This window comes from Gordonia jacobaea, from assembly GCF_001186365.1.
Classification (GTDB): domain Bacteria; phylum Actinomycetota; class Actinomycetes; order Mycobacteriales; family Mycobacteriaceae; genus Gordonia; species Gordonia jacobaea.
The window spans coordinates 115344-346029 of sequence record NZ_LDTZ01000018.1; the positions used below are offsets into that span (position 1 = coordinate 115344).

General features: G+C 65.7%; 205 protein-coding genes, 1 tRNA gene, 2 pseudogenes and 2 riboswitches (2 of these 210 only partly in view). Of the genes and pseudogenes, 82 read left to right on the forward strand and 126 right to left on the reverse strand.

Translation table 11 applies throughout. From position 1 onward, the window contains the following. Positions 1–925 carry the 5' portion of an NAD(P)/FAD-dependent oxidoreductase gene (locus ABW18_RS13890; protein ID WP_049699580.1) on the reverse strand. Its footprint begins 497 nt before the window's first position, so only the first 925 of its 1422 coding nucleotides appear in the window; it begins with the start codon at positions 923–925; the stop codon falls past the left edge of the window. Further along, positions 925–2424: a gamma-aminobutyraldehyde dehydrogenase gene (locus ABW18_RS13895; RefSeq protein WP_049699581.1), complete on the reverse strand. Its 1500-nt coding sequence runs from the start codon at positions 2422–2424 to the stop codon at positions 925–927. The genes ABW18_RS13890 and ABW18_RS13895 overlap by 1 nt, the downstream gene beginning before the upstream one ends. Before the next feature lie 122 nt (positions 2425–2546). On the opposite strand from ABW18_RS13895, the gene ABW18_RS13900 reads away from it, so the two are divergent. The 3 genes from ABW18_RS13900 (at position 2547) to ABW18_RS13910 (ending at position 5851) form a co-directional block, all read left to right on the forward strand. Continuing rightward, positions 2547–2999, forward strand: a complete 453-nt coding sequence (locus ABW18_RS13900; RefSeq protein ID WP_005174049.1) for an Lrp/AsnC family transcriptional regulator — start codon at positions 2547–2549, stop codon at positions 2997–2999. After that, positions 2996–4369, forward strand: a complete 1374-nt coding sequence (locus ABW18_RS13905; RefSeq protein ID WP_049699582.1) for an aspartate aminotransferase family protein — start codon at positions 2996–2998, stop codon at positions 4367–4369. The genes ABW18_RS13900 and ABW18_RS13905 overlap by 4 nt, the downstream gene beginning before the upstream one ends. Positions 4370–4495: 126 nt before the next feature. Continuing rightward, the gene (locus ABW18_RS13910) at positions 4496–5851 is read left to right on the forward strand and encodes a D-alanyl-D-alanine carboxypeptidase family protein (protein ID WP_053117472.1); all 1356 of its coding nucleotides are present in this window, start codon (positions 4496–4498) and stop codon (positions 5849–5851) included. Positions 5852–5993: 142 nt separating this feature from the next. Here ABW18_RS13910 and ABW18_RS13915 read toward each other — a convergent pair whose 3' ends face one another. The 3 genes from ABW18_RS13915 to ABW18_RS13925 all read right to left on the reverse strand — a co-directional run bounded on the left by ABW18_RS13915 (position 5994) and on the right by ABW18_RS13925 (position 9089). Next, positions 5994–7052: a YhjD/YihY/BrkB family envelope integrity protein gene (locus tag ABW18_RS13915; RefSeq protein ID WP_049699583.1), complete on the reverse strand. Its 1059-nt coding sequence runs from the start codon at positions 7050–7052 to the stop codon at positions 5994–5996. A 69-nt stretch (positions 7053–7121) separates the two neighbouring features. Next, complete coding sequence (gene trpS / locus ABW18_RS13920; RefSeq protein WP_049699584.1) at positions 7122–8174, reverse strand: tryptophan--tRNA ligase; 1053 nt, start codon at positions 8172–8174, stop codon at positions 7122–7124. 69 nt (positions 8175–8243) lie between these two features. Next, a complete protein-coding gene (locus ABW18_RS13925) occupies positions 8244–9089 on the reverse strand; it encodes an exodeoxyribonuclease III (RefSeq protein ID WP_049699798.1) in 846 nt (281 codons plus the stop codon). A 144-nt stretch (positions 9090–9233) separates the two neighbouring features. On the opposite strand from ABW18_RS13925, the gene ABW18_RS22470 reads away from it, so the two are divergent. Together ABW18_RS22470 and bfr are read left to right on the forward strand one after the other, a co-directional pair. Next, on the forward strand, positions 9234–9425 hold the full coding sequence (locus tag ABW18_RS22470) for a (2Fe-2S)-binding protein (RefSeq protein WP_005207883.1): 192 nt from the start codon (positions 9234–9236) through the stop codon (positions 9423–9425). Positions 9426–9520: 95 nt separating this feature from the next. Further along, entirely contained in the window at positions 9521–10006 is a 486-nt protein-coding gene (gene bfr / locus ABW18_RS13930; RefSeq protein ID WP_049699585.1) for a bacterioferritin, read from the forward strand. Between the two features lie 9 nt (positions 10007–10015). Here the strand turns inward: bfr and ABW18_RS13935 are convergent, their stop codons facing one another. Both ABW18_RS13935 and ABW18_RS13940 read right to left on the reverse strand, forming a co-directional pair. Continuing rightward, positions 10016–11326, reverse strand: a complete 1311-nt coding sequence (locus ABW18_RS13935) for an MFS transporter (protein ID WP_049699799.1) — start codon at positions 11324–11326, stop codon at positions 10016–10018. An 84-nt stretch (positions 11327–11410) separates the two neighbouring features. After that, on the reverse strand, positions 11411–13201 hold the full coding sequence (locus ABW18_RS13940; protein WP_049699586.1) for a cutinase family protein: 1791 nt from the start codon (positions 13199–13201) through the stop codon (positions 11411–11413). Positions 13202–13512: 311 nt separating this feature from the next. Further along, positions 13513–13660, forward strand: a riboswitch (SAM riboswitch). 62 nt (positions 13661–13722) lie between these two features. On the opposite strand from ABW18_RS13940, the gene ABW18_RS13945 reads away from it, so the two are divergent. Continuing rightward, positions 13723–15045: a bifunctional o-acetylhomoserine/o-acetylserine sulfhydrylase gene (locus tag ABW18_RS13945; protein ID WP_049699587.1), complete on the forward strand. Its 1323-nt coding sequence runs from the start codon at positions 13723–13725 to the stop codon at positions 15043–15045. A 29-nt stretch (positions 15046–15074) separates the two neighbouring features. After that, positions 15075–16223, forward strand: a complete 1149-nt coding sequence (gene metX / locus ABW18_RS13950; protein WP_049699588.1) for a homoserine O-acetyltransferase MetX — start codon at positions 15075–15077, stop codon at positions 16221–16223. 49 nt (positions 16224–16272) lie between these two features. On the opposite strand, the gene ABW18_RS13955 is transcribed toward metX, so the two are convergent. The 3 genes from ABW18_RS13955 to ABW18_RS13965 all read right to left on the reverse strand — a co-directional run bounded on the left by ABW18_RS13955 (position 16273) and on the right by ABW18_RS13965 (position 19248). Continuing rightward, a complete protein-coding gene (locus ABW18_RS13955) occupies positions 16273–17796 on the reverse strand; it encodes a hypothetical protein (protein ID WP_049699589.1) in 1524 nt (507 codons plus the stop codon). A 247-nt stretch (positions 17797–18043) separates the two neighbouring features. Next, entirely contained in the window at positions 18044–18367 is a 324-nt protein-coding gene (locus tag ABW18_RS13960) for a DUF3017 domain-containing protein (RefSeq protein WP_049699590.1), read from the reverse strand. Next, positions 18364–19248, reverse strand: coding sequence for a bifunctional methylenetetrahydrofolate dehydrogenase/methenyltetrahydrofolate cyclohydrolase (locus ABW18_RS13965; protein ID WP_049699591.1), 885 nt, complete (start codon positions 19246–19248; stop codon positions 18364–18366). The genes ABW18_RS13960 and ABW18_RS13965 overlap by 4 nt, the downstream gene beginning before the upstream one ends. A gap of 107 nt (positions 19249–19355) precedes the next feature. Between ABW18_RS13965 and ABW18_RS13970 the strand changes: the two genes are divergently transcribed. Next, on the forward strand, positions 19356–20312 hold the full coding sequence (locus ABW18_RS13970) for a serine/threonine dehydratase (protein WP_049699592.1): 957 nt from the start codon (positions 19356–19358) through the stop codon (positions 20310–20312). 166 nt (positions 20313–20478) lie between these two features. Then, the gene (locus ABW18_RS13975; protein ID WP_049699800.1) at positions 20479–20943 is read left to right on the forward strand and encodes a tRNA (cytidine(34)-2'-O)-methyltransferase; all 465 of its coding nucleotides are present in this window, start codon (positions 20479–20481) and stop codon (positions 20941–20943) included. A gap of 142 nt (positions 20944–21085) precedes the next feature. Here the strand turns inward: ABW18_RS13975 and ABW18_RS13980 are convergent, their stop codons facing one another. The 6 genes from ABW18_RS13980 to ABW18_RS14000 all read right to left on the reverse strand — a co-directional run bounded on the left by ABW18_RS13980 (position 21086) and on the right by ABW18_RS14000 (position 27283). Then, positions 21086–21313: a DUF167 domain-containing protein gene (locus tag ABW18_RS13980; protein WP_005207899.1), complete on the reverse strand. Its 228-nt coding sequence runs from the start codon at positions 21311–21313 to the stop codon at positions 21086–21088. Between the two features lie 116 nt (positions 21314–21429). Further along, entirely contained in the window at positions 21430–24696 is a 3267-nt protein-coding gene (locus tag ABW18_RS13985; RefSeq protein WP_049699593.1) for an error-prone DNA polymerase, read from the reverse strand. Positions 24697–24856: 160 nt separating this feature from the next. Beyond that, the gene (locus tag ABW18_RS13990) at positions 24857–26035 is read right to left on the reverse strand and encodes an MFS transporter (protein WP_235434385.1); all 1179 of its coding nucleotides are present in this window, start codon (positions 26033–26035) and stop codon (positions 24857–24859) included. Then, complete coding sequence (locus ABW18_RS23185; protein ID WP_235434386.1) at positions 25969–26247, reverse strand: hypothetical protein; 279 nt, start codon at positions 26245–26247, stop codon at positions 25969–25971. The genes ABW18_RS13990 and ABW18_RS23185 overlap by 67 nt, the downstream gene beginning before the upstream one ends. A gap of 5 nt (positions 26248–26252) precedes the next feature. Further along, positions 26253–26828, reverse strand: a complete 576-nt coding sequence (locus tag ABW18_RS13995; protein WP_049699594.1) for a cysteine hydrolase family protein — start codon at positions 26826–26828, stop codon at positions 26253–26255. Positions 26829–26854: 26 nt separating this feature from the next. Continuing rightward, positions 26855–27283, reverse strand: coding sequence for a MarR family winged helix-turn-helix transcriptional regulator (locus tag ABW18_RS14000; protein WP_049699595.1), 429 nt, complete (start codon positions 27281–27283; stop codon positions 26855–26857). Between the two features lie 178 nt (positions 27284–27461). Between ABW18_RS14000 and ABW18_RS14005 the strand changes: the two genes are divergently transcribed. Further along, entirely contained in the window at positions 27462–28520 is a 1059-nt protein-coding gene (locus ABW18_RS14005) for an alanine racemase (RefSeq protein WP_049699596.1), read from the forward strand. A 204-nt stretch (positions 28521–28724) separates the two neighbouring features. On the opposite strand, the gene ABW18_RS14010 is transcribed toward ABW18_RS14005, so the two are convergent. The 3 genes from ABW18_RS14010 to ABW18_RS14020 all read right to left on the reverse strand — a co-directional run bounded on the left by ABW18_RS14010 (position 28725) and on the right by ABW18_RS14020 (position 32528). Next, positions 28725–30308, reverse strand: coding sequence for a DNA polymerase Y family protein (locus ABW18_RS14010; RefSeq protein WP_049699597.1), 1584 nt, complete (start codon positions 30306–30308; stop codon positions 28725–28727). Next, a complete protein-coding gene (locus ABW18_RS14015; RefSeq protein ID WP_049699801.1) occupies positions 30308–31234 on the reverse strand; it encodes a hypothetical protein in 927 nt (308 codons plus the stop codon). The genes ABW18_RS14010 and ABW18_RS14015 overlap by 1 nt, the downstream gene beginning before the upstream one ends. Positions 31235–31496: 262 nt before the next feature. Then, a complete protein-coding gene (locus ABW18_RS14020; protein WP_049699598.1) occupies positions 31497–32528 on the reverse strand; it encodes an Rv2578c family radical SAM protein in 1032 nt (343 codons plus the stop codon). Between the two features lie 131 nt (positions 32529–32659). Here ABW18_RS14020 and ABW18_RS14025 point away from each other — a divergent pair, with 131 nt between their 5' ends. Further along, the gene (locus ABW18_RS14025; protein ID WP_049699599.1) at positions 32660–33967 is read left to right on the forward strand and encodes a serine/threonine-protein kinase; all 1308 of its coding nucleotides are present in this window, start codon (positions 32660–32662) and stop codon (positions 33965–33967) included. Positions 33968–34013: 46 nt separating this feature from the next. Here the strand turns inward: ABW18_RS14025 and ABW18_RS14030 are convergent, their stop codons facing one another. Beyond that, positions 34014–34709 (reverse strand): response regulator, encoded by a 696-nt coding sequence (locus ABW18_RS14030; RefSeq protein ID WP_049699600.1) that lies wholly within the window; start codon positions 34707–34709, stop codon positions 34014–34016. After that, positions 34706–36046, reverse strand: coding sequence for an ATP-binding protein (locus ABW18_RS14035; protein WP_083444407.1), 1341 nt, complete (start codon positions 36044–36046; stop codon positions 34706–34708). The genes ABW18_RS14030 and ABW18_RS14035 overlap by 4 nt, the downstream gene beginning before the upstream one ends. A gap of 82 nt (positions 36047–36128) precedes the next feature. On the opposite strand from ABW18_RS14035, the gene ABW18_RS14040 reads away from it, so the two are divergent. Beyond that, entirely contained in the window at positions 36129–37484 is a 1356-nt protein-coding gene (locus ABW18_RS14040) for a PspC domain-containing protein (RefSeq protein ID WP_049699602.1), read from the forward strand. Next, positions 37481–37738: a hypothetical protein gene (locus ABW18_RS14045; protein ID WP_235434387.1), complete on the forward strand. Its 258-nt coding sequence runs from the start codon at positions 37481–37483 to the stop codon at positions 37736–37738. Before ABW18_RS14040 ends, ABW18_RS14045 begins: the two co-directional genes overlap by 4 nt. Positions 37739–37765: 27 nt before the next feature. On the opposite strand, the gene guaA is transcribed toward ABW18_RS14045, so the two are convergent. Then, entirely contained in the window at positions 37766–39391 is a 1626-nt protein-coding gene (gene guaA, locus ABW18_RS14050; RefSeq protein WP_049699803.1) for a glutamine-hydrolyzing GMP synthase, read from the reverse strand. Between the two features lie 114 nt (positions 39392–39505). On the opposite strand from guaA, the gene ABW18_RS14055 reads away from it, so the two are divergent. Genes ABW18_RS14055 through ABW18_RS14065 form a run of 3 tightly spaced genes read left to right on the forward strand, consistent with a single transcriptional unit; the run spans position 39506 to position 41455 of the window. After that, complete coding sequence (locus ABW18_RS14055; protein ID WP_049699804.1) at positions 39506–40159, forward strand: biotin transporter BioY; 654 nt, start codon at positions 39506–39508, stop codon at positions 40157–40159. A gap of 22 nt (positions 40160–40181) precedes the next feature. Then, on the forward strand, positions 40182–40856 hold the full coding sequence (locus ABW18_RS14060; RefSeq protein ID WP_049699603.1) for an energy-coupling factor ABC transporter ATP-binding protein: 675 nt from the start codon (positions 40182–40184) through the stop codon (positions 40854–40856). After that, entirely contained in the window at positions 40853–41455 is a 603-nt protein-coding gene (locus ABW18_RS14065; protein ID WP_049699604.1) for an energy-coupling factor transporter transmembrane component T family protein, read from the forward strand. Before ABW18_RS14060 ends, ABW18_RS14065 begins: the two co-directional genes overlap by 4 nt. A 133-nt stretch (positions 41456–41588) precedes the next feature. On the opposite strand, the gene ABW18_RS14070 is transcribed toward ABW18_RS14065, so the two are convergent. The 3 genes from ABW18_RS14070 to guaB all read right to left on the reverse strand — a co-directional run bounded on the left by ABW18_RS14070 (position 41589) and on the right by guaB (position 46233). Then, positions 41589–43433: an FAD-dependent oxidoreductase gene (locus tag ABW18_RS14070; protein ID WP_235434388.1), complete on the reverse strand. Its 1845-nt coding sequence runs from the start codon at positions 43431–43433 to the stop codon at positions 41589–41591. 69 nt (positions 43434–43502) lie between these two features. Then, complete coding sequence (locus tag ABW18_RS14075) at positions 43503–44645, reverse strand: GuaB3 family IMP dehydrogenase-related protein (protein WP_049699605.1); 1143 nt, start codon at positions 44643–44645, stop codon at positions 43503–43505. A 76-nt stretch (positions 44646–44721) separates the two neighbouring features. Further along, on the reverse strand, positions 44722–46233 hold the full coding sequence (gene guaB, locus ABW18_RS14080) for an IMP dehydrogenase (RefSeq protein ID WP_049699606.1): 1512 nt from the start codon (positions 46231–46233) through the stop codon (positions 44722–44724). Between the two features lie 132 nt (positions 46234–46365). Between guaB and ABW18_RS14085 the strand changes: the two genes are divergently transcribed. Then, entirely contained in the window at positions 46366–46755 is a 390-nt protein-coding gene (locus tag ABW18_RS14085) for a DUF5319 domain-containing protein (RefSeq protein ID WP_049699806.1), read from the forward strand. 152 nt (positions 46756–46907) lie between these two features. Here ABW18_RS14085 and ABW18_RS14090 read toward each other — a convergent pair whose 3' ends face one another. The 3 genes from ABW18_RS14090 to ABW18_RS14100 form a co-directional block, all read right to left on the reverse strand. After that, complete coding sequence (locus ABW18_RS14090) at positions 46908–47843, reverse strand: anti-sigma-D factor RsdA (protein WP_083444408.1); 936 nt, start codon at positions 47841–47843, stop codon at positions 46908–46910. Then, a complete protein-coding gene (locus tag ABW18_RS14095) occupies positions 47827–48414 on the reverse strand; it encodes a sigma-70 family RNA polymerase sigma factor (RefSeq protein ID WP_005207924.1) in 588 nt (195 codons plus the stop codon). The genes ABW18_RS14090 and ABW18_RS14095 overlap by 17 nt, the downstream gene beginning before the upstream one ends. 61 nt (positions 48415–48475) lie before the next feature. Beyond that, positions 48476–49279: a hypothetical protein gene (locus ABW18_RS14100; protein ID WP_049699607.1), complete on the reverse strand. Its 804-nt coding sequence runs from the start codon at positions 49277–49279 to the stop codon at positions 48476–48478. A 452-nt stretch (positions 49280–49731) separates the two neighbouring features. Between ABW18_RS14100 and ABW18_RS14105 the strand changes: the two genes are divergently transcribed. Continuing rightward, on the forward strand, positions 49732–50028 hold the full coding sequence (locus tag ABW18_RS14105) for a WhiB family transcriptional regulator (protein WP_005174148.1): 297 nt from the start codon (positions 49732–49734) through the stop codon (positions 50026–50028). Between the two features lie 133 nt (positions 50029–50161). On the opposite strand, the gene groL is transcribed toward ABW18_RS14105, so the two are convergent. The 3 genes from groL to ABW18_RS14120 all read right to left on the reverse strand — a co-directional run bounded on the left by groL (position 50162) and on the right by ABW18_RS14120 (position 53897). After that, positions 50162–51775 carry a chaperonin GroEL gene (groL, locus tag ABW18_RS14110; RefSeq protein ID WP_049699608.1) on the reverse strand — a complete coding sequence of 538 codons (1614 nt, stop codon included), beginning with the start codon at positions 51773–51775 and terminating at the stop codon, positions 50162–50164. A 115-nt stretch (positions 51776–51890) separates the two neighbouring features. Beyond that, the gene (gene groES / locus ABW18_RS14115; RefSeq protein WP_005174150.1) at positions 51891–52190 is read right to left on the reverse strand and encodes a co-chaperone GroES; all 300 of its coding nucleotides are present in this window, start codon (positions 52188–52190) and stop codon (positions 51891–51893) included. A gap of 171 nt (positions 52191–52361) precedes the next feature. Then, the gene (locus ABW18_RS14120) at positions 52362–53897 is read right to left on the reverse strand and encodes an MFS transporter (protein ID WP_235434390.1); all 1536 of its coding nucleotides are present in this window, start codon (positions 53895–53897) and stop codon (positions 52362–52364) included. A gap of 99 nt (positions 53898–53996) precedes the next feature. Between ABW18_RS14120 and ABW18_RS14125 the strand changes: the two genes are divergently transcribed. Then, complete coding sequence (locus ABW18_RS14125) at positions 53997–54407, forward strand: MarR family winged helix-turn-helix transcriptional regulator (RefSeq protein WP_049699808.1); 411 nt, start codon at positions 53997–53999, stop codon at positions 54405–54407. Here ABW18_RS14125 and tsaD read toward each other — a convergent pair whose 3' ends face one another. The 6 genes from tsaD to alr are packed head-to-tail and all read right to left on the reverse strand — an operon-like array spanning position 54408 to position 59417. Continuing rightward, a complete protein-coding gene (gene tsaD, locus ABW18_RS14130) occupies positions 54408–55457 on the reverse strand; it encodes a tRNA (adenosine(37)-N6)-threonylcarbamoyltransferase complex transferase subunit TsaD (RefSeq protein WP_049699610.1) in 1050 nt (349 codons plus the stop codon). Beyond that, on the reverse strand, positions 55454–55951 hold the full coding sequence (gene rimI / locus ABW18_RS14135; RefSeq protein ID WP_049699611.1) for a ribosomal protein S18-alanine N-acetyltransferase: 498 nt from the start codon (positions 55949–55951) through the stop codon (positions 55454–55456). Before rimI ends, tsaD begins: the two co-directional genes overlap by 4 nt. Then, the gene (gene tsaB, locus ABW18_RS14140; RefSeq protein ID WP_049699612.1) at positions 55948–56649 is read right to left on the reverse strand and encodes a tRNA (adenosine(37)-N6)-threonylcarbamoyltransferase complex dimerization subunit type 1 TsaB; all 702 of its coding nucleotides are present in this window, start codon (positions 56647–56649) and stop codon (positions 55948–55950) included. The genes rimI and tsaB overlap by 4 nt, the downstream gene beginning before the upstream one ends. Then, the gene (tsaE, locus tag ABW18_RS14145; RefSeq protein ID WP_049699613.1) at positions 56642–57094 is read right to left on the reverse strand and encodes a tRNA (adenosine(37)-N6)-threonylcarbamoyltransferase complex ATPase subunit type 1 TsaE; all 453 of its coding nucleotides are present in this window, start codon (positions 57092–57094) and stop codon (positions 56642–56644) included. Before tsaE ends, tsaB begins: the two co-directional genes overlap by 8 nt. Next, on the reverse strand, positions 57091–58218 hold the full coding sequence (locus ABW18_RS14150) for an alpha/beta fold hydrolase (RefSeq protein ID WP_049699614.1): 1128 nt from the start codon (positions 58216–58218) through the stop codon (positions 57091–57093). The genes tsaE and ABW18_RS14150 overlap by 4 nt, the downstream gene beginning before the upstream one ends. Further along, positions 58215–59417, reverse strand: coding sequence for an alanine racemase (gene alr / locus ABW18_RS14155; RefSeq protein WP_049699809.1), 1203 nt, complete (start codon positions 59415–59417; stop codon positions 58215–58217). Before alr ends, ABW18_RS14150 begins: the two co-directional genes overlap by 4 nt. Before the next feature lie 163 nt (positions 59418–59580). Between alr and ABW18_RS14160 the strand changes: the two genes are divergently transcribed. Further along, positions 59581–59898 (forward strand): hypothetical protein, encoded by a 318-nt coding sequence (locus tag ABW18_RS14160; protein ID WP_152930094.1) that lies wholly within the window; start codon positions 59581–59583, stop codon positions 59896–59898. Between the two features lie 124 nt (positions 59899–60022). Here ABW18_RS14160 and ABW18_RS14165 read toward each other — a convergent pair whose 3' ends face one another. From ABW18_RS14165 to eccCa, 12 genes are all read right to left on the reverse strand, one after another. Continuing rightward, positions 60023–61477: a bifunctional ADP-dependent NAD(P)H-hydrate dehydratase/NAD(P)H-hydrate epimerase gene (locus tag ABW18_RS14165; protein WP_049699616.1), complete on the reverse strand. Its 1455-nt coding sequence runs from the start codon at positions 61475–61477 to the stop codon at positions 60023–60025. A 6-nt stretch (positions 61478–61483) separates the two neighbouring features. Beyond that, on the reverse strand, positions 61484–63346 hold the full coding sequence (gene glmS / locus ABW18_RS14170; RefSeq protein WP_049699617.1) for a glutamine--fructose-6-phosphate transaminase (isomerizing): 1863 nt from the start codon (positions 63344–63346) through the stop codon (positions 61484–61486). Between the two features lie 6 nt (positions 63347–63352). Continuing rightward, positions 63353–64288, reverse strand: a complete 936-nt coding sequence (locus ABW18_RS14175) for a dienelactone hydrolase family protein (protein WP_049699618.1) — start codon at positions 64286–64288, stop codon at positions 63353–63355. A 10-nt stretch (positions 64289–64298) separates the two neighbouring features. Continuing rightward, positions 64299–64574: a hypothetical protein gene (locus ABW18_RS14180; protein WP_049699619.1), complete on the reverse strand. Its 276-nt coding sequence runs from the start codon at positions 64572–64574 to the stop codon at positions 64299–64301. Beyond that, positions 64571–65572 carry a hypothetical protein gene (locus ABW18_RS14185; RefSeq protein ID WP_053117476.1) on the reverse strand — a complete coding sequence of 334 codons (1002 nt, stop codon included), beginning with the start codon at positions 65570–65572 and terminating at the stop codon, positions 64571–64573. The genes ABW18_RS14180 and ABW18_RS14185 overlap by 4 nt, the downstream gene beginning before the upstream one ends. Then, a complete protein-coding gene (locus ABW18_RS14190; RefSeq protein ID WP_235434391.1) occupies positions 65569–65931 on the reverse strand; it encodes a hypothetical protein in 363 nt (120 codons plus the stop codon). The genes ABW18_RS14185 and ABW18_RS14190 overlap by 4 nt, the downstream gene beginning before the upstream one ends. 204 nt (positions 65932–66135) lie before the next feature. After that, positions 66136–66834, reverse strand: a complete 699-nt coding sequence (locus ABW18_RS14195) for an HAD family hydrolase (RefSeq protein WP_049699810.1) — start codon at positions 66832–66834, stop codon at positions 66136–66138. 4 nt (positions 66835–66838) lie between these two features. Continuing rightward, a complete protein-coding gene (glmM, locus tag ABW18_RS14200; RefSeq protein WP_049699622.1) occupies positions 66839–68242 on the reverse strand; it encodes a phosphoglucosamine mutase in 1404 nt (467 codons plus the stop codon). A 1-nt stretch (position 68243) separates the two neighbouring features. After that, the gene (rpsI, locus tag ABW18_RS14205; protein ID WP_053117479.1) at positions 68244–68846 is read right to left on the reverse strand and encodes a 30S ribosomal protein S9; all 603 of its coding nucleotides are present in this window, start codon (positions 68844–68846) and stop codon (positions 68244–68246) included. Next, positions 68843–69286 carry a 50S ribosomal protein L13 gene (gene rplM / locus ABW18_RS14210; RefSeq protein WP_049699623.1) on the reverse strand — a complete coding sequence of 148 codons (444 nt, stop codon included), beginning with the start codon at positions 69284–69286 and terminating at the stop codon, positions 68843–68845. The genes rpsI and rplM overlap by 4 nt, the downstream gene beginning before the upstream one ends. A 180-nt stretch (positions 69287–69466) precedes the next feature. After that, a complete protein-coding gene (locus tag ABW18_RS14215; protein WP_083444409.1) occupies positions 69467–70792 on the reverse strand; it encodes a type VII secretion-associated protein in 1326 nt (441 codons plus the stop codon). Further along, positions 70789–74976: a type VII secretion protein EccCa gene (gene eccCa, locus ABW18_RS14220; RefSeq protein ID WP_049699624.1), complete on the reverse strand. Its 4188-nt coding sequence runs from the start codon at positions 74974–74976 to the stop codon at positions 70789–70791. The genes ABW18_RS14215 and eccCa overlap by 4 nt, the downstream gene beginning before the upstream one ends. 126 nt (positions 74977–75102) lie before the next feature. Here eccCa and eccD point away from each other — a divergent pair, with 126 nt between their 5' ends. Together eccD and mycP are read left to right on the forward strand one after the other, a co-directional pair. Beyond that, entirely contained in the window at positions 75103–76674 is a 1572-nt protein-coding gene (gene eccD / locus ABW18_RS14225) for a type VII secretion integral membrane protein EccD (RefSeq protein WP_053117482.1), read from the forward strand. Between the two features lie 2 nt (positions 76675–76676). Then, a complete protein-coding gene (gene mycP, locus ABW18_RS14230; RefSeq protein WP_414652008.1) occupies positions 76677–78059 on the forward strand; it encodes a type VII secretion-associated serine protease mycosin in 1383 nt (460 codons plus the stop codon). A gap of 26 nt (positions 78060–78085) precedes the next feature. On the opposite strand, the gene ABW18_RS14235 is transcribed toward mycP, so the two are convergent. Continuing rightward, entirely contained in the window at positions 78086–79042 is a 957-nt protein-coding gene (locus ABW18_RS14235) for a 4-hydroxy-3-methylbut-2-enyl diphosphate reductase (protein ID WP_049699815.1), read from the reverse strand. A gap of 83 nt (positions 79043–79125) precedes the next feature. Here ABW18_RS14235 and ABW18_RS14240 point away from each other — a divergent pair, with 83 nt between their 5' ends. Genes ABW18_RS14240 through ABW18_RS14250 form a run of 3 tightly spaced genes read left to right on the forward strand, consistent with a single transcriptional unit; the run spans position 79126 to position 81604 of the window. After that, positions 79126–79986 carry a lipid droplet-associated protein gene (locus ABW18_RS14240; RefSeq protein ID WP_049699625.1) on the forward strand — a complete coding sequence of 287 codons (861 nt, stop codon included), beginning with the start codon at positions 79126–79128 and terminating at the stop codon, positions 79984–79986. Beyond that, complete coding sequence (gene xseA / locus ABW18_RS14245) at positions 79983–81329, forward strand: exodeoxyribonuclease VII large subunit (protein WP_049699626.1); 1347 nt, start codon at positions 79983–79985, stop codon at positions 81327–81329. The genes ABW18_RS14240 and xseA overlap by 4 nt, the downstream gene beginning before the upstream one ends. Next, the gene (locus tag ABW18_RS14250) at positions 81326–81604 is read left to right on the forward strand and encodes an exodeoxyribonuclease VII small subunit (RefSeq protein WP_049699627.1); all 279 of its coding nucleotides are present in this window, start codon (positions 81326–81328) and stop codon (positions 81602–81604) included. Before xseA ends, ABW18_RS14250 begins: the two co-directional genes overlap by 4 nt. Before the next feature lie 56 nt (positions 81605–81660). Here the strand turns inward: ABW18_RS14250 and ABW18_RS14255 are convergent, their stop codons facing one another. Then, entirely contained in the window at positions 81661–82227 is a 567-nt protein-coding gene (locus ABW18_RS14255) for a DUF4245 domain-containing protein (RefSeq protein ID WP_049699816.1), read from the reverse strand. 103 nt (positions 82228–82330) lie between these two features. Here ABW18_RS14255 and ABW18_RS22475 point away from each other — a divergent pair, with 103 nt between their 5' ends. From ABW18_RS22475 to glpX, 3 genes are all read left to right on the forward strand, one after another. Then, complete coding sequence (locus ABW18_RS22475; protein ID WP_083444420.1) at positions 82331–83866, forward strand: ABC transporter permease subunit; 1536 nt, start codon at positions 82331–82333, stop codon at positions 83864–83866. Further along, positions 83863–84657 carry an amino acid ABC transporter ATP-binding protein gene (locus ABW18_RS14270; RefSeq protein ID WP_049699628.1) on the forward strand — a complete coding sequence of 265 codons (795 nt, stop codon included), beginning with the start codon at positions 83863–83865 and terminating at the stop codon, positions 84655–84657. Before ABW18_RS22475 ends, ABW18_RS14270 begins: the two co-directional genes overlap by 4 nt. Positions 84658–84821: 164 nt before the next feature. Continuing rightward, on the forward strand, positions 84822–85817 hold the full coding sequence (gene glpX, locus ABW18_RS14275) for a class II fructose-bisphosphatase (RefSeq protein WP_049699629.1): 996 nt from the start codon (positions 84822–84824) through the stop codon (positions 85815–85817). Between the two features lie 8 nt (positions 85818–85825). On the opposite strand, the gene ABW18_RS14280 is transcribed toward glpX, so the two are convergent. The 3 genes from ABW18_RS14280 to ABW18_RS14290 are packed head-to-tail and all read right to left on the reverse strand — an operon-like array spanning position 85826 to position 91010. Continuing rightward, entirely contained in the window at positions 85826–87262 is a 1437-nt protein-coding gene (locus ABW18_RS14280) for a wax ester/triacylglycerol synthase domain-containing protein (RefSeq protein ID WP_049699630.1), read from the reverse strand. Beyond that, positions 87259–88773: an HAD-IB family hydrolase gene (locus tag ABW18_RS14285; protein ID WP_049699631.1), complete on the reverse strand. Its 1515-nt coding sequence runs from the start codon at positions 88771–88773 to the stop codon at positions 87259–87261. The genes ABW18_RS14280 and ABW18_RS14285 overlap by 4 nt, the downstream gene beginning before the upstream one ends. After that, positions 88770–91010, reverse strand: a complete 2241-nt coding sequence (locus tag ABW18_RS14290; RefSeq protein WP_049699632.1) for a glycerol-3-phosphate 1-O-acyltransferase — start codon at positions 91008–91010, stop codon at positions 88770–88772. Before ABW18_RS14290 ends, ABW18_RS14285 begins: the two co-directional genes overlap by 4 nt. Positions 91011–91198: 188 nt before the next feature. Between ABW18_RS14290 and ABW18_RS14295 the strand changes: the two genes are divergently transcribed. The 3 genes from ABW18_RS14295 to ABW18_RS14305 all read left to right on the forward strand — a co-directional run bounded on the left by ABW18_RS14295 (position 91199) and on the right by ABW18_RS14305 (position 95074). Continuing rightward, complete coding sequence (locus ABW18_RS14295; RefSeq protein WP_049699633.1) at positions 91199–92887, forward strand: fumarate hydratase; 1689 nt, start codon at positions 91199–91201, stop codon at positions 92885–92887. 87 nt (positions 92888–92974) lie between these two features. Then, positions 92975–94375 (forward strand): class II fumarate hydratase, encoded by a 1401-nt coding sequence (locus ABW18_RS14300; RefSeq protein ID WP_049699634.1) that lies wholly within the window; start codon positions 92975–92977, stop codon positions 94373–94375. Positions 94376–94378: 3 nt separating this feature from the next. Continuing rightward, positions 94379–95074 (forward strand): PIG-L deacetylase family protein, encoded by a 696-nt coding sequence (locus tag ABW18_RS14305; protein ID WP_049699635.1) that lies wholly within the window; start codon positions 94379–94381, stop codon positions 95072–95074. Here the strand turns inward: ABW18_RS14305 and ABW18_RS14310 are convergent. From ABW18_RS14310 to ABW18_RS14345, 8 genes are all read right to left on the reverse strand, one after another. After that, positions 95061–96677: an APC family permease gene (locus ABW18_RS14310; RefSeq protein ID WP_083444410.1), complete on the reverse strand. Its 1617-nt coding sequence runs from the start codon at positions 96675–96677 to the stop codon at positions 95061–95063. The two genes, ABW18_RS14305 and ABW18_RS14310, sit on opposite strands and share 14 nt — an antisense overlap. Positions 96678–96839: 162 nt before the next feature. Further along, positions 96840–98126 (reverse strand): NtaA/DmoA family FMN-dependent monooxygenase, encoded by a 1287-nt coding sequence (locus ABW18_RS14315; protein WP_049699636.1) that lies wholly within the window; start codon positions 98124–98126, stop codon positions 96840–96842. Positions 98127–98149: 23 nt separating this feature from the next. Further along, positions 98150–99034, reverse strand: a complete 885-nt coding sequence (locus ABW18_RS14320) for an LLM class oxidoreductase (protein ID WP_049699637.1) — start codon at positions 99032–99034, stop codon at positions 98150–98152. Positions 99035–99080: 46 nt separating this feature from the next. Next, positions 99081–100355 carry an acyl-CoA dehydrogenase family protein gene (locus ABW18_RS14325; RefSeq protein ID WP_049699638.1) on the reverse strand — a complete coding sequence of 425 codons (1275 nt, stop codon included), beginning with the start codon at positions 100353–100355 and terminating at the stop codon, positions 99081–99083. Positions 100356–100430: 75 nt separating this feature from the next. Beyond that, entirely contained in the window at positions 100431–101636 is a 1206-nt protein-coding gene (locus ABW18_RS14330; protein ID WP_049699639.1) for a GNAT family N-acetyltransferase, read from the reverse strand. Next, entirely contained in the window at positions 101633–102949 is a 1317-nt protein-coding gene (locus tag ABW18_RS14335) for a hypothetical protein (RefSeq protein WP_049699640.1), read from the reverse strand. Before ABW18_RS14335 ends, ABW18_RS14330 begins: the two co-directional genes overlap by 4 nt. Next, positions 102946–103746, reverse strand: coding sequence for an alpha/beta fold hydrolase (locus ABW18_RS14340; RefSeq protein WP_049699641.1), 801 nt, complete (start codon positions 103744–103746; stop codon positions 102946–102948). Before ABW18_RS14340 ends, ABW18_RS14335 begins: the two co-directional genes overlap by 4 nt. A gap of 199 nt (positions 103747–103945) precedes the next feature. Next, entirely contained in the window at positions 103946–104902 is a 957-nt protein-coding gene (locus ABW18_RS14345; RefSeq protein ID WP_049699642.1) for a L,D-transpeptidase family protein, read from the reverse strand. A 209-nt stretch (positions 104903–105111) separates the two neighbouring features. Here ABW18_RS14345 and ABW18_RS14350 point away from each other — a divergent pair, with 209 nt between their 5' ends. Continuing rightward, positions 105112–106071: a phosphotriesterase family protein gene (locus ABW18_RS14350; RefSeq protein ID WP_049699643.1), complete on the forward strand. Its 960-nt coding sequence runs from the start codon at positions 105112–105114 to the stop codon at positions 106069–106071. 73 nt (positions 106072–106144) lie between these two features. Next, entirely contained in the window at positions 106145–107677 is a 1533-nt protein-coding gene (locus tag ABW18_RS14355) for an AMP-binding protein (protein WP_049699644.1), read from the forward strand. A gap of 64 nt (positions 107678–107741) precedes the next feature. Here the strand turns inward: ABW18_RS14355 and ABW18_RS14360 are convergent, their stop codons facing one another. From ABW18_RS14360 to ABW18_RS14395, 9 genes are all read right to left on the reverse strand, one after another. Next, on the reverse strand, positions 107742–108449 hold the full coding sequence (locus tag ABW18_RS14360; protein ID WP_049699820.1) for a TetR/AcrR family transcriptional regulator: 708 nt from the start codon (positions 108447–108449) through the stop codon (positions 107742–107744). A 68-nt stretch (positions 108450–108517) separates the two neighbouring features. After that, positions 108518–109555, reverse strand: a complete 1038-nt coding sequence (locus ABW18_RS14365; RefSeq protein WP_053117487.1) for a phosphotransferase family protein — start codon at positions 109553–109555, stop codon at positions 108518–108520. Between the two features lie 8 nt (positions 109556–109563). Continuing rightward, on the reverse strand, positions 109564–110829 hold the full coding sequence (locus ABW18_RS14370) for an acyl-CoA dehydrogenase family protein (RefSeq protein WP_049699645.1): 1266 nt from the start codon (positions 110827–110829) through the stop codon (positions 109564–109566). Between the two features lie 43 nt (positions 110830–110872). After that, the gene (locus ABW18_RS14375) at positions 110873–111697 is read right to left on the reverse strand and encodes an SDR family oxidoreductase (protein WP_049699646.1); all 825 of its coding nucleotides are present in this window, start codon (positions 111695–111697) and stop codon (positions 110873–110875) included. Positions 111698–111770: 73 nt separating this feature from the next. Then, the gene (locus tag ABW18_RS14380) at positions 111771–113624 is read right to left on the reverse strand and encodes an ABC transporter permease subunit (protein WP_049699647.1); all 1854 of its coding nucleotides are present in this window, start codon (positions 113622–113624) and stop codon (positions 111771–111773) included. Beyond that, complete coding sequence (locus ABW18_RS14385; RefSeq protein WP_049699648.1) at positions 113621–114805, reverse strand: polyamine ABC transporter substrate-binding protein; 1185 nt, start codon at positions 114803–114805, stop codon at positions 113621–113623. Before ABW18_RS14385 ends, ABW18_RS14380 begins: the two co-directional genes overlap by 4 nt. Beyond that, positions 114802–115917 carry an ABC transporter ATP-binding protein gene (locus ABW18_RS14390; RefSeq protein ID WP_049699649.1) on the reverse strand — a complete coding sequence of 372 codons (1116 nt, stop codon included), beginning with the start codon at positions 115915–115917 and terminating at the stop codon, positions 114802–114804. The genes ABW18_RS14385 and ABW18_RS14390 overlap by 4 nt, the downstream gene beginning before the upstream one ends. Then, entirely contained in the window at positions 115914–116330 is a 417-nt protein-coding gene (locus tag ABW18_RS23190) for an amidohydrolase family protein (protein ID WP_235434392.1), read from the reverse strand. Before ABW18_RS23190 ends, ABW18_RS14390 begins: the two co-directional genes overlap by 4 nt. Continuing rightward, positions 116324–117565: an amidohydrolase gene (locus tag ABW18_RS14395; protein WP_235434393.1), complete on the reverse strand. Its 1242-nt coding sequence runs from the start codon at positions 117563–117565 to the stop codon at positions 116324–116326. Before ABW18_RS14395 ends, ABW18_RS23190 begins: the two co-directional genes overlap by 7 nt. A gap of 200 nt (positions 117566–117765) precedes the next feature. Here ABW18_RS14395 and ABW18_RS14400 point away from each other — a divergent pair, with 200 nt between their 5' ends. Next, complete coding sequence (locus ABW18_RS14400) at positions 117766–119157, forward strand: NAD(P)/FAD-dependent oxidoreductase (RefSeq protein ID WP_049699650.1); 1392 nt, start codon at positions 117766–117768, stop codon at positions 119155–119157. Between the two features lie 470 nt (positions 119158–119627). On the opposite strand, the gene ABW18_RS14405 is transcribed toward ABW18_RS14400, so the two are convergent. The 4 genes from ABW18_RS14405 to ABW18_RS14420 all read right to left on the reverse strand — a co-directional run bounded on the left by ABW18_RS14405 (position 119628) and on the right by ABW18_RS14420 (position 124781). After that, entirely contained in the window at positions 119628–120935 is a 1308-nt protein-coding gene (locus ABW18_RS14405; protein WP_049699651.1) for a PhoH family protein, read from the reverse strand. A 326-nt stretch (positions 120936–121261) separates the two neighbouring features. Then, the gene (locus tag ABW18_RS14410; protein ID WP_049699652.1) at positions 121262–122134 is read right to left on the reverse strand and encodes an acyl-ACP desaturase; all 873 of its coding nucleotides are present in this window, start codon (positions 122132–122134) and stop codon (positions 121262–121264) included. Between the two features lie 75 nt (positions 122135–122209). Next, complete coding sequence (gene glyA, locus ABW18_RS14415; RefSeq protein WP_049699822.1) at positions 122210–123487, reverse strand: serine hydroxymethyltransferase; 1278 nt, start codon at positions 123485–123487, stop codon at positions 122210–122212. Positions 123488–123542: 55 nt separating this feature from the next. After that, positions 123543–124781, reverse strand: coding sequence for a hypothetical protein (locus ABW18_RS14420; RefSeq protein WP_049699653.1), 1239 nt, complete (start codon positions 124779–124781; stop codon positions 123543–123545). 98 nt (positions 124782–124879) lie between these two features. Between ABW18_RS14420 and coaA the strand changes: the two genes are divergently transcribed. Next, positions 124880–125821: a type I pantothenate kinase gene (coaA, locus tag ABW18_RS14425; RefSeq protein ID WP_049699823.1), complete on the forward strand. Its 942-nt coding sequence runs from the start codon at positions 124880–124882 to the stop codon at positions 125819–125821. Between the two features lie 119 nt (positions 125822–125940). On the opposite strand, the gene ABW18_RS14430 is transcribed toward coaA, so the two are convergent. Beyond that, positions 125941–126420 (reverse strand): carboxymuconolactone decarboxylase family protein, encoded by a 480-nt coding sequence (locus ABW18_RS14430; RefSeq protein WP_049699654.1) that lies wholly within the window; start codon positions 126418–126420, stop codon positions 125941–125943. Next, a complete protein-coding gene (locus ABW18_RS14435) occupies positions 126417–127190 on the reverse strand; it encodes an SDR family oxidoreductase (RefSeq protein WP_049699824.1) in 774 nt (257 codons plus the stop codon). Before ABW18_RS14435 ends, ABW18_RS14430 begins: the two co-directional genes overlap by 4 nt. 292 nt (positions 127191–127482) lie before the next feature. Between ABW18_RS14435 and ABW18_RS23425 the strand changes: the two are divergent. Together ABW18_RS23425 and ABW18_RS14440 are read left to right on the forward strand one after the other, a co-directional pair. After that, positions 127483–127551: pseudogene (locus tag ABW18_RS23425) on the forward strand (hypothetical protein); the annotation flags it as partial. 23 nt (positions 127552–127574) lie between these two features. Continuing rightward, positions 127575–128819: an aminotransferase-like domain-containing protein gene (locus ABW18_RS14440; RefSeq protein ID WP_331436521.1), complete on the forward strand. Its 1245-nt coding sequence runs from the start codon at positions 127575–127577 to the stop codon at positions 128817–128819. Here the strand turns inward: ABW18_RS14440 and ABW18_RS14445 are convergent. Together ABW18_RS14445 and ABW18_RS14450 are read right to left on the reverse strand one after the other, a co-directional pair. Beyond that, entirely contained in the window at positions 128786–129568 is a 783-nt protein-coding gene (locus ABW18_RS14445; RefSeq protein WP_049699655.1) for an isoprenyl transferase, read from the reverse strand. The two genes, ABW18_RS14440 and ABW18_RS14445, sit on opposite strands and share 34 nt — an antisense overlap. 40 nt (positions 129569–129608) lie before the next feature. Beyond that, entirely contained in the window at positions 129609–130688 is a 1080-nt protein-coding gene (locus tag ABW18_RS14450) for an ABC-2 transporter permease (RefSeq protein ID WP_049699656.1), read from the reverse strand. 87 nt (positions 130689–130775) lie between these two features. Here ABW18_RS14450 and ABW18_RS14455 point away from each other — a divergent pair, with 87 nt between their 5' ends. From ABW18_RS14455 to trhA, 3 genes are read left to right on the forward strand one after another with little or no spacing between them, the layout of a single operon-like run. Then, entirely contained in the window at positions 130776–131216 is a 441-nt protein-coding gene (locus ABW18_RS14455) for a MarR family winged helix-turn-helix transcriptional regulator (protein ID WP_049699657.1), read from the forward strand. Then, complete coding sequence (locus ABW18_RS14460) at positions 131213–132223, forward strand: TIGR03617 family F420-dependent LLM class oxidoreductase (protein WP_049699658.1); 1011 nt, start codon at positions 131213–131215, stop codon at positions 132221–132223. The genes ABW18_RS14455 and ABW18_RS14460 overlap by 4 nt, the downstream gene beginning before the upstream one ends. A gap of 37 nt (positions 132224–132260) precedes the next feature. Then, positions 132261–132929, forward strand: coding sequence for a PAQR family membrane homeostasis protein TrhA (gene trhA / locus ABW18_RS14465; RefSeq protein ID WP_049699659.1), 669 nt, complete (start codon positions 132261–132263; stop codon positions 132927–132929). A 40-nt stretch (positions 132930–132969) separates the two neighbouring features. Here trhA and ABW18_RS14470 read toward each other — a convergent pair whose 3' ends face one another. Genes ABW18_RS14470 through ABW18_RS14480 form a run of 3 tightly spaced genes read right to left on the reverse strand, consistent with a single transcriptional unit; the run spans position 132970 to position 135862 of the window. Further along, entirely contained in the window at positions 132970–134007 is a 1038-nt protein-coding gene (locus ABW18_RS14470) for an ABC transporter substrate-binding protein (protein ID WP_414652009.1), read from the reverse strand. Continuing rightward, a complete protein-coding gene (locus tag ABW18_RS14475) occupies positions 134004–134804 on the reverse strand; it encodes an ABC transporter ATP-binding protein (protein WP_049699661.1) in 801 nt (266 codons plus the stop codon). The genes ABW18_RS14470 and ABW18_RS14475 overlap by 4 nt, the downstream gene beginning before the upstream one ends. Further along, the gene (locus ABW18_RS14480) at positions 134801–135862 is read right to left on the reverse strand and encodes a FecCD family ABC transporter permease (protein ID WP_049699662.1); all 1062 of its coding nucleotides are present in this window, start codon (positions 135860–135862) and stop codon (positions 134801–134803) included. The genes ABW18_RS14475 and ABW18_RS14480 overlap by 4 nt, the downstream gene beginning before the upstream one ends. A 116-nt stretch (positions 135863–135978) precedes the next feature. Further along, positions 135979–136187, reverse strand: a riboswitch (cobalamin riboswitch). Positions 136188–136302: 115 nt separating this feature from the next. Between ABW18_RS14480 and ABW18_RS14485 the strand changes: the two genes are divergently transcribed. The 3 genes from ABW18_RS14485 to ABW18_RS14495 all read left to right on the forward strand — a co-directional run bounded on the left by ABW18_RS14485 (position 136303) and on the right by ABW18_RS14495 (position 139257). After that, a complete protein-coding gene (locus ABW18_RS14485; protein WP_049699663.1) occupies positions 136303–137955 on the forward strand; it encodes an alkaline phosphatase D family protein in 1653 nt (550 codons plus the stop codon). Between the two features lie 85 nt (positions 137956–138040). Continuing rightward, entirely contained in the window at positions 138041–138658 is a 618-nt protein-coding gene (locus ABW18_RS14490; RefSeq protein ID WP_049699664.1) for a ClpP family protease, read from the forward strand. After that, a complete protein-coding gene (locus ABW18_RS14495) occupies positions 138655–139257 on the forward strand; it encodes a ClpP family protease (protein ID WP_049699665.1) in 603 nt (200 codons plus the stop codon). The genes ABW18_RS14490 and ABW18_RS14495 overlap by 4 nt, the downstream gene beginning before the upstream one ends. Before the next feature lie 175 nt (positions 139258–139432). Here the strand turns inward: ABW18_RS14495 and ABW18_RS14500 are convergent, their stop codons facing one another. The 3 genes from ABW18_RS14500 to ABW18_RS14510 form a co-directional block, all read right to left on the reverse strand. Further along, the gene (locus ABW18_RS14500; RefSeq protein WP_049699666.1) at positions 139433–139834 is read right to left on the reverse strand and encodes a helix-turn-helix domain-containing protein; all 402 of its coding nucleotides are present in this window, start codon (positions 139832–139834) and stop codon (positions 139433–139435) included. An 87-nt stretch (positions 139835–139921) separates the two neighbouring features. Then, positions 139922–141016: a 3-deoxy-7-phosphoheptulonate synthase gene (locus ABW18_RS14505; RefSeq protein WP_049699667.1), complete on the reverse strand. Its 1095-nt coding sequence runs from the start codon at positions 141014–141016 to the stop codon at positions 139922–139924. A 283-nt stretch (positions 141017–141299) separates the two neighbouring features. Then, positions 141300–141746 carry an Lrp/AsnC family transcriptional regulator gene (locus tag ABW18_RS14510; RefSeq protein WP_039993353.1) on the reverse strand — a complete coding sequence of 149 codons (447 nt, stop codon included), beginning with the start codon at positions 141744–141746 and terminating at the stop codon, positions 141300–141302. A gap of 97 nt (positions 141747–141843) precedes the next feature. Here ABW18_RS14510 and rocD point away from each other — a divergent pair, with 97 nt between their 5' ends. The 3 genes from rocD to ABW18_RS14525 all read left to right on the forward strand — a co-directional run bounded on the left by rocD (position 141844) and on the right by ABW18_RS14525 (position 145417). Next, entirely contained in the window at positions 141844–143892 is a 2049-nt protein-coding gene (gene rocD / locus ABW18_RS23405; protein ID WP_083444411.1) for an ornithine--oxo-acid transaminase, read from the forward strand. 83 nt (positions 143893–143975) lie between these two features. Continuing rightward, positions 143976–144605, forward strand: a complete 630-nt coding sequence (locus tag ABW18_RS14520; RefSeq protein WP_049699668.1) for a histidine phosphatase family protein — start codon at positions 143976–143978, stop codon at positions 144603–144605. Further along, positions 144602–145417 (forward strand): patatin-like phospholipase family protein, encoded by an 816-nt coding sequence (locus tag ABW18_RS14525; RefSeq protein WP_083444412.1) that lies wholly within the window; start codon positions 144602–144604, stop codon positions 145415–145417. Before ABW18_RS14520 ends, ABW18_RS14525 begins: the two co-directional genes overlap by 4 nt. Positions 145418–145458: 41 nt before the next feature. Here ABW18_RS14525 and ABW18_RS14530 read toward each other — a convergent pair whose 3' ends face one another. The 3 genes from ABW18_RS14530 to mca form a co-directional block, all read right to left on the reverse strand. Further along, positions 145459–147471 carry a thioredoxin domain-containing protein gene (locus ABW18_RS14530; RefSeq protein ID WP_049699669.1) on the reverse strand — a complete coding sequence of 671 codons (2013 nt, stop codon included), beginning with the start codon at positions 147469–147471 and terminating at the stop codon, positions 145459–145461. A gap of 71 nt (positions 147472–147542) precedes the next feature. Then, positions 147543–147905 carry a hypothetical protein gene (locus ABW18_RS14535; RefSeq protein WP_049699670.1) on the reverse strand — a complete coding sequence of 121 codons (363 nt, stop codon included), beginning with the start codon at positions 147903–147905 and terminating at the stop codon, positions 147543–147545. After that, on the reverse strand, positions 147902–148789 hold the full coding sequence (mca, locus tag ABW18_RS14540) for a mycothiol conjugate amidase Mca (protein ID WP_235434404.1): 888 nt from the start codon (positions 148787–148789) through the stop codon (positions 147902–147904). Before mca ends, ABW18_RS14535 begins: the two co-directional genes overlap by 4 nt. An 84-nt stretch (positions 148790–148873) precedes the next feature. Between mca and ABW18_RS14545 the strand changes: the two genes are divergently transcribed. From ABW18_RS14545 to greA, 3 genes and pseudogenes are all read left to right on the forward strand, one after another. After that, positions 148874–149347, forward strand: a complete 474-nt coding sequence (locus ABW18_RS14545) for a DUF4307 domain-containing protein (protein WP_049699672.1) — start codon at positions 148874–148876, stop codon at positions 149345–149347. Positions 149348–149460: 113 nt separating this feature from the next. Beyond that, positions 149461–149939 (forward strand): annotated as a pseudogene (locus tag ABW18_RS14550) (VUT family protein). Between the two features lie 233 nt (positions 149940–150172). After that, complete coding sequence (greA, locus tag ABW18_RS14555; RefSeq protein WP_049699673.1) at positions 150173–150664, forward strand: transcription elongation factor GreA; 492 nt, start codon at positions 150173–150175, stop codon at positions 150662–150664. Between the two features lie 93 nt (positions 150665–150757). Here the strand turns inward: greA and ABW18_RS14560 are convergent, their stop codons facing one another. Next, positions 150758–151546: a DUF4352 domain-containing protein gene (locus ABW18_RS14560; RefSeq protein WP_049699674.1), complete on the reverse strand. Its 789-nt coding sequence runs from the start codon at positions 151544–151546 to the stop codon at positions 150758–150760. A gap of 202 nt (positions 151547–151748) precedes the next feature. Here ABW18_RS14560 and ABW18_RS14565 point away from each other — a divergent pair, with 202 nt between their 5' ends. Next, positions 151749–152630: an SGNH/GDSL hydrolase family protein gene (locus ABW18_RS14565; protein ID WP_049699675.1), complete on the forward strand. Its 882-nt coding sequence runs from the start codon at positions 151749–151751 to the stop codon at positions 152628–152630. Between the two features lie 113 nt (positions 152631–152743). Here ABW18_RS14565 and ABW18_RS14570 read toward each other — a convergent pair whose 3' ends face one another. Further along, a complete protein-coding gene (locus tag ABW18_RS14570; protein WP_049699827.1) occupies positions 152744–153646 on the reverse strand; it encodes a hypothetical protein in 903 nt (300 codons plus the stop codon). Between the two features lie 166 nt (positions 153647–153812). Here ABW18_RS14570 and ABW18_RS14575 point away from each other — a divergent pair, with 166 nt between their 5' ends. The 3 genes from ABW18_RS14575 (at position 153813) to ABW18_RS14585 (ending at position 156132) form a co-directional block, all read left to right on the forward strand. Then, positions 153813–154142 (forward strand): hypothetical protein, encoded by a 330-nt coding sequence (locus ABW18_RS14575; RefSeq protein WP_200903269.1) that lies wholly within the window; start codon positions 153813–153815, stop codon positions 154140–154142. 113 nt (positions 154143–154255) lie between these two features. Further along, positions 154256–155296, forward strand: a complete 1041-nt coding sequence (locus ABW18_RS14580; RefSeq protein WP_049699829.1) for an ATP-binding cassette domain-containing protein — start codon at positions 154256–154258, stop codon at positions 155294–155296. After that, positions 155296–156132, forward strand: a complete 837-nt coding sequence (locus ABW18_RS14585; RefSeq protein WP_049699676.1) for an ABC transporter permease — start codon at positions 155296–155298, stop codon at positions 156130–156132. The genes ABW18_RS14580 and ABW18_RS14585 overlap by 1 nt, the downstream gene beginning before the upstream one ends. Positions 156133–156187: 55 nt before the next feature. Here the strand turns inward: ABW18_RS14585 and ABW18_RS14590 are convergent, their stop codons facing one another. Continuing rightward, entirely contained in the window at positions 156188–159469 is a 3282-nt protein-coding gene (locus tag ABW18_RS14590) for an AfsR/SARP family transcriptional regulator (RefSeq protein ID WP_049699677.1), read from the reverse strand. 90 nt (positions 159470–159559) lie between these two features. Here ABW18_RS14590 and ABW18_RS14595 point away from each other — a divergent pair, with 90 nt between their 5' ends. Continuing rightward, a complete protein-coding gene (locus ABW18_RS14595; protein ID WP_049699678.1) occupies positions 159560–160075 on the forward strand; it encodes an SRPBCC family protein in 516 nt (171 codons plus the stop codon). A 26-nt stretch (positions 160076–160101) separates the two neighbouring features. Here the strand turns inward: ABW18_RS14595 and ilvA are convergent, their stop codons facing one another. The 3 genes from ilvA to ABW18_RS14610 all read right to left on the reverse strand — a co-directional run bounded on the left by ilvA (position 160102) and on the right by ABW18_RS14610 (position 163963). Then, positions 160102–161298 (reverse strand): threonine ammonia-lyase, encoded by a 1197-nt coding sequence (ilvA, locus tag ABW18_RS14600; protein WP_049699679.1) that lies wholly within the window; start codon positions 161296–161298, stop codon positions 160102–160104. A gap of 76 nt (positions 161299–161374) precedes the next feature. Further along, entirely contained in the window at positions 161375–162529 is a 1155-nt protein-coding gene (locus tag ABW18_RS14605) for a cystathionine gamma-synthase (protein WP_049699680.1), read from the reverse strand. A 33-nt stretch (positions 162530–162562) separates the two neighbouring features. Continuing rightward, positions 162563–163963: a cystathionine beta-synthase gene (locus ABW18_RS14610; RefSeq protein WP_049699681.1), complete on the reverse strand. Its 1401-nt coding sequence runs from the start codon at positions 163961–163963 to the stop codon at positions 162563–162565. A 62-nt stretch (positions 163964–164025) separates the two neighbouring features. Between ABW18_RS14610 and ABW18_RS14615 the strand changes: the two genes are divergently transcribed. Together ABW18_RS14615 and ABW18_RS14620 are read left to right on the forward strand one after the other, a co-directional pair. Next, positions 164026–164946, forward strand: a complete 921-nt coding sequence (locus ABW18_RS14615) for an SGNH/GDSL hydrolase family protein (protein ID WP_049699682.1) — start codon at positions 164026–164028, stop codon at positions 164944–164946. Further along, positions 164943–165701, forward strand: coding sequence for a LamB/YcsF family protein (locus ABW18_RS14620; RefSeq protein WP_049699683.1), 759 nt, complete (start codon positions 164943–164945; stop codon positions 165699–165701). Before ABW18_RS14615 ends, ABW18_RS14620 begins: the two co-directional genes overlap by 4 nt. On the opposite strand, the gene ABW18_RS14625 is transcribed toward ABW18_RS14620, so the two are convergent. Further along, positions 165685–167085, reverse strand: a complete 1401-nt coding sequence (locus ABW18_RS14625; RefSeq protein WP_049699684.1) for an MDR family MFS transporter — start codon at positions 167083–167085, stop codon at positions 165685–165687. The two genes, ABW18_RS14620 and ABW18_RS14625, sit on opposite strands and share 17 nt — an antisense overlap. Before the next feature lie 67 nt (positions 167086–167152). On the opposite strand from ABW18_RS14625, the gene ABW18_RS14630 reads away from it, so the two are divergent. Both ABW18_RS14630 and ABW18_RS14635 read left to right on the forward strand, forming a co-directional pair. After that, entirely contained in the window at positions 167153–167782 is a 630-nt protein-coding gene (locus ABW18_RS14630) for a TetR/AcrR family transcriptional regulator (RefSeq protein WP_049699685.1), read from the forward strand. 47 nt (positions 167783–167829) lie between these two features. Continuing rightward, entirely contained in the window at positions 167830–169053 is a 1224-nt protein-coding gene (locus tag ABW18_RS14635) for an acetyl-CoA C-acetyltransferase (protein WP_049699686.1), read from the forward strand. A 74-nt stretch (positions 169054–169127) separates the two neighbouring features. Here ABW18_RS14635 and ABW18_RS14640 read toward each other — a convergent pair whose 3' ends face one another. From ABW18_RS14640 to ABW18_RS14650, 3 genes are read right to left on the reverse strand one after another with little or no spacing between them, the layout of a single operon-like run. After that, a complete protein-coding gene (locus ABW18_RS14640) occupies positions 169128–169991 on the reverse strand; it encodes a Bax inhibitor-1/YccA family protein (RefSeq protein WP_049699687.1) in 864 nt (287 codons plus the stop codon). A gap of 32 nt (positions 169992–170023) precedes the next feature. Next, a complete protein-coding gene (locus ABW18_RS14645) occupies positions 170024–170767 on the reverse strand; it encodes a TetR/AcrR family transcriptional regulator (RefSeq protein ID WP_049699688.1) in 744 nt (247 codons plus the stop codon). Next, positions 170721–173042, reverse strand: coding sequence for an MMPL family transporter (locus tag ABW18_RS14650; protein WP_049699689.1), 2322 nt, complete (start codon positions 173040–173042; stop codon positions 170721–170723). Before ABW18_RS14650 ends, ABW18_RS14645 begins: the two co-directional genes overlap by 47 nt. A 151-nt stretch (positions 173043–173193) precedes the next feature. On the opposite strand from ABW18_RS14650, the gene ABW18_RS14655 reads away from it, so the two are divergent. After that, positions 173194–173592: a hypothetical protein gene (locus ABW18_RS14655; RefSeq protein ID WP_049699690.1), complete on the forward strand. Its 399-nt coding sequence runs from the start codon at positions 173194–173196 to the stop codon at positions 173590–173592. 83 nt (positions 173593–173675) lie between these two features. Then, a tRNA-Leu gene (locus ABW18_RS14660) sits at positions 173676–173749 on the forward strand. Positions 173750–173829: 80 nt separating this feature from the next. Here the strand turns inward: ABW18_RS14660 and ABW18_RS14665 are convergent. Both ABW18_RS14665 and ABW18_RS14670 read right to left on the reverse strand, forming a co-directional pair. Continuing rightward, positions 173830–174660: a sulfurtransferase gene (locus ABW18_RS14665; protein ID WP_049699691.1), complete on the reverse strand. Its 831-nt coding sequence runs from the start codon at positions 174658–174660 to the stop codon at positions 173830–173832. A 38-nt stretch (positions 174661–174698) separates the two neighbouring features. After that, positions 174699–176156 (reverse strand): dihydrolipoyl dehydrogenase family protein, encoded by a 1458-nt coding sequence (locus ABW18_RS14670; RefSeq protein WP_049699692.1) that lies wholly within the window; start codon positions 176154–176156, stop codon positions 174699–174701. Positions 176157–176245: 89 nt separating this feature from the next. On the opposite strand from ABW18_RS14670, the gene ABW18_RS14675 reads away from it, so the two are divergent. The 4 genes from ABW18_RS14675 to ABW18_RS14690 all read left to right on the forward strand — a co-directional run bounded on the left by ABW18_RS14675 (position 176246) and on the right by ABW18_RS14690 (position 180607). Next, entirely contained in the window at positions 176246–177763 is a 1518-nt protein-coding gene (locus ABW18_RS14675; protein WP_049699693.1) for an alpha/beta hydrolase, read from the forward strand. Positions 177764–177839: 76 nt separating this feature from the next. Beyond that, positions 177840–178655: a PE-PPE domain-containing protein gene (locus tag ABW18_RS14680; protein WP_083444413.1), complete on the forward strand. Its 816-nt coding sequence runs from the start codon at positions 177840–177842 to the stop codon at positions 178653–178655. A 31-nt stretch (positions 178656–178686) separates the two neighbouring features. Then, on the forward strand, positions 178687–178911 hold the full coding sequence (locus ABW18_RS14685; RefSeq protein WP_049699695.1) for a hypothetical protein: 225 nt from the start codon (positions 178687–178689) through the stop codon (positions 178909–178911). Positions 178912–179065: 154 nt separating this feature from the next. Then, positions 179066–180607: a phospholipase C gene (locus ABW18_RS14690; protein ID WP_049699696.1), complete on the forward strand. Its 1542-nt coding sequence runs from the start codon at positions 179066–179068 to the stop codon at positions 180605–180607. A gap of 5 nt (positions 180608–180612) precedes the next feature. Here the strand turns inward: ABW18_RS14690 and ABW18_RS14695 are convergent, their stop codons facing one another. Beyond that, entirely contained in the window at positions 180613–181764 is a 1152-nt protein-coding gene (locus ABW18_RS14695; protein WP_049699830.1) for a TDT family transporter, read from the reverse strand. A gap of 223 nt (positions 181765–181987) precedes the next feature. After that, positions 181988–182308: a putative quinol monooxygenase gene (locus ABW18_RS14700; protein ID WP_049699697.1), complete on the reverse strand. Its 321-nt coding sequence runs from the start codon at positions 182306–182308 to the stop codon at positions 181988–181990. A gap of 154 nt (positions 182309–182462) precedes the next feature. Between ABW18_RS14700 and ABW18_RS14705 the strand changes: the two genes are divergently transcribed. Both ABW18_RS14705 and ABW18_RS14710 read left to right on the forward strand, forming a co-directional pair. Continuing rightward, positions 182463–183887 carry an aldehyde dehydrogenase family protein gene (locus ABW18_RS14705; RefSeq protein WP_049699698.1) on the forward strand — a complete coding sequence of 475 codons (1425 nt, stop codon included), beginning with the start codon at positions 182463–182465 and terminating at the stop codon, positions 183885–183887. A 102-nt stretch (positions 183888–183989) separates the two neighbouring features. Beyond that, complete coding sequence (locus ABW18_RS14710) at positions 183990–185222, forward strand: SAM-dependent methyltransferase (protein ID WP_049699699.1); 1233 nt, start codon at positions 183990–183992, stop codon at positions 185220–185222. Here ABW18_RS14710 and ABW18_RS14715 read toward each other — a convergent pair. Both ABW18_RS14715 and ABW18_RS14720 read right to left on the reverse strand, forming a co-directional pair. Beyond that, positions 185219–186088, reverse strand: coding sequence for an alpha/beta hydrolase (locus ABW18_RS14715; protein WP_049699700.1), 870 nt, complete (start codon positions 186086–186088; stop codon positions 185219–185221). The two genes, ABW18_RS14710 and ABW18_RS14715, sit on opposite strands and share 4 nt — an antisense overlap. An 81-nt stretch (positions 186089–186169) precedes the next feature. Continuing rightward, positions 186170–187003, reverse strand: coding sequence for an SDR family NAD(P)-dependent oxidoreductase (locus ABW18_RS14720; protein ID WP_049699701.1), 834 nt, complete (start codon positions 187001–187003; stop codon positions 186170–186172). Positions 187004–187205: 202 nt separating this feature from the next. Here ABW18_RS14720 and ABW18_RS14725 point away from each other — a divergent pair, with 202 nt between their 5' ends. The 4 genes from ABW18_RS14725 (at position 187206) to ABW18_RS14740 (ending at position 190799) form a co-directional block, all read left to right on the forward strand. After that, positions 187206–188384 carry an acyl-CoA dehydrogenase family protein gene (locus ABW18_RS14725; RefSeq protein WP_049699702.1) on the forward strand — a complete coding sequence of 393 codons (1179 nt, stop codon included), beginning with the start codon at positions 187206–187208 and terminating at the stop codon, positions 188382–188384. 126 nt (positions 188385–188510) lie between these two features. Continuing rightward, a complete protein-coding gene (locus tag ABW18_RS14730) occupies positions 188511–189485 on the forward strand; it encodes a pirin family protein (RefSeq protein ID WP_049699703.1) in 975 nt (324 codons plus the stop codon). Beyond that, a complete protein-coding gene (locus ABW18_RS14735) occupies positions 189482–189988 on the forward strand; it encodes a MarR family winged helix-turn-helix transcriptional regulator (protein WP_049699704.1) in 507 nt (168 codons plus the stop codon). The genes ABW18_RS14730 and ABW18_RS14735 overlap by 4 nt, the downstream gene beginning before the upstream one ends. 7 nt (positions 189989–189995) lie before the next feature. Beyond that, a complete protein-coding gene (locus ABW18_RS14740) occupies positions 189996–190799 on the forward strand; it encodes a pirin family protein (RefSeq protein ID WP_049699705.1) in 804 nt (267 codons plus the stop codon). A 28-nt stretch (positions 190800–190827) separates the two neighbouring features. Here ABW18_RS14740 and ABW18_RS14745 read toward each other — a convergent pair whose 3' ends face one another. From ABW18_RS14745 to ABW18_RS14760, 4 genes are all read right to left on the reverse strand, one after another. After that, on the reverse strand, positions 190828–191754 hold the full coding sequence (locus tag ABW18_RS14745; RefSeq protein WP_049699706.1) for an LLM class F420-dependent oxidoreductase: 927 nt from the start codon (positions 191752–191754) through the stop codon (positions 190828–190830). A gap of 63 nt (positions 191755–191817) precedes the next feature. Then, on the reverse strand, positions 191818–192819 hold the full coding sequence (locus tag ABW18_RS14750; protein ID WP_049699707.1) for a cation diffusion facilitator family transporter: 1002 nt from the start codon (positions 192817–192819) through the stop codon (positions 191818–191820). A gap of 131 nt (positions 192820–192950) precedes the next feature. Continuing rightward, a complete protein-coding gene (locus tag ABW18_RS14755) occupies positions 192951–193637 on the reverse strand; it encodes an MspA family porin (protein WP_049699708.1) in 687 nt (228 codons plus the stop codon). Between the two features lie 37 nt (positions 193638–193674). Beyond that, positions 193675–194364, reverse strand: a complete 690-nt coding sequence (locus ABW18_RS14760) for an MspA family porin (RefSeq protein ID WP_049699709.1) — start codon at positions 194362–194364, stop codon at positions 193675–193677. Between the two features lie 382 nt (positions 194365–194746). On the opposite strand from ABW18_RS14760, the gene ABW18_RS14765 reads away from it, so the two are divergent. The 6 genes from ABW18_RS14765 to ABW18_RS14790 all read left to right on the forward strand — a co-directional run bounded on the left by ABW18_RS14765 (position 194747) and on the right by ABW18_RS14790 (position 200877). After that, entirely contained in the window at positions 194747–196618 is a 1872-nt protein-coding gene (locus tag ABW18_RS14765) for an APC family permease (protein WP_083444421.1), read from the forward strand. Positions 196619–196720: 102 nt separating this feature from the next. Further along, the gene (locus ABW18_RS14770) at positions 196721–197665 is read left to right on the forward strand and encodes an ABC transporter ATP-binding protein (protein ID WP_049699711.1); all 945 of its coding nucleotides are present in this window, start codon (positions 196721–196723) and stop codon (positions 197663–197665) included. 36 nt (positions 197666–197701) lie between these two features. Next, positions 197702–198508 (forward strand): ABC transporter permease, encoded by an 807-nt coding sequence (locus tag ABW18_RS14775; protein ID WP_049699712.1) that lies wholly within the window; start codon positions 197702–197704, stop codon positions 198506–198508. 61 nt (positions 198509–198569) lie between these two features. Further along, positions 198570–199670, forward strand: coding sequence for a sensor histidine kinase (locus ABW18_RS14780; RefSeq protein WP_049699713.1), 1101 nt, complete (start codon positions 198570–198572; stop codon positions 199668–199670). Continuing rightward, positions 199667–200281 carry a response regulator transcription factor gene (locus tag ABW18_RS14785; RefSeq protein WP_049699714.1) on the forward strand — a complete coding sequence of 205 codons (615 nt, stop codon included), beginning with the start codon at positions 199667–199669 and terminating at the stop codon, positions 200279–200281. Before ABW18_RS14780 ends, ABW18_RS14785 begins: the two co-directional genes overlap by 4 nt. A 176-nt stretch (positions 200282–200457) precedes the next feature. Further along, positions 200458–200877 (forward strand): DUF6764 family protein, encoded by a 420-nt coding sequence (locus ABW18_RS14790; RefSeq protein ID WP_049699715.1) that lies wholly within the window; start codon positions 200458–200460, stop codon positions 200875–200877. 46 nt (positions 200878–200923) lie between these two features. Here ABW18_RS14790 and ABW18_RS14795 read toward each other — a convergent pair whose 3' ends face one another. Continuing rightward, on the reverse strand, positions 200924–201424 hold the full coding sequence (locus ABW18_RS14795; protein ID WP_049699716.1) for a mycothiol transferase: 501 nt from the start codon (positions 201422–201424) through the stop codon (positions 200924–200926). A gap of 156 nt (positions 201425–201580) precedes the next feature. On the opposite strand from ABW18_RS14795, the gene ABW18_RS14800 reads away from it, so the two are divergent. Beyond that, a complete protein-coding gene (locus tag ABW18_RS14800; RefSeq protein WP_235434405.1) occupies positions 201581–203044 on the forward strand; it encodes an LLM class flavin-dependent oxidoreductase in 1464 nt (487 codons plus the stop codon). Positions 203045–203065: 21 nt separating this feature from the next. Next, positions 203066–204628: a YibE/F family protein gene (locus tag ABW18_RS14805; protein ID WP_049699718.1), complete on the forward strand. Its 1563-nt coding sequence runs from the start codon at positions 203066–203068 to the stop codon at positions 204626–204628. 83 nt (positions 204629–204711) lie between these two features. Here ABW18_RS14805 and ABW18_RS14810 read toward each other — a convergent pair whose 3' ends face one another. Both ABW18_RS14810 and ABW18_RS14815 read right to left on the reverse strand, forming a co-directional pair. Next, the gene (locus ABW18_RS14810; RefSeq protein WP_200903270.1) at positions 204712–205614 is read right to left on the reverse strand and encodes a serine hydrolase; all 903 of its coding nucleotides are present in this window, start codon (positions 205612–205614) and stop codon (positions 204712–204714) included. 123 nt (positions 205615–205737) lie between these two features. Continuing rightward, a complete protein-coding gene (locus tag ABW18_RS14815; RefSeq protein WP_049699720.1) occupies positions 205738–207642 on the reverse strand; it encodes a fatty acyl-AMP ligase in 1905 nt (634 codons plus the stop codon). 387 nt (positions 207643–208029) lie between these two features. Here ABW18_RS14815 and gjpA point away from each other — a divergent pair, with 387 nt between their 5' ends. Continuing rightward, positions 208030–209706, forward strand: a complete 1677-nt coding sequence (gjpA, locus tag ABW18_RS14820; RefSeq protein WP_049699721.1) for an outer membrane porin GjpA — start codon at positions 208030–208032, stop codon at positions 209704–209706. 108 nt (positions 209707–209814) lie between these two features. Here the strand turns inward: gjpA and ABW18_RS14825 are convergent, their stop codons facing one another. The 11 genes from ABW18_RS14825 to ABW18_RS14875 all read right to left on the reverse strand — a co-directional run bounded on the left by ABW18_RS14825 (position 209815) and on the right by ABW18_RS14875 (position 221337). Further along, entirely contained in the window at positions 209815–210711 is an 897-nt protein-coding gene (locus tag ABW18_RS14825) for a serine hydrolase (protein ID WP_049699722.1), read from the reverse strand. Between the two features lie 69 nt (positions 210712–210780). Further along, positions 210781–211521: a flagellar basal body-associated FliL family protein gene (locus ABW18_RS14830; RefSeq protein ID WP_235434395.1), complete on the reverse strand. Its 741-nt coding sequence runs from the start codon at positions 211519–211521 to the stop codon at positions 210781–210783. A 143-nt stretch (positions 211522–211664) separates the two neighbouring features. Beyond that, positions 211665–212882, reverse strand: a complete 1218-nt coding sequence (locus ABW18_RS14835; protein WP_049699723.1) for an SfnB family sulfur acquisition oxidoreductase — start codon at positions 212880–212882, stop codon at positions 211665–211667. 83 nt (positions 212883–212965) lie between these two features. Next, positions 212966–214075 (reverse strand): dimethylsulfone monooxygenase SfnG, encoded by a 1110-nt coding sequence (sfnG, locus tag ABW18_RS14840; RefSeq protein ID WP_049699831.1) that lies wholly within the window; start codon positions 214073–214075, stop codon positions 212966–212968. Between the two features lie 146 nt (positions 214076–214221). Beyond that, positions 214222–214905, reverse strand: a complete 684-nt coding sequence (locus ABW18_RS14845; RefSeq protein ID WP_049699724.1) for a TetR family transcriptional regulator — start codon at positions 214903–214905, stop codon at positions 214222–214224. Positions 214906–214988: 83 nt separating this feature from the next. Further along, complete coding sequence (locus ABW18_RS14850; RefSeq protein WP_049699725.1) at positions 214989–216191, reverse strand: acetyl-CoA C-acyltransferase; 1203 nt, start codon at positions 216189–216191, stop codon at positions 214989–214991. A 53-nt stretch (positions 216192–216244) separates the two neighbouring features. Beyond that, positions 216245–217228 carry an NADPH:quinone oxidoreductase family protein gene (locus ABW18_RS14855; protein WP_049699726.1) on the reverse strand — a complete coding sequence of 328 codons (984 nt, stop codon included), beginning with the start codon at positions 217226–217228 and terminating at the stop codon, positions 216245–216247. A 79-nt stretch (positions 217229–217307) separates the two neighbouring features. Then, entirely contained in the window at positions 217308–218453 is a 1146-nt protein-coding gene (locus ABW18_RS14860; protein ID WP_049699832.1) for an acyl-CoA dehydrogenase family protein, read from the reverse strand. Between the two features lie 14 nt (positions 218454–218467). Then, entirely contained in the window at positions 218468–219676 is a 1209-nt protein-coding gene (locus ABW18_RS14865) for an acyl-CoA dehydrogenase family protein (RefSeq protein ID WP_049699727.1), read from the reverse strand. A 53-nt stretch (positions 219677–219729) separates the two neighbouring features. Then, complete coding sequence (locus ABW18_RS14870; protein WP_049699728.1) at positions 219730–220482, reverse strand: SDR family oxidoreductase; 753 nt, start codon at positions 220480–220482, stop codon at positions 219730–219732. Positions 220483–220575: 93 nt separating this feature from the next. Next, positions 220576–221337 carry an SDR family oxidoreductase gene (locus ABW18_RS14875; protein ID WP_049699729.1) on the reverse strand — a complete coding sequence of 254 codons (762 nt, stop codon included), beginning with the start codon at positions 221335–221337 and terminating at the stop codon, positions 220576–220578. Positions 221338–221538: 201 nt separating this feature from the next. Between ABW18_RS14875 and ABW18_RS14880 the strand changes: the two genes are divergently transcribed. From ABW18_RS14880 to ABW18_RS14890, 3 genes are read left to right on the forward strand one after another with little or no spacing between them, the layout of a single operon-like run. Then, positions 221539–222015 carry a MaoC family dehydratase gene (locus tag ABW18_RS14880; RefSeq protein ID WP_049699833.1) on the forward strand — a complete coding sequence of 159 codons (477 nt, stop codon included), beginning with the start codon at positions 221539–221541 and terminating at the stop codon, positions 222013–222015. A gap of 47 nt (positions 222016–222062) precedes the next feature. Beyond that, entirely contained in the window at positions 222063–223574 is a 1512-nt protein-coding gene (locus ABW18_RS14885) for an AMP-binding protein (protein WP_049699730.1), read from the forward strand. Next, entirely contained in the window at positions 223571–224578 is a 1008-nt protein-coding gene (locus ABW18_RS14890; RefSeq protein ID WP_049699731.1) for an NADP-dependent oxidoreductase, read from the forward strand. Before ABW18_RS14885 ends, ABW18_RS14890 begins: the two co-directional genes overlap by 4 nt. Positions 224579–224663: 85 nt before the next feature. On the opposite strand, the gene ABW18_RS14895 is transcribed toward ABW18_RS14890, so the two are convergent. From ABW18_RS14895 to ABW18_RS14910, 4 genes are all read right to left on the reverse strand, one after another. Next, positions 224664–227963 carry an acetyl-CoA carboxylase family protein gene (locus tag ABW18_RS14895; RefSeq protein WP_049699732.1) on the reverse strand — a complete coding sequence of 1100 codons (3300 nt, stop codon included), beginning with the start codon at positions 227961–227963 and terminating at the stop codon, positions 224664–224666. Next, positions 227960–229684: an AMP-binding protein gene (locus tag ABW18_RS14900; protein WP_049699733.1), complete on the reverse strand. Its 1725-nt coding sequence runs from the start codon at positions 229682–229684 to the stop codon at positions 227960–227962. The genes ABW18_RS14895 and ABW18_RS14900 overlap by 4 nt, the downstream gene beginning before the upstream one ends. Positions 229685–229784: 100 nt before the next feature. After that, a complete protein-coding gene (locus ABW18_RS14905) occupies positions 229785–230441 on the reverse strand; it encodes an HAD family hydrolase (RefSeq protein WP_049699734.1) in 657 nt (218 codons plus the stop codon). Between the two features lie 79 nt (positions 230442–230520). After that, a protein-coding gene (locus tag ABW18_RS14910) for an MFS transporter (RefSeq protein ID WP_049699735.1) crosses the window boundary here: on the reverse strand, positions 230521–230686 show its end. 1202 nt of this gene lie beyond the right edge of the window; 166 of the gene's 1368 nt are visible here — the last part of the coding sequence; the start codon falls outside the window, past its right edge; its stop codon occupies positions 230521–230523.

The window sequence follows — 230686 nt, forward strand, 5'->3', positions numbered from 1 at the left end:
TCAGACGAAAGTAGTGGAACCGTGGCCCCGCGTCGGCAAGTCCCTCCCTGCCCTTCCAGCCGATCGACGCGAGCTGCGCCTCCGACAGCGGTTCGGTCATGATCGCGTAATCCCACACCGGCACCGTGTACAGCCGCAGTCGACGCACCAGCGACGGGCTCGCCGACGTCGCGAGCACGGCGCGGTCGGCGACGATCTCGCCGAAGCCGGTACTGAGCCGCAGCCCGTCACCCTCGCTGCTGATACCCGTCACTTCCGACTGCTCGAAGATCCGCACGCCGAGGCGCTCCGCGGCGTCGGCAAGACCCCACGCCAATCGCGCGGGGTCGAGCATGATGACGTCGGGATCGAACACCGCTCCCGCCACCATCGGTGAGTCGACCCGTTCGCGCGCCTGCTCCTCCGACAGCAGCGGAAGGTCTTCGCCGAGTTCCTTCGCCGACTCCGCGTACTCGGCCAATTCGTCTGCCTGCCAATCGAAATTGGCAAAGTCGAGTTCGCCGGTGCGCTCGGCGTCGGCGGCGATGCCGTGGCGGCGGATCGCCTCATCGATGGCGTCGAGCGTCTCGTGACCGAGGCGCAGGAGTGTCGGCAGCTCGTCGGCGAAGCGGTCCATGCCGTTGCCGAGGCCATGGGTGAGGCTCGCCGAGCAGAAGCCGCCGTTGCGTCCGCTGGCGTGCTCGGCGATCCGATCGCGCTCGACGAGCACGATCCGACGTCCCGGATCGCGTTCTGCCGCTTGTACCGCGGTCCATAGTCCGGTGAATCCCCCACCGACGATGACGAGATCGGCGGTCACTTCACCGAGCACGCGCGGACGCGGCGCAGGCCGATCCGCGCGATCGAGCCAATACGACGACGCGTGCGCGGTGGAGACCAGTGCCGCCCCGCGTGCTGTGGGCTCTGTTGCCCATGCCTCGCTCATCAGCGGACCTCTCCCGGATTCGTGAACACCGTTCGATGCCAAGGCTTTCGGGCAACACCGGTGATGTCGCTCATCACGTGTTTGACGGTCAGGTACTCGTCGAGCGAGTAGGCCGACATGTCCTTGCCGAAGCCCGACGCGCCGACACCGCCGTGCGGCATCTCGCTGATGATCGGGATGTGATCGTTGATCCAGACGCAGCCGGCCTTGATCTCGCGGCTCGCCCGCTGCGCGCGGTAGACGTCGCGCGTCCACGCCGATGCGGCGAGTCCGTAGACGGTGTCGTTCGCGCGGCGCAGCGCGTCGTCGTCGTCGGTGAAGGTCGAGACCGTCAGCACCGGGCCGAATACCTCGTCGCGGTAGATTTCGGAGTCCTCCGCGACGTCGGCGATCAACGTGGGCGGGTAGAAGCTGCCGGGACCGTCGGGCAGCACCCCGCCGGTCACCACACGCGCGCCGGCGGCACGGGCACGTTCGACCATTGCCGCAACCTTGTCGCGGTGTGCGTGGGAGATGAGTGAGCCCATGTCGGTGTCGGGGTCGCGCGGATCGCCGACCCGCACCGACGACATGACATCGGCGACACCGGCCACGAAGTCGTCGTAGAGCGACGGCGCGACAATCGCTCGTGTCGCGGCAGTGCAGTCCTGTCCGGCGTTGATGAGCGCTCCGGCGACGGCACCCTGGATCGCGGCGTCGAGGTCGGCGTCGTCGAAGACGACGAACGGCGCCTTGCCACCGAGTTCGAGTTGTACGCGCGTGCCATTCGCCGCGGCCTGCGACATCACCATGCGCCCGACCGCCGTCGAACCCGTGAAGGTCACGATGTCGATGTCGGGATGTCCCGCGATGGCGGCGCCGACATCTGCGCCGGTGCCGACCAGGACGTTGAAGACGCCGTCTGGCAGACCCGCTTCCGTCGCAAGACGAGCGAGTGTCAGCGTCGTCAACGGAGTGATCTCCGCGGGTTTGAGTACCACGGAGCACCCGGCGGCCAACGCGGGCAACACTTTCCACACGGCCATCTGCAGGGGGTAGTTCCACGGAGTGATCGACCCGACGACCCCGACGGGTTCACGTCGGATCGACGACGTGTGCTCGCCCGAGTACTCCGCGCTCGCCTTGCCGTCGAGATTGCGTGCGACGCCGGCGAAGAAGTCGACGTTGTCGATGCTGCCCGGCACGTCGAATTCCGTTGCGAGACGGATCGCCTTGCCGGTGTGGGAGACCTCCTCGCTCGCCAACAGATCGGCGTTGGCGTCGAGCAGACGCGCGAAGGCATGCAGTACCGCCGACCGCTCAGCGGGGGTGGCTCCACCCCAATCGTGTTGTGCGCGCGCGGCATGTGCGACCGCGGAGGTAACGTCGGAGCCGGAGGCGAGTACGAGGTTCGCTACCGGGGCATCGGTGGCGGGATCGATCACAGTGTGGTCGAGGCCCGATCCGCTGCTGGGAGCACCGTCGACCCAACCACTGGGAACTGTCGTGATGGTTGACACGACAGATCACGATACCGGCAAAACAACGGATTCACGACTTGGAGCAACAATTCCCAACCGAAACCGTGGTTTCGGTTGCCAATATCTGCTGAATCCGCCACCATCGACGTGTGGGCGAACCAATGTCGACACACCTCGACGCCATCGCGAAGAAGATCATCGAAGAACTCCAGGCCGACGGCCGGAGTTCATACGCGGCGATCGGCAAATCCGTTGGCCTGTCCGAAGCTGCTGTGCGCAACCGCGTCCAGAAGCTCAGCGAGAGCGGCCTGCTGCAGATCGTCGCGGTGACCGATCCACTCAAGCTCGGCTTCTCTCGCCAGGCGATGGTCGGTATCCGCTGCACCGGCGACACGGAGCGATTGGCCCGGCAACTGGCCGAGCATCCCGAAATCGACTACGTGGTACTGACTGCGGGTACCTACGACATCATGATCGAGGTTGTCTGCGAGGACGACGATCATCTCCTCGACATCATCAATCGCAGGGTTCGAACACACCCCGAGGTGAACTCGACCGAGACCCTCGTTTATCTGAAACTAGTGAAACAGCAATACAATTGGGGTACACGATGACCGCATCCGTAACCGAATCCCTCGGGCAGCGAAGCGCTGCGCACTTGTGGGGACACTTCTCCCGTCACGGCGACGAGATCACGCCACCGGTGATCACGCGAGGCGAGGGGGCACGCATCTTCGATGATCGCGGACGCAGCTACCTCGACGGACTCGCGGGGCTCTTCGTCGTCCAGGTCGGGCACGGACGTGACGAGCTCGCCGAGGCAGCGGCAAAGCAGGCCAAGGAACTGGCGTTCTTTCCGCTGTGGTCCTACGCCACTCCGCCCGCCATCGAGCTCGCCGAGCGACTCGCGGCCAACGCGCCCGGCGACCTCAACCGCGTCTTCTTCACCAGCGGTGGCGGCGAGGCCGTCGAAAGCGCGTGGAAGCTGGCCAAGCAGTACTTCAAGCTGACCGGAAAACCGATGAAGCACAAGGTTATCTCGCGTTCGATCGCCTACCACGGCACCCCGCAGGGCGCGCTGGCCATCACCGGTATCCCCGACCTCAAGAAGATGTTCGAGCCGTTGACTCCCGGAGGGTTCCGCGCGCCGAACACCAACATCTACCGCGCTCCCGACGAGGAACTGGCTGCCGACCCCAAGAAGTTCGGCCGCTGGGCCGCCGATCGCATTGCCGAGGCCATCGAGTTCGAGGGTCCCGACACCGTCGCAGCCGTGTTCCTCGAACCGGTCCAGAACGCGGGCGGCTGTTTCCCGCCGCCGCCCGGATACTTCGAGCGGGTCCGCGAGATCTGCGACGAGTACGACGTCCTGCTGGTGTCCGATGAGGTGATCTGCGCCTTCGGCCGCATCGGTTCGATGTTCGCCTGCGAGGACTTCGGCTATCAGCCCGACATCATCACCTGTGCCAAGGGCATGACCTCGGGCTACTCCCCGATCGGCGCGATGATCGCCAGTGAGCGACTCTTCGAGCCGTTCAACGACAACACGACGACCTTCGCGCACGGCTACACCTTCGGCGGTCACCCTGTGTCGGCGGCGGTCGCGTTGGCCAACCTCGACATTTTTGAGCGCGAGGGGCTCAACGATCATGTGAAGACCACCGCGCCCGCGTTCCGATCGACACTCGAGAAGCTCCACGACGTCCCGATTGTCGGCGACGTGCGCGGCGAAGGATTCTTCTACGGCATCGAGCTGGTCAAGGACAAAGCCACCAAGGAGACGTTCACCGAGGCCGAATCCGAGCGCATACTGCGTGGATTCCTGTCGACCGCACTGTTCGACGCCGGTCTCTATTGTCGCGCCGACGATCGCGGCGATCCGGTCATCCAGCTCGCGCCGCCGCTCATCTGCGGCCAGGCGGAGTTCGACGAGATCGAGCAGATCCTGCGTGGCGTTCTGGCCGAGGCGTACACGCTCCTCTGAGGTTCACCAGAGCAACGACGGTTATCCGGGACTGACGGTTTTCCAGGTCGGCGACGCGTCGGCGGACGAGCAGTTCCGCCGGCGCGCTACCGATGTGACGTGAGGCGCTGTAGCCTCCTGTGCGATATGCGTCCTCCTCGTGCCGTTGCACCCGCCACAGACTTCGTCACCCGCTGCGTGGTCGTGCTGATCGTCGCTGTGGCCGGGATCGTCGCTGTTGTCGGGATCGGCCCGACCGCATTCCCGGCGTGGGCGGCCCCCACACAGGCACAGCCGCACGACGCATCACCTGACACCGACCACTGCCCGCATCGGGTCTCGCCGCCTCCCGCTGTCGACGAGTCGGAAGTCGTGGCTCCCGGCTCGACAACACCATCCCCACTGCCGGTGCATTCCCCACCGGTCGGTGGCGAAGCGTTGGGCGGGTGCGGCGTCGTCGCAGACTCGTCGGCGGGTCGTGTGCCGGAGCGGCTGACGTCGGCGGCCTGGCTGGTCGCCGATCTCGACAGCGGCGCCGTGATCGCGGCCAAAGACCCGCACGGTCGGTACCGCCCGGCGTCGACCATCAAGGTCCTGCTCGCTCTCACCGCGCTGCGTTCGGGAATCGCGCTCGACAAACCGGTCACGGCGACGGCCGACGATTGGAGTGCCGAGGGCGACTCCTGCGGGATGGGACCGGGCGGCAAATACACCATGCGCGACATGATGATCGGGCTCCTCATGGTGTCCGGGAACGATTGCGCCCACGTCATCGCGCGAGACCTCGGCGGCGTCGACGCCACGCTGACCAAGATGAACGAACTGGCCCGCTCACTGCAGGCGTATGACACCAGGGCGTCGACTCCGTCTGGTCTCGACGCCGCCGGAATGTCGACGTCCCCCTACGACCTCGCGGTGATCTTCCGCGCCGCCATGCAGAACTCGACGTTCCGCGACATCATCGCCATGCCGAACCACCCGTTCCCCGGGTACCCGAAACGACCCGACGTTCCCGGCGACGTCGACCATCCCGGCTACCTGATGCAGACGTCGAATCATCTTCTGCTCGAAGGCGATCCGGGCGTCCTCGGCGGTAAGACCGGATACACCGACGACGCGCAGAAGACATTCGTCGGGGCGGTCAAGCAGGACGGTCGTACCGTTCTGGTGGTTCAGATGTACGGCCTGTCGACCGCCGACGACAACTACTGGGACCAGGCCCGCTCGCTCGTCGCCTACGGCGCGCACGCCCCACGTGAGGCGAAAGTGGGCGAACTCGCATCGACCTCAGACGAACGCGCGACCACCTCAGACGGCGAACGCGCGAGTACCTCCGACGGCGCCCGCGCCGGGGTCGCAACGACCGAAGCGCGGACGAGCCAGGGAGTGGCCTACCAGGATTCGACGTCTGGCTGGTCGGTGCGCATCCTCGTCGGACTCGTGGGGCTGCTTGTGGCGCTGCTCCTACTGCTGCTTGCGCTTCGCTTGATCCGACGCCGCTGACCGGCTCGCGGGTCACGCGGGCGCACCTCCAAGGTCGAGAAGACGGAGTCCCGCTCACCCATTTCCTTCCGGCTTATTGAATTCAATAAGCCGGAAGGAAACGGGTGAGCGTGTAGCCACGCAATAGGGCCCACTCGTCGGGTCAGTCGCCGCGCTTGTGCCGCGTCACGAGAGCCACCGCGGCGCCGATCGCCGCCGCCGCGGCCAACGGCCCGGCCTTCGGCACGGGATCCGCCTCATAGACCGGGCGCACGACGACGGAGGGCGGTTCGGGCTGTTCGGTGGGGTCGACGACCTGGTAGGGCTCATTGGCACGATCCGTGGCACACCACGCCGTGGCGTACAGGACGATTCGCGAGGCCAGGTAGCCGAAGACCATGACGCCGAGCAGTGGTCCGAAGGCGGCGCCCGCCGGACTGCCGAGAACCGATTTCAAGTAGATACCCGCGACGGACTTGAGGATCTCGAAGATGGTCGCGGTGAGGAGCGCCGCCTTGAGCACGTTGCGAAACGGCAACGGATTCAAGGGAAGTCGGGCAAAGACGAAGACGAAGAGCAGCCAGGTCGCCACCAGCGACACCACGATGGCCAGAACCCGCACCACGACAGTCGAGCCACTGAAGCCGTCGACATGCGCCCACTCGAGGATCTTGTTGATCAACCCGCTGTTGCCCAGGGCGGTGAGGCCGAGCGTGAACAGGAAGGCGAGACCCAGCAACACGAAGATCACGAGGTCGCTGATCTTCGACTTGACCGCATTGCGGTTGACCCTGCCGCCGAACATCTCGGTCATTCCGACGCGCACACCGGAGATCCACCCGATACCGGTCAGTCCCGCACCGATCAGACCGATGATGCCGACGGTCGCGCGTGAGTCGATGGCCGAGTCGATTGCGCTCTCGAGCGTCGTGCCGAGCTCGCCGGGCATGGCTTTGACGATCTCGTCCTTGATGGTGTCGAGCCACTCCGGGTGGGCCGCGAGGACAAAACCGCCGATCGAGAAGGCGACCATGATGATCGGCACGATCGAGAGGATTCCGGTGAAGGTGATGCTCGCGGCGTAGAGGTTGCCGCGACGATCGTTGTACCGCTGCACCGTGCGCATGATGTGGTCGAGCCAGCCCCACCGCTCGCGGGCCGACTCGAACTCGTCCTTGCCGCGCACGACAAGCGCTTTGCCCGAATCGATCACCGAAGCCATAGACCCTCGTTTCCCCATCGGTCGGTGCTGTCTCTCCTCACCGTGTCTACCGGAAACGAGTGCTGCGGGTCAGGATTTGTTTGCTGACACGCTCGGCGCCAGGAAACCCACCTTGTCGTAGACATCGCGCAGCGTCGCAGACGCCACCGAGCGCGCCCGCGCTGCACCGTCGGCGAGGATGCCATCGAGGTAGGCCGGATCGGCGAGATATTCGTCGACGCGTCCACGCAGTGGGGTCACGAAGTCGCTGAGGACGTCGGCGGTCTCGACCTTCAGGTCGCCGTATCCCTTGCCCTCGTACTTGGCGACGAGATCTGCGACCTCCACGCCAGACAACGCCGACTGGATGGTGAGCAGATTCGAGACCCCCGGCTTGTTCTCGGGATCGAACGCCACCTCACTACCCGTATCAGTCACCGCCGACCGGATCTTCTTGGCAGACCGTTTCGGGTCGTCGAGAAGATTGATCAACCCCTTGTCGGTCTCGGCCGACTTGCTCATCTTGGCCGTCGGGTTCTGGAGGTCGTAGATCTTCGCGAACTCCTTGACGATGTACGCCTGCGGCACGGTGAACGCCTTGCCGAAACGCTTGTTGAATCGCTGCGCCAGATCTCGGGTGAGCTCGAGGTGCTGCCGTTGGTCTTCGCCGACGGGTACCTGGTCGACCTGGAACGCGAGGATGTCGGCGGCCATCAGGATCGGATAGGTGAACAACCCGACGCTCGACGACTCGACGCCCTGCTTGGCGGCCTTGTCTTTGAACTGCGTCATCCGGCTTGCCTCGCCGAATCCGGTGATGCAGTTGAGAACCCAGGTGAGCTGCGCGATCTCGGGAACGTGCGACTGGACGTACACGGTCGAGCGGGCGGGATCGACGCCGACGGCGAGCAACTGTGCCACCGACATGCGTGTGCGGTCGGCGAGCACCGACGGATCGAACTGCACTGTCAGCGCGTGCATGTCCGGGATGAAGTAGAAGGCGTCGAACTCGTCCTGCAGCTCGACCCACTGACGCACCGCACCCAGATAGTTTCCGAGGTGGAAGGAATCGCTGGTCGGTTGGATACCCGACAACACCCGCCGCCGCGTACCCGACGCAGGTGATTTCTCGACGTCGCTCATGGTTTCCAGTCTCTCAGACGGCAGCCCCTCATTATTCGGAGGTGCTACCCGCAGGGCGCTACTCGGCGGTCACTCGAAGACGACGGTGACCGGCGCGTGATCAGACCACCGGCGGTCGTAGGCGTCGGCGCGGTCGACGAAGGCTTTCACCGTGCGCTCCGCCATGGCCTTGTTGGCGAGGTGATAGTCGATCCGCCAGCCCGAGTCGTTGTCGAACGCCTTTCCGCGCCACGACCACCATGAGTACGGCCCGTCTGTGCCGGGGTGGAGTTCACGCATCACGTCAGACCAGCCGGACTCCAACAATCCGCCGACCCACTCCCGCTCGTGCGGGAGGAACCCCGGGCTGCGCAGGTTGCCCTTCCAGTTCTTGATGTCGTGCTCGGAGTGCGCGATGTTCCAATCACCGCCGACCACCACCGGACGTCGTTTACGTGCCAACGAGCCCAGGTGCGCGCCGAACGCGTCGAGGAATCGCTTCTTCTCGGCGAACTTCTCCACGTCCTTGTCCGACGAGGTGGCCGTCGGGGCCGCAGCGCCTTTGGGTAGGTAGAGGCTTGCGACGGTGACGGCTCCACCCTCGGTGTCGAGGTCTACCTCGAGATACCTTCCCGTGGAATCGAATTCGTCGCTGGAGAAACCGACGCGCACCGCCGTCGGCTCGGTTGTGCTGAGCACCCCGACGCCCGCATGTCCCTTGACGACCGACTCAGTCATCGACAGGTGCCATCCGTCGTCGAGAAGAGGTGTGAGAACCTCCCTGGCCTGATCTTCGCTGGCACGGATCTCCTGCAGGAGCACGACGTCGGTTCCGGATGAGCGCAGCCACGGAACGAATCCCGGGTTGTTCTCCGACCGCACCTTGGTGGCCGCTCGGACGCCGTTCACATTCACGGTGGTGATCGCAGTTGGCACGGTTCGCCACACTACGGCGAGCCACCGACATCGACGCCGCGCACCCCGTCGCAGCCCAATCCGGACCGAGTCCAAAAGGTAAGGCAAACCTTGCGATCATCCAGCTTTTATGTAAACCTTGCCTAACAGAATGCGAGGTGCGAGATGTTCGTGTGTATTTGCCGGGCCGTCACAGTGGACGAGGTCCACGAGCATTGCGACGCCGGAGCCAGAACTCCCGACGCCGTCAGCGAGCGCTGCGGCGCAGGCGAAGGCTGCGGAACCTGCATCGAACGACTCACCCAGATCGTCGCCTCTCGCACCGCAGGAAGGGTCGCCACAACTAGCGCAGCCTAGCCTGACCTGCAGAAACACCCCGTGTGGATATTCCCCACGGGGCCTTTTGGCGTGCTAGGTTCACTGACACAATCAGTCCGAACCGGAGGTATGCCATGCGTGGAGACGATGAGGTCATCGCTCTACTCAACGAGCAGTTGACCAGTGAACTCACCGCTATCAACCAGTACTTCCTGCACTCCAAGATGCAGGACAACTGGGGCTTGACCGAGCTCGCCTCGAAGACGAGGGCCGAATCGATCGAGGAGATGACCCACGCGGAGATCCTCACCGATCGCATCCTCTTCCTGGAAGGTCTGCCGAACTATCAGAAGCTGCTGCCGCTCCGCATCGGCCAGACTCTGCGCGAGCAGTTCGAGTCCGACCTCGCGATCGAGATCGAGGTGGTCAACCGCCTCAAGCCGGGCATCGTGCTGTGCCGCGAAAAGCAGGACATCACGACAGCCAAGATCTTCGAGGAGATCCTCAAGGACGAGGAGCACCACATCGACTATCTGGAGACGCAGCTCGAGCTGATCGAGAAGCTCGGTGAGCCGCTCTACCTGTCGAAGACGATCGCTACGCCCCCCGACGTGGGCTGAACCAGCCACTCACTCCGACTCGGCCCCGGCACCAGCAGGTGTCGGGGTCGCTGTTGTCGCTGTTGTTGATGTGGCTGTGTGCCGGGCAGCCGTGCGTCGGGCAACAGCCAACGCCAGACCCAGTACGACGATGCCGGCAACCGCGAGTCCTGCCCCGAGGACCGACGGCGCTCGGTACCCGAACCCCGCGGCGATCACCACGCCACCGAGCCACGCACCGAGTGCGTTCGCAATGTTGAGCGCTGAATGGTTGAGCGCCGCGGCCAGCGTCTGAGCGTTTTCGGCCACGTCCATGAGACGCGTTTGCAGTGCGGGCACCATCGCCGTCGCACTGACACCGACGAGGAAGGTCAGCGGAACGGCCGCCCACGGCGACGCGACGAATGCGGCGAACAATCCGAGCACCACCGCTGTCGCGACGAGTCCCACGAAAATCGCGCGTGGCACGCTCGAATCGGCGGCGGCACCGCCGACCAGGTTGCCGACCACCATGCCGACGCCGAAGACCATCAACACCACCGGAACCCATCCGACCGAGATACCCGTGAGGCTTGTCAGCGCCGTGTTGAGATACGTGTAGAACGCGAACATGCCGCCGAACCCGACGACGCCGATCGCCAGCGTCAACCACACCTGAGGCCTGGTGAGGGCGCCGAGTTCGGTCATCGGATTGGTGACGGCCATGTCGTCGAGTGCGGGCAACGTGACGAACAGCGCACCGATCGTCACGATGCCGATGATCACCACGACCACGAAAGCTGCTCTCCAGCCAAGGCTTTCGCCGAGCCAGGTCGCCAACGGCACACCGAGGACATTGGCAACAGACAACCCGAGGAGAACGAGACCGACCGCCTTGGCACGGTTGCGAGGTCCGGCCAGGTGCGCAGCGACGAGAGCCGCGACACCGAAGTACGCGCCATGCGGGAGTCCCGCCACGAATCTCGCGACCATGAGCGTTCCGAAGTTCGGCGCCAGCACGGTCGCGGCATTGCCGACCGTGAATGCCACCATCAGTGCGATCAACAGCGTGCGACGAGACATCCGCGCGGTCAGCGCTGCGATGAGCGGCGCCCCGACAACCACCCCGAGTGCGTAGGCCGAGACAACATAGCCCGCCGTCGGCTCGGAGACATGCACCGACGACGCGATGTTCGGCAACAGGCCCATCGCGACGAACTCCGTGGTGCCGATCCCGAAACCGCCCAGCGCCATCGCCAGCATGGCGAACCGACGAGTGGCATTGGAGTGGACGACATTCCTGTTCGTCCCGGGCCCAGTCGTCCCGGGCCAGTTCGTCTCAGTCGTGGTGGTTGAGGACATTCCCGCTGCAACGAGCACCCCGGTCGGCGTGATTCCGTCGTCGACGGTGAATTCGTTCACACCCGACCCCTCGCGGGGCCGGAGTCAGGCAGCTGGTGCGCCCTCCGCCGCTGGTTTCGGTGTCGCACTCTCCGGCGACGTTGCATGCGGCGTCGAGGCACCGGGTGTCGACTCGTCAGATGTCGACGTGTCGGCTGTTGGCTTGTCGGGTGTTGACGTGTCGGGTGTTGGCTGGGGCGCCGACGACTCTGGTGCAGGCGCCTGCGCGCCGCCGGGATTCTCGCTCGGCTGTGACGACTCCCCGCCCGGGTGCGGTTGGGGTTGCGGCGAGTCGCTGACAGTCGGAGGCGTCGACCCGGCTCCGGTGCCCGTCCCGTCAGCTGCGCCGTCGCCACCAACGCTGGCCGAATCGTCGACGACTTTTCCGCCAGAGGGACCCTCAGTGCCGGTGGCGCCCTCATCCCCGGTGCTGACCCCAGCTCCGGTGGTGCCGAGCCCTTCGTGGTCACCGACGTTCTTCTCCGTGACCACGGTCCCCGAGGCTTCGGCGATCTTCTCCGATGCCGACAGCGCCACCAGCGACTCGGTGTGGCTGGTCGTCGTCGACGGAGAGCGCAGCGACGCGAGCCACTCTTCGAACGCGACAAGCGAAGGTCGGTACGCGGGTCCGGGAATGCCCGTGACATCGCGGCCGGTCAGTGTGTAGGCCCAGAACTTTCCGAAGTTCAGCGGCATCGCCGCGATGCTCCTGACGCTGGTCCTCAACGCGTCGACGCCCTGCCCCCAGAGCACCGGATCCCATGTGAACAATCCTCGTGCCATGTCCTGGAACGTGTAGACGTCGGTGAGTACACCGCCGTAGCCGAGTTGGGGCAACTGCGGGAACCAACCCATGGCCCACCGGATCGGCGGCTGGAAGTCGGCCAGTGTGATGCCGAGGATGTCCGGGAACCTCCACCGTTTGCTCACGAGGTCGGGCACGGTCCAACCGAGACCGAGTTTGTCGACGAACTGCTGGGTGAGGACCCACGCCGACGACGGCACGACGAGCTGACACGTACTGACCTGGCCAGTGGTGTTGTCGCAGTGCAACGGCTTGACTCCCCATGCGTCCCACAGGGCCCCGTTGGTCGCTGCCAAATACATGTAGAGCGGGTACAGACCATGCTTGACCCAGTAACCCGCGAAGCCATCGAGGGCACCGAGCGGATCGTGGAGCGGATCGGGCAGGTCGCAGATCGGATCGCCCGTGAAGCACACGGAGGTCACCGGAATTCCGCCGAAGTCGTCGACGCCGCGTCCGCCCGCCATGGTCAGTCCGGGGATCACGCCGATCAGAACGCGTTCGATGCCCTGTCCGTAGAGAGTTCCTGCCTGCCGAGGATCGGAGTAGAGCAGTCCGGAAACTTTGCTCGGTGAGATCTCGTGGCCAGAAGTATTGCCGGTGCCGATGCCGGTGAGCACGTCGCCGGCGATTCCCGCGCCCTGCGAGTACCCGACGATCACGACCGGATAACCCTGACACTGCGCCTGATAGCTCGCCACTGTCGACATCGTTGCCGCGACGCCCTGCGACTGACTGTCGTCGAAGCCGAAGGCACCCAACGGCCAAATCGACGCCGGATACTCGACGCGCTCGACGGTGTAGCCGGCGTACTGCGGCTGACGCGTGACGCCGTCGAGCAAATGTGCCTGGGGATCCCACGTACCGCCGACGAAGACGAGTGCGCCGTTGCCGCAATCGGCGCTGGCCTCGGCTCGCGCGACACCCGCGCCGGAAGTCTGGCCTATCGCGAGGAGAACCGCTGCGACTGCGGCGAGTCCGAGTGTGCTCGCCGCCCTGATCGATCGCCTGAAACCGAAGTGACCACCCATGCGTTCTCCACCAATCCGGCCGGTTCTGCCGTGTCATCGCGACATGGTCGGCGTCCGGGTTTGCCGACCCCTCGCGAATGATCGGATCGTAGAAGTCTGTGACCCACGCCACGGCAGAAACCGACGATCGCGCGGCGAACCGTCGATAAAGAACGTCAAATTCGACTGTTCGGACTACACGAGAAGGCATTCTTCGGGGCCATTCGCCGCCGAGGAGCACCGCGGCCGCAACGACGCCTTGTCCAGCCCAAGAACCAGCCTGCGTCGGAGGGTTCTCACTTCATTTCGACCGTGTTATATCCTTGACGCCAGGTCATGAGTATCAGCGCAAAGCCCCGGCTCGCTGATCGGCAACCCTCCAACCGCGGTGGGGTGCTCCGGGTGATGACCGGGTTGTGGGACCCCGCTCCTCGATGATCTCCATCGAAGATGGTTTCGGGTCCCCGGCAAGCGCGGGTCCGAAGGTCGGACCCCAACAGGGTCGTCGTGCCCTGCCGACCGTAGAAAGTGACGCATATTCAATGTCTGACGTCGACGTCGACCAGAACCCAGCCGACAACTGGAGTTTCGAGACCAAGCAGATCCACGCGGGCCAGTCAGCCGACGCGGCAACCAACGCCCGCGCGCTACCGATTTACCAGACCACGTCGTACACCTTCAACGACACCACCCATGCCGCGAACCTGTTCGGCCTTGCCGAGCCGGGCAACATCTACACGCGGCTGATGAATCCGACGCAGGATGTCGTCGAACAGCGTCTTGCCGCTCTCGAGGGCGGCGTCGCCGCGCTGCTCGTCGCATCGGGTCAGGCCGCGGAGACGTACTCGATCCTCAACATCGTCGAGAACGGCGGGCACGTCGTGTCGAGTCCGCGACTCTACGGCGGAACGTACAACCTCTTCCACTACACGCTGCCCAAGCTCGGCATCGAGGTCACCTTCGTCGAGGATCCCGAGGATCTCGACTCCTGGCAGGCTGCCGTGCGCGACAACACCCGCGCGTTCTACGGCGAGTCGATCTCCAACCCGAACAACGAGATCCTCGACATCAAGGGCATCTCGGAGGTTGCACACCGCAACGGCGTGCCGCTCATCGTCGACAACACCGTCGCCACCCCGTACCTGCTCAATCCGCTCGCGCATGGCGCCGACATCGTCGTGCACTCGGCCACCAAGTACATCGGCGGGCACGGAACCGCGATCGGCGGCGTGATCATCGACGGCGGCACCTTCGACTGGCGTGTCCAGCGCGACGGGAAAGACCTCTTCCCCGGTTTCACCACGCCCGATCCGAGCTACCACGGTGCGGTCTTCGCCGATCTCGGCGCTCCCGCGTACGCGCTCAAGGCCCGCGTGCAGTTGCTCCGCGACACCGGTGCAGCCATCTCGCCGTTCAACGCATTCCTGCTCGCCCAGGGCCTCGAGACCCTGAGCCTGCGGGTCGAGCGCCACGTCGCCAACGCGCAGCGCGTCGCCGAGTACCTCAACGACAACCCGCAGGTCGAAGAGGTCTACTACGCCGGCCTTTCGTCGTCGCCCTGGTACAAGCGTGGCCAGGAGCTCGCGCCGAAGGGCCAAGGTGCGGTCATCGGCTTCGAGATCGCAGGCGGCGTCGACGCGGGCAAGCGGTTCGTCGAGGCGCTCACGCTGCACAGCCACGTCGCCAACATCGGTGACGTGCGCTCGCTGGTGATCCACCCCGCATCGACCACCCACAGCCAGCTGACCCCCGAGGAGCAACTCGCCGCGGGTGTCACCCCCGGCCTCGTCCGCCTCGCGGTGGGCATCGAGGGAATCGACGACATTCTCGCCGACCTCGACCGGGGTTTCGAAGCAGCCAAGTAAACAACGCAGAGCAAGGAGCGAGGACACCTGTGTCGGTGAGCATCGACCCGCAGACGGATACAGAGCAACGGCCAGACTGGGAGAACGCCCCGGACGGCCAGATGCTCAGCGCCCGTCTCGGGTCGATCTCACTCGACAACGGTGAGCAGATCGACGACGTGACCCTCGCTTTTCAGCGGTGGGGAAAATTGTCACCTACCCGCGACAACGTCATCCTCACGCTGCACGCCCTGACCGGCGACTCACACGTCACCGGACCCGCAGATGCCGCTCACCCCTCCCCGGGCTGGTGGGACGGTCTGATCGGTCCCGGCGCGGCAGTCGACACCGACGAATGGTGCGTCATCTCGGCAAACGTGCTCGGCGGATGCCGCGGGTCGACCGGGCCTGCATCGCTGGACTCCACGGGCCGACCGTGGGGTTCGAGCTTCCCGCAACTCACCGTGCTCGATCAGGTCCGCGCCGAAGTCGCGCTGATGGATCATCTGGGCATCGAGAGTATCGGTGCGGTCGTGGGCGGCTCGATGGGCGGCGCACGGGCACTCGAGTGGATCATCGAGTATCCCGAACGGGTTCGAAGCGCACTCGTGCTCGCCGTCGGCGCTCGTGCGACAGCCGACCAGATCGGCACGCAGACAACGCAAATCGCAGCCATCACGTCCGATCCGGCGTGGCACGGCGGCGACTATCACGGCACCGGCGAGTCGCCGACGACCGGAATGGGAATCGCTCGCCGGATCGCACACCTGACCTACCGCAGCGAACCGGAACTCGACGAGCGCTTCGCGAACGACGCTCAGGGACAAGAGAATCCGCTCACCGGCGGACGTTACGCCGTGCAGAGCTACCTCGAGCACCAGGCGGGCAAACTCGTCGAGCGATTCGATCCGGGCAGCTACGTCATTCTCAGCGAAGTACTCAACCACCACGACGTCGGGCGCGATCGCGGTGGCGTGACGGCAGCACTCAACGCCTGCGACGTTCCGGTGATCGTCGGCGGTATCGACTCGGATCGCCTGTACCCCTTGCGGTTACAGGTCGAGCTCGCCGAAGAACTCGGCAATTGCGTCGGAGGCCTACAGGTGGTGCAGTCCGACAACGGACACGACGGATTCCTCACCGAATTCGACGCCATCGGCGATCTACTCAAGCGCACAGTCGATCTCGCGCGTCGCTGAACGTTCGGGTACCTCAGGGCGTTCAGGTACCTCAGGGCGTTCAGGTACCTCAGGGCGGGGGCAGCAGTCCGCCGGGAACCGGTGTCGTCGTGGTCGTGGTGGCAGGCGCCTGCCTGCCCGTGCCGGTACCGCGCTGGTTATTCGACTGGGACGCATTGCCATTCGGACCAGCTTCCCCGGAGGGTTGCTGATTGTCTGGAGTGGGTGTCTGCTCGCCGGGAGCGGGCTCCCTCGACGGCGGGGCAAACTCCGGCGGCAGCAGATTCGGCGGAATCGTGATCCCCGGCGGCAGCGGCAAGGTGGGACGACTGGTCTCGGCGCTGGGTGGCCGCGTAGTCGTCGACGGCGTACTCGGACGCGCGGAGAGTGTGAGCGTCGACGGCGACGGCGTGGTCGGCGGCAGTTGCGTTGTCGCCCACCCGGGTCCGTCGTCCTCCCGGGCTGTGCGCGGAGCTTCGGCCGGCGTCGACGTGAGTTGCGTCGGTTCCTGTCTCGTCTCCGAGGGGACGACGTCGGCTTCGTCGGATGCGGTCGACATCGACGCCACTCGAGCACTCGAAGGCGATGGGATGTCGGTGGTATTCCCGGTGAGGGTCGACCCCACCGCGTACACCGTGAACATCGCTGCCGCGATGACCACGGCGGCGACAGCAATCGGCAGCGGCGAAAGCACTCCCCTGCGCCTCCCGCCTCCCATAAAGGTCAGGCGACTCGGTGCCGCCGCCTGCTCGGACGAGAGCATCGCGGCACCCACAGCGGCGGTCTGTTCCGGGTTCGTCGGGACGATGACCTCGATGAGGCCGCCATCGGCATCCTCTTCGGGCACCATGTCGGCGATGGTCGGCAGGTTCGCCAGGCCACCGACAAGGACAATGGCGCACGCCGAATGCGTTGCGAGGTAACGGCTCAGCTCTTCGCGAGCGTCGAGCAGGAACGGACGAACCGCTGCGGCGAGCGTTGCATCGCCGATCCGGAACCGGCCTGCGGCGTCGGCTGTGCCGTGCTCGCCCGACTCCTCCTTGGCAGTTCGGACGGCGCTACGCAACGCGTTGCGACTGAGTTTGCTCGAGAACGAACCACTCACGGCGCCCGCGTCGATCACTTCGCGGACGATCGCGTCGTCGAGGGCGCGACCCGACAGCGCGCGCGAGTGTGTGATGTCGCCGATCGCTCCGGTCGAGGGATCGACGGTGTAGAGGGTCATGCCGGTGTCGCCGCAGTCGACGACGACCACTGATCGATACCGCCCGATCTGACCCGTTTCGGTCAGGCAGGCCGTAACGGCCTCCTCGACGGAGACAAGGTGGATCTGTCGGCGCGGACCCGATCCTGTCGAACCGACGAGTTCACGCCCGAGGTCGCCGCCTGCCGCGACGCCGATCGGTCCGACACGCCGGTCGGCACCTCGCGCGGCGTCGAGCATGAGGTCGATGCCTGCGTTGACCCTGCCCGCGGTGTCGTGGCCATCGCTGGGATCGACGTCGATCACTCGCGACTCCACGAGTTCGCGTCCCGATCCGTCACGGGTCAGCAGGACAAAGTGGATCATGCCCTGACCCAACGAAACACCCATCGACGTCGTCTCGTCGTGGGTGGAGCGATCCTGTGGTCTATCCAGCGTCGAAGAGATTGGTTGCCTGCCCGTTTGTCGCCGTTCGTCGGTCGTTGCGACGTGCTCACGCACCTTCGCAGCGCGCCACTACTCGGTCAGTGCGCGCGTCCGGAACCTGAGGATCCGAAGGGTCGCAGAGACTGATCAGACAGGTGCCGGATCAGCTCACGTCACGGGACACTTTACCGAAGCGTGCGCCATATTGTAATCAATCCGTGCCCAAAGGATCTATTGACGCAGCTAGCCATAACATGAGGCTTCCGACACTGGCAAGGGATATAACGTCGAAGAATCTTCCTCTGACCTGCAGCAATCCAACTCGTGACGTTGGCAACACCGCACGCATGAGCGCGCCCAATAGCAAAGCCGTTCCGAAGACGAACGAACCGCGTCGCCACCGGTCGAACAACACCAGCGCCGCTCCGGCGATCACGCCCAGCATCACCAGGAGATAGGGAATCTGCGCGATGTAGGCGCGGACCCGACGGGCGTGGCGAAGCTGCCGCACCCGCGCATCCGTCGCGGAGTTCACCGGCCGGAACCCCCGGCGACGCTCACTCCGGCCGCGAGATCTGCCTCCGCGCGCTCAACCACGTTGACGAGCAGGAACGCGCGCGTCAGTGGTCCGACGCCGCCCGGATTCGGCGACACATATCCCGCGACGTCCCACACGTCAGGGGCGACGTCGCCGACCAGCCCGTCCTCGGTGCGGCTGACGCCGACATCGATGACAGCGGCGCCCGCCTTGACCATGTCTCCGGTGACCAGATGTGGCACACCTGCCGCTGCGATGACAATGTCGGCACGCTTGATCTCTGCGGCGAGGTCGCGGGTTCCGGTGTGACACAGCGTCACCGTCGCGTTCTCGCTGCGCCGAGTGAGCAGCAGGCCGATCGGGCGACCGATCGTCACGCCACGGCCGACAACGGTGACGCGCGCGCCGTTGATCGGGATGTCGTACCGACGCAGCAGGTGGATCACTCCGCGCGGCGTGCACGGGAGCGTCGACTCCTTGCCGAGGACGAGTCGTCCGAGGTTGATCGGGTGCAAACCGTCGGCGTCCTTGGCGGGATCGATCCGCTCGAGCGCGGCGTTCTCGTCGAGGTGTCGCGGCAGCGGGAGTTGCACGATGTAGCCGGTGCAGCCGGGGTCGGCGTTGAGTTCGTCGATGGCTGCGTTGAGGTCTTCTGTGGTGGCGTCCGCGGGGAGATCCTTGCGGATCGACGCGATACCGATCTTGGCGCAGTCGGAATGCTTGCCCTTGACGTAGGACTGCGAACCCGGGTCGTCGCCGACGAGGATCGTGCCGAGACCCGGCATCACGCCGGCCATCCGCAGCTTGTCGACGCGTTCACGGAGATCGGCGAAGATCTCGTCGCGGGTCAGCTTGCCGTCGAGTCGTATCGCGCTCACCCGTCCATTGTTCCATCCTGCGCGACGTGCGGTGTCAGGTGTCGGGTGTCAATAGTTTGGGAAGTCGGGGTCGAGGATGCGCTGCGACGCCCGAGTACCGTGCTGCCATGTCCACGAATGCTGCCCGCCCGGTCACCGTCGCCGACGTCAGAAGGGCGCGGGGCCGCATCGCCGCGCACGTTCGACGCACTCCGGTGCTGCGCGCCGAACTCGACACGGTCAACGGGCGCGTGCCGGTGGCTTTCAAGCTCGAGTACCTGCAACTCGGCGGTTCGTTCAAAGCCCGCGGGAGCGTGAATGCCGTAATGGCCGCACGCGAGGCGGGAAACCTCTCGGAGAGCGGCGTCGTCGTGGCGTCCGGCGGAAACGCCGCGATCGGCGCAGCGCACGCGGCACGCATCGTCGGCACACGGTGCACCGTCGTCGTACCCGAGAACGCCCCACCGGTGAAAGTGACGGCGCTACGGGATCTGGGAGCCGAGGTTCGGCTGCACGGCTCGAAATATCATGACGCCGCCGAGTTCGCGGATGCTCTCGCCACGGAGACCGGTGCGCTGCTGCTGCACGCATACGACCTCCCCGACGTCGTCGCGGGCGCCGGAACCATCGCCCTCGAGTTGGCCGCCGAGGTCCCCGGACCACAGACCGTCGTCGCGTGCGTGGGAGGCGGCGGACTGCTCGGGGGTCTCGCAGCGGCCCAGCGTCCCGGCGATCGTCTCGTCGGCGCGGAGCCCACCGGAGCGTCGAGTCTGCATCAGGCGATAGAGGCGGGCGGGCCGGTATCCGTCGAGCTCGACAGCATCGCCGCGGACTCCTTGGGCGCCACCAGGATCGGCGACATCTGCTGGTCGACCATCGCCGACAAGACAGTCGAGAGCGTCGTCGTCTCCGACGACGAGATCATCGCCGCGCGTCGAATGCTGTGGGAGCAGTTCCGGATTGTCGTCGAGCACGGCACCGCCACCGCAGTCGCGGCGGTCGTCGCGGGGCTGGTGACGCCGGCCCCCGACTCGACGCTGTGCGTGCTGCTGTGCGGAGCCAACACCCGACTCGACGACCTCTGAGCCGACTGGGCGCTCCCTCGCGTCGACTGGGCGTCCCCTCGCGCCGACTGGGCGCTCCCTCGCGTCGACTGGGCGTCCCCTCATGTCGACTGGGCGCTCCCTCGCGTCGACTGTGCGTCGACCGCCCCCGGCGGGGCGTCGGATCACGCTCTGCACAATGGACCCCATGTTCCGCATCATGTTCTATCAGCCGTGCATCCCGCCCAACACGGGTAACGCGATCCGGCTGGCTGCCAACACCGGCTGCGAACTCCATCTGATCGAGCCGCTCGGTTTCTCGATGTCCGACGCTCAGGTGAAACGAGCTGGCCTCGACTACCACGAGATGGCGAACGTGACCGTCCACCCGAACCTCGTCACAGCGTTCACCGAGCTGAAACCGCAACGCGTCTTCGCATTTACCGCGCATGCATCGCGCTATCACACCGACGTCGACTATCGCCCCGGCGACGTACTGCTGTTCGGTCCGGAACCCACCGGACTCCCCGACGACGTGCTCGCCGAACCCGAGATCACCGACCGGCTTCGTATCCCGATGCTCGCCGGGCGCCGCTCACACAACCTGGCGAATGCCGCGAGCATCGTCGTCTACGAGGCGTGGCGACAGAACGGATTCGACGGCGCGGTGTGACGAAATTTCCTGCGCACTAACGGGACTGGCGCACAGTCGGCGCCACGGAGCGCACAGTCGGCCTTACGTGACGCACAGTCGGCGCTATGCGGGACCCACTCGATGGAATCGCGTCCGCTCGGCAGACGGATGGACCGCCCGCCTAGCCGACGCGGAAACGCTTGGTGCGCGCTGTCGCTCCCCCGATGAGCGCCACCTTGGACTTCGGCACGCCAAGGTGCTTGGCGAGCAGTTCGGCGACCGCCTTGTTCGCCTTACCCTCTGTGGCGGGCTCGCGCACGTAGATGGTGATGGAACCGTCCGGCCCGGTCTCGACGAGCGGCCCCTTGCGACTACTCGGTTTTGCCGTGACGATCACCTGTTTCGCCATCTGTTCCTCTCCCCGCTGTCGTTGTGCGCGAATGCTTCCGCGCAGTTGTCAGTGCAAATCTCACATCAGTGCAAATCTCACATCAGTGCACATGTCAGATCAGTGCACATGTCACGTCAGTGCCAATCCCGTGAGCGGGTACCCACTCGAAGATCCATCCGCTGCAACCGATCTGCAACCACCGTCACCGCGCCCTCTGCATTCTGCACTCTGCCGCGTACCAGCAGCGCCGATGCCGAGTGTGCCAGCTCGCGATACCGCGACCACAGCCCGACCGAACACACCACGTTGACCATTCCGGTCTCGTCTTCGAGGTTGATGAACGTCACGCCGGATGCTGTCGCCGGACGCTGCCGGTGGGTGACAGCCCCTCCGACGATGACACGTGACCCATCCGGCACAGACAATAGCGCCTCTGCGGGCAGGACACCTATCGCAGTCAACCGTGGACGCAGGAACTGTGTCGGATAGTTCGACGGCGTGATCCCCGTCGCCCAGGCATCGGTGGCGGCCAGCTCGACATCCGACAATCCCGGCAGCGTCGGTACCTGCGCAGATGACTCCAACTCGAGATGTTCGACGCTCGCGGTGGCCGCGGCGCCCGCCTCCCACAACGCTTGTCGTCGACTCATGCCGAAACACTCGAACGCCCCCGCGCCCGCCAGCCCCTCCAGGTGCGCGAGGTTGAGATCGGCTCGCCGCGACAGGTCGGTGATGCTCGCATACGGACCGTCGACTCCCCTGGATTCGACGATGCGCGCCGCGACGTCGTCTCCGACCCCGCGTATCGACGCCAATCCGAGCCGCACGTCGAGTCCGTCATTCTCCAACGTCGCCTCGGCCAGCGACGCGTTGATATGCGGTCGGTGCACGTCGACGCCGTGTCGGCGGGCGTCGGCGACCAACGACTGCGGCGAGTAGAAGCCCATGGGTTGTGCACGCAGCAACGCGGCGCAGAAGGCGGCCGGATGGTGCAGCTTGAACCACGACGAGTAGAAGACCAACGATGCGAAACTCTGCGAATGACTTTCGGGGAAGCCGAAATTGGCGAAGGCTGCCATCTTCTCGTAGATCCGGTCGGCGATGTCGCCGGTGATGCCATGCGAGCGCTGCATGCCCTCGTAGAAGCGTCGACGGAGCTGGTGCATACGCTCCGGTGATCGCTTCGACCCCATGGCCCGACGGAGCTGATCCGCCTCGGCGGCGTCGAATCCGGCAACGTCGACGGCCAACTGCATGAGCTGCTCCTGGAACAGCGGTACACCGAGTGTGCGCTTGAGCGCGGGCCACATCGACGGATGCTCGACGGTCGGCTCCTCCTGGCCGTTGCGTCGCCGGATGAACGGGTGAACCGATCCGCCCTGGATCGGTCCCGGACGGATCAGTGCGACCTCGACGACCAGATCGTAGAAGCAGCGCGGCTTCAATCGCGGGAGGGTCGCCATCTGCGCTCGCGATTCCACCTGGAAAACCCCGACAGAGTCTGCGCGACAGAGCATCTCGTACACGGCCTGCTCGGTGAGGTCGAGTTTGGCGAGGTCGACATGGATGTTCTTGTGTTCGGCGACCAGATCGATCGCGTAGTGCAACGCCGAGAGCATCCCGAGGCCGAGTAGGTCGAACTTGACCAAACCGATTGCGGCACAGTCGTCTTTGTCCCACTGCAACACACTACGGTTCTCCATCCGCGCCCACTCCGTCGGACAGACATCGGCGATGGGACGATCACAGATCACCATTCCGCCGGAGTGGATGCCGAGATGCCTTGGCATGTTGGCGATTTCGCCAGCGAGGTCGAGTACGTCGTCGGGCGCGGTGTCGGGCATCTTGCTCCAGGCGTCTTGCTGACCGCTGGCATAGCCGAGTGCCCGCGCCATGTCGCGCACCGACGATCGACCCCGATAGGTGATCACGTTGGCGACCTGTGCGCTGTACTCGCGGCCATACCGTCGGTACACGTACTGGATCGCCTCCTCACGACGGTCCGATTCGATGTCGACGTCGATGTCCGGTGGCCCGTCACGCTCGGGCGAGAGGAACCTCTCGAACAGCAACTCGTTGGCCACCGGGTCGACGTTGGTGATACCCAACGCGTAACACACCGCGGAGTTGGCAGCACTCCCCCGACCTTGGCACAGGATGTCGTTGCGTTTACAGAAGTCGACGATGTCGGCGACGACGAGAAAATAGCCGGGAAAGGTGAGCGTCTCGACGATCGCCAGCTCGTGCTCGATCTGCCGGTACGCCGCCGGATGTTCGGCCGGTGTCCCATAGCGGCGTCGTGCGCGGGTCATGGTGAGATGCCGTAGCCAACTGGACTCCGTGTGCCCGGCAGGCACGTCGAACGGCGGCAACTGCGGCGCGATCAATCCGAGCGAGAAGGCGCAGTCGTCGGCGAGGTCTGCCGCGGTGGCGATGGCGTCGGGGTGCGCGGGCAGCAGGCGCATCATCTCGTCGCCACTGCGCAGATGCGCACCGCCGACCCCCGGCATCCAGCCTGCGATGGTCTCGATGTCGGTGCGAGCACGGACCGCCGCCATCGCCAGTGCGAGGCGTCGACGACGTGGCCCCGCGAAGTGCGCCCCCGACGTCGCGACGGTCGGCAGGCCGAATCGCCGCGCGAGGTCGGCGAGCACCGCATTGCGCTCGTCGTCGTCGGGCAGACCCTGCGCGGTGAGTTCAACGACGACGTCGTCGCGTCCGAACCGCTCGACCATTCCACCGAGAGCGGCCTCGGCAGCACCGATACCCGCACGATCCAACGCTCGCCGAACCGCGCCCTTGCGACAGCCCGTCAGGATCATCCAGTGCCCGGCGTCGCGGGTCAGCCGGTCGACGTCGTAGCGCAGCAACCCCTTCTCACCGCCGGACATGTGGGCGTCGGCAATAGCCCGTGACAACCTCCGATACCCCTCACTGTCACGCGCGAGGACCAGCAGATGCTCGCCGGCCGGATCGGTCACCCCGGTGCGGGTCACGTCCGGCTCCAGGGAGAGTTCGGCACCGAACACCGTCGGCATCGCGAATTCCTTTGCGGCCTCGGCAAATCGGACCACACCGTAGAAGCCGTCGTGGTCGGTGATCGACAGACCGGTCAGGTCGAGTCGGGCCGCCTCCTCCACCATCTCCTCGGGCATCGACGCCCCGTCGAGAAAACTGTAGGAACTGTGCGCGTGCAGTTCCGCGTAGCGCACAGACGATCGCTCACGAGACACCTCCGGCGCCGTGTAGGCGCCTCGCTTGCGCGACCACGCGGGGCTGTCGTTGCCGTCGCCCGCCAGCTCGGGACCGAAGAACTCCCCGGGACGACCGCCATCGGGCGAGCGCCCCGACAGCACCCGCTCCATCTCCCGCCACGTCGGCGGGCCCTGGTTCCAGCCCACTCAGCCAGTATAGAACACGTGTTCGACACCGGTCGACGCTAGATGTGGGTCGAACTGAAGGATGTGGGCGCTGCAGCACCCACATCCTTCGATTGGACCCACATCCTCGCGCGACTCGACGACGTACGGCACCCGCGATCGTTCCGGCGCCGCAGCACCGTCAGTCGACTGACACCGCCCGCGGGATTCGACGATCCGCCACGGTCATGGCGATCAACGCCGCTCCGATCACCACGACGGCCCAGCCCGCGATGTGGAGTCCACCATCGGTTGCGCGGGCCCCGAAGGCGATCCCGATGAGGCTCGACGAGAAGATCGCCCCGAAGTACATGAACGTCCGGTACAGCCCGGATGCCACACCGATCGACTCCGGCGGACTCTGCGTGTAGAGCGTCGCCTGATTCGCATAACCGCTCAGTCCGTTGGCAACGCCGAACAAGAACGTCATCGCGAGCAGGACCCACAGCCCGGACGAGTGATGGATCGCCACCGCGGTCACTCCGGCACCGACGAAGCAGAAACCCGTGAGAATCAACGGGATTCGCACCCACCCGTGCGTCGAGTTCACCCGTGCGCACACCACGCTCAGCGCGGAGTACGGGATGAGGATGAGCCCGACCTGCGCCGCGGAGTATCCCGCGGACTGCTCCATCCACTGGCTGATCCCGTACATCGCCGTGTACGAGCCGAGACCTGCCAGCATCTGACGCAGGTAGGTGCGCACCAACGGGGAGTTGGCCGCGAGCATCCGCACATCAATGAGAGGTTGTGCCGCGCGCAGTTCCCAGAACACCAGGAGGAACCCCGCTGCGACGATCACCGCCAGCAGCCACCACTTCGGTGCACCGAGCCCGGCGAGGAACTCGAGCGTCGCGATCACGGTAACCGCGAAGAGTGCCACCCCGACGACGTCGACCACGCGGACGAGGCCACCGAAGCCGCCCACATGCATCGGACCGTCACGAGGGATGCTGCGCAGCGCCCACACGAGGGTGATCAGCGCGATCGGAATATTGACGAAAAACACTGCCCGCCAGCCGAACACGCCGGTCAGCACACCACCGAGCGGCAGTCCGATCACCGCGATCACCTGGGCGGCGATCGAGAACCCACCGAGCACGCGACTCGGCACTCCCATCCCGAATGAGTCGGCACGAGACCGCACGAGCGCCATCGCCGTCGGATACGCCGCAGAGGTGCCGATGCCGATCAGGGCACGCGAGAGCATCAGGCACCAGAACGCCGGCGCGGCGGCACCGATGACACCGGCGATCAGCAGGACGACCAGCCCGGAGGCGAAGACGCGACGAGGACCGAAGACCGTCGCGAGTTTGCCCATTGTCGTTGTGCCACTGCGCTGCACAGGTAGAGCACTGAAATCAGGATCGTCGTCTGTGCCGGACCTCGATGGAAGTCGACGCCGATCCCGACGAGCGCGGTGGCGATCATGGAACTGTTGATCGGGTTGAGTGTCGACCCCATCAACAGTGGCCCGGTGAACCGCCAGCCGAACGGATTGCGCTGTGCCACACCGGCGTCGCCGGTGGCCACGGCGCTCACTGAGCTGTGGCGTCGAGGAGTTCGAGAAGCTCTGCGGTCGAACCTGTCTCGGCGATCTGGGGGAACACCTCGCGCACGCTGTGCGCGTGACGCTCCCCGTCGGAATCGGTCATCGCGTCGGTCGGCAACGTCACGTTGAACCCCGCTTCGTGTGCGTCGCGGGCCGTCGATTCGACGCCTGCGCCGCTGGCGATCCCGACGACGGCGACCTGGGTGACGCCCCTGGAACGCAACTCCTCGAGGAGTGCGGTACCCGCGAATGCGCTACGCGAATGTTTGGTCACCACCAGATCGTCAGGCTCGGGGGCGAATTCGTCGATGAGCTCGGTCCACTCCGTCGGCAGTTGCGGCCTCGCCGATCCAGAGTTGCGGTCCGTCCGTCCGGGAGGCACGGCGTCGACGTTGACCATCACCACGAGCTGCCCGTACTTGCGGAACCTGTCGACCAATTGTCCCGCGCGGTCGACGATTTCCGACGCCGGATACGGTGCGAGATTGTCGCGCAACGCGATTCCACGTTGCATGTCGATGACGATCAACGCGACCCGCGGGTCGAGCGCTGTCATGGCCATGGATTCCTCCTTGATCGAAGCGACTGTCAGGACTCCGCCACACGGCGGAGAAGCTCTGTTGCGGTGGCGATCTGCGCCCGTTCCTCGTCGGTGAGAACCTGCCCGAGCCGGTCGGCGAGCCAGTCCTCGCGAGCCAATCGTCCACGCGCGTAGGTCTCACGAGCCTTGTCCGAGAGATCGAGGAGTGTCTTTCGACGATCTTTCGGATGAGGCGTCCGGACAATGAGCCCCTGCTCGAGCAGCGCCGCAACTGTCGTCGACATCGACTGTGGGCGAACACCTTCGGCTCGGGCGAGGTCGTTTGCCGTCGCCGGTCCCCCACGTTCGAGCCTGCCGAGCACGTTGGTCTGCGACCGCGTGAGATCCCCGATCGGGCCCTGCGCCCGAAGTCGACGATTGAGCGCCGCAAGCACGGGGCGCAGGGTCGCGGCGATCTCGGCGGCACTTTCGGACATATTGTGAGTCTAGCAAATAATCAGCTAACTGATAAGTTGACTGATTGAAAAGACATTGCCGACAACTTCTCCCGACACTCCATTGGCGCCCCCACCCCCGCGCCCCCAGCATCCTGGTGCCCGAAAGCCCTCAGCGTCCCAACAACCTTCCGTCGACCTCCCTCGGTACCGTGGATCGGTGACCGACACCCCGTATCTCGCCGTAGACCTCGCCCGCCTCGATCGCAACCTGCAGGCGGTCGCCGAGCTCGCGCGGAACGCTCACGTCGATCTGCGGCCACACGCCAAGACGCACAAGACCGTAGAGCTCGCTCGACGCCAGATCGACAGCGGCGCTGTGGGACTCACGGTGGCGACGATCGGTGAAGCAGAGGCGTTCGCCGATGCGGGCGTCTCCGACCTGTTCCTCGCGTATCCGCTGTGGGTGAGCGCGCACAAGGGTTCTCGACTGCGCGCGCTCGCCGATCGGGTTGCACTCCGTCTGGCCGTCGACGCCGTCGAAGGGGCCACGCGCCTTGCCGCCGAACTACCCGGCGCCGAAGTTCTCGTCGAGGTCGACTCCGGACAACACCGGACAGGCGTGGCACCTGAGTCCGCCGGCGAGGTCGCAGTAGCCGCGCAGTCGGCTGGGCTCGACGTGGTCGGGGTCTTCACGTTTCCCGGCCACGGATACGGCCCAGGACATGCACGCAGTGACGCAGCTGCACAGGAGATAACTGCACTCGCAACGGCGGCAGAGCGGTTGCGCGACAAAGGAATCGAGCCACGTGTGCGGAGTGGCGGCTCGACGCCGACGATCGAGTTCGCGGATTCGGGCGTGCTGACCGAGATCCGACCGGGCGTCTACCCGTTCTACGACGCCCAGCAGGTGGAGCTCGGCGTCTGCGGATTCGACGATGTGTCACTGACCGCCGTCAGCACCGTCGTTCATCGCGACGGACGTCGTGTGGTTCTCGACGCGGGCAGCAAGATCATCGGGGCCGACCGGCCCGCGTGGGCCAGCGGGCACGGTCGGATACTCGACGAGCCAGACGCACGCATCGTCGCACTCTCCGAACACCACGCGGTTGTCGAGTACCCGGACGAGAACACCCCCGAGCTCGGCTCGACGGTGCGCGTCGTGCCCAACCACGTCTGCACCGCGGTGAACCTCGTCGACGAGCTGGTCGTCGGTGGTGGTGACGATGGTGGCGCGGTTCCGACGTGGCGCGTGATCGCCCGCGGCGCGAACAGCTGACCGCAGACTCCGCGCGCGTGCGCGGCCGGGCCGCCTCAACCGCCTGGTCGGCGCAGAACCACCCCGGCCCCGCGCAGGAACTAGGGGAAAGATTCTTTCCGTGGGTTTCGCACCCTTTCTCGAGAAACAACACGAGGAAACGTACAGAACCCGGGAAAGAACCCTTCCCCTACTTTCCGCACCGGCGCGCACACCGGAACGCCGCTACTCGTACACGCCCTCGACCATCCAGTCGCCCGCCCGGTAGTAGAGCAGCAGCGCGCGTGAATCCTCTAGGAGCACTTGGGCTCTGGCGACGATGCCGGTGTCGTCCATGCCCGCAGGCCACGGTCCGGCCCACCAGCTCAACGCCCAGGTGTCGCGGGCGGCGTCGCGGCCGGGACGTGCCATGCGTACGACGGCGGGCTCGTCGGAGAACGCTCCCCGACCGGTGACGGTCACCGGTTGCCCCGACGCGTCGGTCAACGACACCGGGGCGCGGGACATGACCGCGGGTGCGGGCTGGGGCACGCGACCCGGCCACGGCGCCTGCGGGTCGCGCTCGGGGATCTTCTCGTCGCCGAGTGGGATCATCGTGATCTGCTCCGACGGCCCGCGACCACCGCTGCGCACCGGCACCTGCACGGCGTCGCCGCCGAGTAGACCCTGCACACGCTCCAATGACCGGCGTGCGCGCTCGGAGACCTCCGACTCGCCCGGCAGTCCCGCACCGGTCAGTGCGTAGCGCAACTCGCCGGCGTCGACAGTCTCCACCGGCTCGAGTCGAAGCATCGCGATCGGCGAGTCGGGCCGGGTGTCGCCGCGACTCCTCCCCCTGCCCGCGCCGGTCAGCCAGCCCTCCAACTGCCACCGGATGCGGTCGGCTGTCGCGTCCGGTGTGAGCGGTTGTGCACACCGCCAGATCCGTGAATGTCGTTGTCCGCGTTCGGTAACAGCCTCGACCTTGAGCTTGGTACATGCCGCGGGTACGTCGGCGAGTCGACGATGCAGCATGTCGGCGAGGCGTCGGCCCGCGAACGCTGCGGCGTCGATCCGGTCGATCGATGGCTCGCAAACGTACTCGATCACCAACTCCGGTGCGACCGCACTGCCCGACGGTCGACGATCGGCCAGTGCGTTGGCCAACCGGTGGGCGACGGCGGCGTCGGCTGAGAACCTGGTTGCGACGTCGCGCGCAGACATCGCGGCGAAATCGCCGATGGTGACGAGCCCGAGTCGACGCAACAGATCGACCAGCTCTGCCCGTTCGGGCACAGACAAACTCTGCTCGACGTTCAGTTCCGCCACAGGGAGATCGGCCAGATAGGCACGGCTTGCTCCCGGTTCGACGTGATGTCCCCGACGTGCGGCGATCACCGCGGTGAACAACTCATCAGCAACCCCGACCTGCGATTCGACGCCGCACACCGAAATCTGGTCGACGAGTTGTTCGGCCAGCGACTCCTCTCCGCCGTGATGTCGAGCGGCGCCGTCGGCAGGCATCACCACCAGTCCCGGCCGCAGCACCTCGACCACGGCGACCACCTCGGCCACCGCCGCCACCACCGGCTCGAAGAAACGTGCGTCACGATCGACGTCGGCGGTGAACACCCGCATCTCCGGACACACCGCCTGCGCCTGTCTTTTTCTCATGCCCCGTCGGACCCCAGCCGCTCGGGCGGTCGCCGACGTCGCGGTCACCCGATTGGCCGACAACACCGCAATCGGTTGTGCCGGAGGCAGATCCTCGTCGGCTGCTGCCGCCATCGCGGGCCAGTCCGGGCACCACACGGCCATGACCCGACCCATCAGTTCGCCACCGCGGTGAGCATCTGGTCGTCTGCGCTGAGCTGATCATCCGATCTGCCCACTACCGGATCTTCGGGGCGTGTCAGCCCCACGAGCCCGGCTTGACCGTGCGCACTCAACGAGCTCAGATCGACGTCGGCGCTGCGTCGTCTACGGTCACGCCCGGTTGCGGTGACCTGCAGCCGCAGTCCCCCGATCCGACCGTGCCCACGTCGTGCTGCAGAGAGATCTGTTCCCGACGTTCCCGGGACGTGCCGGTAGGTGAGCACGCTCGCCTCCATACGCACCTGCGCGCCCGGCCAATGACCGTCGACGACCAACAGCGCCGACGACTGCTGCCGCACCCGGCCGCTGACCACCCGGCACCGCGCGGGCGCGACGTCGACTCCACGGAGGCCGAGCACCACCAGATCCATGCCGTCGAGCAGCACCGAGGCGATCTCGATCGGATCGACTCCCGGATCCGGCACGATGGCGATACGGGCGAGATCGGCACCCATCTCCGCGACCGACAACAAGCTCAGCCACGGCAAGCCGACGATTCCCACCTGACCACCACTGCGACTCACCGCGGCGATCATCGCGACCACCAACGACCGCGCCCCGGAACAGTCGATCACACTCCCTCGGGCGATCCCCCCGCGACGAGCATCATGGTGTTGAGAGTTGCTGTGTGGCAACAGATCTGCGAGAACGTCCGGCAGCGGTAGCCGGTCGCCGATCTCGTCAACACGGTCGACGGACAACCTGTCTGGCATGCCGGACAGCACCGCCATCCGCTTGCGGAGTTGCGCCAGCGTGTCGGCCCGCGCCCCATCCGGCACATCACCCACATCGGGCAGATCACCACCGTCCGGCAGGCCACCGTCGAGAGCATGCGCATCCGACTGCGATGCGTTCGGATGAGCCAACGGCAAAACACTCATGAAGACCTCCTGGCCAGCGTTGTGATGCATGGCGAGCCGGGAAGTTGCTGCGCCGTCGGTCGCTCGGATCACCGAGTTTGATCGAACGTTTTTTCGATATTCAGATCGTACGACGCCCCTCTGACACTCCGCAACAGCCCAGGTGACGAACGGCCGAGCCGCCGCCCACGAACGACGATCACGACGCGAAAATGCAGGCTGACCTGCTCTTTCCGGCCGCACAAAACCTTCGACAAGCCATCGACATCGCAGACGCGGCTGCTCAGAACAACGTCAACGCCTCGGCCATCTCCGGCGGCGCGACCAGGTCGCGCTCGTCCGAATCCGCCGATTCTGCCCTGCCGTGATCGCGGCCGGCCAATCCGTGCCGGGCCACCAACGGCTGCAATCGATCTCGCAGCCACGACGAATACTCCGCGGTGACATACGCACCCCGGCCGTACAACCCGTTGTACTTGCGCACCAGCGCGGGATGATTCGCGGCAAGCCAATTCATGAACCACGGTTTGGTGGAACTGCGTAGATGCATCGGGAACGCGGTGACCCCGGCCGCCCCTGCGTCGGCGAGCGCGCCGAGCAGGGCGTCGAGGTGCGCGGTGGAATCGCTCAGATACGGGATGACCGGCGCGACCATGACGTGTGGCACAAACCCTGCCTCGGCGATCGCGCGAATCAGCTCCAACCGCGCCCGCGGCGACGGCGTTCCCGGTTCGATCTGCTTCTGCAGGTCGTCGTCGAAGATGGCCAGCGACACTCCGATACTCACCGGAATCCGGGCCGACGCCTGACGCAACAGCGGTAGATCTCGACGTAGCAGTGTGCCCTTGGTGAGGATCGACAACGGCGTCCCCGATTCGGCGAGCGCGGTGATCACACCGGGCATCAACCGGTACCGACCCTCAGCACGCTGATACGGATCGGTGTTGGTGCCCAACGCAACGGTCTCCCGCTGCCACGAGCGTCGTCGGAGTTCTTTACGCAGCACCGCGGCGACGTTGAGCTTGACCACTACCTGCGAGTCGAAGTCGCGCCCGGCGTCGAGGTCGAGGTACTCGTGTGTCGGCCGCGCGAAACAGTAGCGGCACGCATGCGAACATCCACGAAATGTGTTGACCGTGAACCGGAACGGCAACCCCGACCCCTCCGGCATGGCGTTGAGTGCACTCTTGGCGAGCACCTCGTGAAAGGTGATGCCCTCGAACTCCGGAGTCTGCACCGACCGCACGAGTCCGGCACGCGCGAAGCCGGGCAGCGCGCCGTCGTCGACTTCGACCACCTGTTCGGACCACCTCATGGTGATGAGTCGAACATACGTACTAGGCACTGTCAACCCACCAGCCCACGAGCACCATCCACCGACCACAGAACCGCAACGAGCTCTCCACGGCCACGTCCCCGGGCGGCCCACGCGGCTATCATTTCCGTATGTCACTCGCCGAGAGCTACCGCACACCGGGTCCCCAGTACCTGGTCGCCGGCCGTTATCGGCTGAAATCCCGAATCGGTGGCGGCGGCATGGGCACCGTCTGGCTGGCCCGCGACCAACTTCTTGATCGTGATGTCGCGGTCAAACAGGTCCTCTCCACCGAGGGCCTCTCCGACGATTCCGCCGACAATGCCCGTAAGCGCGCGATGCGTGAGGGCAGAATTGCCGCGAAACTCGCCCACCGCAACGCGATTGCGATGCACGACGTTGCACTCGACCGCGGTGAACCGTGGCTGGTGATGGAGTACCTTCCGTCACGGAGCATCGCCCAGATCCTTTACTCGGCAGGCACACTCGACGTCACCGAATCGGCCAAGATCGGTGCGCAGGTCGCCGACGCCATGACCGAGGCCCACGCAGCGGGCATCGTGCATCGCGACATCAAGCCGGGCAACATCCTCATCTCCGAATCCGGACGCAACGTGGGACTGGTCAAACTCACCGACTTCGGCATCTCGCGAGCCAAGGACGACATCACGTTGACGCAGACCGGCGTGATCACCGGCACCCCAGCGTATTTCGCTCCCGAAGTCGCTCGCGGTGCTGAACCGTCCGAGGCATCCGATGTGTACTCACTCGGTGCGACGGTCTACACGATGGTCGAGGGCGAGCCACCATTCGGAGTCGACGATAACTCACTTGTCATGTTGCACAAGGTGGCTCGTGCGCAGATCAATCCGATGAAGCGGGCGGGCGCCCTCGAACCAGTGCTTCTGCACATGCTCGAACCCAGTCCGACGAAGCGGATCACGATGGCACAGGCCCGTGACGAACTCATCGCAGTCGCGTCCGGCGGCCGCGCCTCCGCCGATCAGATACTCACGAGCCTGATTCCCCGCGCATCAGGCGTGACGACCCTTCCCCCGCAGACGCCGCATGGCGCGGGACCCGGCCAGTCGTCGCAACCGGATTCGGCCCGCCCCGGCGGTTTTCCCTCGGCCCGCCCCGCGTCGGATCGACGAACCCCGGGCACGTCGGTTGCCGCCGGATGGCAGACCCCGGCGTCGCCGCATCGACACCACACTCTGGTCTCGTCGACACCACCGTTCCAGAGCGGGCAATACCCCAGTGGTCAATACCCGAGTGGTCAGTATCAGGGCGAGCATTATCCGATCGACCCCTATGCGAGTCTTCCACCCTCCCAACGGGCTTCGGGCACATCTCCGACGACGCTCGCGCTCGCCGTACTCGGCTTCTTCGTGGTGCTGGCCGTCGTGATCGTCCTCGCGATCGTCTTGATGCGCTGAGTCACACGGGAGCTGTACTGGGCCACAACGAGAACTGCGCCCGACCTCAACCGATGTGGCGGGTGGCGGCCCACCGGGTCAACGCATTTCGGTTGGACTGCTGGGTCTTCCGCAACACGTTCGACGCGTGGGTCTCGACGGTTTTGATCGAGATGAACAGTTCTTCGGCGATCTCGCGGTAGGTGTATCCGCGCGCCAACAGACGCAACACCTCGAGCTCTCGTCGTGTGAGAGAGTCGAGTTCGGGATCGAGGGCGGGCTCGGGCACCGACGATTTCCCCGTGAACGAATCGAGCACGAATCCAGCGAGGCGCGGACTGAATACCGCGTCACCGTCTGCCACGCGTCGAACCGCGTCGGCCAGTTCGCGACCGTCGATCGTCTTGGTCACGTATCCGCGGGCTCCCGCCCTGATCGTGGCGATCACATCCTCGGCGGCGTCGGACACGCTGAGTGCGAGGAAAACCGGCGCATCGTCGCCCAAAGTCTCTGTGACACCACGCAATACGGAAACGCCGCCACCGGCGGGCATGTGGACGTCGAGGAGCACGACGTCTGGCCGGAGTCGCGTGATGGCAGTGATCGAATCGGCGACGGTGCCCGCCTCGCCAACCACGTGCAGTCCCGGTTCGTTGGCGAGTTCGGCGCGTACCCCGGAGCGGAACACCGCGTGGTCGTCGACGAGAAACACACGGCACAACGCGCTCTGTGCATCCGGCCCGGCGGTCGCGTTCTCGTTCATCGTGCCTTCCCGTGGTCGATCGCCTCGTCGGTGTGTGTGGCTTCGTCCGTGACATCGTGCGGGTCGTCGTGGCCATCGGTATCCGCGTCGGAGTGCGTCGTGGGGCGCGGCATGATCAGTCGGATGTTCGTTCCGCGTCCCGGCGTCGAATCGATACGAGCCTGTCCCCCAGCACGTTCCACCCGAGACTTGATGGAGCGGGCAAGCCCCTGCCTGTCCGGGTCGACACCATCACGATCGAATCCGACGCCCCGGTCGCGCACGAACACCTCGACCTCCTCGTCGCCCACCTCCATGTAGACATCGACGCTACGCTCGCCGGAGTGCTTGGCCGCGTTGACGAGCGCCTCGCGCGTCGCTCCGATCAGGGCGGGCCACCGTCGTATCTCGCTCCCTGGTCCGTGGCGGGCTCCCTCGTCGGGACGCAGGTCGCCGACGGTGATCACCTCGACCTCGATCCCGTACGTGTCCTCCACCTCTGCGCCGACCTCACGGATCGACGCACTCAACGAGGTACCGCGCTGAGCGACGTCGCCGAAGAGCCAGCCGCGCAACTCGCGCTCCTGGCTGCGGGCCAACCGGGCGACCTCCTCGGGTTTACCCGCCTGCTTCTGGATGAGCGCAAGTGTCTGGAGCACCGAGTCGTGGAGGTGGGATGCGATCTCCTCGCGCTCGGCGTTTCGGATTCGGGCCGCTCGCTCCTCGTTCAGCGCGCGCCACAGTCGCATCCACAGCGGCACGGTCAGCAGCACGACACCGATCAAGGTGGCTGCGACGGCAAGCAACGTGGTGCTCAGGCCGCCGTAATTGCGCCGGCCCGCCACGACGATCACCGCAAGGCCACCGACGACGAGGACAGCGCCGCCCGCCAACCGCGTCCAGGTGAGCGCGGTGCTGTGGGGCGCGGTTTTCGACGTGTCGAACTCGCGCCACACCAGGCCCGCACCGACCATCACGAACACGAACGGCACGAGATAGGCGGCGGGCGTTCCCGACGCCGCGAACCCGACGACGGTCATCGCGACCAGCGCGAGCACCGCGAGACCCAACGCTTGTCGACGCTCCCCCGGCGCGGGCGATTCGGTGTCGTTGCCCTGCGGGCAGAAGAACCACAGCAGTCCGTAGGCCAGCACACCTGCACCGGCCAACGCTGCCAACACCACGAACACCACGCGGACGCGGAACGCGTCGACGCCGAGATGATCGGCGACGCCGCCCGCGACGCCACCGATGACCCGGCCGGCGTCACGTCGCACCAGCCGAGGGATCGGTGGCACATCGGGGGCAGCGGGGGTACTCACACTTCGATACTGCCCCACACACCCCGGTCGCCACATCAGGGTCGTTCCCCGATTTCCGGGGGAACGTCAGGGTATGTCCCCGATGCCCACGCCAAGCAGGGCCGCGAGGATAGGACTCATGGATGCCACACAAGTCCGCGCACAGCTCGAGCATCTCTGGCACACGCGTCCCGTTCGTCCGGCGAGTCCGCGCACGGTCGCAGGTGTCTGCAGCGGCATCGCGTTCCGCTACCGCGTCGATCCGACGCTGGTGAAGGTCGCTTTCGTCGTCTCGACGCTGTTCGGTGGCGGCGGCCTGCTCCTCTACGTCATCGGATGGATCGCCTTCCCCTCGAGCAGACTCTCGGCCGCCGACCCCGCCAACGATCGCAGTGGGCACGGCCACGGCCGCCACCACAACCCGAAGTTCGTGATCGTCGCGGCCGTCGCGGTCGTCCTGGTGATGTCGTTCGGTCCGCACGGCACGTGGAGTTCGAGTGCCGGTCTCGGCACCGTACTCATGTTGCTCGGCTGGTGGCTTCTGTTCCGTCGAACACCGACACCGCTGCCCGGAACGAGCGCCGACACGCTCACCGCGGCGCCCTCGGCCACTGCGGATCAGTTCCAGCGCTGGACTCCGCGCGCGCTGCGCACCGGGGCAGCGCCGAGCTTCGAGGGCGCGACGGGAGTGCCGGTCACCGTCCCGAGCCCCCCAGCTTTCGACGTTCCGACCACGCCTCGCGGCGACAGCTCCGACGCCGCGACGTCGGTGTTCACCCTCGCCGACCGCCAGCCACCGTCGTGGGACCCGCTCGGTGCCGCACGATTCGCCTGGGATCTACCTGAACCCGCGACCCCGACGCCGCCCGCGGTACCGGAGAACCGACACTCCTCCACCCGAGCATCGCTCATCGTCGTCGGAGCGGCCCTTCTCGTGGCGATGAGCGGGGTGGCCGCACACCAGGCGGGTGTCGAGTGGTTCACCCCGACGCGCATTCTCTCCATGGCCCTCGCGGTCGTCGGCGTTGGTCTGCTCACGCTCGCAGCGTTGAAGCGATCCGCTGGGCGACGGCAGGTCGGACTCGTCCCGCTGGCGGTCGCGTTGGGCGCGGCGGTCATCGTCACCGGCGCAACGACGACATGGGTCGGACAGTCCGACGAGAGCGTCGTACCGTCCGGAGGTGTGGGTCAGCGCATGTATAAGCCACTGTCCGAGAACGACATTCGCGACAGGTACTCGGTCACCATGGGCTCGCTCGAACTCGACGTCCGCGACCTCACGCTCACTTCCGACCGCACCGTCGACCTTCGTGCCGGCCTCGGCGAAGTGACCGTGCGGGTCCCGAAGGACATGAATGTGCGGGCGAACTGCACGTTGAATGTCGGTGATCCGCAGTGCCCTGAAGGGCTATCCGTCGGCACTGCCGGCGCCGACAAGCCAGTGTTGACGATCAATGCGCACGCCAACGTGGGCAGCGTGGAGGTGACCCGATGAACGACTGGCGTCCAGAAACGGCCAACGGAACCGCAGAGGGCAACGAGTCAGGCAGCAGCGAGCAGGTGGGCAATGCCGTGGGGCACCGCGCCCCAGGGCTCGCGCTCCTCGGTATCGCCGCGATCGCGGTGGCGATCTGGGGCCTGGCCGACACCCCCGATCTCCCGTCGGCGTCGGTCCTCGGCTGGGGCGTCGTCGGGATAGGGCTGATCGTCGGCCTGGTGCTTCTGGTCAGCGGCGCGCGACGCAGTTAGCGCTCGCCACCTACTCCCGCTCGGCTGCTACTCCCACTCGATGGTGCCCGGCGGCTTGCTCGTGACGTCGAGGACGACGCGGTTCACGTCGGGCACCTCGTTGGTGATGCGTGTGGAGATCGTCTCGAGTACCTCGTACGGCACGCGCGTCCAGTCGGCCGTCATAGCGTCCTCGCTCGACACCGGCCGCAGGACGATCGGATGCCCGTAGGTGCGGCCGTCGCCCTGCACGCCGACGCTGCGCACGTCGGCGAGCAACACCACCGGGCACTGCCAGATCTGGTGATCGAGACCCGCGGCCGTCAGCTCCTCTCGGGCGATGAGGTCGGCCTTGCGCAGCATCGAGAGACGGTCGGCGGTCACGTCGCCGACGATGCGGATGGCGAGACCGGGTCCGGGGAACGGCTGACGACCGACAATCTCCTCGGGCAGACCGAGTTCACGTCCGACCGCCCGCACCTCGTCCTTGAACAACAACCGCAGAGGCTCGACGAGGCTGAACTCGAGATCGTCTGGCAACCCGCCGACGTTGTGGTGGCTCTTGATGTTCGCGGTGCCGCTACCCCCGCCGGATTCGACCACGTCGGGGTACAGCGTGCCCTGGACCAGGAAGTCGACCTTGTCTCCGTCGGCCGCTCGGTCGCCCAGCACGTCGCTGACAGCGCCCTCGAACGACCGAATGAACTCGCGTCCGATGATCTTGCGCTTGGTCTCGGGGTCGCTGACACCGGACAGTTCGGCGAGGAACTTGTCGGCGGCGTCGACCGTCACCAGTCGCGCACCGGTGGCGGCGACGAAGTCGTGCTCGACCTGCTCACGCTCACCGGCACGTAGCAGTCCGTGGTCGACGAAGACACACGTCAGCCGATCGCCGATGGCCCGCTGAACCAGCGCTGCCGCAACCGCCGAATCGACGCCGCCCGACAGACCGCAGATCGCGAGGCCGTCGCCGATCTGGTCGGAGACCTGGTCGATCAGTGCGTCGGCGATGTTCGCGGGCGTCCAGTCGGCCTCGAGGCCCGCGATCTCGTAGAGGAACCGGGTGAGCACCTGCTGGCCGTGCGGCGTATGCAGCACCTCGGGGTGGTACTGCACGCCTGCCATCTTCGCCTCGACGGACTCGAACGCCGCGACGGGCGCACCGGGCGTCGACCCTGTGACGACGAAGCCCTCGGGCGCCACCTGCACGGCGTCGTTGTGGCTCATCCACACGGGCTGGTTGCGGTCGAGACCGCGATGTAGCACGCCGTCGTCGGTGGCGGTGAACGTCGTGCGTCCGAACTCGCGCCCACCTGTGTTGGCCACCTCGCCGCCGAGCGCGGCAGCCATTGTCTGGAAGCCGTAGCAGATCCCGAACACCGGGATGCCCAGCTCAAGAATGGCCGGATCGAGGCTCGGCGCGTCGTCGGCGTACACCGACGCCGGCCCGCCGGACAGGATGATCGCGGCAGGATCCTTGGCCTTGAACTCATCGATCGTGGCGTCGTGGGCGATGACCTCGGAGTAGATACGCGCCTCACGGACACGTCGAGCGATCAATTGCGCGTACTGCGCACCGAAGTCGACGACGAGGACCGGTCGCGGGCCCTCGACGAGCGCGCTCTCGGCGGAGGATCGGTCGGCAGACGAGGTGTCGGCGGAAGAGTCTGTCACCACCCCATTCTATGCGTGCGTACCGACGCGACCGCCGCGCAGGCGGCACCCGCCACCGCCGTGCAGGCGGCGACGATGGAGCTCAGGCAGCACCGTGGGATACTCCATGTCGATATGAGCACCTCAGACGAGCGAGAAAAGGCCAGGTCATCTGTCGAGAAGCCGGGTCGGCGATGGCTGTCCCTGTCGATCTCCGACATCACCCAGGCTGCTGTGTTCGCCGCACTGATCGCGGCACTCGGCTTGCCGGGACAGATCAGCGTCGGCAGCGCGGGCGTACCGATCACCTTCCAAACCCTCGGCGTGATGCTGACCGGCGCCATCCTCGGCCCCAAGAAGGGCACGTTGGCGGTGGTCATCTTCATGGCCCTCGCGATCGCGGGACTGCCGATCCTCTCGGGTGGTCGCAACGGTCTGACCGCACTGTCGTCGCCGACGGCCGGATTCTTCGTCGGCTTCCTGCCCGGCGTGTTCGTGATCGGGTTGCTGACCGCCTTCATGATGCCGCGGTACCGAATCCTGCTGGGCATCGTGGCGAATCTGATCGGCGGAGTGCTGGTGATCTACATCTGCGGCACCATCGGCCTGATGATCCGCGCCGACCTCACCCTGTGGGCGGCGATCGCGGCCAACGGCTGGTTCATCGCGGGCGACGCAGTCAAGGCGGTGATCGCGGCGCTGGTCGCGAGCCAGGTGCACCGAGGGTGGCCAGGCCTCATCACCCCACTGCGCATACGACGTGGACGCGTCGTCGCACTCACCGCATGACACCTCACCGCATGGACCCCGCGTGATCGAATTCCGCGATGTCTCACACTCATTCGACGGTCGTCGAGTGTTGAGTGATGTCTCGGTCGACCTTCCCGAACGACGCATCGGCATCGTGGGCGCCAACGGCAGCGGAAAGTCGACGCTGGCGCGGATGATCAACGCGCTCGTCGTCCCCGACACCGGGACCGTCGTCGTCGATGGTCTCGACGCCGCGAAGGAGAAGCGTCGTGTTCGACGCCGCGTCGGATTCATCTTCTCCGACCCCGACCGACAGATCATCATGCCGACGGTGCGTGAGGACATCGAACTGTCGCTGACCAGAACAGATCTGAACAAGGCCGAACGTCGGGACCGCGCGATGAGCGTGCTCGAGCGTTTCGGCCTCGCCGACCACGCCGACCAACCCGCGAGCAGACTGTCCGGCGGGCAGAAACAACTCCTCGCTCTCGCAGCGGTATTCGTCACCGAACCGGCGATCATCGTCGCCGACGAACCGACGACGCTCCTCGACCTGCGCAACAGCCGTATGCTGCGTCGCGTGTTCGCCGACCTCGACGTCCAACTCGTCGTGGTCACCCACGACCTCGACCTTGTCGACGACTTCGAGCGCGTACTCGTCATCGACGACGGGGTCATCACCGTCGACGATGTGCCCGGCGTCGCACTGCCCGCCTATCGCGAGGCGATGGCATGAATCCGCTCGGCACCTACCTGCCCGGACACTCGCTGCTGCACAGGGCCTCCCCCGGCGTGAAGTTGCTCGGCCTCGCTGCAGGCATTCTCGTCATCACCCTGTGTGTGAGAACCCTTCCGGCCCTCGGCATTGCCGCCGCCGCGGTCGTCGCGGTCTACGCACTTGCCGGCATCGGTCCGGCCACGGCGTGGCGCCAGTTCCGGCCGACGCTGTGGATTCTGTTGTTCGTCTTCGTGTTTCAGCTCGTCTTCACCGACTGGCGTCGAGCGGTTCTGTTGTGCGGCATCCTCGCGCTCTCGGTGCTTCTGGCCGCCGTCGTCAGCCTGACCACCCGCACCACCGACATGCTGGACTCCCTGACGCGCGCCATGTCGCCGCTGAGCAAGCTCGGCGTGCGCACCGACCTCATCGCGATCTCGCTCGCCCTGACCATCCGGACGATTCCGCTGATCGTCGAGATCGCTGGCCAGGTCGACGAGGCGCGCCGCGCACGCGGACTACGGCCAGGCGCACGAATCCTGGTTGCGCCCATCGTGATCGCCGCGCTGCGGACCGCCGACGGGTTCGCCGAGAGCCTCAGCGCCCGCGGGCTGGACTGATCACACAGCAGTGCTCGGGTCCCGAGCCGCGCAGAAAGCTACGCCTCGTGGGTCGCTCGCATGTACCGGTACAGGCGGAGGACCCGAGGGGTGTGGTTTTCTGCGCGCGCCACCCCTGCTGCCGGGCGTGCGGTCAGGGAACCACAGCCGTCGAGAACACCGGCGTGATCGGCAGCCGCAGCGCACCAGGAGCGTCGGCGGGCACCACAGGGTGTGCGGGTGCGATCGGCGCGAGCCGCCTGTAACTGCTGCCCTGCTCGGGGCGCTGGTCATCTTCACCCTTGTTGGGCCACAACGAGATCGCGCGCTCGGCCTGCGCCGAGATGGTCAACGACGGGTTGACGCCGAGATTCGCCGAGACCGCGGCACCATCGGTGACATGCAGCGTCGGATAACCCCACACACGGTGGTATGCGTCGACGACGCCGTTCGCAGGATCGTCGGAGATGGCACACCCGCCGAGGTAGTGGGCGGTGAGCGGCATGTTCATCACGTCGCCCCAGGTGCCGCCCGCGAGCCCTCCCGGCAGGATGTCGGCGATGCGTCGAGTTGCCTCGTTACCCTTGGGAATCCACGTCGGATTCGGCTCACCGTGCCCCTGCTTGCTCGTGACGTAACGGAACGGTCCGCGCTTACGCACGAACGTGGTCAGTGAGTTGTCACTGCTCTGCATGACCAGAGCGATCACGGTGCGCTGACTCCACTTGCGCACGAAGAGAAGTCGCACGAGCAGGAAGGGGTTCCGCGCGATCTCCTTCAAGAACTGACCGAACCGGTTGCGCCTACTGCCACCGTCGGTGAGCACCGTCTGCAGATACGCAATCGCGTTGCTGCCCTTGCCATATCGAACTGGCTCGATATGCGTGTTGGGCTCCGGATGGAACGACGACGTGATCGCCACCCCGTGCGAATAGTCGTGTTGCGGATCGTATTTCGCAGCCATCGCGCCGAGGATCGACTCGGAGTTGGTACGCGTCAACGCGCCCATCGCGTCGGAGATCTTCGGAAGCGACGTCCCCTTGGCACGGTGAAGCAGCTTCTGCGTGTTGAACGTCCCGGCCGCGACGATCACCTGATCTGCGGTGAAGGTGCGCTTACCCGCGCCGAACGGACCCCACGACGACGAGCCCCTGGTGTCGACCTCCCACGTCCCGTCGGCACGCTGCGCGAGTCCGTCGACGGTGGTGCGGTCGATGATCGTTGCTCCGTTGCGCTCGGCGAGACCGAGGTAGTTCTTCATCAGGGTGTTCTTCGCGCCCACCCGGCAGCCGGTCATGCACGCCCCGCACTCGGTGCAGGCGGTCCGCTCGGGTCCGGCTCCACCGAAATACGGGTCCGGCACGGTCTCGCCCGGCACTCCCGCCAGGCCGGTCTTGGCACCGAAGAACACTCCGACCGGCGTCGAGGTGAAGGTGTTGGCCGCGCCCATCTGTTCGGCGACGGTACGCATCACCCGATCCGATTCTGTGACAGTGGGATTGGTGACGACGCCCAGCATCCGTCGCGCCTGCTCGTAATGCGGTGTGAGCTCGGCCTCCCAGTCGGTGATGTGGTTCCACTGGGGATCGGTGAAGAACGGAGTCGGAGGCTTGTACAGGGTGTTGGCGTAGTTGAGCGAGCCACCGCCGACGCCCGCTCCCGCCATGATCATCACGTCCTTGAGGGCGTGGATCCGCTGAATCCCGTACAGCCCGAGCTTCGGCGCCCACAGCCACTTGTGCAGACGCCAGCTCGTCTTCGCGAACTCGTGGTCTTCGAACCGACGTCCGGCTTCGATCACCCCGACGCGGTACCCCTTCTCGACGAGGCGCAACGCACTGACGCTGCCGCCGAAACCGGAACCGACGATGAGCACGTCGAAGTCAGGCTCATTCTCGCGCTGGTTGAGCGCGTTGTTGCGCTGGTTGAGCGCGTTCTTGCGCTGGTTGAGCTTGTTCTTGCGCTGGTTGAGCTTGTCGAAACCATGGTGGGCTGCCATAGCCAACCATTCTAACGCCCGTTGTCACATGACGTGACGGCGGTCTCACCTGGTGGGCAGAAAACGCGGTTAGGCGCGAACAGACAACCCGACCTTCTGGAACTCCTTGAGATCGGAATAGCCGGCCTTCGCCATCGAACGACGCAGTGCGCCAACCAGATTCAGTTCTCCGAACGGGTCGTCGGACGGTCCGTTGAGTACCGTCTCGAGGCTCGGGCGTCCCACGTCGGTCGCGACGCGCAGCAGCGCGCCGCGCGGAGTGTCAGGATGCGCTGCGGCCGACGGCCAATACCATCCTTGACCTGGGGCTTCGGCTGCTGCGGCCAGCGGCGTACCGAGCACCGCGGCATCGGCACCACAGGCGATCGCCTTGGCGAGGTCGCCAGAGGTGTGGATGTCGCCGTCGGCGATGACGTGCACATAGCGGCCGCCGGTCTCGTCGAGGTACTCCCGACGCGCAGCTGCGGCGTCGGCGATGGCGGTGGCCATCGGAACGCCGATACCGAGCACCTCCGATGTCGTCGTCGCTCCTTCGGCCGAGCCGTATCCGACGATCACGCCGGCAGCGCCGGTCCGCATCAGGTGGAGGGCGGTCCGGTGGTCGTGTACGCCGCCCGCGATCACCGGGATGTCGAGTTCGGCGATGAACGTCTTGAGGTTGAGTGGTTCTTCTTCACCGCGGACAACATGCTCGGCGGAGATGATCGTGCCGTGCACGACCAGGATCTCGACGCCGGCGGCGAGGAGTGCGGGCGTCAGTTCCGGTGCGTGTTGCGGACTCACCCGAACGGCGGTCGTCACACCCGCGTCACGCACAAAGCTCACGGCTTCGCCGAGAAGATCGGTGTCGATCGGGGCGCGATGCAGTTCCTGCAGGAAGCGCACGGGCGCGGATGGGTCCGGATCGTTGAGCGCGATGTCGACGAGTTGCGCGATCTTGCCCTCGACGTCGCGGTGGCGCGCCCAGAGTCCCTCACCGTTGATTGCGCCGAGCGAACCGAGCCTTCCCAGCGCCACCGCCATCTGCGGCGAGACGAGGGCGTCGGTGGGATGGCTCAGTATCGGCGAGTTGAACCGGTAGGCGTCGATCTGCCAGGCCGTCGACACTTCCTTCGATGAGCGCGTCCGTCGTGACGGGACGATGCTGATGTCGTCGAGTTCATATGTTCGACGGGCGGTTCTGCCCATGCCGATGTCGGTCAGGTCACGCACCGTTGCGCCTCTCTAGGGGGTTGATGGACTGCTATTCGACTGTGCGGCGTCGTGATCGCAACGATCACGACGACGTTCAGCGGGAATAGTAGTTCGGCGCCTCGGCGGTCAGTGTGATGTCGTGCGGATGCGACTCCTTGAGGCCCGCCGCGGTGATCTGCACGAAGCGTGCACCCTGCAGGTGATCGATGGTCGACGACCCGGTGTAACCCATCGACGCACGAAGTCCGCCGACGAGCTGGTGCACCACCTGGCCGAGGGGCCCGCGGTAGGGCACCCGTCCTTCGATGCCCTCGGGCACCAGCTTCTCCTCGGCGAGCACGTCGTCTTGGAAGTAGCGGTCCTTGGAGTACGACTTGGCCTGTCCGCGGCCCTGCATGGCACCGAGCGATCCCATGCCTCGGTAGCTCTTGAACTGCTTGCCGTTGACCAGGATCAGGTCGCCGGGAGCCTCTGCGGTGCCCGCGAGGAGCGAACCGAGCATAACGGTCGACGCGCCTGCCGCGAGTGCCTTGGCGATGTCGCCGGAGTACTGCACGCCACCGTCGGCGATGACCGGAACGCCTGCCTTGTTGCACACGGCGACGGCTTCGAGGATCGCGGTGATCTGCGGGGCACCGACACCTGCGACGACGCGGGTCGTGCAGATCGAGCCGGGGCCGACACCGACCTTCACGGCGTCGGCGCCCGCGTCGACGAGCGCCTGCGCGGCCTCACGGGTTGCGACGTTGCCGCCGACGATCTGCACACGATCGCCGATTTCGGCCTTGAGCTTGGCGACCATCTCGAGCACCAGTCGGTTGTGCGCATGGGCGGTGTCGACGATGATCACGTCGGCGCCCGCGTCGGAGAGCGCCATCGCACGTTCCCACTGCGGATCGCCGGTTCCCACGGCCGCGCCGACGAGCAATCGGCCGTCGGAATCCTTGGTGGCAAGCGGGTGCTGCTCGGTCTTGACGAAGTCCTTGACCGTGATGAGGCCGGTGAGCTTGCCGTTGCCGTCGACGATCGGCAGCTTCTCGACCTTGTTGCGACGCAGGAGTCCGAGCGCGGCCTCAGCGGACACGCCTTCCTGTGCGGTGATGAGCGGCGCCTTGGTCATCACCTCGGAGACCGGGCGGTCCTGGTCGACCTCGAAGCGCATGTCGCGGTTGGTGATGATGCCGACGAGTTCGCCGCGATCGTCGACGACCGGCAGGCCGGAGATGCGGTACCGGGCACACATGGCGTCGACCTCGGCGAGCGTGTTGCTCGGCGAGCAGGTCACGGGATCGGTCACCATGCCCGCCTCGGAGCGCTTGACCGTCTCCACCTGGCCGGCCTGGGCCTCGATCGACAAGTTGCGGTGGAGGACACCCATGCCGCCGGCACGCGCCATGGCGATGGCCATGCGCGACTCGGTGACGGTGTCCATCGCCGAACTTACGAGAGGCACGCGAAGCGTGATCTCCTTGGTCACCCGCGTGGATGTGTCGACCTCACTGGGAATCACATCCGACGCCGACGGCAACAACAGGACGTCGTCAAACGTCAGTCCGAGCATTGCGACCTTGCCGGGGTCGTCTCCTCCGGTGCGAACCTGCGTCATTAGTCCATTCTATCTGGTAAAGGGTGGCTGCTGATTTCGCCCGCAGCGAAGGGCGCCCGGCGTCGGCGCAGACAGCAGACAAACTGTGGAGCGTTGCGGCAGCCGTGCGCTGCAATCGGTTACGGTGGAGTCGTGCGTGATCATCTCCCACCGGGCCTTCCACCAGACCCGTTCGCCGACGACCCCAGCGATCCGGCTTCCATGCTGGATTCGATGGAGCCTGGCATCCCCTTGGACGAGAGTGAGCGGCTCGCGGTCGAAGAGGATCTGGCCGACCTCGCCGTCTATGAGGCATTGCTGGCACATCGTGGGATTCGTGGGCTCGTCGTCGTCTGCGACGACTGCCAGGAAGACCATTACCACGACTGGGACATGCTGCGCGCCAACCTACTTCAACTATTGATCGACGGAACCGTGCGGCCGCATGAGCCCGCTGTCGATCCGCGTCCCGACGCCTACGTCACCTGGGACTACTGCCGCGGCTATGCCGACGCGCACCATCACATCGACGACGACCGCTGAGATACCGAGCACAGCGTCTCGGGCGTCGCACACAGCTGACATCACGAAACAAGCCACGAGCGCCGCAATCGCGGAGCTCGTGGCTTGTTCGATTGTCTCGCCCGATTGACCTGTCCTACACCGAAGGTCTTAATCCGTCTGACTGACGCAGATCAGCTCGACGGTGGCCAGCTGCTCGACGGACCGTCGTTTGCCGCCGTAGTGGTGGTCGTGGTCGTCGTCGGCGGCTTGGTTGTGGTCGTCGGGGTCTGGCTGGTCTCAGGCGGAGTCGTCTGAGGCGACGTCGTCTCGGGCTTTGTCTGACTCGTGAGCGGGTCGGTCGGCTGTTGCGGCTCCGACGTTCGCGCCTGGGAGGTATCGACGTTTCCGCCGTTCGGCGACGTTGCCGAGGTACCGCTGCGCACGGTTGTCCCGGTGTCGGCTCGCAGGCGTCCGATCCACTCGTCCATGTGTGAGCGGGTGTCTGAGTCGCGAACCGGCCCCATCGAATTCTCTGCCTGCGAGATCAACGATTCGGCGGCAGGCGTGTTGCCTGCGGCGAGTTCGGCTTCGGCCTTCTCGAGGTTCGAACGCACGTCGTATGCGGCTTGCGTTTCCGATGCAGCCTGCGCGAACACGACCTTCTTGACGTTCCACAGCGGGTCGCCCGGTTCGGAACCCTGCGACATCACGGTGAGCCCTGCTGCCGCGACGATGGCAACTGCTGCGGCCCCGGCGACGATACGCAGGGTGCGCACCACGGTACGGGTCCGAGCCCTCGGACGTTCCGCAGCGATCGCGTTCTCGACGTCGGCGACAGTCGGGCCGAGCGGCAGCGGATCGGCTAGCGACTCGTGGCGCCACGCGGAGAGCAGACCCGCGAGCTCGTACTCGGCGTCATCGCGCGTCGGCGTCGGAACGTCGTGCGACAGTGCGTCGATGAACGCGTCGTCGAATTGGACCGCGGAGATGTCCACGGGCGTGTCGTCGGGAGTCGACCACTCCCCTGTGGGATTTCTGTACGCACCAGTTCCGGTGTCATGCATGCCCCCCGACTGCCGCCGACCCGGCACGGAGCGACCACGATGCGACTCATGCTCGTCGTTCATCATGTCCTCCCGCCTTTCTCAGCTGTTCCTTCAACTTGGCCAAAGCTCGGTGTTGCGCGACGCGAACCGCACCGGGGGTGCTTCCCACGGCTTCCGCGGTCTCCTCAGCGGACAGTCCGACGACCAGACGCAGGATGAGCACTTCGCGTTGCTTCTCCGGAATCAACGCGAGAAGTGCTTTCATCTCACGGCTGGCGTCGGCGTCGAGTGCGCTCTGCTCTGGTCCTCCAGTGACCTGGACGACCTCGGGGAGCTGCTCGACGGGGTCAGCCTTCACACGACCGGCGACGCGCATGGCGTCAGCTACCTTGTGCGAGGCAATGCCGTACACAAAGGCCATGAACGGTCGCCCCTGGTCTTGATACCGGGGCAGCGCGGTCATGACAGCCATAAGGGCCTCCTGCGCCACGTCGTCAGCGGAGAACAAATGGCGTTCTCCGACACCGATTCGCCCTCGGCAGTAGCGCACGATCGGTTCCTGCACACTTTCGAGGACTGACGTGAGTGCGACCCGGTCGCCCGACGCGGCTGCGCGGACGGCTTCGTCTAACTCAACACCTGTCAGTTTCATCGTCAGTTGAGATTCCCGTGTTACACGTTTGTGTTGCCTGATCAATCGGGTCGTGATGGATCTACGAGCGGCCGGCGAACGGCATCCCCCGATCCACAAGCATGTCATGCGACGCGTTGATGCTTGCAATCGTTGTATCCGACGTGTCGCCGAGGCCTTGCAGCAAAGACAACGACGCCCAGGTCAGAGGTAAAAATCCACCTGCCTGCGCGCGCCGAAGACATGCCCTCGCGACGGTGAGCGCGTCGGATGTATCGATCGCGGACGCCGCGGCGATGAGATCTGTCTTGATGTGATGACGCTCATGATTCGCCGAGACCGAGGCCATCATTTTTTGGGCCTCACCGATAAGTCGACGCGCCCGGTCTGCGTCGCCGGTGTAGATGGCCAGCTCAGCACCGACCCATCGCTCCCGCACGCGCGGGCGGACCTCGGTGACGAAAGTCGTCCACGCGTCGGAGCCCGCTTCCTCGACGTCGCGGCCATCGTGCAGCTCTCGCGCCCGGATGAGCAGCCGAGCCGAGGCCGAGAATCGGAACAGACCCAGATTGTCGGCCGCGAGGCCTACGACGGCGTCGTGCGCGGCAACGCGAACCCACGGATCTGTGGAGCCGAAGGGATCATCGAGTTCAGCCAGCGCCGCGGCGTCGAACCCGACGGCGAGGTCGTGTCGACCCGACTGTCGGTGTAGTGAGGCCGTGGTACTGAACGCCAAGGAGATCACCTCTCTGGCGTCGACCGCTCTGGCGTGCGCACGAAGCCGGTCGAGCATGGTCAGCGCTGCGGCCCCGTCGCCAAGCCCTCCTCGTACGACGGCCGCCCACCATTGCTGTCGCAGCGAATTCAACACAATCTCGTGGTCCACATCACTTCCATCGTCTCCGTTTTCCTGAATTTAACCTGTTGTCACAATTCTTTAATTCGACGCCAACGTCACGTACGCATGATGAGAACATTTCCTTCGTGTTACTCGGCGTTCTCGGCCCCGCACGCGCCTACGATCGCACTTTCGCTCGAAGAGAGCGAAATCAATCCGCATCCATGCAGGTCACGGCATGTCATCGGACCCTGACGAGGGTCTCCGCAGGTGGCAGGGTCGGCCTGTGCTAGCCCAGGCCAACCACACAACATTTCGTTAACAACGATGGAATTTTTTGAACGATCTTGTCCTCAAGAGGCACTATTGACGCTGTTTCCGTCGTCCGCCTAGTGTTTGCGATGCACAGCCGATAGCGGCGATGCGCCAGTGTGGTTCCGCCGGTCTCGCGGCCGACGGAGCAGTGCAGCGGTACCTCGAGAATCAAAGGAGTTCGTGCCATGCCTCAGCCAAATCACCTCCCCGGACCTAATGCCGATATCTGGGATTGGCAAATGCAAGGCCTATGTCGCGGCGTCGACTCCTCTATGTTCTTTCATCCCGATGGCGAGCGCGGCCGGGCACGAGCTCAGAGAGAGCGTCGCGCAAAAGAAATGTGCCACCAGTGCCCGGTGATCGCGCATTGCCGTGAGCACGCTCTCGCAGTCGCTGAGCCGTACGGGATCTGGGGCGGACTCTCGGAGTCCGAACGCAGCATGCTGATGAAGCGCGGCGTCGGACGTCGCATCGCGAGCTGACCGAGCACTCACACACAGCAGACGACAAGACCACAAAGAAGCCCGGGCCGACCATCTGGTCGGCCCGGGCTCCTTTTTGCCTCTTGCAGTTGTGTCACATGCGGTCAGAGATCAGACCGCGAGCACCGCTCGGTCAGTGTGCGTGCCCGTGACCGTGATCTGCGGCCGCACCGGCGGGCTCGTCGGCAACCGCGGCCTCGGTGGTCAGCACCATCCGCGATGCCGACGCCGCGTTCACGACGGCCGACCTCGTCACCTTGACCGGGTCGATGATGCCGTCTGCCAGCAGGTCACCGTACGAGAGTGTCGCGGCGTTGAAGCCGTGACCGGTCTCCTGGCGTGCGACCTTGTCGACAACCACGGCACCGTCGACGCCCGCGTTGCTGGCGATCCAGTACAGCGGCGAACGCACGGCGTCGCGAACGACCCGGACGCCGAGCGCCTCGTCCTGGCCGAGTCCCTCGGCGAGAGAATCAAGCACCTTCGACGCCTGCACGAGCGCAGACCCACCACCGGGGATGATGCCCTCCTCGACAGCAGCCTTGGCTGCGGCGACCGCATCCTCGACGCGGTGCTTGCGCTCCTTGAGTGCTGTCTCGGTCGGCGCGCCGACGCGAATCACCGCGATGCCGCCGGAGAGCTTCGCCAACCGCTCGGCGAGCTTCTCGCGGTCCCAGTCGGAGTCGCTGTTGTCGATCTCGCGTCGGATCTGGTCGGCACGTGCGGCGACGGCCTCCTTCGAACCGCCACCCTCGACGAGGGTGGTGGTGTCCTTGGTGACGACAGCGCGACGCACCGTGCCGAGCTGATCGAGCTCGGTCGTCGACAGCGAGAGTCCGATGTCGGTCGAGATCACGGTGCCACCGGTGACGACAGCGAGGTCGTCGAGGAACGCCTTGCGACGATCACCGAAGAACGGCGCCTTGACCGCGACGGCCTTGATGGTCTTGCGGATCGAGTTGACCACCAGCGTCGAGAGCGGCTCGCCCTCGACGTCTTCGGCAATGATCAGCAGCGATTTGCCAGACTGCGCGACCTTCTCCAGCAACGGGAGGAAATCGGGCAGCGAGCTGATCTTCTCGCGGTAGAGGAGCACGTAGGCGTCCTCGAGGACCGCTTCCTGGCTGTCGGGATCGGTCATGAAGTAGGGCGAGAGGTAGCCCTTGTCGAACTGCACGCCCTCGGTGACGACCAGTTCGGTGTGCAGTCCCGATCCCTCTTCGACGGTGACGACGCCGTCGGTGCCGACCGTCGCCATCGCCTTGCCGACCATCTCGCCGACCTCGGGGTCACGCGAGCTGACGGTGGCGACCTGGGCGATCGCCTTCTCGCCCTCGACGGGCGTTGCGACGCGGACCAGTTCGTCGTTGATCGCGTCGGCGGCCTTCGAGATACCCGCACCGAGCGAGACGGGGCTCGCGCCCGCTGCGACGTTGCGCAGACCTTCGCTGACGATCGCCTGCGCGAGAACGGTTGCGGTGGTCGTGCCGTCGCCTGCGACGTCGTTCGTCTTCGTGGCGACCGACTTCACCAACTGAGCGCCCATGTTCTCGAACGGGTCCTCGAGTTCGATGTCGCGTGCGATCGTCACGCCGTCATTGGTGACCGACGGTCCGCCGAACGCCTTGGACAGCACCACATGTCGCCCACGTGGGCCGAGTGTCACCTTGACCGTGTCAGCGAGCTGATCGATACCGCGCTCGAGTGAGCGACGGGCCTTCTCGTCGAATTCGATCTGTTTGGCCATGACTTCCTTCTTGAGTGCCTTCTACTGGGGAAATGAATGGGGGCACAACGTAGTCCGCCCCGGGGTCTGCGTACAGACCCCGGGGCGGAACGACCACACGTTGGTCCGTGGGGTCTTACTTGCCGATCACCGCGAGCACGTCGCGGGACGAGAGGATCAGGTACTCCTCGCCGGCATACTTGATTTCGGTGCCGCCGTACTTGCTGTAGATGACGGTGTCGCCTTCTTTGACGTCGACAGGGACGCGGTTGCCCTGCTCGGTGACACGCCCTTCGCCGACGGCGATGACGGTGCCCTCCTGGGGCTTCTCCTTGGCGGTATCCGGGATGACCAGACCGGATGCGGTGGTCGTCTCGGCCTCCACAGCCTGCACCAGGATCTTGTCCTCAAGCGGCTTGATGTTCACGCTCGCCACGATGTGAGTCCTCAACTTTCTCATCCGAGAAACGATGTATGTGTTTGCGGGCCCTGCACGAAACCTCGTCGTCGCGGGTGGCCGAGGTTCACTTTCAGTGCCTACTGGCACTCTATACGTGAGAGTGCCAGCACTCAAGGGGCACGGGTGCAAACGTCTCCCCTACGCGGCTCAGGCACCGACCGGGAGGCGTCGCGACCACCACGATGCCACGAGTGCTCCGAACAATCCGACCACCGCGAGCGCACTGACCACCCAGATCGCCATCGACATACCGCCCAACAACTGACCGGGCTGCTGCGTGACGCCCGAACTGGCCAGAATGGCGGTGATGATCGCCAGCATCACTGCGCCGCCAACCTGGACGCTGGTGTTGACCAGACCGGACGCCAAACCCTGCTCGTGGTCGGCGACGCCAGCGGTGCCCTGTGAGTTGATCGACGGGAACGTCAGCGCAAACCCGACGCCCAACAGAATGATGGTCGGCAGCAGGAACTCGGCGTACGACATGCCCGGCTGGACACGGGAGAACCACAGGTAACCGCCGAGGAATGACGCGAAGCCGGCCACGAGCAGAAGCGGCGTCGGAACCCTGTCGAGGACACGATCCATCCGTGTCGCACTCGCGACAACGATCACGCCTGCCGGCAGAAAGGCGAGCGCCATTCCCAGCGGCGACCAACCCAACGAGTCCTGCAGATACAGCGTCACGACGAACTGGAACGCGACGTAGCCGCCGAACATCAGCGCACCGGAGAGGTTCGCGTGGACCAGCAACGCCGACCTCAGAATTCCCGGACGCACCAGCGGGTGTCGGTGACGAAGTTCAACAGCGACGAACGCGACGCCCAGGATTGCCGACGCGGCGAAACTCGCGATCGTGACGGGTGCGGTCCACCCGACCTCGGGAGCGCGCACGACCGCGAAGACGAGCAGCAGCAGTGCACCGGTGCTGGTCAGAGCGCCCAACGCGTCGAACTGTCGCCAGTGCATGGGTGTGCGCGGCGCGGTCGGGATCACGCGCAGCCCCGCGAAGAGCAACGCAAGCGCGACGGGACCCGGGAACAGAAGCGTTGCGCGCCAGGAGAGTTCGGTCAGCAGACCACCGAAGACCAGGCCGAGCGAGAAGCCACTCGCTCCGCACACGGTGTAGATACTGAATGCCTTGTTGCGGGCGGGCCCCTCGGCGAACGTCGTCGTGATGATCGACAAGCCTGCGGGCACGGTGAACGCCGCGGCGATCCCCTTGATGAAACGCAGAGCGATGATGACCGCATTGATGTCGACGACGGCGCTTGCGACAGACGCGACGCCGAACACGCCCAGTGCCACCAGGAACACCCTGCGGCGACCGAACAAGTCGCTTGCACGCCCGCCCAGCAACAGCAGGCCGCCGTAGCCCAGGACATATCCGCTCACGATCCACTGCAATTGCGACTGACCCATGTGGAGGTCCTCGCCGATCGACGGCAGTGCGACGCCGACCATCGAGATGTCCAGGCCGTCGAGGAAGAGCGCTCCCGCCAGAACCACCAGCAGCAGCCACACCTTCCCGGTCCACCCTGTCGCGGAGGTGATGTGGGGGGAGGTGATGTGAAGGTCCGATGACGGTTCGGGAGCCGCCTGATTGATGTCGTGTGCCCGATCGTCGACGCTCGACGACTCGGACCGATGCGCGATGACCACGTCTCGTGTGTTGTGTGCCATGCGAGGAACTATATGCATGTGCATTCAATGCGTCTACATTAATTGTTATCACATCTTTTGCTGAAGCATATATTGCAGTTGCAGGGTAGGATGCGGTGCATGACTAAGGCGGTGACTTCTGAGGACCAGTTGGCTGCCGCGTGGCGAGATCTGTCGATCCGCTACAACAAGGTCCTGTGCAGTCTCGACCGTGAGCTGCAGGCCAAGCACGGACTCTCATCGAGCGAGTTCGAGGTACTCGAGCTGCTCGCGGAGGCCGACGACCATCAAGCCCGGATGAGCGAGCTGGCAAGCCGAGTGCATCTGAGCCAGAGCGCACTCTCCCGAGTTGTCGGCCGACTGGAGAAGGACGGGCTGGTTGTCCGCACGATGTGTTCCTCGGACCGACGCTCGGTTTTCGCCACCCTGACCGCCTCGGGCGAGCAGCGGTATGCGCAGGCACGCCCGACGCAGCGCGAGACCCTCGCGTCGCTCACGGATGGGTGCCCGCAACTGTTGCGCGAGGGCTGATCAGCGTTCTTGCGACACCTGCACACTCAGCCCCGGGTCGGTGGCCACGGTCAGCGGTGACGGTTGCGCGCCGCCCGCAATGACGTGCGCGCCCAGCGTGGCGATCATGACGCCGTTGTCGGTACACAGGCGCGGCTTCGGCACGCGCAGCGTGATTCCGGCTGCGGCACAACGTTCTTGCGCCAGCGACCGAATCCGGGAGTTGGCCGTCGCACCGCCGCCGAGCACCAGGGTGTCGACGCCGAGGTCCGTGCACGCGCGAACCGCCTTTAGTGTCAACACATCTGCCACGGCTTCCTGAAACGACGCCGCGATATCGGCGACCGGGACGTCGACGCCATCGCGGCGGCACTTCTCGACGTAGCGTGCCACCGCCGTCTTCACCCCCGAGAACGAGAAGTCGTAGCGGGCGTCACGCGGCCCCGTCATGCCTCTCGGGAACTCGATCGCGTGCGGGTCACCCTGTGCCGCAGCCTTATCCAGTTCGGGACCGCCCGGGAAGCCGAGGTCGAGCAGGCGCGCCACCTTGTCGAAGGCTTCCCCGGCGGCATCGTCGACCGTGGTGCCGAGTTCGACGATGGGGTCGGCGAGATCGGTGACGTGCAGGAGATGGGTGTGGCCACCCGAGACGAGGAGCGCGACGCATTCGGGCATCGGCCCGTGTTCGAGTGTGTCGACGGCGACGTGCCCGCCGAGATGATTCATCGCGTACAGCGGTACATCCCACGCCAGCGAATACGCCTTGGCGGCAGCAACTCCGACGAGCAGCGCGCCTGCGAGGCCAGGCCCGATGGTGACGGCGATGGCATCCGGCTTGTCGATCCCCGCAGCTTCGCGCGCCCGCTGCATGGCAGGCACGATCGCTTCGAGGTGCGCACGCGAGGCGATTTCGGGCACCACTCCCCCGAAGCGTGCGTGCTCGTCGACACTCGATGCCACCTCGTCGGCCAGCAGCGTGACCTCGCCGGGCCCGTCACCTTCACCCGGCGTCCACTCGACGATCCCGACTCCGGTTTCGTCGCACGAACTCTCCACGCCCATCACGATCATGTGGGATCACCTCCACGCCCCGACACCGAGGGCCGCGCCATCGTGTAGGCGTCGGCGCCGGAGGGCTGATAGTAGTTGCGGCGCACACCACGTCGGACGAAGCCGTTGCGTTCGTACAGCGCGATCGCGGTGTCGTTGTCGGTCCTGACCTCTAGGTAGACCGGGGCGTCCGCGGCATCGGCGACGTCGAGCATCACGTCGAGCAGTGCGCGTCCGTAGCCGAGACCACGATGACTCGGTGCGACGGCGATGGTATGGATCTCGCACTCGAAGTTGCCCTCGCCGCCCAGTGTCGAAATGCCCGCGTATCCGACGACTTCGCCACCGGGCGTCTCGCGCGCCGCGAAGTACCGGTTGTACGGCGCGTTGAGCTCGGCACGGAATGCGGTTGCGGGCCATGGCGAATCGCCGACGAACATCTCGCGCTCGAGCATTGCGCACCGAGGGATGTCCGAATAATCGAGCCGGTCGATCAGCAATTCGTGGGTGGTCATTTCGGAGTCACCGCCTTGGCGCGCTGGTCTTTTCGTTCGACGGCATCCGGGCGTCGGAGATAGAGCGGGACGAGCGGTCCCGGCGCCGCGCCTGTCACGACGTCGTCCGCGCTTGCCAGGAGCAGGCCGCGCACCGTCGGCGTTGTCACCAGCGACGGCTCTCCCTGCCACCCGCACAGTTCGAGATGACTCGGCGAGCCTGCCGCGACGTCGACCGGCTGCGCCGCAAGCGATTCGGCTACCACCGCGGGTGCCGACACGTCGGGACCACTGAACCGCGCTCCATCGCGGTAACGCGCCCAGTACACCTCGCGGCGTCGCGCGTCGGTGACCACAGCCATCGACGATCCGGCCGGAAAGTGTTGCGCGGCGTCGGCGGCGATCGCGTCGAGCGAGCAGACCCCGTACACCGGAAGACCGAGCGCGTCGCCGAATCCGGCGCCGGTCGCCATACCGACCCGTAGACCAGTGAAAGGTCCTGGGCCACAACCGACCACGACAGCGTCGAGCCCGTCTCGGCGCACACCGGCCTCGTCGAGTGTCTCGGACATCAGCGTCGTCAGCACTTCCGCGTGACGCCGGTGGTCGGCCGTCGCACGGTCGGCCAACACACGCACACCACTACCGTCGACCGTCCCGACGCCGGTCACCACGACATCGGTCGCGGTGTCGATGACGAGCACCGTCATCTCATCCATCTATCCAACTCCATTGTGCGTGGCGGACATCGGTATCGGGATCGCGCTGCAAGCGCACCAGCAGGTGCCGGTCTGCGAGACGCTCCGCGACGCCTTCGCCCCATTCGACGACGACGACCGCGTCCGCGAGATCGGTGTCGAGGTCGAGCGCGTCGAGTTCGTCGAGTCCACCGAGGCGGTACGCGTCGACGTGCACCATCCCGGGACGGTCGGGTGAACCGGGTTTGTGTTCACGAGCGATGATGAAGGTCGGCGACGACACCCGGCCAACCACATCGAGACCGGCGGCGATACCGCGTGCCAGTGCCGTCTTACCCGCCCCGAGCAGCCCGTCGAGGATGACGACGTCGCCGGCCGAGAGGCCTTGTGCGAGTTCGGCTCCCAATGCCTCGGTATCGGCGACATCGGGCAGCTCACGAGTCTGGACATCATCGGTGCCGCTCATCGTCGCCTGCCCAACAACGGGATTCGACGACGCCGCGGCTGCGGGCGCGCTGCCCGCGACCGTTCGACGAGGTCGGCGATGGCGTCGGTCACCCGGTCGGGCTGCTCCATCAAGACCATGTGGCCTGCGCCGTCGACGATGTCGAGTCGGGAGTCGTCGCCGAGGTCGCCGAACATGTGCAGCGAGTTGGGCAGCGGTGTCATCTGGTCGGCGGTTCCACACACGACGGCTGTCGGGACGGCGGCGATGACCGGCAGGCCCATCGATTCGTCGTGGTGTTCCAACGCATTCAGGAAACTCACGACAGTGGAGATCGGCGTGTTCTGAATCATCTTCTCCACGGCCCGACCGAGTGCGGGGCTGTGAAAGTCGGGCCCGAAGCTTGCCGACACGAGGACCGGCTCGAGGACCAGCCTGGTGAGGTCGCGCCCGGCTTGGATCACGCGCGGGCTGTGTCGAACAGTCGCGCGGAACGCGTCGACGAGGGGGTTGCGCAGCCCGCGCGCGAGACCTGCCTCGGTCAGTCCACGTGCGGCGGTGGCGACGAGCGCGACGCCTGCCACGGGCCCGTCAGGACCGAAGAGCTCCGGGTGGCGTCGCGCGAGCGCCATGATCGACATGCCACCCATCGAATGTCCGCACAGCACAACAGGTCCCGACGGTGCGACGGTCCGCATCACGGCGGCGACGTCGTCGGAGAGTTGTGCGATCGTGCAGGTGTCGGGGGGCGCCGCGTCGGACTTCCCATGTCCGCGATGGTCGAAGAACACCAGTCGGATTCGCCGTTGCGCCCAGTGTTCGGCGAGGTCGAATCGTTGAAAGTGCCACGACGCCATACGAAGACTGAAGCCGTGCACGAACAGCACTGTCAGCTCCGGCTTCTCGCCAGGCGCGATGCCCCCGAGGTCGACGGTGCGCACTGCGAGCGCCAGCCCGTCGTCGGTGGTGACAGTCGACGGCTCGTCGGAGTAGATGGCGGTGAAATCGATTCCCGCATAGGGATCGTCGAGTGCGTCGACACGACGCCGAGCCAGCGCACGTCCGGCACCCGCGACGGCCAACCCGCCCAGCGCTCCGAGACCTCCGAGACCCGCCACGAGGCCAACCCGTTCGTACGGCTTCACTGGTGCCCCACGTTGCCGGCCACGGCTCCCCCACCGACGTACTGCCGATGCGCGCGAGCGCCGATGCCGGTGATGATCTCGTAGTCGATGGTGCCGATCTGATCGGCCCAGTCACGCGCGATGGGAGCGCCACGTGTTCCGGCGCCGAACAATTCGACGACGTCGCCCTCGGCGACCCCGCCTCCGTCTGGTCCGAGATCAATGACGAACTGGTCCATACATACTCGACCGACCTGCGGAAATCCCCGACCGTTGACCTGTACCCGCATCTGGTTGGACAGCAATCTCGGCACACCGTCGGCATAGCCTGCGGGGACGACAGCAATCACGGTGTCGCGATCCGACGTCCAGTGATGGTTGTACGAAACACCCTGCCCCGCAGCAAGATTCTTGACGAGAGCAACCTCGGCCCGCAACGTCATCGCCGGCACCAACCCGAAGTCGCCGCGCTGCGGAATCGGAGTGCATCCGTAGAGCGCGATACCTGGCCTGACCAGATCGCGAGCCAGGTCCGGACGTGTCAGTGCCGCAGGCGAATTGGCGATGTGCATCACCTCGGCGGGACTTCCGAGCCGCACGAGGTCAGCGGCAGCGGCATCGAGGCGTTCGGCCTGCTGCGAGTTCAGCGGATGCTCGGGTTCGTCGCCGCGCACGAGATGACACATGATCGCTCGGACCCGCACGGCCCCGTCGGCATTCGCTTTGGCCAGGTCGTCGGCGAAGTCGGCCCATTCGTCCACGGCGACGCCGCTGCGGTTGAGGCCCGTGTCGACCTTGGCGGTCACGGTGGCGGTTCGTCCCAGACGGCGCGCGGCGTCGGCGACCAGGGCGAGTTGGCGCCGCGACGACAGCGCGACGTCTATGTCGGCGCCGATCGCGGCGTCGAACGGTGCGTGGTTGGTGTGCAGCCACGCCGTGATGTGCGCGTCGATACCTGCCTCGCGCAGCGCGAGCGCCTCTGCGATGTGGGCGACCCCGAGTTCTGTGGCGCCCGCTGCCAGCGCGGCACGCGCAACAGGCTCGGCGCCGTGACCGTAGCCATTCGCTTTGACCACGGCGATCACGTCCGTACCGGCCGCCGCGCGGACGACACCCACGTTGTGGGCGATCGCGTCGAGGTCGATGAACGCCGTCAGCGCTGCGGGAAGGCCGGTCTCGGCAGCCACCGGCGCATCGGGCGTCGAATCATGTGAGGTCATCGCGACCATTGTCCCAGATCCGACGGAGTGGTCGGCGGCACACTCGAGCGATTCCCACCACGCAGGTGAGTAGTCTCCCGCATCCGCACGCGGCGACCGGCGAGTGAACTGGACCGTGGCGCTCACGCCAATCCCCCAACTCCCTGCTCACCGGAGGTTCCCGATGACATTCGTGCCCTACCACCCCAGTTCGTACCCGATGCCGAATGTCGGAGCCGCTCAGCCGAGCAAGGCTGCGCTCGCCTGGTCATTCGTGCTCAACGCGGTGTCGATCGGCGTCTTGCCGTTAGCCGGGCTCACGGGATTCTTCGGACTTCTCGCCGCCATCGGCGGCGCCGATGCCGGCAGCGACGCCGCGTATGTCGGAGTCACTCTGCTTGCGGTCACAGTGGGCCTCATCGTCGCTTCGGGCATCATGACGCTCGCGGCACTCGCGCTCACGTCATCTCGCAGACACGCCATCTCGGCGCGCCCTGGGTGATCGTCACGGCATGGGTGGTCACAGGCCTGAATCTGATCGGGCATGCAGTCCTTGCCTTCTACCTGAATTTCTAGCAAGGGCCGTCTTCAGCAAGCTCCCTGACCAGCCAGGGCTACGTACCCCTTCAGACAAGCAGTGTGCGCAGAGCTGGCCGGAGCCCAGCCAGCAGATTCGACGCACCGATCGGCGCTCCACCGCTGGCCAACGCCGCTGCCCGGGCGTGCACCCTCGCTGCAGCCGCACCCGCCCAGATGGGTGGCAGGCCCGCCGCCAGCAGTGCACCTGCGATGCCCGACAACACGTCTCCCGCTCCTGCTGTCGCCGCCCACGACGATTCCGCGTCGTTGCCGAACACCGTGCCGTCGGGCTCGGCGACCAGCGTGATGCGCCCCTTCAGCAGCACCGTCACACCCCAGCGCTGAGCGAGCCCGGCCACCGTCCCGAGGCGGTCAGCACCCACCTCCTCGCCGGTGAGGCGTGCGAATTCACCCGCATGCGGCGTCAGCAGTGTCGGCGCCTCGCGTCCACGTACCAGTTCTGGGTGCTGGGACAGGACGGTCAATCCATCCGCATCGACGAGAACCGGCAGCTCGGTGGCGAGGATCTTTCCCAGCAGATCGACGGCAGCGTCGTCTGTTCCTGCTCCCGGTCCGACGATCCACGCCTGCACACGACCGGCGTCGGCGAAGTCCGGTACCGCTACGACCTCCGGAAAGTGCTCGACCACCTCGGCGTGCGCCGACCCGACATACCGAGTCATCCCCGACGTCGCGGTCACCGCGGCTCCCGTGCACAGGATGCCCGCGCCCGGATACCGATGCGATCCCGCGATCACTCCGACGACACCCTGCGTGTACTTGTCGTCGTGCGGTCCGGGGACCGGCCAGGCGTCGGCGATCTCGGTATCGGTGAGTGCGTACAGCCTTGGCCGCGTCGGGGGCGTCGACACCAGCGGTGCACCCTCCGGGTCCTCGGCAAGACCGATGTCGACAAGCTCTACTCGCCCACATTGCGGTGCGGCGAGCAGATGCGCGTGTCGTCGTACGCCGAACGTGACCGTGACGTCGGCGCGGACGGCGGGCTGGTTGATCTGCCCTGTATCGGCGTCGACACCGGATGGAAGGTCGACGGCCACGATCGGTGTCAGCGGATCGACGGACGCGAAAACCGTTGCAGCGGCGGGCCGTAGCGGCCCGTGACCGCCTATCCCCACGACACCGTCGATGACGACGTCGAGCGAACTCGGGAGCGTTTCGACGACCCGACCACGTGCACGTCGAAGTGCCGCCAACCCACCGGCATGTGCCTTGTCGGGGGCGAGCAGCGTCGCGCTGACCGCGGCGCCGCGTCTGGCAAGTTCAGCGCCGGCGTAGAGGGCGTCGCCGCCATTGTCGCCTGCCCCGACCACGATCCCGACGGCCCGTCCCACCACACCGTTCGTGCGTTCGGCCAGAAGCGCGGCCACTGCCTGAGCCACGCCGTGCGAGGCGCGGCGCATCAGTGTGCCGTTGGTCAGCAGTTCCCCTGTCGCGCGTTCCTCGGCGCGGACGGCGTCGGCGGTGAGGTAGCTGACCGGCATCAGGACCTACTCGACGGTGACCGACTTGGCGAGGTTGCGCGGCTTGTCGACGTCGTAGCCGCGAGCCTGCGCGACGCTCGCCGCGAAGACCTGCAACGGGATGGTCGAGACCAGCGGCTGCAGCAGCGTCGGCGTTTTCGGGATCGGGATGAAGTGATCGGCGACGGCACGCGCGGAGTCGTCGTCGGCTTCGGCGATCACGATCGTCCGCGCGCCTCGCGCCTGGATCTCGCGGATGTTGCTGACCATCTTGGAGTGCAGCACCGCGCGACCGTCGGCCTGAGGCATCACGACGATGACCGGCAGTCCGTCTTCGATGAGTGCGATCGGGCCGTGCTTGAGCTCGCCGGCAGCGAATCCCTCCGCGTGCATGTAGGCGAGTTCCTTGAGCTTGAGCGCGCCCTCGAGCGCCACCGGATAGCCGACGTGGCGACCGATGAACAGCACAGTGCCGCGATCGGCGAGTGAACGGGCGAGATCGCGGACGGGCTCCATGGTGTCGAGCACCTCGCGAACCGCATCGACCATTGCTTCCATCGCACCGAACTCACGCGCGACCTCGTCGGCGTACTTTGTGCCCCTGGCCTGCGCCAACGCGAGTCCCACGAGATATGCCGCGGCGATCTGCGCGAGGAAGCACTTTGTCGACGCGACGCCGATCTCCGGTCCGGCGTGCGTGTAGAGCACGGCGTCGGACTCGCGCGGGATCTGCGCACCGTTGGTGTTGCAGATCGCCAAGACCCTGGCCTTTTGGTCCTTGGCGTGCCGCACCGCCTCGAGCGTGTCGGCCGTCTCGCCCGACTGGGAGATGGCGACGACGAGCGTCTGGCGGTCGAGGACCGGATCGCGGTACCGGAACTCGCTGGCCAACTCGACCTCGACGGGTAGGCGGGTCCAGTGCTCGATCGCGTACTTGGCGAGCATGCCCGCGTGATACGCGGTACCGCACGCCACGACGAAGACCTTGTCGACGTCGCGCAGGTCGCCGTCGGACAGGCGCTGCTCGTCGAGCACGATCCGGCCGTTCTCCAGATGCCCGAGCAGGGTGTCGGCGAGCGCGCGGGGCTGCTCGGCGATCTCCTTGAGCATGAAGTAGTCGTAGCCACCCTTCTCAGCGGCCGCGAGATCCCAGTCGATGTGGAACGGCTTGCCGGGGCGAGGGTTCTGGTCGAAGTCGGTGATCGTGTAGCTCTCGGCGGTGATCACGACGACCTCGTCCTGGCCGAGTTCGACGGCGTCGCGCGTGTGCTCGATGAATGCGGTGACGTCGGACGCGACGAACATCTCGTCCTTTCCGACACCGACGACCAGCGGCGTCGACCGACGCGCCGCGACGATCGTGTCGGGGTGATCGGAATGCGTGAAGACCAGCGTGAACGCACCGTCGAGTCGACGCAGGGCGGAGAACGCACTCGCGACGAAGTCGCCTGCGGTCGGGCCGGAGTTGTACTCACGCTCGACGAGATGCACCGCGGTCTCGGTGTCGGTGTCGGAGGTGAACTCGATGCCCGCGGCCTCGAGTTCGTCGCGCAGCGGAGCGTAGTTCTCGATGATCCCGTTGTGTACGACGGCGATCTTGCCGTCGGTGCTCACATGCGGGTGCGCGTTGCGATCGGTCGGCTGACCGTGCGTCGCCCACCGCGTGTGCCCCATTCCGGTCGTGCCCGTCAGGGCTTCTCGACCGACCGCGGCGATCTGTTTGTCCAGGTTCTCGAGACGGCCTGCCTTCTTCTCGACGGTCGTGTGACCGTGCCCGTCGAGAATGGCGACACCCGCCGAGTCATATCCGCGGTACTCCATTCGACGCAGCGCCTCGACAACGATGTCGAGGGCGTCTCGCCTGCCCACGTATCCGACAATTCCACACATAGATGTTCAGCGTACCGGGGTTTTTGCGAGCAATTGACGAGCCCCGCCGCCCGACTTGGCACCCAGCAATCGCGATACCGAATCGAGGCGCTCCTGCGGCGGTTCGTCGACGTCGACGACCATGGTCTTGCCAATCTGCGCCTCGGCGTCGGCGAAGCCCGCGTACTGGGGGTCGCCGGTGAGGGTGTACAGCAGAAATCCCGTGGTCATCGCACGTACGGTCGAATGAGACTTGCGGTCGACCGCAGCGAATCCGAGTAGCGACTTGACCGAGGGCCGCTCGACGATGCCCGCCCGAGTCGCCTTGGGGATGGTGCGCAATGACACATCGCCCGCATAATCACGAGCCAGCGCGAGCCCGTTGGCGTCGACGTTGTCGAGATCTCCGGCCCCGGTCAGCAGCAGACACGGAGCAGTTGCGGTCTTCGCGGCCTGCGGCAGCGCTTGCGTGGTCGGAGCCGGAAACAGTGCGACGACGCCGCGCACGTCCCGTGCTTCCTGCCCGAGTAGTTGCTGATCACCCGCGGCGATGACGGCCGCGGACGCACCGAAACCGTGCCCGACGAACCCGATGCGGTCTCGGTCGACGGTGATCTCTCCGGTGCCGAGCGAGTAATTGCTGACGATCGACGCCGCCGCGCGCATCTGTGCCGCCAGCGCGATGTCGGAGGCCATCACACGCTTCTGATCGTCGGGAGCCGCGACGACGATCCCCCACGACGCCAAGTGATAGAGCAGCGAGCGGTAGCGGTCGGCACCGGTGAGCCACCCGTGACCGAATGCGATAGCCGGATACCGACCGGCGTCAGCCGGCGTGAAGACGAGACCGGGCATTCCGACGATGCCGAGGTCGCCGCGCAACACCTTGTGCGGACCTCGTCGAGCAAGCTGCTTGGACAACTTGTCGGGAGACTTCGTGGAGACGCGCTTTTTCCGGGCCACGTTGCTCAGCCTATGTGGTCACACCGCCCGAAAGCGCCTCAGGGGGAGAATGCGGACTTGCGTCGGCCAGATCTGCGGGCAGCAGCAGCCGAGGCACCGCATCGGCCTCGTCGGCGTCGTCGACGAGTTGGTCGCGCATCCTGGCCGTCTGCGTTCCCGACCGTCGTCGATGCTCGGCCAGAGTCCTCGCCAACTCGGCCTGCGTTGCGGTGAACTCACGCGACGCGCCGACGATCGATTCGGTAGCGCCGCGAGCGATGGCGTCGATCTGATCCGCGAGGCTCATTGGTCTCCTGCCAGTGCCAGGTCTGCGCCCGAGTCGACGTCGTGGTGCGACGTCGCGGGCGGTTGGGCAGCGGGCGCCGTGTCGGTCGGGGCGGGGCTGTCGGGTTTTGCACCGTCGCTGTCGGGGTGAGCACCGTCGGGTTGCGGCAGGGTGAGCGGAACGTCGACGTTCTCGTGCTCGACGGTGCGATCGGACGGCTGGACTTCCCGCTCAGCACCACTGTCACTCCCATTGCCACTGCCACTGCCACCTTCGTCACGATCGCGTAGCACCGGCGGGTGGCCTGAGAGGTCAACCGACATCTGGTGCGGTGCAGGGTGATTCACGTCCGATCGGCCGTGTCCGCGATCGGGATACGTCTCGACATCCAGTCCCTCGGTCGCCCGGTTGAGCGTGTGGAGGATCTCGTCGAGCGTGCGGACCGTCGTGTCGGCGGTGTCGAGAAACAGGCGCACGCGCGAGGCGATGTCTGCCGCCACGAGCGAGAGCGGCACCGCCCCGGTGAGGACCGCTGCGGGCAACTCGGCGATCGGGACGCCCGCGATGATGGGACAGGAGCAACGCGCGACCGTGACGTACCAGGTCCGCAATAGTCGATCGATGCCCGACGCCGCACTGTTCGTCGACTCCGACACGGTGCGCAGCACACCGAGATCCGACTCTGCGCGACGCTGATGTGCGACGAGCAGCGCGGTCGTGGCGTCGCCCGATGCGCCCGACCACCCGTCGTCGAGCCTGATCTGCTGCTCGGGCAGCCAGTGCAGTTGATCGGCCACCGCGCGATGTGCTGCCGCGAGCCGATGCGCATCGTCGGCGAGTGCGGCGACGTCGAATTGTCCGATGCGCGCCAACGGTTCTCGCAGCTCGTCGTCGGCGGGAACGTCGACCCCGAGTGATCGGCCGACACCCATCAGCGAGATCAGGTCGTCGACGCTCGCGATCGCCTGCTCGCGTAGGACCGGCAGGCTGTCCAGCACCTCCCCCATCGCCCGCGTCACTCGCCCGCTCCAGCCCGGTTCACGGTCGCCGAATCGCCGTCAACGGTTCGGCGGATGACATGCGTGAGCTCGGCATCGGCGTCGTCGAGGCTGGTGATGCCGCGTTCGAGTGTGTCCGCGAGATCGGCCGCAGCGACGGATTGGGCCCGGAGTCGTTGTGCGAGATGGTTTCCCATCGCGATGTAGCGTTCTGCGAGGGTCGCGTACGCCTCGCCGGAACACCACGTACCGAAGGCGGCCGACTCCATGTCGGATGCGGCGGCGCCGACGACCAGCGACGCACGCCGATAGAACGAGACCACCCCGTGCACCTGATCGAGGTCGACGCGGAGACGCTCTCCCGCCGCCTGCGAACTCACTTCCGACACAGTCCCACCCCGTCTGCCGCCCGCGCTGTCGAGATAGCGCCGGGCACCTCGTCGGGCTGCCCGATATGCGGCTATCTACGTGTGGCGTTGAAGTCTAGACGGTGAGAATGCGCCGCGGGTTCCATGTTCGCCGAGATTTCTGAGCGCAGCCGAAGACTGCTCGGCAGCAGTCGCAGTCGACGAGCTCGCAGAACGCTACGACAAAGCGATTCCGTGCCGCTCCACGGCGTCGACCAGGGCTGTCGGGCGTTGCTGCGGCGGCACGTCGTGTACGAGCTCGAAGGCGCTGCCGATGCGCGTCGCCCCGCCGTCGGCTTCGGAGCTGTCCCCGATCATCAGGGCGTCGTAGCCGGCGACACCGAGCTCGTCGAGGGCGGCCTCGAAGATCCTCGGATTCGGCTTGATCGCGCCGACCTCGTAGGACAGTGCGTACGCGTCGACCAGATCGCGCAGACCCACGCGCTCGAGCACTTTGCGCACGTCGAAGGCGATGTTGCTGACGATGCCGACCGGAACACCCGCCGCCTTCAGGCCCCGCAGTACCGTCGCGGTGTCGTCGAACGGCTCCCACGACGCGGGGTCGAGCACCCGTTCATAGAGCGACTCCGCCTGGCCGGGAACCGACAGTCCCGATGCCCGCAGAATCGCCAGATATGCACGACGATGCTCGGCCGGATCGAGATCTCTTCTCTCCCAGGAGATCCGATCGTCGTCTTCGACGGCGGCGGGAAGTCCGACGGGCTGGGTCATCCGTCGGATGAGTTCCATCTGGTGGTCGAGGTGCAGCGGTTGACCGTTCTCGTCGTGGAGGTCGGCAAACCATTCGGGCTGGTCGGTGAAGCGGAACAGCGTCCCGGAGAAGTCGAAAAGGACTGCTTTGGGAGTGCCGCTCAACGTGTCACCGACGTCCCGACGCCAACCGCGCCGACGCGCCTGCTTCGGCGACGACCGACGCAATCCGCTCGGCGATGCCGTGTGCGAGCTCGGGAGTCGGTGCCTCGACCATGACGCGGACGAGTTGCTCGGTTCCCGAGGGGCGCAACAGAACTCGTCCTGTCGATCCCAACTCCTGCTCGGCCGCCTCGACGGCGTCGCGCACCGAGTCGGCGATCGCGACCGCGTGCTTGTCGGTGACTCGAACGTTGATGAGTTCCTGCGGCAGCACGGTGACGATCGACGCGAGTTCGGCCAGACGCTTGCCCGACCTGACGATCTGCCCCATCAGCAGCAACCCGGTGAGGATGCCGTCGCCGGTCGTTCCCGCCTGCGGGTAGACGATGTGACCGGACTGCTCACCACCGAGCGAATAGCCTCCGCGTCGCAGTTCCTCGAGCACGTATCGATCGCCAACAGCGGTGGTACGCACCTCGATTCCCGCTTCGCGCATGGCGATGTGCAGACCGAGGTTGCTCATGACGGTAGCGACCAGCACGTCGTCGACGAGTCGGCCGCGGGCATGCAGTGCGGTGGCCAGAATGGCCATGATCGCGTCGCCGTCGACCAGTTGTCCGGTCGAGTCGACTGCGAGGCAGCGGTCGGCGTCGCCGTCGAACGCGATGCCGAGGTCTGCGCCGTGCTCCAGCACTGCCGCCTGCAACTTCTCCATGTGCGTCGAGCCGCAGTCGGCGTTGATGTTGATGCCGTCGGGTTCGGCGTGGATGGTGGTGACGGTGGCACCAGCGCTGGCGAACACTTGCGGACCCACTTGTGCCGCAGCACCATTCGCGCAATCGACGACGACGTTGAGTCCGTCGAGTCGCGCGTCGATGGCTGCGGCGAGATGCGCTGCGTAGCGAGCACCGGCGTCGGGCGCCTCGCGCAGACGGCCAACGCCCGCACCGGTGGGATGGGGAACGTCGCCGGAGGTCATCACGGCTTCGATCCGGTCCTCGACGTCGTCGTCGAGCTTGTGCCCGCCCGCGCCGAAGAATTTGATGCCGTTGTCGGGCATCGGATTGTGCGACGCCGAGATCATCACACCGAACGTCGCGTCGTAGTCGCCGGTCAGGAAGGCGACGGCGGGCGTCGGCAGCACGCCGACGCGGATGGCGTCGGCGCCGACCGAGGCGAGTCCGGCACAGACCGCGGCTTCGAGCATCTCGCTCGACGCGCGCGGATCACGACCGACGACCACCTGGGGCCGAAAGCCCGTGGTGCTGTCGCCGGCTGATGCGGTGTCGCCGGTTGTGGAAAGGTCTCCGAGAACGACCGCGGCGGCCGAGGCCAGGCGCAACGCCAACTCTGCGGTGAGTTGGTCGTTGGCCAGGCCTCGGACGCCGTCGGTACCGAAAAGGCGTGCCAAGTCAGCGCTTGGAGTACTGCGACGCCTTGCGGGCCTTCTTCAGGCCGTACTTCTTGCGCTCGACCGCACGCGGGTCGCGAGTCAGGAAGCCGGCCTTCTTCAGTGCCGGACGATCCTCAGGGGTGACCTCGATGAGGGCACGGGCGATCGCGAGACGCAGCGCACCGGCCTGGCCCGAGGGGCCGCCGCCGACGAGCTTGGCGTAGATGTCGAACGACTCGGTGCGCTCGACGGTCACCAGCGGAGCCTTGATGAGCTGCTGGTGAACCTTGTTGGGGAAGTAGTCCTCGAGGCTGCGGCCGTTGAGGGTGAATCCACCCGAACCGGGCAGCATGCGGACGCGGACCACGGCCTCCTTGCGGCGACCGACGGTCTGGATCGGACGGTCGATGACCACGGGACCACGATCGATGGTGACCTCGGCGGCAGCGGGTGCCTCGGTGTCGTAATCGTCTGCGGCCTGCTCGAGCTCGACAGCGGCCTCGACGGCAGCTTCGACAGCGCCCTCTGCGGCAGCGGTGTTCTCACCGGCAGCGGCCTGCGCCTCGGCGGCGTTCTCGACTGCGTTTTCCACAGCCTCGTCGCTGATGTTCTCGTTGCTCACTGGGCCACCTGCTTGATTTCGAAGGGAACGGGGCGCTGGGCCGCGTGGGGATGGTTCGGGCCTGCGTACACCTTGAGCTTCGAGGCCATTGCGCGGCCGAGCTTGGTGTGGGGCAGCATTCCCTTGATCGCCTTCTCGACGACCCGCTCGGGGTGCGAGTCGAGCAGCTCTGCGGTGGTCTGCACCTTGAGGCCACCCGGATGTCCGGAGTGCCGGTAGTTCAGCTTGCGGTCAGCCTTGTTGCTGGTCAGCGCAACCTTCTCGGCGTTGATGATGATGACGAAGTCGCCGCCATCCATGTGGGGTGCGTAGGTCGGCTTGTGCTTGCCGCGGAGCAGGTTCGCGCTCTGCACGGCCAGCCGGCCGAGCACCACGTCGTTGGCGTCGATGACATGCCACGTACGCGTGATGTCACCGGCCTTCGGGGTGTAAGTAGGCACAGGTGGTCCTCAACTCTTATGTCGATGGTGCTGGTCAGGAGCGCAGACGGAGACGATTCCCGGCGACCAGTGGGGACCCGGGGCTCTGCTACCTTGCTCCGTGCAGGAGCGAAGGTGTCACGCACCAGCGATTCAGAGTACGCGACGCCGCAGGTCAGGGTCAAAACGCGGCCGGTGGCATCACGGGACGATCCGCACCGTCGACACAGCCCGTGCACAGTGGGCGTCGACCGATTCTCCCGCAGAACCGGCCTGGCACCCGATACTCACCTGAAGGTCGTCGTCGACCAGCACGTACCAGCGGATCGCCGACCCCGACGCCGGCGCCTCGCGGTAGGCGATCACCTCGCGATCTCCGAACCTCGTCGACGCCGAGAACTCACTCACCACGTCGTCTCCACGCTGACTGATCCGGTTGCGCAGACTGTTCGCCACCGAGTCGAGCGTCGACGCCGACCGGACGTCGCTCTGCACGAGGAGTATCCGGCCACCGGACCCCGGATCGGTGAAGACACTGCGGGTCTGGCCCTCGCCACGATCGGTCGGATCGCCGGGCATCGGCGGTGCACTGTGATGCCAGGCGGCGGGCACCGAGAGCGTCGTGCGCCCGACCACGGCGTCGCGGTATGCCGGGCCCTGTGGCGCGTGGTGTCCCCATCCGACGACGCCGAGCACCACCAGACCGACGACCAGCGCGGCACAGCATGCGATCGGCAGTCGGTACCGCCGCGCGAACGACTGGCGTGCACGTGTGTCCTCCGGTTGAGCACCCACCGCCTCGGGTAGCGGGGCAATAACCGTCGTCCGTGCTCCGTGCCGACGGACAAGTCCCCGATCGACCGGCACGACTCGTCCGGCGACGGTGTGCGCGCAGATCTCCTCGATCGCGGCGCGTACCTGATTCCGGTCTGCGCCGTCGACGAATACCGCCTCGATCGAGTCGTCGATGAGCTCGACGATCTTTTCCCCCGCCTGCGCATCGCCGTCGACAGTAATGACCCCGCTGCGCTCGATCGCCCATCCCGCGGAGGTGCGAACCATCCGCGCAACATCCCAGGTCGGTGGCACCGTGTCGGCCGGATAGCTCGGCCGGTGTGTCGTCTCGACGACCACGCAGTTGCCCATCACGGTGTCGCTGTGACTGCGGGCCACGAGAACAGCGCGCGGTATCAGGCTCACGGGCGGGTGCATACCTGCCGCCGCCCGGGAGAGAACTCCGCACCGCACCGACCCCCAGGTGCTGGGGTGGCCGATCAGGATGGGTCTGCCGCTCACGCTGCGAGCGATGTTCCACAACACCTCACGCCACAGCTCCGCGACATCACGCGACGCGCCGGCCACGGTCACCACGGCCGCGTCGATGTGGTCGAGCAGGAAGGTGACATCGGAGAGCTCCGGCCAGGTCATGGTGTCGACGACCGCCTCGCCGTACGCAAGATCGACGACGACCGGCGGGGCCGTCGGTGCGGCCGGTGCGAGCAGTTCCCGCGGGATCGCGACGCTCACTGATCCGCCTCGAGGGACACCTGGATCATCTCCTGCGGCCTGACCCGCGACACGAGTTCTCCGCGGCCGGGCACGAGCTGCTGCATTCTGGATCGACCGACGATGTAGCCCTCGTCGCGGTCGCCGCTCATCAGCAGCACGTCGCTCGACAGGTCCTTCAGGCGGGCGATCACCGGATCGAACATCGCCCGACCGACACCACCAGACCGACGTGCGAGCACGATGTGCAGTCCGATATCGCGGGCGTGCGACGCCATCTCGACCAGCGGTTCGATCGGATGTCGCGCGCCGGTGGCCACCATGTCGTAGTCGTCGATGATGACGTAGATGTCGGGGCCCGACCACCAGCTACGTTCCTTCAGCTGCTGCACCGTGAGGTCTTCCGGTGGCAGCCGATCACGGAAGTAGCCCGCGAGCTGGGTCATCATCGATCCCGCGTTCTCGGTCGAGCTCGCATAGCCCGCGAGATGATCGCCCTCGATGATGCCCAGCATGGTCCGACGGAAATCGACGAGGACGATCTTGACCTCGTCGGGCGTCGAATTGCGCACGAGCCCGTTCACGATCGTCCTGAGCACGTTGGTCTTGCCGTGTTCGACGTCGGAGAACACCATGAAGTGCGGCTGCACGCCGAAGTCGAGGATGACGGGAGCGAGCTCGAGTTCGCCGACGCCGATCGCTACCTGGTTGGGCGCCAACGTGATCGACGACGCCGCCAACAACTCGTCGACGCGCTCACGCGTGATCTCGGTGCCGAGTTTGCGAACCGGCATTGCTTGCCGGTCGGCCCCGTAGATGGTCTGCAGCTTCTCGGCGGCGTGAGCGACGCCTGCGCGTAGCGATTCCGACGAGGAGACCCCGTCGAGCCTCGGCAGCGCGATGAGCATGTGCAGCTCCTGTGCGGTGAGTCCGCGTCCTGGTCGATTTTGCGGCACCGATGCCGCCACGCGCCTGCCCATCGTCGAATCGCTGGGGTCGCCGAGCCGCAGTTCGATCCGACTGCCCATCAGGTCGCGCATCGCCGGCTTGACCTCTGCCCATCTCGACGCCGCGATGACGACGTGGACTCCATACGAGAGTCCCTGTGAGACAAGCGTGCTGATCTGTTCGTCGAGGAAGTCGAATTCGCCGCGGAGCACCGCGATGCCGTCGAAGACGAGGAACACATCGCCGTGCCGGTCGTCGCCGAGAGGGTCGTCGTCGGCGAGGATTCCGGTGGCGAACCACTGCGACCGACGCGCGCGGAAATCCTGCATCGACTCGATTCCCAAGCGCGCGAATAACAATTCGCGACGGCGCAGGATCGCCGACACCTCGGCGACCGTGCGACGCACCGCGTCGAGGTCGCCGCGCGAAGCCACCGACCCGACGTGCGGGACACCGGTCAGACCCGCGAGGCTGCCTCCACCGAAATCGAGGCAGTAGAACTGAACCTGCTCGGGCGTGTGCGTTGCCGCCATCGACATGACCAGAGTCCGCAGCGTCGTCGACTTGCCCGATTGCGGGCCACCGACAACCGCGACATTGCCTGCGCCGCCGGACAGGTCGAGCAGGAGCAGGTCGCGACGCTGGTCATACGGGCGGTCGACGATGCCGACGGCAGCGACGAGATTGCCTGGTGCGGTAGCCCGGTTCACGTCCCAACCGGTAAGTGCATCGACTGTCGGCGACTCGTCGAGCGGCGGCAACCAGACACCGTGCGCCGCGGGTCCGTGTCCGGCAATCCTCCCGACAAGTGTCTGCAGCAACGTCGGAACCCCGACTCCGACGACGTCGGCACCGACGTTGCCGTTGTCACCGGAATCGCCCGACGCGCTTCCGTCGACCGCGTTCATGCCTGCAGTGCTCGCGTCGACGGCCGGCGGCTCCTCGTCGAGCAGCGCCAGCGCGGCATCGAGTACCGAACCTTGCTGCGCCACTGAGTAATCTGCCCCGCCGTAACCTGCCCCGCCGTAATCTGCACCGTCGTGGTCCGCGCCGTCGAGTGGCACCGGCAACGCCGAGAACAATTTCATCGTGGCGCGCGGACGGTCGGGGTCCTCGTCGATCTCGTCGAGGTAGGCAGACGGCGAGTGATAGGCCCCTGACACGTACGAGGTGTTGAACCTGATCGGTTCGGCGCTGTCACATTTGAGGTATGCAGAGCCCGGGACGCTCGGCAGATGGTAGGCGTCGGGAACGCCGAGCACCGACCTCGACTCGTTGGCCGAGAAGGTCTTCAGCCCGATGCGATACGACAGGTGACTGTCGAGACCGCGCAGCTTGCCCTCCTCCAACCGCTGCGAGGCCAGCAGCAGATGGATGTGCAGAGAACGCCCGAGCCTCCCGATCGCTACGAACAGCTCCGCGAAATCGGGCTTCTGGGAAAGCAATTCGGAGAACTCGTCGACGATGATGAACAGCGCTGGCATCGGCTCGAGACGCACACCCGACGCGCGCGCACGCTCGTACTCGGCGACGTTGGCGAAGTTTCCCGAGGCACGAAGCACCTCCTGGCGACGAGTCATCTCACCGGAGAGCGCGTCCTTCATCCGATCGACCATCGCCAGCTCTTGTTCGAGGTTGGTGATGATCGCCGCGACGTGTGGCGCCCATTCGAGCCCCAGGAACGTCGCCCCGCCTTTGAAGTCGACGAGCACCAGGTTGAGTTCGGCGGGCGAATGGGTCGCCAACATCGACACGACAAGCGTGCGCAGAAACTCGGACTTCCCCGAACCCGTTGCGCCGATGCACAATCCGTGCGGCCCGGTTCCGCCGTGTGCGCTCTCTTTGATGTCGAGTTCGACGGGGGTTCCATTCGGTTGGAAACCGATCGGAACACGCAGACGATCCTTACCCGTCCGTCCGCGCCATTCGACAGCTGGATCGAATCGGGCAACATCGTCGATGCCGAGGAGAGCGGGCAGTCCCGGGTCTCCCGCCGTGGCTTCGGAGTCCAGGTTGGCCAGGCTCGCCGCGGTTGCCACATGATAGCGAGCCAGTCTGCGTGCAATGGCCTCCGCTTCGGCGATCGTCAACCCATCCATGTCGGCGAACTCCTCGATGCCGACAGCGCTTCGCGCACAAACCTTTCCGCCGCGAATCGTCAGCTCGAGTCCGCGTCTCGCCGCGAGGCCGTCGGGCGGGGCGGACAGATCGAGAACGGTCACCTGTTCGGTACCGGCATCGTTGATCAGCCGCTCGTCACCGGCGACGTGGCCGTCGTCGATGATCACGACGAGGTGCGCTCGACCGGCGACGGGCGGCGCGGATCTGCTGAATCGACCGCGGTCGAGTAGTTCCGCGGCAAGCGACGTCTCCAGATCAGCCAGCGACTCGAAAATCATGCGCATCGGCCCCAGTCCGTCACGGAGGCTCGGATGTCCCACGTGAGGAAGCCATTTCGTCCAGTCCCACGCCTCGCCGACGGGGTCGGAGGTGACGATCGCAATCCGCAGGTGGTCGGGCCCGTGGAACACACACAGCTCTGCGACGAGGGCGCGCACCACGTCGCGTGTCTCCCCGCGCACGCCGCCGATGTTGACTGCCGGAAACCCGCGCAGGGAGATCGACGTCGGCAATCGGTGAACGACGGAATGTGTTCGGACGAAACGGCGTAACGCCACCATCGAAACGGGCTCGAGGTCTTCGGGTGGCCCGGTCTCTGGCGGCATCAGGCGTGTCGCGAGCCCGTGCGCGCCCACACCGATCCGGACGTGTGCGAAGTCGGCATCGGATGGCCGTCGTTCCCACATCCGGCGCGTACCGATGAGCGTCGGGAGTGCGCGCGGGTCGGGATGACTCCAGGTCAGCGCTGCGCGCTGCGCGTCGACGGTGTCGCGGACCTGTTCCCGCAGTTGTCCGAGGTACCTGAAGTAGTCCTTGCGCTCCTCGTTGAGCTCCGCGGCGCGCTTACCCCCTCCCCGACCACCCGCGGCGAACATGCCGAACATCGACATGAGCATCATCAGCGGAAACATCATGAACAGCGGGTTGCTGAGAATGTTGCGACCGCCGGTCGCGAACATCAACGCCAGCATTCCGATGACCGCGACGACCATGACGACCGGAAGCAGCTTCATCAACAGGTTCCCGGGGACCACACGGGGAACGTCGGGCGGGGGCGCGATCGTCAACTCACCGCCGGGGGTACGCGGCATGGCGATCCGCGCACGCCGCACGAACCCCTCGGTCGTCGAAGCCAACTCATCTCCCCCACAGAACCCGGACACACGCTGCGCCTCATGGCTTCTAGCCCTGTTGAGACTTGGCTGGTCGTCGATGTCGTAGTTCGCTATGTTAACTCCCAACCGCGGGGAGAACGGACAAACATGACATCTGTGGACACGTCGAGGACGGGCGGGGGCAGCCCGGTCGGGGGCGGGCTGGTCGGGGGCAGCTCAGCCACCGAGCGCAGCGCCGGCCGTACGACGTCGATCGAGCCGGCACTCGTGCGAGTGTCGGTCCTCGGCGGCAACACCCAACTCGACGTCGGGCTCCCCGCTGCCGTGCCGGTGGCAGTGCTGATCGGCGAACTCGTCGCCCAGATCACCTCACGCATCCCGGTCCAGCGCGACCAGGACGACCCCGACGTCGGCCCCTCGACGCAGCCACCCGACCGCCATCACCGTTGGACGCTCGCACTCGTCGGACAGCAACCGCTCGCGCCGAACCGAACGTTGTCGGAGTCAGGTGTTCGCGACGGCGACCTCCTGATGCTGCAGTCGGTCGACACCGGCGAATCGCCTGTGCTGTTCGACGACGTCGTCGACGCCGTCGCACGACTCAACGATTCGGTGTTCGCGACGTGGTCGCCGACCGCCGCGCGCTACAGCGGATACGTCGCGACCTTGGTGGCCACACTGGGTGCAGCCACATCGCTCGGCCTCACTCGACTCGGCGGAATGGGAAGCACGACAGCAATATTCGGTGCGATCGCGGCGCTGGCATTTCTTGTCGCCGCCGCGGTTGTCGCGCGACACTACGACGACGCGCCGTCGGCAACCGTGCTGTCGGCGTCGGCCATGCCATTCGCATTCGTCACGGGCCTGTTGACGCCTCCCGGCACCTTCGGCGCCGCCCACCTGGCGCTGGGGTGCGCGCTGGTCTTGCTCGCCGCTGTCGTCTCGTATCGCGTGACCGCGGTCGGGCCGGTCACCCACAGCGCGCTGACCACTGCCGCCGCGCTGGCAGGCGGTGGAGCAGTCCTGGCGCTCGTCGCAGACGGCGTGGGTGTCGAGAAGGTGTCGGCGGTCGTGGCGGCAGTCGGCCTGTTGACCGTGTGCACCGCATCGCGCGCGACGATCCTACTCACCAAACTGCCTGTGCCACCGGTACCGACGGCGGGCGCACCGATCGACCTCGACGTGTTCGAACCGACGCCTGCGATCGAGGGGATCGGCGCTATCGGTGCGATTGCGCTACCCAAAGTCGATGCGCTCGAACGACGCTCACATCTCGCCAACGCGTATCTGACCGGGATCATCGGCGGCGCAACCACTGTCACCGCAATAGCAGCATGTGGTACAGCCGCTCCCCTCTCGGGATTCCACGTGATCGCGGTCACATACGCGATCGTCATCGGTCTGGTCCTGTGCCTGCGTGGTCGCTCGTACAGCGACCTCGCGCAGGCGGCAACACAGATCGCCGGTGGCGCGTTGACGGTGATCGCGGTCTTCGTCGGACTCGCGGTGGGCGATCCGTCGCCGTGGGCACTCGTCGGGTTCGGCGTCGCAACGGCACTGGCTGTCGTTGCCGTGATCGTCGGCAGACTCGCTGCGGCTCATGACTTCTCACCGATGCTGCGGCGCAGCGCAGAACTGTTCGAGTATGCGTTGCTGCTCGCGGTCATCCCGTTGCTGCTGTGGATACTCGACCTTTACCGCATCGTGCGGGAGTTCTGACGTTGGCGCGCGCACGCGCATGGTCTGTTGTGGCGGCGATGGTCTCGTGCGTCGCGGTGCTCGTATGCTCGAGTGAGGCTCCGGCGCTTGCGGTGACACCACCGATCATCGACGCCGCCGCGCTGGTCAGATCTGCACCCGTGGCACCGCCCGAAGCCACAGAGCAACGCACGCTGTGTGCCACACCGATTGCCGCAGAAGCGTATTCGTCTGCGACGGGTGCGCAGGCGATGATGCGGCTGCCGGACGCCTGGCGATTCAGCAGGGGCACCGGACAGCGCGTCGCGGTGATCGACACCGGCGTGAGCCCGAGTCGACGACTCCCCCGGCTGACCGCGGGTGGCGACTACGTGTCGACCGGCGACGGTTTGTCCGACTGCGACGCACACGGCACACTCGTCGCGGGCATCATCGCGGGCGCGCCGAGCAGCACCGACGCCTTTACCGGCGTGGCACCCGACGCGTCGATCATCTCGATTCGTCAGTCGAGTACAGCGTTCGGCGCCAAGCGTTCTCGCGGTTCCGACGATCCGAACGTGGGAAGTGGATACGGCTCGGTCCGCACGCTCGCCAACGCGGTGGTCCGCGCCGTCGACCTCGGCGCAACGGTCATCAACATCTCGGAGGTGGCGTGTGCCGCCGTAGGGTCCAAGCTCAACGACCGATCGCTCGGCGCCGCAGTGAGATACGCGCACACGCGCGACGTCGTTGTCGTCGTCGCCGCGGGCAATCTGACGCGTGATTCGGCATGTTCGAGTCAGAATCCGATCCCCAGCGGAGACGACCCGACGGGCTGGCGTTCGGTCTCGATGATCGCGAGCCCCGCATGGTTCTCGCCGTATGTGCTCACGGTCGGCTCCGTGGACGCGGGCACCGGCGCTCCCAGCGATTTCAGCATCAACGGACCGTGGGTGTCTGTAGCGGCACCGGGAACCGACGTCGTCAGCATCGACGGTTCGGGTCGGGTCGTGTATGCGCAGCAGGATCAGTCGGGTCCAATCCCCTTGCGCGGCACCAGCTTTTCGACCGCCTACGTGAGCGGCCTCGTCGCGCTTGTCCGTGCTCGATACCCGCGACTGACCGCCGCCGCGGTCATCGATCGTGTCACCAGAACGGCCCACGCGCCGGGTAACGGTCGCGATACCCGTATCGGATTCGGAGTCGTTGACCCCGTCGCGGCGCTCACCGCAGAACTCGACGACACCCCGCGCGCCGACGCCGTCGCACATCCGATCGCAGCGCCACCGTCACCACCGCCGCCCGATCACACCGCTCGCAACGTCGCCCTGCTCGGCACGGGAGCGGCCGCGGTGCTCATCATCGTGGTTCTCGCACTCGCGCTGCCACATCGACGCACCCGCACGCTCAGTCCGGACGAGTACTGACTCGCCGGGAGTACAACAGGCGTCGGCTACTTCGACGACGTCCGCGCGGGCCGCAACTCGCGCGGCAGTGCGAACGTCAGCGTCTCCTCGGCGGTGTTGACCTTCTCGACCGTGTTGTAGCCGCGCTCGGCGAGGTAGTCGAGCACTCCGCGCACCAAGACCTCGGGCACCGACGCACCGGAGGTGACGCCGACAGTCGAGACGCCATCGAGCCACGAGTCGTCGATCTCGCGGGCGTAGTCGACAAGGTGGCCGTCCTTGGCGCCGTTCTGCACCGCGACCTCGACAAGCCGCACCGAGTTCGACGAGTTCTTGGACCCCACCACGATCACCAGATCGCACTGCGGAGCCATCGCCTTCACCGCGACCTGGCGGTTCTGCGTGGCGTAGCAGATGTCGTCGCTCGGCGGGTCGTTCAGAAGGGGGAACTTCTCCCGCAGCCGCCGCACGGTTTCCATCGTCTCGTCGACCGACAGTGTGGTCTGCGAGAGCCAGATCACCTTGGACTCGTCGCGCACGGTCACCTTGTCGACGCTGTCGGGGCCGTCGACGATCTGGATGTGCTCAGGAGCCTCGCCGGAGGTTCCCTCGACCTCTTCGTGGCCCTCGTGACCGATCAGCAGGATGTCGTAATCGTCGCGGGCGAAGCGCTTGGCCTCCTGGTGCACCTTGGTGACCAGCGGACAGGTGGCGTCGATGGTCTTGAGACTGCGGGCCGCAGCCGTGCGATGCACCTCCGGCGACACCCCGTGCGCGGAGAAGACGACGATCGCACCCTCCGGTACCTCGTCGGTCTCGCCGACGAACACGGCGCCACGCTCGGTGAGCGTGTCCACGACGTGCCTGTTGTGAACGATCTCTTTACGCACGTAGACCGGTGCTCCGTGCTTGTCCAGGGCGCGTTCGACGGTCTCGACCGCACGGTCGACGCCCGCGCAGTAACCACGCGGCTCGGCCAGCAGGACACGCTTGGGTTCAGACATGGTCTCCAGGGTACGTGGTGTCATGCCCGCGAACCGCCGCACTTCGGGTTGGTGTGACGCAGACCAGATGGCAGAGTGTTGTCATGGTTCGCGCACCCTATCCTGCACGTATCGCCGCAGGTCTCATCGTCGTGGCAATCGAAGAGACCCGCCGACTGCCGACTCGCCTGTTCACGCTGCCCATGACAGCGGTTAGTCAGACGCTGCAAGCCGGTATGCGGGCACAGCAGCAGATCGCCGAGCTGGCCATCAAGGGCGACGAGGCGCTCGACCTTCTCTTCGACAAACCCGACGAACAGCCCGAGTGGGCACGCTTCGACGAAGACGAGCTGACCGAGATCGACCCCGGGACGCCCATCGAGAGTCCGGACACCGAACCAACCGTGACCCGGACCGCCCAGGTCACGACGCTGCACGCGGCACCGAAGATGACTGCGAAGTCGTCCACTGAGCCCGCCGCGGCGCACAAGAGTTCGGCCGACAAGAGTTCGGCGCAGAAGAAGTCGGCCCATAAGGACACAGCGACAAAAGCCCCGAAGGCCACGGCCGAGACGAGCACGGCGACCAAGAACTCGACGCCCGCGAAGGCCACCCCCAAGGCGGAACCCGCTAAGACCGCGACACCGGCGTCGTCGAAGACCACCGAGGCCGCGGCGCCCCGTGCCGACGCAGGGCGGTTCGCGCTCTACAGCTCCGCACCCGCCGACCTCATCGCAGGTGAGACAGCCCCCACGGACGACAACCTCTCCGACGTCGACAAGCCGGAGATCGTCGAGTTCATCGAGTACGACACCCTGACGCTGGCCCAACTGCGCGCCAAATTGCGGGCCGTCGACCTCGACGACCTCACCGCGTTGGTCACGTACGAGACGGCGACAAAGAACCGGGCGCCGTTCATCACGATGCTCGACAACCGGATCACCGCCCAGAACAAGCGGTCGTGACCTCGGCGAACGCAACGCCGCCCGGGAACTCCAGAGACAGCGGGAACTCCCAGGACACGGGAAACAACGCCGACAACCCGTGGCCGGTACGCACCGTCAACCGCAAGATCGCGGAGTGGATCAACCGGCTCGGGCAGATCTGGGTGGAGGGTCAGGTCACCCAGGTCTCGCGCCGACCAGGTACCCGAACCTCGTTCCTCACGCTGCGTGATCCGGCCGCCGACATCTCGATCACCGTCACCTGCAGCCCCGACCTGTTGATGCGCACCGAGGTGCCCGTGACCGAGGGCAGCCACGTCGTGATGCTCGGCCGACCCGACTTCTACGCCGGCCGCGGCACGATCTCGTTGCGCGTCACAGACATTCGGCCCATCGGCGTCGGCCAGCTACTCCTGCGCATCGAGCGCCTCAAACAACTCCTGGCGGCGGAGGGACTCTTCGATCCGCGCCTCAAGCGGTCACTGCCGTTCCTGCCCCGCACCGTCGGGCTGATCTCCGGACGCGCGAGCGCCGCGCAGCGTGACGTGATGTCGGTGGCGCAAGCACGATGGACGCAGGTGCGCTTCGCGGTCCGCGACGCTCCCGTCCAGGGACCGACAGCGGTGCCACGCATCCTGGCGCACCTCGCCGATCTCGACGCCGACCCCGAAATCGACGTCATCGTGATCGCACGCGGCGGTGGCAGCGTCGAGGATCTGCTCCCCTTCTCCGACGAGGCCCTGCTGCGGGCCGTCGCAGCATGCACCACGCCGGTCATCAGCGCGATCGGACACGAACCCGACAATCCGCTCCTCGACCTCGTCGCCGACATCCGCGCCGCCACCCCGACGGACGCGGCCAAGCGCGTCGTCCCCGACGTCACCGCCGAACTCGCGGGCATCGCCGAGATGCGCCGACGCAGCGCGCACGCACTGCGCAACTGGGTCCACCGCGAAGAACGGGTGATCGCGGGCCTGCGTGCACGGCCAGTCCTGGCCAACCCGTTCACCATGATCGACCGGCGCTCCGACGACGTCGAACGCATGCGCCGCGATATCCGGCGCGACGTCAGCAGGATGGTCGACGCCGAGCAGCGCCGCGTCGAACATCTCTCCGCCCGCCTGTCGACACTCGGTCCGGCGCAGACGCTCGCCCGCGGATACGCCGTCGTCCAACGCGTCGACGACGGCGAACCCCACGTGGTGACCTCGACCGACCAGATGCCCGCGGGCGCACGACTGCGCATCCGCGTCGGCGACGGCGCCGCGGCGGCTGAGGTCACGTCACCACAACCCGCCCCCGACGCCGAGAAGCACACAGCGAAGAGCACCGACACCCCCAGCACGAAGAGGAGCACGAAGTGACCGGCCCCGCGAAAGGCAAGTCCGCCAAGCCGATTCCGGTGGCGCAGCTCGGTTACGAGCAGGCACGCGACGAGCTCATCGAGGTCGTCACGACACTCGAACACGGTGGCCTCGACCTCGACGCATCGCTCGCACTCTGGGAACGCGGCGAAGCATTGGCGACGCGCTGCGAGGAACACCTCACCGGCGCGCGTGACCGCATCGAGGCTGCCCTCTCACCCGGCGAGGACGACGAGGATGAGGAGTTCGACGACTCAGATTCCGACGAGGACTGAGCTCGTCCGGACTGGGCTCACCCGGACCGGAATTCCGACAAAAGCGCTCGAGAGCCCTACTTCGGCAGCGGCTGCTGGGCGAGCACCGACTGCGCCATCTGCTCCATCTCGGAGTCGGGACCGCGCGACATCACGGCAATCCGCACGTCGGAGAGATCGGTGATCCAGAACTTGTTGTCGTCGTGCGTCGAATAGGTCACCCAGGTGTGCCCGCCGATGTGCTTGGTGCCCGTTCCCGACGAGACGTCGTCGCCGCCGAGCTTGTCGACGAGATCGTCCTCGGACGCATTGGTCTGCGTGAGCTGCAGATAGGCGCCGGTGCCGGTGACCCAACCGACGTTGCTCGACGTCGCGCCGCCTGCCATCTCCCCAGTGCTGCCCGAGTTCGGCTTCCAGTCCTCCGGCGTCGGGGGGCGTCGAATCGGAAACGGCATGGTCCGCGCGTCCGCGGCCAGTCCGTTGTAGACGTCGTACGCGGGGGTTTTGTCGTCGGACGCGGTGCCGGTCAGTCCCACCGAGCAGTTGCCGGATGCGATCGCCACCAGCGCGCACACCGCCAGCAACGGGATCAGCGTCCAGATCATGTCCTTGCCGCTGGTCAGGATGCGGGGTTTGCTCGCCATGGCTGACGAGTATCCCAGCCGCACGCCGCACCCCTCGTCGCGCCCCTCGACCAGCGTGCCCGCCGCCACAATCGACTGTCACCGCCACGCGGTACGGTGCCGTATGCGCGCGCTACAGCTCGTCGTGTCCCGTGTCGGGTCCGTCGTCCGACTCGGCGGCAGGGGACGCATCGCCGTCGTCGTGTTGTCCGCACTCATCGCCGCGGCGACACTCGCTGCGTGCGCCGGTTCCGAGGATCAACGCAACGGCATGGACGAGATCCGTTCGTCCGGCGTGCTGCGCGTCGGCACCGAGGGCACCTACGCGCCGTTCAGCTACCGCGATCCCACGACGGGTGAGCTCGCGGGCTACGATGTCGACGTCGCGAATGCGGTCGCCAAGAAGATGGGCGTACGAGCCGAATTCGTCACCACCCCTTGGGATTCCATTTTCGCGGGACTCGAGTCGGGCCGATTCGACGTCGTCGCAAACCAGGTGTCGATCACGCCGGAACGCAAGGCCAAATACGACCTCTCCAAGCCATACGCCGTCAGCGAGGGGGTGATCGTCACCCGCACCGACGACAACTCCATCCGCTCGCTCGACGACCTCAAGGGCAAGACCACCGCACAGTCGGCCACGAGCAACTGGGCACAGGTGGCCCGCGACGCAGGCGCGAACGTCGAATCCGTCGAGGGCTTCACCCAGGCGATCAAGCTGCTCAACCAGGGTCGCGTCCAGGCAACCGTGAACGACAGCGTCGCGGTCTACGCCTACTTCGCCGAGACCGGCGACAAGAGCGTCAAGATCGCCGCCAAGACCGGAGACACCAGCGAGCAGGCCTTCGCCGCCAGGAAGAACAGCGGAATCACCGGCGACATCAACAAGGCACTCGACGAGCTGAGCGCCGACGGAACCCTGTCGACCATCTCGCAGAAGTACCTCAAGGCAGACGCCAGCGGAAGCGCTGCCGCGCAACAGCAGCAGGCCGTACCGCGCAGCACGTGGAAGATCATCGGCGACAATCTGTGGCCGATGGCCAAGGCCACGATCACCGTCACCATTCCGCTCGCCGCGATCAGCTTCGTGATCGGGCTGGTGATCGCCCTGGTCGTCGCACTGGCACGGCTCTCACAGACACGAGTGATCAACTGGCTGGCGCGCGTCTACATCTCGATCGTCCGCGGCACCCCACTGTTGGTGCAGTTGTTCATCATCTTCTACGCGCTACCCGAACTGGGCATCAAGGTGCCACCGTTCCCCGCCGCCGTCGTCGCGTTCTCGCTGAACGTCGGCGGATACGCCGCCGAGATCATCCGCAGCGCGATCCTCTCGGTTCCGAAGGGGCAGACAGAAGCCGCCCAGACGATCGGCATGAACTACCGCACGACGATGCGTCGGATCATCCTGCCGCAGGCGGCGCGCAATGCGGTGCCGGGTCTGTCCAACACGCTGATCTCGCTGGTCAAAGACACCTCCCTCGCGTCGACGATCCTGGTGACAGAGCTGCTGCGCGTCGCCCAACTCGCCGCGGCGCCGACGTTCGAGTTCTTCGCGCTCTACACCACCGCAGCCATCTACTACTGGATCGTGTGCATGGTCCTGTCAGCCCTGCAGAACAGGCTCGAGTCCCGCTTGGGAAGGTTCGTGACGCCATGAGTGAACCCATCAGTGATCAGCCGGAGAGAGTCAATCAGCCGGAGAGTGTCGTCGACGTCGCGGGACTGCAGAAGTCCTTCGGCGACAACCACGTTCTGCGCGGGATCGACTTCACCGTCGACCGCGGCACGGTGACCGTCATCCTCGGTCCGTCCGGCTCGGGCAAGACGACCATCCTGCGATCCCTCAACGCCCTCGACATCCCCGACGCCGGCGTCATCCGCGTCGGCGAGCAGACGATCGACTTCGGCGGCACGTACTCGAAGTCCGACGTCACCAAGTACCGCGCGCAGAGCGCGATGGTGTTCCAGAACTACAACCTCTTTCCCCACAAAACCGTCCTCGAGAACGTCATCGAAGGGCCCGTCACTGTGCAGCGCCGCACCAAGGCCGACGCCATCGCCGAGGCAGATCGACTGCTCTCGAGCGTCGGGCTCGCCGAGAAGCGCGACCAGTACCCCCACCAGTTGTCGGGTGGCCAGCAGCAGCGAGTCGGGATCGTCCGCGCCGTCGCGCTACACCCGCAGGTCCTGTTGTTCGACGAACCGACGTCGGCGCTCGATCCCGAACTCGTCGGCGACGTGCTGAAAGTACTCAAGGGGCTCGCCGAGGAGAGTTGGACCATGGTCGTCGTGACCCACGAGATCCGATTCGCGCAGGAGGTCGCCGACCAGGTGCTGTTCGTCGACGGTGGTGTGATCGTCGAGCGCGGAGGTCCCGACGAGGTGATCGCACATCCCGCGCAGGAACGCACGCGTCAGTTCCTCCGTCGCATCCTCGACCCCCTCTGAGCCCTCCACGACCCGCGTGCGCTGCATCGACGCCTCAGATCACGCCCGAGGCGGGTGAGTGAACTCGCACTCGCCATGAAAGGATGATTGACGGGCGTCGTTCGCCCACTGCCGCGTACGCCACTGCGGCCGCGTCACTGCCAACGCCAAGGAGTCGATCAGACATGACAGCCGAGAACCACCAGGCACCCGACCGCAACCTTGCCATGGAGCTGGTGCGGGTCACCGAGGCCGCGGCACTCGCCGCAGGGCGCTGGGTGGGACGCGGCGAGAAGAAGAAGGGCGACGGCGCAGCCGTCGACGCGATGCGCGAGCTTCTCTCGACAGTCTCCATGCGCGGCGTCGTGGTGATCGGTGAGGGCGAAAAAGACGAGGCCCCGATGCTGTTCAACGGCGAAGAGGTCGGCAACGGATTCGGCCCTGACTGCGACGTCGCGGTCGACCCCATCGACGGCACCACACTGATGGCCGAGGGTCGCCCCAACTCGATCGCCGTCATCGCGGTCAGCGAGCGCGGCACCATGTACGACCCGTCTGCCGTCTTCTACATGGACAAGATCGCCGTCGGCCCGGAAGCCAAGGGCGCCATCAACATCGACGAGTCGGTCGAATGGAACGTCAACTCGGTCGCCAAGGCCAAGGGCATCGACGTCGGCGATCTGACCGTCGTCGTCCTCGACCGTCCGCGCCACGCCGACCTCATCGGCGAGATCCGCAGGGCAGGCGCCAAGATCCGCCTGATCTCCGACGGCGACGTCGCGGGCGCGATCGCCGCTGCCGGTGACTACTCGACGGTGGACATGCTCATGGGTGTCGGCGGTACGCCGGAGGGCATCATCACCGCAGTCGCGATGAAGTGCATGGGCGGCGAGATCCAGGGCAAGCTGTGGCCGCGCAACGACGAAGAGCGCCAGAAGGCGATCGACGCCGGACACGACCTCGACCGTGTGCTGGGCACCGACGACCTGGTCCGCGGCGAGAACTGCTTCTTCGCGGCGACCGGCGTCACCAATGGCGACATGCTTCGCGGCGTCACCTACCGCCGAGGCGGTGCGACCACTCGTTCGCTGGTCATGCGCTCGAAGTCGGGAACCATCCGCCGTATCGAGGCGGTGCACCGCACCACCAAGCTGCGCGAATACGCCCGCCTCGACATCTAGCGAAACCCTTATACGACGCGCCGCATCCCGACCCGGTCGGTGACATCACCGGTCGGTTCGGCGACGGCGAGCACCTCGTCGAACCCGGCGACTATGCACTCGGCGAACAGCTCCGGATCCGAGATCGACGCGGCGTCGCAGTTCATCCCGAGGCATGCCGTGGCATTGTGCGTGATCATCGTCGCCATCACCGCGCATCCCGGGAGCGGACCGAACGGGAACAACCGCTCGACCTTTGCTCCCGCGACGAACGTCTCCCACGGGATACCCGGTACGTTGCTGGCCTGCAGATCGTTCATGCTCGTCGCGCCACTGAACTGACCGAGCAGCTCACCGGGCATCCACGCCAGCACCGATCCGAGTGTGTTGAAGATGTCGACGGCGGGCTCAGTGCGTGCGGCACGCACCTGTTCGCGGATCGTCAACACCCGCTCGAACGGGTCGTCGATGCCCATCGGGCCGGCGAGCCTGCCGACCGCGATACGGTTACCGCCCTCGGGATCCTCTGGTCGACGCACCGAGATCGGGATCGCGACGGGAATCGCGTCGACCTGCTCGCCCATCTTCTCGTGATAAATGCGGAAGCCACCGATCAGCCCGCCGAGGTAAACGTCGTTGATCGACGCCTTCATCGACTTCGCCACGGCTTTCAACTCGACGAACGGCACCTCGAACGCGAGAAAGCGCCACGAGAGACTGCGCTCCGCGAGCAGTGGCGAACCGGGCGGACTGACGAGGCCGGCAACGCGCGGCACCGAGCGCCCGTATCGCAGCACCTTGCTCAACGCATGCTTGGGATCGGTCAGCGCCAACGCCCCGCGCAACACCACACCCGCCCGGTACGGGGTACGTCGAATCTCCTCCCCCACCTGTCGAGCGAGTACCTCGAGCGCCGACAGTTCGGTCGGCGGCGGCGCGGGCGGTTGAGGCTTGTTCGGGATCGGCTCGCGCGACGGCGAATGCAGTTGAGCGAGAGCGAGAATCGCGCCGAGCCCATCGGTCAGCGCGTGATGTGCCTTGAGGAAGTAGGCGGTCTTGCCGTCGGCGAGACCGGTGATCAGGTAGCCCTCCCACGGCGGTCGCGCCGGGTCGAGCGCGGTCATCGCCAGTTGCTCACACGTCGACAGCAGTTCGCCCATCGAGCCGTCGCCGGGCAGCCTGATGCGTCGAACGTGATAGTGCAGATCGAACTCCGGGTCGACGGCCCAACTCGGGGTGCCGGTGTGCAGCGGCGAATCCACCACGCGCGAACGGAATCTGGGCGCCATGCGGCTACCCCAGTCGTGTGCCGCGATCAGTCTGTCCCAGTCGGGTTCGCAATCGTAGATCTCGATCATCGAGATCGTCCCGCGCAGTCGACGGTCGGTGTCGCCGCGCCACATCAGCGCGTCGACCGGACTCATGTGCTGCTCGGTGCCCCACTCGAGGGGTTGATCCTCACTCATTCGACAGCCTCCCCTGCGTCGTCACTGCGGCTCTCGTCCTGTTGCGAATCATCGTGTTCTGCAGTTCCGTTCGGCTCCGGCCACTCCGCCAGCGCGGTGATGAACATCTGGCGCACCTCCTCGGTGTGGTCGTCGATCGTCTCCGCCTGCCACTCCGATGTGTCGACGGGCGGCAACACGCGCACCTCGATCGTGCCCGGTGCCACGAGTTGCGAACCGCGCCACATCAATTCGCCGACGTTGCGCAGCACGACCGGAACGACGGGCACCCCTGCCTGCATGGCGATGTGGAAGGGCCCCTTCTTGAACCGTCCGATCCGAGGCGTCGGCGACCGCGTGCCTTCCGGCGCCACGACCAACGACGCACCCTCGTCGCGCAGTTTGCGGACCGCAGGCTCGAGCTGATTGATGGCCTTCCCGGCGTCGGCCCGATCGATGAACACCAGCCCGGCCGCGTCGAGAATCTGACCGAACACCGGAAGCCGCTGGATCTCCTTCTTCGCCACACCCGTCGCGTCGCGCTGTATCAGGTGGATCATGACGGGGAGATCGAGTTTGGACTGATGGTTGAACGCGAACACGCACGGGCGGTCCGACGTCAGGTACTCGTTGCCGTCGAGCACGTCGACATGCACACCGGCCAACGCCAGCCCGACGTCGTTTCCGGTGGCGATGCCCGTCTGGACGGCGCTCTCGAATCGACTGCGCGCCACGACACCGCCTGCGATTCCGGCGGCGGCACCGGCGAGAAACGACCCGTACATCGCACCGGTACGCAGAGCCATCCCGAAGCGATTGTGTGATGGATTGCGTAGTTCGAGGATCAGCCACCCTCTGGACTCCGCCTCGGCCCGCAGCGTCCTCCGAGGCGAGACCGCCGCGGGATGTCCGACGCTTTCGAGATACGGGATGTCCTCGTTGCCGTCGCTGTAGGCGAACGACGCGTCGAGATCCATGTCGTGTTCGCGCGCCAGTGAGCGCACCGCCGCCGCTTTGCCCGGCCCCCAGAGCGGACGGCCGAGCACCTCCCCGGTGACGATGCCGTCGACCACCTCGACGTCGGTGGCCAAGGCGTGATCGGCCTCGATCTCGCGTGCGATGGGCTCGATCTGGAATCGCGTTGCCGACGACGCGATCACGATACGGTGCCCCATCTCGCGGTGCGCGTTGAGGATCTGCCACATCTGAGGACGTAGTTTGGCGGCCGTCTCCTGCCGAAAAAGCCTGTCCCCCAGGTCCAACAGTTCCGCGTACGTCTTCCCGGCGAACGTCGGTTTGGTCGCCTGGAGCACCTCGGCGTAGTCCTGTTCGGATTCCACTCCGCGCAGGCCGATGAGTGCGAAGTCGGCGACCTCTCCGATTCCGAACTCCATACTTCGAATCCGGGCTCCGAAAAGCGCTGTCGCAGAGAATCCTTCGATCAGAGTCCCGTCGTAGTCGAAGAACGCACCGATGTGCTTGCCGCGAGGTGCAGAGCGGATCTCGGCCAGGCGGTCGCCCAGTGCGCTCATACCGCCGTCACTCCCGTCTGCTTCGCCTCGATCTCGGCAATTCTGGCTAGACGATCCCGCATGTCTTTGACCTCATCGAGCCACTCCTGCCGTGCCGCAACCAGATCGCGTCCGTCGTGGGGATCGATCAATCCACGATTGTCGGCCAGCTTGTACGCGGCGGTGTAGAGCTCGGTCGACACCGAATCCCTGCTCTTCACGACGCCCTGCAGCGCAAGCTGCTTACCCAACCCGAGGCAATCGGCGATGATCTCCTGCTTCTCGCGGGACTCCTCGCCGAGTTCCACCAGCCGCCGGGACATGACCAACTGTGCGTCGAAGAACGGCTGAAGGGTTCTGCGGGCAAACAACTCGCCCGACATCGCGACGAAGGTGTCGTGCAACCATGCGGGCGTCGGCCTGACGGTCCGCCACTCGGGCGCGATGAGATCCATCTCGGCGCCGAGACGGTGCAGAAACTCCTGCTTGGTCGGGAAGAAGAACTCGAATTTCAGCAGATCCCGAATCCGCAGCGCCTCGGCTTGTGCTGCTGCCAGACGTGTTTCGCGATCGTCGTCGATGGTGCGACGGTCCGCAGCGAACAACGCGACCTCGACGATCGCGCGGTCGACGAAATGATGGATCGCTCCATTGCGGTAGTACGCAGCCACCGCGTGGTTCTCCCCGGCGATCGACCACACATCGTCGACGCCGCCCGCGAAATGGGTCAGCACGCCCGCGTCGGTCAGTTCCTTCAACGTCGATTTCAGACCGAGTCCCCGGCACATCGCCGGATCAGGCCCCGGTAGCTCGCGCCGCTCGATATAGGCGAGCAGCGGTCGCAGGATGTCCTCGATCTCCTTGGCGGTATACGCCCGGTCGCCCGCCCCGAGCAGTGCGAAGCCTGCGAGCGACGTCGCCGAGATCGGTGTCGCCGCGTTGATCTCGTCCATCACCTTGAATGCGATCTTCTCCAGGCGTGCGGGATCGTCCTCGCTCAACTCCAGGATCGACTCCCGCAGCGAGAACGGTTCGCCGAACCGCACTCGCGCCTCACCGAGGTAGGACCGCTGAGCCTTGGCGTACTTCAGCAGCCACGTCACATCTTCGGGTTTCTTTGCGCCACCGGCGGATTCGCGCGCGATAGCCGCGATCTCGTGAAGCTGGTCGTAGACGATGGACGTGGGCACGACCATCATGTCCGCGGTGTCGAGTTGCTCGACGGCGTCGACGACGTAGGCGAGCAGCCCCATCATCGGCGGGCGTAGCTTGCCCGTGCGACTGCGGCCACCCTCGATGTACCACTCGAGGTTGAAACGCTTCTCGACGATGAACGACAGGTACGCGCGCATCGCGAACTTGTAGATCGGATCGTCGCCGAACTTGCGGCGAATGAAGATCACTCCGGCGCGTCGGGCGATCGCCGCGAGCGGCCAGAGCGCGAGGTTGTTGCCGCCGAGTACCAGATTGGGCGGAAAGTCGTGGCGCCGTAGCGCATCCGAGAGAACCAATGTGTCGACGTACGACCGGTGCGACGGCAAGAACACCAAGCCGTGCGTCTTGTTGAGACTGCGCAGTTCACTCAACGTGTCGAGGTCGACAGAGACCGTCCAGGTACGTTCGTACAGCTTGCCGAAGGTCGTCGAGAACACGTCGTCCATCAGCGGGCTCTGTGTGGCCACGAACGTCGACATCTTGTCGATCGCATCCTGAATGATCGCCGCTGCCGGACGTCCGAGATCGGCGGCGAGCTTGGCGGCATTTGCCTGAAAGCGAGCCGACGAACCGATCTGCTGCGCGACGAGTTTCGGCACCTTGTAGCGGTCACCGATCAGTTGCCGTTCGGCGCGCTCCGCCGACAGGGCCGCCGCCACTTCGACGAACTGGCCGAAATCCTCTCCCTCGGCTGACGACTGCTCATGCCTGCGACGCAATTCCTCCACGGTCGCCGGTTCCCCGGCGACCACACGAACGCGATCGGGCGCACGCTTCTTGATCGCCCCCTGCCGAAACGCAGGGGGTCGACGCGGGTTGGACAACACCAGAACGTCGGCCATCGACACGCGGCGCTCGCCCTTGCGCATCGGCGGAAGCCAGACGACGCGGGCGGGAATCAGCGTCGTGGCCGGGTCGAGGGCTTCGGGATCGACTTCGTCGAGTGTGCGCACCGGGGCGTCGGGATGCTTGCTCGCCGCCCATTCGGCGACTGCCTCGCGTTCACAGTTCGTCCGAACCTCGGCGAGCACGATTGCAGCCAATGGGTTCCCCTCCCGTGTTGACATCAGTGAATCGGACACAGTTCAGTGAACTGTGATCCACCACACAGTAATACCCCTTCCGTTCGTCACGCACATCGGACTAGTAGCGTGACGAATCCCCGTGGCGTGGCCCACATCAGGTACCGGGACACCGGAGGGTCACTGACCGGCCGCGATAGGATTCTCGCGTGAGCAAACCAGCCCTTGCTCCGGAGTTTCGCTATGCCGAATTGCTACCCTCCGGCGCCGATGACACGCCCTATCGCCTGATCACCACAGAGGGGGTCTCGACGGTCGAAGTCGACGGCCAGACCTTCCTCAAGGTCGCGCCGGAAGCTCTCGAGCGCCTGACGTCAGAGGCGATGCACGACATCAGCCACTACCTGCGCCCCGCACACCTGCGGCAGTTGCGCAAGATCATCGACGACCCCGAGGCGTCGGGCAACGACCGTTTCGTCGCGCTCGACCTGCTCAAGAACGTCAACATCTCCGCAGGCGGTGTACTGCCGATGTGTCAGGACACCGGCACCGCGATCGTCATGGGCAAGAAGTCCGAGGGGGTGCTGACCGGCGTCGACGACGGCGAGTGGATCTCGCGCGGTGTCTTCGACGCGTACACCAAACTCAACCTGCGCTACTCACAGCTCGCACCGTTGACGACGTACGACGAGAAGAACACGGGCACCAATCTGCCTGCGCAGGTGGAGATCTACTCCACGCAGCAGGGGCCGAAGGGACCTGAGTACAAGTTCCTCTTCATGGCCAAGGGCGGCGGCAGCGCCAACAAGTCCTTCCTGTTCCAGGAGACCAAGGCGATTCTCAACCCCGACCGCCTGCTGACCTTCCTCGACGAGAAGATCCGGTCATTGGGTACCGCCGCCTGTCCGCCGTACCACCTCGCCGTCGTCATCGGCGGGACGTCGGCCGAATTCGCTTTGAAGACAGCGAAATACGCGTCGGCGCACTATCTCGACACGCTGCCGACAGAGGGCTCGATGTCGGCGCACGGCTTCCGAGACGTCGAGTTGGAGGAAGAGGTCTTCAAGCTGACACAGTCCTTCGGAATCGGCGCTCAGTTCGGCGGTAAGTACTTCTGCCACGACGTCCGCGTCGTGCGTCTGCCTCGCCACGGGGCATCGTGCCCGGTGGCGATCGCCGTCTCGTGCTCGGCCGACCGCCAGGCGCTGGGCAAGATCACCTCCGAGGGCGTCTTCCTCGAGCAACTCGAAACCGATCCGGCGCAGTACATGCCGGACGCCGGCGTCGCCGAGGACATCGAGGGCGGCCAGGTCGTCGACATCGATCTCAACCGGCCGATGCCCGAGATCCTCGCCGAACTGTCGAAGTACCCGGTCAAGACCCGACTGTCGCTGACCGGACCCCTCGTCGTGGCTCGCGATATCGCACACGCCAAGATCAAGGAACGCCTCGACGCCGGCGAGCCGATGCCGCAGTATCTGCGCGATCATCCCGTCTACTACGCGGGTCCGGCCAAGACTCCCGCGGGCATGGCGTCGGGCTCGTTCGGGCCGACGACGGCGGGTCGCATGGACTCCTACGTCGAGCAGTTCCAGGCCGCGGGCGGATCAATGGTCATGTTGGCCAAGGGAAATCGCTCGAAGCAGGTCACCCAGGCGTGCGACGCCCACGGCGGCTTCTACCTCGGTTCGATCGGTGGCCCCGCCGCACGCCTCGCCCTCGATTGCATCAAGAGCCAGGAGGTCATCGAGTACCCGGAGCTCGGCATGGAGGCGGTCTGGAAGATCGAGGTCGAGAACTTCCCTGCGTTCATCGTCGTCGACGACAAGGGCAACGACTTCTTCACCGATCCGTCGGGCACGGTGACGGTCCCGCTGGGGGTGCGTGTCAGGTCCTGACCGGGCCGAGAATTGGCGGCAGGTCGCGGCGAGTAGCGTGGATTGAGGTAGTCCTAACCCACCGCAGACACTCGGAGGACGCATCAGATGAGCGAGCAGCAGTACCGCATCGAGCACGACACCATGGGCGAGGTCAAGGTCCCCGTCGACGCACTCTGGCGCGCACAGACGCAACGCGCCGTCGAGAACTTCCCGATCAGCCACCGCCCGCTCGAGCGCACGCAGATCCGTGCGATGGGACTACTCAAGGCCGCATGTGCGCAGGTCAACAAAGACCTCGGGCTGCTCGACGCGACCAAGGCCGACGCCATCATCGCCGCGGCCAAGGAGATCGCCGACGGCAAGCACGACGACCAGTTCCCCATCGACGTGTTCCAGACCGGGTCGGGCACCAGCTCGAACATGAACGCCAACGAGGTCATCGCGTCGATCGCGAAGGCGAACGGCGTCGAGGTTCACCCGAATGACGACGTGAACATGTCGCAGTCGTCGAACGACACCTTCCCCACCGCGACACACGTCGCAGCAACCGAAGCCGTCGTCACCGACCTGATCCCCGCGCTCGATCACCTGCGGTTGGCACTGCTCGCCAAGGCAGAGGAATGGCGTGAGGTGGTCAAGAGCGGTCGTACCCACCTGATGGACGCGGTACCGGTCACGCTCGGCCAGGAGTTCAGCGGCTACACCAGGGCTGTGGAAGCAGGCATCGAGCGTCTTGTCGCGACGCTGCCGCGGGTCGGCGAGGTACCCATCGGCGGGACCGCCGTCGGAACGGGTCTCAATGCGCCCGACCACTTCGGCACCAAGGTTGTCGAAGAACTGGTCAGGCTCACCGACGTCGACTCGATCACGTTGGCCAAGAACAACTTCGAGGCTCAGGCGGCCCGCGACGGACTCGTCGAGCTCTCCGGTCAGCTCAAGACCATCGCGGTCTCGTTGACCAAGATCGCCAACGACGTCCGGTGGATGGGTTCCGGTCCGCTCACCGGGCTGGCCGAGATCCACCTCCCCGACCTCCAGCCGGGCAGTTCGATCATGCCGGGCAAGGTCAATCCTGTTCTCCCCGAGGCAGTTACGCAGGTGGCGGCGCAGGTCATCGGCAACGACGCCGCGGTGACCTGGGGCGGCGGCAACGGCGCGTTCGAGCTGAACGTCTACATCCCGATGATGGCGCGCAACGTCCTCGAATCACTGAAGCTCCTCGCCAACGTCTCGCGATTGTTCGCCGATCGCTGTATCTCCGGCCTGAAGGCCGACGAAGACCGTCTGCGGACTCTCGCCGAGAGCTCACCGTCGATCGTCACGCCGCTCAACTCGGCCATCGGTTATGAGGAGGCCGCGGCCGTCGCGAAGCAGGCTCTCAAGGAGAAGAAGACGATTCGGCAGACCGTTCTCGATCGTGGTCTCGTCCCCGACAAGCTCAGCGAAGAAGAGCTCGACAAGCGCCTCGACGTGTTGAAGATGGCCAACCTCGATCACAAGCGCTGAGTCGTGGCCGATCTCGCGCCCTTCCCCACCGACTGGCAGACGGCGCTGGTGCTCGTGGCGCACCCGGATGATCCGGAGTACGGCATGGCGGCAGCGGTCGCGAAGTGGACGGGCGAGGGCAAACACGTCGTGTACGCCCTGGCGTCGAGCGGCGAGGTCGGCATCGAGGGCATGGCGGCGGCCGAAGCAGGTCCTCTCCGCGAGGGCGAACAACGCGCGTCTGCCGCCATCGTCGGTGTTGACGACGTGGAGTTCTGGGGCTTTCCGGACAGCAACATCCGCAACACTCCCGAGCTACGCGCGGTGATCGCCGAGACGATCCGACGCGTCGGCCCGCAGGTGGTGCTGTCGCTGTTTGGTGGGGCCGAGTGGGCGCCCGGAACTCCCAACCAGTCCGACCACATGGAGTTCTCCGCGGCGGTTCTCGACGCATACGATTCACTCGGCGACGACGCTCCGCAGTGGCTGTTCGAAAACGGCCCACACGCCACGCATGCCGTCGACGTCACCGAGCAGGTCGACGTCGCAGTGAGTTCCCTTGCGGCACACGAGGTGTACCTCGGCGTGCTCGATCCCGGTACACCGGTCATCGAGCAGGCCCGAGCTCAGATCGAAGCCGTGACAACGCCGCGCGACGACTTCGGTGGTCGTCGCGCGGCGTGCTTCGAACTCAAGCGGCCACGCGCTACTTCGGCGTGACGGACGAGCTGGTCTCGGGTTCGTCGGCCGGAAATTCATCGGCCTGCCGTTCGTCGGACTTGAAATCGTCCGCCTGCAGTTCTTCGGCGATGTCGGCGTCGGCAAGTCGCTCCTGCTCCTCTGCGGACAGAGTCTGAATGGTGCCGATGCGCGCCGCGATCTCCGGTCGCGTCACCCGGAGGTAGACGTACCACGCCACGCCCGCCGCGAGTATCGCGAGATATACGAACGGCAGGATGTTGAACGGGAACTCCGGAACCGGGTACAGGTTGTTGACGATCACGTAACCGAGAGCCACCACCGCGAGGCCCGACACGATCGCACGGAACGGCGTGAGCGCCTTGATCTTGTACAGCCAGATCGGTGTCGCGATCACCACGAGCAGATAGCTCACCAAGAAGCCCCAGTTGGTGACGTACGCGCCGTACACGTCGAAGACGGTGCGGCCGGCCGAACTGAAGGTGGCCACAATCGAAAAGACAAGTGCCGCAGCACCGACGAACGCGACGCCGACCCACGGTGTGTGGTACTTGGAGTGGACCTTGGCGAACACGCGCGGCAGTGCGCCCTCATGCGCGAACGTGAACAGCGACCGCGCAGCCGAACTCGTGACCGCAGTGACGAAGACGATGAAGGCGACAGCGACGGCAGCGCTCGTCACCGGCTTCACCCATCCCACACCGGACGAGTCGGCGAGCTGCGGCAGAATCGCCTTGTCTCCGTTGATCCCGTCGAAGTGCAACACCTGCGGATACGTCGCGATGATGTACAGCACACCGATGATCAACACGACGCGCAGCAGCGCTTTCGAGATCGACCGGTGCGCGTCCCGCGCTTCGGCACCAAGCGAGGCAACGCTTTCGAAGCCCGCGTAGGCACCGACCGCCGTCACTGCCGCCACGAATGTCGAGCTGTGGCCGAGGTTCGAGAGGCTCCACTGCTCGGTGTCGAAGTGCCACCCGTAGGAGACGTAGGCGGCCACGATGATCACTGCGATGGAGATCAGCGCGATGACCTCGAACACCAACTCGTACTTCGCGGCGAGCGACGCACCGCGAATGGGTAGGTACACCGCGAGCCCGACGACCAGGAAGACCAGCAAGAGTCGGAACCACGAAGCCTCCGAACCGATTCCGAGTTCGAGAAGGAAGGAGTCGACGTAGAGCACACCACCGAGTGTCCCGGTCACCGAGAATCCGACGTAGCCGATCAGCAGGCTGAAGCCTCCGACGAACGCGAACGCGGGTCCGAGCCCGTTACCGGTGTAGGTTCCCAACGAGCCGGACGACACCGTCCGCCGCGCCTGGAAGCTGATGGTGGTTGCCAGCAGCACGGCGATCACCAACCCGATGATCGCCGCCCACGCGGCACCCTTGCCCGCCGCGGTGTACAGCGCGAACGGAACGGACGCGACAGCGACGCTCGGTGCCGCAGCGGCAAGGCCCTGCGCGAAGACCTCCCAGGAGCCCAGCGTGTTCGAGCGCAGACCACCCGGTTGCTCTGTGACCGTCGATCCGGCGGCTGCGCCTTCTGGCACGTGCGGTGGCGCTGGTGGTGTGTGCGCCGCCTCGGGCGGGCGCGTCGACGTCGAGTCGGTGGTCATCTCGATTCCTCTCGGACACCCATCGCCGAAGACGGTTACTACCCGGCCGTCGGATCTGGGTATCTTATGTATTGCGCTGTGCGCGAATGGGATTGATCGAGAGAAGTATGCTGGCCGACGACGCTGTTGCCAGCCCTTATTCTCTGCGCGGTTCTATCCCTGTCATCCGAGCGGTGCCGACGACGCCGCGGCACGCAGATGTCCACGCAGAGTGTCGGTCTCGTAGTCGTGGCGGTAGAGCCCCCGTCGACGCAGCAGGGGTACCACCTCGTCGGCGATCACAGCGAGACCGTCGATCAGCGCATCCGGCTGCAGATTGAAGCCATCGATCGCACCCGCGGAGAACCAGTCGTCGATTCGATCGACCAATTGCTCCGGGGTGCCCACGAATCCGGCGTGGCCCGAACCCGTGTAGCGGGTCTGCCGCAGGTACTCGCGGACCGTGGGATTGGTGCGTCGGATCTGCGCGACGATCGACTCGCGGAAACCGATGCTGCCACTGAAGGTCTGGAGGTCGGCAGGTCCTGCGAGCACCTCCTCGGGGAACGGAGCGTCGAGGTCGAGTTTCGTCGCGTCGACGCCGATCGCGTGCGACAGCCAGCCGACCGAGTACCACGCCGGACTTCGGTCGTGGAGTTCGTCGTTCCGCCTTCTGGCTTCCTCCTCCGTGCTGCCGAGGGAGACGAGCAGACCGGGAAGGATCTTGACGTTGTCGGGTGATCGACCGTATGCCAACGCTTTTCGCTTCACCAGACGATAGTGTTCGACCGCTTTGTCGCGTGTCAGTTCCGCGGCGAAGACGCCCTCGGCGACCCGCCCCGCCAGGTCGCGGCCCGCAGCCGACCCACCCGCCTGGAACAACACCGGATGCTCGCCACTCGACGGCGTGCGCAGGCGCCCCTCGACGGAGAAGTGGGCTCCCCTGTGCCGAACCTCGCGTCCCGTGTCCGCGGATCCCCACAGTGCACGGACCACATCGACGAACTCGCCTGCGCGCTCGTAGCGATCGTCGCGTGGCGGGACGTCGGGTTGCCCGAAGTTTCGCGCCGCCGCGGGTCCCCGGGTGGTCACGATGTTCCAGGCCGCCCGACCCTGTGACAGGTAGTCGAGCGTCAGCAATCGCTCGGCGAGCTCGACCGGATCGTTGAACGTCGTCGACGCCGTGGACACCAACCCGACCCGCTCCGTCGCCGCCGCGACATGTGCCCAGTTGACCGTCGGCTCCAGATGCGCCGGATTGGCGTCGTATGCAGGGTCACCGAGTGCGGGGGCGTCGGCGAGAAAGACTGCGTCGAGTGTCCCTCTCTCGGCGATCCGACCGATCTCTTCCCAATAGTCGGGCGAGACAAACGATTCCGCGCTCAGGCCTGGTGTCTGCCATGAGGCGGGCACGTAGCCGAGGACGAGTGCGTTGATGCCGAGTATGACGTGGCCGTCGCGTCGGGTCATGGGAGTTCCTCTCGGAGTGGAGGTCAGGGTGCGTCGAGCGGTTCCGGCCGTGCGAATGCCACCCGACGCAGATCCCGCGGTGCGACAGGTAGTCCGAGCGCAGTCCGCAGCGACAGGCCCGGCGCGATCGGTCGGGAGATCGCCAGCAGCTTCTCCGCCGCATCGGCCAGCGCTGCGGGCGACAACTCGTCGTCGCGCAACAGAATTCCCTCGACGTCGGTCGGCAACTCTGCCGTCGACGAAACCTCACGGACAGCGCTGGTCGGCCCGACGACGAGGTCGACATCGCTGCGGGTGCCGGCCTCACGCACGCCGGAGTGGTACGTCGCGATCACCGACGGACCGGTCGCGGGCTCCGGCACCGTCAACGGACCAGAGATCCGGTAGGGGTCCTCGAGGTCGGCGAACTGAATCTGGTCCGACTCTACGAAGATCCCCGACGCACGGTCGGCGACGACCGACGCGAACGGCCAGGTCTGTTCCAGGACGCGTACCGCGTGCGCGATGTCGTCGACGGACACGGCGTCGTGGGTCCACGGGTCACCCGCAGGCACGTACGGGTCCCTCACGCCGAGGAGCACGCCGGTCCTCCCCCGCGAGAGATGCCCGGCGGATGCGACTCGTCGAGCGAGGTTGTAGGGATGATCGCGACGCGACGACGCCGCGAACAGGAACCGGGACCGTGGAGCCTGCCTTGCGAGAAATGTTGTCGCAACGGAGGATTCCAGCGTCGTGCGACCATCCGGCCCGGCGGCCCCGCCAACGTCGTCGGCACCATTGACCCGATCGATGCCGACGACGGTGAACGCCAACGGCAGCGAATCCCAGCGCGCGGCGAGCGCACGATCCGCCAACAGCGCGCCCACCTGCTCACCGGTCAATCCGACCGCGACGTACGGTGCACTCATCTGCCCTCTCCCCTCAGTTGCCTTGTCCCTTCAGTTGCCCGTCTCCTCAGTTGCCCTGTCCGCCACGGCCGAATGCCGAGAAGTCGGGTACGGGGTCGACACCGTTGACCAGCCAGTTGCCCACGATGCGCGCCTTGTAGACCCGCGGATTGTGCGATGCGAGGGTGCGCGCGTTGCGCCAGTGGCGGTCGAGTGCCTTGTCGGTGGAGACTCCGGATGCGCCGAGCGCGTCGAAGATCTCGGTGGTTGCCGCGAGTGCGGCGTCGATAATGGTGAGTTGCGCCTGGTCTGTGGCGAGTTGGGCATCCGTGACGCGAGCCCTGCGGAGGTCGAGGTCTCCAGATGCGTGCGCCTCGGCGATACGATCGAGCGCCCGACCCACCTCACGCAGCGCGGCGTCTGCGGCGTAGGCGCGCGCTGACACTCCGCCGATCACTGCCAGTAGCTGAGGGTCGTTGGCGGGCACCGGATCCAGCCCCTGCGGATAGTTGCGCTTGCGCGCTCGGAGCGCCTCGATCCCGTCTCGCAGGGATGCGTGAATGATTCCGGTGAGTACCGCGAGGATCGCCACCTGGTAGAAGTGACCCTGGTAGACAAAGCGTTCGGTGATGTCGAAGACGTTGTCGGGCTCGGCGGGCACGTCGACGTAGCGCGCACTCCCGCTGGCGGTTGTCTGTTGCCCGAATCCCGTCCAGTCGTCGACGAGTTCGACACCGGGATCGTCACGGCGCACGAGCGCGGTGAGCAGGCCGCCGTCGTCGGATTTGCCGATCACGTCGAGCCAATCGGCGAAAAGGCTTCCGGTGGCGTAGAACTTGGCTCCGCTGACGAGGTAGCGCTCGTCGTCACGTCGCACTGTTGTCGCGATTGTTGCGTACGTACCGTTGTTGGCCTCGGTCCAACCCCCACCGACGAAATCGCCCGCGAGGAAACGCTCGATCCACCGATCGTTGCCCGCCGACTGCGGCGCGTTGAGTCGATCTTCGACGAACGCCAGATGGTTGCGGAACACGTGCGCGATGTTCGCGTCCGCGGCGGCCAGTCGCGACAGCAGCAGAAATGTCTGTTCCAGTGATGCGCCCAGACCGTCGAACTCCACGGGAATCCTGATGCGCCCCAGTCCTTCTCGGACCAGTTCGGCAACCTCGTCGTAGCCGAACGAGCGGTCGTGTTCGCGCGCGACGTTGGAGGCCGCGATGCGCTCGAATGCCGGCGCGAAACGCTCGACGAGCTGATCGTAGTCGGCGGTCGGCTCGCGCAGATAGGTGGTCCAACCCTCGACCTCGTGCGCGGAAGCCGGGTGTGTGGTGGTCTCGGTCATCGGGAGATCCTTCCTGTCGGCGAGGGCCGACACATGACATACGGGTTGCGTGCGGCGAGGCCGAAAACAGTCTCGTCAGAAAACAGTGCCCGCGAACAGCGCACCCGCGGCGAACAGACCGTCGAGTCGGTCGACAGCCGACGCGGCAGACACGTCGACGCGTCCGACTTCTGCCAGCGACCTCCACCGCGTGCCGCCGAGATAAGCGGCGGCGAGCGTCGCCACATCGGTCGTTGCGTCGGACTTGCCCGTCACGCGTTCGGTCCCCTTGGGCCCGATCTCGAATACCGCGTTGTTGCGATCGATGAGCGGGTCGACGACCTCGAGCCGGACCGGGTCGTCGATCCGGTACGTCCTTGCGCGAAGCGCCGATTCGACGTCGACGAACCGCAGCCATGTTTCGTCGTGCGCCGCGCCCTGCCGGACCGCTCGCGGGTCGGTGACGGCCAGCGGCAGCGAATCATCCAGTGCGACAGCGGGCCACTCGATCAGGTCGACAAGGTCGAGTGTCAGTAGGTGGCGCCACAACGCTGCCCGCGCGGTCGGCCCCGACGCCACGAAGTCGACGACGGTGATCGTCTTGGCGTCACTGCTGAACCAATGGTCGGGGTCCTCCGGCTTGTAGACGACGTAGCCGTCGTCGACTCCATCGGAGCTGTGCACGGCGACGTAATGCTGCACGGGTGCGGCGTCGCGTCGTAGTTGCTGCAGTCGCCACCAGCCTGCCGGACGGTCGATTGCACCGACCCAGGTTGCGGCACGTCTGTAGATGTCTTCCAGGAGTTCGGTCGTGACCGCGTCATCGACGAGCCGCACGTCGTTCGTATCACCGTCGGGCACGGTGTCGCGCAGCCTCGCTCGGCGCGCGTCGATGGTCACGGCCCGACTCGAACTCGCGATCCCGTAGCCGAAGCGTTCGTAGATCACGGCCTCGGAGGCACGCAGCGTCGCCACCACCTCTCCCCGGTCGGCGATGTCATGCAGTTGACGCTCGATGAGTCCGGTGACGATTCCCCGGCGACGGTGGGTCGGCAGCACGCCGACGTGTGTGACGGCCGCGTGGGGAACGCGTGCACCGCCCGGAACGACAAGCTGGCTCGAGTACGAGTCCGCGCCCCCGACGATGACCTCGCAGTCGAATGCGCCCAGATACCGGCCTTCCTCGGTGATGGTCGCGGCGTCGAGTTGTCCGAACCGCAGCCCGACCATCGACCGGAGGAACACCCGGAAGGCGGCATTGACCTCGGCGGGGCCGGACAGCGGTCGGATCGCGACGCTCATCGATGCCACGTCCGGTCATGATCACGGTGGGTATCCAGATATGCGCCCGGCCCGAAGTGGTGGTCGTAGAAGTCGGTGTCGATGTGTTGTGCCTGAAGGTAATTGAGGATGTGCACCGTCGGCACGGTACCCGGGATCTTCCCGAAGGTGTCGTCGACGTACGCGATCTGCTCGGTGAGCAGTCGAACGAAGTCGTCGTCGTAGCGCGCCGCCGAACCGCGAACGCGCGGGTTGTCACTCCACGGTCCAGGGGTGTCCGGATGAAATGGCCCACCGGGACCGAACTTTCGCTCCGTAAATCGTGCTACCGCCTCGGCAGCGTCTGCGACGTGCGGACGCGACAGCGTTTCGAACACGCCGGGCAGTCCTGTCGGATTCGGTAGGGCCCAACGGTCGTCGGTTTGCACCTCCAAGCCGAGTCCTGGTACCCCGGGATCGCCCGACGCCCCGAGGATCGAGAGCCGGTCGATCCCGTCGAAGGTCCACCCGCCGAGTCCCAGCGCGCCCAGAATGAGGTGGCCGTTGTAGGCGGCGGTGATCAGTTCCGCGCTCGCCTCGGCGAGTGTGTACTGCTCGACGAACGACAGCGGGAACGGGTCACCGGCGTGGCGCAGCGAAGAGTCTGTGCCACCGGGGATCTCACGTCCGTTGATGTCGTCGTACAGGCCATAGCCGTTCTGGAGGAAGAATGCCACGTTGGCGATGAAGTGCTGCGCCAGGTCGGCGATCGGTATGACGAGCAGCGAACCCGGATGGTTGGCGATCCAGGTGTTGTGGCCCTCGAGGTAGGGCTCTTCGCGCGGGAGGTAGATGCGGTCGTCGGAGATCTTGCGGTACCGACCAACCGTCTCCGCGAGCCAGGCCTCGATGTCCGTGTCGGACGCCGACCCGTCGTCTGGCAGTTCACTTTGAGGTTGTGCGTCGCGGCTCGACAAGAAGTAGGTACCCGAGTCGTCGGTGAAGAAGAACTCTGTGGTGTGAAACCCGGCCGCGGACGGGAAGGTTCGGCCCGTTGCGGTGCCCGAGTAGTTCGGCAGCGCGGGCGCGTATCCGGGGTGGTGGCTGATCCCGAAGTTCCAGCCGGTCACTCCGGTGACAGCGGCGAGCACGATTGCACGCTCGGTGTCGCTGAGCGGCTGAACCGGTTTGTTGCTGGCGAAAGCCAGTTCTCCCGAGGGGATTTCACCGCCAACCGGAAAGCGGCGTGATCGGCGGCCGGTGATAGCCCCGAGCAGTGGGAAGCTCGTGAGGTCGGCAAGCGCGCGCCGTTCGTGCTCGTCGAGCACGAAAGTGGCTGCGGCAGTTGAGGTCATGCGTTCGCTCCGGTCAGGGCGTGATCGACGACGTGGCGGCCGACGTGGTCGGCCACCGCGCGGTGGGCCGTCTCGTTGAGCACGTCGTGCGCGGCGTCGTCGATGATCTCGACGCGAAGTCCGGGCAGTCGGTCCTGCCAGGCGAGCACGCCGGTCACCGGTGCGATCTGGTCGTCCGAACCGTGCACTGCCAGAACGGGTGTCGACAACGTCGGCAGTTCCTCGTCGAGCCGCGCCCACGCCGGTTCGAAGAGTGCCTTCAAGACCTCGACGACATCGGCTCCGGTGAACGCCAACGGATCGTTGGCCAACTCGTCGCGATAGAACGGGTCGGCCGACAGCGCGTCGAGGTCGAGTTCGAAACTGCCGCCAGCCTCGGTCACCGAACTCAGCCACGGTAGCGGCGACAGCGGGGCACCCGAGATCACGACACTGGAGTACCTCGACGGCTGATCGAGCGCCGCGAACAGCGCACCGAGACTGCCGAGCGAATGTCCACTGATCGCGAGTGGCAGCTCCGGCGAGCGTGCTGCGGCAAGGTCGGTCAGGGCTCGCGCGTTGTGCACCACGGCGTCGTACGATCCGACGTCGCCGCGCTCACCGTCGGACAATCCGTGGCCCTGCTGGTCGAGTGCCCAGAGTTCGACGCCGTGCGCTGCCAACTCCGCTGCGTAGCGGTGGTAGAGCCCCGAGTGCTCACCGAATCCGTGCAGAAGTATCAGCGCGGCTGTCGGCGTGGTGTTGGTTGGCCAGTGCCGGTAGAAGATCCGACCCTGCGCGCCGTCGAAGAAGGGCATGGTTCACTCCTGTTGTGGGCTGTGATGCGCCCGAGAAGCATCGCGCACCACCACATTTCACGACAGCCTTTGAACCATTCGGATTCTGAGCCGACACCCGCGCCGCTACATGTGTGCCATATCGAAGGACGTGGGTGCTGCAGCACCCACGTCCTTCGATTCGACCCACAGTCAGCGCGTTGCTACTGGCCCCGGGGTGCTATTTGGTCCCGAGCAGAGTCGGGATGAGGTTGACCAGTTGCGTCAACAGATCGCTCAACCCCTTGTCGCCCAGGATGTCTGACACTCCCGGCACGCTCGGCGTTGTGGGAGTCTTCGGCGTCGTTCCCGACGGCGCGGTGGTTGACGGCCCGTCGCCCGTGGGGGCGGCGGCGTTGACGCCGATGGTGATCTTGGGGTGCTTGGCGGGGTCGAGCCACGCGAGGATCTTGCGCATCACGTCGCGATCGATTGCGACGCAGCCCATGGTCGGCTCGCCGTTGGTGACGTGGAGGAACATCGCCGACGCCTTGCCGGGGGTGCGCTGCGGGTTGTGCGCGATGTTGACCGCGTAGTCGTACACCGGACCCGCGTCGTAGAGGTTCTCGCTGTCGCCGCCGGGGCTGTTCGCCTGGCGCACATGGGTGTTGTACGTCGGGGACTTCATGTTGGAGTCCCACCAGTCCTGACGCGTCGCCTGGAAGTACGGCATCTTGGTGCCGGGATTGGCCTGCCTACCGAATGCCTGGTCCAGCGCGAAGGTGCCTTCCGGCGTGCGATACACGTTGTCCTTCGGCTCCCCCATTCCCAGCGAGCCCAGGAACGCCTTGGTCGGCCCGAACACGGGCTTCCACGACTTGTCTGCGCCCTTCTCGAATGCGGTGAGCGTCGCGGTCGGGTCGGACGCCTTCGGTGCCGTGACCACGATCATCTGGCCCGTATCCGACGCTTGCGGCCCCGGCTTCGACGATCCGTTACCCGCGAGGGTGTCCAAGATTCCATCGACCTGCGGGATACCGAGAGAAGGCGACGTCGGTGTCGGAGTGTGGGGTGTCGTGGGTGATGTCGGGGCGGGTGATGTGGGAGTCGTCGAGGTTCCCGGCGCGGCCAATGCCTGGCCGGCACCGGCAACGATTGCAGCCATCACCGCAATCACTACAAGTCCCAACAGTCTCATTCGCCTCATCAGTAACTTCTGCACCACATAAGTGTGGCAAATGGCAAGACGGCGTGAGTCTCAGGGGCATCACAGTGCTGCACTGATCGGGTGACAGAGCGGCAGAACTGCTACTTGAACATGAACTCAGCCTCATCTATTGTCTCTTGGTGACGTAGCACACACTGGCCGAAGTCAGCGACTACTCACACACGTCGAAGGGACAACAGATGAGCACTGTCAACACCGTCACAGGCCCCGTGGACTCGGGCGACCTGGGTTCAACACTCATCCACGAGCACATCTTCGTCCTCGGCGAGGAGTACCGAGAGAACTATCAGGACGACTGGGACGAGGATCGCAAGATCGCCGACGCGGTGCGCGATCTGCGCGAGCTCAAGGGTCTCGGTATCGACACCATCTTCGACCCGACGGTGCTCGGTCTCGGCCGCTACATCCCCCGCATCAAGAAGATCGCCGACCAGGTCGACCTGAACATCGTGGTGGCAACCGGCCTCTACACCTACAACGACATTCCCTTCCAGTTCCACTACACCGGCCCCGGGTTGCTCTTCGACGTCGACGAGCCGCTGGTGAACTTCTTTGTCCGTGACCTCACCAAGGGAATCGCCGACACCGACGTGCAGGCCTCGTTCCTCAAGTGCGCCATCGAGGAGCAGGGACTGACGCCCGGCGTCGAACGCGTGATGCGGGCCGTCGGCCAGGCACACGTTCAGACCGGCGCTCCGATCACCGTGCACACCAACCCGCACACCGGCTCTGGCCTCGTCGCGCAGCGCGTGCTGCGCGAGGAGGGCGTCGATCTGACCAAGGTCGTCATCGGACATTCCGGGGACTCGACCGACCTCGACTACCTCATGAAGGTCGCCGACGAGGGATCGATCCTTGGCATGGACCGCTTCGGGCTCGACGTCCTGCTGCCCTTCGACGACCGCATCAACACCATCGTCGAACTCGCCAAACGTGGCTACGCCGATCGGATGGGACTTGCCCACGACGCGTCGTGCTTCATCGACTGGTTCGATCCAGAAGCCAAGAAGCAGGCGGTCCCGAATTGGAACTACCGCCACATCAGCGAGGACGTGCTCCCCGCTCTGCGCGAACGGGGTGTGAGCGACGCCGATATCACCACCATGCTCGTCGACGTCCCGCGCCGCTACTTCGAGTGACCGCCATGCACCCGGGGCGAGTACCCGCCCCGGGTGCACACAGCTCCACACCCCTTCTGTCATAAGGAATCTCATGGCCAATCCCGTAGCCGCCCTGTGGAAGGGTGCCGACACCTATCCCGATCGCATCGCGGTACGCAGCGGCGAGCGCATCCTGCGTTACGGCGACCTGCGTGCTCGAATCGCCCGCAGCGCAGCGCGTTTCGCGGCCTTGGGAGTCTCTCCCGGTGACCGCGTACTGCTTGTTGCGCCGTCGATTCCCGAGTTCGCCATCGCCCACTACGGTCTCCATACGATCGGCGCCACCATCATCACGGTCAACACGATGTCGACCACCCACGAGATCGACTACGTTGTCGACGATTCCGGGACCTCGTTGATCGTCGCGTGGCACGAGTCGGCAGCGGCGGCCGATCTGGTCGCGACGAACCGTGGCCTTCCGTTCGTGGAACTGAAGCCGTTCGAGGATGATCCGGTTACGGACACGCCGTCGGTCGATGCCTATGTCGAGCGCGACGAGCACGACACCGCGGTCATCCTGTACACCTCCGGGACGACCGGAAAGCCCAAGGGTGCTCAGTTGAGCATCGCCAACGTCAACGCGGCTCCGATCGCGTTCCGCCCGGCGCTACGAATCGGCGATGAAGAGCGTTGGGCCACAGCACTTCCCCTGTTCCATTGCTTCGGGCAGGTCGTCGTGATGCACAGCGCGCTGACCTGGGGCGGCAGCCTGTCGCTGCTATCCCCCTTCGCGCCCGTGGAGTTCATGAACCGAATCCGCGACGAGCATGTCACCATCGCGTGCGGCGTTCCGACGATGTGGAATGCGATGTTGCAGAACGCATCCGGATACTCATCCGATGATTTCGTCGACCTGCGACTGGCGTGCTCGGGCGGAGCGTCGATGCCGGGTGAGGTCATTCGTGCGTTCGCCGACAAGTTCGGCTGCGTGATCCTCGAAGGTTACGGCCTCACCGAGACCGCGGGCACCGCGACCTTCCGCGACCTCGACGGCGAACCGAAGGTCGGAACCGTCGGACCGGCGTTGCCAGGCTTCACCATCGAGGTTCGCGATCCCGACGGCACACCTCTCGGCGCCGACGAGGTCGGTGAGATCTTCCTCAAGGGGCCGACGGTGATGACCGGCTACTGGAACCGCCCCGAGGCCACCGCGTCCGAACTCGTCGACGGATGGCTGCGCACGGGCGACATCGGCGCGATGGACGCCGACGGCGACCTCCGGATCATCGACCGCGCAAAGGATCTCATCATCCGCGGCGGCTACAACGTGTACCCGAGAGAAGTCGAAGAGGTGCTCTACACCCACCCCGACATCGTCGAGGTCGCCGTCATCGGCGTGCCTGACGACCACTATGGCGAGGAGATCGCCGCGGTCATCGCGTTACGGCCGGACGCCGTGCTCAACACCGATGCCCTGCGCGGCTGGGCGAAGGAACGACTCAGCGCCTACAAGGTCCCGCGGATCGTCCACGTCGTCGATGCACTACCGAAGGGCGCGACCGGAAAGATCCTCAAGCGCGCGATCGACCGTGATTCGCTCCGCGAACTCAGCTCGACGGGCTCTGGTACACAGCAACCTCGATGAGGTTCACGTCGAGACCCTCATTGCCCGATGTTGCGGACCCGCGAGAACGTGCCCCTCGGGGCACTCAGTCGCGCGGGGCCGCACCGGGACGTCGAAGGCCGATCGCGTTGACCCACAGGTGGGTGGCGGTGTCGACCATCGCGTCGATGTCCGACGGCTCGCCGCCGACGATGAACGCCTGGTAGGCCATCCGCGACACCATGCCCGACAACGCCGCGGCCGCGGCCGTCGGGTCGAGTTCTGGATCGGCGATGCCTCGCTCCTGCAACTCCCGAATATGACGAGCATTGCGTTCGACGAACACGAGGCTGCGCTGGCGCCGCCTCTCACGGAACTCCGCCATCGTCGACGACACCTGTTCGAGCACCAGACGCAGGCCGGCATTGCGCCGATACGCCTCGAAATAGGCTCGGTTGGCCGCGGCGAGGATCTCGGTCGGGTCGTCGTCGGAACCCGGCTCGACGTGCGGGTAGCCGGGATGCAGCATGTCCTGGTGCGCTTCGGCGAGCACAGCGTCGAGGATCTCTTCCTTGCTGTCGAAGTAGGTGTAGAACGACCCGATCGAGCACTGCGCCTCGGTGGTGATGTCGGTGAGCCGTGAATCGGCGAATCCGTCGCGCTCGAAGACCGTGCGCGCCGCAGACACCAGAGCCGCCCGCGTTCTCTCTCCGCGAGCGGTCAGGGGTTTGCGCACAGCGCTCGGAGCACCCGAAACCGACGGCACCTCGAGCGCGGTGTCGTGCGCGGCGGTGTCGTCGGTTTCGGTGCTCATCTGAGTCTCCTCGGCGATCTCGGGCCTCACTTCACGACCGGACAGTCTGATCGATCAACGGTATCGGGTCACGCCAATCCTGCCTCGTCGGCCATCTCACTCGCCTTGTCCACGAAGCGGTCGACCAACTCTGGGGTTGGGGCGCCGACGACGGCGCGGTTGGTCGGGTCGTCCTGGACTCGACGCACCACGCCCTCGACGATGATGGCGACCTTCCACAACCCCAGCGTCCGCCAGTACTTGAGCGCCTCCGGATCACGTCCTGTGATTCGCAGGTAGTCGGCTGCCACGTCGGCCGGGGTCGGGAAACCCTCCATGGTCTCGGCGCTGAATCGTCCGGGGATCTCCTCCCCCACCTCAGGCCAGTACGCCAGAGTGCTGCCGATGTCGGCGAGCGGATCGCCGAGCGTCGACAGTTCCCAGTCGAGAGCCGCCTGCACGTCACCGGTCTGCGGGTCGACCATCACGTTGCGGATGTGGAAGTCTCCGTGCACCAGCGACGTCTCGTGCTGCTCCGGCACGTTCTCGGCGAGCCTGCGAGTCAACGAGTCCAACTCGGGGATCTCCCGCGTCTTCGAGTGCTCCCACTGCGCGGCCCACCGCTTGAGTTGGCGTTGCGCATACGGCTTGTGGCTGGCGAGATCGGTCAGTCCGGTCGCGTCGAGGTCAACCGCGTGAATATGCGCAAGCGTCTCCATCATCGACGTCCCGACATTGCGGCGTGCGGGCAGCGGAAGAAGCTCCGCGTTCTCCCTCTTCTCCAGCGAGATGCCGTCGACGAAGTCCATGACGACGAGCGGCACCGGAGCCACCGCTTCGTCGCTGCACACGCCGTACACCTTGGGTACGGGCACGTCCGTCGGTGCGAGCGCCGACAGAATCCGCGCCTCACGGGCAACGTCGTGGGCCGACGCGAGCAGGTGCCCGACAGGAGGTCGGCGCAGCACGTAGCGCCGACCCGACCCGTCAGCGAGCAGATATGTCAGATTCGACTGTCCGCCACCGATTCTCGTCGCCGTGACCTGGTCGTCGAGGCTGATGCCGTTGTCCGACAACCACGCCCGCAGGGCATCGGAGCCGACGTCGGGGATGCCGAGGTCTGTCACCGATGCACTCACCACCGCGCGGCCAGAGCCTGATCCGTCACGCCGGCAACGGTTTCCGGAACCGGACCGGTGCGGTACGGGCGCAGTTCACGACGCGCGATCGACCGCTTGTGCACCTCGTCGGGACCGTCGGCGAGTCGCAGAGTCCGGATGTGTGCGTAGGCCATGGCGAGGGGGAAGTCGTCGGTGACGCCCGCGCCGCCGTACACCTGGATCGCACGGTCGATGATCTTGAGCGCGACGTTGGGCGCGGCAACCTTGATCGCCGCGATCTCGGTGGCGGCAGCCTTGTTGCCGACGGTGTCCATCATGTCGGCGGCCTTCAGGGTGAGCAGACGCACCATCTCGATGTCGATACGCGACTCCGCGATCCAGTCCTGGATGTTCGCGCGATCGGCCAGCGGCTCACCGTAGGTCACACGCGCAACGGCACGCTCACACATCAATTCCAGTGCGCGCTCTGCCATTCCGATGGTCCGCATGCAGTGGTGGATGCGTCCGGGTCCGAGGCGTGCCTGCGCGATGGCGAAGCCCTCGCCCTCACCCTTGAGAACGTCGGCTGTGGGCACGCGGACGTTGTCGAAGACCAGTTCGCCGTGGCTTTCACGATCGACGTATCCGAAGACGGGGAGGTTGCGCACGATGGTGAGGCCCGGCGCGTCGGTGGGCACGACCATCATCGACTGCTGCTTGTGTGTCGGCGCTGTCGGATCGGTCTTGCCCATCACGATGAGCACCTTGCAGTCGGGACGAACCGCGTTGGACGCGAACCACTTACGCCCGTTGAGCACGTACTCGTCGCCGTCGCGGACCATCGAGAGCTCGATATTGGTGGCGTCCGAACTCGCGACCGCGGGCTCCGTCATGGCGAAGGCCGACGAGATCTCACCGTTGAGCAGCGGCTTGAGGTAGCGCTCCTTGTGCTCGTCGGTGCCGAAGAGCGTGAGCACCTCCATGTTGCCCGTGTCGGGTGCGTTGCAGTTGAACACCTCCGACGCCCAGACCACGCGACCCATGATCTCGGCGAGCGGCGCGTACTCGAGGTTGCTCAGCCCCGGGCCCCACTCCTTGTGCGGATGGAAGAGGTTCCACAGCCCCTCTGCCCTGGCCTTCTCCTTGAGCTGGTCGAGGATCTGCGGGTTGGCGTGCGGATTGTCGAGCTCACGCATCTGCTGCTCGTACACGGCCTCGTTGGGATAGATGTACTGGTCCATGAAGTCGAGCAGGCGCTGGCGGTATTCCGCTGCGCGCGGCGACATCTCGTACAGACTCATGAAATTCTCCTTGTGGTGTAAGGCTTTCGGAGGAACAGGGTTGTCACGCGTTGGTGAGTTGCTCGCGGAGCGTGTTCTGGTACCGACGCATCCCGCGCAACCAGCGGTCGTAGTCGGCGCCCTTGTTGCGGTACATGTCGAGTACTTCGGGGTGCGGCAGAATCAGGAAGTGCTCGTCGGCGATGGCGGCGAGCACGACCTCGGCCACCTCGGACGGCGTGAGCACCCGGCCGGCGGTCTCGACTGCGGCCTGCATCAGCATCTCGTCACCGTTGTCCGGCGACGTGGGCGGACGGAGCAGTGCGGTGTCGACACCCATCGGGCACAGACAGCTCACCTTGACGCCGTCATCGCCGTAGGTGACGTTGAGCCATTCGGAGAAGGCGACGGCGGCGTGTTTCGTGGTGGAGTAGATCGGCGACCCGAGCTGAGTCAGCAGACCTGCCGCCGACGCTGTCGAGATGAAGTAACCGTTGCCGCGTTCAACCCATTCGGGAACGAGGCGACGAGCAGCACGAACGTGCGCGAGCAGGTTGACGTTGAGCGCCAGATCCCAGTCGGCGTCCGACGCCGCCAGTCCCGGTCGGCCTCCGATCCCCGCGTTCGCGACGTAGATGTCCACGGCACCGAACCGGCTCTCCGCGAGCGCGACGGTTGCATCGATGTGTGTCGACGAGCCCGCATCCCCTGCCAGCGTCGCCACGTTCTCGCCACTCGGATCAATCTCGGTGGCGGCACGCTCGAGCGCCTCGTCGTCGAGGTCGGTGGCAACGACCCGTGCCCCACCCGCGACGAGCGCACGCGCGATCGCGGACCCGATTCCGCCCGCCGCGCCTGTGACGATGGCAACATTTCCGTCGATGTTCATAGACGAAACCGTACTTGAACCCAATTTCAGGTTCAAGTACGGTTTCGATCTTTTTCCGATCTGGTCGACCGGGTCAGCCCAGCATCTTCGCCATCGAACTCGAGTCCTCACCGCTACGGCGAAGGATCAGGGCGGAGATGGCAAGTACCGCCAGCGTGAGTGCCAACATCAGCGTCGACATCGCAGCGACCTCCGGCCGTAGCGCGACACGCACGTTGGAGAACACGTACACCGGCCACGGCGTGTACCCCGGCTGCTGCACGAAGGTGGAGATCACCACGTCGTCGAGGCTGAAGGTGAACGCCAAGAGCATGCCCGCGATGATGCCCGGCATGGCGGCGGGCAGGATCACGTGACGCAGTCGAGCCAGCGGCGACGCATACAGATCCGCGGCGGCCTCCTCGAGCGCGGGATCCAGCGACGCGACTCGTGCTCGGACTATGAAAGTCACCACGACCATCGACACCACGGCATGTGAGATCACGAGCCGGAACAGGCCGTTGTTGAACGGGCTCAGACCACCGTCGACGCCGAGGGTGACGTACCACGGAAGGAAGGCGACGGCGTCGGCGATGTCGGGGGTGACGAGCGTGACGGTAAGCAATCCCAACAGGCCGATCGACCACCATCGCGGTCGACGGGAGATGCCGATTCCGATACCGGCGAATCCGCCGAGCACCGTTGCCAGCAGCGCGGAGAGCACACCGACCTCCAGCGACACCTGCACCGAACGCACGATGGTGTCGTTGGTGAGGGCGTCGGAGTACGCGGTGAAGCCGAATGAGTCGAACTGTTGCAGCAGCCGACCGGTGTTGAACGAATACACCACGATCACCGTGATCGGCAGGAACAAGAACAGGAAGACGATGACCGCCCACGCCTTGATCGCGAAGGTGTACCAATCGCGTTGTGTTCGAAGCGGCTTCATCGTCAACGGGGCCAGCGGACCCGACTTCTCTCCCGTCGCATCCACAGCTGGAACGTTGAAGACGCGCCTGTCGAGCACGGTGATGACGGCTCGCACGACAAGGCCCGCGAGTACGACGCAGATGAGCACCACGAGCATCAGTGAGACCGTCATGGCCGAACCCAGGGCCCAGTTCTGCGCGGTCTCGAACTGTGCGGCGATCATCTGGCCTGCCATGGTTCCCTTGGCGCCACCGAGCACCGACGGCGTCACGTAGTCGCCCATCAGCGGGATGAACACCAGGAGCACGCCCGAGGCGATGCCGGGTGCCGCGAGCGGCAGCGTGATCCGGAAGAACGTGGTCCACCGGTTGGCTCCGAGATCGCGACTGGCCTCCCGCAGCGAGAGTCCTGCCCGGTCCATCGCGACGTAGAGCGGGAAGATCATCAGCGGCAGGTAGTTGTAGACGACGCCGATCTGGACCGCGGCACGTGTGTAGAGGATGCCGAGCTCGCCCAATCCCGCGCTCTGCATCGCGCTGGACAACCATCCCGTCGGTGCAAGGGTGATCTGCCAGCCGATCGTGCGAACGAGGAAGTTGGTGAAGAACGGAACGATGATCAACGCGAGATACAACGGTCGACGTCGCGGATTGCTCTTCACCGCAAGCCAATACGCGAACGGGACGCCGATCAGCAGAGTGAGCAACACGCCGACGATGGCGATCTGCAACGTATTGGTGAAGGTCGAGCGATAGTCCGCACCGAACGCCTCGCCGTAGTTGTCGAGCGACAACCGGTCGGTCGCGTACGTGGTGAACTGGTCGGGCTTGTAACCGAAGCTGTACCAGATGACGAGCGCGAGAGGAATGACGAAGAAGAAGACGAGGTACGCCCACGCGGGGAAGGTCAGCCCGCCGGCCCCGAAGAGTCGTTGTCGCAGTGGCGGTTTGGGGGTGTCGGCAGCGGGTTCGGGTTGTTCGTGCCCGGTCTGTGAAGGCGTCAGGATGTCTGTGGTCATCGGGCGCTCCTCGCCTGCATCTGATTGAGGATCTCGGTGCGTTCCTGGGTGGCGGAGTCGACGGTCGCGACGACCAGCCGGTTGACGATCTCGTCCGAGGGGAACAGCAGTTCCGGGAAGGGCAGGTCTGCGGCCTTACCCTTCTCCGACATGCCCTTCACGCCTGTCTGATAACCGATGTACTGGAGTTCGCGGAACGACACCTCCGGGTCGAGCATGTGGTTGATGAACGCGTACGCGGCGCCCGGATGCTGGGTGCCCCGCACGATCGCGAAGTTGTCGGTGAACAGATTCGCGGTCGGCAGCGGATAGACGAATCCCCATTTGTCCGGGTCGCTTTCGTTCATCAGGGTCAGCCGGGCGTCACCATTCCATGCCTGCAGCAGACTGTACGAACCGCCGGAGACGATGGAGGTGATCGACGAGTTGTAGCCCTGGATGGTCGGGGCGAGTTGGTTGACCAAGATGTTGCGCGCGGCCGACAGGCTCTTGGCATCGGTGGTGTTCGGGTCGATATTCATCGCGCCCATCGCGATCGAGACGACTTCCCACGGATCTTCGACCACGCTGACCTTGCCCTTGGCAGGCCCCCGAGCGAGACTGATGAAGTCGGCCCACGACGTCGGTGTCTTGTCGGTCAGCGACTTCTGATACATGAATCCCGTTGTGCCCCAGTTCTTACACGCGGCGTGCCGCGACTGTGGGTTCCACGGCGGGTTGAAGAACCGCTCTTCGAGGTTCGCGAGATTGGGGATGCGCGAGTGGTCGAGTTCGTCGAGAAGTCCGTGCGCAACCATCTGCGGGATGTAGACCCCGGTCGGCACGATGACGTCGTAACCCGAGGTTCCGCGTGCCGCAGCGAGTTTCGCGATCATCTCTTCGTTGGAGCCGAAGGCGTCGACCTGCAGGCGCACCCCGAACTTGTCGCGGTAGGCGTCGAGATCGGCCGGGTCCTCGTAGTCGCCCCAACTGTAGTAATTGAGCTGACCCTCGATGTCATTCGAGAGAGGTTTCGACGGCGCGATGGTCTTGTCGCCACCACACGCCGTCACCGCGAGACCTGCTACCGTGACGCCGATTCCGGCGAGAAAGCTGCGACGGGTGATGCGCGAGACCGCGGCCCTGGGAACGAGCGCGCGCACCGTCGTCGACTCGGTGTCCATGTCGTGCTGTGGTCTCATTTCGTGAACACCCGCGTATCCGCCTGCGAGAACGTGCATGTCACGCGCTGGCCCTCGTGGAGATCGGGGAAGTTGCGTGTTGCGCCACGCACCAGCACCTCGGTATCCGCGTCGGTGGTGACGACAACCTGGGTGAGGTCGCCGAGGAACGAGACGCCTGCCGCCGTCCCCGAGACGACGTTGTCGGCGGCGTCGATGTCGGCCTGTCCCTCGGCGAACCAGATCGCCTCCGGACGGATCGCGACGACGAGATCGCCGCTGAGACCGTCGATATCGTCCGCGACGGCGAAGGGGCCGTCGGTGGTGGGCAGTCGTCCGTCTTTCAGCGTGCCGGTGACGTCGAAGAACGTCTGCTTGCCGACGAAATCGGCGACGAATCGGTTGACCGGCTTGGCGTAGATGTCTTTGCCGTCACCGACCTGGGCAACGCGTCCCTCGCTCATGACGACGATGCGATCGCTCATCGACAGCGCCTCCTCCTGGTCGTGCGTCACGAACACGAAGGTGGTGCCCAGATCCTTTTGCAGCAGTTTCAGTTCGATCTGCATTTCCTCACGAAGCTTGCGGTCGAGGGCACTCATCGGCTCGTCGAGCAGCAGGACGTCCGGCCGGTTGGCCAGCGCCCGCGCGAGCGCGACACGCTGTTGCTGTCCACCCGACAACATGGCGGGCTTGCGGTCGGCGAACCGCGTCATCTGCACCAGCTCAAGGGCTTCGGCCACGCGCTGCCCGATCTCCTTCTTCGGTACTTTGCGTTGCCGCAGACCGAATCCGACGTTCTGCGCGACGGACATGTGCGGGAACAACGCGTAGGACTGGAACACCGTATTCACGGGTCGACGCTCCGGCGGAACGTCGATGATCGACGCGCCGTCGAGCGTGATCTCGCCCTTCGTCGGCCTCTCGAAGCCTGCGAGCATGCGCAGCAACGTGGTCTTGCCGCAGCCGGAGGGGCCGAGCAGCGAGACGAATTCGCCTGCGGCTACGTCGAGATCGATGTCGGTCACCGCGACGTGACCGTTGTCGTACACCTTCGTCACGCCGTGCATCGAGATGGCGCCGCGCTGCGCGGTGCTCACCTCCGTCGGCTTGGTGGCTTCGACTGCGGTCATGGTTTGGTCCTCTCGTAAACGATCTCACCGTCGGCGACGGTCAGGTCGGATCTGGTATTCCAAAGCGAATCTGGTTGCTCTGCAAAGGGATTACGGTCGGCGATGACCAGGTCTGCGCGTGCTCCCGGCCGGATGACCCCGACCTGGCCACGCCTGTTCAGGTGCGCCGACCCGCTGGTGTACGCGGCAAGGGCTGTTGTGAGGTCGAGCGACTGTGCGGGAAGAAGCGGTTCGACGCTCTCGCCGGGTGGAATGCGGTTGACCGCAACCGACATCGCAGCCCAGGGGTCGGGAGTGCTCACGGCCCAGTCACTGCCCATGGCCAGCGATGCCCCCGACCGCGCGAGCGACCCGAACGGGTAGTGCCACTGGTAACGCTCGTCGCCGATCGCCGAGCGTACGAGCGTCACCATGGAGTGTCGTTGCACGCCCAGAGCGCCTGCATGTTGACGGTCACGCCGAGTTGGACGAAGCGGCCGAGGTCTGCGGGGCGAACCAGCTGCAGATGGGCGATGTGGTGTCGACCCGCCGTGAGGCCGTTCGCGACTCGCGCGGCCTCGACCGCGTCGAGCGCCGCGGTGACGGCGGCGTCGCCGATCGCATGAAAGTGGATGTCGAGTCCCGCGGCGTCGCATGCGATGACCGCCTCGGTCAGCACCTTCTGGTCGAAGTAGGCCAGCCCGGTGTCCGCGGGTGCGCACGCGCAGTCGCGACAGTACGGTTCCGACATCGCTGCGGTGCGGTTCTCCACGACGCCGTCGACCATGATCTTCACCGAGTGCATGCTCCAGCGGCGACCGGCCGTGCTCGCCAGACGTGCGGCGAAGCCCGCGACGACGTCGTCGATCGCCCAGCGGTCGAGGTCTCGCGGTAGCCACGACGCACCGACGACGTCCGCGGTGAGGTCACCGGAGTCCTCCGCAGCGGTGTAGACCGTGTCGAGGTCGGCCATGCCGGGGTACTCGCCGACGATGGCCTCCTGCCACCCCGTGACGCCGAGCGAATGGAGGTATTTCTGGGCGGTGAGCAGGCCGGCGTACTGCTCGTCGACGTCGGGCTGCGGCACGAACCGGGAGACGAGGTCCATTGCTCCCTCGTGCAACGTCCCGGTGGGTGATCCGTCCGCCGCGCGCTCGATGCGGCCGTCCGACGGGTCGGGCGTCGTGGCATCGATTCCTGCCAGTTCGAGGGCTCGCGAGTTGACCCAGGCGTCGTGGTGATCGCGGTTGAGGAGGAACGCCGGACGGTCGTCGACGACGGCGTCGAGGGCGCTCGCCGTGGGGCAGCCTCGATCGAAGTGACTCATCGTCCAGCCCGAGCCGACGATCCACTCCCGGTCGGTGGCGCGCGCATTCACGGCGATCGCGTCGAGCGTCTGCGCGGCATCGTCGGCGTCGGTCAGGTCGCACGCGTTGCGATCCACGCCCGCTGACAACGCATGGATGTGCGCATCGGTGAATCCCGGGTGCAGGAGCCGTCCGGCCAGGTCGACGCGCTCGGCCGACGGAATCTGCGCCACGACGCGATCGACGGCGCCGACCGCGACCACTCGCCCGGACCGTACGCCGACCGCCATGTCGTCGTGAAGGCGATGCCCGTCGAAGACCGGACCCGAGTGGAAAACGGTGTCCGGAAGCGGTACTGCCACGAGCGTTGCGATCCTTCCGTGCCGACAGCCTGGGTCGACGGCCTCGCGACCGCCGACTGCGGCAAGCTCCCCCAAGCGGTTGCTAGACTGCCGAAATCCGATGTACTTGCCGAGAATCGTCACTGATTCCGCAGGTTTTCTCCATCTGAACGGACGCTTCTTAATCTGCTCGCAACATTCGGTGGCTTACGGTCTGTGGCATGCGCAATGGAGAAGTCTCGTTCTGGTATTCGACAATCGATCCCGTCCGGCGTCGTTCGCCCCTGGGTGGAGACCTCGACGTCGACATCGCCATCGTCGGCGGCGGGCTCACCGGTCTGTGGTCGGCGTACTACCTCCGTGAGGCGCTTCCGGACGCTCGCATCGTGGTGCTCGAGAAGGAGTTCTGCGGCTTCGGCGCATCCGGGCGCAATGGCGGCTGGTTGTCGGCAGAGGTGCCGGGTAACCGGTCGCACTATGCCGACATCGCCACGTCACGCGGCCGTGACGGCCTCGAAGCGAATCGTCGACTCACCGCCACCATGCGCTCAGGTGTCGACGAGGTACTCGCTCGCGTCGCCGCCGAACACATCGACTGCGACGCGGTGAAGTCGGGCGTGCTCCACATCGCGCGCTGTCCGGCGCAGGAGTCGCGACTGCGTGACGAGCTCGACGCCGAACATCATTTCGGCGCGAGCGACTGGGAGTACCTCGACGCCGACGCCGTCGCGGATCGACTCTCGATCCGCGGCGCGCAAGCGGCGATGTTCTCGCCGCAGTGCGCACGGGTGAATCCGATGAAACTCACCCGTGGCGTGGCCGACGCCGTCGAGCGCCGCGGGGTGGCGATTCACGAGGACACCGCCGTCGTCGAGATCAGCCCGCGATCGGTCCGCACCGACCGCGGGACCGTTCGTGCCGAGACCATCCTGGTCTGCCTCGAAGGCTTCACCGCGACCATGCCCGGGCGACACCGCGCACTACTCCCCCTCAACTCGTCGATGATCGTGACCGAGGTGCTCCCGGAGGCGATGTGGGACGAGATCGGTTGGGAGGGAGCAGAACTGCTCGGCGAGACGGCACACGCCTACACCTATTCGCAACGCACCGCCGACGGTCGAATCGCGCTCGGCGGACGCGGCGTGCCCTACCGATACGGCTCCGGTATCGACCATGACGGCGAAACCCAGGAGCGCACCGCGCAGTCACTGGTCGACGCCCTGCACGAGCTCTTCCCCGCGACCGTCGACGTCGAGATCGCGCACGCGTGGTGCGGCGTGCTCGGGGTGAGCCGCGACTGGTCGGCGTCGATCGACTTCGACCCGACAACGGGGATCGGCTCGGCATCCGGCTACGTCGGGTCCGGACTCACGACGACCAACGTCGCCGCCCGCACGCTACGCGACCTGGTCGTCGGAGAGCGGACAGAACTCACCGACCTGCCGTGGGTCGCGCACCACGCGAAGAAGTGGGAGCCCGAACCCCTGCGCTGGCTGGGCGTCGCGTCGATGTACGGCGCCTACCGCGCCGCGGACCGCCGAGAGCTGGCCTCGACGTCGCCGAAGTCGAATGTCATTGCCCGCGTGGCTGATCGGATCTCCGGGCGGGCGTAGGTGGTCGAGCCTTCCCCGCTGGTGAGTCGTCACCACTGGTCGAGCCCTAACCGCTGGTCGAGCTTTCCCCGCTGGTCGAGCTTGTCGAGACCACCCCACCGCTAGTCGAGCCCTAACCGCTGGTCGAGCTTTTCCCGCTGGTCGAGCTTGTCGAGACCACCTCGCTGCTAATCGGGCTTTCCCCGCTGGGCGAGCTTTCCCCGCTGGTCGAGCCCTAACCGCTGGTCGAGCTTGTCGAGACCACCTCACACCGCTCGAATCCCGGGCGCGCGCAAGTGGTCTCGACACGCCGCTCGTCCCTCGCGGCTGCTCGACCAGCGGAAGGCGCGCGGCCGTTCGCAGAGCGGAAGGCGGGCGGCCGTTCGACCAGCGGATGATGCGCGGAGGTGGTCTCTCCACGCCGCTCGTTCCTCGCGGCTGCTCGACCAGCGGATACCGCTGGTCGAGCTTGTCGAGACCACCTCCCGCGATCAGTACGTGGCGCCCGGGGCGAACTCCTCGAGCATGTCGGTGACGAGAGCGGCGATCGGCGAGCGCTCGCTGCGCGTCAGGGTCACGTGCGCGAACAGCGGATGCCCCTTCAGCTTCTCGATGACCGCGGCCACACCGTCGTGCCGTCCGACGCGCAGGTTGTCGCGCTGCGCGACGTCGTGGGTGAGCACCACCCGCGAGCCTGTGCCGAGTCGGGACAGCACCGTCAGCAGTACGTTGCGCTCCAAGGACTGCGCCTCGTCGACGATCACGAACGAGTCGTGCAGTGACCGACCGCGAATGTGCGTGAGCGGCAACACTTCCAGCATTCCGCGGCTCAGCACCTCTTCGATGACCTCCGGCGAAGCGAGGCCTTCGAGCGTGTCGAAGACCGCCTGCGCCCACGGCCCCATCTTCTCGGCCTCGCCGCCGGGCAGATAGCCGAGCTGCTGGCCGCCGACCGCGTACAGCGGACGGAACACGACGACCTTGCGCTGCGTCCGACGTTCGAGCACGGCTTCGAGGCCCGCGCACAGCGCGAGCGCCGACTTTCCGGTACCCGCCTTGCCGCCGAGGGACACGATGCCGACGCTGTCGTCGAGGAGCAGGTCGAGGGCAACCCGCTGCTCAGCCGAACGCCCGTGCAGCCCGAATGCCTCACGGTCGCCCCGGACCAGCTGGACCTGCTTGGCCTCGTTGACCCGGCCCAGTGCACTCGACGAGCCGTGGCCCAACAGCCGAACTCCCGTGTGGCACGGCAGTTCTCGTGCAGCGTCGAGGTCGACGACTCCGTCGGAGAACAGCGTGTCGATGACGAGCTGGTCGACGTTGAGCTCCGCCATGCCCGACCATCCGGAGACCACGACGTCCTGTGCGTGGTACTCGTCGGCGTCGAGTCCGACGGCGCCCGCCTTGACGCGCAGCGGCGTGTCCTTGGACACCAGCGTGACGTCTTTGCCCTCGGCGCGCAGGTTGAGCGCGCACGCGAGGATGCGGGAGTCGTTGCTGTCGGTGCGGAATCCGGCGGGCAACACCGCGGGATCGGTGTGGTTGAGCTCGACCTGCAGGGTGCCGCCCTCGTCGCCGATCGGCAGCGGGACGTCGAGTCGACCGTGCTCGAGTCGCAGGTCGTCGAGCAATCTCAATGCCTCACGTGCAAACCATCCAAGCTCGTGGTGGTGACGTTTGCCCTCGAGTTCGCTGATGACGACCAACGGCAAGATGACGTGGTGTTCAGCGAATCGTGTGACTGCCCAGGGATCTGAGAGCAGCACGGAGGTGTCGAGGACGTAGGTGCGTGTGGTCACGTGGGCTCCTACGTTTGTGCGGCACCCGCACAAACCAGTTCTTCGATGACCGGCTGGTTCTTGTCCTTTTCTCGGCGTCAGCCGAGATGGACGAGGACCGGGGCCGGCCCCCTCGTGCTGCTGGTGCAACCCACGATGTGAACCTCCCGGACGAACCGCTTCCCCGCGGCCCGTCACTGGTCAACGTACGCGGATGGCGCCGTTCCGGCGCGCCGTAACCGGGTGTGTCTACGTGAAATATGCGTAAACGGACGTATCGTCGAACCACGACGCGCAGAAGCGATGCCGTGGTGACGATACGCCCGTCAGCAGGGAAAATGCGTCGGTCAGCGACCGGCGCGAGCGAGGATTCTGGCCTTGGCCGCTGCGGCCTCGTCGTTCAGACCGTCGACACTTTCGAGCTTCAACTGATCGACGATCGACGCCGCGATCGCGTCGATCGTGCTCTCGTCCTGGTAGTCGGCGATCAAGGCGCGCTGCTCGTCGAAGTCGACGACGTCGAATCCGATCGGTTCGTCGAGTCCGCGTGCGAGCGCCTTGTCGAGCGCGATCACGGCCGTGTCCTGGTCGGCGACGAGTCCCGCGCCGAGGAGGTTGACGAAGGTGCGCGACGACACCTCGTCGTCACCTGCGACCTTGTGCAGGATCTGCCCGAGGATGTCGTCGGTGACCGACGCCTGCATCTTGCCGATGAACTTCACGCTCTGCGCCTCGTGCACCGCCATGAGTGCCAGGACGTCGAGTGGCTTGAGTTCGTCGACCTGCGCCTCGTTCTGGCGGTAACCGGCGGTGACGTGGACTCGACGACGCTCCTCGGCGTCGACCGGGTCGATCGCTCGCCGGACCACCAGGTAGTCGCGCAGGACCACCGCGTGGCGGTTGTCCTCGGCCGTCCACACGCCGACGAGCTGACGCCAGTCGGAGAACGCCGGGAAGTACTTGGCGAGGATGCGGTGGTACGACGGCAGGTTGTCCTTGGTGAGGAGCAACGCCAGCAGCGCGGCCGCGGTCTCGTCGGACAGCGTCTGCTGCGACGGGTCCCAGTCGTCTCCGCCCATGAAGGCGAAATTGCGACCGTCATCCCACGGCACGTACTCGTGCGGATTCCACGCAGCAGAAGCGAGCTGGTGATCCTCGGCCACCTCGGGGAGGGCCTTCTCCAGCGCGATGATCAGTTCGTCTTCGCTCAGTACGTTCACCGCGCCAAGGATACGGATGCGTAGGTGGCGATTTCAAACCGCCCCGACCATCTCGATGCTGGCCAGATGTCCAGGTCAGACCCGGCTCATCAGTCCCCACTGCTCGAGGCCGTCGTACAGCGGGAAGTCGAGTGCGAGGCGCGAGACCCGGCCACGCAGCGCAGACACATCAGCATCAGGCCCTGCTGCGAGCGCGGTGGCGATGATGTCGGCGACCTCGCTGAACTGCTCGTCGCCGAAGCCGCGGGTCGCGAGTGCGGGGGTACCGATCCGCAGGCCGGAGGTGACCATCGGCGGGCGAGGATCGAACGGCACCGCATTGCGGTTGACCGTGATGCCCACCTCGTGGAGGAGGTCTTCTGCCTGCTGACCGTCGAGCGTGCTGTTGCGCAGGTCGACCAGGACCAGGTGGACGTCGGTGCCGCCGGTGAGCACCGAGACACCCGACTTCTCGACGTCGGAGCCGGTCAGCCGCTCGGCGAGGATCTTGGCGCCCGAGAGCGTCCGACGCTGCCGATCGGCGAACTCTTCGGTGCCGGCGATCTTGAGTGCGACGGCCTTGCCCGCGATGGCGTGCATGAGCGGTCCGCCCTGCTGCCCGGGGAACACCGCCGAGTTGAGCTTCTTGGCCCACTCCTGCTTGGCCAGGATGATGCCCGAGCGCGGTCCGCCGAGGGTCTTGTGCACCGTCGACGAGACGACGTCCGACGCAGGCACCGGGTTGGGGTGCAGGCCGGCCGCGACGAGTCCGGCGAAGTGAGCCATGTCGGTCCACAGATACGCGCCGACCTCGTCAGCGATCGACCGGAAGGCGTCGAAGTCCAGGGTTCGCGGGTATGCCGACCATCCGGCCACGATCACCTTGGGCTGCACGTCGAGGGCGATCTTGCGCACCTCGTCCATGTCGATGCGGAAATCTTCTTTGCTGACGCCGTAGAAGTGGTTCTCATAGAGCTTGCCCGAGAAGTTCAGACGCATGCCGTGGGTGAGGTGGCCGCCGTGCGCGAGGTCGAGGCCCAGTAGCCGCTCCCCCGGGTTCATCAGCGCCATGAGGACCGCGGCGTTGGCCTGCGCACCCGAATGCGGCTGAACGTTGGCGAAGTCGGCTCCGAAGAGCTCCTTCGCGCGGTTGCGTGCGATGTCCTCGACGACGTCGACGTATTCGCAGCCACCGTAGTAGCGGCGGCCCGGATATCCCTCGGCGTACTTGTTGGTCAGGACGCTGCCCTGTGCCTGCAGCACGGCACGCGGAACGAAGTTTTCCGAGGCGATCATCTCGAGTGTGTCGCGCTGGCGGCTCAGTTCGCCGTTCATCGCGGCCGCCACGTCGGGATCGACCTCTGCCAGGGACATCGAGTTCAGGCTCGCGGTGTTCGCGGAGATGGGATTCTCGCTCATGGCGACCAGTCTATTGGCCCAGTTCGGCACGCAGCAGAGCTGGGGTCAGGGGTTCGTCGAGAAGGCGTCCGAATCGCGCGAGACGCGCATCCTGCGGCACCTGCTCGAGCCACTCCCCCAGGAGCCGATACCCCTCGACATAGGTGGAGATGTACGCGCGCCACAGCGGCGACGTCAGGAATCGCAGCATCTGTCGCGCCCGCTCCGACGGCGCGAGCAGCCACCGTTGCAGAAAGCCCGCGACGACGTCGGCGTCGAGGTGCGCATCGTGCAGCATGAGCGCGGCGTCCTGGCGCACGGTCAGCAGACCCGACGACGCCGCGCCCACCCGCTGTGCGCGCTCGCCGTCGAATCGCAGTCCGAGGTCGGCGTAGATCTCCTGCGCCCACAGTCCCCAGTTGTCGCCGATGGCCGCGTGCAGCGCGTGGTCGGCAAGCCCCTCGGCCATCAGGCACTGCGGCGTGTTGACCAGGAAGATGGTCTGCTCGGTCTGCCCACCGCCGACGAGGATCTGCTCCTTTCTGCAGTGCTCGGTGTGGTGACCGGGGTACGCCTCGTGTGCGATGAGATGCGGCAGCGACGACATGTACTGCGTGAGGTCGGCATTGATGGCCACCCGCGACCGATAGTTGCCGAGGTAGTAGTTGAAGCCCGACCAGGGCTTGTCGGTCACCACCTCGAATTCGACGATCTCGTTGTCCGCCAACGGGAAAACGTCGCGAACCCTTTCCCGCAGTGCACCGCTGAAGGCACGCACGCATTCGTCGACGCGCTCGGGTGGAATCTCGTCGGCGCGACGATACGTCGCATAGGCGTCGCTGAGCGCGGGCCCGGTAGCGTCGGGCACTCCGAGCGCAGAAGCCAACTCGCCGTGCGCCTTTCGATAGTCGTCGGTGTCGGCGGGCGCGATGTCGACGTCGAAGTAGGCACGCACCTCGTCGACGAATCCGATGGACTCGCCGGCGAATTTGCGTGCAGAACATTCCAGTGCGCGCAGGTGCGCGTCGACGAACGCTGCCCGATCGGGGGTGAGACCGGCGGGGAGTTCGGATCGCAGACCGCGCGCACGGTCGGCCAGCGCGGCGGGTTCGGGGGCCGGACCGCCCGCGACCTCTGCGCGCAGTGCGGGGTCGCCGGTGTAGGCGTCGACGAAGCCCTCTTCGAGACGGTCGAAGGCGAGGCCGAGCCGTAAATAGTCGGTGACCAGATCCGTATCGGGGGTTGCCGAACCGCTGTACGCCGTTGCCATGGTGGAAGGCTACCGACAGCGGCGTCGACGCGTCCTTCTAAGCTGTAGGCCATGACGACGAGGTGCGACCCGCGATCGCCGATGGGACGAGCCCTCTGATGGCGCGCGACACCACCGGCCGCGATCCCAGTCTTTATCTGGAACTCGATCGCAAGCAATGGCGTGACCTGCGTGAATCCATGCCGATGGTGCTCAATGAGAACGAGCTCGACCAGCTCGTCGGTATGGGCGAGAACGTCGACCTCCAAGAAGTCGCCGAGGTGTATCTCCCGCTGTCGCGACTCATCCACCTACAGGTCGCCGCGAGGCAGCGTCTGTTCGCAGCGACGTCGACCTTCCTCGGCGATCGGCAGACCACCAAGCAGGTGCCGTTCGTCATCGGGATCGCGGGCAGCGTCGCCGTCGGAAAGTCGACGACCGCCCGCATCATGGCAGCGCTCCTGGCCCGCTGGGAGTCGCACCCGAAGGTCGACCTCGTCACCACCGACGGTTTCCTGCTACCCACGCGTGAGCTCGAACGTCGAGGCATCATGCACCGCAAGGGATTTCCCGAATCCTACGATCGCAGGGGACTGCTCCGCTTCGTCACCGAGGTCAAGTCGGGGGCCCGCGAGGTGACAGCCCCGGTCTATTCGCACCTCACCTACGACATCGTCCCCGACGTCATGCACTACGTGCACCAGCCCGACATCCTCATTCTCGAAGGCCTCAACGTGCTGCAGACAGGTCCGACGCTGATGGTGTCGGACCTGTTCGACTTCTCCATCTACGTCGACGCCAAGACCGCCGACATCGAGAACTGGTACATCTCACGATTCCTGCAGATGCGGTCGACGTCGTTCGCCGACCCCAACTCGCACTTCCACCACTACTCGTCACTGACCGACGACCAGGCGCGCGCCGCCGCCCGCGACATCTGGACGTCGATCAATCTGCCCAATCTGCGGGAGAACATCCTCCCCACCCGCCCGCGCGCAACTCTGGTGCTGCGCAAGGACTCCGACCACTCGATCAACCGGGTCCGGCTGCGCAAGTTGTGAGTTCGCGGTTGCGCGAGTTGTAAGTGCCTGCGCGAGGATGTGTGTCGAATCGAAAGAAGTGGGTGCTGCAGCACCCACTTCTTTAAGTTCGACACACATTCAGCCTCGGGTCGGCGGCGCTATTTACGCTCGTCGGCCTCGTACGGGTATTTCGACGTGATGGCGACGCGGTTCCACGCGTTGATCATCACGATCGACGCGACGACCTGGCCGAGCTCCACCTCGTCGAACACCGCCCGTGCACGCTCGAACGCGTCGTCGGGAACTCCCTCTTCGCCGATTCTGGTCACGTATTCGGTCAGTTCGAGGGCTGATCGCTGCCGCTCGTCGAAATGGTTGAAGGCCTCGTGCCAGACCGGGATCAGACCGATGACCATGGGGTCGATTCCCATCGCGAGCGCATCGGCGATATGCATGCGCAGGCAGTAGGCACACCCGTTGAGCTGTGATGCGCGGATCTTGATGAGCTCGATCAGCTCGGGCTCGAGACCCTCCGACGACGCAAGCTGCAATGCGATGAGCGCCTTGTAGACGTTCGGATTCTGCTCGAGCATCGAGAGCCTGCGCGTGGTGGCGGTTTCTTGTGCTGTGGTGGTCATCGATTGACCCTTTCTGTAGTGGGTGGAGTTGTTTCGAGCCACTCGTCGAATGTGGTCGAGGTCTTGTCGAATGCCCCGCGCGGCATGAGTCCGCCGTCGCGAAACGCTTTCCCGCCGAACGGGACTGCCACAACCCATCGTGGTGATCCGTCGCGCCGAGCAACCGCGCGTGCAAGATCGACGAGATCGTGCTGCCCGGGTCCTGCGATCTGCCGGTCCGATGGGTCGTCGGACAGAACAGCGTCTGCGATCAGTCCTGCGGCGTCGACGGCGGCCAGTGGGCGGCACACCATGCGCGGAGCCATGGCGATCGGACCGAGTCGTGCGCGGGTGAGCATCTGACCGGCTAGTTCGTACCACTGGGCCGATCGGATGATCTGCAGATGCCCGGCGTCGACGTTGTCGGCGTAGGTCTGCTCCTGCGCAGCCTTCCCTTGGTAATAGCCGAATTTCGCATTCACCGCCGGATCTGCGGCATTGATGATCGACACGCACACGACTCGTTGCACACCCGCCGCTGCGGCGGCTTCGGCGATGGTGCGCGCAACCGTCGAGAAGAAGTCGACGGCTTTCGAACCGCGCGTCGTCATCACGTTGGTGCAGTCGATCACCGTGTCGGCACCCGCGCACGCCTCCCGCACGCCGGTTCCCGCATACGCGTCTACTCCCGACGACCGTTGCGCGCGAACCACTTTCTCGCCTCGCCGTTCGAGATCGTCGGCGAGAAGCGCACCGATCTCACCGCTCGCTCCGAACACCACCGTCGTCATCGGCTCCACTTCCTCTCGGATCGTCTGCCTTCTCGGAACGCAACACCGTCAACGCTAGTGGCAGATTGATCCAGAAATGAGGTTCAATCGAGACATATTCTTGTGCGTCAATCCAGGAGGCGTGATGACAGGTGATCGATGGTCTGCGCTCGCCGAGCGACTCGGGACCGACCTCTATCTCGATCTGCAGCCCGATCCGAACGCACCCACTCGAGGCCGTAGCGCGCAACTACGCTCGCGGCTCGCCGACGAATTGCGCAGCGCAATCGCAGATGGTCGCCTCACACCCGGCATGCGCCTGCCTCCCTACCGATCGCTCGCGGCCGACCTCGGCCTCGCTCGCGGGACAGTCTCCTCGGTGTATTCCGAACTGATCGCAGAAGGTTGGCTGACCGCGCGGCAGGGCGCGCGCACCACGGTCGCACCGGCACCACCGTCGCAACGGGTTTCGGGTCGCCGGGTTCTGCCGGCCTCCCACCCGCAACCGTCGTGTCCGCACCGCGCGTCGCACATGACTTCTCCCTCGGCCAGCCCAACACGTCGCAGTTCCCGCGTACCGCATGGACCAGGTCGATGCGGCGGGCGATCTCGACAGCCGACGACTCCGCGTTCGGTCCGACGCCGCCCAACGGCAGTGAACGCCTACGCCTCGCGCTCGCCGGCTACCTCGCCCGCGCACGTGGCGTTCGTGCTCATCCCGACCAGATCGTACTGACCACGTCGGTTCTGTCGGCGTTGAATCTTCTGGCACGCACTCTCTTTCGTGAATCCGTCGCGGCGGAGGCGTACGGCCTACCCTTCTTTCGAGACCCGTTCACCCGGCGCGGTGCACTCGTGTCACCGATTCCGGTCGATCACGACGGCGCTGACGTGACAGCGCTGGCCGACCTTGCCGTCACACCCCAGGCCGTCCTGCTCACCCCAAGCCACCAGTCCCCGATCGGGGTGCCACTTGCTCCACAGCGTCGAGCGGCGGCCATCGAATGGGCAAGGGCGACAGACGCATTCCTGATCGAAGACGACTACGACGGCGAACTGCGCTACGACCGCGAGCCCGTAGGCGCGATGCAGGCACTCGCTCCCGATCACATCATCTACACGGGATCGGTCAGCAAGAGTTTGTCCCCATCGATACGCATCGGTTGGCTGGTCCTGCCACCGGAGTTGGTCTCAACTGTGATGTGGGCCAAGGGAATGCGGGAAACAGATGCGAGCATCGTCGATCAGCTCGCATTGGCCGACATGATCGAAACCGGCTCGTACGACAAGCACATCCGAAGCAGTCGGCAGTTCTATCGACACCGCAGGCAGGCGCTGATCGAGCGACTGCACGCGCACAGGATCGCGACCATGGGTATCTCCGCCGGCCTGCACGCGGTGTTACCCGTTCCCGTCGACGTCGAGGCGTCTGTGCTCGCGGCAACCCACGAGCGGGGTTTCTCGCTCGGCGGGCTCGACGCCCTACGGCATCCGGACGCCCCGCGGCTTCACGACGCGCGTGGTGAGCCCACAGGAGGAATCCTCGTCGGCTTCGGCACGCCGCCGGTCTCGACATTCGACGCCGACGTCACGGCGCTCATCGATCTACTCGAAGATCATTTGCCGAATCGTCGACTGCGCGCGGAGTAGTCGCGCAGCGCACGCAGGAAGTCGACGCGACGGAATTCTGGCCAGTAGGCGTCGGTGAACCAGATCTCCGAATAGGCGCTCTGCCACAGCAGGAACCCGGACAACCGCTGCTCCCCCGACGTCCTGATGACCAGATCGGGGTCGGGCTGTCCCTTGGTGTACAGGTTGCGGTCGATCGCTTCGACGGTGACGGCGTCGACGAGTTCGTCGACGGTCGCGCCGGCGTCGGCCTTCTCCACGAGCACCGCACGCACGGCGTCGGCGATCTCCTGTCGGCCCCCGTACCCGACGGCCACGTTGACGTTCATGCCCGACCTGTCGAGGGTCCGTTCGGCGGCGGCGCGCAGACGCTGCGCCGCGGCCTCGGGGAGCTGATCGAGGGTTCCGACGATGCGCACCCGCCAGTGCCCGTCCGGGGTGGCGATCTCGTCGACGATGTCGGGCACGATCTCCATCAGCGCGTCGAGTTCGTCAGAGGCGCGCTGCAGATTCTCGGTGGAGAGCAGATAGATGGTGACCGTCTCGATGCCCAGCTCGGCGCACCACTCGAGCATCTCGGCGATGCGCTGTGCGCCCACCCGATGCCCGTGACTGACGTCTTCGAAGCCCGCCTCGCGAGCCCATCGTCGATTGCCGTCGCAGATGATCGCCACGTGCTGGGGCAATCGGTTCTCGTCCGTCAACTGGATCAGCCGCCGCTCGTACACGGAGAGCATCGGCCGACGCAGACGATCGGGTAGGAGTTTCATCGCGAACCAGATTAGACCTCACCTGTAAGGGCACACTGAATCAGGCCACGACATCCTCGGCGAGTTCTTCGGTCTCCTCGTCGGTGAGCTGGTCACGCTCGTGACGCCCGCCAGCGGCAGGACTCGCCTCTGCCGCACCTTGAGCGAGGTTCCGATGGTCCCGCAGGGCAACGATCCCGACCAGCGCAGCGCCGACGACCAGCCAGCCGATGATCTTGCCGATGTCACCCGCACTGGACACCTCGGGGAAGTAGGCAAGATTGCGCGACGCCTCGTTCAGGCCTGCGCCGATCCAGAAGTCGTGCAGGACGGCGAAGAACTTCGGTTGCAGAGCAGGCGCGAACACGCCGCCGCTGGTCGTGAAGTTCAACCCGACGAAGATCGTGACCATCGCCAGCGTCGTGAATCGACCGATGAACGGGTGCAGTCCGATCGCGAACAGCATGGTCGCCAGCGCGTAGAGGATCGACAGCCCGAAGATCTGCCACTGCGCACCCGGCAGGGCGTCGAATACCCACACGGCAATCGCCGTGGTCACCGCGGCAGAGATCACCGAGCACACCGCAGCAAACCCGAGGCGCACGCGAATCCTGCGCCCGCCCGCGGCGACGGCGATCGCGATTCCGCATCCGTACGAGCCGACGGTGAGCGCCACAAGGAAGAAGAAGATGCTCTGCCCGGACGGATCGCGCTGCGGATCGGCCTGCACGACGTCGACGATCTTCAATGGTTGGTCCTTGGCGATCGTGATGCCGTTGAAGATCCGTTCGACCGTCACCGCTGTGGGATCCGACGCCGCCGTCGACACATAGAGGACAGGCGTGTCGGCCTTCGGTTCGAAGGCCGCCGCGATCTCTCGGTGCTCGATGGCCTCGCGCGCCTCATCGGCAGTGGCGACGGTCCGGATCGAAACGTGGTCGCCGAGTTGTTGCTGCAGAGTCTGTGCGGCCACCTGAGTCGAGGTACTGGCACCGACCACATCGATACGCAGATCGTGCGGATCGGGCTTGTGGAATCCCCCGAGATAGGCGAGTGCCATGACGGCACCGATCACGAGCGGAACGGCGACATGCGACGCGATGGTCTTGATCGACAACGCATGGGTGGGAGCAGCGGACATCGATTACCTTCTGGGCTAGTCGAGAACATAGATCGTTCACCAGGAACGGTTGCAGAATGCAACTTGGATAGGTTGTAATATACAACTATGGCTTCACCCGAGCAACCCGATGCCGCCGAAGTCGTCGGGCAGGAATTGGTCACGCTGTCGCGGCGCCTGCGCAACGGTGCCCGCGACATCTACGCCGAGGGCGGCCTGACCTTTGTCGAGTTCTCCCTCCTCGCATTGATCTCGGACAACCCGGGCATCAACGCGGCGTCGCTGGCTCGGGCGGCCAACATCGACAAGTCGACGGCCAGCCGCCAGCTCGGCGAACTCCGTCGCCGCGGTCTGCTGCGCCGCACGCAGGACGCGACGTCGTCGAGGTCGCAATCGTTGGAGGTGACCCAGGAGGCTCTCGACACCCTGGGCGAGATCCGACGACGCAGTGGCGACGCCATCGCGCGCAGGCTCGACGCGTGGACGCAGGACGATCTCGAACTGTTCGCGACGCTGTTGCGCCGCTACAACGACGCCGACGCGACATGACCCCGATAGCCGTGACGACCGCCCTGTTCGAGCCGACGGGCGCAGCGCAGCGTGCCACCGACCTCGCCCGCGCGGGCGCAGCGGGGGTGTTCACCTTCGAGGGTCCGCACGATGTGTTCACGCCGCTCGTCGTTGCGGCGTCGGTGCCGGAATTGACCCTGCTGACCAACGTCGCAATTGCCTTCCCGCGCAACCCGATTCACCTCGCACACGCGGCCAACGATCTTCAGTTGCTCTCCGGCGGCAGATTTCGACTCGGCCTGGGAACGCAGATACGCCCGCAGATCGAGAAGCGGTTCGGCGCTGACTTCGACGACCCGGTTGGCCGCATGGCCGACAAGGTCGGCGCCATCAACGCCATCTTCGATGCGTGGGAGACCGGAGCCCCGCTGCGCTACGAGGGGGCCTATCACCGTCACACCTTGATGACGCCCACCTTCAATCCCGGCCCCAACCCGTTCGGTCGGCCGCCGGTGTTCGTCGGCGCACTCGGGCCGTTGATGACCCGCGCCGCGGCAAAGCACGCCGACGGATTGTTGGTGATGCCGTTTTCCACCGCCGACTTTCTGGCGTCGACAACCGTCCCGAACATTCGACGCGGTCTCGCCGCACGCGATCACGGCCGCGGCTTCACCGTGATCCCCGAGGTGATCGTGTCGGTGGGCACCGACCACACCGCCGCTCGACGACTCCTCGCCTTCTACGGCTCGACGCCCGCCTACCGGCCCGTCCTCGCCGCGCACGGTGCCGAGCATCTGCAGCCCGAACTCAATGCGTTGTCGAAGCAGGGGCGGTGGGCTGAGATGGCCGACCTCGTCGACGACGAGCTGCTGCACACGATTGCCGCTGTCGGTAGTCCCGCAGACGTCGCCCAGCAGATCCGCGCCCGTGTCGGCGCGTTCGACGCGTTGCGCGATCTGGACGTCCGCGTCGACGAAGTGTGTATCTATCAGCCGACACCTATCGACGTCGACCAGCTCGCGGCGGTCATCGCCGCCCTCGGCTAACAGCATTCTCACACGAAGTTACGGTACCGTAGCTTACGTGAACTCAGCCCTGGTGACCGCTGTCGCCGACCGTCCTCGCCTCCGCGGCGTCATTCATCAGTGGTCGGCCTACGTCGCAGTGGTCGCGGGCATCGCGCTGGTCATCGGCGCAGGCTCGCTGCGTGGACCGGGAGCGGCGGTCGCCTGTGCCGTCTACGCGGCAACCGTCGTGGGTCTGTTCGCCACCTCGGCGTCGTATCACCGGATCGCGTGGAAATCGCTGCGCGCACAGATACACATGAAACGTGCCGACCACTCGATGATCTTCGTGTTCATCGCGGGTACGTACACCCCGTTCTGCGTGATGGGTCTGCCGAGTCCGATGCGCTGGTGGGTGCTCGGCATCGTCTGGGTCGGCGCGGTCGCCGGAGTCGCACTGAAGATCGCGTGGCCCGGCGCACCCCGCTGGCTCGGGGTCACGCTCTACATACTGCTCGGGTGGGTCATCATCGCCGTCGCCCCGACTCTGGTCTCACACGTCGGTTGGCTCGTACTGATCCTGCTCGCAGTGGGCGGCGTCTTCTACAGCGTCGGTGGAGTGCTCTACGCAGTGCGCTGGCCCAATCCCTGGCCGACGACGTTCGGCCACCACGAGGTGTTCCACGTCTGCACAGCCATCGCGGCGCTACTGCACTACATCGCGGTCTGGCTGGTCGTCGCAGCCTGAGCGCACCTCACCTCCGAGTCGCCGCCTGCCGAAGGCCGACTCAGAGCCCCTGCGATCGCAGGTACTCGGCAAGCGCCGTGATGGTCTGCGGATTGCGCGGACCCTCGACGAGCGCCGCATACGGGAACGAGATGTAGCGGCGCTCTCGCACTGCGGTCGTCTGCGCCATCAACGGTTGCGACTCGAGTTGCTTGATCTTGGCCTCGACTGTGTTCTGCGGCCCTGCACCGTAATCGACGATGACGATGACCTGCGGATCGCGCTGCGCCGCTGCCTCCCACGATGCCGACGTCCAGGAGTCATCGATATCGCCGAAGATGTTGCGTCCGCCGGCTTCGGCGATGATCTGATCCGGTGCGGCGTTCCGACCCGAGGTGAACGGCGTCGGATCGGCGCTGTCGAAGAGGAAGACCCGCGCCGCTGCGGAGGCGGCAGGCGCCCCGGCACGCGCTGCCTCGACCTGCGCGCGATACTCGGCGGTCAGCGTCTCGGCCCGACCACTCACGCCGAAGATCTGCCCGAGATTCGACAGATCCGCGTACAACGCGTCGAGGGGTCGCACGACGCCGCGCTTGGTGGTCCCGGCCTGGCGACAGGCTTCGGTCAGCTGGTACGGCACGGCACCGGTCGAACGCACCCAGTCGGGGGTGACTCCGGTCGATTCCTTGAACCCGTAGTTCCAACCGGCAAAGACGAAGTCGGGCCGCGCGGCGGCGATGATCTCCCGCGAGAACGCCGTGCCCAATGATGGTGTCTTCTCGAAATCCGCTCGCCACGGCGATGATTCGATATCGCGCTCTTTGCCCTCGTACGTGGTGTAGCCGGCCATCCGGTCGCCCAACCCGAGCGCGAACATCAGCTCGGTGATCCCGGTGTCGTTGCTCACCGCACGATCGGGCACACCGCTCACCGACAGCGGCGCACCACAATTGGTGACCGTGACCTGTTCCCCTGCTGACTTGGGAGTCGACGACTCGACGTCGGCGCCGCAACCGGAGACCACTGTCATCGCGGCAAGCGCAGACACGACGAGTGCGCGCGGTCTGCGAAGTGCTGTCCTGGTCATAGGTGCTGTCATGAGTGCTCTTCCTCGGAGATGGCTTGTGGGACTTGGTCGTCGAAGATTATCTGCGGAACGCCTGTGCGGGGGTGGGTGACGACGTACGCACCAACGCCGTACCACTCGGCGATGTTCGCCGCGGTGAGTAGTTCGTCGGGTGGCCCGATGCACGCGATCGTCCCGTCGAGCACAACGGCGAGGGTGGTGCAGTACTGTGCGGCCATGTTGAGGTCGTGCAGCGCCGCGACGACGGTGACCCCGCGTCCGCGCGCCGCACCGAGGATGTCGAACTGATGGCGAATGTCGAGGTGATTGGTCGGCTCGTCGAGGATCAGCACGTTGGGCTCCTGCGCGAATGCGCGCGCAATGAGTACGCGTTGCGCCTCTCCGCCGGAGAGCGTGGTGAACACACGGTCGGCGAACATCTCGACGCCTGCTGTCGCCATGGCCGCCGCGCACACCTCACGATCGCGGGCACGGGCCGCCGCACCCAGTTCGCGGTGCGGTAGCCGTCCCGTCGCGACAACCTCTGCCGCGGTGAAATCGAAGTCGAGCGAGGCTGATTGGGTGAGCGCGGCGACTCGTCGGGCATTCTCCCGCATACTCACCGCACGCACGTCGTGGCCGTCGATTCGTACGCCGCCGCTCGACGGTGCCAGCGCGCGGTACACGCATCGAAGCAGGGTCGACTTCCCGCTGCCGTTGGGGCCGATCACCCCGAGGAACTCTCCGGAGTCGACCATCAACGATGCGTCGCGGATGATGCTGGTGCCATCGATCTCGACCGTGACTCCGTCGTACTCGACAGCACTCATGAGTCGATCCGGGTACGTCGACGTTGCATCAGCCCGAGGAACACCGGCACACCCACGGCCGCCGTGATCGCACCGAGCGGAATCTCCTGCGGCGGAACGACAATGCGCGCCATCAGATCGGCGACGACAAGGAACAGCGCCCCGAGCACCGGCGCGACGAGAATGATCTTACGGTGATCCGCACCGACCACCATGCGGGTCACGTGCGGCACGATGAGACCGACGAATCCGATTGCGCCGCAGACAGAGACGATGAACCCGGTCATCAGCGCGGCGATGACGAAAAGCTCGAGCCGAAACCGCGACGCGCGTATGCCGAGCGACGCGGCGACCTCGTCGCCCATCGCCAGCGCATTGAGTTGTCGTGCTCTCGCCGCGACAACACCAATCCCGATGACCACTACCACCGCGACCAACACGACCGAATGCCATGTTGCCGCGGCAAGACTCCCGAGCAGCCAAAACATGACACTCCGCGCAGCATCACCCACCGGGCGCAAGAAGATGAGCACGGTGGTCAGAGCCGAAAATCCATATCCGAGAGCGGTTCCCGTCAACACGAGCCGCAGCGGTGTGAGACCTCCCCCACGCTGGGCGATTCCGAAGACGAGCAACGTCGCCAGCAGTGCGCCGAGGAATGCCGCGGTCGGCAACGCATAGAGACCGAGTCCCGAGAAAACACCGAACAGCACTACCGCGGTGGCTCCGACCGACGCACCCGACGAGATCCCCAGCACGTAGGGATCCGCCAGCGGATTGCGCACCATCGCCTGCACGATCACGCCGACGACCGCCAAGCCTGCCCCCACGAGCGCCCCCGTCAATACCCGTGGCACACGCGAGTCGACGACGATCCAGTACGACGCGGCGTCGACCAACGAGACCGATCCCCCGGTGATCGCCGCCCACACCATCCGCAGCGACACAGACCAGCCGATCCCCACGGTTCCGTATGCGACGCCGCACGCTGCTGCCACGACGAGCGCCACACCGCAGCCGATGGCCACGGACACGGGTCGCGTCCAGGTTGCCCGCGGGTTCGCACTGCGCGTCGACATGGCCCGCCCTCCTGATCAGCCCGGAGCGGGTACAGCAGATGTCGCCACGCGCGGTCGACGACGACCGCTGCGAGTTCAACACCGACCATGTCCCGCGAAGTCGATGGGACCGCCTGAGCCAGGCGGTCACGTCGGCAGGTCTTCGGACTTCGGACACGGCACGTGATGTGCCACCTATCGACGATCGCTTCCCGGGCCGCTGGCCCAGTGCTGTTGAACGCCTTCGTTTCCGTTACCGCTGCGGGGCAGCTCTGGATTCCCACCAGATTCCCTCTTGGCTCCCACCGACAATCTCGGCTGGAGAACCGACGCCGCTGAAGTCTAGCAACGGTCTCAAATCGGGCATATGGCGCATGCGGTTTCACGAACTTCACCATCCCATCACCGCGAGGCCGACGGCGGGTTGGACGACGTCCATCCTCTCTTGGTCGGGTGGCGGCATGCCGAACATCTCACCTCGACCGTCACTGGCCGACCTCCGGATCGATCGGGACAAGACCCTGCACGCCGGCACCACCCGCCGACGCTTTCTCACCTGGGCGGGCGTCGCGGCCGGTATCGCAACCGTCCCCGCACTTTTCACCACCGACGCGGCGTCGGCTCCCCCGCCACGCCGTGGCAGTGACCTGTTCACGCTCGGTGTGGCATCAGGCGATCCGCTTCCCGACGGCATAGTCCTGTGGACACGGCTGGCCGCCGATCCGCTCGCCCGCGGCGGAGCGATGGGTCTGCTTCCGGTGCCGGTCGAATGGGAGATCGCCAGCGACGCCAGCATGAGGAACGTCGTCGCGCGCGGCGTCGAACTGGCGACGCCGGAGAACGGACACAGCGTGCACGCCGACGTGCGCGGTCTACGACCCGCCGCAGACTACTTCTACCGATTCCGCGCGAGCGGCTCCGTCTCGGCAATCGGGCGCACTCGTACCGCTCCATCGTACGGAAGTCGTCTGAGCGCGTTGACTTTTGCATTCGCCTCGTGCCAATCGTGGGCCGACGGCCACTATCCCGCATACGCCGACATGGCGGCACACGCACCGGATGTCGTCTTCCATCTCGGCGACTACATCTACGAAAAGCCCATCCCCGTCGATGGCGGCCGACGCAGGACCGCGGCAACACCTGCGTCGGCACACCGGGAATGCGCGACGCTCGACGACTACCGCGATCGGTATGCGCTCTACAAACTCGACCCCAACCTGCAGGCCGCGCACCGAGTGAGCCCGTTCATCACGATCTTCGACGACCACGAGGTCGACAACAACTGGGCCGCAGGGGTTCCCGAGGACGATCAACCCATCCCCGAATTCCTTTCCCGGCGAGCGCAGGCGATGCGCGCGTGGTGGGAGAACACACCGGTGCGTGTCGCGCAGCGACCCCACCCCACACCGACGGCCGATCTCTACGATCTGCGTGCCTACCGCAGGTTCAGTTATGGCGATCTCGTCGAGTTCAACGTTCTCGACACCAGGACCTTCCGCAGCGATCAGGCCAACGGCGACAACGACACCGCGCAGAATGCCGCGACCGCCGACCCCCGACGCACTATCACCGGTGCCGCACAGGAGAAGTGGCTGCTCGACGGGCTGGCCGCGAGCCGTGCCCGCTGGAACGTCCTCGCGCATCAGACCACCATCGCCGACCTCGCCCGCCGGAAGAACGGTGAGCGCGCGGTCAGCATGGACGGGTGGAGCGGCTACGAGGCTTCGCGCGCAAGGGTTCTCGACGGCGCCCGTGATCGCGGTGTGCGCAACCTGGTCTCGATCGTCGGCGATATCCACCGCAATGTGGTCTCCGAGTTGCGCTCCACGTATTCGCGACCGTCCCCGACCGTCGGCGTCGAACTCGCGGGCACCTCCATTGCATCTGGCGCAGACGGCGAGGACAGCGATGCCAGCGACAAACAACTCAAGGCCGCCTCACCCCACATCCGCTTCGGCAACGCTCAGCGGGGCTACGTCCTCAACAGATTGTCGTCCGACCGCTGGGAAGCGGACTATCGGGTGAGCGATTCGATTGCCGCGCCGAACGATTCGCTGCACCGTCGGGCACAGATCACGATTCCGTCAGGCCGGCCGGACATCGACGTGGTCTGACCCGACTGCTCTGCTCTGTGCGGAATCGTGCCGCTCTGAGCGGAACCGACGTGACCGATGTCGGTCCACCACCGACGATCGGTGCATGACCGATGAACAACGACCACTGCCACTACGCAAGCGCACCGCGGAAAGCCTCTTCGGGCAACGCATCCTGACACTCGACTCCGCGCTCGACGACGAGATCGGCACGCAACTGTGCTCGCAACTCGTCATGCTCTCCGACGACGATCCTGTCGCCGACATCGCTCTCTGGATCAACTCGCCCGGCGGGTCGGTGCCCGCGATGCTCGCGATCACCGACATCATGCGTCTGATTCCCAACGATGTGATCACCGTCAACCTCGGAATGGCCTACAGTGCAGGACAATTCCTGCTGTGCAACGGCACCCGGGGCAAGCGGTTCATCACGCCGCATGCCAAAGTCCTGCTGCACCAAGGATCTGCGGGCATCGGCGGCTACGCACCCGACATCGAACTGCAGGCCGACGACCTGCGCCACGTCCGCGATACCGTGCTGACGATCATCGCCGAGCAGACCGGACAGACCCGCGAGACGATCTTCGACGATTCGCTGCGCGATCACGTTTTCACCGCCTCCGAATCGGTCGACTACGGATTCGTCGACCACATCGTCACCGACATCGCACAGATCCGGCCGTTATCACCTGCCGCAACAGGTTTCGAGGTGAGCCGCGCATGAGCACGTACACCATTCCCAACGTCATCACCCGCACTCCGCAGGGCGAACGGGTCATGGATGTCTACAGTCGGCTGCTCGACGACCGCATCCTCTACCTCGGAACCGAGCTCGACGACGGCGTCGCCAATGCGCTCATCGCGCAGATCCTGCACCTCGACTCCGAGAATCCCGACATCCCGATCGAGCTGTACATCAACTCTCCGGGCGCGTCGGTGACCGCTACCTTCGCGCTCTACGACACCATGCAGTACTGCCACGCGCCGATCGCCACGACCTGTGTCGGACAGGCACTCTCGTCGACGGCACTACTGCTGGCCGCCGGCACACCTGGCCAGAGGTCGGTACTCCCCCATGCCAGGGTCCTGCTCCACCAGCCGTCGGGTCAGGGCCGTGGCACGATCCCAGATCTGATCCTCGCCGCCGAGGAGATCCTGCGGATCCGTGAGGAAATAGAACAGGCACTGAGTCGGCACACCGGGCGCGACATCGAGACGCTGCGTCACGACACCGACCGAGACCGTGTGCTGCGGGCCGAGGAGATCGTCGAGTACGGGCTCGCCGATCAGGTCATCGATGCCAGGGCCAGAACGGTTCGGTGATCGTCGGGCGCACTCTCGACGCGAGGGGGTGCACTCTCGACGCGAGGGGGTGCACTCTCGACGCGACGGAGCGCCCAGTCGACGGAATTTAGCGCCCAGTCGGCTGAACGGAGCGCCCAGTCGACCGGATACCGCGCCCGGTCGACGGTATTAACGCCCGGTCGGCCGACGCCGGTCACGCGGCCAGCGCGACCGGGCCACGCATGCGCGAGAGCGGCACGATCGGTTGCGCTGCGGCGGGGATCGAACGCAGCGTGACGGGGCGGGCCGCTGCGCCTGCCCCGCGTGCCGCGCCGACGACACTCTCGGCGCGGGAGAGTTCGGCGGCGACCTCGCGGGCGAGATCGAGCAGGCTGAGGTCGACAGCCCCGGCTACTGCCGCAAGCAACTCCGAGGAGGCGTCCTTGCGGCCACGCTCGATCTCGGACAGATACTGGCTCGAGACGCCCGCTCGGCGCGCGGTCTCGACGAGTCGCTCGCCGCGCTCGTGGCGGTGTCGACGCAGCACGCGCCCGGTGACCTCACGCCAGAGCGGTTCCGGTGACGGCTGGGTGTGCGAGTCGTACCTCGATGCCATGCAGTCGAGCGTAGGTCACCTCTGCTGCGGGCAGCCGTCCCTTCTGCTCTGGGCAGAACGGCAGCAACAGCAGAACGCGAACCGCCCTCAGCTACGCGCGAGGTCGGCGAGCACGCGCGCGCTCGACTCCCAGTCCATGCACTTGTCGGTGACCGACTTGCCGTACACGAGCGGCTGGGCGTCGGGCGACTGCGCACCGGCTTCGAGGAAGCTCTCCAGCATCACGCCGCTGATCAACGGAGCGTGTCCCGCGGCACGGCGTGTCCGGATCGACGCCGCGATCTCGGCGGCGACCTGCGCCTGACGGATGTGGTCCTTGCCGGAGTTGGCGTGGCTGCAGTCGATCATGACCCGTGCGGGCAGGCCTGCCTTGTCGAGTGCGGCGACCGCGGATGCCACGGACTCGTCGTCGAAGTTGGGGCCGGTGGTCCCTCCACGCAGGATGATGTGGCAGTCCTCGTTGCCCGCCGACTCGACAAGCGCGCCGTGACCGAAGTCGTCGACACCGAAGAACACGTGTTGCGCGGCGGCGGCATTCACTCCGTCGATGGCGACCTGGACGTTGCCGTCGGTGCCGTTCTTGAATCCGATCGGCATCGACAGACCGGATGCGAGCTGGCGGTGCACCTGCGATTCGGTTGTCCGTGCTCCGATGGCACCCCACGCGACGGCGTCGGCGATGTACTGCGGGCTCGTCGGCTCGAGGAACTCACATCCGACCGGGAGGCCGAGGTCGATGATGTCGAGCAGCAGCGACCGTGCCGTACGCAGACCGCGCTCGACGTCGAAGGTGCCGTCCATGCCGGGATCGTTGATGAGTCCCTTCCAGCCGACCGTGGTGCGCGGCTTCTCGAAGTAGACGCGCATGACGATCTTCAGGCGGTCGGAGTAGTCGTCGGCAAGTGGTGCGAGGCGTCGCGCGTAGTCGAGCGCGGCGATCGGGTCGTGCACCGAGCATGGCCCGACGACCACGAGCAGACGGTCGTCCTGGCCGGCAAGGATCGCGGCGATCTCGTCGCGGTCGGCCTGGACCCGAAGCGCTCGACGGGAGGTCAGCGGCAATTCGGCGCGGATGGTGTCCGGCGACGGGATGGACCGGAAGGATCTGACGCGCCGATCGGAGGTGGAGGTCGATTCGGCCTCGTGAGCGGCCGTGGTGGCGAGATCCGGGAGGGTGGTCACTTCTGTGTTGCCTTTCGCGGGTGGTGGCCTGTCTTCTGCGACTGGGACACCCGCTTGCTTTGTCATCGGAGGCCCCTGACATGAGAAAAGCAGCGACCTTTTCGGTCACTGCTCGGGCTCCGGGTTTGTTGACGTGCGACGCAGATTCAGCGCTTCATCGCAGGCTCACCCGGAGCCTCGATAAAGAATCGCCAATAGGCGCGTACGTTGCTGGTCACGTTCGTGAGGTTAGCACGGCTACTCAGGATGGTCGAAGAGTCCCTGCTCAAGAACCCTCCCCGACTCACGGATGCCCCCTGTCGATCAGTTGGCTCAACACGATGATCGACTCGCTCCGGTCGACCGGACCCGCCTGCCGGATGCGCTCGAGTGCGTGCTCGAGATGGTGCACGTCGCGGGCCATGACACGCAGGATCGCATCGGCCTGACCGGTGATCGTCGCGGCGCTGACCACCTCGTGTATCGGCTCCCACGCGGCGGCCAGCTCCTCCGGCGAGATGTTGCCACGGCAGAAGACCTGGACGTAAGCCTCGGTGGTCCACTGCATCGCCGTCGAATCGATCACGGTGGTGAAACCTTTGATCACGCCCTCGTCGACAAGCCGATCGACCCGCCGCTTGACCGCGGGTGCCGACAGACCTACCTCGTCGCCGATCTGTGCGTACGTCGCCCGCGCATCGCGAGCCAGACATTCGAGCACCTTCTCGTCGAGTTCGTCGATCTGACGCAACTTTTCCACCCTCTGCCACCCGTGAATCGAGATTAATTAATCAAATGCGCAATTCTCGTCGATTGTTTGCGCTGCACGCTGACGATACCGTCGAATTATGACGCTGACGAGTCCACGGTTGACTGCGCCCACCGAACGCACCCCACGCACCCGCACCTATGCGATGACCCCTCCTTCCCACTACACGGTCACCTACTCGATCAACCCGTGGATGGACCCGTCCGTCCCCGTCGACGCAGAACTAGCCATGGCGCAATGGGAGTCGCTGCGTGACATCTACCGATCCCTCGGCCACTCCGTCGCACTCGTCGACGCCCAACCAGGTCTGCCCGACATGGTCTATGCCGCCAACGGCGGACTCGTCGTCGACGGAAAGGCCGTGGCAGCACGGTTCCTGCACCCCGAGCGCGCGCCGGAAGGCGAGCACTACACGGCATGGTTACACACCTGCGGCGCCGACGCTGTGCATGAGACCGTCGGCGTGCAGGAGGGCGAAGGCGACTTCCTCCTCGTCGGTCGACGCATCCTGGCGGGAACCGGGTTTCGCACACACCCCGACACTCACGCCGAAGTCGCTTCGATCACGGGACTTCCGGTTGTCGGTCTCGAACTGATCGATCCGCGCTTCTACCACCTCGACACAGCACTCGGCGTGCTCGACGACGACACAATCGCCTACTTCCCCGACGCCTTCTCACCCGCGTCGCGCGCCGTACTCGCCGACCTCTATCCCGACGCGATCATCGCCACCGAATCCGACGCCGTCGTCCTCGGTCTGAACCTCGTTTCCGACGGTCGCCACGTGGTGATGACCGATGCCGCACCGGGATTGGAGTCACGCCTACGCGACGCAGGCTACCTACCGATCACCGTCGACCTCTCCGAACTCCTCAAAGGCGGCGGCGGCGTCAAATGCTGCACGCTAGAATTGCGGCTACCAGCGACGTCGGACGAGAACACCATGCACACGCTTGTCGAACCCCATGTGGCACACAACTATTCACCGCTGCCGGTCACTGCGGCGACCGCTGAGGGAGCGTGGATCACCGACGTCGACGGCAGGCGTTACCTCGACGCGCTCGGCGGCTACTCCGCGGTCAACTTCGGCCACCGCAACCCCGAGATCGTCGCGGCCGCAAAGGCACAACTCGATCGCGTCACGCTCACCAGTCGCGCGTTCGGCTCCGACGCACTCGAACCGTTCTGCGCGGCGCTCGCCGAACTGTGCGGCAAGGAGATGGTGCTTCCGATGAACACCGGCGCCGAGGCCGTCGAATCTGCACTCAAGGTGGCCCGCAAGTGGGGATACGACGTGAAAGGCGTTGCACCGGGACATGCGACGGTCATCGTGGCGGGCGGCAACTTCCACGGCCGCACGATCAGCATCGTGAGTTTCAGCGACGACGAGGACGCGCGCGGCGGATTCGGGCCATTCACACCGGGTTTCACGCGTGTGCCGTTCGGTGACGCCGCCGCGCTTGCAGACGCCATCGACGACACCACGGTCGCCGTGCTGATCGAACCCATCCAGGGCGAGGCCGGCATCATCGTCCCGCCCGACGACTACCTGCCCGAGGTCCGTCGACTCTGCACCGAGAACAACGTGCTGATGATTGCCGACGAAATCCAGTCGGGTCTCGGTCGGACCGGCACGACGTTCGCATGTGAGCACTGGGGCGTGGTGCCCGACGTCTACACGCTCGGCAAGGCACTCGGCGGAGGTGTACTACCGGTGTCGGCCGTGGTTGCCGACCGCGATGTACTCGGAGTGTTCCACCCCGGACAGCACGGTTCGACGTTCGGTGGAAACCCTCTCGCGGCCGCCGTTGGGCACACCGTTGTCCGCATGCTCGCCGAGGGCACCTGGCAGGCACGCGCAGCCGAACTCGGCGAACACCTCCACGCCCGCCTGCGCGAATTCGTCGGACACGGCGTCATCGCCGTCCGCGGCAAAGGACTGTGGGCAGGCATCGACATCGACCCCGAGCTCGGCACAGGCAAAGAACTCTGCCTGCGTCTCGCCGCACGCGGCGTACTCGCCAAGGACACCCACGGTTCGACGATCCGCCTCGCACCACCGATCGTCGTCACGCACGACGAGATCGACTGGCTCGTCGAGCGATTCGCGGAGGCGCTGAGCAGCTGAGCACTGCGTGTCACGCACCGATCGCAGCGACATGCACACAGAATTACTGCGGCCACTTCGCGGACGCCACTAGCATCGGAAACATGACCGACCCTCGGCACGACGCCACCCACCACGTGCTCCTCATCCGCCACGGACAGACCGAATGGTCGCTGACAGACCGGCACACCGGCCGCACCGACATCGATCTGACCCCGAAGGGCGAGGAGGACGCGCGAGCGCTGAAAGGGATCGAGAACCGCTCGGGACTCACCGATCCGTGGGTCATGGCGTCGCCCCGGAAGCGCGCCCAGCGCACCGCACAGCTCGCCGGACTGCACGTCGACGAGACCAGCGAGCTGTTCGCCGAGTGGGACTACGGCGACTACGAGGGCCTGACCCGCGCTCAGATCCACGAGCGCTACGACCCCGACTGGACGATCTGGACCGGCGGCGGCCGCAACGGCGAGTCCGTCTCCGACATGACAACGCGTGTCGACGCCGCCGTCGACCACGTCGAGGAGCGTTTCGAGAAGTCCGACGTCATCGTGGTCTCGCACGGACACTTCTCGCGGTCGTTCATCTGCCGATTTCTCGGATGGCCGATCAGCCAGGGCGCCAACATCGACCTGCGCCCGGCGGGCAGCGCTCTGTTGAGCGATCACGCGGGTGATCGACGGCTCGTCGAGTTGCGCGGCCCCGAAGGCGCTCGCCCGCGCACCGGCTCCCTGTGACCCCATCGACGGCGCTGGTACTCGGTGGTGGTGGCCTGCTCGGCATCGGTTGGATGACAGGTGTTCTAACCGCGCTCGAGGAATGCGGCGCTCTGGTCGCGGCCGACGCCGACGTCGTCATCGGGACGTCCGCGGGTTCGGCGACTGGGGCTGCCGTGCTCCAATCCGGCTCGGCATCCACTCTTTTCGAGTCCATGACGCGTAAGTCGCGCCGCAACGCGGAGCTGACGCCGACGGGCGATCTCGCCGCACCGATGCAGGCCTTCGCGTCTATCGCCGCATCAACCGCGCCCGATCCCGAACGCGCGCAACGTTTTGTCGCGTTGTCGGATGCGCTGTCGACGGCCGATCCGCACGCACGCCGTGACGCCGTCGAGTCGAGATTGTCCGGAAGGACGTGGCCAATCGCCTTGCGGGTCACGGCACTACGATCCGACGGCAGACTCGTGGTCTTCGGGTCGGACTCGGGCGTCGGTCTCGTCGATGCGGTGACCCCGAGCTGCGCGGTACCCGGTATCTGGCCGACGGTCACCATCGACGGGGCGACCTACGTCGACGGTGGCTCGCTGAGTCCCACCAACGCACACCTCGCCGAGGACGCCGAGCGCGTCGTCGTTCTCGCGCCGATGGTCGACGATCCGGCGACGGCTCGGCCCGATATCGCAGCGGTTCTGGACAGGGCGACAGTCATTTCGCCGTCGCCCACCACGCTGAGCCGCTCCGGCGACAACCCCTTCGATCCCGACATCCGCGGCCTGGCAGCGGTTCTCGGCTACGACGACGGGCTCGAGGCACTCTCACTGCTGCGCTGAATGTGCCCGTTCGCTCGGACAGTCGCCGCGCACACGCGTCGTCAGGTCGCCGCTGATCTCGCCAGCGAAGCGGCCAGATCGTGCGCGTCGACCACCGGGAGGTCGCACACCGTGCCGCGACAGACGTAAGCGGCGTCGTGTCCCTTGACCGGCCCGCGGCCGTCGAGCAGCGGCTGCGAGTCGCGCGCACCCGATACGACGATCGCTCCACCGGGCGCGAGTCGTCGTGCCGCCGTCGCCAATTCGCCTGCGCTGCGGGAGTCCTCGGCGATCGCGACCTGGATCGGCCCATCCTGGCGCGCCTCGGCAACGGCCAGCCAATGCCCCGCTGAACGCGGCACTTTGGCCAAGAGCACGCTGCCACGCGTCAACGTCTCGTCGACGATGCTCGCGTAGCGGGTCGCGGGACCCATCCGTGCGAGGGCCGACGCGATGAGCGCGGCCTCGGCCACGAGCGAGGCACCCGACGGTGTCGCACCGTCTGCCGGATCCCGGGGCCGCGCGATGAGTGTTCCCTGCGCGGCGTCGAACCAGGCTCCCGCCTCGTCGGGGTCGGCGAACGTCTCGATCGTCGAGTCGAGCAACGCCAAACCCTTGTCGCACCAACTCTTTTCGCCCGTGACCTGGCAGACGGTCAGCATCGCGGTGACCAGTGCAGCGTGGTCGTCGAGTGCAGCCACCGGCACACCGACAATTCCGCCGAGAGATGAGCGCCGCAGTTGTCCGTCGACGAGATGAGTGTCGACGAGCTCGGTCAGCACCTCGACGGCCAGTTCCACCCAGTCGGGATGATCCAGAGCCGCGCCGGCCTCGGCGAGTGCGGTGACCGCCATGGCATTCCACCCCGTCACCACCTTGTCGTCGCGCGGGGGTTGCGGGCGCGACGCCCGCGCAGTGAGGAGTCGACGCCTGAGGTCCGCGTACCTGTCGGCGTCTTCGGGGTCGGTGCGCAGCTGCAGCGTCGACGCACCGTGCTCGAAGGTTCCCGCCTCGGTGACGCCGAAAAGCGCTGCGGCCCACTCGCCGTCCTCGTCACCGAGAACCTCGCGCAACTCGGCGGGAGTCCACACGTAGGTCGAGCCCTCGACGCCTGCGGCATCGGCGTCGAGCGACGAGGCGAACCCACCGACGACACGCAGATCCCGACGCAGAAAGTCGACGATCTCCTCGGCGATCCGGCCGGGCAGCGGGTCGTCGACGATTCTCGCGAGATGTCCGTACACGCGGAGCAACTGGGCGTTGTCGTAGAGCATCTTCTCGAAATGCGGTACCACCCAGTCGTTGTCGACCGCATATCGCGAGAAGCCACCGCCGAGTTGGTCGTAGATTCCACCACGGGCCATCGCATCGGTTGTGCGCATCACGGCTTGCAGAGGCGCGGCGTCGGCTGACCGCTCGTAGTGCCGCAGCAGACCTTCGAGCAACGCGGACGGTGGAAACTTCGGCGCCCCACCGAATCCACCCGAGACCCGGTCCTCGTCGCCGAGCACGGTGGTGACCGCGTAGTCGAGGAGCCGTTCATCGACGTCGACACCACCCGCCGGAAGTGCGGACGCGGCGTCGGACAAGGCTTCTCGGACACGTGAACCCATCGACTCGATCTCGCTGCGCCGCGTCGTCCACGCCTGCGTCACCGCTGAGAGGATCTGGCGGAACGACGGCATTCCGCCGCGAGGGGTGTCGGGAAAGTACGTGCCGCAATAGAAGGGCTCACCAGAAGGGGTGAGAAAGCACGTCATCGGCCAGCCGCCCTGGCGAGTCATCGCGACCGTCGCGTTCATGTAGATCGCGTCGATGTCCGGGCGTTCCTCGCGGTCGACCTTGATGCAGACGAAGTCTCGGTTCATCTGCGCGGCGGTGGCTGCGTCCTCGAAGGACTCGTGCGCCATCACGTGACACCAGTGGCATGCCGCATAGCCCACCGAGAGCAATACCGGGACGTCGCGCCGAACCGACTCCTCGAGCGCGGCGTCGGACCACTCGCGCCAGTCGACGGGATTGTCAGCGTGCTGCCGGAGGTAGGGGCTCGACGATTCGCTCAGTTGATTCGGCATATCCGATCCGCTCCGTCGCGAGAGTCGTTGGGGTCCCTGCTACCGGCCGAACTACCCGGTCGACTACAAGGTCAGGTGCCGCCGGAGTCCCGTCGCACCGCGGGGTCGGCGGTGGTGTCGGCGCTGACCGAGACCCCGTTTCCGGTTCCCGTCGCCGTGGCGCGACCTTCTGCCTGTGCGGCTCGCTCGGAGTCGCTATCCGCAACACCAGCACCGGCCGCGTCGGTGCCCTCGTCGAAGGCCTGGTCGGCTTCGGGATGGTTGGCGTCGAACGACTTCGGCAGCTTGCGGAGTTGCTTGTTCATCGAGCGGATCAGCAAGGCGGTGCCAATGAGCAGGACCACGATCACCAGCAGACCGATCGGCGAGGCCTTGCCGAACTCGGGTCCCTGAGGTTGCTGTGCGGCCAACACCGCGATTGTCGAGAACGTCATGACGTCGCCTGCTCCCCAACCCCGACGGCTTCGTCGTCGAGCGATACACCTGTGAACAGGTCTGTTTCCGGAATCGCGGTGGTCACCCGCGTCTGTGCCAACTCGTACTCCTCGGTGGGCCAGAGTCGCTGCTGCCACTCGAGCGGGACCGCGAAGAACATGCCGTTGGGATCGATCTGTGTCGCGTGCGCACGCAGTGCGTCGTCGCGCTGCGGGAAATACTCCGCGCATTCGACCTGGGTGGTCACGCGTCCCATGAGATCGCCGCGACTGGGGTCCCACTTGGAGAGCCACTCGGCAAATGGACTCTCCTGACCGCTCTTCTCGAACTCCTCGGAGAACAGCACCATGCGGTCCCGGATGAATCCGTGCGTGTAATACAGCTTCGACACCGTCCACGGCTCGCCCGCGGCGGGAAATGCCGCCGGGTCGCCCGCGGCCTCGAACGCCGCCACCGACACCTTGTGGCACATGATGTGGTCGGGATGGGGATATCCACCGTGCTCGTCGTAGGTGATCATCACGTGCGGGCGGAACTCGCGGACCAGCTCAACCAGCTTCTCCGTCGGCACCTCGACCGGCAACGTCGCAAATGAGCCCTCCGGCAGCGGAGGCAACGGGTCGCCTTCCGGCAGGCCTGAGTCGACATAGCCGAGCCACGTCTGCTCGACGCCGAGCGCAGCGGCAGCCTTCGCCATCTCCTCTTTGCGGACCTCGGTCATCCGCTCCTTGATCCCGGGACGATCCATCGCCGGGTTCAAGATGTCGCCGCGTTCGCCACCGGTGAGGGTCACGATGAGGACCTCGTTGCCCTCCGCGGCGTATTTGGCCGATGTGGCCGCGCCCTTGCTCGACTCGTCGTCGGGATGGGCATGCACTGCCATCAGACGGTAGCCGCCCTGCGTGCGCGATTCGGTCACGGTTCCTCGCCTTCGGATACGTACTCCTCTCATGGTAGGTATTGACCCGTGAACAGTTCAGACGGGGGCACGCCGCAGGAACCCGACCTGCACAAACAACCGCATAGCGGACCGCGTGCCACCTATCCCGTCGCACAGTCGGCCCGGAGTCGGCGCCTGTGGTTCATCGCATCGGCAGTCACGGTTGTGGTCCTCGGTGTGATCCTGGCCGCAATCGGCTACAACAAGTTCGCCGATCCCGATGTCAGCGGACAGGCGACCGGCTACGAGATCCTCGACGACTCATCGGTCGCCGTGCTGTACACGGTGACCCGCAAGGACCCGACCCAGCCGGTGGCATGCGTTGTCCGCGCCAGGGTCAAGGACGGCTCGGAGGCGGGGCGTCGTGAGGTTCTCGTACCGCCGGGCACCCAGCAGCAGGGACTGCGCACCGTCATCAAGACGTCCGGGCCGCCGGTCATCGGTGAGGTCTTCGGCTGCAGCACCGACGTCCCCGCTTACCTGACCTCCTCCGCGTCGTGACAGAAGAGCGTCCCGTGCCGACGTCGGCCACTCCAGACGGTGACCGCGGCGTACGCGACGCGCCGGGTAAACACGACAAAAGGGGAAGACCGGACAAGGCGGTCTTCGCCCACCTGAGCAGCCCGTACTTCCCCGCGTTGGTGGCGCTGTTCATCGGTGTCATGCTCATCAGCAACATCACCGGCACCAAGGGTGTCGTGTTGTTCGACAGTTGGCTCCACCTCGACGTCGGCCCAATCCACATGAACGGCCTGGTCACCGACGGCGCGACCTCGCAGGCGAGTTCCTCAACTCGTTCGTGCTCGTCAAGATGAAGCAACGCGCGGGCGAAAAGCGACTGTGGGCACGGCTACTCGGCTCAACCGTCGTCGGAGAATTCGCCGACACACTCGTGTTCTGTTCGATTGCCGCATCCGCCCTGGGAATTTCGACGTGGGGCGACTTCATCAATTACACCGCCGTCGGATTCATTTGGAAAACGCTCGTCGAAATCCTCGTCATGCCGATCACCTACGGCGTCGTCGCATGGCTGAAACGATCTGAACCCAGCTACCAGCAGGCCCTCGCCGAGGTCAACACGACCGACGTGTGATGTGCCACATCCGTCTGGATTTGGTATCCTGACTGAATACACGGCTCCGAGAGGGGTCGTGTTGCTGCATTTAGAGCAGGCCCACACGTGCTACCGCGTGTGACATAACCAAGCACGTGCGCGCATGAAGCATGTGGGCAAACCAAGCATTTACAGCAGTCCATGTGTCCCGATTCGGGACAGTGCCCCGGTTCAGACATTGCCGGGGAGCGGACAACACAAAGGAGTGACCGATGACCGACACCCAGGTGACCTGGCTGACCCAGGAGTCGCACGACCGCCTCAAGAGCGAGCTCGACTCTCTGATCGCCAACCGTCCGGTCATTGCTGCCGAGATCAACGAGCGTCGCGAAGAGGGCGACCTCAAGGAGAACGGCGGCTACCACGCCGCCCGCGAGGAGCAGGGCCAGCAGGAAGCCCGTATCCGCCAGCTCCAGGAGTTGCTCAACAACGCGAAGGTCGGCGAGGCCCCGACACAGTCCGGCGTCGCACTGCCCGGTTCCGTCGTCACCGTGTACTACGACGGCGACAAGAGCGACGAAGAGACCTTCCTCATCGCCACCCGCGAAGAGGCACAGGCCGGCAAGCTCGAGACCTACTCGCCGAGCTCGCCGCTCGGCTCCGCACTGATCGACGCCAAGGTCGGCGACACCCGCGAATACACCGTGCCCAACGGCTCGGTGGTGAAGGTGACGCTCGTCAAGGCCGAGCCGTACCACAGCTGACCCCCTACGGGACTACAGCAGGCTGAAAGGTTGCTGCGGGTTGCGGATTCCGCAGCCCACAGCAACCTTTCGTCGTATCTCACCGCGAGATGATCAGTTCAGACGCACCTTCACGCCACCCGAGAACATCGAGTCGTGCAGCTCGATGGTCGCCGGAGTCGCATCCTTCGGCATGTCGAAGACGACCTTGGCATCGACGGTGTTGCCCGGATTGATGTTGTCCCACACCGGAATGTCGGAGCCGCCGAGGGCGATCTGCGCGGAGGTGCTCGGTTCAAAACTGCGACCCTGGTCGTCGACGAGCTTCTGATCCGACGGCGAGAAGCTCTGCGGCTCCTTGCTCGTGTTCTGCACCGTCATCGAGACAACCACGAACTGCCCCTGCGCCTGCTCGGTCAGATAGGGATTGTCGCCGACACTCGACAGCCCCTTCTCCACTCCCGTGACGACAAACTCGAACTTGCCGTCGCGCACAGGAGTATTGAGTCCCGCTGCGCCGCTGTCCTTTTCCGCACCAGCGTTCTTCTGTTCGGCACCCTGCTGCGACGACCCCGCCGACGTCGAGTTCGACGACGAATCCGAGTCCGACCCGCCTCCCGACACCGCAACGATGATCACGATCAACACCACCAGCGCACCGAGAATCCACGGCCACTTGCGCCGCTTCTTGGGCGGCTGATTGACCGGCTGGCCGCCGGGACCCTGAGGCGGAAAGCCGTACTGCGGCACCGTGTTCGGCGCTCCGGCAAACTGCCCGGCACCGGTCTGCGGGTACGCGTACTGGGGCACACCGGACTGGGGCACACCGGACTGGGGCGCGCCCGACTGGGGGACACCGGGCTGGGGCGCGCCCGACTGGGGCGCATTCGGAGGGTTCGTCATTGGTCTTCCTTCGTTCGCGACGCCGTACGTTCGGCGACGAAGGGGACTCTATGGATCGACTCCGACAAAAACGGCCGCGTAGTGCGTCGTCTGAACGGGTGAATCCGAGTGCTCCGCGGAGCAGCCGCAAACTCGTACCCTGCCTGAGACGTGTTTGACCAAAACGTCTCGCGCGGGTGTTTCGCGATGCTAAGACTCAGGAATGAAAACGCGCATCACTCTGCGCCGAGTCGGGGTCGTCGCCGCTGCCGTGGCCGTCGGACTGCTGACCTCGGTTTCGACACCCACACTCGCCGACGCCGCCCCCGCGCCGCTCGCGTACGTCAACCTCGGAGACAGCTACTCCGCGGGTTCCGGGGTATCCCCCACCGCGCCAGACAAACCCGGCAGTTGCACGCAGTCGAGCAACAACTTCTCGCACGTGATCGCACGCCGCAATGGCTTCTCACTCAAGGACGTCAGTTGCGGTGGCGCACAGACCAAAGACTTCTTCACTCGCCAATACCCTGACGTCGCACCACAATTGCGCGCCCTACGGCCCACCACACAACTGGTCACCCTGATGATCGGAGGCAACGACGGCAACGTCTTCGCCGGCACCGTCGCGAAGTGTGTCGCAGCAGGAGTCGCCGCAGGTTTCCGCGGCACGCCGTGCAAAGACCAGTACGGCTCGTCGGTGACACGCGAGATCCAGAGCGCGACCTACCCGAAGATCGTGAACGCGCTCAAGGCAATTCGCGCGAAGTCGCCCAGGGCTCGCGTCGCAATCGTCAGCTACCCGCTCATCATGCCCGCGACCGCACAGGCGTGCCCCAATCTGCCTGTCGCCGCCGGCGATCTGCCGTATGCGCACGGAATCCAGACCGCACTCAACGACGCCGTGAAGCGCGCGGCCACGACAACCGGGGTGACCTTCGTCGACGCCACCACACCGTCGATCGGCCACGATGGTTGCAAGCCGGTGGGCGTGCGCTGGGTTGAACCGATCTTCGGCACCGTCCAGCCGATCCCCGTGCATCCCAACGCGCTTGGCGAGCGCGAGATGGCGGGCATCGTCAGCCGGACGCTCGGTCTGGCGCGGTAACCAGCCGGGCATCCACCACGAACATGTGTGTCGTATCGAAGGAGTTGGGTGCTGCCGCACCCAACTCCTTCGATTAGGTCCACATCTAGGTCCGACTCCACACCGCAGCTGACTCACGCCGCGTCGTCGCGGCGGATGGTGAGCGCTCCCGACTCGTCACTCACGTGAATGTCACTGCGCCCCAACATAACTCCCAAGCGGTCGAACATCTGGAAGAGCGGTGTGCCCGACGGCGCGTCCGACATGTCGTCGCACGGTTCGACGCTGTAGTTGGCCACCTCGGTCAGCAGCGACAGTCGCCATGCCTCGCCGCGCAGCGGCTGCAGGTCGCGGCTGCGGGTCAGCGGCTGCACCTCGAACGACCCGCATGTCGTCGTATCCTCCTTCGTGCACGCTCCACCGAGCCCGATGTCGGCGAACTCGGCGTGCGACCACCACAGCACGCCATCGACGTCGACGGTCGGCGTGATGACACCGTTGGGTAGCGGTCCCTCCGTCATACGTGTCAGAGGCTTCTCGAAGACGAGGAGCCCCGCGCTGCCCAGTTCGGGCAGTACGCGAATGCTCGCACCGCCGTCCGCAGACCTCGCCTCGCTGGTGACCGACTCGGGCACCCAGATCGGCGAGACCCTCGAAAGAACCTCGGCGGACGTATCGGCGCGGCCGAGGAGTCCGCGCAGCAGCTTATAGAGGTCGACGCTCTCGATGTAGTCCTCGGCAAGATCGGCGCATTCGTCCTCGGTGAGTGCGAGATGTCCGTCTCGGTACTGATCGAATCGCTTCATCGCGTGGAGCATCCGCACGCCGACCGGACGTATGTATGCGGCCCACTCCTCGGCGAGTCCGCGGAAGGCGTCGACGAGCGCGGCCTGAACGTCGGGCATGCCCGTCGCCGCCCACGGAATCTGATTGAGCCGTCGCCCGGTGGCGGCGTGATACTGCCGATCGCTGCCGGTGGTGCCGTTGCGCGTGCGACCGACAGTTGGCTTGCGTGACTTGTGATTTCGTCTCCCCATGCGCTGCACGCTAGGCGCGATCACGACCGGAGTCACCGCGCCCGTCCACAGGAAATCCACACATGGCTTCGGACCACAGGTTATCCACAGCTTGGCCCCAGACCATCGCTAACCTGCGGGTTCATCGTGTAGTCAGAGCATTCAACCATCCAAAGGAGGACGGACCATGAAGATGCACAAGCAGCCAACCCCCGACGTTCCGCTCGTCGTCCTCGACGACGACGCACTCGTTGCCCACTACGCCAAGACCCTGTTCGACGAGGGCACGCCGGTTGCCGTCGTCAGCAGCAACTACTACGACGTCGTGCCGTTCATGTTGCGCAACAACGGACACACCGTCGCGCTGGTCGCCGACGTCGACGACACCACGCAACTGGCAGAGGCGATCTTGATCGTCGAGCAGCGTCTCGGGCACGTCGCAGCGGTGATCCGCTACGAGACCGATCTCGCGACCGCACCTCACCGCAACTCGGTGCACTCCGCATCGGCGGCGTGACCTCGCCCGCCCCACCACAGATCTCACGGCGCCCTGACACCGCGGACGCTTCGACGCCGCTGCATGACAGTTGACGTAAGGCCCACGACAGTCGCGTAGTGCAGGCTGACGCCATGACTACGACAACCACCACCACTGCGACGACGAGCGCGTCGAACCCACTGGGTTCCGAACTTGCCATCGATGCACGCGGACTGGTCAAGCAATTCGGCTCGAACCGCGCCGTCGACGGCGTCGACTTGGCAGTTCCAACCGGCTCTGTGTACGGCGTCCTCGGCCCCAACGGAGCAGGCAAGACCACCACCGTCAGCATGCTGGCCACACTCCTGCGACCAGACGCGGGCTCAGCCACAATCTTCGGCTACGACGTCGTGCGCGACTCGACGGCCGTCCGGTCGCTGGTCGGCGTCACCGGCCAGTACGCCTCGGTCGACGAAGACCTGACGGCGAGACAGAACCTCGTCGTCTTCGCCCTTCTGCTCGGCTTCTCGCGGAAAGCAGCCAAGGTCCGAGCCGACGAACTGCTCGACGAGTTCTCACTCACAGAAGCAGCAGACCGCCCACTCAAGGACTTCTCCGGTGGAATGCGTCGACGCCTCGACCTCGCGGCCAGCCTCATCGACACCCCACCACTGCTGTTCCTCGACGAGCCGACCACCGGACTCGACCCCCGCACCCGCGCCCAGATGTGGGACACCATCCGCCGACTCGTCGCCGACGGCGCCACCGTGCTGCTGACAACCCAGTACCTCGACGAGGCGGACCAACTCGCCGATCGCATCGCGGTGATCGACCACGGTCGTGTCATCGCCGACGACACCGCCGACGCCCTGAAGAACTCGGTGGGCGCGGCGACATTGCAACTCGCCCCACTCGAACGGTCCGACGCCCCGCGCGTCGCCGAGATCGTCGAACGCGTCCTGGGCGAGCCCGCAACCCTATCGGCAGAAGCAAGCAGAATTTCCGCTCCACTGCACCGCCCTGACCTCGTGCCCGACGTCCTGATCGCCATGCGCTCCGACGGCATCACCGTCGACGAGATCAACGTCCAGAAACCGAGCCTCGACGAGGTGTTCCTCACCCTCACCGGCAAACCCGCCGATTCCCACGACGCCCCCGCAGACGAAGACGCCACGCAAGAGGAGAACCTCTGATGACCACAACACTTCCCCGAGCCGTCACACCCAATGCCATCACCACCGGCGCCATCCGAGCACGAGCGAAACAGTCCGTCTCTCTCGCGGAGACCGCACGCCAGTCGCTGACCATGGCCTACCGCGGTGTGCTCAAACTCCGGCACAACCCCGAGCAACTATTCGACGTGACCATCATGCCGATCATCTTCACGGTGATGTTCACCTACATCTTCGGCGGTGCCATCAGTGGCAACGTCTCGTCCTATCTTCCCGTCATCATCCCGGGAATCCTCGTGCAGACCGTGGTGATGAGCTCCATCGTGACCGGAACACAGTTGCGTGAAGACATGGACAAAGGTGTCTTCGACAGATTCCGCTCGCTGCCGATCGCACGCATCAGTCCGCTTGCGGGAGCCCTTCTCGCCGACGTGATCCGCTACCTCATCGCGAGCATCATCACCGTCGTGATGGGCCTGATCATGGGCTGGCGCCCCGACGCCCTCGGTGTCATCGCGTCGGTTGTCCTGGTCATGGTGTGCAGCTTCGCCGTCTCCTGGATCTTCGCACTCATGGGTTGCATAATGAGCAAAGCCTCTGCCGTACAGGGAATCTCGATGCTCGTCGTGTTCCCGCTGACCTTCATGTCGAATGCGTTCGTTCCCGTCGACACAATGCCGGGCTGGTTGCAGGCATTCGTGAACGTGAATCCGGTGAGCCACCTCGTCACCGCGGTGCGTGAGCTCACCGCGACCGGACACGCGGGTATCCACGTGGTGTGGGCGCTGGCAGGCGCAGCGGTCATCACCGCTGTGTTCGCTCCGCTCGCCGTGCGCGCCTACATGCGCAACGCCTGACCAACACGCACAGCGACGGGCCTGCCACGCGGCAGGCCCGTCGCTCTGTGTGATCTCAGGCGAGGCGGGGCGTCTTCGACGCAAGCAGTTCGACGAGTTCTTCGGTCGCGCGCCGCCGGGACATGCCCGGGATGTCGGCGGTGACGTCGTCCCACTCCTCCTGCGTCAGCTTCGACGCACCGACCAGGTCGGTCAACACTGCGTAATAGCCCGGATAATCGACGCGCGCCTTCAATCGTTTTCCGAGCATCAGGAGCCGAGCACCGTCGCGTCTGGTCTCACTCCTATCGCACAACACGTATCCCGTTGCGACCGCCAAATTCGCGGACTGCGGGATATCGTTCCACCCACTCGGCGACAGCGTCTCGACGACGCCCGACGCCAGTACCGGCAGCAACGCGCGTGCACGATCAAGCTGCCCGGTGCGCACCAGACCGATGGCGGCAACACCGATCAGCATCGCGGCCCCTGGGTCCCGTGCAGCCATCGGATGCTCACGCAACAGCAGGTCTCCCGCTCGGGCGAACAGCTCAGCGGCGTCGGCCAGATCGCCACGCGCGTAACGGAGTTCGCCGAAGGCCAACATCATTCCGGCAAACACTTCCGGGAACCCGCGCGGGTCGGGGTCATCGGGCGTCCAGCCGTCGGCAACGTGCACCAGTTGTTCTTCTGCGGCGTCGAGTTGGTCGAGGTTGATCAGCGTCACCGCAAGGTAACAGCGGGTCTGCATCTCGTCCTCGAAGGAACCGAGTCGCACAAGGTCGGCGATTCCGCCCCGATAAAAGTCAACGGCGGTAGACCAATTCGCCTGCTGACTGTGGATTCCGCCGAGACTCACCTGAGCCATCGCCGACATCCAGTGGTCACTCCCGAGCCGCGACCGCTTGCGCAGCGTCTCACCGTCGCGTTCCGCCTTATCCAGACGGCCGAGGTTCTCGGCGAGGTTCATCCGTCCGCCCAGCGCTGTCGTCGCCACCCGTTCGTCGGGGCTCGTGGTGCCACGCACGACGTAGCGAATGGCCTCGGTCGTACTCCGGCTCAGCACACACGCCGTCATCAGTTCGGTCGGCTCGAGATAGATCCGATCGGGATTGTGCAGTCGTCGCAGGTAATACCGCGCACGTGCGAGCTCTCGAAGGTCTTGGCGCAGCATCTGATGCGTCATCGACGCGAGAACCGTTGCCTGCCAATCACGTCGACGCTCGTCTGAAAGATCGCGCGGTGGCGTCGGCAACACGTCGATCAGCCGCGACCCCCAGTTCATGATCTCCGCGTGCAGGCCCCGCGCCATCCAGAACCCGGCGAGGATGGGAAAGATCCGCACCGCGCAGTCGACGGCGTCGGCCACCTCTGAGTCGTCCTTCTCGCCGTGCGCGATCAGCTCCGTGCAGTGGCGGAGCACCCAGACGAGGTTGTCGACGTCGGCGGCAACACGGGTCATCAACCCTGCGTCCACGCCCGACTCATACCCGGTAACCATCTCCGACGCAACGGATCTGGCCCACTTGCGCATTGCGGAGTTGACCTCCGACGACAGCCCCGGCTCCGCGGCGAGCTTCTCCTCGCCGAACTCGCGCACCATCTCCAGCATCCGGTAGCGCACCCGACCGTCGGCCTCGATCACGGTCAGCAACGACTGATTGACCAGCGAGGCGAGAGTGTCGTCGAGCCGAAAACCGCGATAGCCCAGCACGATTCCCGCCGCGTCGGCCGTGAACCCGGCCGGGAATCTACACAGCCGACGCAACGCCTCACGCGCATCGTCGTCGAGAAGGTCCCAACTCCAATCGATCACGGCCCGCAACGTGCGGTGCCGGTCCGGAGCGCTGCGGTCCGTCCCGCGAAGCAGTGCGAATCGCTCCGCCAACCGATCGGTGATCTCCTCGACCGTCATGGTGCGAATTCGGGCTGCCGCCAACTCGATTGCCAACGGTAGGCCGTCGAGATGTCGGCACAGTCGCGCGACGGATTCGTGTGGCAGATCGGCGTCGGGCCGCACCGCGCGGGCTCGGGTGACGAACAGTTCGACGGCGGCACCGTCGTCGGTGACATCGAGTGTCGGCAATCCGAAGATCTGCTCGGCGGGCAGCATCAGCGGGGATCGACTGGTGACCAGGATCTTCAACGACGAGTCGGCAGCGAGCAGATCGGCCACCAGGCGCGCGCACCGCTCGATCACCTGCTCGCAGTTGTCCAGGATCAACAGCGCGCCCCGCCCGCGCAGCGCGTCGATCAATCGGTCCTGCAGATCACCTGTCGGCGCGATGCGCGGTCGCGCGTTGGTACCGAGGTCCGACTCACCGACGCCGAGCGTCGCAGCGATGGCAGGCACCACGTCGTCGTCGTTGCGGATCGGTGCGAGCGGAACGTAGTAGACAGATGATCCCTCGTCGACGAGCCGGTGCCCGACGCGGTTGGCCACCCGCGTCTTACCCACTCCGCCCGGCCCCTGAATGGTGACGACGCGATTCGCCTTCAGTTGCTCGAGAATCGACGCGACGTCGCCCTCACGCCCGATGAGGTCGCTCGTCTCCACCAGCAGACCCGTCTGCATACTCGAGCGTCGGGCGCTCGGAGCGGGGCGTCGAACATCGAGGTCTCCCTCGGCGAGCAGCGCGTTGTGGAACTCGGTGATCGTCGGACCGGGATCGACGCCCAACTCCGTCGATAGTCGACGGCGCAGTGCGGCGTACACGGCGAGCGCATCGGCGACGCGTCCCTCACCGGCGAGCGCGCGCATCAGATCCAGCGCAGCCGTCTCATCCAATGGGTCACGAGCACAACGTCGTTCAGCGATCTCGCGCGCCGTGGAGTAGTCGCCGGAATTCATCGCGGCCGCGCTGCGAGCACGGTTGAACGCGTCCTCCGCGTGTCCCGCCCGTGCGCGGATCTCGCCGATCAGCGATGCCGCCTCGACGCCGAGGTCATCTCCTGGCTCGCCACGCCACCACGACGCGGCGTCGTCGAGCGCGGTCACGGTTCCCTGCGCGATGAGTTCTTCGACGATCTCGATGTCGGTGCGTCCGCCGATCAAGCGATACCCGCTGCCCGACGCCTCGAGGCGCCCGGCCCCGAGGACGGTCCGCAGCCGGGAGATCTGGGTGTGCAGTGCCGCCCCGGGTGACCGTGGCGGATCGTCGCCCCACACATCGTCGATGAGCCGCTCTGCCGAGCGAGTGCGCCCTCCGGCCAGCGCCAGCGACGCCAACAGCCGCTTTGCGCGGATGCCCGGAACCGTCACCAGATCATCCGGCGTCACCGGCGAATCCGGCGCCGCGGACACGCCGGTGGCGACGGGACCGAGCAGACCGATCACGGTGGTTGCGGGGACGGACACTGTGCCAGATTAGCCCCGCGGTGCATATCGAGAGCGTCCGCGCTGGACGTATCGCCGAAAGACGGTGCGGCGCCGTGCTTGAATGGCACGATGGCTCGCAGCTACGCACTCGACTCGTTCGACCTCGACTTCTTCGACACGGCACCGGTGAGCTATCGCATCGACGTCAACCTGCCGGTCACACCCGAACGCGCGTGGGCAGAGCTGACGCGCCAACACACCCTCGACTGGTGCCGGGCGATCAGGGGTATCGAGTTCACCTCGCCGCCGCCATACGGTGTCGGCACGACCCGTCAGGCCAAACTCGGCCCAGGCGTGGCACTCTCCGAGTACTTCTTCGACTGGGTCGAGGAGCCGGCAGAACACCACTACCGCAACGCATTTCGCGGAGAATCGGTGACCGTACCCGGCCTGTCGCGGTTCGGAGAACTGACCGAGGTCAGCAGCGCCGACGTCGGCTGCCGCCTCGTGTGGCGCTTTGCTCTCGAACTCGCGACCGGAGCCAAGCCGGTCAGGCTGTTCAGCGGGCCGACAGCGGCGTCGGTGTTCAAGACGGTCGAAACCGACACCCTGCGCCACTTCTCGACACTGCGTCCGCAGACCTGATCCGACGCCGGTCGCCGAAAACCCCGTCAGCGCAGGAAGCCTGCATCGGCGAGAGCGGCACGCACAGCCTCCTGGTGCTCTGCGCCCCTGGTCTCGGCGCTGACCGTCACCTGCACCTCGCCGAGCTGTAGGTCGTCGGCAACACGCGAATGCACGACGTCGACGACGCTCGCCCCCTGCTCACGCAATAGTTCGAGCAGCGAGATGAGGCCACCCGGGCGGTCGGGAATCGTGGCGGTGACCGTCAGGAAACGACCGGACGCGGTCAGTCCCGCGGTGGTCACGTGGCTGAGCACGAGGGGGTCGATGTTCCCGCCGGAGGTGACGACGCAAATCGGTCCCGGCAGATCGAGGTCGAGACTCATCAGCGCGGCTACTCCCGCGGCGCCCGCGGGTTCGACGAGCAGCTTCGCGCGCTCGAGCAGCAGGAGCAGCGCGGTGGCCAACTGCCCCTCGTCGACCGTGACCACGTCGTCGACCAACTCACGGACATGGGCGAACGGAACGTCGCCGGGCAGCGCGACGGCGATCCCGTCGGCCATCGTCGACATGTGGGTCGCCGCAACGGGCATGTCCTCCTGCAGCGAGGTCGGCCATGCCGCTGCCTGCGCTGCTTGGACACCGATGATCCGGACGTCGGGTCGCCGTGCCTTCACCGCGGCAGCGATCCCGGCGAGCAGCCCACCTCCGCCGAGCGGGACGACGATCGAACCGACGTCGGGCATCTGCTCACAGATCTCGACGCCGACGGTCGCCTGCCCCGCCACGATGTCGCGATGATCGAACGGGTGGATCAGCGTCGCACCGGTCTCTTCGGCGAAAGCTCGTGCGGCGACCAGTGATTCGTCGATCGTCTCACCGACGAGCACGACCTCTGCCCCATATGCCTTGGTGGCGGCCAACTTCGGTAAGGCGGCGCCCACCGGCATATAGACGCGCGAGGTGATGCCGAGGTGGGCCGCCGACCATGCCACTCCCTGTGCATGATTGCCGGCACTGGCCGCAACGACGCCCGCGGCACGCTCCTCGGGCGTGAGCCGCGAGATCCGGTAGAACGCGCCGCGAGGCTTGAACGATCCTGTGCGCTGCAGGTTCTCGCACTTGAGCCAGACGTCGGAGCCGCTGCGCTCGGACAACACCCGCGACGCCACCATCGGAGTGCGGCGCATCACGGGCGCCAACACCATCGCGGCGTCGTCGATCTCGGCTTGTGTGATCAGCATAATGAGCGTCAACGTACGCGGTTGCAATGCCTCACGCAGCGCAACCTGCGGCGGTCCCGAATACCAGCGGTCCGACCTACTGCAGCGCCTGCTCCAGGTCGGCGAGGATGTCGTCGATGTCCTCGATGCCGACGGACAGGCGCACCAGGTTCTCGGGCACCTCGAGCAACGACCCGGCGGTCGAGGCGTGGGTCATCGCACCGGGATGCTCGATCAGCGATTCGATGCCGCCCAACGATTCGGCGAGCGTGAACACCTCGGTGCGGGCGCAGAATTTCTTGGCGTCCTCGATGCCGCCGGACACCAACACCGAGACCATCCCGCCGAAGCGCTTCATCTGCTTGGCGGCGACCTCGTAACCGGGATGCGAGGGATCGCCCGGGTACAGCACGCGCTCGATCTTGTCGTGGCGGTTGAGGTACTCGGCGACCTTCTCGGCATTGTCGCAGTGCCGCTCCATCCGGACCGCGAGCGTCTTGATGCCACGCATCGTCAGGTAGGCATCGAACGGACCCGGCACAGCGCCCGCACCGTTCTGCAGGAACGCGATGTCGGAGTCGAGTTGCTCGTCGTCGGTGACCAGGGCGCCACCGACGACATCGGAGTGGCCGCCGAGGTACTTGGTCGTGGAGTGCAGTACGACGTCGGCACCGAGTTCCAGCGGACGCTGCAGGTACGGCGTCGCAAAGGTGTTGTCCACCACCAGTTTTGCCTTCGCCTCGTGCGCGATCTCACCGAGACGGGCGATGTCGCCGACGTTCAGCAGCGGATTGGTCGGTGTCTCGACCCACACGAGCTTGGTCTTCGGGGTGATCGCCGCTCGTACCGCGTCGATGTCGCTGACCGGTGCCACCGAGTAGTCGATGCCCCACTGGGTGAAGACCTTGTCGATCAGGCGGAAGGTGCCGCCGTAGGCGTCGTTCGGGATGACGAGGTGGTCGCCGGGACGCAACGACGCGCGCAGCATCGCGTCGGTGGCTGCCATGCCGGAGGAGAATCCGCGCCCGTACGTTCCGCCCTCGATCGCGGCGATGTTCGCCTCGAGCGCTCGACGCGTCGGATTTCCGGTACGCGCGTACTCGAATCCGTCACGCAGACCGCCGACGCCGTCCTGGGCGAACGTCGAACTCGCGTAGATCGGGACGTTCACCGCGCCGGTCTGCGGGTCGGGGTCGTAGCCTGCGTGGATGGCTTCGGTGGAAAAGCCGCGTGGACGCTGGTACTTCTTCACGTGAGAACTCCTCGCTGAGTGGGTATCTGGACGCTAACCGGCGGTGATCGTCGGATGAGTGCTGACGAACGCCAGCAGATCGTGTCGGGTGATGACACCGATCGGCTTTCCGTCCTCGACGACCATGAGTGCGTCGGACTCGCCGAGCGCCTTGGTCGCCGCGGACACGGGCTCACCGGAACCGATGAGCGGGAACGGATCTCCCATGTGCGCAGACACGGGATCGGCGAGGTTCGCACGACCCTCGAACACCGCGGAGAGCAGATCACGTTCGGTGACCGCGCCTGCGACCTCGCCCGCCATCACCGGCGGCTCGGCGCCGACGACCGGCATCTGCGACACCCCGTACTCACGGAGGATCTCGATCGCGTCGCGCAGGGTCTCCTGCGGGTGGGTGTGCACGAGGTCGGGCAGCGTACCGGTCTTGCCGCGCAACACATCTCCCACGAGAGGCTCCGGCTTGCCCCCGTCGAGCGGGGTACGAAGGAATCCGTAGCTGCTCATCCACTCGTCGTTGAAGATCTTGGCCATGTAGCCGCGCCCGCCGTCGGGAAGCAGAACCACGACGACGGAGTCGGGTCCCTCCCGTTGCGCCACCTGCAGTGCCGCGACGACCGCCATGCCGCAGGAACCGCCGACGAGCAGACCCTCCTCACGGGCGAGGCGTCGGGTCATGTCGAACGAGTCGGCGTCGGAGACCGCGATGATCTCGTCGGGGATGCTCGGGTCGTACGCGGTGGGCCAGAAATCCTCACCGACGCCCTCGACGAGGTATGGCCGCCCGGTGCCGCCGGAGTACACCGATCCCTCGGGGTCGACGCCGACGACCTTGACCTTGCCGCCGGATACCTCCTTGAGATACCGGCCGGTGCCGGTGATGGTGCCACCGGTGCCGACGCCCGCGACGAAGTGGGTGATCGTGCCGTCGGTGTCGCGCCAGATCTCCGGGCCCGTGGTCTCGTAGTGACTCTGCGGACCCGCGGGGTTGGAGTACTGGTTGGGCTTCCACGCACCGTCGACCTCACGCACCAGACGATCGGAGACGCTGTAGTAGCTGTCGGGGTGCTCGGGCGGGACGGCTGTCGGGCACACGACGACCTCGGCGCCGTAGGCACGCAGGACGTTGCGCTTGTCCTCGCCGACCTTGTCGGGGCACACGAAGATGCACTTGTATCCGCGCTGCTGCGCGACGAGCGCCAGCCCGACACCGGTGTTGCCCGACGTCGGCTCGACGATCGTGCCGCCGGGCTTCAACTCCCCCGACTTCTCCGCGGCGTCGACCATCCGCACGGCGATACGGTCTTTGCTGCTGCCGCCCGGGTTGAGGTATTCAACCTTGGCCGCGACCAGCCCCGATCCGGGCGAGGTCACCGAGTTGAGCTTGACCAGTGGTGTGTTGCCCACCAGGTCGACGACGTGATTGGCGATGCGCATACCTCTATGGTCCCAGAGCGTCGCAAGCCGTCCACATTCGACTTGCCGCTAAGCTGGGACGCGTGTCCGATTCGCGTCACGTCCTCCGCGATGTCGGTGCCGCAGCGACCGCGACGGCCGCGGGGGCCGGCGCCACCTGGGCGGCATACAACGTGCTGGTCTGGCAGGCACAACAAGCCAGGACCACCATCCCCCACCGCACCGACAACGCCCCCAACGGCGACGGCATCTACCTGCCGGACGGCGGCGGCCCACTGCGCGTCACCCGCGACTCCACCGCCGACCTGCACCTGACCGTGTTCGGCGATTCGACGGCCGCCGGACTCGGCGTCGAGTCGGCAGACGACACCCCCGGCGTGCGTGTCGCCCGTCGCGTCGCAGCGGATACCGGTCGGGCGATCCGCTACAGCAACAAGGCCATCGTCGGGGCGACGTCGAAGGGCCTGGCCGCGCAGATCGACGCGATGCTGATCGCGGGACTTCGACCCGACGTCGCGGTCGTCCTGGTCGGCGCCAACGACGTGACCGCGACCAACGGCATCCGGGCCTCGGCGAATCGCTTGGGCGCCGCGGTTCGGCGACTGCGCGAGACCGGTGCCGTGGTCGTTGTCGGCACCTGCCCGGACTTCGGCGTGATCACCGCGATCCCGCAGCCGCTGCGGTCGGTGTTGCGTGTCTGGGGCTTGCGGCTCGCCGCCCGCCAGGCGGCAGCGGTACGTAGTGCAGGAGGCGTCGCCGTTCCGCTGGCCGACCTGCTCTCCGAGGAGTTCAAGGCCAAGCCCGACCACATGTTCTCTCCCGACCAGTTCCACCCGTCCGCCGCCGGATACGAACTCGCCGCGGCAATCCTCACTCCCCCGGTCCTCGAAGAGATCGGCGAGTGGGGGCCTGCACCGCTACCCGAGCCGCCCGAGTTGTCCGAGACCGTGCCCGCCAGCAAATTCATGTCCCGCCTGCTGCGGCGCGCACGGACCGTCGAATGACGCGCATCGATCTCAACAGCGACGTCGGCGAGTCGTTCGGCCGCTGGGAACTCGGCGACGACGACGCCGTACTCGAGGTCGTCAGCAGCGCCAACGTCGCCTGCGGTTTCCATGCGGGCGATCCGAGCACGCTGGCACGAACATGTCGAAGCGCGCTCGCGAACGGTGTCCGCATCGGCGCACAGGTCAGCTATCGAGACCTCGCGGGCTTCGGGCGGCGGTTCGTCGACGCCACGCTCACGGAGTTGACCGACGACGTCGTCTATCAGATCGGCGGGCTACAGGCCATTGCTCGCGCCGCCGGAGCCACGGTCAGCTACGTCAAACCGCATGGGGCGCTGTACAACACGGCCGTCCATCACGAAGTGCACGCGCGCGCCGTCGTCGACGCCATCGCCGCGGTCGATCCAGCTCTTCCCGTACTCGGCTTGCCGGGGTCGCTGCTGCTCGAGATCGCCTCGGATCGCGGAATCGGCGTTGTCCGAGAAGCTTTCGCGGATCGCGCCTACCACTCCGACGGCACCTTGGTCTCCCGGCGCGAACCGGGCGCAGTGCTCGACGATCCGACGGTGGTCGCCGGGCGGGTGCTGCGCATGGTCTCCGACGGCGTCGTCGACTCCGTCGAAGGCGACACGATACGGATCGACGTCGACTCGGTGTGTCTGCACGGCGACAGTCCCGCCGCTGTCGCGATGGCGGTGGCAACCCGCGAACTGCTGACCGCCGAGGGCATCGAGATCACGCCGTTCTCGTGAGCGTAGGCCGCGACGGCAGCATGAGCGCGAGCACCGCGCCCACCAGTGCGAACACCACCGACCACCAGAAGGCTTCCGAGAAGCCCGCTGCCACCGAGGCCGCCGACATGACCACGACGGCGAGGATCGCGGTTCCGAAGGAGCCGCCGAGTTGCTGGGTGATCCGGGTGAGCATGCTGGTGTCCTGACGCGCGGAGTCGGGGACGCCGATGAAGCCTGCAGCCATGATCGGCGACAACAACAAACCGAGTCCGAGTCCGCGGAACAGCAGGGCGATCATCAACCAGATCACCGAGGTTCCCGCATCGGCGAACGCGAACGGCACGGTGGCGGCCGCGACGATCACGAACCCGCACGCCGCCACCCAACGCCCGCCGAACCGGTCGGTCAACTTTCCCGCGACTCCGCGGGTCACGAACGCTCCGACGCCCTGCGGGATCAGATAGAGCGCTGCCCGGAGCACCGAATCGCCGAACACCTGCTGAAAGAACAAGGGCAGCAAGAACATTGCTCCAAACGATGCGATGCCGAACGCGAACAGTCCGGCCGACGACGCGGCAACTGCGCGATGAGCAAGAATCCGGATGTCGACGATCCCCTGGCGCGCAGACACCAGGCTGCGCACCACGAAGACTCCCAGCGTGATCACGCCGACGATCAGCGGAATCATCACGCTCCGACTGACGAAGCCTGCATGGGCGTTGGAGAGTCCGAGCAGGATCAGCGCCAAACCCGGTGCGAGAAGCAGCAATCCGACGACATCGAGGTGAGCGTGGTGGTCGTCGGCGCCGCGGGTGCGGTCGTCGTCGGGGATACGCCGCGCGAGATAGAGCGCGACGGCCACGATCGGGACGTTGATCAGAAAGAGCCAACGCCAGTTGAGCCAGTTCAGGATCACGCCGCCGAGCACGGGACCCAGGATCGGGCCCAGCGCGGTCGGCATCGACACCAGAGCGATGACCTGCCCGAGCGCCACTCCGCGACTCGCCGACACCAGGATCGACATCATCAGCGGCATGATCAGGCCGGCGCCGAGGCCCTGCAGAACGCGAAATGCGATGAGCGACGGCGCATCCCATGCCATCGCGCACAGGACCGAGCCGAGCAGGAAGATCAGCAGCCCCGCGATCCAGGCGACGCGTGACCCGAATCGCGTTGCCGCCCAACCCGCCAACGGCACCGCGACGGCGAGCGCCAGGAGGTATCCGGTACTGACCCACTGGATCGTCGACACCGGAACGTCGAGGTCTCGGCCGAGCGTCTCGAGCGCGATGGTGGTGATCGTGGTGTCGAGGATCGGTGCGATCAGACCGATGATCACGGCCCACGCGACACGGCGCGTCGCGGGATCGATGGTCTGCGCCGGGGACGCTGTTGCCGTCATGGGAACCCCCTTAAGAATCAGTTGTGTATCTTATTGCGACGATAGGCCGACGCGATAAGATACGCAAGTGGATCTTGACCACCGGGACACCAACCCCACGCGACGCCGCGGCGCCGAACTCGAGGCCGCCATCCTCGACGCCGCGTGGGAGCAGTTGCTCGACCGCGGCTACTCGGGGCTGACCTTCGAGGCTGTCGCCGAACGAGCGGGGACCAGCAGGCCCGTGCTCTACCGTCGGTGGGCGACGCGCGGTGACCTGCTGCGCGCTGCGATCTCCCATCGCGGGCGACAGGTCGAGGTAGTCGTACCCGACACCGGGAACCTGCGCGACGACGTCCTCGAAGCGCTGCGCGACATGAACAACAGTCGCGCAGATTTCGTGGTGATGATGGCGTCGAGTCTGGGCGAGTACTTCGCCGAGGGCGGCACCAATCCCCGCGAGGTTCGCGCGCTGTTCGTCGGCGATCGTGCGTCGACCATGGCCACCATCGTCGAACGCGCGATCGCTCGTGGCGAGGTGGACCCCGCGCATGTGACCGAGCGAGCCATGACACTGCCGGCCGACCTCTATCGATACGAGGTACTCATGTCCCTGAAACCCGTACCGGACGACGTCCTACGCGCCATCGTCGACGACGTCTTCTTGCCGCTCGTCCAACCGGATACCGCATCGAAGGCTCCGCGCTCCGACGAGTGACAAATCCGGCTCATCTGACACCCGGGCTGTCCAGTAACGTGTTTCACATGCCTGAAGCTGTCATCGTTGCCCATGCCCGCTCCCCGATCGGCCGTGCCGGAAAGGGATCCCTCAAAGACGTTCGTCCCGACGAACTCTCTCGCCAGATCGTCACCGCACTTCTCGCCAAGGTCCCCGAGCTCGACCCCAAGGAGATCGAAGACATCCACTGGGGAATCGGCCAGCCCGGCGGCCAGGGCGGCTACAACATCGCCCGCGTGCTCGGCGTCGAACTCGGCTTCGACCACATTCCCGGCGTCACCGTGAACCGCTACTGCTCGTCGTCGTTGCAGACCACCCGTATGGCCCTGCACGCCATCAAGGCCGGCGAGGGTGACGTGTTCATCTCCGGTGGCGTCGAGAGCGTGTCGAGCTTCGGCATCTCCGGCGGTGCCGACGGTGCGCCCGATTCCAAGAACCCGCTGTTCGACGAGGCGCTGGCCCGCACCGAGCGCAGCGCGGAGGGCGGCGCTCCCGCGTGGCACGATCCGCGCGAGGACGGCCTGATCCCCGATGTCTACATCGCCATGGGTCAGACCGCCGAGAACGTCGCGAGCTTTACCGGCATCTCGCGTGAAGACCAGGATCACTGGGGCGTGCGCAGCCAGAACCGCGCAGAAGAGGCCATCAAGGCCGGATTCTTCGAGCGCGAGATCGACCCGATCACGCTGGCCGACGGCACCGTCGTCAGCACCGACGATGGCCCCCGGCCGGGCACGACCTACGAGAAGATCTCGCAGCTCAAGCCCGTCTTCCGCCCCGACGGCACCATCACGGCCGGCAACGCCTGCCCGCTGAACGACGGCGCGGCCGCGTTGGTCATCATGAGCGACACCAAGGCCAAGGAACTCGGCCTGACCCCGCTCGCACGCGTCGTCGCCACGGCCGCGACCGGACTCTCGCCGGAGATCATGGGCCTCGGCCCCATCGAGGCCGTGCGCAAGGTGCTTCGCGTCGCAGGCAAGTCGATCTCCGACATCGACCTGTTCGAGATCAATGAGGCATTCGCCGTCCAGGTCATCGGTTCGGCAAACGAGCTGGGCATCGACCACGACAAGCTGAACGTGTCCGGCGGTGCCATCGCGCTCGGCCACCCGTTCGGAATGACCGGTGCACGTATCACCACCACGCTGCTCAACAACCTGCAGACCTACGACAAGACGTTCGGCATCGAGACGATGTGCGTCGGCGGCGGCCAGGGCATGGCGATGGTGCTCGAGCGCCTGAGCTGACCAGACCCCCAACACAGCACCGAGGCCCTGCACTCACGGAGAGTGCAGGGCCTCGGTGTATGAGGGGGCCGAAACTAGTTGTTGGAGTTGAAGTAGCTCAGCAGACGCAGGATCTCGACGTAGAGCCAGACAAGGGTGACCGTCAGGCCCAGCGCGACGCCCCAGCCCGCACGGGCAGGTGCGCCGGCACGGATCAGGCGATCCGCGGCGTCGAAGTCGAGGAGGAAGCTGAACGCCGCCAACGCGATGCAGACCAACGAGAAGATGATCGCGATCGGACCGCCGTCGCGCAGCACTCCGGCACTGCCGGTGAACAGACCGATGATCAGGTTGCCGATCATCAGCACCATCACACCGATGAGTCCGGCGAACAGCATGCGCGTGAAGCGCGGAGTCACTCGGATGGCGCCGATCTTGTAGACCAGCAGCATTCCGAAGAACACGCCGAACGTGCCGAGAACCGCCTGGCCGATCAGCGCGCCCGCACTGGTGTCTCCACTGACCATCCAGTTCGCGAACACGAACGAGATCGAACCGACGAACAGTCCCTCGAAGGCCGCGTAGGCGAGGACGATCGCAGGATTGTCCTGCTTACGACCGAACGAGGCGACCAAGACGAGCACGAGGCCCACGATCGCGCCGATACCCATGAGGGGCCCGGCCAACGCGTTGTTGTAGCTGCTGAGGACGTAGCTGAGGATTGCCGTGACCGTCAGCACGCCGAGCGTGATCGCCGTCTTGGTCACGACGTCGTCGATGGTCAGTTGGCGTCCGGCGGCCTGCGGGGGCGCGTACTGCGGCGGGACCTGCTGACCGTACTGGTTGTACATCGCGGCTTGCCCGGCCCCGGCCATGTTCGACCCGAAGCCGGCGTAGCCGCCGGGATTCTGGTTATCGCGGACGACGCCGCGCATCACCGGGTTACTGCTGTCTCGCACAGGTGCTCCTTATTATGGACGTGTACGTCTCATCAACGGGGATCGACCCGTTCGAGTTCCGACTTTACCTTCTCTTGACCAATTGAGGGATTCGACGGCGTACTCAGTGAGTCGAGGAACACTCGAACCTCGTCGGGTGACTCGTACTCACGGATGGACAGCACCGCTCGCCCCAGACAGATCGAGCGAAGGGTCTGCGCGGCAACGGCGAAGTCATCGCCCCAGCCCAGGCCAGGCTTTGCGATCATCAGCGACGCCACGCCATGCGCAGCGGTCCATAGTTCGAGGACGACGTCGCCGACCTCGTCGGGGGCGAAAATGCCCGCTTCTGCGAGTTCGCTGACAGTTCCGGTGAATCGCACGAACGCCGACGCCGCGAGCACCTCGTCGACCTTGCTGCGCTCGGCAACGGGCGAGACGTGATGGAAGGCCTCCCGGTAGAGGACCGGCGTGTCGACCGCGAACCGCACGTAGGCGATGCCCATCTGCAGGGCTCGTTCCAGCGGATCGTCGACTCCCTCCGACGCCGCGGCCAGTTCCTTGTCGAGACTCTCGAAGTATCGGGCGCAGACGGCTTCGAGGAGTGCGTCCTTGTCGTCGAAGTGCAGATAGATCGACGGCGGGGTGACTCCAACCCGGTCGGCGACCGCCCGGATCGATACCGCCGATGCGGCTTCGGAGTCGAGCAGAAGTGACGTGGCGGCGTCGATGATCTCGTCGGCCAGCAGTTCACCCGACCCGCGGGGCGAGCGGCTCCTGCGGCTGGTCCGTGTCACTGTTCTCCTGCGTAGTCGTCTCGTTCTTGTTGGTCTCTCGCGTGCCCGGCGGCTCGTCGTCGATCTCCTCGGACAGTCCGAAGCGGTCATGCAGGCGACGTAGCGGTGCGGGTGCCCACCAGTTCACCCGCCCGGCGAGGCGCATGAACGACGGAACGAGCAGCATCCGGATGAGGGTGGCATCCATCAGCACCGCAAGCGTGAGTCCGACACCGAACATACGCATGAACGACACCTCCGACGCTGCGATTCCCGCGAACACGATGCTCATCAGTAGCGCTGCGGCAGTGATGACGCGACCGGTCCTGGCAATGCCGAGCGCGACTGCCCGGTCGTTGGCCGCGCGCGACCTGTCCGACGCGAGCCACGATTCGCGAATCCGGCCGAGCAGGAACACCTCGTAGTCCATGGACAACCCGAACGCGATGCAGAACATCAGCACCGGCATCGTCGCCGCGAGATACCCGGTTGACGTGGTGCCCAATCCGCCGAGGTGACCCTCCTGGAAGAACCACACCATCGCGCCGAACGTCGCCGACAGCGACAACACATTCAGCACCAACGCCTTCAGCGGGAGAACAACGCTTCCGGTGAAGAGGAACAGCAGCACGAACGTCGCGATCGCGATCACCCCGAGCACCCACGGCAAGTGCGCATAAATGGAGTCGACGGTGTCGACGTTGGTCGCCGCGGAACCGGTGAACTTCACTGTCAGGCCCGCGGGCACCGGCACGTCTCGGAGCTGAGCCAGTTGATGCTCGCCCGCGGGCCGCATCGGTTCAAGGTTGGTGGCGACCGTGATCACTCCGACGTCGCCGCGTTGGTCCGCGGGATTCGCCGGGGCAACAGCTCTTCCGTCGACGAAGGTTCCGCCTGCCCCCGACACCGAGTTGACGTCGGCAACCCGCGACAACTCCTGCGAATACGCCGCCCTCGTCTGTGCGGAGACGTCTCCGGTCGCGACAACGGTGACCGACGACGAGAGGTTCTGGTCGAAGTCGTCGCGGATCTCCTGCTGGATCTGATGCGCGCTGGCGCTGGTGGGCAGCACGCGATCGTCGGGGAAGCCGAACTTGATGGACAGGAACGGAGCACCGAGAACCAGCAGGAAGACGACGACCGTCGCGCCGACCGGCGCGGCCCGTTTCAGCACCCACGACGCCGCGCGGTACCACCAACCCTCTTCGACCGGGCGTGGAGTCGGCTCAGGACGGCCCAGCAGCTTGCGCACACCGCGGCGCACGTCGAGGGAGTCGATCCGGTCGCCGAGGAGCATCAGCACCGCGGGCGTGATCACCAGCGACGTCACGGCGGCGATCACCACGACGCCGACTCCTGCGTACGCGAAGGAACGCAGGAAATACATCGGGAAGATCGCCAGTGCGGCAAGCGCGAGAGCAACGGTCACCGCCGAGAACGCGACGGTGCGTCCCGCCGTCTGCATCGTGCGCAGGATCGCCGACGCTCTGTCACGGCCGCCGGCGACTTCTTCGCGATACCGCGTCACCAGCAACAGCGTGTAGTCGATCGCGAGCGCCAAACCCATTGCGGTGGTGAGGTTCAACGCGAAGATCGACACGTCGGTGGCGGTGCCTATCAGACGCAGTAACGCGAACGTCAGCACGATCGCGATGATGCCGACGCCGATCGGCAGCATCGCCGCGATGACGCCCCCGAATACGACGATGAGCACGAGGAAGCTGATGGGGATCGCTATCGCCTCGGCGACGGCGAGGTCGCGCGTCGTCTGCTCGTTGACCTGCTGGAAGACCATGCCCTGGCCACCGACGCGGACCGTGATGCCGTCGCGGGTGCCCTCGAATCGGGAGGCGACCTCCTTGGCATGCGCAGGCGCCTCGGCTTCCCCGCCGTCGAGCGTGGCGATGATCAGCGCCGAACTACGATCCTTGCTGACCAAGCCGGACGCGAGCATCGGGTCCTGCCACACCGACAGAATCGGTTGCTGCACATAGGGAAGGGCGTCGAGTTCGGAGACGATCGACTTGCCGACCGCGGCGGCCCGCTGGTCCTTCTCCATGTCGGTGCCGGCGGGCGCGTCGAGTTTGATGACGACCTGCAGGCCCCCGCGCTTGAACGTGTCGTCGATTTGCTGCGACGCCTGCGCCGACTCGCTGTTCGGATCGGAATACCCGCCTGCCAGCAGGTGCTGGGATGCCGACGCTCCGTAGATTCCGCAGAGCACGAGGAACAGGAACGCCAGTGCGAGAACACGTTTGGGCGCAGATATGGCCACACGGGTAAGTCTTGCCAACATGCGAGTCCCCTAGCGCGTCGCGGTCACTTACCCGCGTTAAGTTATCGGCAGTAAGTCAGCGAGTCAAGAGTGTGTCGGCTGATTGGGGGAGCCGCTGATCCAGCTCTCATCGGCCACGGTGAGAAGGCAGCCTGTTCGGCTACCATGAGGTGTGGTTTACCTCTCACTTGCTCTCGCCGCCGTCGCGGTCGGAGCGTGGGTGCTGTCGTACCACCGATCGTCACAGGCGCGCCGCAGCCCCGACCTGTTCATCGCACTCTCCGAGCTCAACGACTCGAGGTCGGACCATCAACGGCACGCGGCAGAAGTCATCGACGAAAAGCATCACCTCGAGGCGCGCGCGGGCTGGCCGTCGGCCGTGATCGGACTGCTGTCAGTGATGGCTGTGGTGTTCATGGTCCAAGACCCGTCGAGCACCGTCAACGGAAACAGACTTGTGTGGATGACCAGCGAACTGCTGGTGATCGCACTGATCTCAGCAGTGTGGACGGTGTGGTGCGTTCAGCGCGCGGCGCGGCTGACGGTGCGCCAGGCCGGCCTCCACCGATAGTCGCGACACCTCGATCCACGGCCCCCCTTCCCGCACGGGTTTGGTTCGATCGGGCAGAGGCCGCATGGCATGCTTGTCGACGCGCCCCTATAGCCCAATTGGCAGAGGCAGCGGACTTAAAATCCGCACAGTGTCGGTTCGAGTCCGACTGGGGGCACCCGTCGAAAGTTGCGTGGGATCCTCGGGGGCATTTTTGCACCCCTAGATCCCACGCAACAGATCCCACGCAACTCGACGTCAGCTGGTCGTCAGCGGCCGCGTCGGGTCGGATGTCCACGCGTTCATCGAGCCGTCGTAGACCGCAGCGTCGTCGCGTCCGACTGCGGTGAGCGCGAAAGCTGCTGCGGTGGCAGCGATTCCACCTCCGCAGTAGGTGACGGGTCGCACCGAATCGTCGAGGGCGCCCACGGCGTCGAAGATCGCCCGCAGCGCGGGCACGTCTTTCAGCTTGCCCCGCTCGTCGACCAGCTCGCCGAAGGGCACATTGACGCTTCCGGGAATGTGGCCTGCCGCGAAGGTGTCGCGGTCGAGGGCGTTGATCAGTAGCACGGTCGAGTCGTCGACGTCGGTGACCACCTCGTCGGTGGTCTCGATGCGCTCCTCGCGCCGCTGCGCTGTGAATTCAGCTGGCGGATAAGTTGATTCGCCACGGTCGACGGAGAAGCCCGCGTCAACCCACGCCTGCAGGCCGCCGTCGAGCACGGCCACGTTGTCGAAGCCCTCGAAACCGAACTGCCACCACAGTCTGGTCGCCCAGATCCCGTTCTCCGAGTCGTAGACCACGACGCGCGAGTCGTCGCCGACACCGGCCGCACCCACGGCCGCCGCGAACTGTTCCGACGACGCGACGGCGAACGGCGCATCCCCGTCGGGATCGGTGAGCGCGGTGAGTTGATCGACGAACACCGCGCCGGGAATGTGCCCGGCCAGATATGAAGCCTGCCCAGACTCGATCTGCGGTGCTCCGTCGCCGAACCGGAGATGAACGGTCGCGTCGACGACGCGCAGCTTGGGATCATCGCCCAGATCGCGCAGGTCAGAAGCAGTGATGAGATGTGGCGTGCCCATACCCCGACACTACCGGCGGCCGCGCACATCTCCGCCGATCAACTCTGCTTTCCGCGCAGGTTCTCGAGGAGCCTGAGCCAGATCTCGCTGATCGTGGGATACGACGGGACCGCGTGCCACAGCCTTTCCACGGGCACCTCGCCGACGACGGCAACGGTGGCCGAATGTACGAGCTCCGCGATGTCGGGTCCGACAAACGTGGCTCCCACCAACACATTTCGCGCGCGGTCGATGACGAGGACCGCATGGCCCCTGTAGTTCTCACGGGCGAGGGCCGACCCCGCGACCTCGATATCGAGTTCGGAGGTGACGACATCGATGCCAGCGTCGCGGGCGCCACGCTCGGTCAGTCCGACCGACCCTACCTGCGGCTCGGTGAACACCACCTGGGGCACAGCGGCATGGTCGGCGGTGGCCAGATATCGCTCACCGTCGAGCGAACGCCCTTCTGCGCGCGCGGCGATCACGTCACCCGCGACCCTCGCCTGGTACTTACCCATGTGCGTCAGTGGCGCGCGACCGTTGACGTCGCCGACCGCGTACAGCCAATCGTGCCCGGCGACATTGAGGTGATCGTCGACGTCGAGCTCGGCCTTGGGGTCGATGCCGAGCGCGTCCAGTCCGACGCCGACGGTGCGCGGGCGTCGACCTGCCGCGACGAGAATCTCGTCGACCTCGAGTCGGTCGGTGACATTGCCGGCGTGGTCAGCGAGTTCGACGACAGCGGGCCCACCGTGCACTCGCCCGTAACCCGTGTCGTCAACCTCCGGCCGCGCCACCGATCCGAACGTCGTGCCGAAGCGGATGTCGACTCCCCGCTCACGCAGACCCGATGACACTCGTTCCCCGACAAAGGGTTCCATCGATGGAAGCAGCGAATGGCCGCGCACGACCATCGTGACCACACTCCCGAGCTCGGCGAGCCAGGTCGCCGCCTCGCAGGCAACAACTCCCCCACCGAGCACCGCGATGCGCGCAGGAATCTCGACGAGATTCGTCGCATCACGCGACGTCCACGGCGCAGCGTCGACAAGCCCGGGGATCGGTGGAATCGAGGCATCGCTTCCCGTCGCCAAGACCACCGCCTCGGTGGCGTGCAGGCGTCGACCATCGACCTCGACCTCCCGCTCACCCACCAGCTTGCCGACGCCGCGCACCACGTCGATGCCCGCGCCACGCGCCCAGTCGACCTGCGACGAGTCGTCGCGCTTATGGGTGATCGAGTCGCGCCACGCCAGCAGACGGCCGGGTTCGGGCTGATCGTCGACGACCCGAGTCCGCGAACCGGGCAGCCCCGTCGCGGCCTCGAGCGCTGCGCCGGCCCCCAACAACGCCTTGCTCGGCATGCACGCCCAGTACGAGCATTCGCCGCCGACGAGCTGACCCTCGATGAGCACCGCACGTCGAGCGCTTCCACGGATTGCGTAGTCGGCGGCGTTCTCACCCGCAGGCCCAGCGCCGATCACGATGACGTCGTAGGTGTCGGTATCTGCCATGAAATCCACGGTAGCCCCGGGCGGATGTAACAGTCGCTGCCCGCAGAACGACCACTAACACATCGGGGTCCGTACACCGCAGGAGACTCATGCCCATTTCACCCGAATCCGCTGCCGGCGATCCTCGCGATCAGTGGATCAGCTACGACGCCTCACTTGCCGACGAGCCGACGCCTCCGGGGCACCAAACCCCTGGTCCACGCCGAATCCGACGCAGGCTCGTCGGCCTCGCCACGGTGCTCACGCTGACGGCAGCCCTCCTGGGTCTGAGTGCGGTGATCGGCAAGGACGACCGCGCGTCGGCGCTCGTCGGACACCCCGAGGTCCTGCGTGACGGCTGCAAGTGGGACTCGTCGGGAAACTACGTCCAGAACTGCAAAGTTTGGTCGAAGTCACAAAACAAGTGGATCGTCGTGCAGATCCGAGCGTCGAACGGCAGCAACAAGGGCGTGTACCTGCTCGACGGCATGCGTGCCCGCGACGACCGCTCCGCGTGGACCACCGATGTCCAGGCCGCCAAGGTGTACGACGGTAAGAGCGACACGACGTTGGTCATGCCCGCCGGCGGGGCGTCATCGTTCTACACCGACTGGGACGCCGGAGCAGGCGACAAGAACGTCACCATCAAGCAGGAGACCTTCCTCACCGACGAACTGCCCGCATACCTCGCCACCAACTTCGGCGTGAGCCGGTCGAACAACGCGATTGTCGGGCTGTCGATGTCCGCTGGGCCCGCAGTCACGCTCGCCGAGCGGCATCCCGAGCAGTTCAAGGTCGTGCAGGCGATGTCGGGCTACTACCAAACCGACAATCCGATCGGCGCGCTCGGAGTGCTGGCGACGCAGACACTCGTCTCCAACTACACCAACGGGATCGTCAACATGTGGGGCGCGCCGGGAAGCGCACGGTGGACCGCGAACGATCCGTCGAAGAACATCGACAAGCTCAAGCAAAACGGTCAGACCCTGATCATCTCGTCCGGGAGCGGCTTTCCGAGTCCCGCCGACATGGCGAAGCTCTCGCAGTCGGATCTGATCAACGCCATCGCGTTGGAAATCCTGTCGGCCGTGTCGACGGTGCTCATGCAGTTGCAGCTCGCACAGGCCGGAGTGTCGGTGATCTCGCTTCCGAACTACGGAGTCCACAACTGGGCCAACTGGGATCGCGGTCTCGGAGCGGGCAAGAACGACGTCTTGACCGCACTCAACAAGACACCTGCGGTGACCGCGAAGACTCAGCTCGTCAGTGCTGCCGGATCGCCGGAACCCGACGGCGTGGCTAAGGCAACCGCAGCCGCGCGTGTCGCGGCGGCGAAGCCGGTACAAACCCCGGCTGTGCTCGCGGCGCTGGCGGCAAGTGAGTCGTCGAGTGCAAGCAGCTCTCCGTCTACCTCGACGCCGGCCTCGGCATCGGAGTCCGCCGAATCTTCTGCGTCCACAACCGAATCGACGACGGGCACTCCCTCCGAGGAGACCACGACGACCACTACCCCGGCCCCGTCAGGGTCCACCGAATCGAGCCCGAACACCTCCACGCCGGCACAGTCGACGACTCCCGAGTCGGCAACGACGACAACAACTACGACGGTGACCACACCGTCGGGGTAACGCTGCCGGCCCCTCCGACGACATAACATCTCGAACGTCCCACGCGCGATCTGACATTTCCAGGGGGGAAATCGCTATGCGCTCGAAGTTTGTCGTGTTCTTTTGCGCTCTATGCGTCGTGGTGCCGGGCATCTGGTTCGGCACCGCCACAGCGAAAGCTGACACGGGGGTCACGGTTCTCACCGTCGGACCGAATCCGAATGTGGTGTCGGCGCCGATGTCCACCGAGCTGCAGGGGGTCATGTGCAAGGCGCCCAACACGTGCAAATCGGTGTCGTATCAGACGTCGGGATGGTTGAGTTCGGTCATCAACAGCGGGGTCTCGGCGTTGTCTGCCGCGATCGCCGCGACACCGGGCAAGAAGGCCGTGATGGGATTCTCGCAGGGCGCTCTCGTCGCGTCAGAATGGCTCAAACGCTATGCGGGAAGCGCGACTTCGCCGGCGGCGTCGGACATGTACTTCGTGTTGCTCGGCAATCCGCAGCACCCACTCAATGGGCGTAACACGCTGCAGAAGACCGGGACCCCGACGCCGTACACGAAGTACACGACCGTCGACATCAGCCGTGAGTACGACGGCATGTCCGACTACCCGAACGACGTCGGCAACACACTCGCCGTGGCGACCTCGCAAGACGGCTACACGTCGATTCACCCGTACTACACCGGCGTCGACCCGAACGCGTCGTCGAATCTCGTGAAGCGGACGGGCAACTACACGTTTGTTCTCGTGCCGACCAGCTACCTCCCGCGCTACGAACGGATGCGCAACAGAGGTCTCAGCAAGCTCGCCGAGCAGGGCAACGCCACGTGGAAACCGGTCGTCGATCGCGGGTACAACCGGGCGGGCTTCACACAACTCGGGAACACCACCGTGGTGCCTGTCCGCTGAGGGATTCCACTCGAATGATGTACTCGAAGGCATGACGCCTTCGCCGAGTGCCCTGATCCTGGCAGCAGATCAGAGCGAGGTGGCAGTGCTCACGCTCGCCATCGCGCTTTACTCGGCGGCCATTCTCATCGGGATCGGCGTGGGCATCAATGCGGTCAACCGCAAGCGTCGACGCCTCGCCATCGCGATGGCGATATTCGTCGGGGTCCTGGTGGTGGCCGGCGTCGTCGTCGCGGTCATGAGCAGCATCCACTGACGGCCAACCCACTGTCCACCTGGTCGACGCCCTGCGTATGCACGAACACTCAACGGTTGTCACCGAGCGGGTTTAGACTTCGGCGGTTACGCTCTGCCGCCGGGGGACGCAGCCCGTTGACCCGACGGTGGAATCGACCTGGTCAGGGGTGTGTATGTCAGAGACGCCGTTCGGTGGTTTGAGTCGTCGCGAGTTCTTGTCGAGAGTTGCCGCGGTCGGCGGCGGCGCACTGCTCACGTCATGGGCAGCACCGATCATCGACAAGGCCTACGCCCAGGCCGACCCTGCGGGCACCGGGTCGCTCGACGACATCGAGCACATCGTGCTGTTCATGCAGGAGAACCGGAGTTTCGATCACTACTTCGGCACCTACTCGGGTGTTCGTGGATTCGGCGAGTCGACGCCGCTGTGGCGTCAACGCGGCTGGGCACCCGGCGTCGGACCGACCAAGTCGGGATACACGATGCCGTTCCGCCTCGACACCGAGAACGACGCCAACCTCGACGGCGAGTGCATCAACGACCCCGATCATTCATGGGCGGGGCTCCACCACGCCTGGAACGGCGGCCGCAACGACGGTTGGCTCCCGATGTCGATCGATTCGGTCGGCCCGGCCAACGCGCCTGCCCTCATGGGCTACTACGAGCGTGAGGACATCCCCGTCCACCGCACGCTCGCCGAGGCGTTCACCATCTGCGATGCCTACCACTGTTCGGTACTCGGACCCACCGACCCCAATCGACTGTACTGGATGAGCGCAACGCTCGACCCCGAGGGCACGCACGGTGGCCCACTTCTCGAAACACCAACGCTCATACCCAAATTCGCCTATAGCTGGCGCACCATGCCGGAGAACCTCAGAGACGCGGGCGTGAGCTGGAAGATCTACAACAACAAAGACCTCGGACCGGTCTCGTCGGTTGTCCTCGACGGCATGATGGGCTGTTTCAAGCAGGCGCAGAATCCCAACTCGGAGCTGGCTCGACGCGGTATCGACCCGACCTACCCGAACGACTTCCGCGCCGACGTCGCAGCCAACCGGCTACCCAAGGTGTCGTGGGTCGTCCCGCCGGCGATGGAATGCGAACATCCCGCGCTACCCGCGGCTTTGGGCGCTGTGGGCATTGTGCAACTGCTCGACATCCTGACGTCGAATCCCGCTGTCTGGGAGAAGACCGCGCTGATCATCAGCTACGACGAGAACGGCGGCTTCTTCGACCACGTCGTCCCGCCGACAGCTCCCCCCGGCACCAAAGGCGAGTACGTCAGCGTGCCCAACATCGGCAAAGTCTCGTCGTCGAAAGGCATCCGCGGGCCGATCGGACTCGGCTACCGCGTGCCGTGCTTCGTGATCTCCCCCTACAGTCGTGGTGGACTCGTCGCGCGCGAAACCTTCGACCACACTTCGCAATTGCGACTCATCGAGAAGCGCTTCGGCGTCGACGTCCCGAACCTGACCGCGTGGCGCAGGCAAACCGTCGGCGACATGACGACGGCGTTCGATTTCGCCCATCGACCGAACTCCGCGCGACCCCGCCTCGGCGACCCGAATCCCAAGGCGCAGAACGCCCTGCTGAAATGCGGCCCCAACATCGCTGCGGGTACGGCCGGGTACGGCAAGCCATACCCGGTGCCGCCCAACAGCATGCCGCGTCAGCAGCCCGGCACTCGTAGGTCGCCGAGCGGCATCGTCTGACACGCTCACGCTGCTGCCGGTAGACGTCCGTCGAGAACCGCCGCGACGGTCCGCGTGAACACGGTCGTCCATGCGGTGACGAGAACGCCGAGAAGCAACGCCGCGGCAATGCGAAACATGGTGGAGTCCAACGCTGTTCCCAGTGCTGCCAGGCCGGTCACGCAGGTGCCGATCGGAAAGGTGAAGCTCCACCACGTCAACGCGAACGGCATCGAACGACGAATGTTGTGCACGGTGACAGCAGTGGCGAGCGCGAACATCACCACGCCCAAGCCCGTCGCCGCGACCCCGTAACCGATACCGAAGACCCGCAGACCCGTTGCGATGGTGTGGGAATCGGACGAATGCCAGGCGAGTGCGGAGTCGGCATGAGCGGCAAGTGAATTCGCGGCCGTGACGGATTGACCTATGACGCCGAGCGTGATCCAGATCGTCGGCGTCGCACACCCGGTGGGCACGGTCCCGTGAACCAGGCGACCATAGATCATCGAGAGCGTGATCAGCCCCAGAAACAAGCTGAGTCCGAACAGCAAGTAGCACAACAGCAGAAAGCCCACTCGCCACTGCCCGGCCGGAACGTGGTCGACCAGCAGCGCGCCCGTCGTCGCCGACACCATCGGCGGGACGACCGGCATCAGCCATGCGGGTAGCGCGACGAGATCGGAGCGTCGTCGATGGCGCGTCATCATGAGAAACGGCACGGCGATCGCCGTCCCGAGCCCCAGGAGAGTCCCGACCGACCACAGCGCCGCGTCGACGACGACCGCCGCGTCAGTCCCGAGGATCGACGACCCGACAGTGATGGTGCCCGCTCCGACGGTCAGCAGCGCCATCGGGATCGCGCCGTAGAACTGAACCATCACGGGGTCGGCGGCGTAGCGTCGTGCCTGCTTCGGATGCCTTGCCCAATGCACACCGAAAGCCGCGGTGATCACCACAAGCAGCACCGCCGCGAGCAACCAGATCGCCGTCGCGAAGCCGCGGACCGCCGAGAGATCTCCGGCAACGCTGATCGCCGACGTCGCCACGATCCCCGTACCCATCACCGCCGCGAACCAGTTGGGCGTGATGTGAGCAAACGCTTCTGCGCGACGCTTCGCCGACGACCGGCTCAACGGAACGTCGGGGGCCAGCGGACGGTCGAGGATCTCGGTCATGATTCCCAGCATCGGCGTGCGGCCGACGTGCCGGAAGACGGCTCAGCATTGTGGGGTCACAAGCAGTGCTTGTGGCCCTGCACGCACACTCGACGCGACGGGCGCCCGCTCGACGAAATACAGCGCCCACTCGACGCCACGGGGCGCCCACTCGACCGCACTTCCCCGCCGAGTGGGCGCCTCGTTCAGCCGAGTGGGCGCTGCGTTCAGCCGACTGGGCAGGTCAGTCGACGGCCATCTCGCCGAGTTCCGACCAGCCGTCGGCGTCGACGGTGGTGTTGATGATTGCCGGGGTCGCGACGAGGAACTGCGGGAGGTCGGCGGTCGCCTTCTTGAAGTGATCGCTCGAGACGTGAGCGACGGCGGCGTCGTCGTCAAAGGCCTCGATCAGGACGTACTCGTTGGGGTCGTCGAGGCTGCGTGACCACGTGAACCATTTGTTGCCGGGCTCCGATCGTGTTGCCTCGGTGAACTCGGCAACCAGGTCGGGCCACTGATCTGCGTACTCGGGCTTGATCTGCCATTTGGCGACGATGTGGATCATGCATCCAGCCTAGGTCGGCCTCGCAACACCGTGGAACGGTTGCTATGTCTCATTGTGAGAACAGCGATCGCGGGAGACCGACGGAGAGACGCCTTGCGTCACTCAACGACGGCGAGCGTAACTTGGGTCACACAGCACCACAGGAGGAGAAGCGATGCGCGAGATCACCAAGTTCTACGTCGACGGTCAGTGGGTGGAGCCCACCGAGTTGAACCTCATCGACGTGATCAACCCGGCGACCGAGAAAGCCGCGGGCCACGTGGCTCTGGGCACGGCCGCAGACGTCGACGCCGCCGTGAGCGCAGCGCGACGCGCCTTCGCTACGTGGGGGCGCAGCTCCGTCGACGACAGGCTCGCCGTACTCAACGCCATCATCGCCGAGTATCAGAAGCGCGCAGACGACCTCGCCGACGCCGTCACCGAGGAGATGGGTGCTCCCGCGGGATTGGCGCAGGCCGCACAGGTACCGATCGGTCTCGGACACCTCATGACCGCCGCGGCGGCGCTGCCCGAGTACCGCTTCGCGGAGGATCGTCGAACCTCTCGAATCGTCAAAGAGCCCATCGGTGTCTGCGGATTCATCACGCCGTGGAACTGGCCGCTCAATCAGGTCATGTGCAAGGTGGCACCCGCGTTGGCCACCGGCTGCACGATGGTGCTGAAGCCTTCCGAGGTCGCGCCCTTCTCGGCCGCGATCGTCGCCGAGATCTTCGACGCCGCAGGCGTTCCCGCGGGCGTCTTCAATCTGGTCAACGGTGACGGACCCGGCGTCGGGTCGGCGTTGGCGGCCCACCCCGGCATCGACATGATCTCCTTCACCGGCAGCACCCGTGCGGGTATCGAGGTCGCGCGCACCGCGGCGCCGACCGTCAAACGCGTCGCGCAGGAACTGGGCGGCAAGAGCCCCAACATCATCCTCGACGACGACGACCTCGCACAGAACGTCGCAGGCGGCGTCGCGTCGGTCATGCTCAACTCCGGACAGTCCTGCAACGCACCCACCCGCATGCTGGTCCCCAACTCACGCCTCGACGACGTCGTCGAGGCCGTGAAGTCGGTCGAACCCTCACTGACAGTGGGAGATCCGACGAGCAAGGTGCGTCTCGGCCCGGTCGTCTCGGAGCCGCAGTTCGAGAAGATCCAGGGGCTCATCGAGCGCGCAATCGACGACGGCGCGACCCCGGTCATCGGTGGTGCCGGTAGGCCGGACGATCTGCCGACCGGCTACTACGTGCGTCCGACCGTCTTCTCCGGCGTGACCAACGACATGGAGATCGCGCAGACCGAGGTGTTCGGGCCCGTGCTGGTCGTCATCGGCTACGACGACATCGACGAGGCCCTCGAGATCGCCAACGACACCGAGTACGGCCTCGCGGGATACGTCTCGGGCAAGGATCTCGACGAGGTACGTCGGATCGGCGAACGTATCCGCGCCGGATCGATCTCCCTCAACGGAGCGCAACTCGATCCGTCGGCACCGTTCGGCGGCTACAAGCAGAGCGGCAACGGCCGCGAGTGGAGCGACTACGCATTCGACGAGTTCCTCGAGGTGAAGTCGCTCTTGGGCTACGACGCCTGAGCCTGCGTATCCGGATGGGTCACACATGCCCATCCGGATACGCTGTGGGTAACGAAGACTCGGTGACAGTCGCACATTAGGTCGACCCCGCGAGGAGCCCAGATGACCGTTGCCCGTGACATCGCCGACGTGATCGAACACCACATCGGCGGTGAGATCCCAGTACATCTCACCGCGTGGGACGGCAGCGTCGTCGGCCCGGACAACGCTCCCCACGTTGCCATCTACAGTGCCGATGCGCTCCGTCGAATCATCTGGCATCCAGGCGAACTCGGTGCAGCCCAGGCGTACGTCACCGGCGAACTCGACGTTGTCGACGATCTCGACGACGCCCTCACCCACGTGTGGGAGGTCGCCGCTGCTCGCGGACTCTCCGGTATCCGACCCTCGCCGCGTGTCCTTTTCGACGTCGCGCGACTGGCTCTCCGCTACCGACTTCTCGGCCTCCCCAAAGCTCCACCCGCCAGCCAGGCACGGGTGCGGGGCCGTCTGCACTCCCGCGCTCGCGACCGCGCCGCGATCAGCCACCACTACGACCTGTCGAACGACTTCTACGAGCTGATCCTCGACGAGCACATGGCGTACTCGAGCGCCTACTGGACGTCGGACAATCCCGAGTACACGCTCGCCGACGCACAGGCGGACAAACTCGATCGCGTCTGCCGCAAGGTGGGCCTGGATTCGGCTGCCGGACAGCGATTCCTGGACATCGGGTGCGGGTGGGGCTCGCTATCGCTCTATGCGGCAGAGCATTTCGACGCACGAGTGGTCGGCGTGACCATCTCGCGCGAACAGAAGGCATTCATCGACGAGCGCATCGCGCAGCGCGGTCTGGCCGACCGCGTCGAGATCCGCGTGCAGGACTATCGCGAGATCCCCGACCCTCCTTTCGACGCCGTGGCGTCGCTGGAGATGGGCGAGCACGTCGGCGAGCAGAACTATGCAACATACGCACAGGTGTTGCGCGACAAGGTCATTCCCGGTGGACGTGTGTGCATCCAGCAGATGTCACGCCCCGAGGGTAAGCATCCCGGCGGCGGCCCGTTCATCGAGTCGTTCATCGCACCCGACATGTACATGCGCCCCGTCGACCGAACCGTGCAGTACCTGACCGATGCCGGACTCCGCGTCGACGACGTCGAGGAGATGGCCGAGCAATACGTTCGGACCGTCGACGTCTGGTACGACACCTTCGAGAAGAACTGGGCACGCGCCGTCGACCTGGTCGGCGACGAAATGGCCCGTGTGTGGCGGCTCTACCTCGTCGGCGGACGCATGGCCTTCCGCGACGGTCGCATGGGCGTCGAGCAGATCACGGCGACGAGGCCGCGTTAGCCCTGTGCTTGCGTGACGTGCCCCTCGAGCCACCCGAGCGTCGTTGAGAGCACCTTGTCCTGCTCCGGCTCGTTGAAGATCTCGTGGTAGAGATCATCGAAGATGACGAGTGTCTTGTCGTCGGAGCCTGCGAGGCGTTCAACCATCTCGCTGCCTGCCGGGTTGGTCAGCCGGTCGGCCGAACCGTGCATCACGAGGAGTGGGATCGTCAGCGATCCCACGCGGTCGGGGAAGCTCTGCATCGTCGACAGCATCTCCGCGCCCAACCGCGCCGGAATACGTGCGCGCGTCACCAGCGGGTCGGCTTGGTACGCGGCGACGACGTCGGGATCGCGAGAGACGGCCGTCGAATCCAACGCGATGGTCGGCAGCCAGGGCGCGACCTTGCCGAGAACCTGCGAGACGGCGATGACCGGGCCCGGCATGTCGTCGCCGGGCATCACGGCGGCACCCGAAAGGATCAGTCCGTCGAGTTTGTCCTGATGGTCGAGTGCGTAGTCGAGCGCGATGCAGCCGCCCATGCTGTGTCCGAGCAGATAGGTGGGCAGTCCGTCGATCGCGGTCTGCGTGACGACGGTGTCGAGATCATCACTGAATTGCTTGAATGACTTGATACGCAACCGTTTTCCACCGGACCGGCCGTGCCCGAGGTGATCAGGTATGGCGACGGAGAAACCGGCGTCGGTGAACACCTTCGCGACATGCGCATAGCGTCCGCCGTGCTCGCCGAGGCCGTGTGCGACGACGACGAGTCCGCGCGGACTCGCGGGCGTGAGGGTTGTGTAGAAGATCTGCTCACCGTGCTTGCCGGAGAAGGTGCGCTCTTCGCTCGTGACGCCAGGTGTGCCGTCTGCGCTGTCAGCCATTCGGCCATTATTGCTTACCGCGCGGCCCGATCAGCAAGTTCGGGCCAAGCACTACCCGTGCACATCAGCCACCGATCGGCGTCAGACGCCGACCCCGACGAACTTCTCCGATGCCGTCCAGAGCCCGTCGATGAGGTCGCGGCGGCTTGCCTGCTTGTTTTCCCGACCATTGGGCTTGAGACGGTCGAAGTAGACGCCGTTGATCTCGGGGTCGGCACCACGACGCGCCAGTGCGATGAGCGGCTGCGCACCCTGCTCGGGGGTGATCGTTCCGAACCGCTTCAAGGGTGTGCGGTAGAACAGTCCGACGAAGGCAGAGTCCCGACCGAAGCTGCTGGCGACCACACCGGGGTGTACGGCAGCCGAGACGATCCCGTCGTCGCGCCATCGATCGGCGATACCCCTGGTGAACATGATGTTCTCCAATTTGCTTGTCCCGTAGCACCGTAACTCGATGGTGCGTCGTCGCTCGAAGTCCAGGTCGGTGAGATCCACGCTGCCGGCCAGGTTGCCGAAGCTCGAGGTGTTGACCACCAGCGCGCCGCCGTCGGCAGCCAACTGCTCCCTGAGGAGGTTCGTCAGGAGAAACCCGCTGAGGTGATTGATCTGGAAGTTCGGCTCGTGGCCGTCCGCGGTCTTCTGTGCCGGCGAGAACGTGCCGCCCGCGTTGTTGAGCAGCACATCGATGGAATCGACCCGTGCGGCGATGTCGCCGGCAAGAGCGCGCACCTCGTCGAGGCGCGCATAGTCGGCGGTGAACGCCGTCGCACCCACCTCTGCCGCCACAGCCTTCGTCTTCTCCTCCGACCGTCCGACAATGATCAGGTCGACGTCGGGTCCGGCGAGCTCGCGTGCGGCGACAGCTCCTATGCCGTCGCTGGCGCCGGTGATCACGATCGTCCGTGTGTCTGCCACTGAGGTTCCCCCGCTTGTGTCGTCGGGCCTCGTGCCCGAGTGCTTTCCATCAGGTCTACACGGTGTCCCGTCGGGCGTGTGGCATGAGCACATGCCTCACGCGCGCCGGAACCCCGCTCCTTCCAAGAACTCGACGACCCCTCGCCAAGGCGACGCCATTGATCGCGGGAGGCGCGGTCTCCGCGTTTGATAATTTCCAGACATGACCGCAAGCGAAAACCCGTCATCCGAGGTCGACGCCGAAGATTTCGAGCAGATCCGCCAACTAGTCCACGACTTCATCCGCACCAAGGTCGTGCCTCGCGAAACCGAGATCATGCAGACCAACGAGGTACCGGCCGATCTGCGTGCACAGGCCGCGGAGATGGGATTATTCGGATACGCCATCCCGCAGGAATGGGGCGGACTCGGACTGGACCTGACGCAAGACGTCGAGCTGGCAATGGAGTTCGGGTACACAAGCTTGGCGTTGCGGTCGATGTTCGGCACCAACAACGGCATCGCCGGTCAGGTTCTCGTCAACTTCGGCACCGACGAGCAGAAGAAGCAGTGGCTCGAACGCATCGCGTCGGGCGAGATGGTCGCGTCGTTCGCTCTCACCGAGCCGGGAGCGGGCTCGAATCCGGCGGGGTTGCGCACCAGGGCAACCCGCGACGGGCAGGACTGGGTGATCGACGGCCAGAAGCGCTTCATCACCAATGCGCCGATCGCCGACCTCTTCGTCGTCTTCGCGCGCACCCGTCCCGCCGATGAGTCGGGCACAGGGATAGCGGTATTCCTCGTTCCCGCAGACACTCCCGGCGTCGAGGTGGGTAGTAAAGACGCCAAGATGGGCCAGGAGGGCGCGTGGACAGCCGACGTCACCTTCGACGGGGTGCGCGTGCCCTCGTCCGCGCTCGTCGGTGGCGATGCGGAGAAGGGCTACAAGGCTGCGATGACCTCGCTGGCCCGCGGGCGCGTACACATCGCCGCCCTGTCGGTGGGGCAGGCGCAGCGTGCGCTCGACGAGTCGGTGGCCTATGCCGCCAACGCCACGCAGGGCGGAAAGGCCATCGGCTCTTTCCAATTGGTGCAGGCGATGCTCGCAGACCAGCAGACCGGAGTGATGGCCGGCCGCGCGCTGGTTCGCGAGGCCGCCGCCAAGTACGTCTCCGGCGAGGACCGACGCATCGGACCGTCGGCGGCAAAGCTGTTCTGCACCGAGATGGTGGGCAAGGTCGCCGATCTCGCCGTGCAGATCCACGGCGGAACCGGCTACATGCGCGAGGTGCCGGTCGAACGTATCTACCGCGACGTGCGCCTGCTCCGGCTGTACGAGGGCACCAGCGAGATTCAACGTCTCATCATCGGCGGCAACCTGGTCCGCGCCGCGGCGAAGTAGACCCGACAGCGAAGTAGACCCGACAGCGAAGTAGACCCGACAGCACTGTCGGAATAACGCCGCGCCCCGGCAGGTTGACTGAACCAGTTGCTCAGATTTGAGCAAATAGCCGACCAGGAGGTTCCGATGCCCGCCATCACCGCCGACACCACAACTCTGCCCCGCCTCACCGCGGCGACGCTCGAGGCCTCCGAACGGCCCGTAAAGTCACTGACCCGTGGTCCCCGCGGATACGAGGGCGAGGGATTCCCCGTGGTCAGGGCCTTCGCGGGCGTTCCAGCCGCAGTCCTCGACCCGTTCATCCACATGGATCAGATGGGCGAGGTCGACTACGAACCAGGCGAACCGAAGGGCACCGACTGGCACCCGCACCGGGGCTTCGAGACTGTCACCTACATCATCGACGGTCGCTTCCAGCACCAGGACTCCACCGGTGGTGGCGGCTTGATCGAAAACGGCGCCACCCAGTGGATGACCGCCGGTGCCGGCATTCTGCACATCGAGACACCACCAGCTGAGCTGGTCGAATCCGGCGGTTTGTTCCACGGCATCCAGCTATGGGTCAACCTGCCCGCCAAGGACAAGTTCCTCACTCCGCGCTACCAGAACCTCGAAGCCGGGAATGTCGCGCTCGTCGCCTCCCCCGACGGCGGCGCACTCGTCCGCATCATCGCGGGCGAGCTCGACGGTCATGCAGGCCCGGGTTCCACGCATACCCCGATCACGGTGGCGCACGCGACCGTCGCGCCCGGTGCGTCGGTGTCCGTGCCGTGGCGTGAGGACTTCAACGCACTCGCCTACGTCCTCTCCGGGCGTGGCACCGTCGGCCCGGACGCGCGTCCGATCGAGCAGGGCCAGCTCGCGGTCTTCGGCAAGGGTGACCGTCTGACGGTCGCCGCCGACGCCGGGCAGGACGGCAACCGTCCCGCCCTCGAGGTTCTCCTGCTCGGCGGAGCACCCATTCGCGAACCCGTCGCGCACTACGGTCCGTTCGTGATGAACACCCGCGAGCAACTGATCGAGGCCATCGAAGACTTCCAGGCCGGTCGTCTCGGCGTCATTCCGCCGGATGCGATCATGCCGCACACCAGCATTCGATGACCGTCAACCACTCGATCCAGAAGGTCGCCGCGTCCAAAGCACAGGCGTGGCGACTCTTCATCGAGACGAGCGCCCGTCTCCAGACCACACTCGACGACGAGCTGCGTGCACACTGCCGAATGTCGTTGGCGGACTACCACGTTCTGTTGATCCTCCACGAATCCCCCGGCGGCCGCGCACGGATGCGCGACCTCTCCCACCGCATGGTGTTCTCGACGTCGCGCCTCTCCTACCAGGTCGACGCGATGGTCCGGCGCGGGTGGCTTCGTCGCGAGGCCGCGCCCGAGGACAAGCGCGGTAGCTACGCGGTGCTGACAGACGACGGACGCTCGGCGTTCGCTGCCGCCGCACGCGATCACGGCGCGGCCGTCGACAGGCTGTTCACGTCCGGACTCTCCGACGTGCAGGCAAGCGAACTCGCCGACCTCATGGCGACGCTCACCGAACATCTCGACACCGAAACGTCCACCATCGCAAGTACACCCGCTGACCGAGCGAAATGACGAGATCATGACCGACACGCAGACACAGATCACCGACGCCACGAGCTGGCGCCTCATCCGCGCGGCCGACCGCCATATGTGGAACGACGAGGCCATCGACTCACGGCAATCGTTTCCTGCCACCGGCAGTTTCGACCTGGCAGCCAACGCGCACGGAATGCTGCTGGTCCACAACGACGACATCGTCGACGCGGGCGCGGGTTTCGACACCCACCAGCATCGCGACGCAGAGATCGTGACGTGGGTCGTCGAAGGCGCTCTGCACCACAGGGACTCGCAAGGAAGCGAAGGTGTTCTCACACCCGGCGTCGTGCAGCGGATGTCGGCGGGATCGGGAATCAGGCATTCCGAGCGCAACGCGTCGACGCGTGCCGAGAACCAGCGGTTGCGCGTCGTGCAGATGTGGATCGCACCCGAGTATTCGGGCGGCACACCGAGTTACGCGGAAGCAGACGTCAACGAAGCGCTGGCCGACGGCGAGCTGGTCACCATCGTGTCGGGACTCGACCGCGACGCGAGTGGGCAGGCGCTGGAGATCGGCAACGGTTACGTCGCACTGCACGCCGCGCGCCTACTCCCCGACCGCCAGGTCACCCTGCCGCCCGCACCGTTCGGGCACCTGTTCGTGGTCTCCGGCACCGTCACGGTGTCCGGCCTACCCGACCACGAGACACCCGACGATCACCTCACCCTCGACGAGGGCGACGCGCTACGCACCACAGGCACCGCCGCACTGACCGTCACCGCAGACGCGCCGGCCGAGATCCTCTTCTGGGAGATGCACACGTCGTTCGACGCCGCGCACGCCTGACCGCTCAACCAGCGGTCACAGCACGCGATCAGAGTTGCGGCGCAACCGCCGAGGAGACCAGCTCGAGATGATCGAGATCGTCGAGGTCGAGCATTTGCAGGTACAACCTGGTGACCCCGATGGCCCGGTACGACTCGATCTTCTCGACCACCTGATCGGGCGTACCCGCGAGACCGTTTTCCCGGAGTTCGCCGACCTCGCGCCCGATTGCGTCGGCCCGTCGTGTGACGTCTGCATCGCTTGTGCCCACGCAGATCGTCAACGCCGCCGAATACGTGAGTTCGTCGGGTCCGCGACCCGCCGCCGTGCACGCATCGCGCACGACGTCGAATTGCGCTGCGACGACGTCGGTCTTCGCGAACGGCACGTTGAACTCGTCGGCAAACTGCGCGGCCAACGCGGGGGTGCGCTTCCTGCCCATGCCGCCGATGATGATCGGGGGTCGCGGTGACTGCGACGGCTTGGGCAGCGCGGGCGAGTTGCTGATCTGAAAGTGCTTGCCGCGGTAGTCGAAAAGATCGCCGACCGGCGTCGACCACAGTCCGGTGATGATCTCGAGGTTCTCTGTCAGCTTCTCGAAGCGTTCCCCGAGCGGCGGGAACGGGATCGCGTACGCCTCGTGCTCCTCGGCGAACCATCCCGCACCGAGTCCGAATTCGATTCGGCCGCCGCTCATTTCGTCCGCCTGCGCAACCTGGATCGCGAGCTGACCGGGGTGGCGGAACGTCGCCGACGTCACCAGCGTGCCGAGGCGGATCGTCGAGGTCTCCCGACCGAGCGCAGCCAGCGTGAGCCACGCATCAGTCGGCCCCGGGAGTCCCTCGGTGTTCATCGCCAGGTAGTGGTCGGATCGGAAGAATGCGTCGTAGCCGAGGTCTTCGCTCGCCCGCGCGACGCGCAGCAGCGTCTCGTAAGTGGCGCCCTGCTGAGGTTCGGTGAAGATTCGCAAGTCCATGGAACTCAACCTACGCGTCGCAAACTCGGGTCCGTCCGGCGTGCCGTCCGCTCTGGGGAGGCATCACGCCGACGGCGTGATCTGGCCCGCGGGCACCAGCGACGGCTCGTCGATGGTCGACAACGTGAGGACGGCCTCGACGATGGCCTCCTGTGTCTCGATCTGCGCTTCGAGCCTGCGCAGCCGGAAGGCGACGTCGTGCTCGGCGAGGTCTCCGGTGATATCGACGGCGGCGACCATGTAGAACTCCATCGGACCGACGTACTCCGCGTGGAGATAGGTGACCCGATCGATATCGGGCATGGCGAGCAAACGCAGGAGGATGGCGTCGCGAATCGGCGCCATGGCCTCCTGGCCGAGCAGGAACTCGCTGTTGCGTCGGATGAGGAAGATGGCGATGAAGCCCAACAGCAGACCGACGAGGATCGATCCGAGCGCGTCCCAGACGGCGTTGCCGGTGATCTGATGCAACGCCATGCCCGCAGCAGCGATCGCGAGTCCGACGAGTGCCGCGAAGTCTTCGGCGAACACAGCTCGCAGCGTGGTGTTCGACGTCCGGCTGACGAAGCGCAGCGGGTGCATCGACATCCGACGCCCGCCCGCCTTGGCCTGGCGCACCGACTGTATGAACGAAATACCTTCCAGCACTGCGGAGATCGCGAGCACGATGTAGCCGACGAGATAGTTGGTGTCTTCTTCCGGGTGGACGAGCGCTGTGATGCCGTTGACCACCGACACGGCAGCGCCGACAGCAAACAATCCGAACGCCGCGAACATCGACCAGATGTAGGTTTCCCTGCCGTGCCCGAACGGGTGACTTCTTGTCCTGCCACGGTTTCCACGACGCTCGGCGATGAGCAGAAAGATCTCATTCCCCGAGTCCGCCCAGGAGTGCATGGCCTCTGCCGTCATCGACGCCGATCCCGTGACGATCGCGGCAATCGTCTTGGCAATGGCGACTGCGACATTCGCGACGAACGCGATGACGACGGTGGTCATCGAATCCTGATCGTCGATGGGGGTGACGAGTTGCTCATCGGTCAGCGGCGCATCCGTGTCAGCCATACCCTGATCGTCTCACGGCATGCGAGCACCGACATTCGATCCGGTTACGACCGCGCCGACAGAAAGGACCGCGCGGCGCACCCAGCCGAAGGTGCACCGCGCGGTCGTCGAATCCAGACTCGGGTGAGAGGTTATCCGAGGCTGAAGGGCTTTCCGTAGAACGTCACGATCTGTTCTGCGTTGGGTGTGTTGACGTACACGTCGGCAAACGAACGAGCCTGCGCGTAACCCGCGCAGCCGTTGATCCCGATCTGCTCGTTGGTATAGCTGAGCTTCGCATGGTTGGTGGCCTTGTACCCGACCTTGTTGCTCAGCTTCTGGTTGCCGAAGTCGTCGGCGGACTCGACAGTGTTCACGTAATAGGCGACAGCCTGGCCCGGACCGACCGACAGCGAAGTTCCGGCGCCCGTCGTTGCCGAACTGATTGCGGGCGGGCTGTCGATATTCGGACCCGGCTTGCCGGATGCAGCACCGTTGCCGCTACCGCTGACACCGGAGATGTTGACCTGGCAGCCAACGATGTAACCCGCCCTGATCTTGATGTTCTTGGCGTCCTTGCTGGTCTTGACTGCGTAGGTAGCCGACACCCATGCGTTGCGGTGCAGCGGCGTTCCGCCGAGCGACGGGTTGATGTTGGCCGTCTCGTTGGTACGGGTCACCGACACAACGGTGCCGTCGCCGAGGGTCTGCTGGTCGGTCTGTGACGGAAGTGCGACGTGGACGTCGGCGTGTGCGATGGCCGGTGCCATCAGGGCGGCGACGGTGGTGAATGCCGCGGGCGCGCCGATGGTGACGAGCCGCTTCAAACTGATGTTCATTTTTTCCCTCAAATGGTTGTGGTCGTGATGAGAGCGGTCAGCCGATCGAGAAGGGCTTGCCGTAGAGGTTGACCTTCTGGTGATCGCTGCCGGTGGTCTCCACGACCGCGTACGAGCGGGCCTGCGCGTAACCGGCGCAATTGTTGATGTTCAACTGCGTGCGGTCCCAATTGAAGTAGTACGTGCCCTTCTTCTCGATGTCCTTGTAATCGAGCTGGGCAAACACCACCTGACCGGGCGTCAGCGGAATGCTGAGGCTGCCCGAACCCGATACCGCGCCGGCGCTCAGCAGGTTCAGTGTCCCGGTGGCGCCGACCGTCATCGATCCGACGTTCACCTGGCAACCGACGATGTAGCCCACCGAGAGCGTCGCCGCGGCGCCATCCGTCGACACGCCGCCCGTGCCCGGGTAGGTGGCCTCGCCGTTCGAACCGACACCGTTGTTCGGTCCCGCCTTGGCGTCTTTCAGTCCCGGCGCCTTGAGGACGACGCTTCCGCTCACCCACGCGGTGCGGCCGAGGCCATTTGCCGCGAGAGAGGGCGAAATCTGCGCAGATTCAGTGGTGCGGGTGAGCGTCAGTCCGTCTCCGGTAGCCGTTCCTCCCGGCAAACGAACGAAGGCGTCGCCGTGTGCGGGAGCCGCGGCCATGCCGACGGCGGTCGCGACGGCACCGATGGCCAGTGCGCCAACGGCACCCCGTCGCATCCGTGACTCGTTGGTGGTCATGTAGTCCCCTCAAGATGAATTCATTGCTCGGCTCGCTCGCTCGATCCGCGCGCTGCGCCGGTCGTCGCCCCAGCGGCAACTCCGCGCGAACTGTACTGAGATGACGGAGAACAAAACGTGAACGAAAAACGGCCACAGGGCGGCGTGTTGACCAATTTGTAATCTTTGAATCCGTTGTGCGACAGGATCTTTCGTTTTGTACCGTTTGCACTATCGAATATCGGACAAATGCGGCGTCACGCGATCGACACGAATCCGGACAAGCTTCGCTACACCAAATCACGGTTCGTCCGGTTAGTGTTTCCGAGTGAGTTCCGACGTTTCCGACCACCGAATGCGGCAGTGGCTGCTCTCCGATATCTCACCGGAGCCCGCCGGCCTCATGGGGCCGCACCGCATTCCGAGCGAAGAATCGCATACGCACCGGTGGTGGCAGGTCATGTGCCTGACCGGCGTCGACTATTTCTCGACGCTTGGTTATCAGCCGGGTATCGCCGCACTCGCAGCCGGAACCGTTGCCCCGGTGGCGACGCTGGTGTTGGTCGCACTGACACTGTTCGGGGCGCTCCCCGTCTACCGGTACGTCGCGGCAAAATCGCCCAAGGGCGAGGGCTCGATCGCGATGCTCGAACGGCTTCTCCCCAAGTGGGGCGGAAAGATCTTCGTTCTCGTCCTCCTCGGCTTCGCGGCAACCGACTTCCTGATCACGATGACGTTGTCGGCCGCGGACGCGACCGCCCACTTCGTCGAGAATCCCCTTGTCCCACGCGGCTTCTCCAACCACACGGTCCTGATCACACTGATCCTGCTCGCGCTGCTCGCCGCGGTGTTCCTGCGCGGCTTCACCGAGGCGATCACCATCGCGGTCGTCCTGGTCGTCGTGTATTTGAGTCTCAACGTTGTCGTGATCGCGACCGCGCTGTGGCACATCGTCGAAGCTCCACATCTCGTCATCGACTGGCAGTCGGCGATGTTCACCGAGCACGGCAATCCGTGGATGGTGGCAGCGATCGCCGTCCTCGTGTTTCCCAAGCTGGCGCTGGGATTGTCGGGCTTCGAGACGGGCGTCGCGGTCATGCCGCAGGTCGACGGCTCACCGGCCGATCCACCCGATCATCCGATCACCCGCATTCGTGGCACTCGACGCCTCCTCACCACATCGGCACTGATCATGAGTGTCTTTCTCATCTCGAGCAGTCTGGTGTGCACCATCCTGATACCCGAGAACGAGTTCCAGCCCGGCGGCAAAGCCAACGGTCGTGCGCTCGCCTACCTCGGACACGACTACCTCGGCAGCGGTTTCGGCACCGTCTACGACATCAGCACCATCCTTATCCTCTGGTTCGCCGGGGCGTCGGCCATGGCCGGTCTGCTCAACCTGGTGCCGCGCTACCTGCCGCGCTACGGCATGGCTCCGGACTGGGCGCGCGCCACCCGCCCGCTGGTCGTCGTCTTCGCACTCATCGCCTTCGGCGTCACCATCTATTTCGACGCCAACGTCGACAAACAGGGCGGCGCATACGCCACCGGCGTGCTGGTTCTGATGACGTCCGCGGCCATCGCCGTCACGCTCTCAGTGCGCAAACGCAGGATCCGACGACTGACGCTGATGTTCACCACGATTTCGGTGATCTTCATCTACACCACCGTCGCGAATATCATCGAACGCCCCGAAGGTGTGCAGGTGGCCGCATTCTTCATCGCGGCGATCCTGATCGTGTCGTTTGCTTCCCGAATCAACCGATCGTTTGAATTGCGAAGTGGCATCATCACTTTCGACGAGACAGCACAACGCATCATCGACGAGGCTGCGGCTTCCGGGGAGATACAAATCGTCACCCACGACCCCGACGAACGGTCGCTGCACGAATACCACGACAAAGAACTGCAGCAACGCGCCGAAAGCCACATTCCCGACGCCGATCAGATCGTGTTTCTCGAAGTGAACGTGACCGACTCGTCGGAGTTCGCCACCGACCTCCTGATTCACGGACGCTACCGCGAAGGTGGATACCGGATCCTCTGGGTTGATTCGGCTGCGGTGCCCAATACGATCGCGGCCACGTTATTGGCCATCCGCGAACAGACCGGAATCGTTCCCAACGTGTACTTCGAGTGGAGCGAGACCAACCCGCTGCTCAACCTCCTCCGGTTCTTGTTCATCGGCGAAGGCGAAGTCGCGGCGGTCACGCGAGAAGTCGTCCGCCGAGCCGAGCCGGAGATCAGCCGACGGCCGATCGTGCACGTCGGCTGACTCCTGACCCGGGCATCCGGACCCGACCCATGACGCTTGTCATGGGCGAAACATGACATCTGCTCTGTGTGTGGGCGCGCCCGCGGCGCGAGTCTTGATGTCATGAACAACACCGATTCCACCGCGATTCGCGCAGCCAGCTCGCCGCAGACCGCGCCGGCACTCGTCATCGACGGCGTCACGAAGACCTTTCGCAGCGGCAACGGTTCGCGGCTCACCGCCGTCGACGACCTCAGCCTGACGATCCGCCCCGGCGAGGTCGTGGCCTTTCTCGGGCCGAACGGAGCAGGTAAGACCACGACACTCGACATGGTTCTCGGTCTGACACAACCGGATTCGGGCACCGTCGAGGTGTATGGCCTGTCGGCCAGGAAGGCCGCGCGGACCGGCCGCGTCGCCGCGGTTCTGCAGAGCGGCGGTCTGCTCCCCGACTTCACAGTCGAAGAGACCATGCGAATCATCGCGGATCTGCACGGGCGCACGCGCGACGTCGAATCGGCGATGGCACGTGCAGGCATCGCGGAGATCGCCGGGCGCAAGGTTTCCCGATGCTCGGGTGGCGAGCAGCAACGTCTCAAGTTCGCGTTGGCGACGCTGCCCGATCCCGACCTCATCGTGCTCGACGAGCCGACGGCCGGAATGGACGTGGAGTCACGACGTGCCTTCTGGTCGGCGATTCGTGCCGATGCCGGCGCAGGCCGCACCGTCGTCTTCGCCACCCACTATCTCGAAGAGGCCGACGACTTCGCTGACCGCATCGTGATGGTCTCGCACGGACGCGTCGTCGCCGACGGTTCGACGGCCGAGATCCGCAACGTCGCAAGTCGACGTGTGGTGTCGGCGATCATCGACGACACCGCCATTGCCGCCGTCGGTGCGGCGATTCCCGATCTCGAGGTGGTCGAGCGCCGGGGTGGACGAACGTATCTGTCCGCCAACGATTCCGATGCCCTCGCGCGGTGTCTTCTGACCACGACCGACGCACGCGAGCTCGAGGTGGCGACCCACAACCTCGAAGACGCCTTCATCGCGCTCACCACCGACTGACCAGCACACCCCCGCACACCGAAAGGCTCGACCACCATGAACGTGAATACCGCCGACGCACCGACCACGACGGCGTCGGACTCCCTTCGGGGGTTCTTCGCCTCACCCACCTATCTCCGCCTCGACATCCGTCGTGTCATGCGCAATCGTCGCGCGATGATCTTCACAGTCGTGATGCCCGCCCTGCTCTACCTCGTCTTCGGAGCAACCCAGACGACAAGCGATGCAGTGGGATCCGGCAACGTCGCCTTCTACGTTCTCATCGGTATGGCCGTCTACGGGGCGATCCTCGCTGCAGCCACGAATGCCGCGTCGGTGGCGATCGAGCAACAAGCAGGGTGGACGCGAACGCTCATGATGACGCCGCTGCAACCCGCGGGTTACGTGGCAACGAAAATCGGTGTGGCCCTCGCGATGGGGGCACTGCCGATCGCGGTGCTCTGCATCGCCGGAATCGCCACCGGTGCGCACGCACCCTTCGGCATCTGGATCGCATGCCTCCTGCTCGGATGGATCGGGGCGTCGGTGTTCGCGGCGTTCGGCCTCGCAGTGGGCAGCCTCATGCGGTCCGACGGGGCGATGCAGGTGATGGGTGGCGTACTGGCGCTCCTCGCCTTCGCAGGCAACGTCTTCGTTCCGCTCAAGGGAACCATGCTGACCATCTCCCAGTTCACCCCGATGTTCGGAGTGGTGACCCTGGCGCGCTACCCCCTCGACCACGGCGTGACGGTGTACGGGACGCATATCGGACTCTGGGTCGCGGTCGCCAATCTGGTCATCTGGGCCGCAGTGTTCTCGGTCGCTGCCGCGGTCTTCTACAGTCGCAGTACACAGCGCCAGTGAGTGCGCGAGACCAACGACGGACCAGCAGGAGAACACCGCCCATGACGATCGGGAGTGCGTGATGGCACGGTGGTTCGGCTCGGCCGGCGCGGTGACACCCTGGCGCAATCTGCGCTGGGTGTTCACCGCTGTCTGGCTCATTTTTCTCGCATACCCCATCGGCGCCGTCGCGACCTCCGACCATTCCACCGCGACGAAGGCGATCGGATTCACCCTCCTGACCCTGTTCGCGCTGTCCTACCTGTTGGCGAGCGTGTACCTGCTCACCGGCACGGCAGAGACCGATCTGCGCGGCGTCCCCTTGTTCGTACTTCTCGTGCTCCTCATGGTCGGGCTGTTCCCGATCATCGACGAGAACGCCTTCGGCGCAGCGCCATTCCTGATGGTCGTCGCCGCGTTCTGCTTTCCGACGCGATGGGCACTGATCTGCGTCGCCGCCGTCGTTGTCGCCTCGGTTGCCCTCCCCCGCCTGTTCGGGTGGCACACCGATGCCAGCATCGTGCTCGTCCTGCTTGCCGTCGGACTGACCATGCTCGGATTTCGATTCGTCGCGGTGCGCGAGGGCGAGCGCGAACGCGAGGAGGAGCGTCGACGAGAACTCAACGCACGACTGGCCGTCGTCGCGGAACGCGAGCGCGTCGCCCGCGACGTCCACGACATCCTCGGCCACTCGTTGACGGTCATCAGTGTGAAAACCGAACTCGCACAGCGGCTCATCGAGCTCGACCCAGAACGTGCGCAGCGAGAACTGGGTGAGGTCAATCAGTTGACCCGCGACGCGCTCGCGCAGGTGCGCACGACCGTCGGACGCATACGCACACCGGATCTGCCCGACACCATCGCAGGCGTCGACAGCGCGTTGCACGCGGCGGACATCGTGGCAACGTTGCCTGAGCCGACCGTCGAAACTCTCCACGCCGAACTCTTCGCCTGGGTATTGCGCGAGGCCGTCACCAACGTCGTCAGACACAGCGGAGCACAGCACTGCGAGGTGCTGATCGACGGATCGTCGATGTCGGTTCACGACGACGGACGCGGTCTCGGCGACGCCGAGCACGGTAACGGATTGCGCGGTCTTCGTGAGCGCGTCGAATCCGCAGGCGGCACAGTGCACTTCGACTCTGATTCGACGGGAACGACAGTGCGGGTGCAGATCTCATGACCGACTCGATCCGACTACTCCTCGCCGACGACCAGGCGCTCGTCCGGGGCGCGCTGGCCGCACTGCTCGACCTCGAACCCGACCTCGACGTGGTCGCCCAGGTCGGCCGAGGCGACGAGGTGGTCGAGGCCGCCCGCGCATCCGACGCGCAGGTCTGCCTACTCGACATCGAGATGCCCGGAGCCGACGGCATCGAGGCCGCTGCGGCGATACGCACACAACTTCCGCAGGTGCGTTCGCTGATCGTGACCACGTTCGGCCGTCCGGGTTACCTCCGTCGCGCGATCGACGCGGGAGCATCGGGATTCGTCGTGAAGGACACCCCCGCTGCCCAACTCGCCGATGCCGTCAGACGTGTGCACGCGGGACTGCGCGTCGTCGACCCGACGCTCGCGACGGAAAGTCTTGCCAGCGGCGAGAATCCGTTGACTGCGCGCGAAACCGATGTGCTGCGCGCAGCGATGTCGGGCGCGACGGTCGCAACGATCGCGGCGCAGGTTCATCTCTCCGCAGGCACCGTGCGCAACCACCTGTCGTCGGCCATCGGGAAGACCGGCGCGAGCACGCGCGGCGAGGCCGCGCACATCGCGCGCGATCGCGGCTGGATCTGACACTTCTTTCCCGCAGAAAGTTGCAGCTCCCGCGCCTCTCGCATGTACCGGTACATACGGAGGCCACAGGGGGCGCAGTTTTCTGCGCGTCGGTTCCCATCCGCGGCCCGCACCTGCTCCGAATCGCTGATGCTCGTCCACCGACATACTTCATCTACCGATACAAGGAGCTTCACATGCGGAACACAGCCCGAATCGCATTGGGTGCACTGGTCGCAACAGCAGGCGCGGGAGCAATCGCATTCGCCGCGGCACCCGACGCCGCTGCCGCACCGACGATCTGTCCGGCCCTGCCGGGACAGAGTTCGACAATGCCTGGCTGCACAGCGGATTCCGGCCCAACAGGACTGAGCTTGGCGGTCGTCGACAACGGCGGTACGGCGTCGTCGAAGGCAGACCACTATGCCGGTCCTGCGGCAATTGCGTTGGGCCCCAAGGCTTCCGTGACGATGACCGGTATCAAGCCGGGACTCGCGATCGGCATCGCCGGGCCGGGCGCCACCGTGGTGGTCGACGGTAAGAACGGACCCACCTGCACCGGTGGAACCTCGTTCGCGGGCGACTTCCAAACCCTCAAGGGCTGCTGGAAGCCCTGAGCCAGAACGTCTTTCACTCACCTATGACCGCCAGCGCCGGGCGGTGCTACAGGTGTAGCCCTCGAAGGTAGGCAGCCTGCCCGAGGTGCTTCGCGTCGTCGTCGACGATGCTGACCAGGCGCACACCGAGCGTAACGGGAGGGTCCCAGCGATCGTCCACGATACGGTCGAGGTCGGCATCGTCGAGCGTCGCGAGGTAGGCGACCGATGCGTCGTGTGTGGCGTCGTAGTAGCCGAGCAGCTGGTCGGGTTCGGCTACTACGCGTCGCGTCTCCTCGGGCGACTGCCCATAGCCGGTGGCCTCCTTGCCGAACGGCAGAGCAAAACTCTCGTACCACCCATCTCTGGTCCAGACCTGATCGAAGCCTGCGACGTCGGCGATCTGCGCGTCCTGGACTCGCGTGAGGTGCCAGATCAGCCAGGCTATGGTGTTGGCCCCCGGCGCCACCGTGAGGCCCAGCCGCTCTTCGTCGATTCCGTCGAGGACACCGTGGACCCCGTCCTTGATGCGGCTCAATCCGTCGAGGAGAACTTCCGAGGCATTCATGCCACTCATTCGTACCCCTTTGGCCCGCGGTGCGCACAAACCTGGCGTAACCCGGCGTCACGCCGGACGATCGGCCGAGTGTCTGACAGCCATCACCCTTCCGCCCCGAGTTCGCGATCGACCGCAGCGCGACCCATCCGGTTCAACGCATTCGACATGAACTGCGTCGCGCACCAATCCCCCGGCCTCTGGCGTCACCCCGCTGACCGATCGTGGGACTACAACACCCTCGACTACTGGGTCGAGCTTTCCCGACTGCTGGAAACAGGCGGATTCGACGGCCTGTTCATCGCCGACGTACTCGGCACCTACGACGTCTACGCGGGCACCGACGAAGCCGCGATCAGGCAGGGCGCGCAGATCCCCGTCAACGACCCGCTGCTGCTGGTGTCGGCCATGGCGCATGCGACGCAGCACCTCGGCTTCGGGATCACGACGGGCACCGGATTCGAGCATCCGTATCCGTTCGCGCGCCGATTGTCGACGCTGGACCATCTCACCAAGGGCAGGATCGGCTGGAACGTGGTGACCGGCTACCTGCCGTCGGCCGCGCGCAACATGGGCGACGACGATCAGCTCGCGCACAACGACCGCTACGACCACGCCGACGAGTACTTGACCGTGCTCTACAAACTCTGGGAGGGCTCGTGGGAGCGCGACGCGGTACTCCGCGACCGCAGCTCCGGTGTGTTCGCCGACCCGTCGAAAGTCCACCACGTCGGACACCGCGGTAAGCACTTCACCGTGCCGGGCATCCATTTGTCGGAGCCGTCGCCGCAGGGCTCACCCGTCATCTACCAGGCCGGAGCCTCACCTCGCGGACGACGCTTCGCTGCGCAGAATGCCGAAGCCATCTTCGTCGCGGCTCCCACCAAGCAGATCCTGCGCGAGACCGTCGCCAAGATCCGCGAGGAACTCGTTATCGCGGGTCGCGATCCCTACGACGCACGGATCTACACGCTCCTGACGATCATCACCGACGCCACGCCGGAGGCCGCACGCGCCAAGGCCACCGAATACCAGCGACTGGCCAGCGACGAGGGCTCACTGGTGTTCATGTCGGGCTGGATGGGTATCGACCTCGCGTCGTATGACCTCGACGAACCGATCGGCAACGTGGCGAGCAACGCAATCCAGTCCGCGGTGGCCGCCTTCCAGCAGGCATCCGACACCGGCGAGCAGTGGCGGGTGCGCGACATCGCGGCGTGGGGTGGCATCGGCGGTATGGGGCCCGTGCTGATCGGGTCCGGCGACGAGGTGGCTTCAGCCCTGCTCGAATGGGCCGCCGAAACCGACGTCGACGGCTTCAACCTCGCGTACGCCGTGACGCCCGGCACCTTCTCCGACGTCATCACCCATGTGGTGCCCGCGCTGGAGCGGCGAGGTGCCTACGAGCGGGAGTACGTGCCGGGGACGTTGCGCAACAAGCTGTTCGGACGAGGTGATCTGCTTCCGGACAACCACCGCGGAGCGTCGTACCGAGTCGGGGGCGCAGGGTCGACCATCGACGACTCGGTCCGCGACGCGGCAGCGCGAGTCGACACCGATGCGGCAGCACGAGTCGGTACCGATGCGGCAGCACGAGTCGGTAACGATACGGTCGGTGCCGCGACGCGCTGACTCGCCGCCTAAGGTGGCGGGGTGAGTCGCGATTCCGGACCCCACCGCACGCACGTCGGACACTCGCACAGTCATTCGCTGTCGGAGATCCCGGCGGCGTTGTCTCCGTTCGCGAAACGATTCGTCGTCGTCACCCTGACGATTGCCGGAATCGCCGTCATCGTCGGGATGGTGCTGCTGTGGCCGTCAGGTGGGAGCCATCCGATTCCGCCGCAGTTCAGAGGCGCTGACGGCGGAGCGATCACGACCGTTTCGGGCAAGGTGGTCGGACAATCACGTGGCCCCTGCCTCAACCAACTCGTCGGAACCGCGCAGGATTCGCCTGACTTCGGCACTACGCCGACTCCGAACGGCCCGTGCATCGAGAACACCGTCAAGCTCGAATCGGGAAGTGACTCAGGCAAATACACATTGCTCGAGATCCCGACGAATCGGGCGCAGGCCGGCAGCGGACCGGACAGCGTCGCACCCGACCCGTCGACCCTCGACGAACCGCAGGCGGGCCAACCGTCTCTCTCCCCCGGCGACGCCATCCGGCTGAGCACGGTACCTGGGCCCGACGGCGCTCCGCGCTACACGTTCTTCGACTTCTCGCGTGGGATACCGACGCTGATCTGGGCAGTGCTGTTCGTGGGCGCCGTGGTCCTGGTGGCGGCCTGGCGTGGCCTGCGGTCCATCATCGGTCTCGTCTTCGCCTTCGCCGTGCTCGGCGTGTTCACCCTGCCCGCGATTCTCGACGGTGAGTCGCCCGTCGCGGTGGCCGTGGTGTCATCGGCCGCGATTCTCTTCGTCGTTCTGTATCTGGCGCACGGCATCAGCCTTAGGACGAGCTCGGCGCTGCTGGGCACATTGAGTTCGCTCGTGCTCGCAGGCGTGCTGAGCTGGCTCGCGATCAGGACCATGCATCTCACCGGGTTGTCGGGCGATCAGACCACCAACCTGCAGGTCTACCAGGGCAGCATCTCGATCAGCGGCCTGCTGCTCGCCGGATTCATCATCGGCACCCTCGGCGTTCTCAACGACGTCACGATCACCCAGGCGTCGGCGGCATTCGAACTCGCGGGCGCGGGAGAACCGACCCGCCTCGCAACTTTCCGGGCAGCGATGCGCGTCGGCCGAGACCACATCGCGAGCACCGTCTACACCCTCGTCTTCGCATACGCGGGCAGCGCTCTACCGCTACTCCTGTTGTTCTCGGTTGCGCGGCAACCCTTCTCGTCTCTGCTGACCACCGACGCCGTCGCCGTCGAACTGGCGCGATCTTTCGTCGGCGGCATCGCCATCGCCCTATCCGTGCCCCTGACCACTGCGATCGCCGCCGCCCTCACCTATCCGACGCCCCGCGCCGCCGAACCGGAAGTCCACACGACGCCCCGCGCCGCCGACTCGAAAGTCCGCACGACTCCCCGTGCCGCCGAGCCGGAGGCCCACGCGACTCCCCGTGCCGCCGAACCGGAAGTCCGGACGTCGCGCCGCGCGGAAGAGCAGGAAGAGCGCCAGGCGCGCGAGCCTCAGACGCCTGTGCGCGGGAGGAGCGTCCCACCTTCGCCGCCCCGCTCGGGCCGCCACTCCATGCCGGAGTGACACTGCCGACTGGGCGCCCCACACCGCCGACTGGGCGCTTCATACGGCCGACTGGGCGCCTCATACCGTCGAGTGTGCGCAGTTCAGAGCACAGAGCACTTCCCCGCCGGAATCGACGTGAAGTTCTGGCCGAGCCAATCGCCGACCTTGGTCAGCATCTTTGTGCCGTCCTCGAATTTGCCGCTGGCCGGGCGGGCAGCCATCGCAACCGCGACCTCGCCCTGGTCGGTTGAGATGAGGCCGAGCTGGCGCACCAGGTAGCCGGGCGCCGCGTGAGTGGCAGGCCCCCATCCCCCCTTCACCGCGGTGACCGCGTGCCGCTTGGGACCGAGGTCGGCGATGCCCCACCGCTGGTTCGGTGCCACCGAGCCCATGTGGTCGAGGATGTTCTTACTGTTCGGCATGCACGGTAGATGCGCGCCGAATCGGGCCTGGTCGGCCAGCGCCCACTGTGTGTAGCCCGGATACGAACGCGGAGTGTCGATCTCGGAACTGACCCGAGTCGCCATGTCATGACCTTCGCGCAGGACAGCGGTCACCGCGTCGACCGATGCCTTGCCACCGCCGAGTGATCCCCATAGGTCGCCTGCTGCGTCATTGTCGGAGAACGTGATCGCCTTGTCCTCCTTGACGAGGATCGACGCACCGTTCTTACGCTCGGCCGCGAGTGCGACAGGGACCTTGAAGGTCGACCACGCCCGCCCCGTTTTGAGCGTCCCGAAGGACTGTGCGGCGTCGGACCCGACGGGAACCAAGGACACGCCGAGCTGGCCGGGAGTCGCTTTGCGTATCGACTTCTGCGCGACCGCCCAGCTATCCGCGAGCCGCTTGGCCGGGGGCACCGGTGGGCGCAACCACGTCGCGATCGGCTCAGGGAGCGGCGGCAGTCGAAACGGCGCCGGGGCCGCATGTGCGCTGCCGGCGCCGAGGACGACCGCAGTCACAGCAACGACGACCACCACACAAAGTCGTTTGTACAAAGTCACATCTGTCCCTCTAGTCACTTGAGTAACAGACGTTACGGCCCTGCCGCGCCCCAAGCGACCCCGAGGGCGTCACAACTCGGTATCGCCGGCGCCCAGGCGGGAGGCGCGCACAGATGGGCGTCCTCAGCCCGGCTGCCCGACGTTCCTGCCCGACGCGACAACGAGCCGCACCAGTTCGGCACCCGCAACCGCCCTCTCGAGTTCTTTCGCTCGCGCCACGTCGTCGGCGGCCGAGGGGGTCTGCCACCGAGCGACTGGCGACAGGGAACCATCGAGAAACAGCTCTCGACATCGGCTGCGCTGGATCTTGCCGCTCGATGTCGTCGGGATCGACTGTGGATCGACCAGAAACACCGAATGAGGATCGACGCCGTACCGGTCGGCCACAGCCACCCGCACACTTTCGATGATCTCGGCGAGCGCATCCGCATCGCCCGCACCCTCGTGATCGACATCGACTTCCTGGATGATGACCAGTCGTTCGGCCGCACGCAATCCCGGCGTGAACGCGAATGCCGCTCCACGACCAGACAGGAGAGACGCGTGGCAACCCTGCACGGAGAACTCGATGTCGTTGGGATAGTGGTGCCCGCCGCGAATCACGACGAGATCTTTGCACCGTCCGGTGACAAACAACTCGCCGTCACGAAGAAACCCGAGGTCGCCGGTGCGCAGGAACGGCCCGACGTTGGTGTCGGCGATCGACGCACCAAAGGTGTGCTCGGTTTCCTCGGGTCGACGCCAGTACCCTGCCCCGACACTGCTACCCGCACACCAGATCTCACCGACCCGTCCTTCTCCGCACCGCACCCGCGTCACCGGATCGACGATCGCCACCTCGCCGGCGCGCGGCTCTCCACACCCGACGACGGTCATGGCACCTGATGTCGTCGACTCCCCCGACACCGCCTCAGCAGTCGCCGCTCCCAATGTCATTGACTCGGCGGGAAACTCACACTCGACGACCCTGTCTTCTGCGAGCGCCTCACGATCGAGATGCACCACGCGAGGCGACGCCGGATCGGGCCGGCCCGTGACGAGAAGTGTCGCTTCAGCCAGGCCGTAGACCGCGGAGAACGCCTCTCGCGCGAATCCGGCTGGAGCGAATCCCTCTGCGAATCGTCGCAGTGTTGTCTCCTGTACGGGCTCGGCGCCATTCATGGCGGTGCGCAACGCCGAAAGATCAAGTGCTGCACGTTCTTCGGCAGTGCTGTGCTCAATGCACAACTCGTAGGCGAAGTTTGGCGCGACGGTGTAGGTCGCGGCCGACGTGGAGAGTAGTTCCATCCACGCCATTGGTCGTTTGATGAACGCCGTCGGCGACATGAAATGTGCTGTGCAGCCGAGATAGATCATCGACAGCACACCGCCGATCAGTCCCATGTCATGGTGAGAAGGAAGCCAGAATGCTCCGACGTCAGAGTCGGTACCGTTCCACGACGAACGGATGGCCTCCATATTCCGCATCAGGTTGTCATGTTTGAGGACAACGCCTTTCGGCGTCGTGGTCGATCCTGATGTGTACTGGATCATCGCGACCGTCGTCGCGTCGATGTCCGGCGCCACCCAGTCGTCGGCGTCCGCGGTAACCGCATCCATCAGGCCCCAGTTGAGATCGCCGCCCTCACCGAGCGTGTCGAGCATTGTCTTGATCCCCGGCTGAGTCTCCGACACTCCCAGCGCGAAACGAGCACGTGCATCGGGCACTACCGACGACAGTCGAGGGGCAAGTCGCTCATGCACGGGTACCGCGACCGCACCGGCGTAGACACATCCGAAAAAGCCTGCGATGTGGTCTAATCCGGGTCGACAGAGCACCAGCACGCGCTCGCCCGCCGCACCCTTGCTCTGCAACTCGGCGGCGATCGCACGAGCCCTGGTATCCAGATCCCGATAGGTCAACACACTCGTGTTCTCACCGTCGCCGTTGTACGAGAAGGCAAACGCGACCTTGTCGGCGTACCGATCCGCCCGCTGCCGGAGCAGTTCGAGCAGAGTGTCGTCGGTGAGTTTTGCATGCTTGGACATCGGCCACCTTCGTCGGTCGTGATCTCGGTGCCGCGTCGAGTCCGCGGCGCCGTAAACGACGACCCGTCTTTCGCGTTCTGTTCAGGTCGTCGGGCGCGAGGGACGATACCCGAGCCACGGTCGCCGGATGCCACTTTTCTCAGGTTCCACAGCTCACTACGCCACCGGAACCTACCCGTCGGTACTCAAATATCGCGAATCTTCGACTAACTATTACTAGGTTCGCCGCCGTCCTGACCTGGCTCTTTAATGATCCAACACCGCGAAAGACCCTTAGTTAATGCTTCGTGTACCAAAACAAACTTTTCGAAAAGCCCCTCTCTCAGCTCCTTCTGGCTCTACGTTCAGACCGCACTCAAGTTCTTGCACATGCCCCGAGGAGAGTCCGTGCAGCGTTCAGCTCCAATCGCCCTGCAAGGCGATATCGAAGTTCCCAAAAAATCCCCCCGTGCGTGGGTTGCCGCTGGTGTCGCCATCGCCGGTGCGAGCGTCATGGCCGTCGCGCCCGGCGTTCATTCCGAGGTACCCACCGCCTACAAGGCAACCACCGAGGCGACCGTCCGTCTCGCCGCCGACTGGAAGCCACTCGAGCCGTACATCGATGCCTTCAACGAGGCGTCGAAAAATGCTGCGACTCTTGCCCATAACTACTTCCTGGCTCCAGGGCTGCCCCTGCAGCAGATCATTTCCAATCAGTCGAAGTATCTCAACGACGTTCTGAACGATCCGTCACAGGCCGACGATGTCTTGAAGAAGATGCGGGCCAACCTCGAAGCCGTGATCACCGGTGTCACCGGTATCGGCGCGAGCGACGAGACGCTCGCGCAGACGAAAGATCACACGGTCGACGGCCTGCACGGGCTGGTGCTGCAGCTGCTACCGCAGTTTCTTCCTGAGGGCGGACCGATCGATCCGGCGACGATCACCGCGATCATGAACGTGTTGGCGTCGCCGATGAGTGGCGTGCTCATCGGTCTTGTCGGCCCCGTGATCAGCCCGGCCGTCGCCGTACTCAACAGCGGAATCGCCATCGCGGCCGCGATCCAAGCGGGCGATCCCGATGCGGTCTTTTCCGATGTGTTCTCCGCTCCGGCCAACGTCGTTGGAGCGGTTTTCAACGGTGCAACACTCGATCTCACCGCTCTGACTCCGATTATCAACGAGACCGGCCTACTCGGTAGCACGACACTGAACTCACTCGACATCGCCTTCGGCGGCCTGTTCACCCCTGGTTCGGTCGGACGCGGGTCCTACGACGGCCCCAACGGCACGTCGATCACCGCGCCAGGCGGGTCGATCCTGAACAGCATCGGCATGAATGTCACTACAGATGCGTTGGGTTTCCCCCTCACCCTCGACATTCCTGGCCAAGCTGTCGGCCCCATCGGCGCAATGGAGGGTCTGTCACAGACCGTGGGAGTGCTCCTCGGCGACGGCTGGGATGGCAAGAACGGCAAGCCGGTTCCGCCCCTTGCCGGTGTGGAGTTCCCGACGATCAGCGACAAGGCCGCAGACAATTGGGCTGCGGCCATCCAGAAGCTGGCCGACACCTTGCTGGGCAAGAAGGATTCCGAGACAACCCCCTCGCCGGTTACCGCCAAGACCGCAGCCGCCGTCGCGACAACCAGCGTCGCGCTGAACTCTGTGGAGTCTGAGTCTGCGAAGGCTGAGTCGGCGAAGACCGAAGTCGCACAGACGGAGTCGAGCTCGACGCCGGCGGGTTCGTCCACCGAAACCAGGACCTCCTCCGCGGCGGAGGAATCCACCTCGGCGAGCCCGACCGCCCAGCCCTCGAGCAGTCAACCCTCGAGTTCGGCGACCGCCCCGGCATCGTCGTCTACCGATGCGCCCTCTGACTCTTCGGATTCGACGCAGGGCTCCGCGTCGAGCGGATCGTCGACGTCGAACGCGGGCACCGACGCGGACACCACGAGCTCTGCGGACACCAAGGGCTCAGCGGGCGCCGGGACCAGTTCGTCCTCGGACACGTCGAGCAAATCGAGCGAATCGAGTGGCGCGGCATCGAGTTCGAGCGATTCGACGTCGTCTGCCAGTACCGACTGACCTGTCACTGAGCGCATACACGGCGGAGCGCCGGATCCGGTACAGGGTCCGGCGCTCCGCTCGTTGTCGTTCCGTCGGAGGCGGGTTGCGAAGGGTGTGCGCTGGGGATCAGCAGGCACCGCGGGGAAGTCGAGCGGCGTTGCGGTTGAGCCAATTTCCGATCGCGTTGAGCGCGGCGATACCGCCCGACATCGAGCCACCCGCGGCGCTCATGGCGACGGCGGTCTGTCGTCCGTCGGAGAATGTGATGAGTCCGATCTGCCTGACCAGGTATGAGCCATCGACGCCAGGACCCCAACCACCTTTCACTGCAGTCGATCTCGGCGTCGACATCACTTCGATGCCCCACTGCTGGTTGCCTGCGACCTGCCCCATCAGCGACACGACGTGCGCTGTTCCCGGCATGCATGGCAGATGGGCGGTGAACGTGGCAGCGGCAGGCAACGTCCACACGGTCTGCCCGAAGACGGTGAATCCGGCGCGCAACCTCTGCGCAGGTACGGTCGACTGAGTGTCGCCACCCTCGCGCAGCACCGCGGTCACCTTACGGGCGGCGACAGCATCGCTCCCCAGCGACGACCACAGCGCCTCGGCAGAAGCGTTGTCGGAGTTGATGATCGCGTTCGATTCAGCGGTCGACGGACCGTTCTGCCGCTCGGCCGCGACGGCAAGCGGCACCTTGATCGTCGACCACGCCACCTGAGGTGTGTTGTCGCCCAGCATGATCGGGCGGCTGTCACCGCGGCCGACCGGTGCCAGAGCAACTCCGACGGGAACCCCGACCTGTGCAGCCACCGCCCCGAATCCGCGTGCCAGCGGATTCGCGACGGGAGCGCTCGACGACGCAGGCGCAGACGCTTGCGATGTGGTCGACCCGGTCACCGTCACTGTGACAGGAGTGACCTGGCCGTCACCACGACCCGCCGTCGAACAGCCTGAAAAGCCAAGAGCGCATACGGCAACCACGCCGATGACGCCGAGAAGACCGCGGCGGTCAGTAGACATAGACCACCGCGTCGTTGCCGCCGCGGCAGGCGACGACGCCGCCCTCCGGTCCGCACGACATCACGTAGCTCAGTCCGGTGACCGGGCTGTAGGCGCTGATAACCCGCGCCTGCCCCTGCACACCCGTGCGCAGGTACCCTCGCGGACCGCTTGCGCGAACGAGCAACTGGTCACCGACGTACCCGCGGAAACCCCTGCGCCACAGGAGACCGCGCCCGGCGGCGGGGTCGCGGGCCCGACCGTCACGGTGGAGGTCTGCGGCGGATTGACCGTCTGCGTGACCGTTGGCGTCGCCTCCGTGTCGGTTGTCGAATCCGAGCTCCGATTGAGCAGGAAGTACGCGCCGACGATGAGCAGGCCGATGATCACCAGGACGGCAATGCAGATCAGCACGATCATCACTGATTTGTCGCGCCCCTGCCGACGACCAGGCGGTGGGTACGACTGCGGGTACGCGGACTGCGGGTAGCCGGGCTGGGGATATCCGGACTGGGGGTACGCGGACTGGGGATAGCCGGACTGCTGGTACGGCCCAGGGGCCGACGGATACGCGGAACCAGGCTGCGACGGTTCGGAATGGGGCGCTTCGGAACGGGGCGATTCCGGATAGGCGTAGTCGGAGTACGCCGGCGGCTCGTAGGCACCCGGCCCAGCGCCCTCGGGCGTGCCAGGGTAGATCGACGGATCCGTGTACGCGTGCGTGGAGTTCCGGTACTCACCCGGGTCACTGCCGGTGGGGTCGTTTCGTGCCTGGTCGTCGCCCGGATTGTCATCGGCGGGACCCGACCGATCGTACGGCGCCGGAGTCACAGTGAACACGCCCGATTCGCGAACATAGGAGTGAGGATATCCGGAATGCCAGATGATGCACGCCGGATTGGCGTGGGTACACCAGCACAATCCCGCCGTTCAGATGACAAGCTCGGATGACCCTACCCCGGATAGCCCCCGCTTCAGATGACCCCGTGAATCGGGGGACTCTCCCCACGCAACACCCAGCGACCGATGTGCTGGTACTTCCAGCGCACCGGGTCGTGCAGGGTGTGTGTTCTCGCGTTTCGCCAGAACCGATCGAGCGAGAGCTCGGCCGACGCGCTGCGTGTGCCCGCCACCTCGAACAACGCTGAGCTCACCGAATTGGACGCACGGTCGGCGACTGTCTTGGCGACAGCGACGGCAATAGACGCCTGGGCGGTAAGCGCTGGATCGTCGACGTCGTCGGCCGTCGCCGCGTCGGCGGCTCTACTCGCCGCGTCGAGCGTCGCTTCTGCCGCCGCGACCTCGACGCCGAGCTCGCCGAAGCGTTGCACCGTCAACAGGTCGGCGTCGGCGCGCTCGACTCCTGCCTCGAACCACGGCCGCGACTTCGTGCGCACGAAGTCGGCGGCTGCGTCGAGTGCGCCGCGCGCGATACCGACGTCGATCGCGACGTGCAGTAGCTGGGCGAATGCGCCGTAGCCGGTCGGTCGAGCGACGGCCGGTGCGCGGGCCACGAGGTCGCCCGGGTCCACGTCGACGCCACTGAACCTGACGGTCCCCGACCCGGTGGTGCGCTGACCGAGACCGTTCCAGTCGTCGACGATCTCGACCCCCGGAGCGTCGGCCGCCACGAATGCGATGTATTCGCCCGGCTCGAACTCGTCTGCGGCGTCACCGGTTTCGGGCTCTTCGGGCAAGCGCGCCAGTACGGCGAGAGTGTGGGCGAACAACGACCCTGTCGCATAGAACTTCTCACCGTCGAGCACGAACCGGTCGTCTTGCCGACGCAGCGTGGTGTTGATGTCTGCGACGGTCTTGCCACCCCGCTCCGACTGCGCATTCGCGACCCGACCACCCTGCAGGACATGACCGAAGATGCGCTGCGCCAACGCATCCGGACCGGCGAGGCGGAGCAGATTCAGATAGACGAAGTGGCTGTGCGGGATCTGCGCGACGTTGGGGTCTGCGGCTGCGAGTAGTCGGGTGACATCCGCGACGACGCTCGGCGCGAGGTCGGGACCGCCGAATCGCTGCGGGACGGTGATCGCCAGAAGCCCCGACGCCGACAGGTCGTTGATCTCCGCGTACGGGAGTCGGCGATCACGGTCGCGCAACGCGGCGTCGACCTCGATCCGCGCCGCGACCTCACGAGCCTTCGCCAACGCCTCCGCGGCGCTGGTCGGCACGACCACTGGATCAGCGGTCGGTACGGTCTCTGCCGGCCGAGCAGTGAAACCTTCTGTCGCCGTTGATGTGTGGGGGTCTGTCGACACCGTCAGACCGTCGCGCTGCGGTCGGCTAGTTCGAGTTCGCGCACCAGCGGCAGCACACGCTCGCCGAAGTACTCGATCTCCTCCTGGAAGTGCAGGAATCCACCGAGAACCAGGTCGACGCCGAGCTTCTTGTACGCGACGATCCGCTCGGCGACCTGCTCCGGGGTACCGATCAGTTGCGTACGGAAGCCGTCGTTGTACTGCACCAGATCCTCGAACGACGAGTCGGCCCACATGCCCTTCTTGTCGCCGGTCGAGCTGCCCGCCTGCTGTACCGCACTCCGAAAACCCTCCACCGCAGGCTTGTTCGCCTTCTCGACGATCTCGCGCAGGGTGTCACGCGCCTCCGCTTCGGTGTCTCGCGCGATGATGAATCCGTTGAGTCCGAAGCGCACTTCGCGGTTGTGTGCGCGGGCCACGGCACGCAGGTCGTCGAGTTGCTCGGTGACGCCGTCGAAGTCTTTGCCGTTGGAGAAGTACCAGTCGGAGTAGCGGCCACCGTTGTTGCGTGCGGCCGTGGAGTTACCACCCTGGAACAGTTCGGGATTGGGCCGTTCCGGAGTGTTGAGCGGCTTGGGCTTGAGGGTGAAGTCGTGGATGCGGTAGAAGTCTCCGCGGTAGTCGACGTTGTCCTCGGTCCAGATCTTGCGGATCACCTCGAGGAACTCGCCGCTACGTCGGTAGCGCTCGTCGTGCTCGAGCCAGGGCTCGCCGAGGTGGGTGAACTCGTCCTTGAACCAACCACTCACCACGTTGATCGCAAATCGCCCGCCCGACAAGATGTCTGCGGTCGCGCCGAACTTGGCGAGCACTGCGGGATGCCACAGTCCGGGGTGAATGGCCGCGATCAGCTTCAGACGTTCGGTCGCACCGAGGAGAGCGAGGCTGAACGACGTCGACTCGTGCTGGAACTCGGCCCCGTAACTCGCTTCGTACCGCACCTGGCTGAGCGCGTACTCGAATCCGTTGTTCTCGGCCGTCTGCGCGAGGCGCTTGTTGTACTCGAAGTCCCACCCGGTTCGCTGCTCGATGTCGCTCGTCACGAGTCCACCGGATACGTTCGGGACCCAATACGCGAACTTGATCTCGTCGGCGATCTTCTCGGTGGACATGACACTCCTGTTGCTCGGCGGACGTCCGCTCTCGGACACAATCGGAGTTCAGTGTCATCGACGCCGCCGCAGGCGCCCACAGTTGAAATCGGCATGGATTCAAGTCGACGGCGCGCGCCGACCTGTTACCTGTTCGACGACGCCGGTCAACGGTCGTCGGACGGCTCCCACTGCGCCATCCCGAGGAACACGATGACCAACTGGCGCTGAGTGCGTTCGATGATCGCCGACTCCGCGCCTCTGCCGCGGTGCTCGCCGTCGAGAATGTCGGCGACGGCGGTCAGCATGATGCTCACGATGAGTTCGGCGGCGAGTTCGAGGTCGTCGGCGCTCCAGTCGGCGAGGTCGGGTATCCGCGACAGGTCGATGGCCAGTTCTTTCGAGAACAACCGCAACTCGGTGTCGATGGCCCGCCTGATCTCCGCCAGGCCGCCATGCTGTTCGCGGATCAGGAAGCGAAACGCCGGTTCGTTGTCGTGCACGTGCTGCAGCAGGATGTCGAGTGAGTTCTTCGCGGTCGGCAGTGCCTGCCGGGCGGCGAGGTCGCGGCGCCCTTCGCGCAGCGTGCGTCGCAGCACTCGCATCGAGTCCTCGACGAGCGTGACGCCGAGGTCTTCCATCGACGCGAAGTGCCGGTAGAAGGCGGTCGGGACGATGCCGGCACCCCGCGCGACCTCCCGCAGGCTGATACTTCCGAAGCTGCGTTCGGCGACGAGATCAAGCGTCGTGCCGATCAACGCCTGCCGGGTGCGGTTCTTGCGGTCGGCGCGAGTCTCGGCGTCAGCCTCCCGACCGCCATGGGCGGAGCCGGAGCGTCGAGTCCTGGTCACCTGCCCGAGCTTATCTTGCCGCAGGTCAGGCCGACCAACCGCAGTCGCTCACGCCGACGCTCCGCCACCCGGTCGGCGACCCCTCAGCCGGCCAACTCGAACAGTCCCGCGGCGCCCATACCTCCGCCGATACACATCGTCACCACGCAATAGCGGACGCCGCGTCGTCGACCCTCGATCAACGCATGCCCGACGCAGCGCGCGCCCGTCATGCCGTAGGGATGACCCACCGAGATGCCGCCGCCGTCGACGTTGAACCTCTCCGGATCGATTCCGAGTTCGTCGCGGCAGTAGAGGGCCTGAGACGCGAAAGCCTCATTGAGCTCCCACAGACCGATGTCGTCGACGGTCAGCCCGTGCTGCTTGAGCAGTTTCGGCACCGCGAATACCGGCCCGATCCCCATCTCGTCGGGGGCGCATCCCGCAACGGCCATGCCGCGGTAGACGCCGAGCGGCTGCAATCCACGTCGCGACGCTTCGGCGGCTTCCATCAGTACCGACGCCGACGCGCCGTCGGACAACTGCGACGCATTACCGGCCGTGACGGTCGACGTCGCGGTGACGGCTCCGTCGGGAAGCACCGCGCGCAGACCGGCGAGTGACTCGCTCGTCGTCGAGGGACGGTTGCCTTCATCGCGATCGAGCATGACCTCCTGCTCCGACGTCTCACCCGTTTCCTTGTCGACGACCAGCTTGGTGGTCCGTAGCGGCACGATCTCTTCTGCGAACCGACCTGCCTCCTGCGCTGCCGCCGTCCGCTGTTGGGAGATCAGCGCAAGCTCGTCCTGCCGCTCCCGACTGACGCCGTACCGTTCGGCGACGATCTCCGCGGTCTGCAGCATCGGCATGTAGATATCACCGACGTTGGCAACGAGCCACGGGTCCTGAGCCCGGTAGTTGTTCGCGTGGTCGTTCTGCACCAACGAGATCGACTCGACGCCGCCACCGATCGCGATCTCCATGCCGTCGTCGACGATCTGCTTGGCGGCCGTCGCGATGGCCATCAGGCCGGACGCGCACTGCCGGTCGACGCTCATGCCCGACACCGAGTTGGGCAGTCCCGCACGCAGCAGCGCCTGGCGGGCGATGTTGAACCCGGTCGAGCCCTGCTGCATGGCGGCACCGAGCACGACGTCCTCGACCTCGCCTCCCTCAATACCTGCCCGCGACACCGCATGGGCGATGGCGTGCCCGGCGAGCTCTTGTGCCTGGGTGTTGTTGAACGCTCCTCGGTACGCCTTCCCGATCGGGGTCCGTGCGGTGGAGACGATGACTGCTTCGCGCATGAGTGTCTGTTCTTTCTGGTGCTGGTGTTATCGCTTTGAGGTGGACGGCGGGCTCAGGGAATGAACACGAGGCGACCGACGGTCGTGCCCTCGCCGAGACGACCGACACCGCCGGCAACGTCGGACAGCGCAAGTCGTTCGCCCACAAGAGGTTTGACAAGACCCTTGTCGGCCAACCGGGTCAGTTCGGCGTGGCACTCATCGATGACCGCCGGGTTCTTGGTCTGATAGAGACCCCAGTGCAGCCCGACGATCGAGTAGTTCTTGATCAACGCATGGTTGAGTGCCGGTTGCGGAATGGTGCCACCCGCGAAGCCGATCACCACGATGCGCCCCTCAAATGCGATGCACTTGGTCGATCCGGCGTACGCGTCGCCGCCCACCGGGTCGAAGACGATGTCGGCGCCGTGGCCTCCGGTGAACTCCTTGACCGCAGACACGAAGTCCTCGGAGCGTCGATCGACGACCAGATCTGCACCGAGTTCCTTGGCGTACAACGCCTTTTCGGGTCCACCCACGACACCGATGACCTGCGCACCCGCAGCCTTACCCAATTGCACTGCCGCACTGCCGACGCCTCCTGCGGCCGCGTGCACGAGCAGGTAGTCGCCCTCGGCGATCTGCGTCCGACGGTGCAGCGCGAACCATGCGGTCTGGTAGCCGATGCTCAACGCGGCGGCCTCGGCGTCGTCGAGGGCATCGGGAGCGTGAAAGACGTTGGCCTGATTCATCAGCGCGTACTCGGCGAAAGCCCCGCCGGGAAGAATCGGGTTTCCGACGACCCGCTCGCCGACAACGGCACGATCGACTCCCTCACCGACGGCGACAACCTCACCGCACAGTTCGACGCCCGGCGTGAAGGGCAGCGGCGGCTTGATCTGGTACTTGCCCTGGCAGAGCAGGACGTCGGGGAAGTTGGCAGGCGTGGCAAGCACTTTCACCAGGACCTCGCCGGGACCGGCCGTGGGTGTGTCGACCTCTTCGAGGGTCAGAACGTCGCGGGGGTCACCGAGTTCGTTGACGCGCCAGGCTTTCATGAATGTGTCTCCTTCTGTGGACTACGAATGTCGTTGTGGGGTAAGCGGTGCTGAAGGCTGTGCCTGCGGCAAGTAGGAGTCAGCCTGCGAGACCGATCAATTCGGCGAGGCGTCGGCGATGCCAGTAGCCGGTTCCTAACGCGAGTTGATCGGCCTTGGCCCGTTTCAGGTAGAGATGCGCCGGGTACTCCCAGGTCATCCCGATACCGCCGTGGAGCTGCACACATTCTTCGGCAGCGCGTACGGCGACGTCTCCGCAGTACGACGCCGCCATGTGCGCCGCGATGGCCGCATCGAGGTCGCCGTGCGCCGCGGTGTCCGCGGCATAGCGGGCGGCCGCCCGTGCCGAACTGACTTCGAGCCACAGGTCGGCCAGTCGGTGTTTGATTGCCTGGTACGAGCCGATCACCCTGCCGAACTGTCGACGCTCCTTCACGTACGCCAGCGTCGTGTCGAGGCACCACTGCGCCACGCCGTACTGTTCGGAGGCCAACAGTGCCACCGCGGTGGTGATGGCCGCGCTCAGCGCGGTTGCGGCGTCGGCGGTGTCGACCCGATTGGCGCAGACCCCGACCAGCTCGACGTCGGCGAGCGGACGCGTCATATCCAGCGACACAACGGGTTCGACGACGACTCCGGCAGCATCCGCAGCCACCACATGCAGCTCCAACCCGTCCGAACCGTTGACCGGGATGACGAGCAGATCCGCCTGCGACGCACCGGCGACCGTCTCGACCCTGCCGTTCAGGACCCCGTCGACGACGTCGACCGACGCAGCAATGGCACCGGGCGTCGTCGAGAACGGAATCAGCAGTGCTCCCGTCTGCTCGCCGGCGGCCAGAGCACTGACCGTGTCGACGTCGCCGGCGTGTAGGAGCGCCTCGGTGGCGAGTACCGCGCTCGTCAGGAACGGGGTGGGTGCCACGGCACGACCGATCTCCTCGAAGACCACGGCGGCCTCCCGCTCGGTCGCCCCCGCACCGCCGAGGTGTTCGGGCACAAGCAATCCCGCGACACCGATCTCGTTGGCGAGCGACTTCCAGAGCGCAGCGGTGTCGACCGTCGGCTCGTCGTAGCTCGCCGACAGCGCAGCGGGATCGATGCGGTCGTCGAAGAGCCTGCGCACTGCGGCACGCAGCGCCTCCTCGGTATCGCCATAGGCAAGGTCCGGCTGCCCGGACTGCGGTGCAGTCGTCGGCGCGGCGGCGGGTGCGGTTGCGGTCATGGGTGCGGTTGTGGTCACCGTGGTAGGTCCTTCCATGCGATTCCCTTGTCGACGCGGTGTTCCGGCGGCAGGCCGAGCACGCGTTCGGCCACGACGTTGCGCAGGATCTCCGACGTTCCGCCCTCGATCGAGTTGCCCTTTGCCCGCAGATACCGGTATCCGGGTCCGCGTCCGGTGAAGTCGACGGTCTCCGGGCGGCGCAGCGTCCAGTCGTCGTAGCGCAGTCCTTCGTCGCCGGCCAACTCGAGTTCGAGTCCCGAGATCGCTTGTGCCTGACGGGCAAAAGCCAGCTTCATCGCGGAGCCCTCGGGGCCCGGTTGGCCCGCCGCGAGTTGTTGGCGAAGGCGTTCTCCGGCGAGACGGGTGACCTCTGCGTCGATCCACAGTTGCATCACCCGATCCAACGCCGCGGGCTCACGGTCGTCCGGATTCTGGCGCCACCACTGCGCGAGCTTGCCGATCATCCCACCCTCGCGAGGAGCACCGGAGCCGATGGCAACCCGCTCGTTGTTGAGAGTCGTTGTGGCAACACGCCATCCGTTGCCGACGTCGCTGATGCGGTCGGCGTCGGACACACGGACGTCGGTGAGGAAAACCTCGTTGAACTCCGCTTCACCGGTGATCTGCCGCAGTGGCCGGATCTCGATACCCGGTGTACTCATGTCGACGATGAAGTACGTGAGCCCGGAGTGTTTGACGGCGCCGGGATCGGTGCGCGCCACCAGGATTGCGCGTTGGGCGTTGTGCGCGCCCGATGTCCACACCTTTTGACCGTTGACCACCCACGAGTCGCCGTCGCGAACCGCACGCGTTGCCACGCCTGCGAGGTCCGACCCCGCTCCCGGTTCGCTGAACAACTGGCAGTAGATGTGTTCACCGGTGTAGAGCGGACGCAGGAAACGGGCGCGTTGTTCCTCGGTGCCGAGTGCAGCGATCGTCGGTGCCGCCATTCCCAGTCCGATTCCGTTGCGACCGCGCGCGGGCCCCGGAGCACCGGCCGCGTCGAGCGCGGCGTCGACGCCCGCCTGATAGGTCTGCGCAATTCCGAGTCCACCGTGCCCGACCGGGAAGTGCACCCAGGCCAGTCCGGCATCGAAACGGGCACCGAGGAAATCGCTTTCGGACGTCTCGGTCGGCGGGTGGGTGGCGAGCAGCCGGGTCACGCGCGCGTCGAGGTCGGCGGTGATGTCGTCGGATACCGACGCTGGAGCATCCGTGAGCACTGGGCATCGATCCTTTCGGGTAGGGGTGGGATTCAGCGGAGAGGCGCGTGCCGTCAGTCCTTCGGTCCCCCGGCCACGTAGACGACCTGGCCGGAGACGAATCCCGCGCCCTCGGACACGAAGAACGAGGCAGTGTGGGCGATGTCCTCCGGCTTTCCGGTTCGTGCAACGGGAATCGCTGCGGCACTGGCCTTCTTGAGCTCGTCGAAGTCGACGCCCATCCGCGCGGCGGTCGCCGCGGTCATGTCCGTCTCGATGAACCCTGGCGCGATGGCGTTGGCCGTGACACCGAACTTGCCCAACTCGATCGCGAGTGTCTTGGTGAAGCCCTGCATGCCCGCCTTGGCCGCGGAGTAGTTGGCCTGACCACGATTACCGAGCGCCGATGTGCTCGACAGATTCACGATCCGACCCCATCCGGCGTCGACCATGTGCTTCTGCGCGGCCTTGCTGACGTTGAAGGCGCCACGCAGATGCACCGCCATGACCGTGTCCCAGTCGTCGACGCTCATCTTGAACAGGAGGTTGTCGCGCAGCACGCCCGCATTGTTGACGACGACCGTCGGAGCACCGAGCTCAGCGACAACCTTCTCGACGGCAGCGTTGACCGATGCCTCGTCGGAGACGTCGGCGCCCACGGCGATCGCTTTGCCGCCGCCCGCGGTGATTGCGGCTACGGTGTCGGCGCATGCCGCGGCGTCGAGATCGAGCACTGCGACGGCAAGTCCGTCGTCGGCAAGCCTTTTCGCGATTGCGGCGCCGATTCCGCGCGCTGCTCCGGTGACGATCGCTACCTTCTGGGCCATGGTGTTTCCTCCGTTGTTCGGTATTGGGGTATTCGACTGTGCTGGATGTGAATGTGGTTGTGAGCGTCGATGTGTGGTCGTGCCGCGGGCGGATTAGCGATACTGCGAGGCGTCGCCGAGTCGCTGACCGCCGTCGATCACCATCACCTCGCCGGTCATCCACGACGACGCGTCGGAGGCGAGAAAGACGATGGCCGACGCGATGTCCTCGGGCTCGCCGATGCGGCCGAGCGGCGTGGCAGCGGCAACCTGCGGCTCGTGCTCTCGCCACAGCGCCTCGGCGAGCTTGGTGCGGACGACGCCGGGCGCGACGCCGTTCACCCGGATGCGCGGAGACAACTCGAGCGACAGTTGCTCGGTGAGGTAGATCAGCGCCGATTTCGTGGTGTTGTACACGCCGATGTTCGCCTCGTGGACCATCCCGCCGATCGACGCGGTGTTGATGACCGATCCCCCGTGCTCACCCATCCACGCCTGTACGGCGAGCTTCGTCCACAGCAGGGGCGCCCAGAGGTTCACGTCGACGGTCTTGGCAAATCGTGCGTGGTCCTGGGCGATGAGCGGGCCCGCGGCAGGGTTGGTCCCGGCGTTGTTCACCAGGATGTCGATGCTGCCGAACCGTTCCAGCGTGAGTTCGACGCAGCGTTGCGCGGCGTCCTCGTCGACAGCGTGGGCCGCGACGCCGAGTGCGCGAGGTCCGATCTGAGCCGCCGCGGCGTCGGCCGACTCCTGCTTGCGCGAGGTGACGACCACGTTGGCGCCCGCGTCGGCCAACGCAGCCGCGGCGGCGAGGCCGATACCGCGCGAGGCACCCGACACCAGTGCCGTCCGTCCGGTGAGGTCGTGAGATGTCATGGCGCAGAGATCCTTTCGATGGTGATCAGGTCGACGCACCCGCGGGGCGTCGTCGACGGCGTCGTTGAGAATCCGCTCGCGAGGCAGAGCGCCCCCTCACAAACCGACCCATAACGTGATCGCAGTCTCGACAACCATCTATAGTTGAAGGTGATTTCAGATTCAACATCGCCCCGTGGCGATCTGATCACAGGAGGAACCTTGACCACAGCAACACAGCCCGTCCGCCCGACCACGGCCGCCGATCTCGCCGAGCTGGTCGGAACCGAACTCGGGCCGACGCCGTGGTACGCCGTCGAGCAGGACCGGGTGAATGCCTTCGCCGACGCCACCGACGACCACCAGTGGATCCATCTCGACACCGAGCGTGCTGCCGCCAGCGATCTCGGCGGGACGATCGCGCACGGCCTGCTCACCCTGTCCCTCGGGCCCCACCTGTCGAGCCAGCTGATTAGGTTCGACGGTTTCGCACACAGCCTCAACTACGGCTACAACAAGGTCCGCTTCCCCGCTCCCGTGCCGGTCGGTTCGCGCGTGCGTATGCGCGTCACCGTCGTGTCCGCCGACGAGGTCTCCGGCGGCATCCAGGTGGTGACGTCGCAGGTCATGGAGCGCGAGGGCTCCGACAAGCCGGTGATGGTCGCCGAATCGATCGCCCGGGTCGTCGCCGCGTCCTGACGTGCACAACGACGTGTCCACCCACTTTGATCTGAAAGGCAACTCCCATGGTCAATCTCATCGACCCCGTCGTGCGTCACGCGACGACACGGCCCGATGCGACCGCTCTTCTCGGTGACTCGACGTCACTGAACTACGGCGAGTTCTACGACGCGGCGTTGGCCTATGCCGGTGCGCTGCGTGATGCGGGCATCCGACGCGGAGACCGCGTGCTGCTCGCGGCACCGTCGGTCCCCGAGTTCGCGATTGCGTACATGGGCATTCAGGCACTCGGCGCCACCGTGATCACCGTCAACACGATGTCCACAAGCGCAGAGGTCGGCTACTTCCTGAGCAACTCCGAGGCGTCACTGGCCATCGGGCACGTCACGCTCGGCCCAGCAGTCGCCGACGCGGCAGCCGGGGCCGGTGTTCCCTCGTGGCAACTCGATGCCTCGGCGCTGAGTCCCGGCAACGTGACCGCGACACCGCTCGAGGCCCCCGTCGACCGTGCACCCGACGAGACCGCCGCCCTGCTCTACACCTCTGGCACCACCGGGAAGCCCAAAGGCGCCGAACTGACCGTCAAGAACCTCCTGTCGGCCGGAGAGGTGGCAGGCGAGGTCAGCCGGGGTACCGCAGACGACAGGCTGGGCACCGGACTGCCGCTGTTCCACGTCTTCGGTCAGGCGTCGGTGATGATGGCGGCCTTCACCACGGGCGCATCGATGTCGCTGCTGAGTCGTTTCACACCGCGCGGAATGATCGACATGCTCGCCCGCGATCGGCTGACAGTGCTGTGCGGCGTCCCGACCATGTGGAACGCGATGCTGCACGAGGCAACGGAAGCGGACGCCGAAGGGTTTGCACATCTGCGCGTTGCCGTCTCCGGCGGAGCGTCGCTTCCCGGGGAGATCGCACGCGCCTTCGAGGAGCGCTTCGGGTGCACCCTGCTCGAGGGTTACGGGCTGACCGAGACCACCGCGATGGCGACGTTCAACGACATCGACCGCGGCGGAAAGATAGGCAGCACCGGCGCCGTGGTTCCGCGGATGCGCGTCGAGGTACGCGACGCCGACGGGGCCGTGTGCGCACCGGGCGTCGTCGGTGAGGTGTTCATCGCGGGCGACATGGTGTTCAAGGGTTACTGGCGCAATGAGGAGGCGACCGCCGCGGCACTGTCGCACGACGGTTGGTTCCGCACAGGCGATCTCGGCGAGATCGATGTCGACGGCGATCTGCGGATCGTCGACCGCGTCAAGGATCTGATCATCCGTGGTGGTTACAACGTCTATCCCGGCGAGGTGGAGGAAATCCTCTATCAGCATCCCGATGTGGTCGAAGCCGCAGTCGTCGGCGTACCCGACAGCCACTACGGCGAAGAAGTCGCGGCGGTCGTCGTACTGACGGCGGGAGCAACGACCACTCACGACGACATCGAGTCGTGGTGCCGAGAGCGTCTGTCCGCCTACAAGATTCCCCGCATGGTCTTGTTCGTCGACGAGCTCCCCAAGGGATCGACCGGAAAGATCCTCAAACGCAACATCGATCGCACGGCCCTGAGGAGGACCACCGCATGAGTGCAGTCAACCGCCAGATCAGACTCGCAGCACGACCCACGGGTGAGATCGACGAGAACACATTCACCGTCACCGAGGAACCGATCCCACAACCGTCGGCGGGCGAGTTCGTTGTCGCCGTCGACTATGTCTCGGTCGATCCCGCCATGCGCGGTTGGCTCGACGACGTGCCGTCGTACATCCCTCCGGTGGGCATCGGCGAGGTGATGCGCGCACACGCCGTCGGCACCGTCGTGGCGTCGGAGAATGACAAGTACCCCGTGGACACCGTGGTGTCCGGACCGTTCGGTGCGCAGGAGTACGCCGTGTCCGACGGCCACGACATCATGGTGGTCGATACCGATCTCGCGCCCGCACCGACCTGGCTCGGCGCGCTCGGATTCCCCGGGATGACAGCGTATTTCGGGCTGCTCGACGTCGCACAGACGAAGCCTGGCGACACCGTGCTGATTTCGGGCGCGGCGGGCGCCGTCGGCAGCGTCGCCGGGCAGATCGCAAAGCTGATGGGCTGCAGGGTGATCGGGGTGGCCGGTGGCGAGCGCAAGTGCTCATGGCTGACCGACGAACTCGGATTCGACGCTGCCATCGACTACAAGCAGGGTTCCATCGGCAGGCCGCTGCGTGCGGCCGCTCCTGAGGGCGTCGATGTGTACTTCGACAATGTCGGCGGCGATATCCTCAATTCGGCTCTGGCACAGTTGCGTACGCACGCGCGCGTGGCGATCTGCGGAGCCATCTCGGGCTACAACGCCACGACACCACCGCCCGGACCGTCGCGCTACCTGTCGCTGTTGATCAACCGCGCATCGATGGCGGGATTCATCATCTTCGACTACCGGCGTCGCTACCCGGAGGCCCAGGCCGCATTGCAGGCCTGGATTCGGTCGGGTCAGATCACCGCGGCCGAGCAGGTCGAAAAGGGCGACATCACCGCGTTCGGCGACACGCTCGCCATGCTGTTCTCGGGCGCCAACACGGGCAAGCTGGTGTTGCAGATCCGCTAGTACCCGCTGGAACGAAACCCAGAGCGGGGGAGGAAATTTCCTCCCCCGCTCTGGGTTTTGTGGTGCTGTTGTAGTTGTGTCGCTCTTACTGGTGTCGCTGACGACCGAGCTGACGAATCCAGGCCCGTGAGTCGGCGGGGTCGATCACGTCGTCGAGTTCGAAGGTCGTGGCCGAGTGCAGCGCCTTGCCGTGTTCGTACGCCTTCGCCACCAACTCGGCGAACAACGCGTCCCGCTCGGCAGGATCGTCGATCGCCTCGAGTTCCTTTCGGAATCCCAGTCGTACCGAGCCCTCCAGTCCCATCGGACCGATCTCGCCGGTCGGCCACGCGACGGTGAACTGCGGTGCGTGGAATGAACCGCCCGCCATCGCCATCGCCCCGAGCCCGTAGCCCTTGCGTAGGATGATCGTTCCCAACGGCACCGTCAGCCGCGCACCCGCGACGAACAACCGCGAGAACCGCCGCACGGTCGCGTGCTCCTCGGACTCAGGCCCCACCATGAATCCCGGTGTGTCGCACAGGGTCACCACCGGGAGCCTGTGCGCTTCGCACATTTCCAGGAAGTCGGCAGCCTTGTCGGCGGCCTCCGCGTCGATCGCGCCACCGAGGTGCGCACTCGAGTTCGCGACCACCCCGTATGCCACGCCTTCGACTCGGATCAGCGCGGTGACGACTCCCATGCCGTAGTCAGCCCGCACCTCGAGCGTCGAGGCGGGATCCGCAATGGAGTCGATCGCCTCGCGAACGTCGTAGGCGCGCAGTCGATTCTCGGGGACCACGTGTCGGGAGAGCCTGGTGTCCGGCGCGTCCCAGTAGACGACGTCGCCCTGGAAGTACGCCAGGTATCGACGAGCCAGATCGACGGCGTCGGCTTCGTCGCGCGCCGCGATGTGTACGACGCCGTTGCGACGCTGAAGCTCGACCGGACCGATGTCCTCGGGGCGGAAGACACCAAGACCGCCGCCCTCGACCATCGCCGGACCGCCCATGCCGATGTTGGCCTCGGGTGTGGCGATGAGGACGTCGCACGCTCCGGCGAGTGCGGCGTTGCCCGCGAAGCACCGTCCCGAGACAACAGCGATCGTCGGGACCCGACCGCGCAACGAGGCCATCTCGCGGAACGTGTTGAGCTCCAAGCCCGCCGCGCCGTTGGCATCGGTATCGCCCGGCCGGCCTCCACCGCCCTCGGCGAAAAGCACCAGCGGAACGTTCTTGCGCTTGGCCAACTCGATCAGCCGATCGGTCTTGGCGTGGTTACGCAATCCCTGCGTGCCCGCAAGCACCGTGTAGTCGTACGAGATCACCACAGCTTCAGCAGCTTTGGCACCAAACCGGTCGGCGCCGATCGTCGCGACGCCGCCGACCAGTCCGTCCGCGGGAGTGTTCGCGACGAGATCTTCTTCGGTGCGGCGCGTGCGCTGGGCTGCAAGAGCCAAGGCCCCGTACTCGACAAAGCTGTCCTCGTCGACGAGGTCGGTGATGTTCTCGCGAGCGGTACGTCGACCGATTCGGTGGCGCTTGGCAACCGCGTCGGGACGCGCGGCGTCCAGCGTCACCTCGTGCCGCGCGTTGATCTCGGCGAGATCGGGCCGGATGTGGTCCGGGTCGATCTCAGCGCGAGTCTCGACATCTGCATCACCGCCGGCGGCTCCGATGACCGCCAACGGTTGACCGGTTGCGACGGCCTGACCCGGTTCGACCAGCGCCCGGATCAGTGTTGCCGCGGTGGGCATCGACACGGTGTGCTGCATCTTCATCGCTTCCAGCACGACGAGTGCCGTACCGGGCGCTGCGGCGACGCCCGCCTCCGCCACCTCGACGACCACGCCCGACATCGGGGCCACCAGCACGTCCTCGCCGTCGGCGAGTTCGACGTCGAGGACCGGTGCCGCGGCGTCGTCGGCGATCGGCGCGGCCGCGCCTGCGGTGTCGAAATCGGTTGCGCGCGCGACGAGTTCGTCGATTTGTTCGCCGAGGTATCTCGTCGTGACCGAGCCTGCGCCGAATGTCTTGTCGCCGAGTATCGCGCGTAGCAGGCCGACGTTGGTCGCGACGCCGTCGATGACGAATTCGCCCAACGCATCGGCGGTCTTGCGCGTCGCGATGGTGAAGTCACCCCGCGCGGTGTGGCCGATCACCTTGGCGAGCAACGAATCGTAGCGCGGGCTCGTCGTGAGACCCGGCCGCCCGAACGTGTCCACCCGTACCCCGGGTCCCGTTGGCGCAGAGAACGATCGCAACGTGCCCGATTGCGGCACTGTTGTGCCATCCGGGGTTGTGGTCTCCATGTTCACGCGAGCCTGGATCGCGACACCGGCCGTATCCACGGGTGTTCCGGTCACGGCTTCACCGTCGGAGGTGATGCCCGCGGGTAGCCCCAGCTCTCCGAAGCGCCGGTCTGCGGCGATGGCCAACCCGATCTCGACGAGGTCGCAACCGGTCACCTCTTCGGTGATGGTGTGCTCCACCTGAATTCGCGGATTGACCTCGAGGAAAACGAACCGATCGCCCGCGACGAGGAACTCGACCGTCGCCAGCCCGCGATATCCATTGGCGGCACACAGCCGTGCCGCGCACGCGTGCAGTCCGGCACGCATCTCGTCGGAGAGATGTTGTGCCGGTGCGATCTCGATGAGCTTCTGATGTCTGCGCTGCACACTGCAGTCGCGATCACCGAGCGCGAGTGCTGTTGTTCCTGACGCCCCAGTTCCTGAAGCTCCTGTCCCCGAGGCGGACTCCGCCGAGATGATCTGCACCTCGATGTGCCGCGCCGAACCGCAGAGTTCCTCGGCGAACAGGTCCGCGTTGCCGAATCCTGCCTGCGCCTCTGCGGCACATGCCTTCATCGCGTCGGCGATCTGGTCGGCAGAGGTGACCTCGCGCATGCCTCGACCGCCACCGCCTGCAACCGCTTTGATCATCACGCCCGACGGGTGTGCGGCAAGCAGTTGGGCGACCTGCGCCTCGTCGACACCGCTCTCGGTGGCGTCGAGTACGGGTACATCTGCGGCGATCGCTGCTCGTCTGGCCGACGCCTTGTCGCCGAACGTCTCGAGAGCCTCCGCCGACGGACCGACGAACCGTAGCCCTGCGGCAGCGCAGGCACGCGCCAAACGTGGCTCCTCGCTGAGGAATCCGTATCCGGGATGAATAAACGTGGCCCCGGTGCGCTGTGCGGCGTCGATGATCGCGTCGACGTCGAGGTACGCCTGCGCCCCGACGCCCTCGAGCGCGACGGCCTCGTCGGCGGCACTGACGTGTGGTGACTGCGCGTCGTCGGCGGCATACACCGCGACGACGCGATGCCCGGTTTCCCGCGCGGTGCGGATGATGCGGAGTGCGATCTCCCCGCGGTTCGCCACGAGGACGGTTGCTGAACTCATGCTTTGCCAACCTTCGCGAAGAGATCGCCCTTGCGGACCTTGCCCGTCGCGGTCATCGGAAGTTGTTCGATGATCTCGACCTCGGGCACCTTGTAGCCTGCCATGTTCTGTCGAGCCCATGCGACGATCTCGTCGGCCGTGAGCTTCTCTCCGCCGCGTAGTTGCACAAATGCGAAGGCGATCTGACCTCGTCGTCGATCCGGTTTGGGTACCACCGCAGCCTTGTCGACGGCCGGATGAAGCATCAGCAGCGACTCGACCTCGGAGGGGAAGACGCTCATGCCGTTGGTCTTGATCATCTCTTTGTTGCGCGCCAGGTAGTGCAGCGCTCCGCGGTCACTGAACTTGCCGAAATCGCCTGTCTGGAGCCAACCGTCGCGCAATGCGTCGGCAGTAGCCTCGGGATTGCGGTGGTAGCCGAGCATCACCGACGGACTACGCACGATGATCTGACCCTCGCTACCGAGCGGAACCGGATTGCCATCGGCGTCGACGATCAGGATGTCGGTTCCGGGAACGGGCACGCCGCAGAACACCGGGTCGCCCAACAGATCGTAGTCGTCGGCGGAATAGCCAAGCGTGATGGTGTCCGCGGTGTGCGTTTCGGTCATCCCGTAGCTGCCTTCGCGCAACGTGTTCCCGGTCGCCTCACGCCAGCGAGCCCGGACCGTCGGGTCGAGTTTGGACACAAACGACACCGCGAGCGGGTTGGTCAACGATGTGAGGTCGTGCGTCGAAAAGTCTTCGCGCTCCATCAATTCGATGTAGTTGTCGACGGTGCCGATCATCGAATCCACGCGATAGTTCTCGATGCTGTCGAGTACGACACGCGCGTCCCATCTCGTCAGCAAGACGACGGTGTCGCCGTTCACCAGCGGGACCAGGATGCCGGTGTCCTCCCCTGCGATCCAGAACACCGGCATGAAAACCAGCGACGCGCCATGCACGGCCCCGACCCGACGACCATGGGCCGCAGTCGCCGTCACGGCGGTGTAGAGCATGTGCGCCTGAGTGTGCTGACAGCCCTTGGGCATTCCGGTCGTCCCGCCCGTATAGTTCAGCGCGGCAAGACGATCGGGGTCGACCTCCGGGAAGTCGGCAGGCGCAGGCGTTGCGACGATCCGAGCCCAGTCCGTCTCCTGCCCGGTGCGCTCGAACGGCGCGTCGGGACTGTCCGCGAGCAGCATGTCGGAGGGATCCGTCGTCGCGACGACGCGCACCTGAGTGCGATCGCGAACCGCGTCGACGAGGCCGGCGAGCGCGGGTTGGGTCAGCACCACACTCACCTCGGCGTCGGCGAGTTCATGAGCGAGTTCGTGCTCGCGCAGCATCGGATTCACGGGCACATGGACGGCACCCAGTTTGAGGATCGCGAGCATCGTGATGTGGAACTGCGGACAGTTGCCCAGGTACAGGCCAACGCTGTCGCCGACGCCAATCCCCTGAGCGCGTAGCCAGCCGGCGACGCTGTCGGATAGTGCGTCGTATTCGGCATAGGTGATCTCGCGTCCATAGAAGGCGATCGCGACCGCAGCGGGAGTCTCGCGTGCCCAGTGCCGCAGGTAACCGACGATGCCCTGCGCGTCGACCGAGGATTCCACGGTCCGCGGGACGTCGACCGGCCAGTGCGCCTGCTGGACGCGGCCGACCTCGGCCAACGCGCTCTCGAGCGGGTCGTCGACTGCTGGTGTCGGCGAGGTGGTCGTCGTTGAGGTGTTCACAGTGCATCTCCTCGGATTTCGATCATGCGTCCACGCGGTGGACATCTGCGGTGCCGACATCACGGTCCGACCTCGACACAGTTGGCTGCCTACAAAGAACTCATGCGGTTGCGGGCAGCCCGAACGTCTCGCTCAGTTGCCTCGCGGTGTCAGCGCCGTCGGTATGGAGGACCCCCGCGATCCCGAGCTTCGCTGCACCGTCGAGGTTCTGTTGGAGGTCGTCGATCATCACCGATTCGTGCGGGGCCACTCCGAGCCTTTCGCACGCGATCTCGAAGATCCGACGCGATGGCTTGCGTATCCCGACCTCTGAGGAGATGACGACGACATCCGCGAGCTCACTCAAGTCGAAACCCGCATAGGTATCTCGTCCGAATGCGTTGGACACCAGGGCAACCGGAACCGATGCAGCGCGCAGCCTGCTCAGCATCGCGACCGTCTCGTCGTCACGCTCGAGTCGATGCTGCATTCTCGCGGAGAGTCCTTCGGAGGAGACAGTCACGCCATGCGCCCCGAGCCGGGCGGCGAAACCCACATCGAAGGTCTCGGCGTCGATCCGACCTGCTTCATGATCGGCGAGCAACGTGCGCGATTGCTCGTCGTGTCCGAGCAGATGCAGCGGCAGGTCGCGGTCACCGATCTCGGTGCCGAAGCCGCGGAACGCGTCGAGCACGCTGGTGGTCACCACTCCCCCGAAGTCGACGAGTACGGCTGATCGCGTAGTTGAACTCGATCGCACAGTTGAACTTGAGGTCATATTCAATTTGTAACACACGACACGTCCCCAACAACAGAGCTGCCCACCTCACAAAGGTGGGCAGCTCTGTCGTCGTGAGTCAGTTCGTGGCGGCGAGACCGGGCACCGCGTTCGGATCCTCTCGAACCGACGCGGGATTCGTCTCCCGCAAACGCCATGCCGACGCACAGGTGATCAGCCCCATCACCGCGACGAAAGCGGCGACCAACGTCGTAGTTCCGGTAGCCGAGATCAGCCAGGTCATG

What these genes read in the sequence shown, in the direction of transcription:
- ABW18_RS14595 (WP_049699678.1), top strand. Translation starts at nt 159,560, where the DNA reads ATGGCTCGCAGCTACGCACTCGACTCGTTCGACCTCGACTTCTTCGAC.
- ABW18_RS14850 (WP_049699725.1), bottom strand. Translation starts at nt 216,191, where the DNA reads ATGCGCGAAGCAGTCATCGTCTCCACCGCACGGACCCCGATCGGGAAG.
- alr (WP_049699809.1), bottom strand. Translation starts at nt 59,417, where the DNA reads ATGACCTCACATGATTCGACGCCCGATGCGCCGGTGGCTGCCGAGACC.
- greA (WP_049699673.1), top strand. Translation starts at nt 150,173, where the DNA reads ATGACCGACACCCAGGTGACCTGGCTGACCCAGGAGTCGCACGACCGC.
- ABW18_RS14500 (WP_049699666.1), bottom strand. Translation starts at nt 139,834, where the DNA reads ATGGCATCGAGGTACGACTCGCACACCCAGCCGTCACCGGAACCGCTC.
- ABW18_RS14105 (WP_005174148.1), top strand. Translation starts at nt 49,732, where the DNA reads ATGCCTCAGCCAAATCACCTCCCCGGACCTAATGCCGATATCTGGGAT.
- ABW18_RS14860 (WP_049699832.1), bottom strand. Translation starts at nt 218,453, where the DNA reads ATGACCGCAACCGCACCCGCCGCCGCGCCGACGACTGCACCGCAGTCC.
- ABW18_RS14710 (WP_049699699.1), top strand. Translation starts at nt 183,990, where the DNA reads ATGACCGTTGCCCGTGACATCGCCGACGTGATCGAACACCACATCGGC.
- ABW18_RS14675 (WP_049699693.1), top strand. Translation starts at nt 176,246, where the DNA reads ATGCCCATTTCACCCGAATCCGCTGCCGGCGATCCTCGCGATCAGTGG.
- ABW18_RS14055 (WP_049699804.1), top strand. Translation starts at nt 39,506, where the DNA reads ATGAGCACCTCAGACGAGCGAGAAAAGGCCAGGTCATCTGTCGAGAAG.
- ABW18_RS14650 (WP_049699689.1), bottom strand. Translation starts at nt 173,042, where the DNA reads ATGTTGGCAAGACTTACCCGTGTGGCCATATCTGCGCCCAAACGTGTT.
- ABW18_RS14790 (WP_049699715.1), top strand. Translation starts at nt 200,458, where the DNA reads ATGCGGAACACAGCCCGAATCGCATTGGGTGCACTGGTCGCAACAGCA.
- ABW18_RS14770 (WP_049699711.1), top strand. Translation starts at nt 196,721, where the DNA reads ATGAACAACACCGATTCCACCGCGATTCGCGCAGCCAGCTCGCCGCAG.
- ABW18_RS14455 (WP_049699657.1), top strand. Translation starts at nt 130,776, where the DNA reads ATGGCTTCACCCGAGCAACCCGATGCCGCCGAAGTCGTCGGGCAGGAA.
- ABW18_RS14905 (WP_049699734.1), bottom strand. Translation starts at nt 230,441, where the DNA reads ATGACCTCAAGTTCAACTGTGCGATCGAGTTCAACTACGCGATCAGCC.
- ABW18_RS14025 (WP_049699599.1), top strand. Translation starts at nt 32,660, where the DNA reads ATGTCACTCGCCGAGAGCTACCGCACACCGGGTCCCCAGTACCTGGTC.
- ABW18_RS14035 (WP_083444407.1), bottom strand. Translation starts at nt 36,046, where the DNA reads ATGTGGCGACCGGGGTGTGTGGGGCAGTATCGAAGTGTGAGTACCCCC.
- ABW18_RS14495 (WP_049699665.1), top strand. Translation starts at nt 138,655, where the DNA reads ATGAGCACGTACACCATTCCCAACGTCATCACCCGCACTCCGCAGGGC.
- ABW18_RS14045 (WP_235434387.1), top strand. Translation starts at nt 37,481, where the DNA reads ATGAACGACTGGCGTCCAGAAACGGCCAACGGAACCGCAGAGGGCAAC.
- ABW18_RS14875 (WP_049699729.1), bottom strand. Translation starts at nt 221,337, where the DNA reads ATGACATCTCACGACCTCACCGGACGGACGGCACTGGTGTCGGGTGCC.
- ABW18_RS14870 (WP_049699728.1), bottom strand. Translation starts at nt 220,482, where the DNA reads ATGGCCCAGAAGGTAGCGATCGTCACCGGAGCAGCGCGCGGAATCGGC.
- ABW18_RS14765 (WP_083444421.1), top strand. Translation starts at nt 194,747, where the DNA reads ATGGGGCCGCACCGCATTCCGAGCGAAGAATCGCATACGCACCGGTGG.
- ABW18_RS14390 (WP_049699649.1), bottom strand. Translation starts at nt 115,917, where the DNA reads ATGACCGCAGTCGAAGCCACCAAGCCGACGGAGGTGAGCACCGCGCAG.
- eccD (WP_053117482.1), top strand. Translation starts at nt 75,103, where the DNA reads ATGACATCTGTGGACACGTCGAGGACGGGCGGGGGCAGCCCGGTCGGG.
- ABW18_RS14400 (WP_049699650.1), top strand. Translation starts at nt 117,766, where the DNA reads ATGCGCAATGGAGAAGTCTCGTTCTGGTATTCGACAATCGATCCCGTC.
- ABW18_RS14800 (WP_235434405.1), top strand. Translation starts at nt 201,581, where the DNA reads ATGAACTGCGTCGCGCACCAATCCCCCGGCCTCTGGCGTCACCCCGCT.
- ABW18_RS14475 (WP_049699661.1), bottom strand. Translation starts at nt 134,804, where the DNA reads ATGAGTGCTGTCGAGTACGACGGAGTCACGGTCGAGATCGATGGCACC.
- ABW18_RS14885 (WP_049699730.1), top strand. Translation starts at nt 222,063, where the DNA reads ATGGTCAATCTCATCGACCCCGTCGTGCGTCACGCGACGACACGGCCC.
- ABW18_RS14680 (WP_083444413.1), top strand. Translation starts at nt 177,840, where the DNA reads ATGCGCTCGAAGTTTGTCGTGTTCTTTTGCGCTCTATGCGTCGTGGTG.
- ABW18_RS14095 (WP_005207924.1), bottom strand. Translation starts at nt 48,414, where the DNA reads ATGAAACTGACAGGTGTTGAGTTAGACGAAGCCGTCCGCGCAGCCGCG.
- ABW18_RS14780 (WP_049699713.1), top strand. Translation starts at nt 198,570, where the DNA reads ATGGCACGGTGGTTCGGCTCGGCCGGCGCGGTGACACCCTGGCGCAAT.
- ABW18_RS14665 (WP_049699691.1), bottom strand. Translation starts at nt 174,660, where the DNA reads ATGGGCACGCCACATCTCATCACTGCTTCTGACCTGCGCGATCTGGGC.
- ABW18_RS14815 (WP_049699720.1), bottom strand. Translation starts at nt 207,642, where the DNA reads ATGTCCAAGCATGCAAAACTCACCGACGACACTCTGCTCGAACTGCTC.
- ABW18_RS14340 (WP_049699641.1), bottom strand. Translation starts at nt 103,746, where the DNA reads ATGCCCTTCTTCGACGGCGCGCAGGGTCGGATCTTCTACCGGCACTGG.
- ABW18_RS14310 (WP_083444410.1), bottom strand. Translation starts at nt 96,677, where the DNA reads ATGACCACCGACTCGACGTCGACGCGCCCGCCCGAGGCGGCGCACACA.
- ilvA (WP_049699679.1), bottom strand. Translation starts at nt 161,298, where the DNA reads ATGCTGATCACACAAGCCGAGATCGACGACGCCGCGATGGTGTTGGCG.
- ABW18_RS14895 (WP_049699732.1), bottom strand. Translation starts at nt 227,963, where the DNA reads ATGAGTTCAGCAACCGTCCTCGTGGCGAACCGCGGGGAGATCGCACTC.
- ABW18_RS14125 (WP_049699808.1), top strand. Translation starts at nt 53,997, where the DNA reads ATGACTAAGGCGGTGACTTCTGAGGACCAGTTGGCTGCCGCGTGGCGA.
- ABW18_RS14580 (WP_049699829.1), top strand. Translation starts at nt 154,256, where the DNA reads ATGACTACGACAACCACCACCACTGCGACGACGAGCGCGTCGAACCCA.
- ABW18_RS14560 (WP_049699674.1), bottom strand. Translation starts at nt 151,546, where the DNA reads ATGACGAACCCTCCGAATGCGCCCCAGTCGGGCGCGCCCCAGCCCGGT.
- ABW18_RS14685 (WP_049699695.1), top strand. Translation starts at nt 178,687, where the DNA reads ATGACGCCTTCGCCGAGTGCCCTGATCCTGGCAGCAGATCAGAGCGAG.
- ABW18_RS14000 (WP_049699595.1), bottom strand. Translation starts at nt 27,283, where the DNA reads ATGTCCGAAAGTGCCGCCGAGATCGCCGCGACCCTGCGCCCCGTGCTT.
- ABW18_RS14635 (WP_049699686.1), top strand. Translation starts at nt 167,830, where the DNA reads ATGCCTGAAGCTGTCATCGTTGCCCATGCCCGCTCCCCGATCGGCCGT.
- ABW18_RS22470 (WP_005207883.1), top strand. Translation starts at nt 9,234, where the DNA reads ATGTTCGTGTGTATTTGCCGGGCCGTCACAGTGGACGAGGTCCACGAG.
- ABW18_RS14330 (WP_049699639.1), bottom strand. Translation starts at nt 101,636, where the DNA reads ATGAGCGTCGCGATCCGACCGCTGTCCGGCCCCGCCGAGGTCAATGCC.
- ABW18_RS14490 (WP_049699664.1), top strand. Translation starts at nt 138,041, where the DNA reads ATGACCGATGAACAACGACCACTGCCACTACGCAAGCGCACCGCGGAA.
- ABW18_RS14565 (WP_049699675.1), top strand. Translation starts at nt 151,749, where the DNA reads ATGAAAACGCGCATCACTCTGCGCCGAGTCGGGGTCGTCGCCGCTGCC.
- ABW18_RS14320 (WP_049699637.1), bottom strand. Translation starts at nt 99,034, where the DNA reads ATGAGTGCACCGTACGTCGCGGTCGGATTGACCGGTGAGCAGGTGGGC.
- ABW18_RS14795 (WP_049699716.1), bottom strand. Translation starts at nt 201,424, where the DNA reads ATGAATGCCTCGGAAGTTCTCCTCGACGGATTGAGCCGCATCAAGGAC.
- ABW18_RS14385 (WP_049699648.1), bottom strand. Translation starts at nt 114,805, where the DNA reads ATGAGACCACAGCACGACATGGACACCGAGTCGACGACGGTGCGCGCG.
- ABW18_RS14460 (WP_049699658.1), top strand. Translation starts at nt 131,213, where the DNA reads ATGACCCCGATAGCCGTGACGACCGCCCTGTTCGAGCCGACGGGCGCA.
- ABW18_RS14715 (WP_049699700.1), bottom strand. Translation starts at nt 186,088, where the DNA reads ATGGCTGACAGCGCAGACGGCACACCTGGCGTCACGAGCGAAGAGCGC.
- ABW18_RS14325 (WP_049699638.1), bottom strand. Translation starts at nt 100,355, where the DNA reads ATGACCGAGACCACCACACACCCGGCTTCCGCGCACGAGGTCGAGGGT.
- ABW18_RS14610 (WP_049699681.1), bottom strand. Translation starts at nt 163,963, where the DNA reads ATGCGCATCGCCAATCACGTCGTCGACCTGGTGGGCAACACACCACTG.
- ABW18_RS14470 (WP_414652009.1), bottom strand. Translation starts at nt 134,007, where the DNA reads ATGACAGCACCTATGACCAGGACAGCACTTCGCAGACCGCGCGCACTC.
- ABW18_RS13910 (WP_053117472.1), top strand. Translation starts at nt 4,496, where the DNA reads ATGCGTCCTCCTCGTGCCGTTGCACCCGCCACAGACTTCGTCACCCGC.
- ABW18_RS14065 (WP_049699604.1), top strand. Translation starts at nt 40,853, where the DNA reads ATGAATCCGCTCGGCACCTACCTGCCCGGACACTCGCTGCTGCACAGG.
- trpS (WP_049699584.1), bottom strand. Translation starts at nt 8,174, where the DNA reads ATGAGCGACGTCGAGAAATCACCTGCGTCGGGTACGCGGCGGCGGGTG.
- glyA (WP_049699822.1), bottom strand. Translation starts at nt 123,487, where the DNA reads ATGTCCCTGGCAGAGGTCGATCCCGACGTGGCGGCCGCGATGAACGGC.
- ABW18_RS14240 (WP_049699625.1), top strand. Translation starts at nt 79,126, where the DNA reads ATGGTTCGCGCACCCTATCCTGCACGTATCGCCGCAGGTCTCATCGTC.
- ABW18_RS13995 (WP_049699594.1), bottom strand. Translation starts at nt 26,828, where the DNA reads ATGGCCATGACAGCGCTCGACCCGCGGGTCGCGTTGATCGTCATCGAC.
- bfr (WP_049699585.1), top strand. Translation starts at nt 9,521, where the DNA reads ATGCGTGGAGACGATGAGGTCATCGCTCTACTCAACGAGCAGTTGACC.
- ABW18_RS14270 (WP_049699628.1), top strand. Translation starts at nt 83,863, where the DNA reads ATGAGTGAACCCATCAGTGATCAGCCGGAGAGAGTCAATCAGCCGGAG.
- ABW18_RS14445 (WP_049699655.1), bottom strand. Translation starts at nt 129,568, where the DNA reads ATGAAACTCCTACCCGATCGTCTGCGTCGGCCGATGCTCTCCGTGTAC.
- ABW18_RS13970 (WP_049699592.1), top strand. Translation starts at nt 19,356, where the DNA reads ATGTCCACGAATGCTGCCCGCCCGGTCACCGTCGCCGACGTCAGAAGG.
- ABW18_RS14520 (WP_049699668.1), top strand. Translation starts at nt 143,976, where the DNA reads ATGACCGACCCTCGGCACGACGCCACCCACCACGTGCTCCTCATCCGC.
- glmS (WP_049699617.1), bottom strand. Translation starts at nt 63,346, where the DNA reads ATGTGTGGAATTGTCGGATACGTGGGCAGGCGAGACGCCCTCGACATC.
- ABW18_RS13900 (WP_005174049.1), top strand. Translation starts at nt 2,547, where the DNA reads ATGTCGACACACCTCGACGCCATCGCGAAGAAGATCATCGAAGAACTC.
- ABW18_RS14280 (WP_049699630.1), bottom strand. Translation starts at nt 87,262, where the DNA reads ATGAGTGAGGATCAACCCCTCGAGTGGGGCACCGAGCAGCACATGAGT.
- ABW18_RS14750 (WP_049699707.1), bottom strand. Translation starts at nt 192,819, where the DNA reads ATGGCTGACACGGATGCGCCGCTGACCGATGAGCAACTCGTCACCCCC.
- ABW18_RS14695 (WP_049699830.1), bottom strand. Translation starts at nt 181,764, where the DNA reads ATGACCGAGATCCTCGACCGTCCGCTGGCCCCCGACGTTCCGTTGAGC.
- ABW18_RS14300 (WP_049699634.1), top strand. Translation starts at nt 92,975, where the DNA reads ATGAGCGAGCAGCAGTACCGCATCGAGCACGACACCATGGGCGAGGTC.
- ABW18_RS13980 (WP_005207899.1), bottom strand. Translation starts at nt 21,313, where the DNA reads ATGGCGAAACAGGTGATCGTCACGGCAAAACCGAGTAGTCGCAAGGGG.
- sfnG (WP_049699831.1), bottom strand. Translation starts at nt 214,075, where the DNA reads ATGTCCACCGAGAAGATCGCCGACGAGATCAAGTTCGCGTATTGGGTC.
- ABW18_RS13990 (WP_235434385.1), bottom strand. Translation starts at nt 26,035, where the DNA reads ATGGGCAAACTCGCGACGGTCTTCGGTCCTCGTCGCGTCTTCGCCTCC.
- ABW18_RS14725 (WP_049699702.1), top strand. Translation starts at nt 187,206, where the DNA reads ATGACCGCAAGCGAAAACCCGTCATCCGAGGTCGACGCCGAAGATTTC.
- ABW18_RS14375 (WP_049699646.1), bottom strand. Translation starts at nt 111,697, where the DNA reads ATGAACATCGACGGAAATGTTGCCATCGTCACAGGCGCGGCGGGCGGA.
- ABW18_RS23190 (WP_235434392.1), bottom strand. Translation starts at nt 116,330, where the DNA reads ATGGTGACGCTCGTACGCTCGGCGATCGGCGACGAGCGTTACCAGTGG.
- ABW18_RS14015 (WP_049699801.1), bottom strand. Translation starts at nt 31,234, where the DNA reads ATGAGTGTTTTGCCGTTGGCTCATCCGAACGCATCGCAGTCGGATGCG.
- ABW18_RS14285 (WP_049699631.1), bottom strand. Translation starts at nt 88,773, where the DNA reads ATGAGCGCACTGGGCGACCGCCTGGCCGAGATCCGCTCTGCACCTCGC.
- ABW18_RS14165 (WP_049699616.1), bottom strand. Translation starts at nt 61,477, where the DNA reads ATGCCGGTCAGCTACCTCACCGCCGACGCCGTCCGCGCCGAGGAACGC.
- ABW18_RS14535 (WP_049699670.1), bottom strand. Translation starts at nt 147,905, where the DNA reads ATGACGTTCTCGACAATCGCGGTGTTGGCCGCACAGCAACCTCAGGGA.
- ABW18_RS14380 (WP_049699647.1), bottom strand. Translation starts at nt 113,624, where the DNA reads ATGACCACAGACATCCTGACGCCTTCACAGACCGGGCACGAACAACCC.
- ABW18_RS14480 (WP_049699662.1), bottom strand. Translation starts at nt 135,862, where the DNA reads ATGTCGACGCGCAGTGCGAACCCGCGGGCAACCTGGACGCGACCCGTG.
- rocD (WP_083444411.1), top strand. Translation starts at nt 141,844, where the DNA reads ATGACGCTGACGAGTCCACGGTTGACTGCGCCCACCGAACGCACCCCA.
- ABW18_RS14785 (WP_049699714.1), top strand. Translation starts at nt 199,667, where the DNA reads ATGACCGACTCGATCCGACTACTCCTCGCCGACGACCAGGCGCTCGTC.
- ABW18_RS14570 (WP_049699827.1), bottom strand. Translation starts at nt 153,646, where the DNA reads ATGGGGAGACGAAATCACAAGTCACGCAAGCCAACTGTCGGTCGCACG.
- ABW18_RS14735 (WP_049699704.1), top strand. Translation starts at nt 189,482, where the DNA reads ATGACCGTCAACCACTCGATCCAGAAGGTCGCCGCGTCCAAAGCACAG.
- coaA (WP_049699823.1), top strand. Translation starts at nt 124,880, where the DNA reads ATGGCGCGCGACACCACCGGCCGCGATCCCAGTCTTTATCTGGAACTC.
- ABW18_RS14070 (WP_235434388.1), bottom strand. Translation starts at nt 43,433, where the DNA reads ATGGCAGCCCACCATGGTTTCGACAAGCTCAACCAGCGCAAGAACAAG.
- ABW18_RS14450 (WP_049699656.1), bottom strand. Translation starts at nt 130,688, where the DNA reads ATGTCCGCTGCTCCCACCCATGCGTTGTCGATCAAGACCATCGCGTCG.
- mca (WP_235434404.1), bottom strand. Translation starts at nt 148,789, where the DNA reads ATGGCAGTGCATGCCCATCCCGACGACGAGTCGAGCAAGGGCGCGGCC.
- ABW18_RS14255 (WP_049699816.1), bottom strand. Translation starts at nt 82,227, where the DNA reads ATGGCGAGCAAACCCCGCATCCTGACCAGCGGCAAGGACATGATCTGG.
- ABW18_RS14530 (WP_049699669.1), bottom strand. Translation starts at nt 147,471, where the DNA reads ATGCCGAATCAACTGAGCGAATCGTCGAGCCCCTACCTCCGGCAGCAC.
- ABW18_RS14350 (WP_049699643.1), top strand. Translation starts at nt 105,112, where the DNA reads ATGAGCACTGTCAACACCGTCACAGGCCCCGTGGACTCGGGCGACCTG.
- ABW18_RS14745 (WP_049699706.1), bottom strand. Translation starts at nt 191,754, where the DNA reads ATGGACTTGCGAATCTTCACCGAACCTCAGCAGGGCGCCACTTACGAG.
- tsaE (WP_049699613.1), bottom strand. Translation starts at nt 57,094, where the DNA reads ATGAGCGGCACCGATGATGTCCAGACTCGTGAGCTGCCCGATGTCGCC.
- ABW18_RS14355 (WP_049699644.1), top strand. Translation starts at nt 106,145, where the DNA reads ATGGCCAATCCCGTAGCCGCCCTGTGGAAGGGTGCCGACACCTATCCC.
- ABW18_RS14010 (WP_049699597.1), bottom strand. Translation starts at nt 30,308, where the DNA reads ATGGGTCGGGTCATGGCCGTGTGGTGCCCGGACTGGCCCGCGATGGCG.
- ABW18_RS14430 (WP_049699654.1), bottom strand. Translation starts at nt 126,420, where the DNA reads ATGACCACCACAGCACAAGAAACCGCCACCACGCGCAGGCTCTCGATG.
- ABW18_RS14700 (WP_049699697.1), bottom strand. Translation starts at nt 182,308, where the DNA reads ATGATCCACATCGTCGCCAAATGGCAGATCAAGCCCGAGTACGCAGAT.
- glpX (WP_049699629.1), top strand. Translation starts at nt 84,822, where the DNA reads ATGACAGCCGAGAACCACCAGGCACCCGACCGCAACCTTGCCATGGAG.
- ABW18_RS14090 (WP_083444408.1), bottom strand. Translation starts at nt 47,843, where the DNA reads ATGAACGACGAGCATGAGTCGCATCGTGGTCGCTCCGTGCCGGGTCGG.
- ABW18_RS14625 (WP_049699684.1), bottom strand. Translation starts at nt 167,085, where the DNA reads ATGACGGCAACAGCGTCCCCGGCGCAGACCATCGATCCCGCGACGCGC.
- ABW18_RS13940 (WP_049699586.1), bottom strand. Translation starts at nt 13,201, where the DNA reads ATGGGTGGTCACTTCGGTTTCAGGCGATCGATCAGGGCGGCGAGCACA.
- ABW18_RS14235 (WP_049699815.1), bottom strand. Translation starts at nt 79,042, where the DNA reads ATGTCTGAACCCAAGCGTGTCCTGCTGGCCGAGCCGCGTGGTTACTGC.
- tsaB (WP_049699612.1), bottom strand. Translation starts at nt 56,649, where the DNA reads ATGGATGAGATGACGGTGCTCGTCATCGACACCGCGACCGATGTCGTG.
- ABW18_RS14020 (WP_049699598.1), bottom strand. Translation starts at nt 32,528, where the DNA reads ATGAGGTGGTCCGAACAGGTGGTCGAAGTCGACGACGGCGCGCTGCCC.
- ABW18_RS14730 (WP_049699703.1), top strand. Translation starts at nt 188,511, where the DNA reads ATGCCCGCCATCACCGCCGACACCACAACTCTGCCCCGCCTCACCGCG.
- ABW18_RS22475 (WP_083444420.1), top strand. Translation starts at nt 82,331, where the DNA reads ATGCGCGCGCTACAGCTCGTCGTGTCCCGTGTCGGGTCCGTCGTCCGA.
- ABW18_RS14435 (WP_049699824.1), bottom strand. Translation starts at nt 127,190, where the DNA reads ATGACGACGGTGGTGTTCGGAGCGAGCGGTGAGATCGGTGCGCTTCTC.
- ABW18_RS13955 (WP_049699589.1), bottom strand. Translation starts at nt 17,796, where the DNA reads ATGGGTGTTTCGTTGGGTCAGGGCATGATCCACTTTGTCCTGCTGACC.
- ABW18_RS14485 (WP_049699663.1), top strand. Translation starts at nt 136,303, where the DNA reads ATGCCGAACATCTCACCTCGACCGTCACTGGCCGACCTCCGGATCGAT.
- ABW18_RS13945 (WP_049699587.1), top strand. Translation starts at nt 13,723, where the DNA reads ATGTCTGACGTCGACGTCGACCAGAACCCAGCCGACAACTGGAGTTTC.
- ABW18_RS14740 (WP_049699705.1), top strand. Translation starts at nt 189,996, where the DNA reads ATGACCGACACGCAGACACAGATCACCGACGCCACGAGCTGGCGCCTC.
- rimI (WP_049699611.1), bottom strand. Translation starts at nt 55,951, where the DNA reads ATGACCACCCACGAATTGCTGATCGACCGGCTCGATTATTCGGACATC.
- ABW18_RS14620 (WP_049699683.1), top strand. Translation starts at nt 164,943, where the DNA reads ATGACGCGCATCGATCTCAACAGCGACGTCGGCGAGTCGTTCGGCCGC.
- groL (WP_049699608.1), bottom strand. Translation starts at nt 51,775, where the DNA reads ATGGCCAAACAGATCGAATTCGACGAGAAGGCCCGTCGCTCACTCGAG.
- ABW18_RS14160 (WP_152930094.1), top strand. Translation starts at nt 59,581, where the DNA reads ATGACATTCGTGCCCTACCACCCCAGTTCGTACCCGATGCCGAATGTC.
- ABW18_RS14690 (WP_049699696.1), top strand. Translation starts at nt 179,066, where the DNA reads ATGTCAGAGACGCCGTTCGGTGGTTTGAGTCGTCGCGAGTTCTTGTCG.
- guaB (WP_049699606.1), bottom strand. Translation starts at nt 46,233, where the DNA reads ATGACGCAGGTTCGCACCGGAGGAGACGACCCCGGCAAGGTCGCAATG.
- ABW18_RS13915 (WP_049699583.1), bottom strand. Translation starts at nt 7,052, where the DNA reads ATGGCTTCGGTGATCGATTCGGGCAAAGCGCTTGTCGTGCGCGGCAAG.
- ABW18_RS14335 (WP_049699640.1), bottom strand. Translation starts at nt 102,949, where the DNA reads ATGACCTCAACTGCCGCAGCCACTTTCGTGCTCGACGAGCACGAACGG.
- ABW18_RS13935 (WP_049699799.1), bottom strand. Translation starts at nt 11,326, where the DNA reads ATGTCCTCAACCACCACGACTGAGACGAACTGGCCCGGGACGACTGGG.
- ABW18_RS14855 (WP_049699726.1), bottom strand. Translation starts at nt 217,228, where the DNA reads ATGAAAGCCTGGCGCGTCAACGAACTCGGTGACCCCCGCGACGTTCTG.
- ABW18_RS14420 (WP_049699653.1), bottom strand. Translation starts at nt 124,781, where the DNA reads ATGGCAACGGCGTACAGCGGTTCGGCAACCCCCGATACGGATCTGGTC.
- ABW18_RS14180 (WP_049699619.1), bottom strand. Translation starts at nt 64,574, where the DNA reads ATGAGCCTCGCGGATCAGATCGACGCCATCGCTCGCGGCGCTACCGAA.
- ABW18_RS14040 (WP_049699602.1), top strand. Translation starts at nt 36,129, where the DNA reads ATGGATGCCACACAAGTCCGCGCACAGCTCGAGCATCTCTGGCACACG.
- ABW18_RS14670 (WP_049699692.1), bottom strand. Translation starts at nt 176,156, where the DNA reads ATGGCAGATACCGACACCTACGACGTCATCGTGATCGGCGCTGGGCCT.
- ABW18_RS14755 (WP_049699708.1), bottom strand. Translation starts at nt 193,637, where the DNA reads ATGAACATCAGTTTGAAGCGGCTCGTCACCATCGGCGCGCCCGCGGCA.
- ABW18_RS14345 (WP_049699642.1), bottom strand. Translation starts at nt 104,902, where the DNA reads ATGAGACTGTTGGGACTTGTAGTGATTGCGGTGATGGCTGCAATCGTT.
- ABW18_RS14315 (WP_049699636.1), bottom strand. Translation starts at nt 98,126, where the DNA reads ATGACCCGACGCGACGGCCACGTCATACTCGGCATCAACGCACTCGTC.
- ABW18_RS14360 (WP_049699820.1), bottom strand. Translation starts at nt 108,449, where the DNA reads ATGAGCACCGAAACCGACGACACCGCCGCGCACGACACCGCGCTCGAG.
- ABW18_RS14370 (WP_049699645.1), bottom strand. Translation starts at nt 110,829, where the DNA reads ATGAGTCTGTACGAGATGTCGCCGCGCGCAGCGGAATACCGCCAGCGC.
- ABW18_RS14825 (WP_049699722.1), bottom strand. Translation starts at nt 210,711, where the DNA reads ATGTCTACTGACCGCCGCGGTCTTCTCGGCGTCATCGGCGTGGTTGCC.
- ABW18_RS14760 (WP_049699709.1), bottom strand. Translation starts at nt 194,364, where the DNA reads ATGACCACCAACGAGTCACGGATGCGACGGGGTGCCGTTGGCGCACTG.
- ABW18_RS14030 (WP_049699600.1), bottom strand. Translation starts at nt 34,709, where the DNA reads ATGAACGAGAACGCGACCGCCGGGCCGGATGCACAGAGCGCGTTGTGC.
- ABW18_RS14705 (WP_049699698.1), top strand. Translation starts at nt 182,463, where the DNA reads ATGCGCGAGATCACCAAGTTCTACGTCGACGGTCAGTGGGTGGAGCCC.
- ABW18_RS13905 (WP_049699582.1), top strand. Translation starts at nt 2,996, where the DNA reads ATGACCGCATCCGTAACCGAATCCCTCGGGCAGCGAAGCGCTGCGCAC.
- ABW18_RS14890 (WP_049699731.1), top strand. Translation starts at nt 223,571, where the DNA reads ATGAGTGCAGTCAACCGCCAGATCAGACTCGCAGCACGACCCACGGGT.
- ABW18_RS14120 (WP_235434390.1), bottom strand. Translation starts at nt 53,897, where the DNA reads ATGGCACACAACACACGAGACGTGGTCATCGCGCATCGGTCCGAGTCG.
- ABW18_RS14575 (WP_200903269.1), top strand. Translation starts at nt 153,813, where the DNA reads ATGAAGATGCACAAGCAGCCAACCCCCGACGTTCCGCTCGTCGTCCTC.
- ABW18_RS13975 (WP_049699800.1), top strand. Translation starts at nt 20,479, where the DNA reads ATGTTCCGCATCATGTTCTATCAGCCGTGCATCCCGCCCAACACGGGT.
- ABW18_RS14775 (WP_049699712.1), top strand. Translation starts at nt 197,702, where the DNA reads ATGAACGTGAATACCGCCGACGCACCGACCACGACGGCGTCGGACTCC.
- ABW18_RS14585 (WP_049699676.1), top strand. Translation starts at nt 155,296, where the DNA reads ATGACCACAACACTTCCCCGAGCCGTCACACCCAATGCCATCACCACC.
- tsaD (WP_049699610.1), bottom strand. Translation starts at nt 55,457, where the DNA reads ATGATCGTGATGGGCGTGGAGAGTTCGTGCGACGAAACCGGAGTCGGG.